Source organism: Rhodococcus sp. G-MC3, from assembly GCF_030063335.1.
In the GTDB taxonomy this organism is placed as follows: domain Bacteria; phylum Actinomycetota; class Actinomycetes; order Mycobacteriales; family Mycobacteriaceae; genus Rhodococcoides.
The window spans coordinates 57672-288357 of record NZ_JASISW010000004.1; the positions used below are offsets into that span (position 1 = coordinate 57672).

A 230686-nucleotide genomic window follows, 5' to 3' on the forward strand; every position below is an offset into this window, starting at 1 on the left:
CGAGGTCGAGGGTGGATGACGAATCATCGACCCGGGGAAGCCCGATCAACAGGTGGAGTCCGTCTTTGGTGATTCCACGTCCCGGCCTGCTTTCGGGTACGCGTGCAGCCTTCACGCGCCCGAACTCCGAATCCGACGGGTCACCGAGCTTCAGTTCTATTCGCGTGCCGACCAGATCCTTCGTCGCTGGACGAATTTCCCCCCACCGCGCTGCTGTGATCAGCAGGTGGACACCGTAAGACAATCCCTGCGCTGTCAACGACGCCAGCTGAGGTTCGAGCGACTCGAAATCGGATCGAATGCTGCCCCATCCGTCGACGACGAGAAACACGTCTCCGAAATTGTCCTCACTGTCGACTGGATTTTCTACCCGTCGTCTACGGAAGTCGACCATCGAGTCGATTCCACGCTGGCGGAACAATCTCTCGCGCTGTCCGATCACGGCAGCCACCTCCGCAACCGTCCTGCGTACGCGGTCCACGTCGAGACGGCTGGCAACAGAACCCACGTGAGGAAGCCCGGCAAGTCCGTTGAGTGTTCCACCGCCGAAATCCAAGCAGTAGAACTGGACCTGCTCGGGAGTGTGCGTGAGGGCAAGCGCCATGACGAGAGTGCGCAACGCGGTGGACTTTCCGGACTGTGGCCCTCCGACGATTGCCAGATGCCCTTGCGCGGAGGACAAGTCGATCCGAAGCAGTTCGCGGCGCTGATCGAACGGACGATCGACGATGCCCAGAGGAATCCGCAGGGTCGGAGCTGCTGTCACCGACGAGACCAGAACGGAGTTCGGAATCATTCGATCGAGAGTCGGCGACGCACCGAGCGGCGGCAACCAGACCTCGTGTGCTGGGTTGCCGTGACCACGTATGCGATCGACGACAACATCGAGCACGGTGCTGCCGTCGGTCACGTCCTCGCGATCCGCTGCAGGGAGCAGATCAAGGTCCAGCCGCCCTCCCCCTTCCATGTCCTGCTGCGATCCCATCGCAACGGGATATGCGCTGAAAATTCTCGGCGCGAGATCTACGACCGAATGCCGATTTGTCCGAACCCGTCCGCGGGGTCGGACATACGGACCCGACACGTACGACGCCGCGAACCGCATGATCTCGGCAGAGTCGCACTTGAGATAGCCCGCACCGGGCTGAGCTGGAAGGTGGTAGGCGTCCGGTACACCGAGGACAGTTCGGGATTCATTCGCCGAGAATGTCTTCAAACCGATTCGGTACGAGAGGTGACTGTCCAGACCGCGCAGCTTTCCCTCTTCCAACCGTTGGCTCGCAAGCAGTAGATGCATGTGCAACGACCGTCCGAGCCTCCCGACGGCAACGAACAGATCCGCAAAATCCGGTTGCTGACTGAGCAATTCCGAAAATTCGTCGACGACGATGAACAAGGCAGGCAACGGTGCAAGCGATGCCCCCGCCGCGCGCGCCTTCTCGTAGTCGGTCACGTTGGCGAAATTCCCCGAATCACGCAGGACTTCCTGACGCCTGTTCATTTCGCCCGCCAGCGCGTCTTTCATTCGGTCGACGAGGGCGAGGTCGTCCGACAGATTGGTGATCACCGCTGCGACATGGGGCGCATCCTCGAGCCCGGCGAAGGTCGCTCCACCCTTGAAGTCCACCAGAACCAGATTCAACTGATCGGGTCCGTGGGTGGCGACGAGCCCGAGCACGAGCGTCCGTAAGAATTCGGATTTACCAGAACCGGTTGCTCCGATACACAGGCCGTGCGGTCCCATGCCGTTCTCGGCGGATTCCTTCAAGTCGATCTCGACCGCGCTGCCGTCGGGCGCGACGCCGATCGGTACGCGGAGCCGATCGCGGCCTCGCCGAGGCGTCCACGCTCTATCCGGGTCGAGCTGTCCGACGTCGGGAATCGACAGTAGGCGATTCCAGCTGGCGATCGATTCCGGCTCGTCCGTCGACGGATCGGTGCCGGCGGAGGCCACGGTTCGGTAGGGCGACAGCCGTCGTGCGACGGTCTCCGCTTGCGCGACACTCAGTACGTCGGCTGCCCCGAACACCTCGAGCTGCGGTCCGCTCACCGCACCGATCGATCCGTTCTCTGTGAACAGACGTAGACCACGACTTGTAGCCAGACTCGTCGCGAAACCGGACAGGTCGACCAGGGTCACCGATTCCAGTCCGGTTCGCACCAGGTCGGTACCACTGTTGTCGAGCAGACCGCCGTCGATCACGATGACGAGGTGCGGAACACCGGCGGTCGGTGGCGTGCCGCGGGCGAATCTGTTTCGGAGCGAGAGGTATTCGCCGAGAGCGCCTTCCAGTTCGAGGAACGAACCGTAGATCATGCGCGCGGTTCCGGCACCATCACGAATCAGATCGTGCTGCGTGTGAGGAAGCCACTTCGTCCACTCCCAGTGGGCCACCGTGTCCGGACCACACACCACCGCGACGCGAACCTGGTCGGGATCGTGAAACATGCACAGTGACGCGAGCATCGAACGTACGACTGCCCGTCCCGCCGCGCGATCGCCGGTGACGGAAACCGCGGCGAATCCCCGCATCGACACTGCAGTCGGCAAAACGCTCACGACCGAATGTGCGCGCACGAACCGTCTGAGCGACACGGCCGACACCGGTTCCAACTCTTCGACCGGACCGGTCTCGGGAGCAACGAGGCGAGTTGCCAGGCGCTGAGAACCGCGACCTACTCTGATATGGCAGAAATCTGGATCCGCGACGCGCCGCTCCCACATTCGAGAAGTGCCCGCCAACGACCACAACACATCGGGATCGGGGTGAGACCATTCCAATGCTCTCCGCTGACTCGTCGATGTGACGGCAACGTCCTTACGAAGCTGGTCGAGGTAGCGCAGGTAGTCCTTGCGATCTTCGTTGGCCTCAGCCGTTCGTGCGCCCCCGGATCGGCCGCCGCCCGCCACCATCCCCAGCATCGACACCATCATCATGGCTGGAAACATCAACATCATCGGGTTGGCCGCCATACCCGAGGTGAACATCAACGCGACCATGCCCACCATCGCCGCGACCATCACCACCGGCATGAGCTTGGTCACCAGATTGCCTGGAACGATGCGCGGGATCTCCGGCGGTGCCTGTAGCGCTACTTCCCCACCGGGAGTCCGCGGCACAGGTCGACGCGCACCACGAATGAACCGAACCGTACTCACGTCTGCAGATGCCCCCACCTGGTCGGTATCCCCATTACCGCAGACACTCTCGTTTCCCAGGCGAGAGGTCTGTTTCGCGAAAGGCTAGCTCATCGGCGCCAGTGCGGCCAGTCCGATCCGCGCATCGGAATACCGAGTGGTGCGGACCGGTTGAAGCGACAAGACAAACGATCTCTGCACGAGAAACGTTCGACATTCGTACGAAAGGCTGGCGCCCACTGTGTCCGTTCCACTCTCCATCCTCGATCTGGCGCACATCGGCGAAGGCGAATCCGTGAAGGACAGCTTCGACGCCAGCGTCGCTCTCGCTCAGCACGCGGAGGACTGGGGTTACCGCCGCATCTGGTACGCAGAGCACCACAACATGCGCTCCATCGCATCGTCGGCAACCAGTGTTCTCATCGGCCATGTCGCCTCCAACACCAGCCGTATCAGGCTCGGTTCCGGCGGCGTGATGCTGCCCAACCACGCACCTCTGTCCATCGCCGAGCAGTTCGGGACCCTCGCCACACTTCACCCAGGCCGGATCGACCTCGGTCTCGGCCGAGCACCGGGAAGCGATCAGCAGACGATGCGGGCCATGCGTCGCGATCCGTCGTCGGCCGACCGCTTCCCCCAGGACGTTCAGGAGTTGCAGGGCTACCTCTCCGACAACTCACTCGTCCCGGGAGTTGTCGCGACTCCTGGCCAGGGTACGAACGTTCCGCTGTACATCCTCGGATCGTCACTGTTCGGCGCACAACTCGCCGCCGCCCTCGGTTTACCGTTCGCCTTCGCCTCACACTTCGCACCGGATGCACTCGAAGAAGCCGTCGCCATCTATCGCCGAGACTTCCGTCCGTCTGCGCAACTCGACGCCCCGCACGTCATCGTCGGTGTCAACGTGATTGCCGCGGACTCCGAAGCTTCAGCGCAAGAACAATTTCTCGCTACCAAGCGGAGCCGAGTGAGCTTGCTTCTCGGCCGTGGACGTAGCTTCACGGACGAAGAAGCCGACATGCTGCTCGACGCACCGCAAGGGCGCCAGATCATGCAGATGGTCAAGTACTCGGCGGTGGGTACGCCCGCAACGGTCAAGGACTATCTCGATCGTTTCGCTCGTCACGCCGATGCGGACGAGTTGATCGTTGCGTCCGGCGTCGTCGATCGCGCGTCCTGGCTGCGATCCTTCGAGCTACTCGCCGACGTCAGCGAGCTCACCCCAGCCTGACGGCAATGCGTCCCTGGGCCACGCGCCCAGGTCCCCTCCCCGGTATCGGCACCGATATCGTAGAGTCGCTGGCGGCCGAGCAGATGCGGCCGCCGATTCCGGGGGGAATGCATGACAGGGAATCTTTCACAGACGGTGGGCCGAAACGGTACACACGCCGGGGAGTTCGGATCGCGCCGAAACGATGCAGGGCAGGGTAGGGACGAGCGGAGTCAGGACCCGGCAGCTCAGCGCGCCGTCGCGCCGTTGGAGTTGTGCCGCCTGACGATCCTCGCGCAGTCTGTACAGGTCGACCTTGCCCTCCCGACAAACATCCCCGTCGCCCTTCTCGTCCCCGGAATCGTCGAGGTACTCGGTGGCCGAAGCCCCTCGGGGCACGCGGCGGCGAACCCCGCCGCAGTCGATGGGGACGGGCGAGCATGGGTGCTGTCCAAAGTTGGGCAGCCGCCGCTCGACGGCACCGTGACCCTCGACGAGGCGTCGATCCGCGACGGCGAGCTGCTCGTCCTCGGCGCTGCCGACAACCCCGCTCCGCCACCACTGTTCGACGATCTGATGCACGCGGTAGCGACCTCGGGAACATCGACATTCGGATTGTGGACGGCGACGACCGCGCGGTTCGTGGGTTTCGGGGTTGGTGCCCTCGCAGTTCTACTCGGATGCCTGGCGCTTGCGAGGTCACCGTTCGGCGCGGGACCGGACAGCAGCATATTTCTCGAGATCGGTGTCGCCTCGGCGGTCGCTGGAATTCTGTTCGTCGTAGCAGGTTCGATCGTGACCAGGGTTTACCACGACGGCCAGACCGGAGTGTTCCTTTCTTGCTGTGCGCTACCGCTCGCGTTCACCGCTGGAATCGCGTTCGTTCCAGGTTCTCTCGGCGCACCCCACCTCCTCCTCGGTGCGTCGACTGTCGGTGTGACCGCGGCGCTGGCCTCTAGGCTTGGCGGACACGGCGCCGCTGTGTTCACCGGCACTGCCACGGCAGCAGCGATTACGGTCGCAGCCGCTCTCGTCCTGTTGTTCACCGATCTGCCGATCGGTGCGGTCGGTGCGGGGACAGCAGTACTCGCGCTGGCGGGTCTGGCGTCGGCACCAAGGTTGTCGATGATGCAGGCACGTCTGCCATTGCCTCCGGTTCCCACTGCGGGCGCCACACTCGACGAGGTAGGCGACGACGAACACCCTGGTGTGGGCGAACTGGAGAACCTCTCGCGCCGCGCACGCAGCTACCTCACCGGGCTCGTCTACGCGGGAAGCTGCGCTACGACGACGGGGGCTCTCCTCGCCGCACTGATGTCGCGGCCCGACGGCACCTACTGGCCGGGTATTGCTCTTGCGCTACTTGTTTCACTTGTCCTGATTCTTCGAGGACGAACATTCGCCGAGGTACAACACGCGATTCCGCTGGTTGCCGGTGGCACCGTCATAGGTTTGGCCCTCCTCGGTGTCGCGGTGTTCGCCTCACCGCCGATGACGCTCGGTGTGTTCGCAGTCGCGCTGGGGATCACCGTGGTCGCCGTGATTTTCGGGTCCGTGGTCCCCACCCGTGACTACTCACCGGTACTGCGTCGCAGCGCAGAGTTGATCGAGTACTCGGCGATCGCAGCAGTCCTTCCGTTGGCGTGCTGGGTCTGCGGCCTGTATTCGGCCATGCGCGGCCTGTGAACATCGGCAGCGCGCTCCGGCGGTGCACCCGGGCCGTTTCGGTCTTCGCTGCAGTGGTTCTGCTCGCCGTGTTCTCGTGGGGTCACGGGACGGCCTCAGCCGACCGTCCGTTCGTCGACCCGGCGTTGCTCCCCGAACCCGCGCCCCCGGGGCCACTCGAGCCGACCGAGCAACGAAACGCGTGCGTTCCCGTCTCGGCGAAGACAGACGGCCCGGGTGTTCCCACATCGATGAGCAGCCTCGATTTCGAAGCGGTCTGGCCTATCACCCAGGGCGAGGGCGAAATCGTCGCCGTCATCGACACCGGAGTCTCGCCGCATCCGCGACTTCCTGGTCTCCGTCCGGGAGGCGACTACGTGCACACCGGAGACGGACTGTCCGACTGTGATGCACACGGAACGCTCGTCGCAGGACTCATCGCCGCATCCAGGCAACCGGGAAGTGGATTCTCCGGAGGCGCCCCCTCGGCGCAGATCGTCTCGATAAGACAGTCGAGCAACCAATTTCAACGCGAACGACGCGCGGGCGAAGAAGAGCCGTCCTCGGTGGACAACGCCTCCGGCTACGGAAACGTTGTGACGATGGCAATGGCAATTCGCACCGCCGCAGATCTCGGCGCATCCGTCATCAACATCTCCGAAGTGGCCTGCGTTCCGAGTGGGTCAGGGGTTCCTGACGCTGCACTCGGCGCTGCGATCGACTACGCGGCACGAGTGAAAGATGTCGTAGTAGTCGCAGCAGCAGGAAATATCGGCGGGCAGTCAGCCTGCCGTAGCCAAAATCCCCTCCCCGATTCCGCGGATCCCTTCGCAGACCAATGGAATCGAGTAACCACGATCGCAACTCCTGCATGGTTCGACGATCAGGTGCTCACCGTCGGCTCGGTCGCGCCCGACGGTAGTCCGGCCGAGTTCACCCTTGCGGGCCCATGGGTCGACGTCGCCGCACCAGGCACCTCGATGACATCACTGTCACCGACCGACACCGGACTCACCGACGGCACCGTCGACAACCAGGGCAACATCTCGCCCATCCAGGGAACCAGCTTCTCGGCGCCGCTCGTGTCCGCTCTCGCGGCACTCGTCCGCGCTCATCGACCGGATCTGACTGCGCCGCAAGTGATCCAACGAATCGAATCGACTGCACACTCACCTGCGGAGAACTGGAATCCGCTCGTCGGCCACGGTGTGGTCGACCCACTCGCAGCCGTCACCGGACAGGTCACCGGCGAACACATTCCGGCCCCTGCGGAGCCGATCGCGATCGCAGCACCGGTGGTGCCCACCAGCCCGAACCTGCACCCTCGCACCGTTGCCCTCACCGGGGCCGCGGCGGTGAGCGTCGTGCTCGTCGCTGGTCTCGCTCTGTCGATTCCTTTCCGGCGACGGATCGACACTCACTCCGCGGGCAGCAACGCAGCTTCCGGATCCGGACCGACACCGTCATGAGCGGTCAGCGCCGCTGATCGACTCAATGCCGGTCCGGTGCCGAGTAATTCGATGATCTGCCACGGCGCCGTGGCCGCGCGGCCGAGCCCCAATGCTTGTGCTGCATCGCCGTCCGTAACACCGAACCTAACTCCGGTATCGGCGACGAAGAAGTACGCATCGCGGCGCCGACTCGTCGGTGCGATACCCGTTGTCTGCACGAACCCGCCGCTGCTCGGCGCGAGGTACACCTCGTCGGCCGCAGGTCCACCACCATCAGCCTGAGCCAACCGGACGGGGCGCGCAGACTCGTCGAGCGGAAGAGTTCGACCTGCCGACATCTCCAGCCGCGCAGTCGGTCCTCCGTCCGGCGCGGGCTGAGGAATCCAGGACAGACACCCCACCGGTTCGGCTGCAGAATCGACGATCGTCGGCGCGACCGACGGAAAAGTGCCGATTGCCAAAGGCGTGCCCGCCGGTATTCCCCGCAGAACATCGGGATTGAGCGAATCGATTTCGGGGCTTCCCTGAGAGTCGGCGAACTTGATCAGTTGCGCAGTCGCCTAGCTGACAACCTGAATTCCGTCGCTCAGTACAACGTAGTAGCGAACATCGACGCCCGATACCTTCACCACCGAACCGATTGTCTTGCCTGCAATGTCGTAGTCCGGCATGGCACCCGCGCGCGGAACGACGGGCGGCGCAATCGGTGGAACCACCGGTACTGCATTCGCGAGCGAAGCACTGACCGACGTCGGTTCCGCACCTTCGAGCCTCAGCGCACGAACGACCGCGCGATCGACAAGGTCGATGCGGGCGCGGACACCGTCGTACACCAGAAATATGCCGTCGCTGGTGTCCCACAGAAACGCCTCGCCAGCACCGAGCGGCGTGACGTCCTCGCCGTAGTGCGGGTCTCCCGCCAGAACGGACGTGCCCTCGACGGACCCGGTACCGCCGAGCGTGTCACACACGGTCCACGCCTGAGCATCTCCCGCCTCGTCGTGCGGCAACGTCGACGGCGCACCGGGAATTCCGACCAACGCGCCCCGTCGTTTACCCGCGAGTTCCGACTCCTGGACGACGGTCGGACTGTCGGGACTTCCGACGATGAGACGCGCCGAAGCAAGATTCATCACCGGATACAGGGTGTCGTCCAAGCGCACGTACATCGCACCGGACTCTTTGCCCACCACGATCGTGGCGTCGCCGATTTTGTCCTGCGGCCGCAGCAGTGCCAGTGCAGCGCATCCGGCCAGGCCGAGGCACGCGATCACCAATCCCACTGCCAATGCGCGCGACTGAGAGCGCATCGGGTCGTGCAGCATTCGCACGTCCCGGCGCACAAGAGCATGTTCCATTCGGCGGACGAGAAACTTGTATCCGCCGACCTGCCACTTCGTTGTCGGCGTCGCCGCCACGATCCCACCCCGAACCTACTTAGTCAGCGGCTCGCTCCCCCACGAGCCGTCCCCGCGCGTCACAGTACCTACCCCGGCGATCCGACGTGCACGCAGTTCCGCCGAAGGGCTCACTCACACCCACACGACCCACCGCGTACAGTTTCGACCAGCCGGCCGCGCTCCTCCATGATCGCGGCTCGACTGCACTGCCTTCGGGGGGAGGGTCTTCATCCATGACAGCACCATCGGGACGCGCTCCCGTACGAGGCGCTTCGCCGCACCGACGTTCATCGAACGGACTGTGGTTTCGCGCACCTACCCTGGGCAGGACCGTCGGCGTCGAGATCGCTCTCACTGCAGTGTGCGCGGTTGCAGTCCTGACGGATATTCAGACACGGGTAGTACTCGGTGTCGCACTACCGCTGGCCGTTCTACCATTCGTCACCGTTGCAGGTCGCACGTCGCTCGACTGGATCCACACGGCATTTCGGTACCTGACAGGTTGGGTGCCTGCTCCCGGCACGACGGTCGACCATGCTCAGGGCGTCGAGAACGTCTACGGCGTTCACTGGAGCGGGGATCGGGTGTCGTGTGTCCTGGAACTGAGACCTCCGGCCGGGACATCCACCGAGCTCGGCCGGTCTCGCGCCCGGGTCGATGTCGCTCTCGACCTTACGACCATTGCACGATGCCTAACTCAGCACGACATCGCGGTCGACGAGATCGCCGTCGTCTCGCACGGCTCTCGAACATCCTCGGGTTCGCCGGCAACCGAAGTGTACGAACGATTGATCGGTCCGCTCCCCGCCGTTGCCGTTCGAACCGTCTGGGTGACGGTGGCAGTCGACGTCCGGACCAATGGTGCGGCCATCGAGGCGCGCGGAGGCGGACGGGCCGGGGCATCACGCACAGTCCTGATCGCAGGCGAGCGCGTTGCTCGTGCACTGGAATCCGACGGCATTTCATCGATCATGCTGAGCCGCAGTCGAATTCAATCAGCGGCATCTCACCAGTGCCGCGGGGTCCCCTATGAGTCGCTCACCGAAAGTTGGACGTCAGCTGCGCTTCCAGGCGTCATCGACACCGGATTCGGGTTCGACTGCCGGAAGATCGACAACGAAGTGCTGGCCGACCTCTGGTCGACGCCGGCCCTGTCCACCACAACCGTCCTCCGGCTCACTCCACACCGCACCGCCGGGCACGTGTTCATGAGCGGATCGTGCAACTTCGTCACACGCACGGCACGGCCGTCGCCGCGATTGCCGGGGGCAATCTCGATGAACGGGCGCCAGCGTCAAGCATTGCTGACCTCGCTTCCCCTCGGCATCACGGCCGCGGGATACGCAGATCCTGCGCACCGCATCGGGTACGAGGATGCTTCGACTCTTGCACTACCGACCGCAGGATGCGGACAACTACTCGGTTCCAATGCATCGGGTCACGGTGTCGCCATGAGTGTGTTCGGAGCCGGTCTCGGCTCGGTCCTGGTTTCGGGCGAGTTGTATCTGGCTCAACAACTCGCCTTCCGGGCCATAGCAGTCGGTGCACGAGTGCTCGTGCGCACCGATCGTCCACACGCCTGGGGACCATTGGTCGACTCGGTGGCAACTCCCGATCGGCTTCGTATCGACGGGGGTCCCCATCGCTCGAGTTCGCGAATCGACCTCGTTGTCCGCGACTTCTCAGACGCCGTCGACGCCCCTGGAGGGCCCGGAACAGACACTGCCACCGTTCTGACCTTGACCGAGCACCTTCCGCGAACCCCGATGACGGACCCCGACCTGTCCATCATTCAACCGGGTGCCGCAGGCGACCGGATACACGTCAGAACCTCCCGCGACGACATCGAACTCGTGCTTGTCACCATTCCCCAGGAAACCGCTTTCATCGGCCACCCACGAAGCGTCCGACACCCGACGGCCGCTCACTGACCGGGATACGGCCTGACGTCCTGCAAGCTTCTCGCCGCCGTAGCCCACCAATGCAGCTGATCGAGCATCCTCCCCGCGGAGTCGACGATCGCACCATCGGCGGTGTTTCCCTGCCCATCGAACGCCCGTCGAACCCGGTGAACCGCGACGCTGTCGCGCACGGACACCATGTGGAGTTCGGCCGCGACCTGCCGCAGCTGCTCTGTTGCTCGAATTCCTCCGGCAAGGCCCCCATAGGACACGAAGCCGATCGGCTTGCCCCGCCACTCGTACTTCACGCTGTCGAGCGCGTTCTTGAGAGACCCGGGATAGCCGTGGTTGTATTCCGGCGTCACCACTACGACGGCGTCCGCACGTCCGATTGCCGCGGCCAGCGCCGTGCCCCCGGACGACGGGGACAGGTCGGCGGGGAGCACATAACCGAGGAGATCGATCGTGGTCACGGTAAATTCGCGGCGTTCCGACGTCACACGCACGATCCAGTCGGCGACGACGGGCCCGATCCGCTCGGCGCGGACGCTGGCAACGACAACTGCGAGTTCGACGGGGTCAGCCACCAGAACAGACTAGTGGCGCGCCGTTCGTGGGGTCGTCAGCAGCAGCCACCTGCCGACGGTAGGTCGGCGCGCACCTCACGGGTGGCACGATTTCGCGCAGCGAGTTCAGCTGCAGGCGGATAGTCGACTGCCACGAGCGAGAGCCCGTGAGCAGGAGCGACGGTGACCGAACTCGACCTGGAGCGCGCGGCGAGCAACCCTGCAGTCCACTCGGGTGTTCGACGACCCTCACCGACGGCCTGCATGGCCCCGACAAGGCTACGAACCATGGACCAGCAGAAGGCATCGGCGCTGACGTAGGCGGTGAGCCGATCACCTACCCGTTCCCACTCGAACCGTTGAAGTTCTCTCACGGTGGTCGCACCGTCGCGACGCTTACAGAAGGCTGCGAAGTCGTGGAGGCCGAGCAGACGAGCCGACGCATCCCGAATTGCGCCCAGGTCGATCTCGCGCGGCCACGACACAACGCCTCTGACGTCCAACGGATCCACTCCGTAGCGGGCTGTACCGAAGCTGTACTCGTAGTGACGTCGCAAGGCAGAGAACCGTGCATCGAAATCTGCGGACACCGCCGTGATCGCCTTCACACGAACATCGGTCGGTAGAAACCTGGCCATTCGACGAATCAAACGTTCCGGTTCGACGATCCCGCCCGGCACGTCGAGGTGCGCAACCTGGCCAGCAGCGTGAACTCCTGCGTCGGTGCGGCCCGCAACCGTCAGTTCTACACGTTGACGCAACACCGTCGAGAACGCTTCCTCCAACACTCCGCACACCGTGCGGATCTCGGGCTGACGAGCCCACCCGGAGAATTCCGTTCCGTCGTACGAGATGTCGAGACGATACCGTGCGGCGATACGCAAAGAAGCGGACCCGCCATCCTCGAAAGGATTGGCGGGCCCGCTTCGGTCCTGCTCCGAGATCAAAAGGACTAGTCCTTCTTGCCCGGGTTTTCAGTCGACACAGCTTCGGCTTCGGACGCGTCCGAAGCGTGAGCGTCATTGTCTTCGATGCCCTCGACTACTGCGTGGGCGTTCTCGACCTCGGCGTCGGTCGCGTCGGCTTCGACAGCCTCGACGACGTTCTCCGCACCCGGCGCCTCGGCGACAGCCGGTGCCTGCGAAGCCTTCACGCGACGTGCGCGATCTGCTTCGTTGGACACCGTCTGCTCGTTGACGAGCTCGATGATGGCCATCGGCGAGTTGTCACCCTTGCGGGGGATGGTCTTGATGATGCGCGTGTAGCCACCGTCGCGACCGGCGAAGAAAGGCCCGATCTCGGCGAAGAGCTTGTGCACGACATCTTTGTTGTTGATGATCTTGAGAACCTCACGGCGGTGAGCGAGGTCGCCATGCTTGGCATGGGTCACGAGCTTCTCGGCGTGGGGACGAAGGCGCTTGGCCTTCGACTCGGTCGTGGTGATGCGGCCGTGCTCGAAGAGTGCCGTCGCCAGGTTGGCCAGGATGGCCTTCTGGTGCGACGCCGACCCGCCGAGACGGCGGCCCTTGGTGGGCTTGGGCATGATGAATCTCCTAGTAAGAGCTCAATCGAGCTGATTACAGCTGTTCTGTCTCGGCGTAGTCCTGCTCGGCGCCTTCGCTGTCTGCGAAGGAACTGGCGTCGGTGTCGCTCCACGTTCCCGTGGTGGCGTCGTATCCGGGCACGGTGGTCGGATCGAAGGACGCGGGGCTGTCCTTGAGAGAGAGGCCCAGCGAATGCAGCTTGACCTTCACCTCGTCGATGGACTTCTGTCCGAAGTTACGAATGTCCAGCAGATCGGACTCGGTACGACCAACCAGCTCGCCGACGGTGTGAACACCTTCGCGCTTGAGGCAGTTGTAGGAACGGACGGTGAGGTCCAGATCCTCGATGGGGAGTCCGAAGGAAGCGATGTGATCGGCCTCGGCGGGCGAGGGTCCGATCTCGATTCCTTCTGCTTCGACGTTCAGCTCACGGGCGAGGCCGAAGAGCTCAACCAGGGTCTTGCCCGCCGAAGCGAGCGCGTCCCGCGCGGTGATGGAATTCTTGGTCTCCACGTCGAGAACGAGCCGATCGAAGTCGGTGCGCTGTTCGACGCGAGTGGCCTCCACCTTGTAAGTGACCTTGAGCACGGGCGAGTAGATCGAGTCGACCGGGATACGGCCGATCTCTGCGCCCGATGCCTTGTTCTGGACGGCGGGGACATAGCCACGACCGCGCTCTACTACGAGCTCGATCTCCAGCTTGCCCTTGTCGTTCAAGGTCGCGATGTGCAGATCCGGGTTGTTCACCGTGACGCCGGCCGGAGGAACGATGTCGCCTGCGGTCACAGAGCCGGGGCCCTGCTTACGGACGTACATCGTGACCGGCTCGTCCTCTTCGGAGCTCACTACGAGGCCCTTGAGATTCAGGATGATGTCGGTGACATCTTCCTTGACTCCGGGGACCGTCGTGAATTCGTGAAGAACGCCGTCGATACGGATGCTGGTGACAGCAGCGCCGGGGATCGACGACAGCAGAGTACGGCGGAGCGAGTTGCCGAGGGTGTAACCGAAGCCAGGCTCGAGCGGCTCGATGACGAATTTCGAGCGGTTGTCGGCGATGACCTCTTCGGTCAGCGTCGGGCGCTGTGAAATGAGCATTGTGTGTTCCTCCTGTACGGACGTCCGCTATTTGACGTCCACCTGTGGGGGCTCCGCCCCCACATACCCCCGGAAGGGCGTAGGGGGCTTCGCCCCACCATTTTCTGACACTCGAGGCTTCGCCTCGAGTGTTACTTCGAGTAGTACTCGACGATGAGCTGCTCCTGGAGCGGCACATCGATCTGTGCGCGCTCCGGTACCCGGTGAACCAGGATGCGAAGACGGTTCGGGACGACCTGCAGCCACGCCGCCACCGGACGATCGCCGTAGCTCTCGCGTGCGATTTGGATCGGCAGAGTCTGCGCGGACTTCTCGCGAACATCGATGATGTCGTACTGCGAGACGCGGTAGCTGGGAATGTCCACTCGCTTGTTGTTCACGAGGAAGTGGCCATGGGTGACCAGCTGGCGCGCCTGACGACGCGTACGTGCGAGGCCTGCACGGTAGACGACGTTGTCGAGACGAGTCTCGAGGATGGTCAACAGGTTCTCACCGGTCTTGCCGGGGCGGCTGTTGGCTTCCTTGTAGTAGAGACGGAACTGCTTCTCCATGACGCCGTAGGTGAAGCGAGCCTTCTGCTTCTCCTGCAGCTGGAGCAGGTACTCGCTCTCCTTGATCCGCGCGCGGCCGTGCTGGCCGGGCGGGTAGGGACGACGCTCGAACGCCTGGTCGCCTCCGATGAGGTCGACGCGCAGACGACGGGACTTGCGGGTCATAGGACCGGTATAACGTGCCATTACTTAGTAACCTTTCCCTTTCCCGCTAGACCCGACGCCGCTTGGGCGGACGGCAGCCGTTGTGCGGCTGAGGGGTGACATCGGAGATGGTGCCGACCTCGAGGCCAGCAGCCTGAAGCGAGCGGATAGCGGTCTCACGGCCGGAACCGGGACCCTTTACGAAGACGTCGACCTTCTTGACGCCGTGCTCCTGTGCCTTGCGCGCTGCACTTTCGGCTGCGAGCTGTGCGGCGAACGGAGTCGACTTACGTGAGCCCTTGAAGCCCACGTGGCCCGAGGACGCCCAGGAGATGACGTTGCCCGCGGGGTCGGTGATCGACACGATCGTGTTGTTGAACGTGCTCTTGATGTGCGCAGATCCGTGCGGGACGTTCTTCTTGTCCCTGCGACGCGTCTTCTGCGTCTTCTTCGGACCGGTACCGCGTGCTTTAGGGGGCATTACTTCGCCTTCTTCTTGCCGGCAATGGTGCGCTTGGGGCCCTTGCGGGTGCGCGCATTGGTCTTGGTGCGCTGCCCACGGACGGGCAGACCACGACGGTGGCGAAGGCCCTGGTAGCAGCCGATTTCGATCTTGCGACGAATGTCGGCCTGAACCTCGCGGCGCAGGTCGCCCTCGACCTTGAGGGACTCTTCGATGTACTCACGGAGCTTCGTCAGATCTTCGTCGGACAAATCCTTGCTGCGCAGATCCGGGTTCACACCGGTTGCGTCGAGGATCTCCTTCGAGCGGGTACGGCCGACGCCGTAAATGTAAGTCAGTGCGATCTCCATGCGCTTTTCGCGCGGAAGATCCACACCTGCGAGACGTGCCATGTGGCAATCCTTTTCTTTCTCCGGAGGTCTGCTCCCAGTCCGTCCCCTGTGCCTCTGTACTGCTGAAGACCCGATATCGCGATGAACTCAGGTCTTCCAAAACTCAGTGGGGCCCCGGCCTCCGTGCCGGGGGTGTGCCACGACGCGTGTGTCGTGGTTGGTGCTGGGAGGTCTTCTTCTAGCTATGTGCCAAGCAGAAATGCGAATGCTCGGTGGTTATCCCTGACGCTGCTTGTGTCGCAGGTTCTCGCAGATGACCATGACTCGTCCGTTACGACGAATCACCTTGCACTTTTCGCAGATCTTCTTGACGCTCGGCTGAACCTTCACGTCGTTGATCTCCTGTGTGTAGCCGACGCACACCGAAGTACGGTGCGACACCGGCATGGTTCTCTCCGACCGGACATGGCCGGAGAAGCTTGTTACTTGTAGCGGTAAACGATGCGTCCACGAGTGAGGTCGTACGGAGAAAGCTCCACTACGACCCGATCCTCGGGGAGGATACGAATGTAGTGCTGGCGCATCTTTCCGCTGATGTGCGCCAGCACCTTGTGGCCGTTCTCGAGCTCAATGCGAAACATCGCATTGGGCAAGGGTTCGACTACCCGGCCCTCGACCTCGATGGCGCCGTCTTTCTTAGCCATATCCTCCGCGTCCCTGGCTTTACACCTGGTTGATTGCATCTGTTTCCGTTACCGTGGTGCTCAATGCTGCCGACGTGACGTCGGCACAATCACCGGATGAACGAGAGCCGACTTGCGCAGGCACGCGAACAACCGGTACGCAGAGCGCACCGTCGACCTATGCTACCGGCAAAGTCTCACCAGGCCAAATGCGCGGTATGAAGGTCTCGCCGCGATGGCACAGTTGTCGTCATGCGAGCACTGATACAGCGAGTCACATCGGCGTCGGTATCGATTGAAAACGACGTTGTCGGATCGCTCGATCTCGTCGACGGAATGCAAGGCCTCGTGGTGCTGGTCGGCGTCACGCACACCGATGAACGCCGACAGAGCGATGCGCTTGCGGAGAAGGTGTGGAGAATGCGGATCCTCGAGGGCGAGAAGTCCGCGGCCGACGTCCATGCCCCGATTTTGGTGATCAGCCAGTTCACCCTCTACGCCAACACCGACAGGGGCCGACGGCCGTCGTGGAACCAAGCCGCGCCAGGGGCAGTCGCTCAACCACTCGTCGAGAGGGTCATCCACACGCTGCGGGCAGCGGGAGCCGTCGTCGAGACAGGCAGGTTCGGGGCGAATATGTCGGTTGCGCTGGTCAACGACGGACCTGTGACCATCTCGGTGGAGGTATGACGCGAAGCCTCGATTCCGAACCGGAATCCTCGACGTGAAGGTCCCGACACCGAGAAGCACCCACACCGAGATGCACCGACGTGATCAGGGGCGCAGAGTCAGAATCCGAGGACCGTCCTCGGTCACGGCAACGGTGTGCTCCCAGTGCGCAGCTCGGGAACCGTCCGTGGTGACGACAGTCCACTCGTCGCCCAAAATCTCGGTTTCATAGGTGCCGAGCGTCAGCATCGGTTCGATGGCCAGCGTCGACCCGACAACGAGTTCGGGGCCTTTACCGGGGCCGCCCTCGTTGGCGAGGAACGGTTCCATGTGCATTTCACGGCCGATACCGTGGCCACCGTAGCCGTCCACGATGCCGTATTTGCGACCGTGCAACTTCTCGGCTGCGCGCGTCCCGTTCTCGATGGCATGCGAGACGTCGGTCAACCGATTCCCGGGCAGCATCGCAGCAATGCCTGCATCCATCGACAGCCGAGTCGCGTCACTGAGCAGTGCATCGGCCTCGATAATCTCGCCCACGCCGAACGTCCAGGCCGAGTCTCCGTGCCAGCCATCGAGAATTGCACCGCAGTCGATCGAGATGAGGTCGCCTGCGACGAGGATGTCCTCGGCAGACGGAATACCGTGCACCACACGATCATTGACCGACGAGCAAATGCTGCCGGTGAAGCCGTGGTAGCCGAGGAACGACGGAACGGCACCAGCATCCCTGATCACTGCTTCGGCTACCCGGTCGAGCTCCAAGGTCGATACACCAGGCTTTGCCGCCTCGCGGACGGCAACCAATGCGCGGCCCACGACTGCACCGGCCGCGGCCATGGCATCGAGTTCGCCAGAACTACGGAACGGTACTACCTTGCGCTTGCGCCCGAACGCCATTACTTTCCGAGATCCTCGATCGCTTTCAGTGCACGCGCACTGACTTCCTCGACCTCACCCATCGCGTCGACCGAGACGATCTGGTGGGTGTAGTAGTCGAGTAGAGGAGCAGTCTCGTCCCGGTACACCTTGAGTCGGTTGCGGATGACGTCTTCCTTGTCATCAGCGCGGCCGCGCGAGAGCATGCGGGTGACGACGATGTCCTCGTCCACAACGAAGGACAACACGGCGTCCAGCTTGGCTCCGAGATCGGAAAGGATATCGACGAGCGACTCTGCCTGGCCGACCGAGCGCGGGAAACCGTCGAGCAGAAATCCGTTGACTGCGTCGGGCTCCGCCAGGCGGCTACGCACCATGTCCACGGTCAGTGCGCTCGGCACTAGGTCGCCTGCGTCGAGGTACTTCTTCGCTTCGATTCCCAGCGGGGTCTTCTCACCGATGTTGGCGCGGAACAGATCGCCGGTCGAGATGTGAGGCACGCCCAGCTTCTCCGACAAAATCTTGGCTTGGGTGCCCTTGCCGGCACCGGGAGGACCAAGAAGAACAAGTCTCACTTGAGGAACCCTTCGTAGTTACGCTGCATCAACTGACTTTCGATCTGCTTCACCGTATCGAGGCCGACACTGACCATGATCAGCACAGCCGTGCCCCCGAACGGAAGGTTCTGCGCACCGCCGGAGCTTCCGATGTCGAGGAACAGGTTGGGCAGCACGGCGATGGTGCCCAGATAGATCGCGCCCGGCAGGGTGATGCGGCTCAGGACGTAATTCAGGTAATCGGCGGTCGGCTTGCCCGGACGGATGCCCGGGATGAACCCTCCGAACTTCTTCATCTCGTCGGCGCGCTCCTCCGGATTGAAGGTGATCGCGACGTAGAAGTAGGTGAAGAAGACGATGAGTCCGAAGTAGATGGCGATGTAGACCGGGTTGGCCGGGTTCACCAGGTACTCGTTGATTATTCGCTGCCACCAGCTCGGGTCCGTGGCGGTGCTCGCGGACGTGAGCTGGGCGATCAAGTTGGGGAGGTAGAGAAGCGAGGACGCGAAGATCACCGGGATGACGCCGGCCTGGTTGACCTTGAGCGGGAGGTATGTCGACGAACCGCCGTACATCTTCCGCCCGACCATGCGCTTGGCGTACTGGACCGGGATTCTGCGCTGTCCCTGCTCGACGAAGACAACACCCGCGATGATGAGGAAGGCGGCGACGCAGACCAGGGCGAAAACGAGAGGACCGCGGCTGTCCAGAATCGACTTGCCCTCACCCGGGATACGCGAGGCGATGCCCGAGAAGATCAACAGCGACATTCCGTTGCCGACGCCACGTTCGGTGATGACCTCACCGAACCACATGACCATCGCCGCACCGGCAGTCATGACGAGCACGATGATCACCAGTCCGAAGATGCTCTGGTCGGCGATGATCTCCTGCTGGCATCCCTGAAGGAGCTGTCCCCGCGAAGCGAGGGCAACGAGTCCGGTTGCTTGCAGGATCGCGAGCGCGATCGACAGATAACGCGTGTACTGCGTCATCTTGGCTTGGCCGGACTGGCCCTCCTTGCGGAGTTCCTCGAACTTCGGGATGACGACCGTCAGAAGCTGGACGATGATGCTCGCGGTGATGTACGGCATGATGCCGATTGCAAAGACAGAGAGCTGCAGTAACGCGCCGCCGGAGAACAGGTTGATCAGCGAGTAGATACCCGCTTGGTCGCCACCGGAGACCTGGTCGATGCAGGCTCGGACGTTGGCGTAATCCACGCCGGGAGACGGAAGCGTAGCGCCGAAGCGATACAGAGCTACCAGACCGAGCGTGAAAAGGATCTTCCGTCTCAGGTCAGGAGTCCTGAGGGCCGACACGAAGGCGGAAAGCAAAGATCCTCCTGGCACAAGGCGCGTTGTGTCGAGATACCGATTGGATCCTCGTGGACCACCCGATACTCGACCTTGGACTGCGAACGACATGGATCGTCCGCATGAAATGCGTTGTCACTGAACTCTAGAACTCTAACAGTGCGACTCCAACCGCCGGACGGTCAGTCTGCGCACCACCACTTCGGACCGTGCGATCACCTGCCCGTAGTGGCAGCGATGGCCGCAGCGTAGGCCTCTGTCGAGACTTGTCGCTACGGCCATCGTCACACGATGTGCTCACTCGACCGAAGTCGAAGCGGCTATACCTCGGTTGTGGAACCGCCGGCAGCGGCGATCTTTTCCTTGGCGGAGCCGGTGAACTTGTTGACGGAGATGTCGACCTTGACGGTCAACTTTCCGTCGCCCAGAACCTTGACGGGCTCGTTCTTGCGAACAGCACCCTTGGCGATCAGATCGGCGATGCTGATCTGGCCGCCATCGGGGAAGAGACGCTCGATGTCGCGAAGGTTCACGACCTGGAACTCGACCCGGTTCGGGTTGGTGAAGCCCTTGAGCTTCGGGAGACGCATGTGAAGGGGCATCTGGCCGCCCTCGAAGCGTGCCGGCACGTTCTTGCGTGCGCCGGTTCCCTTGGTACCGCGACCTGCGGTCTTGCCGCGCTTGCCGCCTTCACCACGGCCGACGCGAATCTTCGTCGACTTGGATCCGGGTGCGGGACGCAAATGATGCAGTTTGATGGTCATGGTTAGACCTCCTCAACAGTTACGAGGTGGCGCACTACATTGACCAGTCCTCGGGTCTGCGGGGTGTCCTCACGGACGACGGCCTGTCGGATGCCCTTGAGCCCGAGAGTCCGCAGGCTGTCCCGCTGGTTCGACTTCTGGCCGATGGTGCTCTTGATCTGAGTGACCTTCAGCTGTGCCATTACTTGACCGCTCCTGCCTGTGCGCGTGCACGAAGCATTCCAGCGGGAGCAACTTCTTCGAGGGTGAGGCCGCGGCGAGCCGCAACTTCCTCGGGACGCTGCAGACCCTGAAGGGCTGCGACGGTGGCGTGCACGACGTTGATGGCGTTGTCGCTACCGAGCGACTTCGACAGCACGTCGTGGATACCAGCGCACTCCAGCACGGCGCGGACAGCACCACCGGCGATGACACCCGTACCGGCACTGGCCGGACGGAGCATGACGATGCCTGCTGCTGCTTCACCCTGGATGGGGTGCGTGATGGTTCCGCCGATCATCGGGACGCGGAAGAAGCTCTTGCGAGCCTCCTCGACACCCTTCTGAATCGCCGCGGGAACTTCCTTGGCCTTGCCGTAGCCGACGCCGACCAGACCGTTGCCGTCTCCGACGATCACGAGGGCGGTGAAGCTGAAGCGACGACCACCCTTGACGACCTTGGAGACGCGGTTGATCGCGACTACGCGCTCGATGAAGTTCGACTTCTCGGCAGCGTTTCCACCACGCGAGTTGTCACGGCGGTCACGGCCACCGCGGTTGTCTCCGCGCTGGGCATTGTCACCGCCTGTATTCGGTCCAGTGTTCTGTCCGGCGGGGCCGCTTCCGCCGTCACGCCGTTGACGTCCCGGCATCAGGCTGTCCTTCCGTTGTCAGTAAAAGTCATCATCAGAATGCCAACCCGCCTTCGCGAGCAGCATCTGCCAGTGCCGCAATACGGCCGCTGTAGTCGTTGCCGCCACGGTCGAAGACGACCGTGTCGATTCCGGCAGCCTTGGCGCGGCTGGCGATGAGTTCGCCGACCTTCGCGCTGACAGCCTTCTTGTCGCCTTCGATGCCGCGCACGTCGGCCTCGATCGAGGACGCGCTGGCCAGAGTGTGGCCCGCAAGGTCGTCGATCAACTGGACGTGGATGTGACGCGAAGAGCGGTTGACGACCAAGCGAGGACGCTCGGGCGTTCCGGAGATCTTCTTGCGAAGGCGGAAATGACGGCGTGCCTTCGACAAACGACGCTTCGTCGAGACGTCCGTGCCGCGCGGAGTGCGCTTCACGGCCACCTTGTCTGTTGTTTCCTGGCTCATATCACTTACCCGTCTTTCCGACCTTGCGGCGGATAACTTCACCCTCGTAGCGGATGCCCTTGCCCTTGTACGGGTCGGGGCGCCGCAGACGACGGACGTTGGCCGCGATCTGGCCGACCTTCTGCTTATCGATGCCTGTGATGGTGAATCGCGTGGGCGACTCGACCGTGAACGTGATGCCCTCCGGTGCTTCGATCAGCACGGGGTGGCTGTACCCGAGTGCGAACTCGAGGTCCTTGCCCTTGACGACAACGCGGTAACCGACGCCGTGGATCTCCATCTTGGTGGTGTAACCGTTGGTTACCCCGGTGATGAGGTTGGCGACGAGGGTGCGCGAAAGGCCATGCAGCGAGCGACTACGGCGCTCGTCGTCCGGACGGGTGACGGCGATGGTGCCGTCGTCCGCGCGTGCAATCTGGATGGGCTCGGCGATCGTCAGGTTAAGCGCACCCTTGGGGCCCTTGACCTCGACGTTCTGGCCGTCGATCTTGATGTCGACGCCCGCGGGGACCGCGACCGGCAATTTTCCAATACGTGACATGGTGGTGGCCTCCCCTACCAGACGTAGGCGAGGACTTCTCCGCCCACACCCTGCTTGGCCGCCTGACGCTCTGTGAGCAAACCTGTGGACGTGGAGATGATCGCCACGCCCAGGCCGCCGAGAACCTTGGGCAGATTGGTGGATTTTGCGTACACGCGAAGACCTGGCTTCGAGATGCGACGCACGCCTGCGAGGCTGCGCTCACGGCTGGGTCCGTACTTGAGATCGACGATGAGGGTCTTGCCCACCTCGGCGTCCTCGGTACGGAAATCAGAAATGTAGCCCTCACGCTTGAGGATCTCGGCGATGTTCGCCTTCAGCTTCGAGTGCGGAAGCTTCACCTCGTCGTGGTACGCCGAGTTGGCGTTGCGCAGACGGGTCAAGAAGTCTGCAATTGGATCGGTCATCGTCATGGTGTGACCTGTGCACCTTTCTCGCAGCGGTTCCCATGCAGCACGTGCGAACTGGTGCCCAAAGAGAGGGCCTGGTCCGTCACATCGTGGGCCTACAGCGAAGTGAACTGTCCTGACCGACTGTTGCCGGTCAGGGGTTGCGCTCCAAGCAATGCACTTGTGCACTGCCAGGTGTTACGAGCTTCCGCGTGTTCTATTCCAAAGTGCGAAGTACTCGAGGTTGCGTCTATATTGCAAAGACTCGTGTGCAGGCACGACGAAGCCCGGGCAACCGCACTAGTGTAGGCAACCTGGACGCATTCTCCAAATCGCACCTGGTATGGGCGTCTTCGACCACTATGTGCCCGAATGCTCGACTAGCTTTCCATCATGAACGATTCGACGCTCGTATCTTCGTTGATGGACCGCGATGTGGCCGGTGTGACCATCGGCTGGGTCGACAACAACGGCATTGTCCGCTCGCGCACGGTGCCGGTTGGCGAACTCCCTTCGGCTGTGCGCCGAGGCGTCGGCGTGACCGCGGTGTTCGCAGTGTTCGATTCGCATGACGGGATCACGTTCGCCCACGAGGGCCTGTCGACTCCATCCGGCGATGTTCGATTGATACCGGTCGTGGACTCACCATCGGATGTCGTTCCGCTTGCCGGTCAGCCGGGAATCGCGTGGGCCAACGGCAGACAAGTGTCGGCGGACGGATCGCCGTGGCCCTACGACCAGCGGAGTGTGCTCGAACGTCAGGTCTCGCGTGCCGCGGACGCCGGTTTCGAGGTGAAGGCCGGATTTGAGATGGAGATGGTGATCACCCGCGAGTCCGACGGGACACCCGCCCATCGCGGACCGGCGTATTCAGCCAATGCACTGCGTGACATCGACGAATTCACCGTTCGGCTCCTGCGAGATCTCGCTGCGAACGGAATCTCCATCGGCCAGCTGCACGCGGAGTACGGAGATTCCCAAGTCGAGATCGCGCTCAGCCCGCTCGGCCCGGTGGAGGCGGCCGACGCTCAGGTACTCGCGCGCCAAACGATCCATTCCGCAGCACAGACACATGGGTTGAGAGTCAGTTTCGCGCCGCTGCCGAGTCTCGCCGGCGCGGGAAACGGCTGGCATCTACACACGTCTCTGGCGCGTGACGGTGTCAATGCCCTCACCGGGGACGACGAGTACGGCCTGTCCGCAGTCGGACGCAACTATATCGCCGGGCTCGTGCGGGAGTTGCCTGGCATCGTTGCTGTGACCGCACCGAGCAGCGGGTCGCTTCTTCGGCGTCGACCCGGTTACTGGGCAGGCGCATACGGATTCTGGGGTGTCGAGAACAGGGAGGCCGCAATCCGGTTGGTGCCGTCATCGCCCCTGCTGGGAACGGAACACACCAACGTCGAACTCAAGGCGTGCGACGCCTCGGCGAACCCGTACCTGGCGTTGGCGGTCACCATCGCTGCGGGACTCGATGGCATAGCCGACGGCCGAGAGCTGACCGATCCCATCCAGGAGGACGTCGGAGGCTGGGACGACGACCGCCGTCTCGCTGCCGGAATTTCCCCACTGGCCACCACACACGAAGAACAGCGAGCCAACTTGGTTTCGAGCGGGTTGGTCCGCAGAGTTCTCGGGGACCAACTTCTCGGCGCATTCGTGGCCTGCCGCGATGCGGACGAAGCGTGGGCAGCGAATCGCTCCGACGACGATGTACTCGAATCTCTACGCTGGATCTACTGATCGAATGCGCGAATTCCTCGGTGCTGCAGCAGTGTTGGCCGCGCAGGCTGCACTGCTCCCCCAGCCGGATCAGCTCTGCGGTCCGTTCTCCGCTGCCGTCGCGCTCGCGGGCGTTCTCGACGACGCCATTCTGTCCGTCGCCGAACTCGCTGCCGCATCGGGTACGAGGGTTTACCCGCACGAGGTTCCGCACTCGAGGCCACCGGGAGTCCCGGTGACGCACTCCGGCGGGGAGGCGCTGGCGCAGACTGACCGTCCGGAGTGCGCCGGGACGACTGCAGCCGGTCTTCGGAAGGGAATCGAGCGTGCGACGGCTGGTCGAGTTGTTGTCGTCCCTGCGCAGTCCCCGAGTTCCACCGTTATACGTCTCCTGCTGCGCGACCTGCTCGATTCGAGGTTGCGCTTCGCTGTGCTGGCACATGTACATACCGCGCCGATCACCGAACTCGACTGGAATGTCGGTCATTTCGTGACGATGTGGGGTTTCGACGAGACGTCCGACACGGTCGCCGTCGCTGATACCTACCGAGAATTGGGAACACCCGACATGCCGCCAGGATGCAGGATGGTTGCTGTCGACGCTCTCGCCGTGGCCATGGATGCGCGCGGCCTTCTGATTCTCTCGCATGCGTCGAACACGAGCGCACTGATCGACCTCGTGCACTCGATCGGGGTGACTTCGCAGATCTGGTCGGTGTGACCATGCCTGCTACTGCACCGGAGATCCGATAAGAACAACAAAACAAAACGAGCGTGGGTTCCTTTCGGAACCCACGCTCGTCAGCATGGTTCAGTGAAGCCCGAGGGCCTCAGATCACCAGGAGCTCTTGCGAACTCCGGGAAGTTCTCCTGCGTGTGCCATCTCGCGAACGCAGATACGGCAGAGGCCGAACTTGCGGAACACCGAGTGGGGACGGCCGCAGCGGTTGCAACGCGTGTAGCCACGCACTGCGAACTTCGGCTTCTTGTTGGCCTTGTTGACCAGTGCCTTCTTAGCCATGGACTCAGTTCTCCTTGAACGGGAAGCCGAGGTGCTTGAGCAGCGCGCGGCCTTCTTCGTTGTTGGTTGCGGTGGTCACCACAGTGATGTCCATGCCGCGCGGGCGATCGATCTTGTCCACGTCGATCTCGTGGAACATCGACTGCTCGTTGAGGCCGAACGTGTAGTTGCCGTTGCCGTCGAACTGCGTGCCGGAGAGGCCACGGAAGTCCCTGATTCGGGGAAGGGCAATGGAGGTCAGACGGTCCAGGAATTCCCACATGCGATCGCCACGCAGCGTGACGCGTGCGCCGATGGGCATTCCTTCACGAAGCTTGAACTGCGCGATGGACTTGCGGGCCTTGCGGATCTCCGGCTTCTGGCCGGTGATCGCTGCGAGGTCGGCAACTGCACCGTTGATCAGCTTCGCGTCACGGGCGGCGTCGCCGACACCCATGTTGACGACGACCTTGACGACACCGGGGATCTGCATGACGTTGTCATATGCAAACTCGGTGTTGAGGGCGTCCTTGATCTCGGCGCGGTAGCGCGCCTTGAGGCGAGGCTGTACGCCTGCCGTGTTCTCAGTGGTAGTCATCTCAGATGTCCTTCCCGTTCTTCCGGGAAATACGAACGCGCTTGCCGGACTCCTCGTCGGTGCGGTAGCCCACGCGAGTGGGGTTGCCGTCCGAGTCGATGACCGCGACGTTCGAAATGTGGATCGGGGCTTCCTGCGTGACGATTCCGCCCGAAGACGCGCCACGCTGGTTAGCGGAGACCGCAGTGTGCTTCTTGATACGGTTCACGCCCTCGACGAGGACCTTGGAGTCAGCGGGGTAGGCCTGAATGACCTTGCCCTTGGCGCCCTTGTCCTTGCCTGCGATCACGAGAACGGTGTCGCCCTTGTGCACCTTCATTTACAGCACCTCCGGGGCGAGCGAGACGATCTTCATGAACTTCTTCTCACGCAGCTCGCGGCCGACCGGGCCGAAGATGCGGGTTCCGCGAGGATCGTTGTCCGGCTTGATCAGCACGGCAGCGTTCTCGTCGAAACGGATGTAGGAGCCGTCGGGACGACGACGCTCCTTGACGGTACGGACGATGACCGCCTTGACGATCTCGCCCTTCTTGATGTTTCCACCGGGGATGGCGTCTTTCACCGTAGCTACGATGATGTCGCCGATTCCGGCGTAGCGACGTGACGAGCCACCGAGAACGCGGATGCAAAGGATTTCCTTTGCGCCCGTGTTATCAGCAACGCGTACTCGCGACTCCTGCTGAATCACAAACTTCTCCTAGACCTGGATGTGCATACGTGCCGGATTTCCGTCCCGACACGCGCGGTCGGCTGCTTCCGGCAGGGCGCACAAGCACACCGCTGCCACAGGCAACCGGTCAAGTGTAGGGGAGGTGCGGCGCCGAAACCAAATCGCTTCCGGTCACCATACGAAGGTCCGGTACTTCACTCCGCCTCGGACCTCGCCGACGTGGGCTGCCACCGCCCGCAGCCACTGCCCCCGAGACACCCTCGTAAGCGCCCGGGGAACGAGCGGATTACCCAACATCAGCAGGCCCCACCACCGCATCGCACGACGCAGATGCACCGGCGGGCATCCGCGGTGACGGTAGATTCCTTGTACCTGCGCGAACCCGTATCCCAGCTTGTACGACTGTTCGACGAGTGGAACCAGTTTGTCTCGTAGGCGGTACCCCACGAGTTGCGTCTGGGCAAACCCGAGTCGGTAGCCCGTCAACTGAGCCCGCCAACAGAATTCCACGTCCTCGCTGGCTACCAGATCACGGGACATTCCACCGAGTTCTCGGAAGACCGATGTCCAGCACCCCAGGCTGGCACCGATCGCATACGGAAGAAACGTGGTCTGCCCTTGATTCTCGGGAGCTGTGGTTGGAGTCCAGTCGAGCGCTCGCGCCGTATTGACCGATTCGGTCTCCACTGCGGTGCCCACGACATCGTGATCTCTCGCGAGTTCCACGAGCGTCTTTATCCAATCGGGGTGGACGATGTCGTCCGCGTCACAGAAAGCCAGAAATTCTCCGCGAGCCGACTCGGCCCCGATATTGCGCGCATAAGCTGCGCCTGCCTGCATCGACGCGTCGACGCAGCGAAGGCGTAGTGCATCCCTGCCTGCATAGTTGCGAATATGATCAGCGAGTTGGCCGTCCGGTCCATTGTCGGACACGATGACTTCTATTGGCCCCGAGTAAGTTTGAGCTGCGAGGCTGTCCAACTGGAAATCGAGGTCGGGCAGCGAATTTCTCGCCGGAATTATGACCGAAACGAACGGGTCGCCGTTGCTGCAGACCGAATCCGAGTCAGTGAATTCGTAGCGGCTTCGACTCTCGGTCACAGAAGTTTCACTCTTTCGGCTATCGAATTGGCGATTGATCGGGAGGCAAATCGAACCGACCATAACCCAAGATTGCGGTTGCGCGCATCCCGCGAGCACCGTCGCCGATATGCGCATCCTGCATTCGAAATGCTCGCTGTATCACCTCCGGGGAACAGTGATGAATGTGCGTGCATCAACCGGTTCGGATCAGGTTTTCAGTTCGATCATCGGGCCTCGCGCACTACCGTCTTGATCCACTTCTTCGACTACTCGGGCACACTGGAACAGATGAAGACACTGGCGCGCGGGGAGAATGTCACCTCACCGTCGACCACGCTGACGGTGACAGTCGAGAGTGTTGCTGCCGTCGATGTGTCGGCACTCCTCCTCGCGGAGAACGGCCGAGTCCGTTCCGACGCCGATCTCGTTTTCTACAACCAACCGGTGGCTCCCGGAGTCGAGTATCGACGCGACTCCGGCAGGCACGTCATATCGGTTGATTGTGCTTTGATTCCGCCGGACATCTCCATCGTCGCCGTGACTGCCTCGCTCGACGGCACCGGTTCGACCACGTTCGGGCAAGCAGGCCAGATGTCGACGACGGTTGCCGACGCATCGGGAGGCCAGTTCGTCACGTATCGAGCAGAGGGCCTCACACGCGAGAACGCGCTGGTGTGCATCGAGATCTACCGGCGCGGAAACGACTGGAAGATCCGCGCGGTCGGGCAAGGCTACGACAACGGATTAGCGGGACTCGCAACCGCTTTCGGCATCGTCATCGACGAAGACGAAGACCCACCGACCACTCCCCCGCCGACGACTCCCCCACTACCCGCTGTCACACGAGAAGGATCCCTGGCCATGAAAAGCGAACTGTTCGCCCCCACCCACGCCGAGGTACCGGGAAGCGGAATTCAGAAGCAGGGAAGCAAGATGTGTCGTGTCGGGATGAACGGTGAGTTGATGGCCAGAGCGGGGTCGATGGTCGCTTACCAGGGTGACCTGAAGTTCGAGGCGCAGGGATCAGGAGGATTCGGTCGAGCGGTTCGCCAAGCACTGTCGGGTGAAGGTGTACCGCTGATGAGGGTCTCGGGACGGGGAGACTTGTTTCTGGCCAATGCGGCGCAGGATGTCCACCTCATCGACCTCGACGGCACCGACGGACTGACGATCAACGGTTCGAACGTGCTTGCGTTCGACTCTTCCCTTTCCTACGACGTCAAGCGAGTACAGGGCGCTGCCAGCGGTGGCAATGCGGGGTTCTTCAACTGCGTCTTCACCGGAAGGGGTCGGATCGCAATCACCACGGACGGAGTGCCGGTCGTCCTTCAGGTCGATCAGCCGACGTTTGCAGATCCGCAGGCCGCAGTCGCGTGGTCGTCGAGTTTGTCCACCAAGGTAAAGAAGAACGATTCGTTCGGACTCGGCACGTTGATCGGTCGCAGCACAGGTGAGCGATTCACCCTGGAGTTTCGCGGACAAGGGTTCGTGGTCGTGCAGCCATCGGAATTGCCGCCCGGCGGTCTGATCGGCGGGTCGGGTAGCGGCGAGCAAGCCGGTGTCGGCGGAGCGCTCGGCGGCTTGCTCGGGCGGTGATCCAGCAGGCCCCCTGCGCCCATGTACGGTTTTCAGTGTTGGGGGACGAACTATCGGTCGGGGGATGAGAAGGACACACGACCGGGCCGGTCGAGGCTGCGCTGTCACGCGCGCCCGCCAGATCTGCGTGTACCGAAGTGCTTCCCTGGGACCACGATGAAGGGACTATCGATGAGCGAGGACGTGACAAGTTCTGAAGCTGCTGTGCTGCTTGTCCTCATGGCCGAGGCGCGAGCAGTCTCGAATTCTGAACTCGCTGTGCTGGGGCCGAAACTCGAAAAACCCTCTCGCGACAAGCTTGTCCGGATGGGCCTCGTCGAGATCGACAGCTCGGACCGGCCAATATCTGTGGAACTGACAGACAAGGGCTGGAAGTACTGCGGCGATCTGATCGGCGCAGACCCTCTTGTACGTTCGACTGGATCCGACCGCGCGCTGTTCACCGTCCTGGCGGGGTTTCGGCGTTGGCTGGACCGATCCGATGTACGTCCGTCGGAGATCTTCATCCCCCGTGCCAAGGTGCCGATGGACACCGTCTCCGCTGGTCCAGGCAACATCGAATCTCGCATCCGCGCCGCCTACGCCCGTTTGGCGCGCGAACCGGGGACACCGGTCCGTCTTTCACGTTTGCGCCCCGAGTTGTCCGACGTGCCGAGAGCCGAGCTCGATTCTGCACTGGCAAGACTGCGCCGAGCGCCAGACGTGTCGCTGATACCTGAGGAAAACCAGAAGACCTTGACCGACGACGACCGTGCCGCAGCCGTCCTCGTCGGCAACCAACACAACCATCTCTTGGCAATCGAGAGTTGACGGACGGGACAGTGCACGCGATGAGCGAAACCGAACAGATTCATGCGTTGGAGTCCGTCCGACTGAGTTGGGCTCCGACTCCCGACGACGTGTGGCGATCTCAGTCGAACGTTCATGTCCCCGGAATGCACGAACGCGTCTTCGTCGACGTCATGAGTGCGTACTCCGACGCCGAGGCATCCGACGATGCCAGCCCCCTCGGAGTGGTGGTTCGAGGTCCGGCCGGTTCAGGAAAGACCCACCTACTCGGACAGGTCCGCGAAGAAGTGCAGGGTAGGGGTGGCTATTTTTTCCTGATCCGCCTGCTCGATGCCGCAGGGTTCTGGCGCTCGACGCTGATGGGCATGCTCGACGACCTCATGCGTCCATCGGGCACCGAATCCGATAGCCAGCTCCATCTGCTGCTCAGACGGTTGTGTGAGATCGCCGGGGTAGAGCAAGCCCAGCGTGCCCAGATCATGGGTGACGTTCTGATCGAACCCGGCACGTTGGACGAGTTCGTCACCGCCGTTTACAAAGTTCATCCGCGACATCGACGCACCTCCCAGCACACTCTCCGTGCGCTGGTTCTGTCCATCGCCCCCGATTCTTCACTGCAAGATCTGGGCGATGCGTACCTACAGTCGATCGACGATGTCGACCCACAGGAGTTCGCGGCGTGGGGTATCCGTCGCGCCGAACTCGGCCACCAGGGAATCGCGGAGAACATCTCGCGAATGCTCGCGATCACCGGCCCCACGGTGCTCGCCATCGATCAGATCGACACCCTCGTCGCTCAGGCACGCACGGGCACCGACAAGGAGTTCGCCGACGCCCAAGAGGACAAGGTCGTCGAGCAGCTTGCACATGGTCTGATGTCGCTGCGGGAGACCCTCCCCCGCACTGCGTCCGTGCTGTCCGCCCTGTCCAGCGCCTGGGAGCTCATCGCTGCCCGCGGTGTCGCACCGATGCCGGATCGATTCCGCGTGACACAACCGCTGAAGCCGATCCCCTCTTCGGAGGTCGGGCGCCTGCTGCTCGGTCGCCGGCTGGCCGCGTGCTTCCACGAAGCAGGTTTCACACCACCGCATCCCACATGGCCGGTCGCCGCCGGAGCGTTCGAACAGGCGCCGGACTTCACACCGCGACAGCTTTTGATCGCCGTCGACCGGCACATCAGACACTGCCTCGAATTGGGGACGGCTTCCGAACTCGACACTTTCAGCGACCGATCCGGTCCGTCCGGCATATCGGATCTCCCCACCGCACGTGTCAGCGAACTGGATGCGCTCGACGCCCGTTACGCGGAGCTACAGGTCAAGGCCGACCTCTCCACGGCACTGTCGCCCGGCAGTGAGGACTCGTTGATCCCGACGCTCCTCTCCGCCGGTCTGACTGCCTGGATCCACGAGCACCAATCCTCCGACGACTCCCTTGCGCAGGATCCCCCGCCCAGCGGGAAACCAGCTCTGCACGCGCGCCTACGCCACACGGTCGACACCGACACCGACGACGAGGAGCACTGGTGCTTCCGTGCAGTGACCTCGCGCAACGCACGTGCAGCACTGGCAAGGATCGAACGCGCTGTGTCGACAGCCGGACTGCATATCGACATGCCCCGCAGAAGACTCATCGTGATTCGCAACGACCCGTGGCCGTCGGGCGCAAAAACAGAACAAACCATCGCGGCACTTCACCGCGCCGGGGGTGTTCAAGTTCCCCTCGGTGAACACGATCGACGCGCACTCTCGGCGCTGGGCGTACTGCTCACCGAGAATTCACCAGCCTTGACCTCGTGGCTGCTCGCCCGGAAACCTGCACACGCCATCGCATTGTTCGCGTCCGTGCTACCGGCGGCGAGCGTTGTCGACGAAGATGCCGCACTCGTGGAGACCTCGTCCAAGACCGCGGCGGGTCAGCGACAACGATCCATCGTCGTCGGTACCGAAGCCAGCACCAACGGCGACGTCAACGTGCCTCTCGCGACGCTGCGACATCACATGGCCATCTTCGCCGGTTCCGGCTCAGGAAAGACCGTCTTGATTCGAAGGCTTGTCGAAGAGGCTGCACTTCAGGGTGTTTCGTCGATCGTTCTCGACGAGAACAACGATCTTGCGCTGCTCGGTTCATCGTGGCCGGCTGACGAGCGCACCTGGCCACCGGGCGACGAGGCGAAAGCAACTTCCTATTTCAACGACACCGATGTCGTTGTGTGGACTCCCGGAACTTCGGAGGGACGCCCGTTGAGTTTCGCGTCGACGGATGACGGCAACGGTGTCGATCCTGGTGAACTACTCGCACCGACCGCCGGCAAGCGAGCCAGGGTCTCGGTCATCAACCTGGGCGGCCTCGACAGCCAGCAGAAGAAGCAAGCCTTCGTACTGGAACTGCAGGCACAACTTGGCGCCTGGATCGAGAGCGCCCCATCCGACGACTCATCGCTGACAGGCCTGTTCGTGATGGATGAGGCGCAGCATCTCCTGTCGTCGAGCAACTCTGCGGCCGCCGACAGCACTCTCGCGTTCGCGGCTCAGGCACGCGAGCACGGCATCGGCCTAGTCTTCGCGACGCCGTCACCGAAAGGCATCGACGATCGAATCGCAGATATGGCCTCGACCCAGTTCTACGGTCTCCTCAACAGTCCGTCCCAGGTCGAGGCCGCGCAGAAGTTGGCAGAAATCATGGGCGGATCCGTTCCTGATATCGCACGCCTTCCTGCAGGCCAGTTCTACGTCGCTGTCGAGGGCGCCGAGTTCCGCCGAACCGTCACTCCGCTGTGCCTGACGTATCACCCGAAGGTGTCCCCCACCGTCCCGGAGGTGTTGGCACTCGCGCGCACCTGACGCCCGAATCCGATCGAGACAACGAAAGAGCCCCCGTCCGCGACAGCGAACGGGGGCTCTTTCGGCGCTTTGCAGAAGTGGAACGTGCGAAGCGACGAGAGTTACTACTTGGCCTTTTCGAGAACCTCGACCAGTCGCCAGTGCTTCGTGGCCGACAGGGGGCGGGTCTCCATGAGCTGAACGCGATCGCCTACGCCGGCGTCGCCCTTCTCGTCATGTGCCTTGACCTTGGTGGTCCGACGGATGACCTTGCTGTAGAGAGGGTGCTTGACCCTGTCTTCCAGCTCGACCACGATCGTCTTCTCCATCTTGTCGGATACGACGTAGCCGATCCGAATTTTGCGGTTGTTGCGCTCTTCAGTCACAGTCTTTTCCTCGCTCATGCCGCGTCACCTGCAGTGTCGTCGGCAGGACCTGTGGCCAGACCGAGCTCACGCTCACGCAGGACCGTGTAGATGCGCGCGATCTCGTGACGAACGGTGCGCAGTCGACGGTTGTTGTCCAACTGGCCGGTAGCCATCTGGAAACGAAGGTTGAACAGCTCTTCCTTCGACTCACGCAGCTTGGTGACCAGCTCTTCACCGGTGAGCTCGCGAAGCTCTGCGGCTGGGGTTCCGGTAGCCATCAGAACTGCTCCTCCCTGGTGATGATGCGTGCCTTCATAGGCAGCTTGTGGATAGCGCGCGTGAGTGCCTCACGCGCAATGGTCTCGTCGGGGAACGAGAGCTCGAAGAGCACGCGTCCCGGCTTGACGTTCGCGACCCACCACTCGGGCGATCCCTTACCGGACCCCATGCGGGTCTCGGCAGGCTTCTTCGTGAGGGGACGGTCCGGGAAGATGTTGATCCAGACCTTGCCGCCACGCTTGATGTGGCGAGTGATCGCGATACGGGAAGCCTCGATCTGACGGTTGGTGACGTATGCAGGCTCGAGAGCCTGAATGCCGTATTCACCGAATGTCACAGCGGTTCCGCCCTTGGCGGCACCCGAACGCTTCGGGTGGTGCTGCTTGCGGTGCTTGACCCGGCGTGGGATCAACATCGTCAGCCCTCCTGATTCGGCTCGGTCGAGGCCGGAGCCTCTGCGGATGCCGCGCGGCCGGCCTCGGTGCTGGTCGCAGTGGTACCCGAGGCACCGCTACGACGCGGACGCGAAGGACGCTCACGACGCGGGCGATCGTTGCCTGCAGCAGGTGCAGCAGCAGCGAGCTCGCGCTTGCCACCGACGATGTCGCCCTTGTAGATCCAGACCTTCACGCCGATACGGCCGAAGGTGGTCTTGGCTTCGTACAGCCCATAGTCGATGTCCGCACGAAGCGTGTGCAGTGGCACACGGCCTTCGCGGTAGAACTCCGAGCGTGACATCTCGGCGCCGCCGAGACGGCCGGAGCACTGGACACGAATGCCCTTGACGTTCGGCTGACGCATGGCCGACTGGATGGCCTTACGCATTGCGCGACGGAATGCGACGCGGTTGCTGAGCTGCTCTGCAACACCCTGGGCCACGAGCTGAGCCTCGGACTCGGCGTTCTTGACCTCGAGGATGTTGAGCTGAACCTGCTTGCCGGTCAGCTTCTCGAGAGCTCCGCGAATGCGGTCTGCTTCGGCACCACGACGACCGATGACGATGCCCGGACGTGCTGTGTGGATGTCCACGCGAACACGATCACGGGTGCGCTCGATCTCGACCTTCGCAATTCCCGCGCGCTCCATGCCAGTGGCGAGGAGTTTACGGATTGCGACGTCTTCTTTGACGTACTCCGCGTACTGCTTGTCTGCGTACCAACGCGACTTCCAGTCGGTGGTGATACCCAAGCGGAAGCCGTGCGGGTTGATTTTCTGACCCACTACTGAGCCCCTTCCTTGGACGCCTGGCCCTTACGGCGGCTACGGCTTGTTCCACCGGTTTTGGGCAGGCTCTCGACGATCACCGTGATGTGGCTCGTACGCTTGCGGATCCGGAATGCCCGGCCCTGAGCGCGCGGCTGGAATCGCTTGAGGGTTGTGCCCTCGTCCACGAATGCAGTCGCCACGATCAGCGTGCTGGGATCGAGATCCAAGTTGTTCTCGGCGTTGGCGGCTGCGGAGGCGATCACCTTGGCGACCGGCTCGCTTGCTGCCTGCGGCGCGAACTTCAGGATGTTGAGCGCGTCCTCGACGGAGCGCCCGCGAACCAAATTCACAACGCGACGTGCCTTCATGGGCGTGACGCGAACATGCTTCGCGACGGCCTTGGCAGTCGGGTTGGCGGTTTCGGTGTTGCTCATCGCCTCTTCGCCTTCCGGTCGTCCTTGATGTGACCCTTGAACGTACGGGTCGGTGCGAACTCTCCGAGCTTGTGGCCGACCATCGAGTCGGACACGAACACCGGCACGTGCTTGCGACCGTCATGGACGGCGAAGGTGTGACCGATGAAGTCGGGGAGGATTGTCGAGCGACGAGACCAGGTCTTGATGACCTGCTTGGTTCCCTTGTCGTTCTGGACGTCGACCTTCGCGAGGAGGTGATCGTCTACGAACGGGCCTTTCTTCAGGCTGCGTGGCATTCTGAACTCCCTCCTAGCGCTTGTTCTTGCCGGTACGGCGACGACGGACGATGAGCTTGTCGCTCGCCTTCTTCTTACTGCGGGTACGGCCTTCTGCCTGTCCCCACGGGCTGACCGGGTGGCGGCCACCGGAGGTCTTACCCTCACCACCACCGTGCGGGTGGTCGACCGGGTTCATGACGACACCACGGACAGTCGGGCGCTTGCCCTTCCAGCGCATACGGCCGGCCTTGCCCCAGTTGATGTTCGACTGCTCGGCGTTGCCGACCTCGCCGACGGTTGCGCGGCAGCGCACGTCGACGCGACGGATTTCACCGGACGGCATACGCAGCGTGGCGTAGGGGCCTTCCTTACCGAGGAGCTGGATGCTGGCGCCTGCGGAGCGGGCCATCTTGGCACCGCCGCCCGGACGGAGCTCGACCGCGTGGATGGTCGTACCCGTCGGGATGTTGCGGAGCGGCAGGTTGTTGCCGGGCTTGATGTCGGCGGCTGCGCCCTGCTCGATCGGCGAACCCTGGGCGATGCCCTTGGGTGCGACGATGTAGCGCTTTTCACCGTCTGCGTAGTGCAGCAGAGCGATGTTGGCTGTGCGGTTGGGGTCGTACTCGATGTGAGCGACCTTGGCCGGCACGCCGTCCTTGTCGTTGCGACGGAAATCGATCAGACGGTACGCGCGCTTGTGTCCGCCACCCTTGTGCCGGGTGGTGATACGACCGTGTGCGTTACGTCCACCGCTACCGTGCAGGGGGCGAACCAGCGACTTCTCGGGCGTGCTGCGAGTGATCTCCGCGAAATCGGAGACACTGGAGCCACGACGGCCCGGAGTGGTCGGCTTGTACTTACGGATTGCCATGAGTCTTCTCGTCCTCTATATCCGAAGAGTCCCAGTCGCTTACGCGACCGGACCTCCGAAGATCTCGATGGGCTTGCTGTCGGCGGAGAGCGTTACGAGCGCGCGCTTGGTGTCCTTGCGCTTGCCATAACCGAAACGGGTCCGCTTACGCTTGCCCTGACGGTTCTGCGTGTTGACGCTGGTCACGGTGACGTCGAAGATTTTCTCGACGGCAATCTTGATCTGCGTCTTGTTCGAATCCGGGTGCACCAGGAAGGTGTACGTGCCTTCTTCGATCAGTCCGTAGGACTTCTCGGAGATGACCGGCGCCAGCAGGATGTCGCGGGGATCGACGATGGTGGTCACTTGCTACCCTCCTCGTTCTTCGCAGGCCCTGCGATGAACGTGTTCAGCGCTTCCACGCTGAAGATGACGTCATCGGCTTCGAGTACGTCGTACGTGTTGAGCTGGTCGGGTGCGATGGGATGCACGCCTTCCAGGTTCTGAACGCTCTTCCACGCTGCGGTGTCCGCGCGTCCGACGACCAAGAGGACCTTCTTGCGGCCCGAGATCTCGGCGAGGAACGACTTGGCACCCTTGGTGGACGGAATCTGTCCGGCGACCAATTCGGTGACGACGTGGATGCGCTCGCTGCGAGCCCGATCGGAGAGGGCTCCGCGCAGTGCGGCGGCCTTCATCTTCTTCGGTGTCCGCTGGCTGTAGTCACGCGGCTGTGGGCCGTGAACGACGCCACCGCCGACGAACTGCGGTGCGCGAGTCGAGCCCTGGCGTGCGCGGCCGGTGCCCTTCTGGCGGTATGGCTTCTTGCCACCGCCGCGAACCTCGCCACGAGTCTTCGTGGAGTGGGTTCCCTGACGAGCAGCAGCGAGCTGTGCGACGACGACCTGGTGCAGAAGCGCGATATTGGCAGGCGCATCGAAGATCTCAGCGGGGAGATCGACGGTGCCGTTGGTCTTGCCGCCGGCTTCCTTGACGTCGAGGGTCAGCTTGGTTTCGGACTTCTCGAGGCTGGTCATGCCCGTGCACCACCCTTCAATGCAGACTTGACGATCACGACGTTGCCGCGACGGCCCGGGATTGCTCCCTTGATCAAGAGCAGACCGTTCTCGTTGTCCACCTTGTGGACCGAGAGGTTCTGCGTTGTGACGCGGTCACCACCCATGCGGCCGGACATGCGCATTCCCTTGAACACGCGGCCCGGAGTGGCACAGCCACCGATGGATCCCGGACGACGGTGAACAGCCTGAGCACCGTGGCTGGCACCCTGTCCCTTGAAGCCGTGACGCTTCATGGTTCCGGCGAAGCCCTTGCCCTTGCTGGTTCCGGTGACGTCGACGTAAGCGCCGTCCTCGAACGCAGAAGCGCCGAGTTCCTGACCGACCTCGAACTGCGAGGCGTCGGCAACGCGGATTTCCACGATGTGGCGGCGAGGCGTGACGCCGGCCTTTTCGAACTGACCGGTGGTCGGCTTGTTCACCTTGCGGGGATCGATCGCACCGAAGGCGACCTGGACGGCGCTGTAGCCGTCGCGCTCCTGCGTGCGGATCTGGGTGACCACATTCGGGCCCGCCTTGATCACGGTCACGGGAACGACGCGGTTGTTCTCGTCGAAGACCTGGGTCATTCCGAGCTTGGTGCCCAGAATTCCTGTTGCAGGTCGATTCTTGTTATCAGTCATCGTTGTCTCCGCGCTCACTGGATGTTGACGTCGACACTGGCAGGCAAGTCGATGCGCATGAGCGCGTCGACCGTCTTCGGCGTCGGGTCGAGGATGTCAATGAGCCGCTTGTGAGTACGCATCTCGAAGTGTTCGCGCGAGTCCTTGTACTTGTGGGGCGAACGGATGACGCAGTACACGTTCTTTTCGGTCGGCAACGGCACCGGTCCGACGACGCGGGCACCCGTACGGGTGACCGTCTCGACGATCTTGCGCGCTGACGCGTCGATCGCCTCATGGTCGTAGGCCTTGAGCCTGATGCGGATCTTTTGTCCCGCCACGCTTAGTGTCCTTTTCTTGCCGCTTGTCGTGAAGGAAGGCCGGTCGGCCTGCTTCACCTCGTCTGCACAGTCCCCGAGCCGCTCGGCTTGGCCGAAAGGACTCGAACTGCCCTCGTGCTCACACGACGAACCGAACGTTGGCGATCAGGCGTGACCCGATCCGTTGCCGCTGTTCATCTGTCATGGTTCTCCGGTCCACGCGGTCGGGCGTGTCGCATTTCTGCTCACATTTCGACCGCTTGCTCATCTTCGATATCCCCTGACACTGGGCCTGGGTGATGCCTCCGAGCTGGCGAACCGAACGCACTCACGTGGAGTGCTGGTTCTGTTCTGCTTTTACCTGGCTTCGGCCGCAAGAATGCGCGTCCCGTGTCCAGGCAACCCGACCAGTATGCCGTAGACCGGCGTCGAGCACAAATCTTGCCCTCGACGCACTCTGGGCCACTAACTTACTCAGCGGTAAGGTATGGCCATGACACATACGACACCTCAGATGACCAGCACCGGCCCGACGTACGGAATGTGGCGAAAACTACCCGACAACATCGTCGGCCAGGCGGTGTTCTCGGTCGGCATGTGCATCCGAGTGCCCTACTTCGGATCCGTTCTCCCCCGAGTCAGATCGCTCGAGCCCGGTCGATGTGAGGTCACGGCACCCAGGTGGTGGGGTATCCGAAACCATCTCGGCACCTTCCACGCAATCGCCGCGTGCAACCTCGCCGAGGTGGCCATGGGGATGCTTACCGAAGCCACGGTGCCGACAACTCACCGATGGATCCCCAAAGAGATGACCGTCCGCTACCTGGCCAAGGCGACGACGTCGTTGACCGCTGTTGCAGAACTGAAGGACCTCCCCGACTTCGGCGCCATCACCGAACCGACGGATCTGGTCGTTCCCGTGTCGATCCGCGATCGGGACGGCACCGAGGTGGTCCACGCCGACATCACCGTGTGGATCTCGCGATCACACTGACAGTGGCCACCGGCCACTGTCAGTGTGATCTGTCAGGACGCCCGTCCACCGAAGGGCGCAATTCGATTACACCGTTCGATACGGCGCCTCTCGCCCGCGACGGCCCATACTCGACAGATGAAGATTTACGACGCGGTCGTTGTCGGTGGCCGAGGCGCGGTCGGCACTCTCCTCGCCGGACATCTTGCAGAAGATGGACTCACCGTCCTCGCGGTCGATCGAACCCCTGCGCCCGAAGGTCCGTCTCCGTACGACCACGCTGTCGGCAACGTCGACAGACCCAACGAGCCATTGCGTAGGACCATGAAGGCCGCGCCGATCGTCGTCCTCGCCGTGCCGGAATCGGTGGCGCTGTCATTGCCGGCCGAACTCGTCGGCCCGAACTCGCTCGTCGTGGAGACTCTGTCCGTGAAGTCGAATTTCGCCGCTCGGGTCGACGAATCATTCGGTACTGGGACAGTTCTCGGGATCAACCCCATGTTTGCACCCTCCCTCGGCATGGCGGGGCGGCCCGTGGCCGCCGTGGAGCACCGCGGCGGAGTGGCCGCTGACGAATTCATGGATCGACTCTCCAGATGGGGTGCGACAGTCGTGCACGTCGACGCCGACCAGCACGACCGACTGGCGGCCGCGACACAGGCACTCACGCATGCGAGCGTTCTCGCTTTCGGAGTTGCACTCTCGACTCTCGATGTGAGCGCCGAACTGGTCGACGCGGTTTCACCGCCGCCCGCCCGCACCACCCTTGCACTGCTCGCACGAATTTGCGGTGGCGAACCCGAGGTGTACTGGGACGTCCAGGCGGGTAACCCCTATGCGGCGTCTGCCCGCCGCGCTCTCGCCGACGCAGTCCGAGAACTCGACGACACGGTCGCCACCGGTTCGGAACCAGCGTTCGCGGCGCTGGTGCAACGAGCAGGCGCAGGAGTTCCCGATGGGGACAGGTATCGCACGCTGTGCGCCTCGATTTTCGGTATCGTTCGAGAAACACCAGGTGAAAGGGGCCGGGCATGATCGAGCATCCGCCGCTTCCCGCTTATGACTCCACTGATGAAGTAGAAAGTGCCATCGTTTCCCGCCTGGCCGGCAACTGGGCCAATCGCGCCACGGTGAAAAAGCCCGAACCCGACCTCGACGACCTGTTCGACCATGTCAAACACGACTATCCGGAGGCGTTGATTCCTTTCGCCGAACACGAGACGTACCGGGCACTGCCGGAATCGACGAGAGCACGAATTCGGGCGTGGGGATGGATTTCCTTCAACAAGAACGTGATGGACGTCGAACAGCACGTGGTCAATCCTGGTTTCTCGCTCCTTGCGCAGGACGCCTTCGACACTGGAATGGGTGACACGCTCGCCATCGCCGTCACGCAGGCAATGGTAGACGAGCAGTACCACACCCTCATGCACTTGAACGCGAGCGCGCTGACGCGACGCCAACGTGGGTGGGCAATGCCCGATCGTGCGCTTCCGTTCAGCGCTGTGGTGCGTAAACAGCGCGCCACCCAACTCGAGGCGTCGAACCCGTCCGATGCTGCGTTGAGTGCACTCGCGTACACGACGGTCGCTGAAATCTCGATTACGTCCTACCTCGATCTGATCGAGGACAACGACATGATCCAGCCCGTCAATCGTGCGACGGTCAAGCTTCACAATCGCGACGAGTATTGCCATGCCTCCATCGCCGACGAGATGGCCGCGATCGTGTTCGGCAGTCTCGACGCGTCGGACCGACGTTTGTTTCTGGACGGACTTGCCGATGGAATGGAAGCATTCTCCGGTACGGATTTCTCGACGTGGTCGACGATTCTGCGTGCCGAGAATGTCCCCGATTTCGAACGCATGCTCAGCGACGTGATTGCGGACGGCAGTCGCAAGCACATGGTCCAGGATTACAGCGGAATACGGTCGTTGTGCCGGAAACTCGACGTCGAGGATGAAATTGGAATCGCATGGTCGTGAATGCCCGACGCGGTATTCGTCGGCCGCCAGGTAACATTTTCGGCGGATACCGGGATGGACTACTGAAACGAAAGCACCTCGTGTCTTCAGCCCGCACACACACCGACCGCACGGAGCATTGATGCCACAGTCCGAGGACGCAGCTGTACTGGTGGAGGACGTCCACAAGTCCTTCGACGACGTCCATGCGCTCCGTGGGATCAGTTTCTCGGCTCCGCGGGGGTCGGTACTGGGCATACTCGGCCCGAACGGCGCGGGCAAGACAACCATGGTCAAGGTTTTGGCGACGCTGATCGCGCCCGATTCGGGGCGTGCTGTGGTCGCCGGATACGACGTCGCCTCCGACGCGCCTGCAGTTCGGCGGTCGATCATGATGACCGGGCAATATGCGGCCCTGGACGACACCCTCTCCGGCCGCGAGAACATCGAACTCTTCGGTCGTCTGATGGGGCTCGACAAGAAGGCTTCCAAGACTCGTGCTCACGCGCTCCTCGAGGAATTCGACTTGCTCGACACCGGCAAACGACCGGTACGCGGCTATTCGGGAGGAATGCGCCGACGTATCGACATTGCGTGCGGTCTGGTCGTTCGCCCCAAGATCGTCTTTCTCGACGAACCGACCACGGGCCTCGACCCTCGATCGAGACAGGGCGTCTGGTCACTCGTCGAAGCATTGAAGGCTCAGGGAATCACTGTTCTGCTCACCACTCAGTACCTCGAAGAGGCGGATGTGTTGAGCGACAACATCATCGTCATCGACAAGGGCACCGTCATCGCCGAGGGCACCAGTGACCAACTCAAAGCAATGACCGGTGGAAACTTCTGCGAAGTGGTTCCTGTCGACCCGGACCAACTGCACGCCGTGGTGCGTGTTCTGGCCGAGCTGGTGCCGACCGCAGTGGCACAGGATCTCGCACAGGGCGCCGACAGATTGTCCATCCCGGCCCCGGACGGAGCAGGCACTTTGTCCGAGGTGCTCAGGCGGATCGATCACGCTGGGATTCCGCTCGCCGACATCGCATTGCGTCGACCCTCGCTCGACGACGTCTTCCTGTCGCTGACCGGCCACACGAACACGGTGTCGACCCAGTGACGACGGTGTCCCGTAGACCACGATCGGTCGCGGACGACGCGGTCACAACCAATCTGGAACACACGGCACAACGCAAGTCGCGATTCGAACCGTCGGGGTTCGTGCAGTGGCGAGTGCTGACCGCGCGGACTATCCGAACGATGGTCCGCAAGGGTGAGCTTCTGGTCGCCATCCTGGCGCCGCTCATCTTCACGATCGGGTTCTACCTGCCGTTGAAGTTCGTCATGTCGATTCAGGGCATCGACTACGCCCAGTTCTTGATGCCGATCATCGTCCTGCAGGCCATGGCTTTCACTGCCATCTCGTCCGCGCAGCGAGCCTCGACCGAAGCGATGACGGGACTCTCCACCCGATTGAAAACCATGCCGGTCGTCATCGGTGCGCCCTTGATGGCCCGCATGTCGAGTGCATTCATCCGTTCGACTGTCACGCTGACCGCTGCTCTGCTCTACGGGTACGTGATCGGATTCCGGTTCACGGCAGGCGCTGGGCAGGCTCTGTTGTTCGGTGCGATGGCGTTGGCGATCAGCACGGTGCTCTCGTTCGGGGCGGATGCTATCGGGACGCTGTCCAAGAGTCCTGAGGCAACAAGTCAGGCACTGACACTGCCACAGCTGATTCTCGGCATGGCGTCGACGGGCTTCGTGCCCGAAAGCGGATTCCCGGAATGGATCCGCCCCTTCGTGCGTAATCAGCCGATCTCGCAGTTCTCGGCCGCGATGCGAGACATGGCCGAGGGCTCGCTCAGCTTCTCGGTGATCTTCCCTGCTCTTGCGTGGATCGTAGGTCTCTCGCTCGTGCTGATTCCCCTCGCTCTCTGGGCGAGCTTGCGACGGAGAGACTGACCATGACAGACCTGCAACTCAACCGCAGTCGTGCGAGCACCCTCGACTTTCCGGAGCCGACGAATCCGCTGCCGGAGTCGTCGGCGAGAGCACTGTGGACACACAGCCTCATCCAGTGCAAGCGTCTGCTGACCCGTTGGTCCCGCGATCCGACGACGATGATTCAGGCTTTGCTCTATCCGGCGCTGATGCTGCTGATGTTCCGGGTTGTCCTCGGTGACTCGATTTCAGCGGCGACCGGACAATCTGCGATCTATGGTCAGGTGCCTCTGATTGCGCTCATCGGCGCGATGTTCGGTTCGATCGTCAGTGCCGTCGGCCTGAAGCAGGAGCGCATCAACGGGCTGCTGGCCCGGTTCTGGACTCTCCCGACGCATCGGGCTGCGGGTCTGGCCGGCCGGATGATGGCAGAAGCCGTCCGCGTGTTCGTCACGACCATCGTGATCGTCGCGATGGGCTTCGTGCTCGGTTTTCGCTTCAACGAAGGATTGCTCGCCGCGGTCGGTCTGATCCTGTTACCGATCGTTTTCGGCCTCGGGTTCGCGGTGTTGGTTACATTCCTGGCGACCGTTGCCGGGGACGCTCCGCTCGTCGAACTGGTCTCGATTCTCTGTACGCTTCTGCTCTTCTTCAATTCAGGATTTGTCCCGGTGTTGGCATACCCACCTTGGCTACAGCCTGTCGTCGCCGCTCAACCGATGTCGTGCGCAGTCGATGCAATGAAAGCTCTCGCTCTCGGAGGACCCACGATGACACCCATACTTCAGACCTTGGCGTGGTCGTTGGGCCTCGTTGTAATATTTCTCTACCCGGCTATCAAGGGCTACAAGCGCGCGTCATCGTCCGCGTGAGCGCTCTGCGCGGTTCGACACCGTCCGTGACCGCCGTCATCCCCGTCAAAAATGCGATCGCACTTCTCGACCTCCAGCTGGCCGCGCTGGCCGAACAGGATTACACCGGATCCTTGGACGTCGTCGTTTCCGACAACGGTGGCAGCCCCGAACTGGCCGAGCACATCGCGTCCCACCCACTTCGGTCCAGGCTCGATCTGCACTACGCGGACTCCTCGGACCATTCGGGTGCCGCCTACGCGCGTAATCGCGGAGCGGAGATCGCGAACGGGACATTCTTGGCCTTCTGTGACGCGGACGATGTTGTGCATCCAGGCTGGATCAGCGCACTTGTCGAGCTGGCACAACTCCACGATGTAGTGGGAACGGCCGTGGAGACCGCGAGCATCAACCCTGCTCACGCTCTGGCGTGGACTCCGACGACTCGTCCCGAGAGACAGGGAAAGAGTCCTTTTCTCCCGTTCGCGATCGGTGCAAGCCTCGGTTGTTGGTCGGAGGTGTATCGACAGTTGGGCGGCATGGACAACGAGTTCACCACCAGCCAGGACGTGGAATTCAGTTGGCGGGCCCAGCTCAGCGGTTTCTCTTTGGGCTTCAGCAACGAGGAACTCGTCGCGTACCGGTTGAGAGACGAGTTCCGCCCGCTCATGCGGCAGGCGCACAATCTCGGTTACGGATTCGCGAAACTTCAAGGAATTTATCGTAATCAGGGTTGTCCTCCCGTAAGCGTGAGGAAGGTGATTTATTGGTGGTCTTTACTGCTATTGGGTAATCCGCTTGTTCCATCGTTCATAACCAAGATTTCACGTGGTCAGTGGCTACGAGCGGTTGCCGCTCACACCGGCGAAATACGGGGTGGAATAAAATATCGAACGTTCGGCTGGTAGCGATTTGCTATTTGCGTCGAGGCCCGCGATGCTGAATTGTCGGGTCGATACAATCAACGTGACTTAGTAAACATTTCGAAACGCTGTGTTGCACGATACCGCCGGTGAACTCACCGCAGCGGGAATTCGAGAGTATGGGAGCCCGTAGTGAGGATCAGCTGCACCGTGAGCGGCAAACGAGCGTTTTCGATCCTCCTATCGTTATTGCTCTTGACCGGCGCCGGAGCATTCGTGCTCGCACCCAGTGCTGCAGCACAGCCGGCCGTCGCTCCTTCCCAATCGGCATGGCTCGATCGCATGGGCACCCCCGTCGAAGGAACCAACGACTGGTCGTGCGTGCCGTCGGAGGCACACCCACGACCAGTGGTTCTGGTTCACGGAACCGATACCGACATGCAGGAGAGCTGGCCGACCCTGGCGCCGGAGCTGGCATCCCAGGGCTACTGCGTGTTCGCACTCAACTACGGCGCAATGCCCGTGATCTGGGATCCGAGCCACCTTGTGTGGGGCATCGACGACATCGCGAAGTCCGCAGGCGAGCTCGGGCAGTTCGTCGACACGGTACTCCAGAGCACCGGTGCAAGCCAGGTCGATCTCATCGGCCACTCCCAGGGCGGAACCATGGCCCGCCAGTACCTCAAGTTCAACGGTGGTGCAGATCCAACGGATCCGACACGAAGCAAGGTCCACCAGCTCGTGACACTCGGAGCAACCAACCACGGAACGAGCTTCAACGGGCTGCAGCAGCTCTACATGCTCGCTACCTCGCTCGGTTTGCCACGAGAGTTCACCTCCCAACTCGTGTTCGGCATCGCAGGCACCCAGCAATTGATCGGTTCGCCCATTCTCAAGAACCTCAATGCCGGCAGTGAAGTCATGCCGGGCGTCGACTACACCGTGATCGCGACCCGAGACGACAACGTCGTGACACCGCCGGAACGTACGTTCCTGGACGACGGTGGCAATGGTCAGGTCACCAACCAGTGGGTTCAGGATCTGTGCCCGGCCAATCAGTCCTCTCACATGGGATTGACGAGCGACCCGGACGTTGCCTACATGATCAGCGACGCCCTGGATCCGACATACCAGGACAGCAACCCGCTGGTGTGCGCCGAGCCGTCCTGAGCTCTCCCAGATCGGGCCGGCCATACCTGCCATGGCAGGCATGGAACACTGCGAGCGTTCTACTCCTACGCCGACCACGGAGCAGCAGAATCACGGCTTGTTCGTACGACGAAAACCAGATCCAGTTCCTCCAGGTCGAGCACTGCAGACGACTCCGTGACGACGTGAGATACCCAATCTCGCTCGATCAGCGGCATCGGGTCCAGTGCGCCGTCGTGCACGACGAACGCTGCGCCCGCTGCGGCAGCGACCACCATCCCCAGGCCCTCCCACGCCTGCGACGCCCGGTCCAGGAAGCGCAACGCCACCAGCACTCGTGATTCATGGGTCACGGTCCAGTCCGCCGCACGCCCGTGGGCCAGGACGGTCGCCTGGCGATGAGAAATGACAGTCTCGGATCCCTGGTCCAGGATTACGACTGCGTCGTCGTCGGGGATCAGCAGTCGAGTCCGCGTTGCGTAGTCCAGCGCCCGAGACGACTGCGCTGCAATAGCCGCAGCGACCGCTGGATCGTCCACATGGACGATCTCTCGACCCCCAGCATTTCGGGGTGACAATGCAGCGTCGGTGCGTCCGCGGGATATCGACTTCGTCAGCACTGCATCGACTGTGGTACCCGAATCCGCCCCGAATACGGTCGCTGCGCCTGCGCACCACACCGCCCACATAGCGACGACGCGTTCGTCCGCCGCCGGAATGTCGATGACAACTCGATCGCCTGGCCCGATCCCCCGCGATACCAAGTAGCGCGCAAGGCGCGCGGCCCGATTCGCGGCGTCGAGATAGCTCGTCTCCGTCCCATCGCCGACGATCGCCGGCGCATCCGGTTCGGCTTCGACCGATGACTCGAACAGTTGCGGCAGCGTCTGGACGCGTGGAGAAAGCGACGAGGCGCCAAGTCCATCGAGGCCGGCATCGGGCCTCGCCCGACCGATCGGCCCGACGAGGATGTCGCCGACGTCGATATCTTCGACAATGGTGTCCGTGGCCTGGGCAACGACGTGCAGCATCAGTGTCAGCCCCTCCGCGAAAGCCTCGACGGTGGCCCGTTCGTAGAGATCAGTCGAGTAGACGATCGTGCATGTGAGGCTGGAGTCTCCATCGCCGGAGTACCGGTCCGCGAACACGATCTGAAGGTCGTAGTTGGCGGTGGGGTCGACAGTGTCCATTCCCGAAATCGAGAGGCCTGGAAGGTCTAGCCAACTTGCTCCGTGGTTTTGGAGCGCTACGACCACCTGGAAGAACGGCGACTTCGATGCCGAACGCGGAGGATCGAGCAGGTCGACGATGCGCTCGAATGGCACGTCGGAATGCGCGAACGCATCCAGATCGGTTTCACGCGCGATCCGGAGGACTTCGGACACCGTGACGTTGGGCAATATCGGAGTCCGTAGGACGAGGGTGTTCACGAACATTCCGACGATATCGTCGAGCGCTGATTCACCTCGTCCTGCGACGGGCGTGCCGACGGCGATGTCCTCGTCGCCCGAAAGCCTCGCCAACAGAATGGCAACAGCGGTGTGCAGAGCCATGAACAACGTCGAGTTATGCTCACGAACAACAGCACCGAGGGATGTCAGCAGCGAGCCCTCGACGACAAATTCGTGGGTCGCACCGAATCCGGTAGGAGCGAGCGGCCGCGGCCTGTCGGTTGTGATGCCGGCTTGCTCGCCTAGGGTGGCCAGTGTGTGTCGCCAGAAGTTCTCTTGATTGTGAAGAATCGACGTCGCGTCGTCTGCGTCGCCGAGAACCTCTCGCTGCCACAGCACGAAGTCTGCGTATTGGACGTCGAGAGGCGCCCACTCCGGTGTTCTCCCCAGCGATCGCGCAGCGTAGGCGGTCATCAGATCACGGGTGAGCGGCCCGATCGAAAAACCGTCGGCCGCAATGTGATGCACGACGAATACCAGGATGTGGTCCGCGTCGGAGAGTTCGAGCAGCCGTACGACCAGTGGGACCGAGACAGTGACGTCGAACGATGTGGTCACGATGCTGCGCACCCGCACCGCGACGTCGTGCTCCCCCACCGGCTCCGATGTCAGGTCGAATTCGATGTCGGCGACAGGAACGACCTGTTGTGACCCGACTCCGTTCACATCCGGGTAGCGGGTGCGCAAGGTCTCGTGACGGGTGATCACATCGCCCAGGGCGAGCGCGAGCGCTGCGGTGTCGAGCGCTCCGCGCAGGCGAAGGGCACACGAGATGTTGTAGGCGCCCGATGCCGGGTCGAGACGATTGAGGAACCACATTCGCTGCTGCGCGAGCGAGAGCGGAATGACCTCGGGCCGGGCGCGCGCAACGAGTTCACTTCTGCCGCCTGCACCGACGTTCGTTTCGAGACGGGCGGCAAGGACTGACACCGTCGATGCCTCGAACAGCAGGCGAACGACGACGACGGTGTCGAGCGCAGTCCCCAGTCTCGACACCACCCGGGTCGCACCGAGCGAGTTTCCGCCGAGCGCAAAGAAATCGTCGTCGGCTCCGACGTGGTCGAGCCCGAGGACTTCCGCAAAGACGTCCGCCACCACTTGCTCGACTGCATTGGACGGTGCCCGGAACTCGGACTGCACGAAAGTAGGTGCTGGAAGGGCATTTCGGTCCAATTTTCCATTGACCGTCAGCGGAATTTCCTCGATCGACACGAACGCCGACGGCACCATGTAGTCCGGAACCCGCGCTCCGACGTCGCGGCGAAGCTCGCCTGGATCCGGCGCGGCCCCTGGGGCGAACACCACGTACGCGACCAACCGAACTCCGGCAAACGGGTCGTCCCGAAGAACAACTGCAACCGAGGACACGTCGGGCAGCGCGGCGATCGCCGCTTCCACCTCGCCGAGTTCGATTCGAAAACCTCGCACCTTGACCTGCTCGTCGGAGCGGCCGAGATACTCGAGTTCCCCCGACTCCGTCGTCTCGATCCACCGAGCGAGATCACCGGTGCGGTACAGCACGCGTCCGTCCCTGCCGAACGGGTCGGCAACGAACCTCGTGGCGGACAAGGCCGGACTGCTGACGTAACCCCTCGCCAGCTGACCACCAGCTATGTACATCTCGCCTGCGACACCGATGGGGACGGGCCGCAGTCGGCGGTCGAGGATGTAGATGCTGAGGCCGGGTATTGGGGCACCAATCATGGATGCAGTTGGGGCACCAATCATGGATGCAGTTGGGGCACCAATCATGGATGCAGCTGGGGCACCAATCATGGACGCAGCGGGGGCATCTCGCGCCAACAGCACGCGGGTCGAGACGTGCACGGTCGTCTCGGTGATTCCGTACAGGTTCACCAACGTGGGTCCCGCGCGGTGGTCTGTGCCGTCACCGTGACGGTCGAACCAAGTGTGCAACCGTCGGCGCTCCAGCGCTTCTCCGCCGAAGAGTATGTACCGCAACGACAGCGACGCAGCAGGCATCACGCGGTCGACCTCGGCCAACTGATAAAACGCAGACGGGGTCTGATTCAGTACGGTGATGTGTTCCGTTTCCAACAGCGCACGGAAGCCCTCCGGTGAGCGCGAGGTGAAGTAGTCGACCACGACCAGTGTGCCGCCGTATAGCAATGGTCCCCACATTTCCCACACCGAGAAGTCGAATGCGTACGAATGGAACATCGTCCAGACATCGCTCGACTCGAAGCCGAATGTCTCCTCTGTGTTTGCGAATAGCTGCACAACATTTCGGTGAGTGACCGCGACGCCTTTCGGCCTACCGGTGGATCCTGAGGTGTAGATGACGTAGGCGACATTGTCGGGTGTCAGCGGCGCACGCCTGTCCTCGTTCGTCACCATTCGCCGGTCCATGCCGTCGTGATCGAACGTGTCGAGGTCGAGCACCGGGATCGCACCGAAGTCCACGGTTGCCACGAAGTCCACGGGCGAACTGGAGGTGACGCCAACGAGAGGTTGGGCGTCGTCGAGCATGAAGGCGATCCGGCCCGGCGGGTATGCAGGATCGACGGGGAGGTATCCCGCACCCGACGCCGAGACCGCCAGCAACGCGATCACCAGCTCGGCGGATCGTGGAAGTGCAACGGCCACCAGTGTCTCCGGACCGGCGCCGAGCGAGATCAGGTGCCGGGCAAGCGCATTGACTCGGTCCCCCACCTCGCGGTACGTCCACGATCGACCGTCGAATCGCACCGCGACTCGATCCGGACCGGACGCGCAGGACGCCGCGAAGCGATCCACGAGAGTCGTGTCGTTGTCCGATATTCCTGGCCCGGATGCGCTCCACTCGTTCACGATGCGGTCGCGCTCGACGCTCGGCATCGACTCGATGTCCCCGACAGGCCGGTTCGGCCCGTCGAGGAGGCCTTCGATCAATCGTACGAATCCCGAAGCGAATCGCTTGATCGTCGAGCGGTCGAACAGATCGATGGCATAGATGAACTCGACGTTCCAGCCGGATACTTTCCCGGTATCGCCATAGGTGTCCGACACCGTTACCTGCACGTCGAATTTGGCGTGAACCGTATCGAACTCCGTTCCGCTGATGGTCAGGTTCGGCAATTCGAGGTGCGTCTGACCGAGGTTCTGGAATGTGAACATGACCTGAAACAGTGGATGCCGTCCGCGCGCCCGGTGCGGGTCGACGGCTTCGACGATTCTCTCGAAGGGCATATCCGCGTGCGCGAATGCAGAAAGATCGATCTCGCGAACTGCCGACACCAACGAGGAGAACGTATCGGCTGGGCTGACTCGGGTACGCAGAACGAGAGTGTTGACGAACATTCCGATCATGTCGTCGAGCGCTCGGTCGCCCCGTCCTGCCACCGGCGTCCCGATCGCTATGTCCTCCGACGACGACAGTTCTGCCAGCAGGACAGCCAGCGCGGAGTGCATCACCATGAAGGGTGTCGTGCCGGTGCGATGAGCGAACGCTGTTATGCGCGTTCGTAGTTCATGATCGATCGATACCGAAGAGGCCGCACCGAGAGTGGACGCCTCGGTGCGGCGAGGGCGATCGGTCGGCAGTGTGATCTCCGCAGGCAGATCAGCCAAATGATCTTGCCAATAGTTGATCTGGGTGGATGCAACCGAGTCCGGGTCGTCCTCGGATCCGAGGACTTCACGCTGCCAGAGCGCATAATCCGCATACTGCAATGCCGGACGAACCCATCCAGGCTCTTGGCCGATGGTCCGCGCAGCATAGGCGCGCACGAGGTCACGAGTCAGCGGGCCGATGGAGAACCCGTCGACCGAAATATGATGGGCGACGACGACGAGAACATGTTCGGTCGGCGATTCACGGAGCAACCTCGCCCGGACGGGTACCGCCGTGGTGACATCGAATCCGGCCTCCACCATGGCGAGCATCCGTTCGGTGGTTCGCACCGGATCGATGTCCTCGAGGTGAAGGACCACGCCCTTCTCGGCGATGGGCTCGATCAGCTGAGAACCGACACCGGCGACGTCGGGATACACAGTCCGCAGGATGTCGTGGCGCGCAGTGACATCGCCGAACGCGCGAACGAACGCGTCGACGTCGAGTTCGCCGGTCAGACGAATGGTCACCGGGACATTGTGGGCGGCGGAGTCCGGTTCGAGGCGGTTGAGGAACCACATTCGCTGCTGCGCCAGCGACAGTGGAACCGGCGACTCGTGGTCTTCACGCGCAACGATGGCGGGTCGCACGACCGAACCCGGCTCGAGTTCCACGCTCTCGGCGAGCATCTCGACGCCAGGAGCGTCGAACACGGCCCGAAGTGAGACTTCGGTTCCCAGCGCTGCGCTCAGCCGAGCTACAACTCGCGTGGCCATGAGCGAGTTGCCACCGAGGGCGAAGAAGTCGTCGTCCAGACCGACGCGATCGACGCCGAGCAGGTCCCTGTAGACACCGGCGACGAGTTCCTCGATCGGCGTCGACGGCGGTCGGAAGACTTTGACCTGAAAAGCAGGCGCCGGCAGCGCGCTCCTGTCCAACTTCCCGTTCGGTCCGACGGGAAGCGCGTCGAGCACCATCACCGTACTGGGGATCATGTAGTCCGCGATCGTGCCTGCCGCCGAGTGGCGAACCGCATCCGGGTCAAGAGTCGAACCTGATTCAGGCACGACGTACCCCACGAGAACATCGCCGACGACCGTATCGGCCCTGAGGACAACGACTGCGTGAACGACTCCTGGATATGCCGCCAGCGCCGATTCGATCTCACCGAGTTCGATACGCTGCCCTCGAAGCTTGACCTGGAAGTCGCGCCTGCCGACGTAGTCCAGTTCACCGGCGCGAGTCCATCGCACCAGATCTCCGGTGCGATACAGCCGGCCGCCGTCTCGATCGAACGGATCTGCCACGAACCGCTCCGCGGACAAATCCGGCCTTGCCGCATAACCACGTGCAAGCTGCACACCGGCGAGATACAGCTCACCCACCACACCGGGCGCCACCGGCCGAAGCCGACCGTCGAGGACGTAGGTCCTCGTGCCTGTCACGGGACGGCCGATGGGCACGCTCACGCTGTCGGTCTCCGTGTAACGGTGAGCGGTCACATCCACTGCAGCCTCGGTCGGACCGTAGAGATTCACCACCCGGACCGACGGCAGTACCCGGACGATATCGCGCGCGGTGGCCGCAGGTAAGGCTTCGCCCGATGCGACGATCCACCGCAGCGACTGCGCGCTCGATGCTGCGGTCTCCGCTGCGAACACCGCCAGCATCGACGGCACGAAATGAGCAACCGAAACGGATTCGGACCGCAAGAGTTCGGCAAGATACTTCGGATCTCGGTGTCCGTCCGGCCGCGCGATCACCATTCGCGCACCGATCTGCAACGGCAGAAACAGTTCCCACACCGAGACGTCGAACGTTACCGGTGTCTTCTGAACCACCACATCGCCGCGAGTGAACTCGTACTCGGTCCGCATCCAGTTCAATCGGTTGACGATCGCCCGGTGACTGACCACTACGCCTTTCGGCTGCCCGGTGGATCCAGAGGTGAAGAGAACGTAGGCTGCTGAGTCCGGACGTGGAGCTGAGTCCGGGTGGACAGGCGACTCGGCAGCCGGAAGCGCGCCGAGCGTTGAAGTGTCGACCTCGAAGATCCGAAATCCCTTCATTGCCACACCGTCTCGCGAGGTGGTCAGCACCATCGACACCTGCGCCACCTCCAACACGGTGCGCACGCGATGATCCGGTTGACCGGGGTCGACGGGTACGTAAGCACCACCAGCCGCAATCACCGCATAGATGCCGACAACCAGCTCCACCGACCGCGCCATCGCGACGGCAACGGTGGACTCGGGCCCGATTCCCTCGGAGATCAAGTAGCGAGCAAGCCTGTCGACGCGAGAATCGAAATCGCCGTACGTGATCGACTCACCTTCGAAGGTGATCGCCACCGAGTCCGGCGACAATGCCACCTGCGATCGATACCGGTCGAGCAGGCGCTCGTCCGTCGCCGGAGCATCGGTGCGGTTCCATTCGTGGACAACCGATTGCAGTTCGTTGCCGACGAGGACGTCGACGTCGCCGACCAGTGCGGACTGGTTGTCGACAAGTGCCTCTAGAATCCCGACGAAGCGCTGACCGGCCGCAATGATGGTCGACTCGTCGAACAGGTCGGTGAGATAGAGGAACTGCGCCATCATGCCGAGCGGCTCCCCCGAACCGTCGAAATCCTCCGAGATGGTCAGGTAAAGATCGAATTTCGACAGTCCGGTTTCGAGTTCCATCGCCGCCGCACCGATGTTCGGCAACTCGACGGTGATTCGCTCCAGGTTCTGAAAGGCCAACATCACCTGGAATAGTGGCTGACGAGCTGTGGACCGCGGTGGATCGAGAATTTCCACCAACCGCTCGAAGGGAATGTCGGCGTTGGCGATCGCGTCGAGATCGACTTCGCGAACCGACGCGATCAACTCGCGAACGGATACCGAATCGAGAACCTCCGTCCGCAACACGAGAGTGTTGACGAACATCCCGATCACGTCGTCGAGCGCCCGCTCACCTCTGCCCGCGACCGGAGTTCCGATAGTGATGTCCTGGCTGCTCGACAATCGCGCCAGCAACAGCGCGAATGCAGCGTGCACGATCATGAACGGTGTGCATCCGAGTTCCAGACCCAACGCGACTATGGCTCGATGAAGTGCACCGCTGACACCGAACGCGTGCCGTGCACCCCGTTCTGTCGGAACAATCGGGCGCGCACGGTCCAGGGGAAGGTCCACGTGTTCCGCGATACCGTCCAATGCGCGAGTCCAGAAGCGAACCTGCCGGTTGATGATCGAGTCGGGATCGGATTCGTCACCGAGCATACGACGTTGCCACACTGCGTAATCGGCGTACTGAACCGGCAGAGGTTGCCACGACGGAGCCAACCCGGCAACCCTGGCCGAGTAACCGGTCACGATGTCGCGCATCAGCGGACCCATCGAGAACCCGTCGGCCGCAATGTGATGCACGACCACCGCGAGGATGTCCTCGCCGCCACCCAACCGATACAGATGCGCGCGAAAGGGTGCTGCGTGCGCGAGTACGAATCCGCCGAGCACCATGTCGCGGATCGATCGAAGGGCCTCTGCTTCGGAGCTGTGCTCGACGCCGAGTTCGAACGGACTGGACTCCAGGGGAAGGATCACCTGGTATCCGACGCCGTCGACTTCGGGATACACCGTCCGAAGCGGTTCGTGTCGACGTCGGACATCGTCGATTGCGCGTGTCAGCGCACCCACATCCACATCGCCGGTCAGCCGGACGACGATAGGAATGTTGTAGGCGGCGGACTCCGGCTCGAACTTGTCGAGGAACCACATCCGTTGCTGAGCGAGGGATAGTGGGATGTCGATAGGTCGTTCGCCTGCCACCAAGGAGATGCGCCCACCGGTACCGACGGAGCTTTCCACCAACGCTGCGAGGCCCTCGACGGTCGACGAGTCGAAGATCGACCGCACCGGGACCGGCGCGTCGAGTTCGGCGCCGACTCTGGAAACGATCTGCGTTGCGACGAGGGAGTTGCCACCCAAAGCAAAGAAATCGTCGTCGAGGCCAACTCCGCTGACGCCCAGTACGTCACCGAACACCCGTGCCACGACCTGTTCGGTCGGCGACACCGGCTTCCGAAAGCGTCGGCGCTCGAACAACGGCTCCGGCAGCGACTTTCGATCCAATTTTCCGTTCACCGTGAGCGGAATCTCGTCCAACACCACGAAGGCCGTGGGAACCATGTACTCCGGCAACAGCTTTTCGACCCCGGACCTGACCGACTCCGAGACCACCGGACCAACCAGGTAGGCCACCAACCGGAGCACTCCGGGCGAATCCTCACGCACGATCACCGCCGCCGCAGTCACTCCATCCTGCGCCGACACCGCGGCCTCGATCTCACCCAGCTCGATGCGGAAACCACGGACTTTCACTTGATCGTCCGCACGTCCGAGGTAGATCAACTCCCCCGCGCTCAACTCCCCCGCGCTCAACACCCCCGCGCTCAACTCCCCCGCGCTCAACTCCCCCGCACCCGGCTCGCCGGCTACCCACCGTGCCACGTCCCCGGTCCGATACAACCTCCCTGGACCGAAGGGATTCGCCACGAACCGGTGTGCGGACAGATCTGCACGTCCGAGATAGCCGCGAGCCAACTGTCCACCCGAGATGTACATCTCACCTGCGACACCTGTCGGAACCGGCCTCAGACGTCGGTCGAGTACGTACACGCCGAGGCCCGAGATCGGGACTCCGATCAGCGACGCAGAACCGACCGACGTCGCCGACAACACACGGAAGGACACATGCACGGTGGTCTCGGTGATGCCATACATGTTGACCAGCCGCGGCCCCGCCTCGCTACCGTCGCCGTAACGGTCGAACCACTCCGACAATCGGCGCGGCTCCAACGCCTCGCCGCCGAAGATCACGTATCGGAGAGCAAGTTCGCTCGGATCTGCATTCTGCGCACGATCGAACTCTGCCAGTTGATAGAACGCTGACGGCGTTTGATTCAGAACCGTCACACCTTCGTTCACCAACAATTCACGGAATTCCGCGGGAGAACGAGAAGTGAGGTAGTCCACCACCACCACTGTGCCGCCGCGCAGCAGTGGCCCCCACAACTCCCACACCGAGAAATCGAAAGCATACGAATGAAACATCGTCCACACATCGGCCGACCCGATGGCAAACGGGCCGTCGGTGTTGTCCATCAGTCGCAGCACCGACGCATGCGGAACGAGCACACCTTTGGGCCTACCCGTCGAACCCGACGTATAGATCACGTATGCCAGGTTGCCCGCGCTCAACGAAGCCGGACGATCCGAATCCGTCACCGGACCCGAATCCCACTCTCGCGAACGATCTTCGGATACATCCACTACCGCGATGCCAGCGTCGCGAATGCTTACCATCGACTCGGCGGCCAGAACGTCCGCTGACGTCACCACCGCAACGGGAGCCGCGTCGAGTGTGATGAACTCGATTCGGTCAGCCGGGTACGACGGGTCCACCGGCAGATAACCCGCACCCGACTTCACCGCCGCCAAGACTGCGATTATCAGCTCCGTCGAACGGGGCAAAGCCACCGCCACCAACGAATCGGGCACCGCCCCGGCAGCGATCAACCGCCGCGCAAGACGGTTGATCGCTGCGTCGAGCTCGATGTAGGTCAACGACTCTCCGGCACACCGCACGGCTACAGCATCAGGATGCGCAGCCACCGCCGCGTCCAGCCGATCGACCAGAGTTCCAACACCCGGTGACACATCAGGGCCAGACGAACTCCACCGCATCGACGTCCGCTCACGCGTGATCGTGTTCACGATCTCGATATCACCCATAGCGACAGAAGCGTCGGCGACAATACTCGTCACTATTGCGACGAACTGATCACCGAAGGACTTCACCGTCGACGCATCGAACAAATCCGTCGCGTAGTTGAGGTAACACGTCAACCCGCCGCTGCCCTGAGCTTCTTCGAAAGTGAACTGAAGGTCGAACTTCGCGATCTCGGCGTCGAACGGAACGGGCTCGACCGCCAGACCCGGCATGTCGAACGTGCTTCGATCAAGATTCTGAAACGCCAGAACGACCTGGACCAGCGGATGACGGGCCTGCGAACGATGCGGCTCCAGAATGTCGACGAGTCGTTCGAACGGCACATCGGCGTTCGCGAAGGCTTGCAGATCGACCTCGCGTACATGCTGGAGCACGTCTTCGAATCGCATGCCCGGTGACGTTTCGGTGCGCAACACGAGCGTGTTGACGAACATACCGATCACGCCGTCGAGCTCGGCCTGCCCCCGACCCGCAACCGGTGTTCCGATTGCAACATCGTCCGACGCGGACAACCGTGAAATCAGAACAGCCAGTGCAGCGTGAACAACCATGAACAGCGTCGAGTGTGCTTGACGTGCAAGCTTGTGCAACCCGAGATGCAGTTCTGGCGACACCATGAACTGCGTTGTGCGGCCACGTTTCGTCGCGATCGCCGGACGCACGTGATCGAATGGAAGCTCGAGCTGATCTGTGAGCCCTGACAGCTGCCTCTTCCAATAACCTACCTGCATCGACGCCAACGACGATGGATCGTCGTCGCTGCCGAGCACCTGGCGCTGCCACAGCGTGTAATCCACGTACTGCACCGCGAGAGGCATCCAGGCGGGAGCGTGACCTGCTACGCGAGCCGCATAGGCCGACATTACGTCGGTGGTCAGCGGACGAATCGAAAAGCCGTCCGCTGCAACGTGATGAACAACCAGGACCAACACGTGCTCGGCCTCGTTCAAAGCGAACAACCGCACCCTGACGGGTACCTCGCGGGTGACGTCGAAACCGGCGGAAATCGTCTCCGCGACTACGTCGAGAATGCAGTCTTCGTCGACTCCTTCCGGCAGCAGGTCCAGCGGCGCCCGGCCCGGCGCGAGTACCACCTGCTGCCCGACGCCGTCGACATCGGGGTAGATCGTTCGCAGCGTCTCGTGACGGTCGACGACATCGGCGATCGCTGCCCGCAGAGCGTCGATATGCAGTGCTCCGGTGAGTCGGATGGCGATCGGAATGTTCTCGACAGCCGACTCCGCATCGAACCGATTCAGGAACCACATTCGCTGCTGCGCAGGCGACAGCGGAATCGTCTCGGGCCACAGCGCCGAGCCGAGGATCGGTCTCGTCGAATCAGTTCGGCGCTCGGCCGCGTCGATCAGTCCGGCCCACCCAGCCACCGTCGCGGTGTCGAAGAATTCTCGGACGGCGATGTGCACGTCGAACCGCGCGTTCAGGCGTGCAACGAGCCTCGTCGCACTGAGCGAATTGCCGCCGAGCGCGAAGAAGTCGTCGTCGCGGCCCACGAGCCCGACCCCTGACAGATCGGAGAACTCGTCCGCCACAGCGACTTCGATAGCAGAGCGCGGAGCTTGGAAAGTCACCCGTTCGGGCGGAGGTTCGGGCAAGGCTCCACGGTCGAGCTTTCCCGAGTACCCCAGAGGCATCTTTTCCAGGACAATCAACGCGCTGGGCACCATGTAATCGGGCAATGCACTCCGCAGGCCCTTCCACAGATCGTCCAGTTTCAGATTCCCTTCGCGGGAAGGGACCACATATCCCACGAGGCGTTCGCTGCGAAGGACGACGACGCTCGCCGACACCGAATCATGCTGGCCGAGAATCGATTCGATCTCACCCAGTTCTATCCGTAGGCCATGGAGTTTGACCTGAAAATCAGTGCGGCCGAGGTAGGTGAGAACACCGAGCCCATCGCGCTTGACGAGGTCGCCGGTGCGGTACATTCGTCCGCCGTTCGAGAACGGATCGGCGACGAACCGGTCGAAAGTCGCGCCTGGTCTCGACACGTACCCTCTGGCCAGCTGAATTCCGGTGATGTACAACTCGCCAACGCTGCCGGACGGCACTGGCTCTAGTCCCCCGCCGAGTACGTGCAGTTCGGTGCCGTCCACTTCGACACCGATGGCGACAGAGGTGGCCCCACTACCGAGAACATGGTGGTGAGTGACGTCGACGGCTGCCTCCGTGGGCCCGTAGAGGTTATGGAGGTCGGCAGCGGAGATGGACGCAAACCGCGACGCTGTCGCGGCCGAAAGTTCCTCGCCCGATGCGAAGACGAGTCGGAGGGAGGGCAGCTCCCGAGTTCCCGGATCGTCGACGAACACCGCGAGCATCGACGGCACGAAGTGCACGACGGATACACCAGTAGTGCGGATCACGTGCGTCAGGTAGGCCGGATCGACATGGCCTCCGGGCTCGGCAAGAACGAGGCGTGCCCCCACTCGAAGCGGCCAGAAGAATTCCCAGACCGAGACGTCGAAGGTGAACGGAGTCTTCTGCAATACGACGTCGTCGACATGCAGCTGATACTGCCGCTGCCGCCAGATCAGGTTCGCCGAGATCGCCGAGTGAGGAACTGCGACCCCTTTGGGACGTCCCGTCGAACCCGAGGTGAAGATCACGTAGGCAAGATTGTCAGCGCGAAGCTCCGACGAACGTTCCTCGGGACGCAGCCTGCTGTCGTCGAACTCGGCGATCTCCGGTGTGTGGACATCCGCCACGGGAACGCCACCGGGCAAAGTCGCGGCGATGTTCGCATCGGTCAGGACCAGTACAGGATCGGCGGTGCGCAGGACGTACTCGAGCCTGTCGCGGGGATGGTCCGGGTCCAGGGGCAGATAGGCGCCGCCCGCTTTGACGATGCCGTACATACCCACAACGAGATCGATGGATCGCCCGAGTGCGAGACCTACGACGCGATCAGGACCGACTCCCAACGACACCAGGTACCGCGCGACCCGATTCGAGCGTTGTTCCAGGTCCCGATAGGTCAAGACCTGTCCGTCACTCTGGAGGGCAACCCTGTCGGGGAAACGGTCGACACAGCGCTCGAAGGCGTCGACCAGTGTGGTCTGCGCCTCAGGAAGGGTTATCGGTGCTTCCGACAGATCTTCGATCGCCCGATCGATGTCGAGGATCGCCGACGCCTCCATCAACAGCGAAGTAACGGCTCGATCGAGTGCACCCTCGTCCGAATCGAGGAGTCCGGGAGCCAGCTCGGCGAGGACCAGAGGGAGGAGAGATTCAGGACCCAGCGCACCGCCCATCGCGGTGTCGAGGCGGTCGAGTTCGTGGTGGAGCATGCGGAACGTGATCGAGACCTCGCCGAAAGCGAGCGCGGATCGTGCAGGTTCGGTCTGGGCCACATCTGCAACGAGCCAAGGCACGTCACTGATCGACAGCGCCCCACCGGCGCCTTGACCAACAACCATGTAAAACGTCCTCCCCAACTCCGAAACTCTCGACAGCGCCGAAACTCTCGGCGGCGCCCGAGTCACGAGGCGTCGTACACGCAACAGCAGTTACTTTCAACCAAGGCTACTGCGACGAATGCTCCCCTCCACACTGGAGGGGAGCATTCGTGAAAACTATCGACTACCGTCGGGTTCCCAGAATTTTCAGATACCCATCGCGCGTGCCAGCACCGGCCACGAGTTCTTCAGATCGTCGCCCCAGTAGCCCCACGAGTGAGTTCCGCTGTCACGGAAGTTGTACGTCGCCGGGATTCCGATTTGGTTCAACTTGTTCTGAAGGTTGTGCGAGCAGTAGTTCGTGGCGGCCTCGATCACACCGCCGATGATGATCTGGTTGGCCAAGGTCGGTACTCGGCCGTCGATGTCGGGGCCGTCGAGATTGTCGTACATGCCGGGCAGGCCGTTGCCGTTGGAGATGTAGAGATCCAATCCGCGAAGGCCTTCGGCGTTGACGTAGGGGTCGTTTTGAGCCCACATCGGGTCGTTGTCCGGTCCGTACATGTTCAGTGTGCTGCCACCGCCGTAGAGCTCCACGACCTGCTTGACGAAGGTCTGACCGATGGGATCACTGGTCTGTGCACAGCCGCTGTAGGCAGCCACGCCGCGGTACAGATCCGGGTTCGCAATCGCGAGCTGCAGTACCGAGGTTCCTGACGACGACAGGCCGGCGATGGTGTTGACACCGTTGGTGCCGAGGGCTGCGTCCACGAGCGGCGGGATTTCCTCCGTCATGAAGGTTTTCCACTTGTTGACTCCCAGAACCGGATCTGCCTGCTTCCAGTCGGTGTAGTAGCTCCACTTGCCACCGATAGGAGACACGACGTTGATGTTCTTGTCACCGAAGAAGTCGTAGGCGTCGGTACGTGCACGCCACGTCGCGGAGTCTTCGCCGCCACCTGCCCCGTTGAGCATGTACAGGGTGGGGCGAGGAGCGCTCGTATCCGCCGGCCGCAGTACGTCCAGCGGAATCTCCTTGTCCATGGAAGCGGAGTACACGTACATGGTGAGTTCGCGGTCGTTCTTGACCTCGATCTTGGTGACCTTCGAACCGTTCGACGACGTGGCCGAGGTCAGTGGAGCCGCATTGGCCACCACGGAGTCGGCGGGATCGGCGGAGGCCGTGGCTGCGACACCGGTGAACGGCACGACGAGCGCGACGGACGCGATCGCCAATCCCTTGACGACGGTGGACAACGTGCGTGGCTTCGATCGACGCATAAGCTTTACTTTCACCATTCTTTGCGATTTCCCAAAATGTGCCGAGCGGACCGATCGCCGGTCGTCCGGCGCTACCTTACCTGGCAGTAGAAGATCGACGCAGTCTCGACATTCGTTACTCGGCCTTCCACTCACCAGCAGCCCTTCTCGCGCTGGTGAGCCGCGACGTCACTGACTACGACGTCTGCGATCGGCGACGTCGAATGAACGAAGGTACGCGAGGTCCGACAGCGATGTCAGCGACGGAGCATCGAGGATTGCGCCGAGGGGTACACGCACACCGAGAGCCGAACCCAGCACGCGAGACAAGGCCATCGCATCGAGCGACGTGCCACCGAGTTCGAAAAAATTGTCGTCTATCGAGGCATTGTCGATGCCGAGGACGCGAGAGACCGCATCGATCACCGCTTGACCGGAGAATTTCACCGAATCGTCTGCCGACCCGTTCTCTCTCGACATACCGGGGGTCGGCATTGCGTCCAGTCGGGATGGCCACGGCATGACCTCGATCCGCCGGATATCTTCGAGCACAGTCGCAATCGATAGTTCAGGATGGGCAGCGAACTGCGCAAGAACGCGATCCAGGGACTCCAGGATTCCTCGCGCCTCCACCCGATCGACAACCTCCTCCATGTATTCGAGACGGATATGGATGTGCGAAGAGGCACTGATCCTCAAAGCAACGGGATAGTGGGTCGATTCCGCGAAAGACATCCCATCGACTCGAAGCCCGTCGATGGACGCTGCCTGGTGGGCAATGCCGGATTCGTCGACTGGGAACGATTCGAACACCGTGAGGCTGTCGAACCGTGCCCCGCGGCCAACCCTGCGCTCGATGGCACTCAAACCCACGTGATGATGCTCCAACAGTGCCACCTGCTCGGCCTGAAGCGTGGAGAGGAAGTCAGCCACGGTGTCTGCCGGATCGAAGCGCACTCGGACGGGAACCGTGTTGATGAACAGACCCACCATCTGCTCCACTCCGACGATGTCGGCAGGTCGGCCGGAAACGGTGGCGCCGAAAACCACATCGTGGCGACCGAGCGTTTTCGCAAGCACCAACGACCACGCAGCCTGAACCAAGGTGTTCATGGTTATCTGCAGTCGTGCTGCAGCCTCGACGAGTGCTGCGGTATCGGACGTTCCAATGGTGTGATCCTGCGCGAGAGCCCAATTCGGGACCGACACGCGAACCTCGTCGGCAAGCAGACACGGATCGCGGACCCCGTCCAGCGATTCGGCCCACGCATCGAGCGAGATGTCTTGGTCGGACGAGGCCAGCCATGCGAGATACGTGCGGTAATCCCGAGGACGCGGCAGAACGTGGTCGTCTCCGTGCAGCGCGTACAGCGCGAGCAGTTCCTGTAACAGGATCGGCATGGACCAGCCATCGAGAACAATGTGATGATCGGTGACGATCAACCGTAGCTCGTTCTGGGACAGCCGAATCACAGTGAACCTCAGCAACGGATCCGTCTCCAGATCGAAGCGGTCGGTCCGGTCCGCCGCGATGGCCGCAGCGAGCCGCTCCTGCCGATCGTCCTCGGATAGTTCGGACAGGTCGATTTCGATCCAACCTGCGTTGTTGTGAGATCGGAGAATCTGGACGGATTCGCCACTCTCCGTCTGAACGAACACGGTACGGAGACTGGAGTGGCGCGACATCAACGCGGTGGAGGCGGATTGCAACCGTGCAACATCGAGGTCTCCGCCCAATGTCAACACGACCTGTGGCGTATAGACATCGACGTTGCGGCCCGCCGCCAGACTGTGGAATCGAAGACCTTCTTGCAGGGGCGTCAACGGCCAGATGTCCAGCACGTCACCATATCGCTGCTCCCACGAATCGATATCCGCCTGAGACACCTCGACCAGCGAAACGTCGGAGGGAGTCAACCCTCCCGCCGTCGCCGATTCTGCGTGCCGAGCCAGCGCTGTCAGTGCAGCAACCCACAGCCTCGACAGTTCCTCTACGTCCGCGGGCTCGACGATCCCCGACGCGTAGGCAAAGCTCGCAGTCAACTCTTCGCCGTCGACACCGTTCACCACCATCGCATTCACGTCGACGACTGCCACCGCGGAGAGATCGTCCGCCTCGGCGTCGACGTCGCCCATGTCCGACGCCGGCAGCCAGCCGAGGTTCATACCCTCGGGCACCTCGCCTGCAGCACCGACACGACCGAGATAGTTGAAGCTCACTTGCGGGTCGGCCGCATCGAGTAGTGGCGATACGTTGTCCGCCATATGGCGCAACAGTCCGTACCCGATGCCCTTGTCTGGAATTGCTGCCAGTTGTTCTTTGATCGCTTTCAGGGCTGATCCCGCGGCGGGTCTGGACGCGAACGCATCGCTCACGTCGACACCCGAAAGATCCACCGACACAGGAAACACGGTGGTGAACCAGCCGACGGTGCGAGACAGGTCTGCTCCCGGAGCGACTTCTTCCTCACGACCATGTCCTTCGAGCAGAACGAGCGTCGAAGATGCGTCGATACCGCGGAGTCGTCGCCACTGCGTCACCGCCATCCCGAGTGCCGTCAGCAGCGCATCGTTGACTCCGCCGCGATAGATATTCGGAATGCGGGTGAGCAGCGCTTCGGTCACCCTCGCCGGTACGGCCACCGAAACCGATTTCATGGTCGATCTGGTGTCGCGAGTGGGATCGAGCGCTCGGCCGCCGAACAACGAATCAGGAGTACGAAGGACCGACTGCCAGTGATCGACTTCGGCACTGCGCACTGCCGAGTTCGCTTCCTCTCGCAGTGCGTGTGCCCATCTCCGCATGGACGTACCAACCGGGGCGAGCGCGATGCGGCTACCAGCCGAATGCTGCGCCCAGGCGGTCACGAAGTCGGGCACCAGAATGCGCCAAGACACCCCGTCGACGACCAAGTGGTGAGCCACCACCAGTATTCGCCCGGGTCGCGTCGGTCCGAAGTCGATCCAGACGAACCGAATCACCACGCCGGCCGCGGGATCGAGGGTCGCCAGCACTGCGTCCAACCCCTTCGAACCCAGTTCCGTCACGACATCTCGAGATGCGTCGGCATCGACTGCGACCCGGTGGATCAGTGAATCGACGTTGATAGCACCGGGGGGAACGACCTCGATGCCGCGCTCGCCACCGTCGATCACCAGCCGCGAACGGAGCATGTCGTGGTGGTCCACCACCGCCGAGATCGTCGCGACGATGCCGTCTCGGTCGATTCCCATCGGTAGCTCCAAGGCCATCGATTGAGTGAATCGGCCATAATTCGAACCGCGCTCGAGCATTGCCTCGACGATCGAAGTGGTGGGCATGGTGCCGACACCTCCCCCGTCGAGTTCGGCAAGTACGACTGCACTGTCCGGCGAACTCCACGCCGCCAGTTCTGCCAGCCGCCCGACAGTTCTGGCCTCGAAGACATCGCGTGGGCGGAAGACCAGCCCGCGGGTTTTCGCGCGCGATGTGAGCTGGATCGACATGATGCTGTCACCGCCGAGCGCGAAGAACGAATCGTCGAGTCCAACTCGCTCGACACCGAGAATCTGAGCGAACAACTCGGCGATCAGCTTCTCGATCTCGGAATGAGGCGCGCGATACGCGCCGGCAACCTGTAGTTCCGGCGTCGGCAGTGCTCGGCGGTCGAGCTTTCCGCTTGCATTCAAGGGCAGATTGTCGAGAACGATGAATCTGGCAGGAACCATGTAGTCCGGAAGAACGGAACCGGCCGACCTACGTAGCGCCGACTCGTCGAAGATACGACCCTCGTGAAGCACAAGGTAGCCGACGAGGACATTGTCGACGACGGATGCTGCTGCTGCCGCAACCGAAGGTTCGGAGCGCAGTGAAGTCTCGATCTCGCCGAGCTCGATACGTAGACCGTTGAGCTTGATCTGAGAATCACTTCGCCCGACGTAGACGAGAGAGCCGTCCGGGCGCCGTCGAACCAGATCGCCGGTCCGATAGAGCCTTGATCCTGTGTCGCCGAAACGGTTCGCGATGAATCTCTCGGAGGTGATTCCCGGGCGCGATCGATAACCCCGGGCCAACTGATCACCGGATACATACAATTCGCCGACCACTGCGACGGGGACCTCGTTCAAGCCCTCGTCGAGTACGTGAAGTGAGGTATTGCGCACGGGCGTGCCGATGGGCACCACGGATACTTCGGTCGGCCCACTGAGTCGGTGCGCGACCTGTACCGCAGTTTCGGTCGGCCCGTAGACGTTGTGCACCTGAGCCCCACTCAGTGCCGAGAAGCTCGCCGCCAGTGCGGCATCGAGTTGCTCGCCGCCCACGAACACTGCACGAAGTGTGTGCAGCAGTTCTGCGTCGGCGAATTCGACCATGAGAGCAAGTACCGATGGGACGAATTGAGCGATCGTGATCCGCTTCGCTGCAATGACACCGGCCAGGTACTGCGGATCGCGGTGGCCGTCGGGGCGTGCCAGCACCAGCTCCGCCCCTACGCGGAGCGGCAACAACAGTTCCCACACCGACGCATCGAAGCCCACGGCCGTTTTCTGCAGCACGCGGTCGGTCTCGTTCACACCGAATTCGGTTGCCAACCATTCGAGTTGGTTGACAATCGCACGATGGGAAACCGAGACTCCCTTCGGTCGACCCGTCGAACCAGAGGTGAAAATCGTGTACGCAATGTTCTCGGGCAGCAGCGATGCAGTCCGATCTTCCTGTCGCAGCGGTCCACTGTCGAGAGGGCCGAAATCGACTGTATCCACGCGGGATATGGCTATCTTTTCAGCGGCGGTTGCGACTCGCGGATTCTCGGCAGCACCGAGGACCAGAAGCGGGCGTGCGACATCGAGCACGTATGAAATTCGATCTTCCGGCCATTCGGGATCGATTGGGACGTACGACGCTCCCGCGACGAGGGTCGCGTAGACGCCCGTCAGCATCTCGATGGAGCGTGTACCGACAACTGCAACGGAAGTCTCGGGGCCTGCTCCGACCGAGATCAGATAGCGTGCCATCGCGTTCACTCGCTCGGCGAACTCACGGTAACTCGACGTGTGGTCACCGAAAGTGACCGCCGGGGCATCCGGTGTCGCGGCGACGCATCGGTAGAACGCGTCGACCAACGTCTCCTCGGTTCTTTCGCACGCAGTGTCGTTCCAACGTTCCACTGCGGCTGCCTCGTCCGAACTTCTGAGGTCGAGGGCACGAACCTGCATCGAAGGTTCGTCCACCAACAGAGCCAGAACTCGCCGGAACCTGGCGGCAAGTGAAGCGACAGTCGACTCGTCGAAGAGATCCGTCGCGTAGACGAATGTTCCGCTGATCGAACCGTTGTCCGACTGCGCGAGCGTGAGCGCTAGATCGAAGTTCGCCGAGACCGACTCGAAGTCTAGGGCACTCAGTCGCAGTCCCGGCAACTCGAACTCGGCGACATCGTGGTTCTGCAACGTCAACATCACCTGAAAAAGAGGGGTGTGCGAGGTAGAGCGCGGCGGATCCAAAATCTCGACCAGCCGCTCGAAGGGCACGTCTGCATGCCCGAACGCGTCGAGCGCAACCGCGCGCGTGGCGGTCAGAATTTCGGACAGTGTCGAATCGGAACGGACGTCGTTTCTCAGAACCAGAGTGTTGACGAACATTCCGATGAGATTGTCGAGCGCTTCTTCACCGCGTCCAGCAACCGCGGTGCCGATTGCGATGTCAGAGGTACCGGTGGTCTTGGCGAGCACTACGGCCAGAGCAGCTTCGACGATCATGAAGAGACTCGAATCCCTGGCTCGCGCAGCAGAACCGAGTTCTGTGCCCAATTCTTTCTCGATCTCGAACGTGTACGCAGCCCCGGACACGGTCGATTCCGCCGGCCGAGGTCGGTCCGTGGGCAACTCGAGTAACTCCGGGAGACCGGCCAGCTGATTGCTCCAGTAGGACACTTGCTGAGCGAGAAGCGATTCGGCGTCGTCTTCGCTACCGAGAACGTCGCGCTGCCACAGCGCGAAATCCGCGTACTGGACGTCGAGTGCAGCAATACCGTCCGGCAACCCACTCGCCCTACGCGCATACGCTGCCATCACATCGCGGGTCAACGGTCCGATGGAGAAGCCGTCGACCGCGATGTGGTGAGCAACGATCACCAGAACGGCGTCGTCATCGGCCACCTCGAAAAGCGCTACGCGGAGGGGAACCTCGGTGGTGACATCGAATGCGACCGATGCGAAGGCCGTAGCTCGCTCGACAAGCTCGGCTTCCCCCACTCTCGACCTATCGAGGGTCGCCGACACGTCCGAAGACGGATGAATCAGCTGATACCCGGTTCCGTCGTGCTCTGGATACACCGTTCGCAGAACCTCGTGACGTTCGACCAGATCAGCGATCGCCTCGCCGAGAGCACCACGATCGAGATCCCCGGTCAACCTGATGGCGATCGGAATGTTGTAGGCCAACGACGAGCTGTCGAAGCGATTGAGGAACCACATACGTTGCTGTGCATAGGACAATGGGATTCGGTCGGGTCTCGGCCTGGCGGCCAGTGCAACGTGCCTGCCGCTTTCCAACCCGCCGACACGCGCGGCCAAACCAACCACCGTCGAATCCTCGAATACCTCTCTCGCGCCGAAACTGACATCGAGCGAGGCACCTATTCTGGCCGCCAACCGGGTGGCCGAGAGCGAGTTACCTCCGAGTTCGAAGAAATCGTCGTCCAGGCCGACTCGTTCCGTTCCGAGGATCTCGGAGAACACCTCGGCTACCGCTTTTTCGGCATCGGTCTCGGGAGCGCGATACCGCTTCGTGGCGAAGACAGGTTCGGGGAGACCGGCGCGATCAAGTTTTCCTGCAGGCGTGAGCGGAACGTCGTCGATGACCATGATCGACGAAGGAACCATGTGCTTCGGTAGTGACCGGGCTGCGAAAGATGTCAGTTCTGCTGGATCCGCCTGAGCACCGACGGCGGGCCGCACGTACGAGACAAGAGCGGTGTCACCCGTCGTGCTCGCGACTCCGACCGTAACCGAAAAGGACACCGATGGATGTGCCGTCAGCGCCGAATCGATCTCACCGAGCTCTATCCGGAAGCCTCGCACTTTGACTTGAAAGTCGTTTCGGGAAACGAATTCCAACGAATTGGAGGAGTTCCGCCGGACGACGTCGCCGGTTCGATACATCCGAGTTCCACTGTCTGCGAACGGGTTCGCGACGAAGCGATCGGATGTGAGTGCTTGTTTCCATCGATAGCCGCGCGCGAGTCCTGCACCGGAAAGATACAGTTCACCCGCGACCCCCGCGGGTACCGGGCGCAAGCGCCGGTCGAGCACGTGCGCCGAAGTACCCGCGATCGTAGTACCGATCGATACCGAGTCCTCTGGCGTCAGAGGGTCTGAAATAGTGCTGGCCACGGTAGATTCGGTAGGACCGTAGGCATTGAAGAACCGTCGCCCACGCCCCCAGGCGTGGACGAGTTCGGGTGGACAGCTCTCTCCGCCTACTACCACGACCTCGAGGGCATCGAGGCCTTCCGGATCGACCGACGCGAGCGCGGCGGGGGTAACGAAGGCGTGCGTCACGCGTTCCCTGCGCAGGAAACCTGCCAACTCGCGCCCTCCGTACACGTCGGTGGGCGCGATGACCATCGTCGATCCAGCGACGACCGCCATCAGCAACTCCAGCACAGAGGCGTCGAAACTCGGTGATGCGAAGTGCAGTGTGCGTGCCGCTGCAGTGAGTCCATACCGTTCGAGCTGCTCTGCTGCCAGGGCTGCGAGTCCGCTGTGCGTGACTACTACGCCTTTCGGCAGTCCTGTCGACCCGGACGTATAGATGACGTAGGCGGGATTGTCGGTCCTCAGCTGTGAGAGGCGATCCGAGACCGAGATCTTCTCGTCCGAGACGGACTGCAGCGCGGCATCGAACGCCTCGTCGTCGATTACGTTCCATCGACACGTGTCCGGCAACAGGTCGGCGAATTCACCGGTGGTCAGTCCAGTGCGTACACCGGAATCGGACAGCATGTGATGGATGCGGTCGGGTGGGTACGTCGGATCGATCGGAAGAAACGCCGCACCGGTCTTGGCGATCGACCACACTGCGAGAACAGATTCGAGCGATCGAGTCAGGCCGACGGCGACCACATCTTCCGGCCCGACACCCTGTGCGATGAGCACCCGCGCAATCTTCGAAGAACGACGGTCGAGCTCGGCGTAGGTCATCCTGCGGTCGCCGGACACGACGGCATCACCGGCGGGGTCGGTCTCCACCGCGGCCGTCAGGATCTGAGGAAGCAGTGCGGTCGCGTTGCGGGTCCGCCGGGGGCGACGGGGACGGCTGCGACGAGCTGGAACGTCTGCGGATTCTCCCTCGACATCACCCGGCATACGATCGCCGCTCATGCGTCTCGAACCATGTTGTGCATGCCTGTATTGTTCCCCGGCCTCGTGCGCACTTCGACTATCGCCCCTCACTTCGGTGCTCGACCTGCTGGTCGAGCTGGCATGGTGCCGACTCGTCCTCGTGGCCGAGCGAACACCGTACGCATATCGGACTGCCAATGTTCATCGTTACCGGTCGGTAATGTCCGGCCGGTGACAACCTTCCTCAGCTCCGTCCGAACGGGCGCTCCTCGGCAAATACGGCAATGCCCGCTCGACCGGTCGAGGATGAAGAATCGTCGGGGCTGTCAGTCAGGATCACGGCCTCTAGGTCCTCCACCTCGTCCGAGTCCAGCACGTCCATGTCGGAGGATCGCACGATGGCGTGCGTCACCCACTCGTCGAGAACGAGGTCCAACAGGTCACCGTCCGCCTCCCGTGTCGGTGCCACCCACGCAGCCCCGACGAGTGCCGCTGTCAACAGCGCCGACAACTGCCACGTGTCCGATGTGGCCGGAGCAGCGAGCACACGAGACTCGTACGTCAGCGCAAGCCTGTTACCCACACCAGTGAGCGTTGCGACCAACTCACCGTGGGCTCGCACCACGATCGGCCCTTCGTCTCCGACGATGATCACAGCTGGATCCTCGGCACCGAGCAGCCTGGTACGCGCGGAGTACGCGATCGGCCGAGACGAGGCCGCGGAAACGGCATCGGTGACATCGGGTGCGTCGTTCGCGATCAAACTCACCCCGTCCGGTACCGCGGTGGTGAGGGTGCCGATCACTGTCTCGGCGCCGGATTCTGCGACGAGCTGCCCGACGTCGCGAGCGGTTTCTGCAACGACCACGGCTGCACCGGCCAGAATCGTCGCAGTAACTGCCACCGCCCAGTCCACCGATACCGGCAACGCCACCACGAGACGGTCGCCAGGACCGACTCCGCGTTCGATCAGCACCCGTGCGAGACGAGCGGCTCGACCTTCGATCTCGAGGTAGGACATCTCCTCCCCGCCGTAGGCCACTGCCGGAGACTCCGGATCCTGTTCGACGACCGCGCCGATCACCTGAGGCAATGTCCGCTCTGCAGCGACAACAGCACCACCCGCATCGACGTGTGCCGTTGCGCGGCCTTCGGTCTGCTCACGTTCTTGCTCGGACATGATGTCGATGTCCCCGACGATCACGTATGGATCCGCCGCGACCGCCGTCAGGATTCGCGTGAGCCGCTCCCCGAAAGTGCGTGCTGTCGATTCGTCGAACAGATCGGTCGCGTACAGCAGCGAGCCGAACAGTCCTGAAGGACTTCCCTGCTCGTCGGTACGTGCTTCGACGGTGAACTGTAGATCGAACTTCGCTCCTAGTTCTCCGGTATCGAGCCCCTCGACCGTCAAGCCGGGGAGGTCCAGTCGCACCCGTTCGAGGTTCTGGAACGACAAAGCGACTTGGAAAATCGGATGGCGCGCCGCCACCCTTGCAGGAACGACTGCGTCGACGATGGCTTCGAACGGCAGGTCCGCGTGTCCGAAAGCACCGAGATCGGCTGCTCGAACGTCGTCGACCAGGGAAGAGAAGGTTCCGCCGAAGTCGACCTGGGTTCTCAATGCCAGTGTGTTGACGAACATCCCGACCAACTCGTCGAGTTCGGCGGCGCCCCTGCCTGCGACCGGAGTTCCGACGACGATGTCGCTGCTTCCACTGAGCCTGCCGAGCAGAACAGCAACGCACGCGTGTACGACCATGAACAGGGATGTACCCCGATCGCGGGAGAACTGGACCAGACCTGCGTGTGAGAGTGCATCCAGTTCGAATCCGACGGACCGACCCTGCATCGACTGATTCGGCGGACGCGGTCGATCGCTCGGAAGGTCGAGCGTATCCGGGCTACCCTGCAGCGTCTCGATCCAGAATTCGAGTTGATCGTGCGCGGTCGATCCGGCCTCGTCGACCGTTCCCAAGACACCACGCTGCCACAGCGCGAAGTCCGCGTACTGAACGGGAAGATCGGTCCATTCCGGTTGCCGCCCTTCGCTTCTCGCCGAGTACGCAACCATGACGTCCCGGGCCAGCGGAGCAATGGACGCGCCGTCCGCCGAGATGTGGTGAACGACGAGGGCCAAGACGTGCTCGTTCGGTGAAAGCTCGACGAGACCGACTCGAACCGGCACCGCAGCGGCGACGTCGAAGCCGCCGAGAATCAGGGATGCGACGGCCCTCCTGGCGTCGTCTTCCCCGTCCACTCGCTCCGGTGTCAGGTCGAACGACACATCCGCTGCATCGAGAATCCGTTGCTGCGGCCCGTCGCCGTCCGCCGGATAGATGGTCCGCAATGCCTCGTGCCTGGCCACGACGTCCGCGACAGCGCCGCGGAGCGCATCGACGTCCAGCGCACCGGTGAGCCTGACCGCCAGCGGGATGTTGTACGCGCCGGACTCGGGATCGACATTGTTGAGCACCCACATACGTTGCTGGGCAAGGGACAGCGGGATCCGCGTCGGCCGCCTGGCCGCGATCAGTGGAGGCCTGGCGCCGGTACCGGCCAGTTCGGCCACCGCACCGGCGAAAGACTCCACCGTCGATGCGTCGAACAGCAACCGGACGGACACCGATGCGTCGAGTGCACCGCCGACTCGTGCGACAACCTGAGTCGCCACGAGCGAGTTTCCACCCAAGTCGAAGAAGTCGTCGTCGAGGCCGACCAGCTCGAGGCCCAATACCTCGGCGAACACACCTGCAACAACCTTCTCGGTCTCCGAGGCCGGTGCCCGGAATTCGCGCGCAACGAAGACGGGATCGGGCAACGCCTTGCGGTCGAGCTTCCCCGCCGAGCCCAGTGGGAATTCGTCGAGGACGACGAATGCCGAAGGAACCATGTAGTCGGGGAGCGCAGTGGACAGCGAAGCCCCGATATCCCCGGCATCGATGGTCGCACCCGACGCGGGTACCACGTAGGCGACGAGTCGATCGTCACGGACGAGAACGACTGCGCGGGAGACGGAGTCGATGGCCAGCAGTGCGCTCTCGATCTCTCCCAGTTCGATGCGAAGACCACGTAGCTTGACCTGGAAATCCGTACGTCCGATGTATTCGATCTCGCCATGTGTCGTCCAGCGCACGAGGTCGCCCGTACGGTACAGACGATGTCCCGAGGCCGAGAACGGATTCGCGACGAAACGATCCGACGTGAGATCGGGCCTCGACGCGTATCCGCGCGCGAGCTGCGCACCCCCGAGATACAGCTCCCCCACGGCGCCGACAGCGACCGGACGCAGACGGCCGTCGAGCACGTATACCGCGGTGTTGAACACGGGGATACCGATCGGCACGCTCGCGGTGTCGGCATCGGTGAATTCGTGGAACGTGACGTCGACGGCTGCCTCCGTCGGTCCGTACAGATTTATCACTCGTACGTCGGGTAGCACGCTCTTGAGGTTCCGCGCGGTCGAGGACGGAAGTGCTTCCCCCGACGCGAAGACGATGCGGAGGTCATCGGCGCGTGGCGCCGTCGGTTCGGCTGCGAACACTTCCAGCATCGAAGGCACGAAGTGCGCAACGGTGACGCGCTCCGCGGCAACGAACTCAGCGAGATATGCCGGGTCTCGATGCCCGCCCGGTCGGGCGATCGACAACACCGCGCCGATCTGCAACGGCCAGAACAGCTCCCAGACCGAGACGTCGAATGTCACCGGCGTCTTCTGAACCACCACGTCCGACACCGCCAGCGGATATTCCGCCTGCATCCACACCAGCCGGTTGACGATTGCTCCGTGGTCGATCGTGACGCCCTTGGGCTTGCCCGTCGACCCTGAGGTGAACAGCACGTACGCGCTGTTGCGTGCCGTCAACGAACCGCCGCGTTCACCGTCGGACAACGGTGCGTCGGAGATCGAGTCGAGGTCTACCCGGTCCACGAGGACCAGACCATCTGTATCAGGTGTGGACTTCTCGCCCGAGGTCGAGAGAACCAGCGCGACGGACGCAGTCCGGGCGATGTACCGGATTCGGTCGTCCGGTTGTTCCGGATCGAGCGGAACGTAGGCTCCGCCTGCCTTGATCACCGCGTACAGAGCGATCATCAGATCGAAGGATCTGCGCATCGCCACTGCGACGCACACCTCGGGGCCGACGCCGCGCGATACGAGGTAACGAGCAAGACGATTCGCGCGCGCATCGAACTCGCGGTACGTGAGCGACTCGCCCTCGAACCTCAACGCCACCGCATGTGGAGTCGAGGCCACCTGCGCATCGAACATCGACACCAACGTCGCCGAAGAATCGACTTCGCTATCGGTGGCGTTGATCTCGTCGAGCAGCCACGCTCGTTCAGCCGCTTCCACCAACTCGATGTCCCCGATGGGCGCTGTCGAGTTCTTCGTCACTTCCCTCAGCACGACGGCGAACTGTCTTCCCAACCGGGCCACGGTGGCGGCATCGAACAGATCGGTCGCGTAGACGAATTCGACGGTGCGCGAACGTGTGCCGTCGGACTGTTCCTGCGGCTCGGTGACCGTTACCTGCAGATCCATTTTCGCCACCGCAGCATCGAAGTCGACGGACGACGCTGTGAGTCCCGGCAGTTCGAAACTCGAAGATCCGAAGTTCGCAAAGGTGAGCAGTACCTGCACCAAAGGATGCCTGCCCTGCGAACGCGGCGGATCCACCACCTCCACCACACGCTCGAACGGCACATCGGCATGCGCGAACGCCGACAGATCCACTTCACGCGCACCCGCCAACACCTCGTCGAAACTCGACGAACCATCCACCCGAACACGCAACACCAACGTATTGACGAACATCCCGACAAGATCATCGAGGACAGCCTCACCGCGCCCCGCCACCGGCGTACCGACTGCAATATCGGAAGCACCCGACACCCGCGACAACAACACCGCCAACGAAGCATGCATCACCATGAACGGCGTACTCCCACGCCGGGCGGCCAACTCGTCCACCGCGGCCGTGGTGGCCGAGTCCAATGTGAACGTGTGGGATGCGCCCCGACCGGACGCCACCGACGGGCGCGACCGGTCGGTCGGCAACTCCAGTTGGTCCGCCAGTCCGGACAGAGTGTTCTGCCAGTAGGTTTCCTGAGTGCTGACGAGCGAGGTCGGATCCTCGGGCGAACCGAGCACCTGCCGCTGCCACAGCGTGTAGTCCGCGTACTGCACCGCGAGTTGCGACCAGGTCGGGGCATCGCCCTGCGCACGGGCTACGTAGGCGGTGATGACGTCACGCATCAGCGGAATCATCGAGAAACCGTCCGCCGCAATATGATAGGCGACGACTACCAGAACGTGTTCGGTGTCGCTCACCTTCAGCAGTCGAATTCGCACCGGGGCCACCCTGGTGACGTCGAATCCTTCGGTCACGATGGACACAACGGTCGAGAAAACATCGGATTCTGCGACGTCCGCCGCGGCGAAGTCGGTACGCGCGGACGATGCGGGCAGGATCACCTGGATACCGGTGCCTGCGGATTCCGGATACACGGTACGCAATGTCTCGTGGCGGGTGACGACATCGTCGAGTGCAGCATGTAGCGCGGTGGTATCGAGAGCTCCGCTCAACCTGACCGCGGCCGGAATGTTGTTTGCCGCCGACCCCGGATCGAGCCGGTTGAGGAACCACATTCGCTGCTGCGCGAGCGACAGCGGGATTCGATCGGGTCGCGCCATCGCAGTGAGAGCGAGCCTGCCACCGGTTCCCAATTCCACTCGCGCCGCAAGAGCCTCGACCGTCGGCGCCTCGAACAACGTGCGCACCGCGATTGTCGAATTCAACGCGGCGCCGAGCCTGGACACCATCTGCGTGGCGACGAGCGAATTACCGCCCAGCGCGAAGAAGTCGTCGTCCAGACCTATGTGCTCCAGACCGAGAACATCGGTGAACACGCTCGCGACAATCTCCTCGATCGGAGTCGTCGGCGCTCGGAATTCTTTCGTCTCGAACGTCGGAGCAGGGAGAGCCTTCCGATCGAGCTTGCCTGAGGTGTTCAGCGGAAACTCGGCCAACACCATCAGCGCACCGGGAATCATGTACCGGGGCAATGTCGCCGACAATGCGGTACGCAGTTCGTCGATATCGACGTTCGCGTCGGCAGACGACGGCGCCAAGTACCCCACCAGCTGATCGCCCGCTTCGGTGGACATCACCGAGACCGCCGCCAATCCCACCGACGGTTGCGCCGCCAACGCCGCTTCGATCTCACCGAGTTCGATGCGCTGGCCGCGGAACTTCACCTGGAAGTCGGTTCGACCGATGTAATCGAGACGACCGTCGGCGCGCAGGATGACGAGGTCACCCGTGCGATACATACGACTGCTCGCCGAATTTTTCGGTGATACGAAGGGATTCGCGACGAACCGATCGGCGGTGAGATCCACTCGCCCGTAGTACCCGCGAGCCAACTGAACGCCCGCAAGGTACAGCTCGCCGGGGACACCCACCGGAACCGGGGACAGTCGTGAATCCAGCACGTACGCAGCGCAGTTCCACTCTGCGCGGCCGATCGTCACGGACGAACCCACAGCCGTGTCGGTGACGTCGGCATAGGTGATCGACACCGCCGCCTCGGTCGGACCGTACAAGTTGTGGACCCGTGCATTCGATACGCGTGCGAAGTCTCGTACAGCTTCGCCGGGCAACGCCTCGCCGATGACGAAGATCTGCCGCAGGGTGCGCAGAGACGAACGTGTCACCGCGCCGGCGAAGACCGAGAGCATCGTCGGCACGAAGTCGGTGACCGTCACCGACTTCCGATCGATGACCTCTGCCAGATAGCGCGGGTCGCGGTGGCCATCCGGCGTTGCAAGGACGACTGATGCTCCCACTCTCAACGGAAGGAAGAAACCCCACAGGGACACGTCGAACGTCGTTGCCGTCTTCTGCAAGTACACGTCCGATGCACCGAGGGTGTACTCGGACTGCATCCATTCCATCTGGTTGACGATCGCGCGATGACTCACCGCGACGCCCTTCGGCTTACCCGTCGAGCCGGACGTGAAGATGACATATGCAACCGAGTGGTCCGACAGTCTCGGGCGCAGCCCGGTGCGTGGCTCTCCGCCTGTGGGCACCGCGGCTACGTCGACGACCGGCGCTGAACCGGGAGGAACGAACTCGTCGCTCGCGCGGGTCAGCACGCAGATGGGGTCGGCTGCCGCGAGGATGTAACCGATTCTCTCGATCGGGTGATCGGGATCGATCGGAACGAAACCTGCACCGGATCGCAGGACCGCATACATCCCGACGACCAGATCGATCGAACGCCGAACGGCAAGGGCCACCAGCTTTTCCGGACCGGCACCTGCTCCGGCGAGAACGTGCGCAAGGGTATCGACACGACGGGCGAACTCGCCGTAGGTCAACTCCTCGCCCTCGTAAGACAGTGCGACCGCGTTGGGATGTTCCGCTGCCGCCGCCGCGAATCCGTCGAGGAGCATCTCCTCGGGCACGAGATCGTGATCGGTGGAGTTCCATCCGCGCACGAGCAACTCCGCCTCGTCCTCGGCCGTCAGCACGATATCGCCGACGACTGCGGACGGATTGGCGGTAACGGCGGACAGCACTCGGAGGAGACGCGCTTCGATTACCTCCATGCTCGATGCGTCGAACAGGTCGGTTGCGTAAATGAATTCGACGGACCACCGATCGCCCGCCTCGGTGTCACCGACAGCAATCTGCAGATCGAACTTCGCGATGCCTGCATCGAAGTCGACGGCCGAGACCGAAAGATTCGGCAGTTCGAGTTCGGACTGTCCCAGGTTTTGGAAGAACAGTGCGACCTGGAAGAGCGGATGCCGCCCTGTTGACCGCGCAGGGTCGAGAATTTCGACCAGTCGCTCGAACGGGAGATCCGCATTCGCGAACGCTGCGAGGTCGCTGCCTCGCACCTGACCGAGTACTTCCTCGAATGTTGCGGGCGCTTCGACACGAGTACGAAGGACGAGGGTGTTGACGAACATCCCGATCATGTCGTCGAGGGCGGCCTCTCCGCGACCTGCGATAGGTGCGCCGACGGCGATGTCATCGGTTCCGGACAGTCGGGCCAACAATACCGCTACGGCGGCATGGACGATCATGAACGGAGTCGAGCGTTGCTGCACTGCAAGGTCTTCCACAGCACTCCGCAGAGCAGGCGATATCTCGAATCGGTGCGTCCTGCCCCGGTTGCTCGCCACTGCAGGACGCGGACGATCGAACGGGAGATCCAACTGCTCGGGCAAACCGCCGAGTGCGTTTTGCCAGTACGCCTTCTGGGCGCTGATGATCGAGTCCGGATCGTCCTCGGATCCCAGCACCTCACGCTGCCACAGCGTGTAGTCGGCATATTGGACCGGAAGCGGTTCCCAGTTCAGGTCGAGTCCGGCAGCTCGTGCGGTGTAGGCCCGAACGACGTCGCGGGTGAGCGGGCCGAGTGAAAAGCCGTCGGCAGCAATGTGGTGTGCCACGAAGACGAGCACATGCTCGGCCCCGGACACCTCGAACAAGCAGGCGCGGAACGGAGCTCGCGCGGCGACATCGAAACCGGCGAGCACGGTCTCCTCGATCGACGCGGCGAGCTGGGCCGCGTCCACTGGAATCGGCGCCAGGTCCGGAATGACCGATCGAGTGGAAACAACCTCCTGGTAACCGACCCCGTCGATCTCGGGGTACACGGTGCGCAGTGCCTCGTGCCGCGACAATACGTCGGCGACCGCGACGTGCAGGGCATACCGGTCCAGCAACCCCGACAGTCTGATCGCGACCGGAATATTGTTGACGGCCGAGTCCGGTTCGAGCCGGTTCAGGAACCACATCCGTTGCTGCGCCATCGACAGCGGAATGCGCGCGGGGCGCACGCGCGGCTCCAACGGGATCCGCGCACCACTCCCGACCTCGGACTCGACCCGGAACGCGAGAGCGGACACGGTGGAGACCTCGAACAGAAGCCGAACCGGTATCGAGGTGTCGAGCGCCGCGCCGAGACGCGAGACCACCTGCGTCGCGATCAAGGAGTTTCCGCCCAGTGCGAAGAAGTCGTCGTCGGCGCCGACCCGTGGCACCGCGAGTACGTCACCGAACACACCGGCCACGATCTCCTCGATCGGGGTGGACGGTGCGCGGAAGGCGCGTGCCTCGATCTCGGGTTCGGTGAGGGCAGCCCGATCCAGTTTGCCTGCCGCGTTGAGTGGTAGCCGATCGAGCACCACGATCGCGGCGGGCACCATGTACGACGGCAGTTCCTGGCCCATCGAAGAAGCCAATTCTTCGGTGTCCACCGTCGCGGCCGCAACTGCGACAACGTAGAGGACCAGACGATCGCTCATCACCGCAGCGACGGCGTCCGAGACGAACGATGCGCTCCGTGCGACCGTCTCGATCTCACCGAGCTCGATGCGCAGGCCCCGGAGCTTGACCTGGAAGTCGGTTCGCCCGATGTATTCGAGCTCACCGGAGGTATTCCAGCGCACCAGATCGCCCGTTCGGTACAGTCGACCACCCCGGTGCGGGTCGGCCACGAAACGTTCTGCGGTGAGTCCTGGTCTCCCGTGGTATCCGCGGGCGATCTGAGGTCCGGCCAGATACAACTCCCCTGCCACACCGACCGGAGCGGGGTTGAGGTTTCCATCGAGGACGTAGGCGGCGGTGTTCCACACCGGTGATCCCATCGGCGCCGATGCGTCGGGCACATTCCACCCGTCCACATTTCCGACGGGACGACTCGTCGCATGCACGGTGAACTCGGTAGGCCCGTAGAGGTTGTGAATCTCCGCATCGGTCGCACGCGCCAGCGCCGTCACCGTCGACGACGGAAGCGCCTCGCCTGCAAGCTGGACGAGTCGAAGTGAGGATGCATCACGCGAGGCGATCTCGGTGGTGAACACCGGCACCATCGACGGAACGAACGACGTCGCGGTCACGCGTTGTGACTCGATGATGTCGGCGAGGTACGCCGCGTCGCGGTGCCCGTCCGGGCGAGCGATCACCAACTGCGCACCGGACGCCGGCGCACCGAAGAGTTCCCAGATGGAAACGTCGAACGTGAATGGAGTCTTCTGCAGAACAACGTCGAGATCGCCGAGAGCGTACTCGGACACGATCCACGACACCTGGTTCACGACGGCCCGATGCGACACCGCGACGCCTTTGGGCCGACCGGTCGATCCCGACGTGAACACCACGTAGGCAACGTGATCCGGGTGCAACGGCGCACGGCGGTCGGCATCGGTGAGCGGTGCATCCGAGTAGGCGGTCAGGTCGAGTTCGTCGATCCGCACCGACTCGACCCGAACCGACTCGATGCTGTCGGCGACGAGGTCGTCCCGTGATGTGGTCAGTACGACAGTGGCATTCGAGGCGTCGAGTATGTAGTCGTTTCGTTCAGCAGGTTGATCGGGGTCGATCGGAACGTAGCCGCCGCCCGCTTCGACGACCGCATACAGAGCGATCACCATGTCCAACGACCTTCGGATCGCCACAGCTGTCAACACATCGGGGCCGACACCGCGTTCGATCAGATGGCGGGCGAGGCGCGCTACCCGAGAGGAGAATTCGGAATAGGTGAGTTGCTCGCTCCCAAAAGAGAGTGCCACGGCGTCGGGGACCCGCACGGCGGTGCGATGGAAAGAGTCGAGCAGCGTGAGGTCCGGAACGTGGTGTTCGGTCGCGTTCCAGTCGTTCAGCACCAGAGCGCGTTCGGCCGATTCGACTATCTCGATGTCTCCGACTACAACGTCCGGCGCGCTGCCGACAGCGCTCAGCACGACGAGGAGACGCGACGCCAGAGATGCGATCGTGTCCGCGTCGAAGAGATCGGTGGCGTAGGTGAAGTCGAGTGCCCACTGATCCTCGCGCTCGGAAACCGTGACCTGGAGATCCATCTTGGCCACGGCGGTGTCGAACTCGACACCCGATACGGTCAGGCCCGCAAGTTCCAACGTAGTGGTCCCCAGGTTTTGGAAGACGAGCAAAACCTGGAACAAAGGGTGGCGCGCCTGCGACCGGGCCGGGTCGAGTACGTCGACCAATCGCTCGAACGGGATGTCTGCGTTGCCGAATGCGTCGAGATCGGTTCGCCGCACCGCAGCGAGAAGATCGGTGAACCGCTGCCGCCCGTTCACTTCGGCACGAAGCACGAGTGTGTTGACGAACATGCCGACCAGGTCGTCGAGTACCTGTTCACCGCGCCCGGCGACGGGGGTACCGACGACGATGTCCTCGGTCCCGGACAAGCGCGCCAACAACACGGACAGCGCTGCGTGCACGACCATGAACGGTGTCGCGCTGTTCTGCGAAGCGACTGCTTCGATTCGGCGTCGCACATCGGTGTCGACGAGTGTCGAGTACGTGGCGCCTCGGCCAGTCGCGACGGCCGGTCGACGCCTGTCCGAAGGCAGGTCGAGCTGATCGGGCAGCCCGGCGAGCGCTGCGGTCCAGAATCGCTCCTGAGCAGCGATCACCGAGCCCGGGTCGGTCTCCGATCCCAGTACCGCTCGCTGCCATAGTGAGAAGTCCGCGTACTGCACCTCCAGCGGCGCCCAGCCGGGGGACGATCCTTCGTTACGTGCGGCGTACGCCGTCACCACGTCGCGGGTGAGTGGCACCATCGAGAAGCCGTCTGCGGCAATATGATGCGCGACGACAACGAGTACGTGCTCGCTTGCGTTGATCTCGAGAAGCTCCAGACGAACCGGCACTTCCGAGGTGACGTCGAAACCGCGAGAGACGATCTCCACCACGCGGTCGTACACATCTGCTTCGGCGACGACCTCGGACCGAAGTCGCGGTACCTGTGTCCCTCCGCCGAGGACGACCTGATGTCCCACGCCGTCCGACTCGGGGTATCTGGTTCGCAGTGACTCGTGCCGTTCGACGACGTCGTCGACGGCTGCCGCGAGTGCGTCGATGTCGAGCCGACCGGACAGGCGGATCGCGACGGGAATGTTGTCGACCGCGGAATCCGGGTCCAACCGGTTGAGGAACCACATGCGTTGCTGCGCCATCGAGAGCGGCACCTGATCGGGACGCGCGCGAGGCGCCAGTGGCTCGCGCGCGGACTCGCCCGAGAGTCGCGCATTTTCTACGAGGTCGGCGAGCCCGGCAACGGTCGGCGAGTCGAAGAAACTTCGAACGTCGACCTTGACCTTCAAGTCTGCATTGACCCTGGCGATGGCGCGGGTGGCACTGAGCGAATTGCCACCGAGAGCAAAGAAGTCATCGTCGACACCGAGACCCTCCACGCCGAGACCCTCGACACCGAGGATGTCCTCGAACACTGAGACGAGGGCTCGCTCGACGTCCGAATCGGGCGCGCGGTATTCGGCGGTGAGTGCCGCGGTGTCGGGCTTCGGCAGCGCCTTGCGATCGAGTTTTCCGCTGGCACCAAGCGGAAACGCTTCGAGCGCAACAAAGACGGCGGGCACCATGTAGTCGGGCAGCCTGCCGCGAATCCCCGCCGACAGTGCCTCCGAGTCCGCCTCGCCGGTCGTGGTGACGACGTAGGCAACCAGGCGGTCGTCCACTCCGGACTCGGAATCGTCCGACAGCACGACTACCACGGCCTGCTGCACCTGCTCCTGCTCGAGCAATGCGGCTTCGATCTCACCGAGTTCGATGCGGAGCCCGCGCAGCTTCACCTGGAAGTCGGTGCGCCCCAGGTACTCCAGCACGCCTGCCGAGTTCCACCGAACGAGGTCCCCGGTGCGGTACATCCGCTCCCCCGCGCTCCCGTGCAGATCGGCGACGAAGCGGTCGGCTGTGAGATCGGGTCGAGCGAGATAGCCACGCGCCAACTGAACACCCGACAGGTAGAGCTCGCCGGGAACGCCGGGGGGCGTGCGATTGAGACCATCGTCCAGAACGCGGAGTTCGGTCCTCGGGACGGCCGCACCGATCGGGACGGACACCAGATCGGAGCTGCCGGTGCGGTGATAGGTGACGTCCACCGCTGCCTCGGTCGGGCCGTAGAGGTTGTGTAGCTCGGCGTCGAAGAGCGCATGGAATCGTGCCGCCGACCCGGCCGGCAGCGCTTCTCCCGACGCGAAGACCTGCCGCAGACTCGGAATCCGCTCGGCACGACTGATCGAATCATCGAATTGCCCCAGAAACACCGCCAGCATCGACGGAACGAAGTGCGCAGTGGTCACGCCGTGCGAGGCCATGGTCCCCGCGATGTACGCGGGATCACGGTGACCATCCGGTGCCGCGACGACTAGCGATGCACCCGCCTGCAGTGGCCAGAAGAACTCCCAGACCGACACGTCGAACGTGAACGGTGTCTTCTGGAGGACCACGTCCTGGGCAGTCAGAGGGTAATCGCGTTGCCGCCAATCGAGGTTCGCGACGATTGCCTCGTGCGAGACAGCGACGCCTTTCGGCCGGCCGGTGGATCCGGACGTGAAAATCACGTAGGCCGTGTTCTGCGGGTGCAGTGCACCCGCAACTCGTTCCGCGGGCATCAAAGGTGTGTCCGCGTGGCCGGACAGATCCACGGTGTCGACGAACAGGGTTTCGACCCCGCTCGGTAGTGCCGTTTCCTCGGATGTGGTGGTGACGACGAGAGCCGGCTCGGCGATGTCGAGGACGTAGGCGATCCGGTCCGCCGGGTGGGAGGGGTCGAGGGGGACGTAGGCACCGCCTGCTTCCACGATGGCGTACATCGCAATCAGCAATTCCACCGAGCGTGAGATGGACAGCGCGACCCGATCCTCGGGGCCGACTCCCAGATCCACGAGCCGTCGAGCCAAGCGGTTGACACGACTGTCGAACTCGGAATAGGTGAGCCGGGTGTCGCCGAAGACGAGGGCGACGGCGTCGGGAGTTCGTTCGACCTGCGTGCGGAACCGCGACGGCAAGGTGTCCGGCCGCGCATCCGGGGACAACACATCCGGGGAAGAGGCCGAATCTCCGAGGAACTCACGGGCATCGGAGACAACGCCGGCGACGATGGCCTCCAGGCCGCCCGGGACGGTTTCGACGGCGCCGGGTGCAAGCGTCGACAGCGCGAGCGGCACGAGTGCATCGGCCCCGAGCACACCGCCCATGGCGGTGTCCAAATTCGTCAGTTCACGGTGCACGTCACCGTAGGAGAACGAGACATCCGTCGATGCGAATGCTGTCCGATCGGCGTCCGCGTCGGCGACCCGGGCAACCAACCCCGGTAGATCTTCGATCGCCGTCGAATGCGAACCGGGCCCACCAGACACCATCTACTTTTCCTCCCGCTTACTGCTCGCGTTGACCAAAGAATCAATTATCCCTGCGGCACCGACGCCCGAACTACGTCCCCTCTCGAGGGGGGCGCCGGCCGTCAGCGTCCGATCACCGATTCGGCTGCATCGATCATCGATGCCACCGCCGCGGCGTAGCCTTGGGCGCCCAACGCGGGCAGGATGCCGGGAACGAGCTGCGAGAGCGCCACGGTGATCAGTGCTTCCGGCTTGAGCGTGGCACCCATGGCCTTCGAGACGGCGCCGAGCTTGCCACTCAATTCCTCGAAGGTGACGTCCCGGCCCTCATGACTCAGCACGATCGACGACGGCGATTTCAGAGCTGCTCCCGACACGAGCGCGGGCAGATCGTCCACAGTCTTCGCCGCGCGCTTCGGCGCGAACGCAGCTCGCTCGGACTCCGACAGAATATCGATCGAACGCAACGTCACGGCCGGATCCTGCGTCACTGCATCGAGAATTCGGACAAACCGATCGGCGAACTTCTCGACGGTCGATCTTGTGAAGATCGAGGTGGCGTAGTTGAACAGAGCCCGGATCTCCTGGAGGGAACCCGACTCGTCGAATTGCTCGATGGCCGTCAGCTGCAAGTCGAACTTCGCTTGATCCTCGTCGGCAGCCAGCGTCGACACCTCTAGTCCGGGCAGCGCGAACGTTCCGCTGACTGCGTTCTGGAACGTCAACATCACCTGGAACAGCGGCGAATACGCACTCGAACGGGTACGACCCATCGCCTCGACGAGTCGCTCGAACGGGACGTCGGCGTTGCCGAATGCTTTCAGGTCGCTCTCTCGTGTCCTGGACAGTAGGTCCGAGAAGGTGATCCCGCCCTCGACGTGGGTACGCAGCACAAGCGTATTGACGAACATGCCCACGAGATCGTCGAGCGCTTCCTCGCCGCGTCCTGCGGTAGGAGTACCGATTGCGATGTCGTCGGAGCCGCTCAACCGCGAGAGCAGCACAGCCAGGGCGCTGTGTACCACCATGAAGACCGTCGCATTGTGCTCGCGAGCAGTTTTCTCCACACGCTGGGCGATATCGGATCCGAGGGTGAACTCGTAGGCTTCGCCGATCGTCGACTGTCGGGCCGGTCGCGGGTGATCCGTCGGCAACGGCAGCAGGTCCGGTAGTCCTGCCAGTTCGGCTGTCCAGTAGGACAACTGCGAGGAGATGGCACTGGTTGGATCGCTCTCGCTGCCGAGAACCTCTCGCTGCCACAAGCTGAAGTCCGCGTACTGCACCGGCAGCGGCGCCCACTGAGGAGCGTCCCCAGCGGCGCGGGAAATGTAGGCCGCCATGACGTCCCGGATGAGCGGGCGCATGGAGAACCCGTCGGCGGTGATGTGGTGCGCGACGAGAGCGAACACATGGTCGGTCTCGCTCAGCGAGAACAACGCCGCACGCACCGGAACTTCGGTGGTCACATCGAAGCCGCCGCCGAGCACGGCCCCGACACGGGCGAACACGTCGGCCTCGGTGACCTCGACCGGGTGAAGATCCGACAGAGCGCCGGAGACCGAGCCGATGACCTGAATCGGTCCGTCAGCGCTGTCGGGGTATTTCGTCCGCAACACCTCGTGTCGTTCGACCACGTCGGCCATCGCTGCCGCGAACGCCCCGACATCCAACGCACCGGTGAATCTGACCGCGGCCGGAATGTTGTATGCCGCGGACTCGGTGTCGACCTGGTTGATGGTCCACATACGTTGTTGCGCGAGCGAGAGCGGAACTCTCGCAGGCCGAACGCGAGCAACCAACGGCACCCGTGCTCCGCCACCGACGAGAGGCTGGATCTTTGCAGCCAACGCCGACACCGACGATGCCTCGAAGATCGTCCTGACCGGAATCTGGGTGTCCAGAGCGGCTCCGAGCCTCGATACGATCTGGGTCGCTATCAGCGAGTTACCACCGAGGGCGAAGAAATCGTCGTCCAATCCGACTCGATCGAGACCGAGGACGTCGGCCAGCGTTCGAGCCACGACCTCCTCGACGGGGTTGGTCGGAGCGCGGAACTCACCGACAGTGGTCTCGGGCTTCGGCAGCGCCTTCCGGTCGAGCTTGCCGTTGGTGTTGAGCGGCAGAACATCGAGTACCACGTAAGCAGCCGGCACCATGTACGACGGCAGAGTTGCACCGAGCGCCGACTTGATCGTGTCGGTATCGACAGCCGAGGCATCGACTGCCCGCGACACGACGTACGCGACGAGCTGATCGCCGGTTCTGCCGTCGTTGTGGACCGTCACCGCCGCGTCCGCGACATTGTTCTGCGCCCGAAGAGCACTCTCGATCTCACCGAGTTCGATGCGGTAGCCGCGGATCTTGACCTGGAAGTCGGCGCGTTCGACGTAGTCTAGTTCGCCTGCCGACGTCCACTTGACGATGTCACCGGTGCGGTACATCCGCGCGCCACTGCGCCCGAAGGGGTGCGCGAGAAAACGATCAGCCGTCAGGTCTGCTCGGCCGTGGTACCCCCTGGCCAACTGAGCGCCTGCGAGGTACAGCTCGCCGCTGACTCCGACCGGAACCGGTTGCAGACGAGAGTCGAGGACGAGCACCTCACTGTTCCATTCGGGCCTGCCGATCGGCACGGACTGCGAGTCCTCTGCGCTCACGCGGTGCGAAGTGATCGACACCGCGGCCTCGGTCGGGCCGTACAGGTTGAACAACTCGGCAGAGTTGTTCTCCGCGAAGGCCTGCGCCGTGGACGCGGGAAGTGCTTCACCGATGGCGAGAACCCGGCGCAGGGTACTCGGCAGGGTGCCGCCCGACACCGAATTCAACATCGACAGCATCGACGGAACCACGTGCAACGTCGTGACTGCCTGCTCGCCCAACAGCGCGATCAGGTAGTCCGGGTCGCGGTGGCCGTCGGCAGTGGCGATCACCACGGACGCTCCGACGGTCAGCGCCGACCAGAACTCCCACACCGAGAGGTCGAATGTCGCAACTGTCTTGAGCAGCACAGAATCCGAGCTGTTCATCCCGAATTCGGCGTGCTTCCACAGCAACTGGTTGACGATCGCGCCGTGCGAGACCGCGACGCCCTTGGGCTTACCCGTGGAACCGGATGTGAAGATCACGTAGGCGGTGTTCTCGCTCCGAAGCGGGGAGAGACGCTCGGATGCCGTGAGCGGGCTGGAGTCGCTGTTCGAGGCCTCGAGGTCCGCGAGATCGACCGCACCGCGCGCAGCGGCAGCTTCGCTGGACGTCGTGATCACACACACCGGCTGCGCGATACCCAGTATGTACTCGGTTCGTTCGATCGGCTGATCGGGATCGAGGGGCACGTAGGCGCCGCCCGCTTTCACGATCGCGTACATACCCACCAGGAGGTCGACCGACCGGCGAATCCCCAGACCCACCAAGCTCTCCGGACCGACGCCTAGGCCGATGAGCGAGCGAGCCACCCGATTGACCCGTGCGTCGAAGTCGGCGTACGAGATCGATTCGCCCTCGTACACCAGCGCCGTTGCATCGGGATGAGTCCGGACTTGCTCGTCGAACATATCGACGAGTGTCTGCGACGTGTCGGTGTCCTGGGCGGTCTCATTCCAACCGGACACCAGTTCATCTCGTTCGGCTGCGTCGAGTACGGCAATGTCGCCGATCGCAATTCCCGGCTCGGCCACGACCGCTTCGAGAACGCGAACGAACCGGGACACGATCTTCTCGACCGTCGCGGCCTCGAACAGATCAGTCGCATATGTAACGAGTGCTTCGAAACCTGCCGGGGCACCGGCATCGTCGTACTTGTCGGCAAGGATGAGGTGGAGATCGAACTGCGAATTCCCCGAATCCGCGTCCACCGCCGACACCGTCAGATCGCCGAGTTCCAGCGAAGACCGCGCCACGTTCTGGAACGAGAAGCCCACCTGGAACAACGGATGCCGAGCGGTCGAGCGCGCCGGGTTGAGTACCTCGACGAGCCGCTCGAACGGGACATCCGAATTGGCGAATGCCTGCAGGTCGGTTTCGCGTGCCTGCGCGAGCAGGTCGGTGAAGCTCAGGCCACCGTTCACGTCGAGCCGGAACACCAGGGTGTTGACGAACATGCCGACGAGGTTGTCGAGCGCTGCCTCACCGCGGCCGGCGATCGGTGTGCCGATCGCGACGTCGCTCATCCCGGACAACCGAGCGAGCACAACCGAGAAGGCGGCATGAACCGCCATGAAGACCGTCGCGTTGTTCGCACGCGCGAGGTCCTGCAGTGCAGCATGGGTCTGCGCCGACACTGTGAATTGAACGCGGTCCCCGCGGAAGGTCTGATCGGCAGGCCGAGGCTTGTCGATCGGCAGCGTCAGCTGATCCGGCAAATCGGCGAGTGCGGTCTTCCAGTAGTCGAGCTGCTTCGCACCGACCGATGCCGAGTCGTCCTCGCGCCCGAGGACCTCCCGCTGCCACAGTGCGTAGTCGGCGTACTGCACCTCGAGCGGTGCCCACTGCGGCTCGGCGCCGTCGGCACGTGCCGCGTACGCCGTCATCAGATCGGTCGTCATCGGAACCATCGACGAACCGTCGGCGGAAATATGGTGCACCACCATTGCCACGACAAACTCGTTCTCGGCAATCCGGAACAACGTGACGCGAACCGGGACCTCGGCCGTCACGTCGAATCGAGTGGCAGCGAGCTCCATGACCTTCGCCGTGACCGACTCTGCGTCGACGTCCTCGACAGTCAAGGAGATGCCTGCCCGGCTGGTGGACAGAACCTGTTGCACCGGACCGGAATCCGTCTCCGGGTAGATGGTACGCAGTGTCTCGTGCCGCGCCAGAAGATCGCCGATCGCCGCTGCGAACGCAACCTCGTCGAGGGAGCCCGACAGGCGGAGTGCCATCGGGATGTTGTACGCAGTCGAGTTGCTGTCGAACCGGTTCAGGAACCACATGCGCTGCTGCGCAAGCGATAGCGGCACATGGGCCGGCCGCTCCCGCGCCACCAACTCGATGCGTCCGCCGCCCACAGCGGACTCCACACGTGCGGCGAGGTCACCCACCGACGATGCCTCGAACAGCAGGCGAACGGGCACCGACGCATCGAGTGCGCTCCCGAGCCTGGAGACGACCTGCGTTGCGATGAGCGAGTTGCCACCGAGCGCGAAGAAGTCGTCGTCGACGCCCACTCTCGACACCCCGAGCACGTCTGCGAACACACCGGCGACGATCTCTTCGATCGGAGTCGACGGCGCACGGAATTCGACTGCCGTGGCACTCGGCTCCGGCAGGGACTTGCGATCGAGTTTTCCGTTGACGGTCAGCGGAATCTCGTCCATGTTCACGAACGCCGACGGGACCATGTACTCGGGAACAAGCTCTGCGACGCCTGACCTGACCGCGTCGAGGTCGCGTGTTCCCACGACGTAGGCAACGAGCCTCACCGCACCCGGCGAGTCCTCACGTACGACGACCGCCGCCGCGGTGACGTCGGGCTGCGCCGACACTGCCGCTTCGATCTCGCCGAGTTCGATGCGGAAACCGCGCACCTTGACCTGATCGTCGGCGCGGCCCAGGTAGACGAGTTCTCCTGTGCTCGAGTCCTCTGCGCCAGCCGCATTGTCGGTCCACCGCGCGACGTCACCTGTTCGGTACAGCCTGCCTTCACCGAACGGGTTGGCCACGAATCGAACGGACGACAGGTCGGACCTACCGAGGTAGCCGCGAGCCAATTGCCCACCCGAGACGTACAGCTCGCCCGCTACACCCACCGGTACCGGCTGCAGGCGAGTGTCGAGAACGTAGACGCCGAGCCCCGAAATCGGCGCACCGATCACCGACGCCGATCCGATCGACTCCGCCGACAACGGTCGGAACGAGACGTGAACTGTCGTCTCGGTGATGCCATACATGTTGACCAGACGTGGTCCGGACTCCCGGCCACCAACACCCGAGCCGTCACCGTGGCGCGAGAACCACCCCTCCAGCCGGCGAGGCTCCAAGGCTTCGCCGCCGAAGATCACGTACCGAAGAGCCAGGTCACCCGAATCGGCACTCTGCACGCGATCGAGTTCGGCGAGCTGATAGAACGCGGACGGCGTCTGGTTCAACACCGTCACACCCTCGGTCACCAGAAGTTCACGGAAGGATTCCGGTGAGCGCGAGGTGAAGTAGTCCACCATGACCAAGGTTCCGCCGTACAGCAACGGACCCCACAGCTCCCACACCGAGAAGTCGAATGCGTACGAGTGGAACATCGTCCAGACGTCGCGCGAGTCGAATCCGAACGAAGAATCAGTGTTGTCCATCAACCGCAGCACAGTCTTGTGCGGGACGAGCACGCCCTTGGGCCTACCCGTCGATCCGGAGGTGTAGATGACGTATGCAAGGTTGTCCGCGCCGAGGGCAGCCAACCGTTCCGCATCCGCCACCGGAGCAGAATCGACAGACTCGTCGTCGGATACATCGACGATCGCGATCTCTCGATCGTGCACAGCCGCCATGGAGTCGGCAGCAAGCACGTCCGTCGTCGCCACCACGGCCACCGGCCCTGCATCGGCAATCATGAATTCGATGCGCTCGCTCGGGTAAGACGGGTCGACCGGCAGGTAACCGGCACCGGACTTCACGACGGCGAGCAACGCGACGATCAGATCGGCGGAACGAGGCAACGCAACCGCGACGAGTGAATCCGGCCGTGCGCCTACTGCGATCAACCGCCGCGCGAGACGATTCACGCGTCGATCGAGTTCGGTGTACGTCAACGACGTACCCGCGAACCGCACGGCGACACTGTCGGGATTCGCCGCGACCGCGGAATCGAACCGATCCACGAGCGTTCCGATGCCAGCCGAGATGTCGGGTCCCGAGGTGCTCCATTGCGTCAGAACACGATTACGGGACTCTGCGTCGACGATGCCGATGTCGCCGACCGCGATCGCCGAGTTCTCGACGATCGCATCCAGCACGGCGAGGAACTGATCGCCCATCGCCTCCACCGTCGAAGCGTCGAACAGATCTGTTGCATAGCTGACGTAGCACGTCAGCCCGCCCAGCTTTCCCGCGTCTTGGTTGTCGGTTTGTTCGAACGTGAACTGCACGTCGAACTTCGCGATCTCGGCATCGAACTGCAGTGGTTCCGCAGACAGACCCGGTAGCTCGAGCGCAGAGCGTCCCAGGTTCTGGAATGCCAGCACGACCTGAACGAGCGGATGCCTCGCCTGCGAACGCTCAGGATCGAGGATCTCCACCAACCGCTCGAACGGAACATCGGCGTGCGCGAACGCCTGCAGATCCACCTCACGCGTGTGAGCGAGCAGCTCGTCGAATCCGGTCGACGGCGCGACCTGCGTCCGCAGCACCAGGGTGTTGACGAACATTCCGATCAGATCGTCGAGCTCGGCGTCGCCGCGACCTGCGATGGGCGTACCGATCGCAATATCGTCCGATGCCGACAGCCGCGCCATCAACACGGCCAGCGCGCTGTGCACGACCATGAAAAGAGTCGAATTCTGCTGTCGGGCAATCCCGTCCAGCGCCGAGTGCAGTTCCGGCGAGACCGTGAATGTTCTCGTGCGGCCGCGGTTGCTCGCGACGGCGGGACGTGCGTGATCGAACGGGAGCTCCAGTTGATCTGCCAGCCCCGAAAGCTGAGTCGTCCAGTACGAAAGCTGCTCCGACACAGGCGACGCCGGATCGCTCTCGCTACCGAGCACACTTCGCTGCCACAGCGTGTAATCCGCGTACTGAACTGCGAGCGGTTGCCACGCCGGTGCGTCGCCCATAGCCCGCGCTGCATACGCGACCATCACGTCGGTGGTCAGCGGGCCCATGGAGAACCCGTCGGCCGCGATGTGATGAACGACGAACACGAGCACGTGCTCGGTCTCGCTCAGCTGCAGCAGCCGAACTCGGACGGGTACCTCACGGGTGACGTCGAAACCGGCAGACACCGTCTCGACGACGACGCTGAGTACGTCGGTCTCGGCCACGGCCGTCGGTTCGAGATCCACCTGAACCTCGCCGGTGGCCAACACCACCTGGTAACCGACGCCGTCGATCTCCGGGTACACCGTGCGCATCGTTTCGTGGCGACCGACGAGATCGACGACGGCGGCGTGCAGAGCATCGCGGTCGATGCCACCGCTCAACCGGATCGCGACTGGAATGTTGTTGACCGCCGACTCGGTGTCGAAGCGGTTGAGGAACCACATCCGCTGCTGCGCGAGCGAGAGCGGAATTCGTTCGGGACGTGGACCTGCCACCAGTGCTGCGCGGCCACCTGCACCGGCATGCTCTTCCACGCGTCGTGCAAGAGCGCCGACCGTCGATGCGTCGAACAAGGCACGAACCGGCACGCGTGCATCGAGTGCGGCACTCAGGCGAGCAACGATCTGGGTGGCGACGAGCGAGTTGCCACCGAGCGCGAAGAAGTCGTCGTCGAGGCCGACAACCGGGATGTCGAGAACGTCCGCGAAGACCTCTGCCACGATCTGTTCGATCGGAGTAACCGGTGCGCGGAACTCTACAGTCTCGAATGCAGGTTCGGGCAACGCCTTTCGGTCCAACTTGCCCGAACCGGTCAACGGAAGAGCGTCGAGTACGACAAACGACGCCGGAACCATGTATGCCGGAAGGCGTTCCGCCGCAGCGGCAGCAACAGCATCGGTGGTGCTCTCAGCCGAGAACACGATCCACGCGAGAAGACGGTCGGAGCGCACCGCAACCGTGGCCTGCGCGACAGAGTCGTCCGCCAGCAGTGCTGCCTCGATCTCACCGAGTTCGATGCGCTGACCACGCAGCTTGACCTGGAAGTCCGAGCGTCCGATGTAGTGGAGTTCACCGGCTGCATTCCAGCGAACGACGTCGCCGGTGCGGTACAGCCTGCCCTCCCCGAAGGGATTGGCGACGAATCGGTCCGCGGTGAGGTCGGGCCGGGAACTGTAGCCGCGTGCGAGCTGAAGCCCTCCGAGGTAGAGCTCACCCTCCGCACCGTCCGGCGCGGGACGAAGCGCGTTGTCCAGCACGTACAGCTGCGTGTTCCACACCGGTCGGCCAATCGGTACACCGGTGATGTCCGCCGCGGTGTACTCGTGAGAGGTCACATCGACGGCAGCCTCGGTCGGCCCGTACAGGTTGACGAGCCGGGCGGTCGGCAGCAACTCGCCGAGGCGAGCAGCGGTGGCCGACGGCAATGCCTCGCCGGACGCGAACACCCACCGCAGGCTCCGTGCGGAACCAGCCGACGGTTCGGAAGTGAACACCCCGAGCATCGACGGAACGAAGTGTGCAACGGATACGGACTCACGGCCGAACAGTTGCGCAAGGTAGGCGGGATCGCGGTGACCGTCGGGCCTGGCGATCACCATGCGTGCGCCGACCTGCAGCGGCCAGAACAACTCCCAGACCGACACGTCGAACGTCACCGGAGTCTTCTGCACGACCACATCGGATGCGGTCAGCGCGTACTCGGCCTGCATCCACTCGAGTCGGTTCACGATGGCGCGGTGACTGATGCTCACGCCCTTCGGCCGGCCGGTGGATCCGGATGTGAACAGCACGTACGCAGTGGTGTCCGCGGTCGGTGTGCCCGCCAATTCGGCTGCAGCGAGTGGTGTGTCCGAGAACCCGTCCAGTGCAATGTCGTCGATCGATACCAGCGGAGTGTCGCCGTTACCGACGAACGCGTCGGCGCCGGTGGACAACACCAGCACAGCGCCAGAGGTCTCGAGAATGTACTCGATGCGATCAGCCGGCTGCTCAGGATCGAGCGGCACGTAGGCACCACCGGCTTCGAGCACCGCGTAGATGCCGACCAACAGATCGACCGAGCGGCGCATACCGACTGCAACAGCGGAGTCCGGGCCGACTCCGCGGCCAACGAGGTAGCGGGCCAACCGATTGACCCGAGCCGAGAAATCACGGTAGGTGATCGTCTGGTCTTCGAACGTCAGCGCCGGGGCGTCTGGCGTCCGTTGGACCTGGGCCGCGAAGGCATCGAGGAGCATTCGATCGTCCACGGGGTGGGCGGTCGCGTTTCGCTCCTCCACCAGCAGAGTGCGTTCGGCAACATCGAGAAGCTCGATGTCGCTCAACCGCCTGCCGGGGTTGCCGGCGGCAGCAACGAGTATGCGTTCGACTCGGGCGAGCATTGCTACGACGTGATCACGATCGAACAGATCCTCGAAGTACTTCAGCGTCAGTCGAATACGGTCGTTGGCGACGATCAAAAGCGTCAACGGGTAGTGCGTACTGTCGTTCGACTCGACCCCGGTGACAGCCATACCGTCGATGCCGGACGCCTGTGCCGCCAGTCCTGCCTCATCGACCGGGTACGACTCGAACACTGTAAGGGTGTCGAAGAGGTTCCCCACGCCCGCAGCGCGCTGAACCTCGGTCAGACCCAGGTAGTGGTGATCCAGCAGATCTGCCTGTTCACCCTGAAGCCGAGTGAGAGCGGATTCGATGGTCTCGGCCTGGTCGAGTCGAACTCGGACCGGGATCGTGTTGATGAAAAGACCGACCATCGATTCGACGCCGGCGAGCCCGGCGGGTCTGCCCGAGACCGTTGCCCCGAACACGACATCGTCGCGACCGGTCGAAGCGGCGAGCAGAATGCCCCACGCCGCCTGCACGAGGGTGTTGACGGTGACACCGAGACGGGCTCCCAATGCCGTGAGTGACTGAGTGAGTTCCGCGGACAGAACCTTCTCGACCGCGCCCGAGCGCGAAGTGATCTCGCGGCCCGCCGACGCTTGATCCAGACTCGTCGGGGCCAGAATCGTCGGTTCGGGTGCGTCCTCGAGTGCACGAGCCCACACTCGCGCAGATTCTGCGTGGTCCTGACGATCGATCCACGACAAGAATGTCCGATACGACGCGACACGGGGCAGCGCCGAGGCATCACCGCGCACCGCGTAGAGCACGAGCAGATCCTTCATCAGCAGCGGCATTGACCAGCCGTCGACGAGGATGTGATGGTTGGCGAAAAGCAGTCTGAAGTCGCCGTCCGCGAGCTTCACCAACGTGAATCGCACGAGAGGCGCCTCGCCCGTGTCGAACTGAACCTCGTGCTCCCGGGCGCGGAGCTCCTCGTAGGCTGCCGTTCGCTCCCGGACGGGGCGATCGGTCAAGTCGTGCTCGGACCAGGGCACCGAGACATCGTCGACCACTACCTGGACGGAAGAACCGTCCGCTGTGGTGACGAATGCCGTGCGGAGGTTGTCGTACCGGTTCAACAGAGCCTGCGCGGCACCGCGCAAGCGAGCAGCGTCCACCTCGCCGGTGAGGGTGAGCACCATCTGCATCGTGTACACGTCGAGCGAGGGGCCCGCGAGCATGGCATGGAACAGCAGCCCCGACTGCAGAGGAGCGAGCGACCAGATATCGGCCGAGGACGGGTACTGCGTCTCGACCCTGTCGATATCGCTCTGCGTGAGCGAGACGAGCGGCACGTCGGACGGCGTCAGGCCACCGGTGGATCCGTCCGCCACGTAGACGGACAGCGCCGTGAGAGCTTCCACCCACAGCTCCGCCAGGTGTTGTACGGCAGGCTCGTCAAGTGCTCCGCGAGGAAACGCGAACGTCGCGGCAAGTTCCGAGTTCTCGCCCGACCCGCGGACGATCGCATTGATATCGACCGTCTTGTTGGCAGGCATGTCTGCGTCACCGACAACGGTGAGTTCGTCGAAATCGGCCGCGGGCAGCCAACCGTCGATACCGTCGGGCACCTCCCCCGTCGTCTGACGACCCAGGTAGTTGAAGCTGATCTGACCGGACGAGAGCTGCGAGAGTTCTTCTGCCGTCGTGCGATTGACGAAGCGCAGCAATCCGTAGCCCATTCCCTTGGCCGGGACGGCGAGTAGTTGCTCCTTCACCGCCTTGACGACCGAGGCGATAGCGGTGCCACTCCCGTCGAGCGCGGCTTCGGTGTCGATGCCTGCGAGATCGAGCCGTACCGGGAACAGACTGGTGAACCAGCCGACAGTGCGCGACAGGTCGGCGCCCGGTACGAGGGTCTCTTCCCTACCGTGTCCTTCGAGCTGAACGAGCGTCGCAGGTGCTTCGATCCCCTGCTGCGCACGCCAGCGTTCGACGGCGAGGGCGAGAGCCGCCAACAAGCCGTCGTTCACTCCCCCGCGGAAGGCTTCGGGAACGGCGGTGAGCAGCGCGTGCGTCACTGCGGGCGGTATCACGACCGACACGCGATCGACCGTCGACTGCACGTCGACGTCCGGATCGAATGCCCGCGCGCCGAGGATCGGGTCCTCGGTGGCCGACACCGCACGCCACAGACCAAGTTCCTCGCGGCGCAGCTCGGAGTTGGATTCCTCCAGCAACGCATGCGCCCAGCGACGTTCGGATGTCACCACTTCGGGAAGTGACGGAGTGTTGCCCAGCGCGATCTGCGCCCACGCAGACACGAAGTCGGGGACCAGAATTCGCCAGGAGACGCCGTCGACAACAAGGTGGTGCGCGAGAACGACCAGTCGGCCCGACCTGTCGGGGCCGAAGTCGATCCAGACGAAACGCAGCATCCGGCCCGTACGCGGGTCGAGATGACTCATCGAATCGTCGACAACGGCAGACGCTGCCGCCAAGATGTCGTCTCGATCGAGTGCGGGGTCGATCTCGGCCCGATCCACCACGGCGTCGATCTCGACGGACCCGGGCTCGGAAATCTCGAGACCCCACCCCTCGTCGTCGTGCACGAGGGTTGCGCGCAGGCCGTCATGACGATCCACTACAGCGGAAATTGTGTCGACCACGCCGTTGCGCTCGATTCCAACGGGCAGTTCCAGGGTCACCGACTGGACGAACCGAGAGAAGGACCCGCCGCGCTCGACCATCGACTGCGCGAACGGAGTCAACGGCATGCGGCCGATGCCTCCGCCCGGGAGTTCCTCGAGCACGGCCTGGCCGACAACGTCGTGTTCGGACGTCGCCACCGCAGCGAGCCGTGCAACCGTCTTCTGCTCGAACACGTCTCTCGGTGTGATGACGACACCGCGAGCCCGCGAGCGAGCTACGAGTTGGATGGACACGATACTGTCGCCGCCGAGAGCGAAGAACGAGTCGTCCGCTCCGACTCGTTCGAGTCCGAGAACGTCGGCGAATACCTCACTGAGGACGAGCTCGACGTCGGTTTCTGCACTTCGGAATTCCGCGTCGCTCTCGAAGACCGGCTTCGGCAATGCCTTTCGATCCAGCTTGCCCGACGGGCCGAGAGGAAGTCCGTCCAGCACGAGGACGATGGCCGGCACCATGTACTCCGGCACCTTCGACGCCGTGGACGCCAGCAACGACTCGACCTCGACGGACGAACCACCCGCGGGCACCACGTAGGCCACGAGTTGATCGTCGACCACGAGCACCACAGCCTGAGCCACGGACGTGTCGTCGACGAGGGCGGATTCGATCTCACCCAATTCGATGCGCAAACCGCGCAGCTTCACCTGGAAATCTGAACGCCCGATGTACTCGAGCTCGCCCGCCGAGGTCCAGCGAACGAGGTCACCCGTTCGATAAAGCCTGCCGCCGGCAGCGTCGAACGGGTCCGCGACGAATCGGTCCGCCGTCAGGTCGGGCCTGCTGTGATACCCCCGAGCCAACTGCACGCCCGCGAGGTAGAGCTCACCCACCATGCCGACCGACACCGACCTCATCCGGCCGTCCAGCACGTGCAGCCGGGTGTTGAAGACAGGTCGCCCGATCGGCACCGCGATGGAGTCCTCAGCCGAGAATTCATGGAAGGTGACGTCGACGGCAGCCTCGGTCGGCCCGTACAGGTTGACCAGCGCCACAGTCGGCAGCATGGCGATCGTTGCGCGCGCGGTCGACACCGGGAGCGCTTCGCCCGAGGCGAAGATCCACCGAAGCGAATCAGCGTGCACAGCTGTCGGTTCGGCAGCGAACACGGCGAGCATCGACGGCACGAAGTGCGCCACCGACACATCCTCGCCGCGCATCAGTGAGGCGAGATACACCGGGTCGCGGTGGCCGTCGGGCTTGGCGACGACCAATCGAGCACCGATCTGCAACGGCCAGAACAACTCCCAGACGGACACGTCGAATGTGACCGGAGTTTTCTGGACAACCACGTCGTCTGCACGGAGTTCGTACTGATCCTGCATCCACACCAGTCGGTTGACGATGGCGTGATGGCTGATTGCCACGCCCTTGGGGCGTCCGGTCGAACCGGATGTGAAGAGCACATACGCGACGTTGTTCGGCCGAAGAACATCCGCGCGATCGCCGTCGGTCACCGGAGCGTCCGAGAACGAGTCGAGCTCCATGGCGTCGAGCCGGGCAACCGTGACACCGTCGGCTGCGAAGCCGTCCCGGGTCGTGGTCAGTACCAGCGCCGCACCTGCGGTATCGAGGATGTACTGCACACGATCGGAAGGCTGATCCGGATCGACGGGAACGTACCCGCCTCCGGCCTTGATCACGCCATACAGGCCGATCATCAGATCCAGCGAACGTCGCAGCGCCAGTGCCACCAAGGATTCCGGCCCGACACCGCGAGAGATGAGTGCGCGAGCCACACGATTCGCGCGGCGGTCGAACTCGGCGTAGGTCAGCGACTCACCCTCGAAAGTCAGCGCAATCGCATCGGGGCTCGCCTGCACCTGTGCGTCGAACATCGAAACGAGTGTCGCCGACGGGTCGACGTCGCGGGCGGTGTCGTTGACGCCCGCAAGGAGTGCACGCTCGCTCGGGTCGGACAAGTCGACGTCGCCGATGGCAAGAGTCGGTTCCCCGGCGAAGGCGTCGAAAATCCGCTGCAGTCTGCCGATCATGGCGGAAATGTCGGCGGCGTCGAACACATCGGTCAGGTACTTGAGCTTCAGGTGCACCCGAGTGTCGACTGCGATCAGCAGTGTCAGCGGGTAGTGCGTTGCATCTTCCAGCGCAACATCGGCGACCGACATGTCGTCTATGTTCTTCGCTTGCTCGGCAAGACCTGCCTCGTCGACGGGGTACGACTCGAACACCGTCAGTGTGTCGAACAGCGCACCGAGACCAGTGGCTCGCTGAATCTCGTTGAGCCCCAGGTAATGATGATCGAGCAGATCCGCCTGCTCGCCCTGCAGGCGCACGAGGGCCGTTTCGATGGACTCGTGTCCATCGAAACGCACTCGCACCGGCAGGGTGTTGATGAACAGACCCACCATCGACTCGACGCCCGCAAGGCCGGCAGGACGGCCGGACACGGTTGCGCCGAACACGACGTCGTCGCTTCCCGTCGAGCGCCCGAGGAGAAGACCCCACGCCGCTTGCACCATCGTGTTCAGGGTGACGCCGAGGCGTGCACCCACCGACTGCAGCGATGACGAGAGGGCCGCGCTCAAATCGAGCGACAACTCGCCGGAGTCCGCGGAGACCGCGCGGTTCTGGTCGACGGAGGACAGCATCGTTGGCTCTTCCACGCCGGCCAGCGCGTCGATCCACTTCCTTGTCGATGCCGACGCGTCCTGCTCAGCGACCCAGGCGAGGAAGGAGCGGTACGACCGTACGCGAGGCAATGGCGATGCATCACCGCGAAGTGCGTACAGCGCAAGCAGATCTCGCATGAGCAGCGGTGTCGACCAACCGTCGAGCAGCAGGTGGTGGCTGGAGACGAGAAAGCGATAGTCCGAATCCGAGATCTTGACGAGGGTGAACCGCATCAGCGGCGCCATCGTCAGATCGAAATGTTCACTCTTGTCGCGGGCACGGAGTTCTTCGAACGCGGCCTCGCGTACGTCGGCGTCGAGATCGGTCAGATCGACATCGCGCCACGGAACCTCGACGCGGCCGAGCACCAACTGCACCGAGGTGCCGTCGGCGTTCTGCACGAACGCGGCGCGAAGGTTGTCGTACCGGTCGAGCAATGCCTGTGCGGCACCGCGCAATCGGTCACGATCCACGGTGCCGGTCAGCTTCAGCAGAACCCGCATCGTGTACACGTCGAGTGTCGCCTGTGAAATCAATGCGTGGAACAGCAACCCGGATTGCAACGGGGCGAGGGACCAGATATCGGCCACACCGTTCCCGGTGAATTCCGACTCCCACCCGTCGATGTCCCGCTGCGACACCTTTGCCAACGGAACATCGGAGGGTGTCAAGCCGCCTGCACTCTCGGCGGCAACGTGTTCGGTCAACGCGGTGAGCGCATCGGTCCACAGCTCGGCGAACTCGGCGACATCGCTCCGGGACAGGATCCCCTGAGGGAACGTGAAACTCGCGGTCAGGCGCGGTCCGTCGGCGGTGTCCACGACTGCAGAGTTGATGTCGACGGTCGCGTTGGCGGGCATATCGGCGTCGCCGGGTGCCCCGACGTCGGCCAACACCGCGGACGGGAACCACGCGCCGCCGGTGAGCTCCTCCGAGATCCCCTGAGTCGACACTCTTCCCAAGTAGTTGAAGCTCAGCTGCGGTGTGTTCGATGCCGCTTCGAGAATCTTCGCCGTCTCGCCGTTGAGGAAACGCAAAAGTCCGTACCCCATGCCCTTGTCGGGCACGGCGAGCAGTTGTTCCTTGATCGCTTTGACTGCCGATCCCATCGCGGGTCCCGCGGCGAATGCATCGCGTACATCGATGCCGCGCAGATCGAAGCGGACCGGGAACGCGCTAGTGAACCAGCCGACCGTTCGAGACAGATCGGCACCGGGAACCATGTCCTCCTCGCGGCCGTGGCCTTCGAGTTTGACGAGCGCCTCGGCGAACTCCACACCACGACGGGCGCGCCAGCGGGTTAACGCCAAGGTCAGTGCAGCGAGAAGTCCGTCGTTCACACCCCCGTTGAAGGCTCCGGGAACCCCGGTGAGCAACGAGTCGGTGATTGCCTCGGACAACTCGATATCGACTCGATCGGTAGTCGACAACGTATCGACGCGCGCATCGAACGGCCGCGAACCCAGCTGCGGATCGCTGCCGGCGAGTGCTTCGGTCCACCAGGTGACCTCGGCTTCGCGCGGACCATCATGCGCGGCGTCGACGAGTCCATGCGCCCACCGGCGCATCGAGGTTCCGATCGCCGGCAGCGCGATTGCCTGCTCGGCGGCACCTTGACCCCAGGCGATCGCAAGGTCGGGGAGAAGAATTCTCCACGACACACCGTCGACGACGAAGTGATGCGCCACGACGAGCAGAATGCCGGGCCTCGTTGCATCGGACTCTCGGGCAGCAGTGCCCGGGGTGTCACGCTCGAAATCGAACCAGAGAACCTCGAGCATCCTGCCAGTTTCCGGATCGAGACGCCCCTTGGCCGAGTCCAACTCGCGTTCCGCGCGAGCTCGTAGCTCTGCGTCGCCGATCGTGCGTTCCAGCGGAATGCGACGCAGCATTCCGTCGACGTCGGCCGTTCCGACCGCGCGAACGTGAACCGTCCACTCGCCGCCCTCGGCACGCTCGACCACGGACCTCAGCATGTCGTGGTGATCCACCACGGCGCCGATGGTCCGCGTGAGCAGACCGTGGTCGATCCCGGTGGGCAACACGACCGCAACGGACTGAGCGAACCGTCCGAACCCGCCAGGACCGTCGACGATCGACTTCATGATCGGAGTGAGAGCAAGCGGTCCGATGCCACCACCGGTCAGCTCCTCGAGCACCTCACGCTCCACGGTCTCACCGAGCACGGTGGCGACCTCGGCCAGGCTCGCAACCGACTTGCGCTCGAAGACGTCACGAGGCGTGAACGAAATGCCTCGAGCACGCGCCCGCGAGACCAACTGAATGGACACGATGCTGTCGCCACCGAGCGCGAAGAACGACTCGTCGACGCTGACGCGCTCGGTGTTCAAGACGTCGGCGAACACCTCGGCGATGATCGTCTCGATCTCGTTGCTCGCGCCACGGAACTCCTGCTCGTGGAACACCGGTTCCGGCAATGCCGCACGGTCGAGCTTTCCGACCGGCGTGAGCGGTACCGAATCCAGCACGATGATCGACGCCGGAACCATGTGGCTCGGAAGGGACCCTGCGAGAAATTCCTGCAGCTGCTCGACATCGACGACGCCGCCCTTGACCGGAAGTACGTATGCAACCAGACCTGTGACGCCACTGGGCAGTTCACGACCCAGCGTTGCCGCATACGACACGCTCTCGTGCTGCACGAGGGCAGCATCGATCTCGCCGAGTTCGACACGGAAACCACGTACCTTGATCTGGAAGTCCGAGCGCCCGACGTATTCGATGTTCACTGCTGCCGGATCGGACGAGACAGCATCGGATCCGAATGTCCACCGCACGACATCGCCGGTCCGGTACATCCGGGAACCGGGCGCACCGAATGGATTCGACACGAACCGCGACGCCGTCAAGTCTTCCCTGGCGTGATAACCCCGGGCCAGCGCGCCCCCCGCAAGATAGAGCTCTCCTGCCGCACCGACGGGCACCGGGTTGAGGCGGCCGTCGAGAACGAGTGCGGACATTCCGTGAATCGGCCGACCGACGGTGATCGGCTTGCCGGGCCGCAGCTCGGCAAAGGTCGAAATGATCGTCGTCTCGGTCGGCCCGTAGCCGTTGAAGTACCTACGCCCTTCCGCCCAGCGAGCGAGCAGGTCCGGCGTGGTCACGTCTCCGCCGACAGATGCGACCCTCAGCGAATCCACACCCGACGGATCCATCGTCCCGAGAACTGCCGGGGTAATGATCGTGTGACTGACCTGCTCGGTCTTCAGCAACTCAGCGAGATCCTCGCCGCCGATGATCGACGCGGGCACCACGACGAGGGTCGCACCCTCCGAGAACGCCGCCATCCATTCCAGCACCGACGGGTCGAAACTCGGCGAACAGATATGAAGGAAGCGCGAACTGGAATCCAGATGATAGAGATCGGTTGCCGCATCGAGCACGCCGCCGAGCCCAGCGTGTGTGACGACGACGCCCTTGGGCATACCCGTCGATCCCGACGTGTAGATCATGTAGGCGGCGTGGTCGATCGCCAGGGCGGAGGTTCTGTCGGCATCGGTGACGGGTACGTCGGACTGGCCCATCACGAACGCGTCGAAGTCAGGATCGTCGATCGACAACCATTCCGTCGTGTTCGGGAGTTCGTCCACATACCGAGTCGAAGTGATCCCGAACAGTGCCCCGGAGTCGCCGAGCATGTGTTCGACACGGCCGGGAGGGTAGGTCGGATCGACGGGCAGATGTGCCGCACCCGATTTCGCGACCGCCCAGACGGCAAGCACCATCTCGTAGGAACGAGGGAACGCCAGCGCAACGATGCGCTCGGGTCCCGCGCCTCGTTCGATCAGCGCGCGCGCCATCCGCGTGGAGGTCGTGTCGAGCTCGCGATACGAAATGGAACGACCGTCGGCGCGCACCGCAATGCCGTCCGGACTGATGCCGACTCCGCGCTGGAAGATCTCGGCCAGTGTGCCGCCGTGCGTGACGTCGTCGCCGTGCACGTGCGTCAACCGGTCGTACTCGTCGTCCTCGAGGATGATGAGATCGCCGACGGGACGATCAGGGGCCTCGACGGCGCCACGCAGGATCCGAACGAATCGGCGCGCGAAGACCTCGACGGTATCGGCGTCGAACAGTGCAGTGGCGTAGGTGAACTCGGCTGAGATGCCGGTATGCGCACCGGTCTGATCGGTGTGCTCGCTGAGCAGCAACGACAGGTCGAACTTCGCCACGTCGACATCGAAGTCGACGGCGCTGATCTTCAGTCCCGGCAGTTCGAAACTGGTCTCGGGAAGGTTTTGGAACGACAGCGCGACCTGGAACAGCGGATGCCGAGCGGTGGACCGTTCCGGGTTCAGAATCTCGACCAACCGCTCGAACGGCACATCGGCATGACCGAAGGCCTTGAGATCGTTTTCACGATTCTGCTCGAGCAGATCGGCGAACCCTGCGCCGCCGTCGACATCCGAACGCAGCACGAGCGTGTTGACGAACATGCCGATCACGTCATCGAGTTCGGCCTCGCCGCGGCCTGCGATCGGTGTACCGATCGCGATGTCGGCGGTACCCGACAACCGAGCCAACAACACTGCGAGTGCCGAATGAACCACCATGAACAGTGTGGTTCCGGTTTGTCGAGCCAACCCGACCAGATCCCGATGAAGCTCGGGGTCGATCCGGAATCGGGTGGTCCCACCGTCGAAGGACTGTACGACCGGCCGCGGACGATCGAACGGAAGGACCAGTTCCTCGGGCAATCCCGCCAGGGTGGTCTTCCAGAACGCCGCCTGCAGAGAGATGAGCGAACTCGGATCCTTCTCGTCGCCGAGAACCTCACGCTGCCACAGCGTGTAGTCGGCGTACTGGACCGGTAACGGCGCCCAGCCGGGGGCTTCTCCGACCGTCCTGGCTGCATACGCCACCATCACGTCGCGCGTCAGCGGTCCCATCGACCATCCGTCCGCACTGATGTGATGCGCCACGAACACAAGCACGTAGTCCTCGCCGGACAGCTCGAACAGCACGGCGTGCAACGGCACCTCGGTGGTGACGTCGAATCCTGTCGACACGATCGAGAAGATCCGTGCGAGAAGTTCGTCCTCACGCACGGAGACCGGCGACAACACCGGAACTGCCGACGCCGTCGACAGAACCACCTGTGCCGCAACACCATCGGTCTCGGGGTATACGGTGCGGAGCGACTCGTGCCGCTCCAGCACATCGCCGATCGCAGCCTGCAGCGCCGAGACATCGAGACGGCCGGACAGCCTTATGGCGACGGGGAGGTTGTTCACCGCCGACTCGGTGTCGAAACGGTTGAGGAACCACATTCGCTGCTGGGCAAGCGAGAGTGGTACTCGGTCCGGTCGCGTACGGGCGACCAACGGGACACGGCCCCCACCGACGTGCGATTCCGCTCGGGCAGCCAAACCTTCGACAGTGGACGCTTCGAACAGGACTCGCACCGGAACACGTGCTCCCAGCGCTGCGCCCACCCGAGAGACGACCTGAGTCGCGATCAGAGAGTTGCCCCCCAGTTCGAAGAAGTCGTCGTCGAGCCCGACGCGGGGCGCACCCAGTACGTCGGCGAACACTCCAGCCACGATTTCTTCCACCGGAGTACGAGGCGCGCGGAAGGCGCGAGACTCGAACACCGGATCTGGCAAAGCATTTCGGTCGAGCTTGCCCGAACCGCCGAGTGGTAGCTCATCGAGCACCACGAACGTCGACGGCACCATGTAGGTCGGCAGAAGTGTCGATACCGCGTTCTGCAGCGCACCGGTGTCCACCGAACCGCCCGCCGCGGGAACGACGTACCCGACGAGTTGATCCGAACGCACCAGCACCACAGCCTGAGCCACCGAGACGTGACCGAGCAGTGCGGTCTCGATCTCACCCAACTCGATTCGCAAGCCGCGCAGCTTGACCTGGAAGTCCGTACGACCCAGATACTCCAGTTCGCCCGAAGCCGACCACCGCACGAGGTCTCCGGTTCGGTACATCCGCGCACCGTCGTCGAACAGGGACGCCACGAACCTGTCGGCAGTGAGGTCGGCGCGACCGAAGTAGGCACGCGCCACCTGTGTACCCGCAAGATACAACTCTCCTGCAACACCGATGGGAACGGGACGCAGTCGCGAATCCAGCACCAGCACACGCGCATTCCATACCGGCGAACCCATCGGGGCGGATGCACCGGGCACCCGCCACCCGGCCACACCGGCGACCGGACGAGCCGTCGCATGCACTGCGAATTCTGTCGGGCCGTACAAGTTGTGGATACCGGCACCGGGCAATGCAGCTGCGGCCGTGTTCACGACCGAGACCGGTAGCGCTTCTCCCGCCACCAACACCGTGCGAAGGGAGGAGCAACCCCCGACGCCGATCGCCGACACGAAAGCCGACAACACCGAGGGCACGAAGGACGTCGCCGTCACGCCTTCGGATTCGACAACCGACACGAGGTACCCCGGATCACGGTGGCCATCGGGCTCCGCGACCACCAATCGGGCCCCAACGGCCAACGCACCGAACAGTTCCCACACCGACACGTCGAATGTGAACGGGGTCTTCTGAAGAACGACGTCATCGACATCGACACCGTATTCCGCAACAAGCCAGCGCACCTGGTTGACGACCGAGACGTGCGAGACGGCAACGCCCTTCGGACGGCCCGTGGAACCGGAGGTGAAGATCACGTACGCGACATTGCCGGAACGCAGCGGAGAGATGCGATCGGCGTCGGACAACAAGCGAGGAGACACCGAGTCGAGATCGAGACGGTCGACGTCCATCGTCTTCGCAGTGGTCGGCGCATCGAAGGACTCGCGCGCTGTCGTGAGGACCACCACGGGTGCGGCAACCTCGAGAATGTACTTGTTGCGTTCGACGGGCTGATCGGGATCGACCGGAACGTAGCCGGCGCCGGAACGAAGAACAGCGTACAGCGAGACGATCATGTCGAGCGAGCGGCGCATGGCCACCGCGACGAGTAGATCAGGGCCGACCCCTTCGCCGACGAGTACGCGCGCCAGACGATTGATCCGTGCATCGAGGTCAAGGTAGGTGACAGGCTCACCATCGAACACGACTGCCACCGCGTCGGGACGCGCCGCCACCTGGGCATCGAAAGCGTCGAGCAGCGTAGCTTCGGTGTCCAGAACGTGCTCGGTGTTGTTCCAGGACTTCAGGATCAGACCGCGCTCGACAGCATCATAGATTTCGATGTCACCGACCTTCACGGTCGAGTCCCCGATGACGGCGTCCAGCACGAACAGGAATCGATCGGCGAACGATGCCACCGTCGTCTCGTCGAACAAATCTGTCGCGTAGGTGAATTCGGCAGACAATCCATCCGCCTGCCCACCGGAGGTGAGTCGTTCCGTCAACGTCAGCTGCAGATCGAACTTGGCCACGGCCACATCGAGGTCGACGCTGTCGATGCTGAGCGCAGGCAGATCGAGATGGGTCGGACCGAGGTTCTCGAAGGAGAGCATCACCTGGAACAACGGATGCCTGGCGGTCGAACGCGATGGATTGAGCACCTCGACGAGCCGCTCGAACGGAATGTCGGAGTGCGCGAACGCGCCGAGCGCGGCCTCGCGTGCATGCGCCAGTTGGTCGTTGAACGTCTCGTGCCCGTCCACCTCGGTGCGCAATACCAGTGTGTTGACGAACATGCCGACGACGTCGTCGAGCGCTTGTTCCCCTCGTCCCGCGACGGGAGTACCGATTGCGATGTCGTCGCTGCCCGACAGACGCGACAACAAGACTGCGAGAGCAGCGTGAATCACCATGAACAGCGACGCGTTTCGCTCTCGGCCGAGGTCGAGAAGCCCTTGGTGGATCCGACGGTCGATCTCGAACTCGACCGTGTCGCCGCCGAACGACTGCCGCGCGGGTCGATGCCGATCGGTCGGCAAGTCCAGTTGGTCCGGGAGACCCGCGAGTGCGTTCTTCCAGTACGCGACCTGCTCCGAGATCAGCGAAGTCTCGTCGTCCTCGGAACCGAGAGTCGCGCGCTGCCAGAGTGTGTAGTCGGCGTACTGCACGGGCAGGGGAACCCAGTCGGGCGACTCCCACTGGGTTCGAGCCGCATAGGCGACCATGATGTCGCGGGCCAACGGCCCCATCGACCATCCATCGGCCGAGATGTGATGGACGACCATCGTCAATACGTGTTCGGTCGCTGCGATCTCGAACAGTTGCGCCCGAACGGGCACGTCGGCGGTCACGTCGAACCCGGTGGATGCGAGTTCAGCGATGGCCTTCTGCAGTTCCCCGACCGTGGTGTCGACCGGCATCAGGTTGGGCACGATCTGAGCCGCGTCCTGCACCACCTGGTGCGGCCCATCCGCCGAATCCGGGAACACGGTCCGCAGCGACTCGTGCCGATCGATGACGTCCATGATGGCAACTTGCAGTGCAGGCACATCGAGTACGCCGGACAGTCGAAGTGCGATCGGCAGATTGTACGTCGCCGATTCGGTATCGAAACGGTTGAGGAACCACATGCGCTGCTGCGAAAGGGACAGCGGAATCCGCTCCGGTCGAACACTTCTGGACAAAGCTATGCGCGCTCCGCGGCCTGCGGCCTGCTCGGCTCTGATTGCCAGTTGTGCAACTGTCGGCGACTCGAAGATGGCGCGCACCGGCACCTGAGCATCGAGAGCGGCACCGAGCCGCGCGACAACCTGCGTGGCGATCAGCGAATTTCCGCCGAGCTCGAAGAAGTCGTCGTCGAGACCCACAACGGGAACACCGAGCACATCGCTGAAGACGGTCGCGACCGTCTCCTCGATGGGAGTCGTCGGAGCGCGGAACTGACGGAAGCTGATGCCCAGTTCCGGTTCGGGAAGTGCCCTGCGATCGAGTTTGCCGATCGGGGTCAACGGAACTACGTCGAGTACCACGATCGCCGAGGGCACCATGTAGTTCGGCAGCAGGCGAGCGACGTACTTCGTGAGTTCGTCCTTGTCGATGCCTGCGGAGCCATGCACGTATGAGACGAGTGCCGTTTGACCCGAATGCATTTCATGACCGAGCGTTGCCGCGAAGGTGACTGCGGGGAATGACTCGAGTGCCCCGTCGATCTCCCCGAGCTCGATGCGGAAACCACGCACCTTGACCTGGAAGTCCGAACGTCCTACGTACTCGATCGCAAAGTCACCGGTCCAGCGGACGACGTCGCCCGTGCGGTACATCCGCGTTCCGTCACCGGCATACGGGTCTGCCACGAATCGCTCGGATGTCAGGCCGGCGCGCCGGTAGTACCCGCGCGCGACGGCGTCTCCCGACAGATACAGCTCACCCGCGACACCAGCGGGAACCGGCTGCAGACGGGAGTCCAGAATCAGAGCGCCGACGCCGGGCACAGGACTACCGACCGTGATTCGCTCGCCGACGAACAGTTCCCCGCGAGTCGACACGATCGTGGTTTCGGTGGGGCCGTACGCGTTGAAGAACCGGCGGCCCGGCGCCCAGCGAGCGACCAGATCCGCCGCGGATGCCTCGCCGCCGACGGACAGCAGTTCCAAACTGTCCAGACCCGCTGGATCGATCGATCCGAGAACGGCGGGGGTGATGATGGCGTGCGTGACCTCGGCCTCCGCGAACAACCGGTGAAGTTCGGGACCACCAATTATCGACGGTGGTGACACGACGAGAGTCGCGCCGGCCGATGCTGTGAGTGCCCATTCGAGAACCGCCGGGTCGAAGCTCGGCGAGATGACGTGCAGGAAACGGGATTCAGTTGTCACCCGATACAAATCCCGCGACTGATCGATCAGTCCGGACAGTCCGCGATGAGTGACACTGACTCCCTTGGGCAGTCCGGTCGAACCCGAGGTGTAGATGACGTAGGCGGGATGATCGAGCCGCAGCGGTGTCGTCCGATCCTCGTCGGAGACGGCTGTCGCCGGATATCGGGCGACAGCGTTCTCGAACTCGGCGTCGTCGATTGCCCACCACTCGCAGGTACCCGGCAATTCGCCGACTCGGGTCGAGGAGGTGATTCCGACGAGCGCTTCCGAGTCCGACAGCATGTGTCGCACCCGATCGATCGGGTGTTCAGGGTCGACGGGTACCCAAGCGGCACCAGCCTTCGCCACGGCCCAGATGGAAACAATCATCTCCAGCGAGCGCGGAAAAGCAAGTGCAACAACAGACTCCGGACCGACTCCGCGATCGATCAGATAGCGCGCGTATCGATCGGTGATCTCGTCGAGCTCTCGATACGTCACCGAGACATCAAGAGTACGCACCGCAACGCCGTCCTCGTTGGCTGCTACGCCGGCGGCCAGGAACTCAGGAAGGAGTCGTTGCGACTCGACAGAACCACCGTGAACGGAGGTCAGCTCCTCGACCTCTTCGGGTGCCAAGATGTCGATGGCCCCCAAGGGAACCGACGCGTCGCGCACGATCGCATCGAGAATGCGCAGGAATCGATCCGCGAACCCTTCGATCGTGGACGCGTCGAAGAGGTCAGTCGCGTAATCGAAGGTGGCTTCGATCCGATCCGGCTCCCCCTCGTCGTTCTGGTATTCGGTGAGCCAGAGCTGGAGGTCGAACTTCGCGATCGGAACGTCGAGTTCCTGCGCTTTTGCCTGTAATCCGGCGAAGCTGAGTTCACTCACACGCGACTTCTCCAGCGAGAGCGCAACCTGGAACAGTGGGTGCCGAGCGGTGGAGCGCGCCGGATTGAGCACCTCGACCAGCCGCTCGAAGGGAATGTCCGCGTGCGCGAACGCCGACAGGTTGGTGTTGCGTACCTGGTCGAGTAGTTCGTCGAACGAGTCGTGCGGCTCGACGCGCGCGCGCAGAACCAGGGTGTTGACGAACATTCCGATGATGTCGTCGAGTTGCTCGTGTGCCCGGCCCGCGATCGGTACGCCGATGGCGATGTCGGTGGTACCGCTCAACCTCGACAACAGTACCGAGTACGCGGCTTGAACGACCATGAAGAGCGAAGCCCGATGTGCGCGTGCAACATCACTGAGTCCTCGATGAATGCGTGCATCGATGACGAACCGACTCTTCGCGCCACCGTTGGTCGCAATCGCTGGGCGCGAGCGATCGGACGGAAGGTCGAGCTGATCGGGAAGGTCGTCGAGCGCGCGAACCCAGAACTCGATCTGCTGTGCCGACAGCGAAGCGGTGTCGCTTTCTTTGCCGAGCAGATTTCGTTGCCACAACGCGTAGTCGGCGTACTGGATCGGTAGCGGCGACCATGCAGGTAAGCGACCGTTCGCTCTTGCCTCGTACGCGAGCATGATATCGCGGGCAAGTGGACCGAACGAAGAACCGTCGGCTGCAATGTGGTGCAGCACCATCGCAAGCACGTATTCGGCGTCGGAGACCTTGAACAGTTGGATGCGGAACGGCGCGGACGCGGAGACGTCGAAACCGCCGCGTGCCAGTTCGATCAACTTGTTCGTCAATGAGTTCTCGTCGACCGTGGTGGCCGGCAGGTCCGACAGTACGTCTTCGGTGCGCAGAATTACCTGCTGGGGCGCATCGTCGACCTGCGGATAGACGGTACGAAGAGTTTCGTGCCGTGCAACGACGTCGGCAAACGCCTGGGACAGCGCCGCTTCGTCGACTTGGCCGCTCAGTCGCACCATGAACGGCAGGTTGTAAGCCGCGGTGTCCGGGTCGAACCGGTTGAGGAACCACATGCGCTGCTGCGCAAGCGACAACGGGAGAACATCGGGCCGCGGGCCTGCAGTGAGCGCGGGGCTCGCAGACCCCTGCACGAGCGCGGTTTCGGCGCGCGCGGCCAGCGCACCTACGGTCGGTGCTTCGAACAGTTCGCGCACACCGAGGCGAATACCCAGTGCGGTGCCGACTCTGGTCACCAATTGCGTGGCGATGAGCGAGTTTCCACCCAGCTCGAAGAAGTCCTCGTCGAGCCCGACATGGGATGCACCGAGGACATCCTCGAAGACTCCGGCGACGACGTACTCGGTCCGGCTCTGAGGGGCGCGGTAGTTCTTCGCGCTGGAAAATATCGGTTCCGGCAACGCTTTTCGATCGAGCTTGCCGCTGGTGTTGAGCGGCAACTCCTCCAGCACCATGATCGACGCGGGCACCATGTAGGACGGCAACGAGCGCGCAGCGAATTCCGACGCCGTCGCGGGCTCGATGCTGTGGCCAGGAGCCGGAACGATATACGCGACGAGTTGATCGCCCGTCGACGTCGAGACCACGAGAGCGACCGATTGCGAGATACCTTCGTGGGCAAGGAGAACCGTCTCGATCTCGCCGAGCTCGATCCGCTGGCCACGGAACTTGACTTGGAAGTCCGTGCGGCCGATGTAGTCGATGGTTCCGTCGGCTCGCCACCGAACGAGGTCGCCGGTCCGGTACATGCGCGCGCCGTCCACCGCAAACGGGTTCGCGACGAATCGATCCGAACTCAAGTCCGGCCGTCCCACGTACCCGCGCGCCAGCTGTACGCCCGCCAGAAAGAGCTCGCCGGGTTCGCCGACAGCCGACGGCCGCAGATGTGCGTCGAGCACGTACGCCTTGGTGTTCCACTCGGGGACACCGATCGGCACTGTTCGAGCGTCGGCAGGGCCGCTTTCGTGATGGGTCACCGATACGGCCGCCTCGGTCGGCCCGTAGAGGTTGTGCAGTCCCGCGGACGTCAACTCACGGAATGCCGCGGCGGTTTCGACCGGTAGCGCCTCACCGATGACGAACACGTGCCGTAGCGAACCGCAGGTGCCGATAGGTGCGTTGGCGACGAAGACCGTCAGCATCGACGGCACGAAGTCGGTGATCGTGACGCCGTGTTCGGCGATCTTGTCGGCCACGTAGATGGAGTCGCGATGACCGTCAGGCGTCGCCAACACCATGGTGGCGCCGACCTGAAGCGGCATGAAAAAGCCCCACAGAGACACGTCGAACGTCGTCGCGGTCTTCTGCAGATAGACATCGTCGGGGCCGAGGTCGTACTCCGCGTTCATCCATTGCAACTGGTTGTCGATCGCGGCATGCGAGACCGCGACACCCTTTGGACGGCCCGTCGAACCCGAGGTGTAAATGACGTACGCGGTGTTGTCCAAGTGCACCGGTCCACGACGATCCTCGTCGCGTACTCGGGGCACGGATACCGAGTAGTCGACGAGATCCACCGCAACGGAGTCGATCCCCTCGGGCAGTTCCACCGAGTCTCGTGCCGTGACGAGTACGCACAGCGGACGCGCGGAGTCCAGAATGTAACTGGTGCGGTCAGCGGGATGATCGGGGTCGATCGGTACCCAGGCGCCGCCGGCCTCGACGATCGCGTACATTCCGACGACCAAATCCAGTGAACGCCGGATCGACAGTCCGACAAGAACTTCCGGACCGACACCCATGTCGATCAGCTGCCGAGCAAGCACACCGACCCGTTGGCCGAGCTCACCGTAGGTCAGTGCCGTGTTCTCGTACACGAGCGCAACGGCGTCGGGATCGGCTTCCACCCGTGCATGAAAGTCGGTGAGGAGAGTCCGCTGTGACACCTCGTGGTCCGTATCGTTCCACGTCTCGAGAACCGAAGCACGCTCTTCATCGGTGGTGACGTCGAGGCTCCACACCCGAGTGTTCGCCGGAGCTGCGACGAATCGATCGAGGAACGCCACGAACCTGGTGTGGTTGCGCTCCGATTCCTCGGACGAATACAGGTTCGGGTTCGATTCGAAATCGACGTGGGTCTTGCTGCCACCGACGCTCTGGTACAGGTTGAGACCGAAATCCTCGATCAGCCCGGTGGACAGAATGTTGATGCCGCCGACCATCGAGCCGAGCCGAAGTTCGGTGAAGAACAGCATGATGTTGACCCATGGGCCGAAGAACGAGGCCTGGCCCGTGGTGGTGCCCGCATCGCGTCGAATGTCCTCATGGCGATACCGCTGGTGACGTAGAGCCCCTGACACCTCGGTGGTGATCGTCTTCAACAGTTCTTCGACTGTGGTGTCGGAGGCGACCGACAGTCGAAGCGGGACGACATTGGAGACCATTCCGCCCGAGCGCCGCAGGACCGCGGTGGTGCGTGCGGTGACGGGCAGACTCAGTACTACGTCTTCCTTGCCCGTCATCTGCGCCATATAGGTTGCGAACGCAGCAATGACCACGGTGGCAGTGGTTGCTTCGGTGGAGGCGAGCAGTCCGTCGAGGTTCTCCATGGTGTCCGCGGACAGCGAAACGGTGTCGATCTGACTGACCGGCGCAGGCGGCGCGGTGCGGCCCGCCAGGCTTGTCGTTCCGTCGATGCCGGCGATCCGATCCGCCCAGTACTGCTTGTCCGTCTCGAACCGAGTGGAGTCACGGTAGGCGACGTCGGCGTCGTAGACCTTGGAGAGGTCCGAGGACAGATTCTTACTGGGCTCGGTGCCCTCGACTGCAGCGGTGTAGAGCGCCGCCGCGCGGTTCATGAAGGTGACGGCACCAAATCCGTCGAGTACGACGTGGTGGACGCGGTTGAACCAGAAGTAACGATCGTCTTCCACATGCAGCACGGTGGCGGCGATGAGACGATCTCGCAGGATATCGATCGGTGCGCTGTACTCGGCTCGCATCCATTTCTGAGCGGCCGAGACCGGATCCGGGCTTTCACGCAGGTCGACATAACCCAACGGATCTTCCAAAGTGCGATCGATGAACTGACGCGGCTCGGAATCGACCTCGACGATTCGCACGAAACCCGACTGGAGTTCGAGCGCGGCCTCGGAGGACACCCGCTGAAGTAGGTCGAGGTCGAGGTCGCCCCGAAGCTCTACGTACTGCGCAATGTTCGCCGGAACGGAAGGATCGACATGCTGCGCGAACCACATGCCCAACTGCGCGGGAGAGAGCGGGAACGACGTTGCAGGAACATCCTCACCTGCACCTTCAGTCTTCGCTGACTCTTCCCAACCTAGCGGGTCCAATCGATTCCTCTCTTTCCCACTCTTCACACGCCCCCGACGAAGGTGGACACACCATCTTCATCGAGCACCGAACACACAAATCTATTTCTTTTTCGCGCACGTATCGAACTGCCGCGCCATGTCTCGACGAAGTTACCCACGGGTACATCTGCACGTGCGACACCGATCGTTACACCGCAGAGTCCCTAAGCAGCGTGACCTGGTTCGCCTTGACCAGGAAGCCTCTTATGCCTACTCGAGCCGACGCGCCCCCACGCCTGACGGGACCCGAACTCATGCGTCGGCCCATCGTGTCGAATCTGCACCGGTCCAATCTACAGGGCCGCCATGCGCACAGACCAAAACGCAGCTCACCGGGCATACGGACCAATCCACAGAGTCCTGCGATGCCTCCGCCCACTCACGCCGTCATGTCCAACGACGCGATCACCTTCGTCGGCCTGATCCGAACGACCAGCTCACCCGGCACCCCGTTGCGCTTCCCGAACTCTTCGGCTCGATCCGATCCCATGTATCGGCGGCCGATCGCGGTGGCCGTATCGACAAGATCGACCGGGTCCTCGGACGTCTCCGCAACACCCTGGATCTGGACGAATGCATAAGGAGGCTCTTCGAGATCGACCGTCAACACCAGCCGTGGATCACGCGCGATTGCCTTGCCCTTGGCCGTGACGGCACCGGTGTTGAACACCACGGTGTCGTCTTCGAGCACGAACCAGACCGGAGCGACCAACGGACGACCGTCGGATGCGACGTATCCGAGCTTGCCCGTTCGGGTGCCGGAGGAAAGGAACTCACGAACCGCGGGATCGGTCAAAGATGCCATTCTTCTCACGCTACGGCGTGCAACCGACAATTCGCCGTGCGATCGACAGGTAGACCTGCGCGAGTTCCGTCGGATCCAACGGCCCTCCCGGCCGATACCAGCCTGCGACACCGACACACATAGTCGTGACGGCTCGCGATGCGTCCGCAGGATGATCGGCGTCGAAATCGCCCGATTCGATTCCGGTAGCCACGATGGCGTCGAGCATTCGCTGCTGTTCGTCGCGTCGACCGACATAGTTTTCTCGGTTTGCCGGTTCGAGGCTGCGTATTTCGGTCGAACCAAGAAAAGCCTGGTCACGGCGATACATGTGAAACAGAAGCAGCGACTCCACGACAGCGTCGAAGCGCGCTCGTGCCGTCGGGCCGGCTTCGGCTTCGGCATCACGAGACCGCGAGATCAGTTCGTCCATGGCAGCAGTCATCAACCCCACCAACATCGCTTGCTTGGAGGCGTAGTGGTGATAGAGCCCCGGTACCGACAACCCGGCGCGTCGTGCGATGTCTCGCACCGAAGTCCCGTGATAGCCCTGCTCGACAAAGGCCGCCAACGCCGCGGCAAGCGAGACCGGCAGATCGGTCCCCTCGTATATTCGCCAACTGCCTGTGCTCATTTTCTGGAACCGACAAAGGTGGCGACTCCCGATCGAATGGTGCCCACTACGGGGACCTCACGTACGTCCCGATTGCCGAGGAGAGCCGGATGCTCGGCGAGAAGAACTAGATCCGCGGGATCTCCCGTCGCGATCGACCGGCGTCCGCCGCACGCCGCCGCGAGCGCCACCGTGAGCGGCAATGCTTCCTCCGGCTGCCATGCCGGACGCTCGTCGTCCGTGCGCCATACAGCATCGGCAACGGCGTCGAGCGGTGCTGGCGGGCTGACCGGGGCGTCGGAACCGAACAGCAGACGGGCGCCGGCCCGGTGTAGCGACAGGTAGGGATAGCCGATCGAGCTGCGGCCGCTCCAGAGCTCGTCGGCGACGTCTCGGTCGCTCATCGCATGTTGTGGCTGAACTGACGCCGCAACTCCAGCGGCGGCGAAGCGGACGATGTCCGCAGGCATCAGCTGCTGCGCGTGTTCGATTCGACCACCGCCCCCCACGGTCTCGAACGCATCGAGGGCGAGCGAGTTTGCTCGGTCGCCGATTGCATGGATCGCGGGACGAATACCGCCATCGAACGCTCGGCGCATCACCTCGACGAGGCCCTCGGGAGTCTCGAGCAACAGCCCCGACGACGTCCCTCCCGGGTACGGGTCGTGGCAGCACGCCGTTCTTGTGTTCAAGGAGCCGTCGAACATCACTTTGAGGGGGCCGAGACGGATATTGTCGCCGACTCGGGCGCCGGTGGAGGCGCCGAGTACGAGTTCGTGTTCCAGCCACGGCGACCACACCGCGAAGTCCACATCGACGGACGGCGCCGCCACCTGCGAGCGCCGCGTCCAGACGGCCCGGTTGTCGGCGTACTCGAAATCGGTGATCGCGGTGATTCCGCGCCGCGCCAACTCTGCAGTGGCAGCGAGGGCGTCCCGATCCCCTGCATCGGTGTCGTCGAGTTTGTCGAGCGCCTGCAGTCCCTCCATGCAGTCGTGATCGCGCAGCACACCCGTCGGATGATCGATTCCCAGCTCCGCCAACAACGCTGGACTGAGCCACAGGGTGTGCAGATCCATACTGGTAACAGCGGCCCTGCGTCCCGGCAGCGCGTTCTGAAGTACGTCCTTGTGCGGAGCGTCAGGCCACAGCGCATCTCGGAAACCTTGCGCCCGCAGAATCCCGGTGCCATGTCGTTCGTTCGACCGCGCGAGAATATCCACCAGATCGACTGCGGAGTCCGCGCCCGACACATCGATACGTGTCAACGACGCGGCCCACTGTGTCAGGTGGAGATGATTGTCGACGAACGACGGCAGCAGCGCCGCGCCCCGGCCATCGAGCACGTCGCCTTCGATCGGGCGACTCCCCGGCTGGGCCGCGGACACGTCCGCGATACGGCCGTCGACCGTCTGGACATCGACGAACTCGCTGCCCGCAGCCAGCACAACACTTCTGATCAACACACCCGGACTCTAGAACACTTCCTTCCGTGAGATCGTGGTGCGGTGAATGACCAGAGGCCTCCCCGGAGCGCGTCCCGCGCAGCGACCGGTGCCGTCGGCTACACCGCGAAGATCACCGTCCGATGGTCCGACATGGATGCGTTCGCCCACATCAATCACGCATGCATGGTGACGTTGTTGGAAGAGGCCAGGATCGAGTGGTTGCTCAGCGAGGGTGAAGCCAACCAGTCACTGATCAAGAGTGCACTGATCGCGAACGTCAACATCTCGTACAAGAAGCCGCTGCGCCATGCGGACAGTCCGCTCGACATCACGCTGTGGTTCGAGAAGGTTCGATCGGTCGACTTCACCATCGGGTATGAAGTGCGCGCCTCGGGGGCACCCGCCGGTTCCGCGCCTGCAGTCCTCGCGACCACCCAGATGGCGATGGTCGACGTGGGCTCCGAGAGTCTGCGGCGAATCACCCAGGAAGAGAAGGCTTATTTGACGCGGTGGACTCGTCAGGCCTGATCGACTGCATCCGTACAACGCGAATACCCGCCTACACGCCACGCTTCCGTTGTGAGCGGGCGAAGATGTTGTACGACGGTGCCACAATTCATCCACAAGCCCCGAGTTATCCACAATTGGGCACATGGGGCTGTTGCGCGCCGGCCGACCGCTGCATCATCACCCACATGCATACCGATCCCGACGGCTTCGTCACCCGCACTGCAGCGTTGGCGGCCGGGTATACCGATAACGAGTTCACACGGCTGGCCGTCCGAGGCGATATTCGAAAGATCGCCGCGGGCATCTACTACCCCACGGCCAAGTACGACGCGTTGTCTCCTACCGACGTTCACCGTCTACGGGCCACCGCCGCAGCGCGCAGGCTCCAAGGCCACGCCGTCAGCCATACCTCTGCAGCAGTCATGCATGGGCTGACCATGTGGAACACCGACCTGAGCCGAGTGCACCTCACGGCAGCTCGTGCAACCGGAGGTCGCAGAACGCGGGAGACTCATATTCACACGGGGAGTCTCGACGAACTCTCGCTGACCTCCGTCGGCTCCACACCGGTCACGTCGGTTGCCCGGACGGTCGTCGACGCCGCCCGAATCGTCGATCTCGATCATGCGGTGGTACTCGGGGATTCAGCTCTCGAGAAGCACCCGATCACTGCAGCCGACCTGCTGTCCATCGTCGATCAAGGTTCGCGCTTGCACAATATCGCTGCAGCACGCCGTGCGATCGCGCGGATGAACGGGCTCAGCGAGAGCGCCGGCGAATCATTGAGCCGGCTTCGCATGGCAGAACACGGGATGCCGGAACCTGTTCTCCAGCAGCGAATCCCTCACCTAGGCTTCAGGGTCGACTTCTTCTGGCCTGCGCTGCGCATCATCGGCGAGTTCGACGGCGTATCCAAATACGGCGGACTGGCCGAGAATCTCGCGTTGGAGAAAGAGCGTGAGGATGCGCTGCGCGACGAGGGCTACCAGGTCTTCCGGTGGGTATGGAAAGACCTATGGAACTTCGCCGAGGTGTACATGCGTTTCGAGAAGGCGAAGGCACGCATTGGTGCACGCTGACCGCTTCCTTACAACCGACGCTTTCGTTGTGAACGATCGGCTGCGTTGTGAGGCGAGAGTCAGATGAGCTTGAGAGACTCCTCCCGCATCTCCACCTTGCGGACCTTGCCGGTCACCGTCATCGGGAACTCGTCGACGACGTGCACGTAGCGTGGAATCTTGTAGTGCGCCAGCTTGCCGCTGCAGAATGCCCTGACACTGTCGACGTCGAGCGCAGCGGCACCGTCCTTCATCCTGATCCACGCCATCAACTCTTCGCCGTATTTGGGGTCGGGGACCCCGATCACCTGGGCGTCGAGAATGTCAGGGTGGGTGTAGAGAAACTCTTCGATCTCGCGGGGATACACGTTCTCTCCACCGCGGATGACCATGTCCTTGATGCGACCGGTGATCGAGACGTAGCCGTCCTCGTCCATCACTCCGATGTCGCCGGTATGCATCCACCCTGCAACGTCGATGGCTTCCGACGTCTTCTCCGGCTGTTCCCAGTAGCCGAGCATCACCGAATAGCCGCGGGTGCACAGTTCGCCGGACTTCCCACGTGGCGATGTCAGACCCTCGATCGGGTCGACGATCTTCACTTCCAGGTGCGGACCGACTGCACCGACCGTCGATACCCGCTGCTCGATCGAGTCGTCGCTGCGAGTCTGCAGCGACACCGGGGATGTCTCGGTCATCCCGTAACAGATCGAGACCTCGGACATTCCCATGCGCTCGATCACCTGTTTCATCACCTCGGTCGGGCACGGCGAGCCCGCCATGATGCCGGTGCGCAGACTCGACAGGTCGAACGAACCGAACTCCGCGAGAGCGAGTTCGGCGATGAACATGGTCGGCACCCCGTACAGCGAGGTACAGCGTTCCTTCTCCACGGCTGCCAGCGCGGCTGCAGGATCGAAGGAAGGTCCGGGGATGACCACGGCAGCACCGTGACTGGTACACGCGAGGTTGCCCATCACCATCCCGAAGCAGTGGTAGAAGGGCACAGGAATGCAGACGCGATCGGCTTCGGTGTAGTGGCACAGTTCGCCGACGAAGTAGCCGTTGTTGAGAATGTTGTGATGGCTGAGCGTGGCACCCTTCGGGAATCCCGTTGTACCCGAGGTGTATTGAATGTTGATCGGATCGTCCGCGCTGAGCTTGTTCTGCGCATCCGCGACCAAACGTGGGTTCTCCGCCAGGGCTCGATGTCCGCGGTCGGTCATCAGCTCCCACGGGAAGCTGCCGATGAAGACCACTTCCCGCAGCCCGGGACTGTCGGTACGAGCTTCTTCGATCATCGCGGCGTAATCCGAACCCTTGAATTCCGGCGCGGACAACAACACCGAGACACCTGCCTGCTTCAACACGAAACCGAGCTCGTGAGTTCGGTAGGCCGGGTTGATGTTGACGAGGATCGCGCCGATCTTCGCCGTCGCATATTGGACCAGTACCCACTCGGGGCAGTTGGGCGCCCACATTCCGACGCGATCGCCCTTGACGACGCCCTTCACCAGCAACCCGGCCGCCAGAAGTTCGACGTCGGCGAGAAACTCCGAGTACGTCCACCGCCGTCCCGACGGCACATCGATCAGCGCATCGTTGCCGGCGAACTGGGATGCCGTCAGATCGAGATTGGCACCGATGGTCTCGCCCAGCAGGGGCTGGGGCGATACCCCCGACGAGTAACTCAGAGTCTGCATGACTGCAACAGTAGTGAGCCAGGTCACCAACCACTACCCCCGAACAGGGGTACTACTCGATGGTCAGTGTTTCCGATGACTCCAGCACATCGGCACGCGAGGTGTCCTTCAACGCAACACCCGACCTACCCAACTTTCGCGCCCCAGCCACCAGACCCGCGACGATCTTCGCCGACTGCGCGTAGCCGAGCCCTTCAGGCGGATGGATGTTGGAAATGCAGTTGCGGTCGGCGTCGGACTTCCCCGGTGCAGGCAAGTGGGTCAGATAGATTCCCAGACTGTCCGCCACCGAAAGCCCGGGACGCTCGCCGATCAACACCACCACCGTCCGCACACCCATCGCCTCCGCGATGTGGTCACCGAGAGCAACCCGCGCCTCCGTCGCGACGACAGGCGGCGCAATCGAATACCTGTCCGAGAGTTCCGTGACCAAAGCCTCCAACATCGCCGCCCCGTGATCCATCAACGCTCGCGGCGACAGGCCGTCGCTCAGCACGAATCCGATATCGAAGTCGCCCTTCACGATCGAACTCACATCCTCCGGCTCCCTGCCCAGGTCGGGCCGCCGCAGGTACTCAGCCCGCGACGAGGCCTTCGACGTCACCGTGACAGGTGCGCCGATGCCTGCCTTCTCGACGTCCACCACGAACGCGTCCACCTCGAGCGGCATGTGCACCGCATCGCGCGCGGCCGCGTGCGCCGACCTGAACTCGAGCACCCGACGAGTCGGAAGTGAATCACCGGTGCGCCCCAACCCGATTCGCGCCTGAGTGCTGAGCCGGAGCTCGTCCCAGAACTGCGCAACCGGCCGCTGCGCAGGCTCAACTCCTGCTTTGTCACTCATCGGGCACCCGTCAGCGCACGCAACGGCGAGCCCATTGCGTCGACGTCGAGGATTCGACCTCGAGCGTCCACCATTCCCAGACGATCGAGCCATGCAGCGAACTCGGGTGCGGGTGTCAACCCGAGAACTTGTCTGACGTAAAGCACGTCGTGGAAGCTCAGACTCTGGTAGCCCAGCATCACATCGTCCGCACCGGGAACCGCAATGACGAAGGCGACACCTGCCGCGCCGAGCAACGTGAGGAGTGTGTCCATGTCGTCCTGGTCGGCTTCGGCATGGTTGGTGTAGCAGACGTCGACGCCCATCGGCAGACCGAGCAACTTACCGCAGAAGTGGTCCTCCAAGCCGGCGCGAATGATCTGTTTTCCGTCGTAGAGGTACTCGGGTCCGATGAACCCGACGACGGTGTTGACCAACAGCGGTTCCAGATCCCGGCACACGGCGTATGCGCGGGCTTCGAGAGTCTGCTGGTCGACGGGCTTACCGCCCATGCCCAGGTGAGCCCCGGCGCTCAGCGCCGAACCCTGCCCGGTCTCCAGGTACATCACGTTGTTCCCGACGGTGCCGCGGTGCAGCGATCGGCCGGCCTCGTTGGCTTCTCGCAACAACGAGACATGCACCCCGAAGCCGGAATTCGCGCCCTCGGTTCCCGCAACCGACTGGAACACCAAGTCGACCGGCACACCCTTGCCGATCAGTTCCATCGTGGTGGTCACGTGGGAGAGCACGCAGGACTGCGTTGGAATCTCGAAGCGCTGTCGTATCTCGTCGAGCAGGTAGAGGAGGTCGGAGGTGGCGTGCGGCGAGTCCGTCGCGGGATTGATTCCGATGACAGCGTCACCCGACCCGAGCAGCAGACCATCGAGCGTCGCTGCGGCGATCCCGCGTGGATCGTCCGTCGGGTGGTTGGGCTGAAGTCGTGTGGTCAACGTGCCGGGCAGACCGATGGTCGTGCGGAACGCCGAGGTGACTTCGACGGCGCGGGCAACCGAGATCAGGTCCTGGTTGCGCATGATCTTGCTCACCGCTGCAACCATTTCCGGGGTCAACCCTGCAGCGACGGATCGCAGCACCGATGCCGAATCGGGCGAGGCTGCGGCGTCGAGCAACCAATCCCGCAACCCACCGACGGTGAGGTGCGAGATCGCCCCGAACGCGACCCGATCGTGCGAGTCGATGATCAACCGGGTGACCTCGTCGCTCTCGTACGGAACGAGAAGGTCCTGCAGAAACACGTCGAGGGAGACTTCGGACAGTGCCCACTGCGCGGCCGCTCGTTCGGCATCGGAACTGGCTGCGCAACCGGCCAATTCGTCGCCGGAGCGAAGCGGTGTCGCCTTCGCCATCAGTTCGACGAGCCCGTCGAACTGATAGGTCGTACCCGACACCTGCTGCGTGTAAGTGCTCATTCGAGTTCAGCTTCTGCCTGCGCGAGCGCGGCGAACTCCTCGTCCGGCGAGTTCGCGACCAGATGATGGCGACTGTAGAGGCCGAAGTACAGCATGAACGCGGCAAAGACTCCGAGGCACCACAGCGCTGCAGTGCTGTCCACGACGAAGGTTGCGACGACGGCAAGCGCTGCCACAACGAGGGCGAAGCCGGTGGTGACGACGCCGCCCGGAGTGCGGTACGGCCTCTCCATCTTCGGTTCCTTGCGACGCAGGACGATGTGGCTGACCATCATCAGAACGTAACTCAATGCGGCACCGAACACGGCCATGTTCAGCAGCATTGCACCCTGACCGGTGAGCGAGAGAAGGAAGCCGATGACGCCGGGAACGATCAACGCAAGTGTCGGCGCCTTACGCGAATTGGTGATCGACAACGTCTTCGGTAGGTAGCCGGCGCGCGAGAGCGCAAAGAGCTGACGGGAGTAGGCATACATGATCGAGAAGAAGCTGGCGATCAGACCGGCGAGGCCGATGTAGTTGACCACCTTGGCTGCGGCGCCGTCACCGAGAGCTTCGACGAGCGGGTTGCCGGAGGACTGCATCGCCTCGGCTCCGCCTGCGCCGGTGACGAGGAAGAGAACGCCGGCGCCGGTCACGAGAAGGATTACCATCGCGGCGATGATGCCGCGTGGGACGTTCTTGGTCGGGTCCTTCGCTTCTTCCGCGGCCAGCGGAACACCTTCGACGGCCAAGAAGAACCAGATGGCAAACGGAACCGAAGCCCAGATCCCCAGATAACCGAACGGGAGAAAGCTGGATGCACCTGCGGCGTCGGTCGGGGCGATATCCGTCAAATTCGCAGAATCGAATTGACCCACTGCGGACAACGCGAAGATCACAAGTCCCACGAGAGCGATCGCGGTGATGACGAACATGATCTTGAGTGCCTCACCCGCGCCTGCGAGGTGGATACCGATGAAGATCGCGTACACCGCAAGATATACCCACCACCCGTCGGTGATTCCGAAAAGACCGAGGGACTCGACATAGGCACCGATAAAGGTGGCGATCGCGGCAGGTGCAATTGCATATTCGATGAGAATCGCTGTGCCCGTAGCGAATCCACCCCATGGACCGAGCGCACGCCGAGCGAACGTGTAGCCACCACCCGCCGCAGGCAGTGCCGAAGACATCTCGGCCATGCCGAGAACCATCGCGAGATACATACCCGCGATAACGATTCCCGCGATCAGCAAGCCGCCGAAGCCGCCCTGTTCGAGGCCGAAGTTCCACCCGGAGTAGTCGCCGGAGATGACGTAGCTGACGCCGAGCCCAGCGAGGAGGACCCAGCCCGCTGTGCCCTTCTTCAACTGGCGTTTGGCCAGATAGTCGCTACCTTCGACGTGGGCATCCGTCCCGTCGTGGTGCGTCTCTGTCGGTTCTTTCACGGACATGTGCAGCCTCTCTCGAACCAAGGTCTTCTTTTCGGGGGGTCGTGTAGTAAAAAATCAAGATATGCCCGCGTTGTGATCGCGGAGTCATCCGGAGATGACGAGAGAATTACATGAGACGGCCCACCGCCGAGATGTCACCCTGCGGCGGTGATGTTGCCAACCTCGTCCTCGTCGGGATCTGCGACTGTGAGCACTGCGTCCAACACAGCCTTGTTGGTTTCGAGCTCACCCTCCAGCCGGCGGAGAGTGCGCGCGATCGAGGATTCGACGGAGTCGCCGACCAGGTCGACGCTCGCTACCAGAAAAATCTGCTTCGGGCCGACGAATTCGATGCGAACGAACCGAACCGATGCCACCTCGGGCAGCTGTTCGATACGCTGCACAACTGCGTTCCACAATGCGTGTGAGCCGGGTTCGCCGGTGAGAAATCGACGATTCCGATCGATCAGAACAAACGCGACGATCGCCAGTAGTACACCGACGAGGATCGAGCCTGCCGCATCCCATGCAGCCGAGCCGGTCAGTTGGTGCATGCCGATTCCCGCGGCTGCGATGACGATTCCGATCAGTGCCGCGCTGTCTTCGGCAAAGACGGCTCGCAGTGTCGGATCCGATGTTTCGAGAGCGTAGTCCAGGAAATCTCGTTCGTACTCTTTGGCCTCGGCGCGGATCTGACGCACCGATTGCAAGAACGAAATTCCTTCGAGTACGAACGCCAGCGCGAGCACGATGTACGCAACCGCGTAATTCTCACTCGACGATTCGCCCTCGAACAGCGAGGTGATGCCGTGCCAGATCGAGACCGCGGCACCCGCGACGAACAGGCCGACCGCGGCGAGTGTCGACCAGAAATACGTCTCGCGGCCGTACCCGAGCGGGCGCTGCTCGTCGGGACCACGGGCGCCGCGTTTGTTGGCAACGAGCAGGAATATCTCGTTGCCGGTGTCGGCCCAGGAATGCGACGCCTCGGCCACCATCGACGCCGAACCGGTCAGCACCGCGGCAACCGTCTTGGCTATCGCAACCCCGAGGTTGGCAGCAAAGGCGATGACGACGGTGCGGACGCTTTCACTACCGCCGTCGTCGGCGTTCTTCGTAGAACTCTTCATTCCTACGACTGTTCCAGATCCCACCCCCCTGTGGCGCGCTGGAGTGCCGAAGGGTGCACTCGATCGTGCCACTTTTCTCAGCCCTGGAGCATCCCCGGCACCGGGCACGCATCCGCTGCCTCGGCGACGACGATGATGTCGCCTGGAACAGGTGGCCTACGCCCCTCTTCCCAGTCGACGCCGACAAATGGGACAAGCTCTTTCAACAGGTCGTACTCGTCCTGCGTGAACGCACGCCCACGACTCAGGAAGCGCAGACCCTCGGGAGTTTCGAGGGAGAAACCCGAACCTCGTCCCGGGACGACGTCGAGAACCATCTGTGTGTGCTTCCACGCTTGAAATTGTGAACCCGAAATCCACACTGGCACTGCGTCGTTTCCTTCGGGAAGATCCGTCGCGATGTCCCCCACCCCGAGCCGAAGATCGAGGAGACCGAGCAGAACGTCTCGGTCACCGACGATGAATTCGCCTGCGGGATAGCACATCGGGGACGATCCGTCGCAACATCCACCGGACTGATGCATCATCAGTTGGCCGTGGATACCGCCGAGGCGACGGAGGAGATCCATCGCCTCGGCGGTTGTTCTGAGACGCGCAGGCGGAGCCGGAGCCGGACCCGTTGAGTCGAGACGCGCAGGCGGAGCCGGAGCCGGACCCGTTGAGTCGAGACGCGCAGGCGGAGCCGGAGCCGGACCCGTTGAGTCGAGACGCGCAGGCGGAGCCGGAGCCGGACCCGTTGAATCGAGACGCGCAGGCGGAGCCGGAGCCGGCCCCGACTGATCGGGCATCAGAAGAAGCCCTGAGCCTTCTGCGCGTAGCTGACCAGCAGGTTCTTGGTCTGCTGGTAGTGATCGAGCATCATCTTGTGGTTTTCACGGCCGATCCCCGACTGCTTGTAGCCACCGAAGGCAGCGTGTGCCGGGTACTGGTGGTAGGTGTTGGTCCACACACGGCCGGCCTGGATGTCGCGGCCTGCGCGGTAGGCGACTCCGCCGTCACGCGACCAGACGCCTGCACCGAGCCCGTAGAGGGTGTCGTTGGCGATCGAGATTGCCTCGTCGTAGTCCTTGAAGGACGTGACCGACACGACCGGTCCGAAAATCTCCTCCTGGAAGATGCGCATGTTGTTCTTGCCGGTGAAGATTGTCGGCTGAACGTAGAAGCCGCCGTTGAGGTCTCCGCCGAGCTGAGCGCGCTCGCCTCCGGTGACGACCTGAGCGCCTTCGCCCTTGCCGATCTCGATGTACGAGAGAATCTTCTCGAGCTGATCGTTGGATGCCTGCGCACCGATCATGGTGTCGGTATCGAGCGGATCACCCTGTCGCACAGCCTTCGTGCGGATGGCGGCGAGGGCGAGGAACTCGTCGTAGATGTCTGCCTGGATGAGTGAACGCGATGGGCAGGTGCAGACCTCGCCCTGGTTGAGCGCGAACATCGTGAAGCCTTCGAGGGCCTTGTCCTGGTAGTCGTCGTTGGCCGCGAGTACGTCCGAGAAGAAGACGTTGGGGCTCTTTCCACCGAGTTCGAGGGTCACGGGGATCAGGTTTTGCGACGCGTACTGCATGATCAGCCGTCCGGTGGTGGTCTCACCGGTGAACGCGATCTTCGCGATGCGCGGGCTCGACGCCAGCGGCTTACCTGCTTCTACGCCGAATCCGTTGACGATGTTGAGAACTCCGGGTGGGAGTAGGTCGCCGATGATCGAGATCAAGTGAAGAATCGACGCAGGTGTCTGCTCGGCCGGCTTGAGCACGACGGCGTTTCCTGCGGCGAGTGCCGGTGCGAGCTTCCAGACGGCCATCAGGATCGGGAAGTTCCACGGAATGATCTGGCCGACGACACCGAGAGGCTCGTGGAAGTGGTAAGCCACCGTGTCCTCGTCGATCTCCGAGAGCGAACCCTCCTGCGCGCGAATGCATCCTGCGAAATAGCGGAAGTGGTCGACAGCCAACGGGATGTCGGCGTTGAGGGTTTCGCGGATCGGCTTGCCATTGTCCCAGGACTCGGCGAGCGCGATGGACTCGAGGTTCTCGGCGATTCGGTCGGCGATCTTGTTGAGGACCACGGCGCGCTCGGCGGCGGAGGTCTTTCCCCACGCGGGTGCTGCGGCGTGTGCGGCGTCGAGCGCGAGTTCGATGTCCTCGGACGTGGAGCGGGCGACCTCGCAGAAGTTCTCACCGGTGACGGGAGTCGGGTTCTCGAAGTACTGGCCCTTCACTGGCGGTACCCACTCGCCGCCGATCCAATTTTCGTAGCGAGTCTGAAAAGACATGACAGCATCGGCGGTACCTGGACGGGCATAAACGGACATCTAGTGACTCCTTCTGATCAACAGAACTGCTGTGATTCAGAACACTAGAGTCTGCAACGTTGCAACTACGTTGCTGCGCTGCGTGCAACTTAGGTCAGCGGAGGAACTACACGCCCAACTGCCGATCCAGTAGATCGATACGTGCGTTGACCTGGCCGTATAGCGCAGAGTCGTTGTTGAGGGTGGCCCGGTAGGCCTCCCAGGCGATGACGTCGGAACGACCGTGGATCGACGAGGTCCACTGCGCCAGCAACACCGGATCCCCGACGCGCAGCAGAGCGGCCTGGACCCGTGACCGCAGCTCTTCTCGGATTTCTTCGATTCCCGGCGACGACGATCCTGGAAGGACCGGGCCGGTGTAGATGCGAAGCGCAGCGTCGACATCTCCGCGATCCAGCGCTCGACGGATATCGCCGACATCGGTGGTGAGTTCGCCGACGAGGCGATACGGACGCGAGGCCAGACCCGCCGAACCGAAGGCCTTGCGGAGCCTGGACATCTCCGCGCGAATGGTGACCGAGTCGAGGTCTTGCTCGTCGAGCAGTACCGCGAGGTGATCGGAACTCAGTCCTTCGGGATGGTCGGCGAGCAGCAGTAGTATTTCCGCATGCCGCTGCGAGAGCGGCAGCCGTCCGCTTCCGTTGACGAGGCCAGGCTTGCCCGAGCCGAGAACTTCGAGTCGAGGAGCGTGCTCCCCCAACGACTTCGGCGAATTCATCAGATGCATGCGCAGTTCGGACTCCGCGGCGGCCACCGTCGCACGCACGAGCGAGAGCACCTCGGGAACTGCGACGCGCGGGCCACCAGTTATATCGATGGCGCCGAGAATGTGTCCGCTCGTCGGGTGATGGACCGGGGCAGCCGAGCAACTCCACTCGTGCACCGACCTGGTGAAATGTTCGGCGGCGAATATCTGCACACAATGGTCGACGGCAAGCGCGGTGCCGGGCGCATTGGTTCCCTTGCTCTCTTCGCTCCAGTCCACGCCCTCGGAGAAGTTCATCGACATCGCGCGGTCCTTCGCGGCTGTGTCACCCTCGACCCACAGGAGGCGCCCCTCGGCGTCGGAGATCGCGACGAGCAACCCGGTGTCCGCGGCGTCCTCGACGAGTAATTTGCGGATGACAGGCCGGATGATGGACATCGGGTGACTGCTGCGGTATCGCTCCAGTTCCGAACCCGACAGCGCCAGCGGGTCGTGGCCGCCGTCCGGGTCGACGCCCTTGGTCCGACTCCGGAGCCAGGAGTCGAGAACCACAGACCGGACGCTGCCGGAGGAGGGGGCGACGTCCTCGACGAAAGACCGGTGCGCCGTCGACATCTGGCGCGCGAGGACGTCGACGTCCTCACCAGGGCGAACAGCAACCCACGGGTTACCTTGCCCCGAGAATCTTCCAGTCATCACTCATCTACCTCTTCTGCGTCGTCACACCACTGTAACGCAGCTCACACACGCATACACAGTTCCTTCGACCCGGCGCTCGCCGGGACCGAAGGAGAAGAGTTCTTCGGTCAGCGCTTCTTCGTCGTAGCCGAGATATCGATTCCCGGATCGCCCGCCGCCTTCGACTTCTTGTCCGCTCGCTTCTCCTTCAAGGATTTCCCGACTTTCTTGGTCATGGAATTGCGGGGAGATTTGTCGGACATCTTCTTCTGTCCCCATTCTCTGTTAAACCGTGGTTGGTTCCCAGACCATGAACCTACGCCTCACGCCTTCCGAATGAGATCCGATACGCGTTCGGCCAACATGATTGCCGTTGCATGCGGCCCGCGCGAGGGCACCACAGGAAATGCAGACGTGTCAGCGACCACGAGACCATCGATCCCCCGAACTCGGCATCGATCGTCGAGAACCGAATCTCCCTCGCCCATCGACGCACTACCGGACAGGTGCAGCGAAGTTCCGAGGTGCATCGACAGTGGATCGACGGTGACGTCGACGGCGCGTGCGTCGCACAGCGGCGACGAGGCGAACAGTTCCGAGACGATATCGAGTCCGTACCGCAGGGCCGCCCTGTCGGATGCGGACTCGAGGTAGCGGTACCGAACCATCGGCGACTCGAGCGGATCGCTCGAACGCAGCACGATCTCACCGCGGCTGTTCGGCCTCATCAGCCCGACGCCGATCATCGGGTCACCGATTGCCAGACCAGAGATCATGCGGTCGAAAGGTGCTGCGAAGGGGCGGATTTCGAGATCGCCGGTGTGCAAAACGACCTCGAGGGGAGATGCAGGCAGATGCCCGAACGAACTTCGGTAGTACACACCGATTTCCGGATGATCACTGAATCCCTGCCCGACATTCGGGTGGTCGAGCACGACCGGCACTCCGGCGTCGTTCAACGCATCGGCGGGTCCGATGCCCGAGAGCATCAGCAGTTGTGGAGTGCGCACCGCGCCTGCGCACAACACTACCGTTTCTGCCCGGATCCGAGAGACGCCCCCATGACGCAGTACCTCCACGCCCACAGCACGCATCGAGTCGAAAATTACCGACAGAACGACAGTTTCGGTCATCATGGTCAGGTTGTCACGGTTCAGATTCGGAAGTAGGTATGCCACTGCAGTATTGATTCGCTTGCCGCCGAACACATTGAGCGGCACGGGACCTACACCGTCGCCGTCCGCGGGATCGTTGAGGTCTGCGACATGTGCGAACCCGCATTCCATTGCAGCCGAGAAAAATGCACGACTCACCTCGGCCTGTTCGCTGTCCGGAACACGAGCAACGTCGATTGGCCCGCCTCGCCCATGCCACTCCCCCGAGAAATCGTGATCGGTCTCCGCTGCACAGAAATATGGAAGCACGTTCCGATGAGACCAGGAGGCAGGCCAAGCGTCGAAGTCACGCGGTCTCGCTCGAACGAAATAACCACCGTTGACCGACCCCGAACCGCCGAGAACATGGCCGCGAGAAATAGTGCGCTCGATATTCGTCGTCAACGAAGCAGGGTAGGACGCCGTCCACGGACTACCTGGACCAACAGGAAGAACGTGGGCATCGGCGATCTCGGCAGGCCAGTCTCCTAGTCCGGTGAATCCGGGGCCCGACTCGATCAACAGAACGTTGCAGGACGCATCTTCACTCAGACGAGTTGCAAGCACACACCCCGCCGATCCACCACCGACGACGACGATGTCCGCATGATCGACAGTAGAACGAGGGACGCCGGGGTACTCGCTCGTCACGACTCCATTCGCGGAAGCAGCGCCTTCACACTGCGAGACTCGTACGCCCCGCGCCACAGACCGGCACCGTACGCGACGTCGTCGACCCTCTTGAAGAAGGCGTAACGAACGGGATCGAGACCGCCCAGTTCGCGATGCTTGTACCAATCCGAAACAGCTTCTGCTACAGCAACTCCCAAGGCAATTTTTCTGATTCGACTCGACAGCACCACCGCGAGCAGCGTGATGGGCCAATAGTGCCGACACAACGCCGACGCCAATTGCCACAGACCGGCGACGAATCCTTCGGCGGCGAGAATTGCGGCAATTCTGGTGGGCTGATCGAGACCGACGAACATCTTACGCAGTCGAGTGATCGTGACTCCCAGAGTCAGCAGCGCGCCGAGCAAGCCGAACCGCGTGAAGGACGCGGCAAGCAGGCAGGCGACGAGTGTCCATGGCGACATCGAGATGGGCGGCACCATGCCGGGGTGCCTGGCTTCGAGCGGGCTCGCACCGGTGCCGTAGAAGAGCTTGCGGCCAAACCAACGGCCGAACGTGACCCGATGATCGTGCGCGACGTTCGCCACCGGCTCGTAGCGAAGCCGCCACCCAGCTTCCTGCAACCTCCAGCAGAGGTCGACGTCCTCGGCCACGTGCATGGACTCGTCGAATCCGTTGCATTCCTCTGCAACATGCCTGCGAATGAGCATGGCTGCGCTCGGTACGTAGGACACCGAACTACCGGCTCGAATTGCAGCTTCCTTGCGGCCCAGGTCGAGCGAGGATCGGGCGTGCTCGTAGCGGGCGAGAGCGTTGCCCTCGGGCTCGAGGGCAACGATTCTCGGTGCCACCAGCGCGACCGCCGGATCTGAGAAGTGACCGAGCATCACCTCGAGCCACCCCTTGCGCGGCACGACGTCCGAATCCAGGAAGGCTACAAAATCGGTTGTCACGCTCCGGAGTCCGGTGTTGCGCGCTGCGGCCGGTCCGCGGGATTTCTCGTGGCGCAGAACAGTGACCCCGCCGACGGCCCACGCCATCGGGGGCGGAGTGATGGGAACGTCGGATCCGTCGTCCACAACGATCACCTTCAGCCCGTGCAGTGCGGGCAGGAGGCGTCCGAGTCCTGCCGCATTGTTCTTCAGCGGAACGACGACCGTGACGTCCTGCGGAGACGGTATGGACATCGGGCGCGGATTGGCGACACCTGAATCGAGGAGCTTGCGCGCTACGAGTGCAGACTGCGAGTCGGTGACTTCGAGAAATCCGTCGCCGATCATTGCCGCGGCAGTGGGCGCGAGTTTCAGCATTCTCGTCGGCGATCCGCCGATCAGAACGCGGCCATCGGAGTATTGACGTACCCGCGGATCGACGCGCACCCCGAAGCCGTCAGGCAATCGACCTTGACCCATCAGGTGATCGTAAGCGGACTGAGGGCGTAAGTGGGATTCGGCAGTAGAAAAACTCTGTAACATACCGGGAGCCCGTTTCGGGCGCTGGATCGGGGCGGAGTCTTCACGTCAACATTCCCCGGTTCGACGGTGCCCAACGGCTCATTGCTCCGATGCTACGTGTCGTCATCTCGGCCAGTATCCGGGCGCCTTCGGACGCGGATGCGCCCCTGGGATCGCCCAGCACACCGTTGCCCGACACCGCCCGTGTGCCTCCCTCACGAAGTCGCGGCAAAAGCTTCGAGATCGGCTCGGTGTTACCCACCTCGGCGCGGGCCATGTCCACAACCTCGGGCGAAAGATAGAGCAGCAGTGATGTTTCGGTTCGTCCTGCGTGAGCATCGGCCTCGGGGACGGCGCAGGGCAACCATGCCACGTCGCGGCCCTCGTACCGCAGAAGCGCGGTCGCTGCAGCCATCGTCGGAACGTTACCGCCGTGGCCGTTGACGAACAGGAGGCGGGCAGCCCACCGGCAGGCCGAGCGTCCGTACTCGACCAACACGGTCTCCAAGGCTGCGGCTCCGAGAGACACAGTGCCTGGAAACCCTTCGTGTTCGCCGCTCGCCCCGTAGGCGATCGCCGGTGCGACTTCGACTCCGGGAAGGCTGCGTGCGAGAGCCTCCGCGATGCGGGTGTCGGTGTCCAGAGGTAGATGAGGACCATGCTGCTCGAATGCGCCCACCGGAACGACGACCGTCCGGCCTTCGCCTATCCTGGTCCACCCGTCGATGCCGAGCAGGCTCGGTTGCACAGAGGCGTCGTCGGTCATGTCCTCCGATGCTAGCGTCAGGCTTTCATGCCGGTAAGTGAGCACGGCGTGTCAAAGTAAGAGAATGGTGCTCCGAGCTGGCAAAATTCGACTTGCGAAGGTCGAAATTATCTCTACTCGATGATCAGAAACTATTCTTTGGCCACGGCAGGTGTCCGTTCTTTACAGATCAGGGGTTTGCCGACGGCCCGGCAGGCAACCGTGCTCAGCAACGGAATTGTTGTTGCTCATCGGCTCCTAGCGAATCGAGGAACACTTTCTCCGCGGCTTGTTTCCGATACTCGAGGCGTTGCAGGATCTGCGATCCCAGGTCGGTGGCAACCACCGTGCGTACCCGTCTGTCGGTTGGGTCCGGTTGCCGGTCGACCCGGATACCGAGAAAGCTCCAACTGCGTCCGGATTTGTTTGCGCACAACGGTATACAGCAGCTGATATCCCCTGGTGCCGCGAGGTACGTCCGCGAGAGGGGTTCCACGTGCGATTTGTAATCGCGCATCAACATCGGCAGCGACCATCCTAGGTCACAATCGACCTCGGATGGTCGCTGGAGCGAGTCCGATCAGGTCAATCGGAAAGCAACCCGGACTCCGCGAGCAGATCTCCGATCTCCGTCGTGTCCAGCTTCGCCATCAACTTCTTGCGCAGCAGCTGCGGGCCGGGCAGCGTCAGTTCCTTGCCATCGCGAAGCTTGCTGGTAGCGGTCAATAGTGCGCGAACGTCATAGGTGGAATCGAACACCTCGGGGATACCGCGTTCGATGCCGAGTAGTCGATACGCAGCCTCCATAGCGGTGCGCACGGAGTACTCGGTGGTGAAGATGCAGTCCCGTGAGGTCTCGGCGAACTGCCCGATGAAGGCGAAGTTCACCGCGCCCTCGGGCACGACATCGGGTCGGTCACCGGCCTGGCGCGGCATGAAGAACGAGGTCACATAGGGCATCATCACCGGCACACACTTTGCCGCCTGCGCTGCGAGTTCGGGGATCTCGCCGACCGGGACGCCCAGATGGTAGAGCCATTCCTGGGTGATCTCCTCGCCTGTGCACTCATGCATGGGCTTGTTCACGTAGTCGCCGGGTACGTCCACGAACAATGCGTAGACCCACACAACGACCTGGTCCTTGGGTTGCTGTTTGAAATGCGGCTGCCGGTTGACCGTCCAGCTCATCAGCCAGCTCGAATCCCTCGCCGTGACAATGCCTCCCGTGACGACTTTCCCGCTGAACGGGTCGCGTTTGCAGACCTTCTCGATGTAGGCCGGGATGCGCTTGTCCAGCGTGGTGACGGTGGCCGATTCCCACTTCGTCTTGGGGATATGGGCCCCGAACACATCAGGACGCCCGAAGGACAGGTCTTTCGCAGCGATACGCCGCCACAGATCCCAGGCGGGTGCAGGTCCCTCGTCCAGCGCTGCAGGAGTGTGCTGATCCCCGTTGACCGAGTTCTCCGTCAAAGAACCGATCGTGGTGAAGATCAGATCGTTCTCGCGCAACGCAGTTCCCGCTTCGACGCCGCCGCTGACCCAGTGGAGGTGTGTGGCGAGCTTGCGCTGGGAGGTGATCTCGAAGTCGATGTCGGTGACCTCGGTGTCGAACCGGAAGGTCACTCCCTGATCCAGCAACCAGGTGTACAGCGGGAGGACCAGTGACTCGTACTGGTTGTACTTGGTGAATTTCAGGGCCGAGAAGTCCGGGAGACCGCCGATGTGATGGATGAAGCGGTGTAGGTAGAGCTTCATTTCGAGGGCGCTGTGCCATTCCTCGAAGGCGAACATAGTGCGCCAGTAGAGCCAGAAGTTGCTGGCGAGAAAGTCTTTCCCGAAGACCTCGTCGATCCGCTTGTTCTCCATCTCTTCGCGGGTGGAGAGGAATACCTTGACGATGTCTTTCTGCGCGCGCTCACTGAGGGCGAATCGACCGTCGGTGTGCGCGTCCTGTCCCTGCTTCTGCGTGACGCGCTGCAAGGAATAGTTCGGATCGTCCTTGTCGAGCCAGTAGAACTCGTCGAGAACACTCGCCCCTTCGGTTTCGATGGACGGAACGGAACGGAAAAGGTCCCAGAGGCATTCGAAATGGTCCTCCATTTCGCGTCCACCACGGACCACGAAGCCCTTCTTCGGTTCTGCGATGCCATCCAGTGCACCACCCGGTAGTTCAAGTCGCTCCAGGATGGTGATGTTGGCGCCAGGCATCTGCCCATCGCGAATCAGAAAGGCCGCACCGGAAAGCGATGCCAGGCCTGCGCCGACGAACCACGCCGTTTTTTCGTCTACGCCTGCAGGCTTCCGTGGCCGGGCGAATGCCTCATAGTTGCCGTTGCTGTAGTACATGAATTCTGGTTCCTCTCCTAGGTTTTGGTGTCACTCGGCGTTCGGGTAGCGATAGAAGCCCTCGCCACTCGAGACGCCGAGTTTTCCTGCGTCGAGGTAGTTCTCCTTGATCCAGGAGGCGATGCGTCGATCGCTTTCGCTGCCATTGACGAGGATGTTGTAGGGCGTAGTGAGTCCGACGACGTCATAGATCTGGAACGGACCGAGGGGGGCGCCGGTGGCGATCCGCCACACACGGTCGACGTCCTCGGGGTTGGCATAACCGAAGGCGGCGAGTTCTCCGGCCGCATTGAGGAAGGGAACCAGCAGTGAGTTCAGGACGTAGCCGGCCTTCTCCTTGTGGATAGGAATAGGCACCATGCCGATGGCCGTGGCGAAGTCGACGACGGAATCGAACACAGCGGGGTCGGTGTCGGCGGTGCCCATGACCTCGGCGGTGTTGAATTTCCAGATCTGGTTGGCGAAGTGCAGCGCTAGGAACTTGTCGGGACGGCCGGTGAAGTCTTTCAATTCACTCGGCAACAGAGTCGATGAATTGGTTGCGAAAATCGTCTTTGCCGGCGCGACTTCACCCAACCGCTCATAGGTATCCCGCTTGATGTCGAGCACCTCGGGAATTGCTTCGATCACCAGGTCTGCGCATTCGACCGCGTCGGCGAGATCGGACGAGTAGCTGATGCGTTGGAGGGCGGCGTCCGTCTCGAGGTCGGTGGAACCGGATACCTCGCGGGTGTACGTTGCAGCAAGTTTTTCGAAGCGTTCCTTTGCCTTGGAGAGGATTTCGTTGTTGATGTCGTAGACGGTGACGTCGAAGCCGCGGTAGGCGGTCTGGAACGCAATTTGCGATCCGAGGACTCCGGTCCCCAGGACGGTCACCTTGTCGATCTCGATAGTCATGGCTACTCCTTCATTCTGCGGCGAGGCGACCAGCGCTGACTCAGTCCTGAGCGATGGGGTGGACTTCAGTCAGGCGGTGGTCTCGACCGCCGGGATATCGGTCATCGACGGTTCGTCCGTCGGTGTGTTGACAGGGTGTGTGAGTGCGGGTCGATGGACACGTCGGAGATGCGCCTCGGGCCGCGTATCGGCGCGGCAGTTCGCAAGTCCATTGCTTGGCGACCTCCGACCTACTCGAATAACTGATTGTCGCTCGATTTCGAGTGTAGTCGTTTTTGAGTCCGACGGCAGTGTGCCGTTGAATGGAGGAGCATGAGATCGATCACGGAAGGAGCGCGTCTTGGCCACCGATGCCACGTCCGAACAGGCACCGCCCCAGTTGGGCCGCCGTGAACGCAACAAGCGCGATAAGTATCAGCGGATATTCGAGGCCGCGTCTCGGCTGTTCGTCGCACGCGGTTACTCGGCAGTGACTACCCAGGAGATTGCCGAGGCCGCCGATGTCGGCACCGGCACCCTGTTCAGTTACGCCTCCTCGAAGGCCGAACTGCTACTGATGGTGATGAACGCGCACATGAGGGTCGGAACCCGTGAAAGGATGGCCGCGGCGTCCTCGGAGGGGCATGCCGCCGACGCGATCATGGGGTTGCTGGAGCCGCTGATACAGATCAGTGTGACCCAGCCCGAAAACACCGCCGTGTATCAGCGCGAGGTCCTCTTCGGGGCGCAGGGGCATCATCGGTCCGAAGCTTTGAAACGCATTTCGGAGTTCGAGGCGGCAATCGGCGAGGTACTGAGGGAACGCGGGGGTCTGCGCACCGATATCGAACCCGCGGGTGCCGCTCGTACTATCTTCTCGGCGTTGCACATGGAGATCATCCGGCTCGGCCTCGGGCGAGAGAACGCGGCGACGCTGCCCGATTCGCTTCGGCGCGATGTCGATCTGCTGCTTCATGGCGCACTCGGCGGTCGTTCCCTCGGCTCCGGCACCGAGGGGAGCCGATAGTTCGTTGGCGCTCCTGCGATGCCAATATTTCGGCGATGACTGTTCTGCGCCCGACTGCCCTGTTCTCGTAGCAGCGGTGTTCAAGCGGTGGAGCCTGGCTCACTCGGCAAGGCGTTCGTGAGCACAGAGGCTGGATGTGGATCAGATTCAGCATCGCTGCACTCGGGGCGTACGGATTTGTCGCGACCCTGCATTCGGATGCGAGCTTCGGCAGAATTCTCGCCGCATACAGCGGCGTGTTTGTCGCGGGTTCATTGCTCTGGGGGATGGCCGTTCGGGGGGCGCTGAGCTGGGCTACTTCGGCAGCCTTCACCTTCGGCCGCATGTACGGCTCACCGTCGGCTGGCGCGCCAATCTTCACATGGACGAAACAAAATCCCACTAGCGTCCACTTCGCACTCAGGAAGGACTGTCAATGCCACCACGTCGGAGATCGGTTCTGCTTGCTCTGCTGAGCATCGATGCGCCGGGTGGCAGCCAACTCACGATTCTGGACGAACTCAAACGTGTCATCCTTTCTGGCGACGCGCCTCCTGGCACACCTATTCCGCTCAATGAAGTCGCCGAGATATTCGGTGTCAGTAGAATACCGGTGCGTGAATCTTTGAAGACCTTGATCGGAGAGGGCCTCGTCGATCACCGTCCCAATCTCGGTTATACCGTTGCGCAATTGACCTCGGCAGAATTGCACGAAATGTACATTGTGCGTGAAGTCTTGGAATCAGCCGCGCTGGCCAGAGCCGTCGAATTGGCGACGGACGAGGATCGACAACGGGCGATCGAGGCCAATCAGCTTCTCGAACAAAGCATTACTGCCGACGATCCGCGCGAGTACCACCGTCAGAGCCGTGAGTTCCACATGTCTCTGACGAGGCCGTCCCATATGAAGCGACTGCTTCACATGCTCGATTCGGCATGGAATATCACCGAACCAATTCAACCGATGGTTCACGTCGCCGGGTCAGATCGGGAAACGCTGCATTCGGATCACCGAAAAATGCTGGAAGCCTTTTTGACGCGCGATACCGCGACTTTGTTGGATATTGCGCTTGAACACCACAGTCGGCTGAACACGGTTATTTCCTCGATTCCCACCGATACCGGACTGCTTGCCCAGTCGCCTCGCACGATCGCCGAGTGAGCGCTCGTAAAAGATATATCGCTGCTGTCACGTGGGTGCAACACTTCGTCGCTACCTTTTGTCTCGCCGGACCTCACCGTGTCAGGTGAGAGCCGTTCACTGACGAACCGCGCGACGCATCAGGAGCATCGATGACAGATATAGCGAACGGCTCTACCTCCAACGGGGACATGCTCGAGGCCGCCGGCCATCCGGTCGGCGGCGGTCTCATCAAGGATTCATACGACCCGCGTCTGACCAACGAGGACCTCGCGCCACTGAAAAATCAAACGTGGACCTCGTACAACCTGTTCGCCTTCTGGATGTCCGACGTCCACTCCGTCGGCGGATACGTCACGGCAGGAAGCCTGTTTGCCCTCGGACTCGCCAGCTGGCAGGTACTCATCTCGCTGCTGGTCGGAATCGGCATCGTCTACTTCTTCTGCAACCTGGTGGCCAAGCCCAGCCAGGCCACCGGCGTTCCCTACCCCGTCATCTGCCGCGCCTCGTTCGGTGTGTTGGGCGCCAACATCCCGGCAATCATTCGAGGCCTCATCGCAGTCGCCTGGTACGGAATTCAGACATTCCTCGCGTCCGCCGCGCTGGACATCGTGCTGATCAAGCTCTTTCCGAGCCTTGCACCGTATGCGGTGACCGCCGACTATGGTTTTGCCGGATTGTCGGCACTGGGCTGGGCGAGCTTCCTGTTCCTCTGGTTACTTCAGGCAGCCGTCTTCTGGCGCGGAATGGAATCGATCCGTAAGTTCATCGACTTCTGCGGCCCCGCCGTCTACGTCGTCATGTTCGCACTGTGCGGCTACCTGATCTGGAAAGCAGGCTGGGGCGCAATCGATCTGAATCTCGGCCAGGTCGAGCACACCGGCTTCAGCGCGGTTCCGGTCATGCTCGGTGCCATTGCACTCGTCGTGTCCTACTTCTCCGGACCGATGCTCAACTTCGGTGACTTCTCGCGGTACGGCAAGTCCTATGCAGCGGTGAAGAAGGGCAACTTTCTCGGCCTGCCCCTCAACTTTCTCGTCTTCTCCATCCTGGTCGTCGTCACCGCGTCGTTGACGCTGCCGGTGTTCGGCGAACTGATTACCGATCCGGTCGAGACCGTCGCACGTATCGACAGCACCTTCGCGATCGTCCTCGGTGCGTTGACATTCACGATCGCCACTATCGGAATCAATATCGTCGCCAACTTCATCTCGCCTGCATTCGACTTCTCGAACGTCAGTCCGCAGAAGATCAGCTGGCGTGCGGGCGGCATGATCGCGGCCGTCGGATCGATCCTGATCACCCCATGGAATCTATACAACAACCCGGACGTCATTCACCTGACCCTGGAGACATTGGGCGCGTTCATCGGGCCGCTGTTCGGCGTATTGATCGCCGACTACTACCTCATCCGCAAGCAGAAGATCGTGGTCGACGAATTGTTCACGATGTCCCCCACCGGAAAGTACTGGTACTCGAAGGGCTACAACCCTGCTGCGGTGTACGCCACGATCGTCGGCGCCCTGCTGGCGATGTTCACCGTTCTCTTCAACGGTGCCATCGACGGTATGAATATCGGCGGTATGTCGACCGCATCGAAGTACAGCTGGTTCATCGGATGCGGAGTCGGATTTGCGCTGTACTACTACCTCGCGACCAAGACCAAGCTCGCAGTCACCAACCATCTCTACGCACCTGTGAAGGCTTAGGATTCAACCCGTGCTCATCAAGGTCATCAACCCGAACACCACGTGGTCGATGACCGCCAAGATCGAAGAATGTGCCCGGGCCGTCGCGGGCCCGGGCACATTCGTCGAGGCGGTCAGCCCCACGATGGGGCCGGCCTCGATCGAGTCGCACGTCGACGAAGCACTCAGTGTCCCAGGGATACTCGAACAGATCACGCTCGGCGAAACGGCAGGTGTCGACGGATACGTCATCGCGTGTTTCGGAGATCCAGGCATGGATGCCGCACGTGAGGCGGCGGCGGGGCCGGTCGTCGGAATCGCCGAGGCCGCGATGCACGCAGCAAGCTTCCTGGGACGCGGATTCTCCGTCGTGACGACGCTCGACCGGACCACCGGCCGCGCCCGCGACCTCGCTTCGCACTACGGAATGACCCGACAATGCCTGGGCGTGCACGCGTGCGACATCCCGGTGCTCGAGCTCGAGACCGACCCCGACGCCCGCAAGATCATCACCGAAGCGTGCCGCAACGCCGCCGAAAAGGACGGGAGTGATGCGATCGTGCTCGGCTGCGCCGGAATGACGGACCTGTGCGAACACATCTCGAGGGAGATCGGGCTTCCCGTCGTCGACGGCGTCGCTGCGGCAACACTGTTCGTGCAATCTCTCGTCACGATGGGGCTGCGCACCGGTAAGACCGGAGAGTTCGCAGCTCCCCTACCCAAAGAGTATTCGGGCCTGTTGGAGGATTTCGGTTCTGCGGCTCCGCCGCCCGTGCGCGGAAAGTGACACTGTGGCGTCTTCCATCACGCACGTGCTGGTCAGCACCGGTGAGTGGAAAAGCACAGAGGAGGGTATAGAAACGCGCACGGCCGGAGCGCTTACCTCTCGAACTTCGGCGGTATCACCACGTCCGACCGCGTCAGCTGATGCACCGACGCACGCCCGAGTCCGAGCACGACGGAATCCAGTCCGCCGCGCAGGATGTCGAGAACGTTCTCCACACCGGCCTGGCCACCGGCCGAGAGGCCCCACAGGTACGCGCGACCAACCAGAACGGCACGTGCACCGAGCGCGAGAGCCTTGGCCACATCGCTGCCCCGACGAATACCCCCGTCGACGGTGATTTCGATTCGATCGCCGACAGCATCCGCAATGCGCGGAAGCATACGAATGGAGGCCGGAGTGCCGTCGAGGTTGTTGCCGCCGTGATTGGACACGGAAATCGCGGTGACTCCCGCGTCTATCGCCCGCTCGGCATCGTCGACGCGCGTGACGCCCTTGAGCATGAACGGTCCACCCCACTGCTCGCGCAGCCACGCGATGTCCTCCCACGTCGGCAACGGCGTCGACATCCACTCGCGGTACGCACCGAAGAACGTGGGCGCAGTGCCGCCAGGAGGTGCCAGATTTGGCGCCGTCAAGTGGGGAATCGCCCCGGACTTGGCGAACTGCCACAACCACTTCGGCCGAGTGAGCACCTCCGGCGCGAATCGGACCATCGTGCGCAGATCGACCTTCTCGGGGATCGCCGGGCTGCCCCAGTCTCGGCCCTCGGAGAACGACCAGTCCATCGTCAGGATGACCCCAACTGCGCCCGCATTCCGGGCACGGCCCAGAAGATGAGACATGACTTCACGAGTACCGACCCAGTGGAGCTGAAAGAACGTCTGTCGGTTCGCCGCGACGACGTCTTCGATGGGCTTGCTCGCGAACAACGAGAGCCCCATCGAGATACCTCGCGCGGCCGCTGCTCGCGCAACCGCGACCTCACCGTCCGGATGTACTGCCTGCACACCGGTCGGCGAGATCATAGCCGGGAATGAAAGATATTGTCCCATCAGCATTGTCGACAGATCACGATCGTCCGACAACCCGGCTACGTGCGGGGCGAACCCCAGTTCATCGAACGCCGCCACGTTGTCTGCGGCAGTGATACCACGCTCCGAACCCGCCAGCAATGCCTCGTACACGGACTTGGGCAGACGCTTCGCGGCACGCCGCTGCGCTTCGGCAACGGTCTCGAACCACCCGTTCTCGCTCAGAGGCCGAGCTTGCGGTCGAAGCCGGCTGGCATGACGACGTCGGACGGGCCGAGATCATGCACGGACGAATGTCCGAGACCGAGCACCGCCGAATCCACCCCGCCGCGCAGAATGTCGAGAACATTCTCGACCCCCGCCTGGCCGTTGGCCGACAGGCCCCACAGGTACGCGCGGCCGATCAGGACGGCACGTGCACCGAGCGCAAGAGCCTTGACGACATCGCTGCCACGGCGGATACCACCGTCGAGAGTGATTTCTATCTGATCGCCCACAGCCTCGGCGATCGCCGGAAGCGCACGAATCGGTGCAGGCGTTCCGTCCAAGTTGTTGCCGCCATGATTGGACACCGAAATTGCCGTGACCCCGGCGTCGACGGCCCGCTTGGCGTCGTCGACCCGCATGACACCCTTGAGCATGAACGGGCCACCCCACTGCTCGCGCAGCCAGGCGACGTCTTCCCACGTCGGGAGCGCAGTGCCCATCCACTCGCCATAGGCACCGAAGAATGTAGGAGCCACCCCGCCCGGTGGGGCCAGGTTCGGGGTGGAAAGATCCGGCAACTTGCCCGACTTGGCGAACTCCCACAACCACTTCGGGCGGGCGATGCCCTCAGGGGCGAACTGGGCCATTGCTTTGAGGTCCAGCTTTTCCGGAATCGACGGGCTACCCCAGTCGCGGCCATTGGAGAAGGACCAGTCCAGCGTCATGATCAGACCGACTGCGCCCGCGGCACGGGCACGCTCCATGCGCTGGAGCAGCACCTCACGCGATCCAACCCAGTACATCTGGAAGAAGGTCTGCGGATTGACTGCAGCGACCTCTTCGATGGACTTGCTCGCAAACGAGGACAAACCGACAGGGATACCCCGGGCAGCCGCCGCTCTGGCCACGGCGACCTCGCCGTCCGGGTGCACGGCCTGCACACCCGTCGGGGAAATCATGACCGGGAACGAGAGTGACTGGCCCATGACCGTTGTCGATAAATCTCGCTTGTCCGACAGTCCGGCAACATGGGGGGCGAACCCCAGCTCCCCGAAAGCCGCCGTGTTGTCGCCTGCGGTGATACCTCGCTCCGAGCCCGCGACCAGCGCGGCGTACACGGATTTGGGCAGGCGTTTCTTGGCACGCCGCTGCGCTTCGGCAACGGTCTCGAACCACGCACTCTTGGCCATAACTGGGTGTTCCTATTCCATTCCTGCGAGCGGGTTTTCGTCGCAGATCTTGGCCGGCGGCCGCATCATCAATGTGAGCGGCACCGACTTTCGGGGTGTCTTGCGCTGGCCGGTACGGGAATGGTCGACGCTGGACTTGGGGATCTCCCCCGCCGCAGCCAACGCCATTTCACCGTTGCCGATGACGCATTCAGGGTCCGGACCGTCCATGGGTAGGCCGGTGAAGAACTTGGCTGCCATGCAGCCGCCGCGGCACGCGTCGAAGTGCGCGCACTTGGTGCAGGCGCCCGAGGTCTGCGGTGAACGCAATTCCTGGAAGAGCTCCGATGTCTGCCACACGGATTGGAACCCGCCCATGCCGTCTTTGGCGTCTCGCACGATATTGCCCGCGAGGAACTGCTCATGGATTGCGAAGGGGCAGGCGTATACGTCGCCGATCGGGTCGATCAGGCACACCACCCGTCCTGCGCCGCACAGGTTCAACCCGGGAAGGGCGTCGCCGAATGCCGATAGATGGAAGAACGAGTCTCCGGTGAGAACGCCTTCTCCGTTGGCGACGAGCCAGTTGTACAGCTCGCGCTGTTGACCTGCGGTGGGATGAAGATCGTCCCACACATCAGCGCCGCGGCCCGACGGGCGAAGACGCGTGATGCGCAGTGTCGCACCGAATTTGTCGGCGAGAGCCTTGAAATCGTCGAGCTGCGAGACGTTGTGACGGGTGACGACGACGGAGATCTTCGCATCCTTGAAGCCTGCCTCCTGCAGGTTCTCGAGTGCACGGCACGCCATATCGAACGAACCGGGGCCGCGGACAGCATCGTTGACCTCTGCGGTTGCCCCGTCGATCGAGATCTGCACGTCGACGTAGTCCGACGCCGCAAGGCGAGCAGCGACCTTCTTGTCGATCTTGACGCCGTTGGTCGAGAACTTGACGCCCACCTGGTGGGCCGTGGCGTAGTCGACGAGCTCCCAGAAGTCCGAGCGCACCGTCGGCTCGCCGCCGCCGATGTTGACGTAGAACACCTGCATCTTCTGCAGCTCGTCGATGATCGACTTGCACTGCTCGGTACTGAGTTCACGGGGGTCACGTCGGCCGGAGGACGACAGGCAGTGCACGCACGAAAGGTTGCAGGCGTAGGTCAACTCCCAGGTCAGACAGATCGGGGCGTCCAGTCCGAGTTCGAACTGATCGACCAGCTTGCCGACCGCGGGTGGTGGTGCTGGCCTTTCGAGCATGGAGGTCATGGCTGTTCCTCTTCACGGGTCGAGGGTGACGTCCGACTTCGGCTGCGTCGGGTGCGCCGGGAGAAAAAGTCGGAGTCGCACACTATTTTTGGGGGTCGTTGGGGGCGGAGCCCCCGACTGTGATCATCTTCGAGTCGGCCAGCGTGGCCAGGGCTTTCACGTACGGCGCCATCCCTGCATCGTCGATTCCTGCCGCCGCAATGGCGGAACGCATGTCGGGATGCTCGGGGAAGGACTCGATGATCGCTACTATCGTGCGATTCTTCAGAAAGGAGAGCTTGCGGGTCCCGAAGTGGTAGAGCAGCGCCCCGAACGACTCGGGACGCAGCGCCACCTGCGGGTGAAGGGCCCATCGTGCATCCAAGTCGATGGAATGGGACTTCGCAGGAGCGGAGCCTGCGGAGTGACCCAACACAGATTGCAATGCGGACATGTCAGTAGACGCCGCACATGCCGTCGATGGAAACTTCTTCCACCAGCGACTCTTCCACGAGATCGGACTCAACCACTGCAGCGTTCACAACTTCGGTCTTCTGGTTCTGGGACATCGAGGAACCTCCATCGGTGAGAATCATTTCAACCGTCACTCTCAGGGCTGATAGTGACTTGGTTCACCAACATAATGGCATCGAGTGCACAATGACACTACTTGGGGAGAAAAAGTTGGCCAGCCGCAAGAAACCGTCCAGCCGGGTAGGTCGCCGCCCGTCCACGACGCGGGGGCAGATCAGCGATCTGAGCATCGAACTCTTCGCCAAACAAGGATTCGACGAGACGAGCGTCGACGAGATCGCCGAGGCGGCCGGCATCGCACGGCGAACTTTCTTCCGATACTTTCCATCGAAGAACGCGGTTCCCTGGGGCGATTTCGACGAACAGCTCGCCGCGCTGCGCGGCGTGCTCGCCGGTCTGCCGGACGATATTTCGCTGGCAGACGGCATCAGGTCGGCACTGCTGCAGTTCAACACTTTTCCCGAGGACGAGAAACCGGTACATCGTCAGCGTATGGCGCTGATCCTGCACAACCCCGCGCTGCAGGGTTATTCGATGCTGATGTACGAGGGTTGGCGGTATGTCATCGCCGAATATGTGGCAGCCCGAACGGATTCCAACTCGAACGACCATTTTCCTCGAACAGTTGGCTGGATGGTGCTCGGTGTGGCAATGTCAGCCTACGAGCAGTGGCTGACCGATGAGAGCCTCGACCTTGCGGAGCTGCTGACCGAGGGGACTCGCACTCTCTACGCGGGCCTGGACGTACCCGACCACTGACACTTTCGCACCGAAAGATCCCTGATGACCGAACTGGACGCACTTGCACCCGGCATTGCCGGGCGTTGGATTCACGAGCACATCGTCGTCGAGTTCGACGAAGGGCTTTCGTCCGGCACGATCGAGCTGAACCGTGCTGCCGGTTCTCTGACTGTCCGCCACGCGCTGAACTCGTCACACCTCGGCGAAGGACTCCTCCCGCAGATCACCGCCATGAATCTTGGGCAGCGAGAGTTCGAGCTCGTCATTGTCGGCCTCGTTCGTTCGACGGTGCCCGATCCAGTCGAGTCCTGGGCAACGTACTACCGCAACTCGCTCGACGATCTGCTGTCCGGCGCTGCCGATTTCGCACCCATCCACGAGCGGGCAGAATCTCTCGTCGACGGTTCGGTTCTCGACCTCGGCTCGTGCTTCGGGTTCTTTCCTTTGAGACTGGCACTGCGCGGCGTGCAGGTCACCGCAACCGACCTCTCCGAGGGCACGATGCGGTTGCTGCGTACCGTCGCACCACACCTCGGAGTCACCCTCGACGTCATCACGTGTGATGCAGCAGGCATTCCGGTCGCCGACAATTCGGCCGACACCGTCACTGCGCTGCACCTGCTCGAGCACGTCGACGACGGCGCCTGCATCATCGACGAAGCCGTCAGAATCGCGCGGCGTCGCGTGATCGTCGCCGTGCCGTTCGAAGCCGAAGCCACCGCGTGCCACGGGCATGTCAGGACGTTCGACGCCGATGCGCTGAGGACACTCGGATCCGGCACCGGACTGCCGTTCGAGGTGGACGAGCATCACGGCGGCTGGCTGGTACTCGACACTTCCAATGCAGATTCTCTTATCGCGGCAACTAAATGAGCCCCTTTTTGCTCGCCTGATACACAGCCTCGGCCCTACGGCCCACCCCGAGCTTGCGCATGATGTTGCTGACGTGGAACTTGACCGTCGTCGCGGAAATGAACAACTTCGTTCCGATGCTGTTGTTGGACAGCCCTGTTGCGAGTAGTCGCAGCACTTCCAGCTCGCGATCGGTCAAGCGCTCGATAGTGGACCCCTGCCCGTTGAGCGACCGAATCACTGCCGAGGCGCTGCGTGAATCGAATGCGCTCTCTCCGCGGGACACCGCCCGGATGGCGCGTACCAGCTCGGTCGTGTCGACGTCCTTCACGACGTATCCGCGGGCGCCGGCATGCACTGCTTCCACGACGAGGCGATCGTCGAGAAATGTTGTCAACACCAGTAACCCGATGCCGGGATGGGCCCCGGAAAGCTGCGCACACAATGCGAGCCCCTCGTAGTCGGTGCTCGCCGAGAGCTTGAGGTCCATCAGCACAATGTCCGGCTTGACGCGTTCGACGACGGCGAGTCCTTCGCCCAGCGAAGATGCTTCACCCACGACGATCAGATCGGCCTCGCGTTCGAGAACCGACTTCAATCCGTCACGCAGAATTGCGTGGTCGTCGACGAGGACGATCCTGACAACTGTCGTCTGTACGTTCACGGCTGCTCACTCTCGTCCAGAAGGAATGCGCACCGAAATGCGGACTCCTCCGATTTCGGCCTTGCGGATCTCGAGCACCCCTCCGTGTTCACGAGCACGTGCCGCCATGTTCGCGAGTCCTCGGTGCCTGCCGTCGACGTCGTTGTTCTCGGCCATACGCAACATCAATCGCATGTGCGTTGGATCACCGTGGCCGTCGTCCGCGATCGAGAGGAACACATGGCCATTTCGATACGCCAGCCGGACAACCGCCCGGTTGGCGCCCGCATGAACTGCTGTGTTGAACAACGCTTCTCCGGCTATTCGCAGCAGGCCGTGTTCGCACTCGCTGCTCAGCTCGAGGGGGGTTCCCTCGACGCGGAGCGTGACCTGCAGCTCGTCCGGCATGTGCACGACCGAGAGTTGCTCGAGCATCTCGGGTAGCGACGTACGGTCCACATCCTGCGAGTGATTGAGCGCGTAGATCGCCGACCGCAACTGCTCGACGGCACGGCGAGTCAGTTCCTTGGCCAGATCCAGACGCTCCAATCGTTCTTCGGCCGGAATGTCACTGCGGCAGACCTCGATCTGCATGCCTGCCGACAGTACGGCTTGGGTGACGCTGTCGTGGAGTTCACGTGCGATCCGGTGCCGCTCGTCGTCGAGCACCTGGCGGCGGTGCGCAGCACCGAGTTTTCGCTGCGTCGCTTCGAGTTCCGCGTTGCGCACGGCCAGATCCGCAGCCGTCCGATGCGCCTCGGCGTAGGCGCTCTCGGTACGTTCGAGCAGCACCCGCCGACTCTGGTACAACGCCGAATTCTGCAGTGCCACCGCGGTCTGGCTCGCGAGGATGCTGAGGACCGCCGAGTCGGTGGCGTCGAGTACCCGATGCTCCGGTGTCCACGCTGCGAACGCACCGACGACGCCGCCGTCGAGGGCGATGGGCACGAAGGCATGGTGCGAAGCGATCTGCGGTTCGCGTCCGTCACCGATCGTCGCGAGTCGAATAGCTTCGAGGCAGTCCACCACGTCGTCGGGCAGCGGCGGCCCGACCACGTTGTCGACCAAAAACGGCGTCGCGTCGGGACCGAGAACGAGGCGCCGGGGGCCTGCGTCGGGAAGGGCGCCGTCGGCGAGGGCGAAGACGACCCACTGTGCGCTCAGGTGGGCCCTGGCAGCCTCGGCGACGGCGCAGATCAACGTCTCGGGTCCGTCCACCGTCCGCACCAGGGCGCGCGAGATCAGTTCCAGCGCATGAACGACGCGCTCCAACCGCTCCGCCGCACCGCGATACTGCGGATAGAACGTGCTTTTGCCCGACCGAAGGCCGGTCAGCAGTGACAGGTCGGGTGGCTGCGCGGTCACATCGCAGTCCTGAACAGCGCAGCCATCTCGGCGTGGGTGGCCCGGCGAGGATTGGTCGACATACATGCATCGCGAAGTGCATTGGTCGCGAGCACTTCGATGTCGGAATCGCTCACACCGATCTCGCGAAGCCCCTTGGGAACTCCGACTTGCCGTGCCAACCGCTCGACGCATTCGGCAACCGCCAGCGACGCCTCCTCGGCGGAGGCGCGACCCTCGGGAAGCCCGAGACTCGTCGCAATCGCGACGTAGGGCAGCGGATCGGCAGCGGCGTTGAATTTGATGACGTGAGGAAGTAGAACTCCGTTGATGACGCCGTGCGGTAGGTCCAGCAGTCCACCGACCTGATGACTCATCGCATGTGTTGCACCGAGAATCGCATTGGTGAACGCAAGACCAGCTTCGAGGCTGGCCTGGGCCATCGATGTTCGGGCGAGCATGTCGTCGGGCACATCCATCGTCTGCGCGAGATGCGAAGTGACCATTGTGACCGCACGCAATGCGTGATGGTCGGTGAGTTGGTTGTGACCGAGCGAGACGAACGCCTCGATGCCGTGCGTCAACGCATCGAGACCCGTTGCCGCATTGAGCCATTCCGGCATGGTAGTCAGCAGTCTCGGATCGATCACAGTGATGTCCGGGACGAGAGCGCGTCCGAGAATCGTGATCTTCGTCGAGCGTGCGGTATCGGTGACGATGCAGAACTGCGAGACGTCGGCCCCAGTCCCCGACGTCGTCGGCACCATCACCAGAGGCGGGATCGGACGTCTCGCCTGATCCACCCCCTCGTAGTCGAGAATCGAACCACCGTTTCCGGCGAGAACGGCGACACCCTTGGCTGCGTCCATGACGGAACCACCGCCGATGGCGATGAGTACGTCGCAGCCGGACGCCTGATAGACCTCGTGGCCCGCTTCGATCTCGACGTCCTTGGGGTTCGGGGTGAGCCCGCTCCACAGCGTCGGGTCGAGTCCCTGCTCTTCGAGTAACAGCGTCAACTGCGCGACCCAGCCGGTCTCGATGAGTCCTGCATCGGAGACGACCATGGGCCTGCGAGCACCGAGCCGCAACGCTGCGTGCGCAACTTCGCCGAGAGAGTCCTGCCCGAAGACGATCTCCGGCGCGTGAAACTTCAGTACTCGCGGCGTCTCGATCGAACTTCGGTGCGAGTGCAGGTCATGCATGGCCTGACCCGTCGCTCCCGTTTCGAACATCAGTTCTCGCTTCTACATGTGAACTTTCGGCACCACTGCCCGATGGCAGCGCACACCACCACAATGTGATTCACGTTACAACCCTAGTCCTGTCCGGACGGAACACCCACCAGCCACCGGGCAGGGATTCACCTGCCCGATCGGGCAGGTGGGCGCGCTGCGCGACCGTGAGCGTTTTGTGACACGCGGCTGTACCTGTCCACTCACGGGGGGCCGCGCCTATGACGCCAGAACAAATCGGTATCCCCTGACTCATTGCCAACCCGTACCCGGTGGGGAAGATTCCATTCTCGAGTCCATTCGCATGTTCTACCGAAAGGCACCGCCGTGAACGGCCACGACATTTTCGACCTCCACGGCAAGATTGCGCTGGTCACCGGTTCGAGCAGAGGGATCGGGCTGGCTTTGTCGACAGGCCTTGCACAGGCAGGCGCCGTGACGGTGCTCAACGGCCGCGACTCCGAGCAGCTGCGCCTAACCCAGTCCGAACTGGCCGAGGCGACGGGCGCGGACATTCGTGCCTACGCCTTCGACGTCACCGATTCGGCAGCCGTCGCCGACGCCGCCGCCCGCATCGAAGTCGAGGTCGGCCCGGTGGACATCGTCGTCAACAACACCGGCGTCCAGCACCGAGCCCCGCTGCTCGAATTCGGCGACGACGACTTCCGACGCATCATCGACACCAACCTCACCAGTGCGTTCTACGTCGGTCGTGAGTTCGCCCGTGCAATGACGGACCGCGGTCGGGGCAAGATCGTCAACATCTGTTCGGTGCAGAGCGAGCTCGGCAGGGCAGGAATCGCCCCGTACGCGGCGTCCAAAGGCGGGCTGAAGATGCTCACCCGCGGCATGTGCGCCGATCTCGCGCCCAGCGGTATTCAGGTAAATGCTCTGGCACCGGGATACTTCGACACCGAGCTGACTCGCGCACTCGTGGAGAACGAAGAGTTCACCGCGTGGCTCGCTGCTCGCACCCCCGCCGGGCGCTGGGGCCGCACCGAGGAACTCGTCGGGGCTCTACTCTTCCTTTCCTCGGCCGCCTCCGATTTCGTCAACGGCCAGATCCTGTACGTCGACGGCGGCATGACCGCCGTCGTCTGAACCCAAGAATCGAGTATCGAAGAAACGTGACTTCACCGCGTATCCATCTCGGACCGAGCGAGAACAGCGAACTCGCCGCTGCCATCACGCGCGCCGGAGGTGTTCTCTCTCTTTTGAACGAGGCCGACGCTCTGGTATGGACGGCAGGCCCCGACACCTTTCCTGCCGATCTACCCGCGAACATCCGCTGGGTTCAATTGTCCTCTGCCGGAGTGGAATCCTGGATCGACGCAGGGATAGTCGACACGTCCCGTACGTGGACCTCTGCAGCGGGCGCCTACTCGCGGACGGTAGCCCAGCACGCCATCATGCTGCTGCTGGCCGGTGTACGACACCTTCCGGAGCAGCTCGACGCCACCAGCTGGCGCAAGGAAGAATTCGACCCGCGGGTGGGAACGCTCGACGGCTCGACGGTCGCGATCATCGGGTGCGGCGGTATCGGGCGAGCGCTCATCCCGTTTCTCCATGCCGCGGGCGCGAGTGTCCTCGCCGTCACGCGTTCCGGCGTGCCGGTGCACGGCGCATCCGACACCCTGACGGCCGACCGAGTCGACGAAGTATTCTCACGTGCCGATCATTTCGTGCTCGCCGCGCCCGCGACGAGTGACACGGCGCATCTGCTCGGCACAGCAGAACTTGCGCAGATGCGACCGACCTCGTGGATCGTCAACGTTGCCCGAGGTTCACTCATCGACACCGACGCCGCGGTCGAAGCCGCACGTAGCGGCAAGATCGGCGGCCTTGCGCTGGACGTGACCGATCCCGAGCCGTTGCCGGATTCACATCCATTGTGGTCGCTCCCCAACGCGATCATCACACCGCACGTGGCGAACCCTGCATCGGGACTGTCCGCTGCGCTGAACGCACACGTGCAAAGAAACATCGAGAAGTTCTCCGCTGGCACACCTCTCGATGCCGTGATCGACATCGAACGCGGGTATTGATTGTCAGAGTGTCGGACGGGTGCCCGGAGTGACGTAGTCCGCCAGCACCGTCCGCAATACCTCACGCACAGCCTCGGCGGGTCGCGACAATGGCTGATGCGCCGGAGTTCCGAGCGATACCTGAACCTCGATGGTCGGCTCTATTCGCCGTAGTTCCAGACCCTGCACGTTCATCATCCTGCGCGCCACGGACAGCGGCAGCACCGTCGCACCGAGTCTGCTGCGCACCGCCTGCGCCATCAACGTCACGGACTCGACCTCGGCCACAATTTTAGGTTGCGCGAGCGCCGTCTCGAACGCCGACTCGACGACCTTCCTTATCGTGTGCATCGGCCCAGGCAGCAACAGCGGCACCTCGGTCATATCGAGAAGCGATACCGCACTGCCGGTTTCACCGGGTAGCCCAGTCCCGGTCGGTGCGACGACCATCAGCTCCTCGGTCAGTACTCGCTCGAACGTCACGCCTTTGATTGGGCCTGCGTCGTAGAGCAATGCCATATCCATTCGCCCGGTCATCATCGCCTCACTGAGCACCCCGCCGAAGTTCTCGTTGATATGCAGGAGGATGGACGGATAGCGTTCGCGTACCGCTGTGAGCAACGGCAGCGCCATGGACGTCACCGTGCTGTACGGCGCAAGGCCGACAGAGACACCTCCGGCCAATTCCCTTCCCACGACACTTACTTCGGCTTGCGCGCTCTCCACCTGGCGGAGAATGACCTGAGCATGCCGGTACAGCGCGCGGCCGGCATCGGTCGGTTCGACGCCTTGTTTGCTGCGCACCAGCAATTGCTGACCGAAATGCGATTCGAGGGCCGTCATCTGCTGACTCAAAGCCGGTTGCGCAATGTGCAGGATGTCGGCCGCTCTCGTGATGCTGCCTGCATCGACGATTCGAACGAACGAGAACAGCCGTCGAGTATCCACGGTTGACTCCCCTCTCTTCACGTTTCACGTCGATGTTTCCCCACCGTTTCAGATGAGCAACAGCGCTGTAGCGAATTGCCGATCACTCTGATCTGCTGCGGACGAATCCGCAGGTGAACCAGCATAGGACTTTGCTATCACATCACCGCAAACGGGTATTAACGCTGCTTCGACGATCCTGCGTACCGTCCGAATACACAAGATGCAACGCCGGGTGCAGCGCCCGAAGACACATGAAGTTCTCCATTCGAAAGGCAGGAAAGCAATGGCCTCCACCATAGATCTCGTCGCAGATCTGGGCGAGAGCTTCGGAGCCTGGACGATGGGTGACGACCAGTCACTGCTCGATCTTGTGACCTCCGCCAATATTGCATGCGGATTCCATGCAGGCGACCCTCGAACGATGGACTCGACGGTCCGCAGTTGCGTCGAGCGCGGCATCAGCGTCGGCGCCCACCCCAGCTTCCCCGACCTCGCCGGATTCGGCCGCCGTGCAATGGATTTGACCGCCGAAGAGGTTCGGACCGACGTGCTGTACCAGATCGGCGCACTGCAGGCGTTCGCAACGGCACACGGTACGACGGTCTCCCACGTTGCTCCGCACGGACGTCTGGGCAACCTCGTCGCCACGCGCGCCGATTACGCTGCCGCGGTTGTCGATGCGGTCGGTGCACTCGATCCATCCATGATCGTGATGGCGCAGGAGGGCCTGCTCGCGGAGGAGGCCCGCAGTCGGGGCATCGCCGTCGGGATCGTCGGCATCGTCGATCGCGCATACCGACCGGACGGCACGCTCGTGCCTCGAACCGAACCCGGCGCGGTCATCCATGACCTCGACGAGCTGGTTTCTCGTACCGTACGCATGGTCGTCGACGGTGTCCTCGACGCCGTTGATGGTACCGAGATTGCGATAGCGGCCGACACTGTTCTGCTGCACGGGGACAACCCGGGTGCGGTACGGACGGCCGCCGCCATCCGGGCGGCACTGACCGATGCGGGTGTGCGGATCGCGCGGCTGGACAGCAACTTCCGCGAGCGGTGTACCGCATGACCACGTTGACCGTCGCCGACTGTGGCGATTCCGCGCTTCGCGTAGCCTCCTGCGCCGCAACGCCGGACGAGCGCTGGGAAGAGGTTCGTCGTCTCGCAACCGCCTTGACTGCCGTCACGGCTCCCGGAGTTCACGGCGCCATCGCCACCTACGACGCCGCGTTGATCGAATTCGATTGTGCAATAACCACTCATGCCGAGGTACGCCGAATCGTCGACGCCCTTGCAACCGCGTCCGTTCCCGAAGAGCGGAAGCCGCGGGCGTTCGAGATTCCCGTCGTGTACGGCGGCGAGTACGGACCGGATCTCGATGTCGTTGCCTCCCTGCTGGGTATCGGCTGCGACGACGTGATCGCACTGCACTGCGCCGAGCCGCTCACCATGCGCTGCTTCGGATCTCCCGGCGGCGCCCCGATGCTCGACGGTCCGGCATTCCCCCAACCCATTCCTCGTCTCGCCAGCCCGCGCCCCAAAGTCGCTGCAGGAGCGGTCGCGGTGGCCGGACGCCAAGCAGTGGTGTCGGCTCGTCCCGCTCCCGGCGGCTGGCAGGTACTCGGGCGGACACCACTGGACCTGGTGGACATCGCCGCACAGCCGCTGTCTCCGTTCGCTCCCGGCGACACGTTTCGGTTCTTTCCCATCGAGGAGTCCGCGTGGACCCGCTACGAGGGGCAAGTCCATGGCTGAAACTCTGAGGATCCTCCAGCCGGGTATCTCCGCGATCACCGATCTCGGCCGTCGGAGTGCTGGGTCGGTAGGCCAGATGAGCGGCGGCGCTCTCGACCAGTACAGCGCACGGATCGCCAACGTGCTCGTTGCGAGCCCCGAGAACGCCCCGTTGATCGAGCTCACGGCGTTGAATTTCTTGGCTGTTCCGAGCACCGATCTGCTGATCTCTGTGACCGGTGCACCCGCCGAGGTGACCGTGAACGACGTACGAGCCGAGCAGTGGCAGCCGGTCGTCGTGCCCGCCGGAGCATCGCTCGCGGTGACCGGAATCCGTGACGGACTGCGCGTGTACGTCGCCATCCACGGCTCGATCCGAGCCGACACGCTGATGGGAAGTTGCGCACCCGATTCCGTCCTCGGATTCGGTCGCGTTCTCGGCCGCGGCGACGACGTTCAGGTCGACGTCGACTGCCCGCCGATACGCCACCCTCACTTCGACATTCCGGTCTTCCGGCTCGATGCCCCACGCCCGAAGTTCGGTGACTGCTGGGTTGTACCCGTCACCGACGGACCGGACATCGCCGACTTCCACGGCACCGAATCGAGCTTGTTCGACCAGGAGTTCGTTGTCGGCAATTCGAGCAACCACATCGGTCTCCGCCTTTCCTCATCCGACGGACATGCACTGCCCGCCCGGGTAGCCACGTCGGAAGTTCTTTCTCGCGGCGTGCCCATCGGTGCTGTCGAGGTTCCTGCCGGACACGAGCTTCTCGTCCTCCACCGAGGACGCGGGGTCACTGCCGGATATCCGGTGCTCGCCGTCGTCACCACGACCGGCCTGGACCGACTCGGCCAGGCGCGTGCTGGTCACCGCGTCCAATTCTCTTCGGTGGGTGTCGCCAGCGCCGTCGACGCCCACCGCGCGCGCAGCCGCGGTCTCGAAGAACTCCGAACCCGAGTCGGGGCCGTCTTCGCCAGCCTCGCCATCCCTGACCACTCGAGTCCGATCCATACAAGTCCTGCACTCGCCCCCAGCCCTTCTATTGCACCCGACCCTGCTTTTACAATCAGCTCTGCACTCACACTGGAGTCAGCATGACAAACGCACTCACCCCGGACACCGCAGGCGAAGCACCGGCTCAGCCCAAGACGACCAAGATTCGTAAGGTCGTCCTGGCAGGCTGTGTCGGTATCTTCGTCGAGCTGTACGACAACGGCATCTTCGCCTTCATGGCGACCGCTCTGGCGATCGTGTTCTTCGACGTATCGAAGTCCTCCGATGCACTGATGTTGGTGTTCGCCGGCTACGCGATCTCGTTCTTCATCCGGCCGCTGGGAGCGGTCGTCTGCGGCATCCTCGGTGACCGCATCGGCAGACAGAAGATGCTGGTCTTCGTCATCATGCTCATCTCGGTCGCCACCGCGGGAATCGGCATGCTGCCGACGTACGCCGCGATCGGAGTCGCTGCACCTGCACTGCTGATCCTGTTGAGAATCCTCCAGGGCTTCTCCGTCGGCGGCGAGGCGGCGGGCGCGATGACTTTCCTGGCCGAGCACGCGCCGTCGAACAAGCGCGGACAGATCACCAGCTACGCGCAGATCGCATCGTTCCTCGCGCTCCTGACCGGCACCCTGGTCGCTTTCGCTATGTCTCCGTGGCTCAACGAAGCCGCTATCGACGGCGGCGGACTCGCCAGCTGGGCCTGGCGTGTGCCGTTCCTCATCGCGATTCCGATGGGCGTCATCGGCTGGTACATCCGACGTTCGATCAGTGACACTCCCAACTTCGAGAAGCTCAAGGCCGAAGGCGGACTCTCTCGCAACCCGCTCAAGGAAGCATTCTCGAGCCCCGAGCACCGCAGGGCAATGGTGCTGGCACTGTTCATTCCGTTGATGAACGGCTCGGGTTACTACGTGCTGTTCTCCTACATGCCCACGTTCCTAAAGGGTCCGAGCATCGGATTCTCCACCGGCACAGCGCTGATGGTCACCGCATGCTCCCTCGTGGCAATCTGCATCGCGATTCCGTTCATGGGTGCACTCTCGGACAGAATCGGCCGAAAGAAGGTCATCGCTGCCGCCGCCGCTGCCATGGCCGTCGCCGGAATCCCCTGCTACGCGCTGATCGCCACCGGCAGTGTCCCGCTCGCCATCCTCGGTGCCTGCATCATGGCCGTCATTTTCGCCGGTCACACAGCCGTCATCCACATTCTGATCGTCGAACTCTTTCCCACTCGGGTCCGCTACTCGGCATACGGCCTGGGATACAACATCTCGTCCGCACTGTTCGGTGGCACCGCACCACTGTTGATGACCTGGCTCATTCCTCAGTACGGCATCTATGTGCCTGCCTTCTACGCGGTGATCACCGCGCTCGGCACCCTCATCGCCGTCAGCACCATCACCGACCGCGCCCAGGAACCGCTGCGCGACACTCTCTAAGGATCACGCTCATGCCATTCAACGATTACCGCACTGCTCTCGTCACCGGCGCCAACACCGGGATGGGCTCGGCAGCAACCGAACTGCTCACCAAGCGTGGACTCACCGTCTACGGTCTCGCCCGCAACAAGGACAAGCTCGACGACGTCGCAGACCGCACCGGGATGATTCCCCTTGCCGTCGACATCACCGACACCGCAGCGCTCACCGAGGCGGTGGCCGGCCTCGAGATCGACATCCTGATCAACAACGCGGGTGTGTCCGCCAACGGCAACATTCTCGATGCGACCGAGGACTCGGTCGACGCCATGGTCGATGTCAACCTTCGGGCCGTGTTGCACCTCTGCCGGCTACTGATGCCGGGAATGGTCGAACGCGATCTCGGCCACGTCGTCAACATCAGCTCCATCGCCGGGCTCTACAACTTCTACGGCCACACCGCCTATCATGCGACAAAGGCTGCTGTGCATCAGATCTCGGGCCAACTTCGCAACGACACCAAGGGAAAGCGAATCCGTGTCACCGAGATCTGCCCCGGCCGGGTCGAGACCGAGATCTTCGGCCGCAACCTCGGCGGTACACCGGAAGCCATGAAGGAAGCATGGGACACCTTCTACGAAGGGTTCGAATCCATCACCACCAAAGACATCGCCGATGCCATCGAGTTCGCCATCGATGCCCCTCGCCACGTCAACATGGGAATGATGGAGATCATGCCGACCTTCCAGGTTCCCGGCGGCCTCGACTTCGTTCGACGCAATGACTGAGACCGCGCGGGTACCGGCGACAACGCTGGGCGTGGTGGCGCACGCCGCCGATGACCTACGCGTCGAGCAGGTTCAGGTTCGCACACCCGCCGACGACGAGGCTGTCGTCGAGGTCGCGTTCGGCGGTATCTGCGGTTCGGATCTGCATTATTGGACTCACGGAGCCGCAGGCGAATCGATCTTGAAAGCGCCGATGCTCCTCGGGCACGAGGTCGTCGGCACCGTGGTGGCGCCGGCTGCCGACGGGTCGGGCCCCTCCGCCGGTGCCCGGGTAGCAGTGCACCCGGCGACCCCGGCCGCCGGCGCCGCCCGCTTTCCCCCGGATAGTCCCAATCTGTCACCCGGGTGCACCTATCTGGGCAGCGCTGCGCACTTCCCGCACACCGACGGCGCGTTCGCCCAGCATTCCGTACTGCCCTCCCGGATGTTGCGGGTTCTGCCCGATGGCCTCGACTTCGCTGCTGCATCCATCGCCGAGCCTGCCGCTGTCGCATGGCATGCGGTCGGTCGCGCAGGCAACGTCGCAGGCAAGAAGGCATTGGTCATCGGATGCGGTCCGATCGGTGCACTGGTCGTCGCCGTGCTCACTCGCGCAGGCGCCCAGTCGATCACCGCCGTCGACATCCACGAGTTCCCACGTTCCATCGCCCGACAGCTCGGTGCGACGGTGACGCTGGATGCCGCGGACTCCGGTGCCATCGCCGCAGTCGACGCGGACGTGGTAATCGAGTGCTCGGGCAACCGATTCGGACTCGAATCCGCGATTCGCGGGGCAACTCGCGGCGGACGGATCGTCATGCTCGGCCTGCTCCCCACCGGAATGCAACCGGCTCCACTCTCGCTCGTCATCACCCGGGAACTCGAGTTGGTCGGGTCGTTCCGCTTCAACTCCGAGATCGACGATGTCCTTGCAGCACTGGCGGACGGCTCGCTCGATGCAGGGGCCGTGATCACGCATTCCTACCCTGTCGCCGATGCTCTCGAAGCGTTCGCGGTAGCCAAGGACGCGTCGACGTCGGGCAAAGTTCTACTGGAGTTCTGAACCGGTAACCATCGTGTTTTCCGATGACCCGAGAACGATTTCGTCTCGTTCACAACACAATTGACCACTACATTAGTGGAAGACACCGTTTTTCTCTCCTTGGAGGTCCCATGTCGCCCGTCGCTCTCGCAGCACGCGTCACCCGCATGCGCGAGTCACCCAGTGTCGCTGCAGCACAGCGCGTCCGCGAACTGAAAGCCCAAGGGAGGAAGATCCTCGACCTGACAGTCGGCGAACCCGATTTCGATACTCCGGAACACATCAAGGCTGCCGCCGTCGAAGCGATGGATCAGGGCCTGACCAAATACACTCCGGTCAACGGCATTCCGATTCTGCGCGAGGCGATCACCAAGCGGATGCGCGCCAAGACCGGTCTCGATCACGAGTCGAACCGCATCACGATCGGCGGCGGCGCCAAACAGGTCATCTTCCTGGCATTGATGGCGACCGTCGAATCGGGCGTCGAAGTGATCGTTCCTGCGCCGTACTGGGTGTCGTACCCGGACATGGTCGAGGCACACGACGGCACGGCGATCATCGTGGATTGCCCTGAGTCCGAGAACTTTCTGCTCACTCCCGAGCGTCTGGAGGCGGCGATCACGCCGAACACACGCTGGGTCATCCTCAACACCCCGTCGAACCCGACCGGAGCCATCTACAGCGCCGAACAATTGGCGAACCTTGCCGAAGTTCTCGATCGGCATCCCCACGTCGAGGTGCTCTCCGACGAGATCTACGACGAGATCAGCTACCTCGATGCCCCGGTCCCGAACCTGTTGTCGGTGGCACCGCACCTGCAGGACCGGGTGTTTCTCACCAATGGTGTGTCGAAAGCGTACGCAATGACGGGGTGGCGACTCGGCTACGGCGTCGGAAACCCCGAACTCGTCGGTGCGATCAACAAGCTTCAGTCGCAGTCGTCGTCGTGCCCGTCCTCGATCAGTCAGGCCGCGGCAGCCGAAGCACTCACCGGCGACCAGAGTTTCGTCACCGAATCCGTTGCCAGCTATTGCCACCGCCGCGACGTCGCCTTCGAACTCCTCAATGCGATCGACGGCCTCGAACCCGTTCTGCCACAGGGCGCGTTCTATCTGTTCGTCGGATGCAGTTCGTTGATCGGCGCCCGGACTGCCGACGGCACTGTACTGAGCAGCGACCAGGATATCGTGCTCTACCTCCTCGACCATGCATCCGTCGCCACTATCCAGGGTTCCGCCTACGGCGCCGACGGCTACTTCCGCGTCTCCTTCGCGACCTCCGAGAACGTACTCCGTTCGGCAGCGTCGAACATCTCCACGGCAATTTCCGCCCTCACCCGATAAGGACACCGCTCATGGTTCACGTCACCACCAAGATCGACCGTGCAGATTCGGCGCTCATCGCAGAGCTGGGAACGTTCTCGGCCGCGACAATCCACGAGGCGCAGGGGCGCTCGGGCGCCTTCGATTCCGGTATCAAACCACTCGACCGCGACATGAAGTTCTGCGGTTCGGCATTCACCGTCGTGTGCCACCCACGTGACAACATCATGCTCCAGGTCGCGATCAGCTATGCCAAGCCGGGCGATGTCTTGATCGTCTCGTCCGGAGACCAGCCGGCTGGTCAGTTCGGCGACGTCCTTGCCAATGCCTGCGTTGCACGCGGCATCTCGGCCCTCGTCACCGATGGCGGTGTTCGGGACTCGCGGGAAATCCGCGACCTGGGATTCCCGGTGTTCAGCAAATTCCTCAGCATCGAGGGAACCGTCAAGGAGTCCCTCGGACCTATCAATCAGCCACTCGTGTTCGGCGGTCAACTGGTGTACCCGGGTGATGTGATCAAGGGAGATTGCGACGGAGTAGTACTCACTCGCCGCGCCGAGGTGCGGTCCGCCATCGACGCCTGCCGCCAGAGGGACGCCGCCGAAGCCGAGTACATCGAGCGGTACAAGCGCGGCGAGACTCCCATCCAGGTCAGCAACCTCGGAGCCGTGCTGGAGTCCAAGGGCCTCACCGTCGACGCGTAGACCTCCTCCGCTGAGACAACGCTGCGACGGCATCCTCGACAGATCTGGAGCGCTCTGGCAAACTAGAACGCGTTCCAGTTTTAAGGAGAGGGTGCCACCAGATGACCACGACCGCCGAGCAGCACGGTTCACGTTCTGTGCTGCTCACCGTAGCCGAGGTCATCGAGGAGACCAAGGACGCTCGGTCCATCGTTTTCGAAGCACCGGAGTCGTTCGACTATCGACCGGGCCAGTTCCTGACGCTGCGAATTCCGAGCGAGGAAACCGGTTCGGTGGCGCGGTGCTATTCGCTGGCGAGTTCGCCGCACCGAGGCGAACTACCGAAAGTCACCGTCAAGCGAACATCCGACGGCTACGGATCCAATTGGGTCTGCGACAACGTCGCGGTCGGTGATGTCATCGAGGTGCTGCCACCTTCGGGACGGTTCACCCCACCCGATCTCGACGACGACTTTCTCCTCTTCGCGGCTGGCTCGGGGATCACCCCGGTGATGTCGATCCTGAAGTCCGCGTTGAGCGACGGAGTCGGCAGCATCGTTCTCTTCTACGCCAATCGGGACGAGCACGCTGTCATCTTCGCTGATGAATTACGCTCCCTCGCAGCAGAATATCCCCGCCGACTGGCCGTCGTACACTGGCTCGAGTCGTTGCAGGGGATTCCGACAGTCGATCAATTGGCCACCGTCGCATCCCCGTACCGCACCCACCGTGCGTTCATGTGCGGACCTGGGCCGTTCATGGAGGGCGTGCACAAAGCGCTTGGCTCCAGCGGCTTTCCGCGAGATCGCGTGCACAGCGAAGTGTTCGCCTCGCTCGCCGGTGACCCGTTCGCCGACGTGCCCCCCGAAGCGCCGAGCGAAGAAGACACCGCTGGGGCCGCAGCGGTTACCGTCGAGCTCGACGGCGAGTCCTACGAACTGACCTGGCCGAGGAAACAAACGTTGGTCGATATCATGTTGGCCGAGGGCATTGCAGTGCCCTACTCGTGCCGCGAAGGCGAGTGCGGATCCTGCGCATGCACCATCCGCGATGGTGAAGTCGCCATGGAGAATGCAGAGATCCTCGACGAAGAGGACATCGCCGACGGAATGATTCTGGGATGCCAGGCAAGGCCCGTCAGCGACCGCCTCCACATCGAATTCTGACGTGTCGGACGGCTGAAGTCTTGACCTCGTCGGCTTAAGTTCCGGATACCGTCACCTCGGAGAAGCCTGGGCGCTCCCGACGAGATGCGGCCGTGAATCCGGCCGAGGACAGGAGAGCCAGGACGATCACGAAGCTGCCGTACACCACCGCGGAGGGCTGCAAGCCGAAGGTGTGTACCGCGAATCCGCCGATCACCGCGGGCACGCTGAACGCCAGATAACTGATAACGAAGGTCGTGGCGAACACGCTGCCTCGCTCGTCCGCAGGCACCAGAACTCCGAGCGTGCGCATCGCACCGAGGAACGTACTTCCCCATCCGGCACCGGCGATGACCGAGCCGAGGAAGTAGAGGGGGACTGAGGCGATCGTGATCGACACCAACGACGTCGCGACCCCCGCGGCGAGCACGAGTGCACCGAGGATCATCACGATCCGCGGAGGACGGGTCCGTACGCACGCTGCAGCGACCGCGCCCGAGAAGAACAGGGCGAATATTTCCAACCCGCCCACAATGTGGTTGTCGATTCCGAATAGCGATTTGATGATCGAAGGGCCGAGCGAGAGGTGAAAACCTCCGAGGGACCAGGTTGCCACCAGTGCTGGAACCATCATCAGGAACGGCACGCGGGCGCCGGTAGGAAACGCCGCCCTCGGTAACAGAAGCTTTGCAAGGTGACGCCGCGATTCCACGGTGCGCATCGCCGATGTTTCGGGCACCAGCATCAACGCTGCAGCCAACAGCACGACGCCGCCGATGAGCAGCGCGTAGACAAGAACCGTCGGTGCAGGTGCGAGCTGGACGAGCAAGCCTGCGCCGAGAGCGCCGCTCGCGAGGCCGATCGAGGGAGCGACACTGTTGATCAGCGGGCCTGCCGATTCGCTGGGCTGAAGGTCGATGACTGCGGCGCTCAGTGCGCCGGTGGCAGTGCCGGCCGCAAGGCCCTGGACCACACGTGCCGCTATCAGCCCGGGGACGCCGTCCGCGACGATGAACAGGAAGAGGCTGACCACGAGCAGCACCAGTGCGGAGATGAGGATCGGCTTGCGCCCGACATGATCCGACAGGCTGCCCACCGTCAACAATGCAACGAGTAGTGCAACTGCGTACACGGCAAAGACGACGGTCAACGTCGTGGCCGAGAAGCCCCACTCACCCTGATAGACGGGATAGAGCGGCGACGGTGCAGCGGAGGATGCCATCACGACGAGATAGGTCAGTCCGACGACCCAGAATGCCGCTGTCGGCGAAATGCGCCTGCCGATGCCCCGGTCAGTGGACGGGGGAATGGTCGTCGCGGAATCGGTGTTCACCATAAGTGCCTCCCAGATCGCTAACGCAACCATCGTTGCTTTAAAAGACGATAGACCGAACCTGGCGTTAACGCCAATCCATTTGCAATAATGGTCTGATGCCCGCCGCCGAACACACCACTGCCCGACGCCCGGGCGGTCGAAGCGCCCGCATTCGCGCCGAGATTCACCGTGCGGTGACGGAACTGATCGGCGAAGACACCGAAGCGCTGTCCATTCCGTCGATCGCAGAGCGCGCAGGCGTTGCGGCCACAACGATCTATCGACGCTGGGGCGATCTCGACACCCTGCGCACCGAAGTGGCCGTGGAAGTTCTCACTGCCGATTCACCCGTTCCCGATACCGGGGATCTGCACCGCGACCTCGGAGTGTGGTGCGAATTTCTGATCACCGACATATCCCGACCGGAAAAGACGGCGTTGCTCCGCACCGTTCTCGGTGCCAACGCCAACGATTCCGGCAGTATCCACTGCCTCGACAAGCGTGAGATACAAATCTCGGAGATTCTCGAGCAAGCCCACGGCCGCGGAGAAGAGTCCCCCTCCCGCCAGGAGGTGATGGACCACGTGGTCGCACCGCTGTACTTCCGAGTCCTCTTCGGCACCCCGGAGACCGACGTCAGCTACGCACGATCACTGGTGGATCGACTGTTCGCCGGCAAGTAACCGACCCTCCTGGTGCGCCAACGCACTGGCAGGCAAGCTATCGGCACGGCCGCTGAGGAACAAATTCACCAGTCCCGATCCCTTCGGCCGCGGTCCCGCTTCGTCGATACGTCGAAGCGTCTGACGTGCAACGGCTTCGGCACTGTCGAACAGAGTGACGCCAACCGGCAGTGCCGCTGCGATCGCGGTGGCCACCAGTGGATAGTGCGTGCATCCGAGTACGACGGCTTCGACATCGGCGGGCGTCGCGGCCGCGGCAGCAGCGATTGCAGCCGAAATCCCTTCGGTGTCACCACGATCGATCGAATCCGCGAGACCATGACACGCGATCGGCGTAACCTCGCGGTGCGCTGCGAACTCCTCGATCAACCGGGCCTGATACGCGCTGGCCGTCGTCGAAGCCGTCGCCCAGATCGCAATTCGATCACTCACTGCAGCAGCCGGTTTGATCGCGGGCACCGTACCCACCACTGGAATACTCGGCCCCAAGTGAGCTCGAACGTGCGCGAGCGCGGTGACACTGGCCGTGTTGCACGGCAACACGATGACACCTGCGCCCTCCTCGACTGCACGGTCAGCCGCGTCGAGGACCCGCGCGATGACGAACTCGTCGGGCTTGGGGCCCCACGGCGCATTGTCCGGATCCATCAGCAGGATCAGATCGAGGTCGGGGCGCAACTGTTTGAGCCATGCCGATGTCGGCAACATGCCGAGCCCCGAGTCGATCAGTCCGACGATCATGGAGTTCAGCCCAGCGCCTGCTCGACGTCACCGATGAGGTCTGCGGCATCCTCGATGCCGACGGACAGACGCACCAAGTCGTCGGGAACCTCGAGCAGCGAACCGGCGGTGGAGGCGTGCGTCATGGCGCCAGGGTGCTCGATGAGGGACTCGACGCCTCCGAGCGACTCCGCCAGCGTGAAAAGCTCGGTGCGTGCACAGAAGTCGAGTGCGGCTTGCTTTCCGCCGGCCAAGCGCACGGAGATCATGCCGCCGAACCGTCGCATCTGCTTGGCGGCAACCTCGTGCGAGGGGTGCGAAGCGAGGCCGGGGTAGATGACCTGAGAGATCGCCGAATGGCCGTCGAGCAACTCGACTAGCTTCTCTGCGTTGTCGCTGTGTCGATCCATCCGCAGCGCGAGAGTCTTGATGCCCCGTAGCGTCAGGAACGCGTCGAACGGCCCCGGCACTCCGCCTGCCCCGTTCTGCAGGAACGCGAAGGCAGCGTCGAGTTCTTCGCTGTCGGTGATCAACGCGCCACCGACGACGTCGGAATGCCCCCCGATGTATTTGGTGGTCGAGTGAAGAACCACATCTGCCCCGAAACTCAGCGGCTGCTGAAGGTAGGGAGACGCGAAAGTGTTGTCGACGACGAGCTTGGCTCCGGCCGCATGGGTCACGCCTGCGAGCGCTTCGATGTCGCCGACGTTCAGCAACGGGTTGGTCGGTGTCTCGACCCAGACGAGCTTGGTGTTCGGGCGGATCGCGTCGCGGACTGCGTCGACGTCGGAAACCGCCGCGACGGAGTACTCGATGCCCCACTGGGTGAAGACCTTGTCGATGAGGCGGAACGTGCCGCCGTAGGCGTCGTTCGGAATGACGAGGTGATCGCCTGGGCGCAGGGTCGCCCTCAACAGGGCATCGGTGGCGGCCATGCCCGAGGAGAACGCCCGACCGTATGCGCCGGACTCGAGAGCCGCGAGGTTCGCCTCGAGCGGCCGCCGCGTCGGGTTGCCGGTGCGTGCGTATTCGAAGCCGCTTCGCATGCCGCCGACGCCGTCCTGAGCGAAGGTCGAGCTGGCATAGATCGGCACGTTCACTGCGCCCGTCAATGGATCCGGCTCGTACCCGGCATGGACCGCTTTGGTGGAAAACCCCTGCCAGGAGATATTGTCTGCCTTGCTGCGCTGCTCGCTCATGCCTTTCAGACTAATAGGCGCCTCAACTGGGTAGCCTGCGGGAGACACCGCAGACGAAATGAGGCATTCCCCGTGGCCGATCCGCAGCGCTCCCAGAGCGTCGACGAGCTCTTTTCAATCGACTCCCTCCTCGACACCGAGGAGAAGGAAATTCGAGACACCGTCCGAAAGTTGGGCAACGAGCGGATTCGTCCGCACCTTGCCGACTGGTTCGAAGAAGGGACCGTCCCAGCACGAGAACTGGCCAAGGAGCTCGGCGCGCTGGGCCTGCTCGGAATGCATCTGGAGGGCTACGGCTGCGCAGGAACCTCGGCGACGGCATATGGGCTCGCCTGCCTGGAGCTCGAAGCGATGGACTCCGGCATTCGCAGTCTCGTGTCCGTGCAGGGTTCTCTCGCGATGTTCGCGATCTGGAAATATGGATCGGAAGAGCAGAAGCAGCACTGGCTCCCCGGCATGGCCGAGGGAAACCTGATTGGATGCTTCGGATTGACGGAAGCCGATTTCGGCTCCAATCCGGGCGGCATGCGAACTCGCGCGAAGAAGGACGGCAGCGACTGGGTCATCAACGGCAGCAAGATGTGGATCACCAACGGACCGGTCGCCGACGTCGCCATCGTGTGGGCACAGACCGACGAGAAAGTACGGGGCTTCGTCGTGCCCACGGACACGCCGGGATTCACCGCGAACACCGTCAAGAAGAAGCTCTCGCTTCGCGCATCGATCACCGGTGAGCTTGTCCTCGAGGACGTGCGCCTCCCCGAGGACGCGATGTTGCCGGAAGCTCGCGGACTCAGCGGACCGCTGAGCTGTCTGAACGAGGCACGCTTCGGCATCATCTTCGGCGCAATGGGCGCCGCACGCGATTGCATCGAATCCGCCATCGAGTACTCGAAGACGCGCGAGGTGTTCGACAAGCCCCTCGGTGCATATCAGCTGACCCAGGCGAAGCTTGCGAACATGGCACTCGAACTGGGTAAGGGACAACTGCTGGCCCTACACCTGGGTCGACTCAAGGACAAGGGCGAGCTCCGCGGCGAGCAGGTGTCCGTCGGCAAGCTCAACAGTGTCCGCGAGGCCATCAAGATTGCGCGCGAGTGCCGAACCATCCTGGGCGCCAACGGAATCACGCTGGAATATCCGGTGCTGCGGCACGCCAACAACTTGGAATCGGTGCTGACCTACGAGGGCACGTCCGAGGTGCACCAACTGGTCATCGGACAGGCTCTCACCGGTTCGAGCGCAGTTCGCTAGGCGCTCCGCGCACGTGAGCGGAAATACGTCGCAGGGGACGTATTTCCGCTCACCTGGGCTACGCCCCCTTGCTCAAAAATCCGAGCAGATCGTGCCGTGTGATGACGCCCACGGGCTTGCCTTCTTCGACGACCATCAAAGCATCGGTCTCGCCGAGTGCCTTGGTGGCGTCGGAGACGTTCTCTCCTGCACCGATGAGCGGGAACGGCTTACTCATGTGCTGAGCGACCGAGTCGGCCAACGTCGCCCTCCCCTCGAACACTGCGCTGAGCAATTCACGCTCGGTGACGCTGCCCGCAACCTCGCCTGCCATGACAGGCGGCTCGGCACCGACGACGGGCATCTGCGAGACACCGTATTCACGCAGAATCTCAATGGCGTCGCGCACGGTCTCCGACGGGTGCGTGTGCACCAGGTCCGGCAGGGCGCCGGACTTCCCACGGAGGACGTCGCCGACGGACGGTTCGTCGACCTTGCCGTCGAGGCGTGATCGCAGGAAGCCGTACGACGACATCCAGTTGTCGCTGAAAATTTTCGCGAGGTAGCCGCGACCACCGTCGGGGAGCAGTACGACAACGAGTGCGTCGGGACCTTCGCGCTCGGCGACCTTGATCGCGGCGACTGCTGCCATACCGCACGAACCACCGACCAGCAGGGCCTCTTCACGGGCGAGGCGACGGGTCATGTCGAACGAGTCGGCGTCGGAGACGGCGATGATCTCGTCAGGAATCGACGGGTCGTACGCGGTGGGCCAGAAGTCCTCCCCTACGCCTTCGACGAGGTATGGCCGTCCTGTTCCACCGGAGTACACCGAGCCCTCGGGATCGACACCGATGATCTTGACCTTGCCACCGGAGACCTCCTTGAGGTACTTACCGGTGCCGGAGATGGTTCCGCCGGTGCCGACGCCCGCGACGAAGTGTGTGATCTTGCCGTCGGTGTCAGCCCAGATTTCGGGGCCGGTGGACTCGTAGTGGCTCTGCGGACCAGCAGGATTGGAGTACTGGTTCGGCTTCCAGGCACCGTCGATCTCGCGAACGAGGCGGTCGGAGACGCTGTAGTAACTGTTCGGATCCTCGGGCGCGACAGCGGTGGGGCACACCACGACCTCGGCGCCGTACGCTCGCAGCACGTTGCGCTTCTCTTCGCCGACCTTGTCCGGGCACACGAAGACACACTTGTATCCACGCTGCTGCGCAACGAGCGCAAGGCCGATACCGGTGTTTCCGGACGTCGGTTCGACGATGGTGCCGCCCGGCTTCAATTCACCGGCCGCCTCGGCTGCGTCGATCATCTTGATCGCGATACGGTCCTTGGACGAGCCACCCGGGTTGAGGTACTCGACCTTGGCAACCACCGTGCCCGCCCCGCCGCCGACAACGGAGGAAAGCTTGACCAACGGAGTGTTGCCGATGAGTTCGGTGATGTGTTGAGCGATGCGCATGTGCCCATCTTCCCAGATGCCGGGAAGTCCTCTCTCGGTACCGCCGAGAAGAAGCGGATTTCGTGCCTACGATGGATCTTGTGTGTTTCGAAGAAAGCATGAAGCCGTGCCCGTGACTCGATGGCGAACCGCCGCCAAAGCGGGTGCTGCGACCGTCCTCGCAGGCTCCTCAGCAGGGACTGCGTCGTGGGCCGCGTACAGGCATCTGATGTCGCAGGCCACGTCCGCGCGCGGTGTGATCGGGCGCAATACCGCCAAGCCTCCCGAGGCGGACGGTGTGTACGGACCGGGCGATCTGAGTCCGCAGCGCTGGCGGGCGGGAAGTTCAGCAGATATTCACCTGATGATCTTCGGTGACTCGACGGCAGCAGGTGTCGGCTGCGCCGTCGCCGACGAGGTGCCGGGCGTACTGGTTGCTCGTGGCCTCGCCGACGAGACCGGCAAGCGAATCAGGCTGAGCACCAAGGCAATTGCCGGTGCCACCTCCAAAGGCTTGGAGGGCCAGGTCGACGCGATGTTCGTCGCCGGGCCACCGCCGGACGCCGCGGTCATTCTGATCGGCACCAACGACGTGACCAAGAAGTTTTCCATTCCATCGTCCGCGTCCAGACTCCACGACGCGGTGGAACGGCTCACAGCCAAGGGAACGGCTGTGGTGGTGGGAACGTGCCCGGACCTCGGGGTGGTGACAGCGATCCCTCAGCCGTTGCGCACTGTTGTCCGAAACTGGGGCCGCCGCCTCGCCCGCGCGCAGGCGTCGGCCACACTTCAGGCGGGCGGGCATCCGGTAGCGCTGGCAGACCTGCTGTCGCCGGAATTTCTCGCCGCTCCCGACACGATGTTCTCCGCGGACCGCTTCCATCCGTCCGCTGCCGGGTACGAGCTTGCGGCGCAACATCTACTTCCGGTGCTCGCAGCGGCACTCGGCGAATGGACGGGTGGCCCGCTACCGGAACTACCCGAGGTGTCCGCGTCCGCCGAGTCGCGGAGGCTCGGCACCAGGGCAGCGGCTTCGGTCGATCGATTTCTGCGCCGCCGGGGTACCGAAATATAGGGTGCCGAACCCTACAGATAGGTTCGAATCCGAACCGCTTACTCAGTGGTAACTCAGCCAGTATCCATCAAAGGAGAGTTCATGCCAGAAGCAGTGATCGTCAGTACCGCTCGTTCACCGATCGGCCGCGCAATGAAGGGATCGCTCAAGGACATCCGTCCTGACGACCTCACCGTGCAGATGGTGGCCGCAGCCCTCGCGAAGGTCCCCGAGCTGGATCCAACCGACATCGACGACCTTCTGCTCGGCTGCGGTCTGCCAGGAGGCATGCAGGGCAACAACTTGGCGCGCATCGTCGCAGTCCTCCTCGGCTACGACTCGCTGCCCGGCACCACGATCACTCGTTACTGTTCGTCTTCGCTGCAGACCACGCGCATGGCGCTGCACGCGATCAAAGCGGGCGAAGGCGATGTATTCATCTCCGCCGGAGTCGAGAGCGTCTCCAACTTCATCCACGGCAGCTCCGACTCGCTTCCGCAGAGCCACAACCCGATCTTCGCCGACGCCGAGGCACGCACCAAGAAGGCGCAGGAAGAAGGCGCGGACAGCTGGACCGATCCCCGCGAGAACGGTGACGTTCCCGACGCCTACATCGCGATGGGCCAGACTGCCGAGAACGTCTCGATCCTCACCGGCATCAGCCGCGAAGAACAGGACCACTGGGGCGTCCGCAGCCAGAACCGCGCCGAGGAAGCGATCAACTCCGGCTTCTTCGAGCGTGAGATCACCCCGGTGACGCTGCCCGACGGCACCGTCGTCTCCACCGACGACGGTCCTCGCGCCGGCACCACCTACGAAAAGATCAGCCAGCTCAAGCCCGTGTTCCGCCCCAACGGCACGATCACTGCGGGTAACGCCTGCCCGCTCAACGACGGTGCAGCCGCTCTCGTGATCATGAGCGACACGAAGGCCAAGGCGCTCGGCCTGACGCCGCTGGCGCGCATCGTCTCCACCGGTGTCACCGGCACCTCGCCCGAGATCATGGGCCTCGGCCCCATCGAGGCAACTCGCCGTGCGCTCTCGATTGCAGGCCTCTCGATCTCGGATATCGACCTGTTCGAGATCAACGAAGCGTTCGCGGTGCAGGTGCTCGGTTCCGCTCGCGAACTCGGCATCGATCACGACAAGCTCAACATCTCGGGCGGTGCCATCGCCATTGGTCACCCGTTCGGCATGACGGGTGCTCGCATCACCACGACACTGCTGAACAACCTGAAGACGCAGGACAAGACGTTCGGCGTCGAGACCATGTGCGTCGGCGGCGGAATGGGCATGGCAATGGTGCTCGAGCGCTTGAGCTAGTAAGAAAGACCACGCAACAAGGCCCCGCTGCTCGAAAGAGCAACGGGGCCTTTGTTGGAGCTGCTGAGTTCGACCTACTAGTCGTTGTTGAAGTAGCTGAGCAAACGCAGGATTTCGACGTACAACCACACGAGAGTGATGGTGAGTCCGAGTGCAACGCCCCAGGCTGCCTTCTCCGGCGCCTGTGCGCGGATCAGCTGATCGGCCTGGTCGAAGTCCAGCAGGAAGCTGAACGCTGCGATACCGATGCAGACGAGGCTGAAGATGATCGCGATGGGGCCACCGTCGCGAAGGCCGAGGCCACCGTCGACGAAGAAGCTGGCAACCAGGTTGCCGAGTGCCAGCACGACGACGCCGATGAGCGCGCCGATGATCATGCGAGTCAGGCGCGGGGTGACACGAATCGCGCCGGTCTTGTAGACCACCAGCATTCCGAAGAACACACCGAACGTGCCGACGACCGCCTGGCCGATGAGCGCTGTTCCGCCCACGCCACCGAATTCGACACCCGTGAACATGAGCGAGAGCGCACCGAGGAAGAGTCCCTCGGCTACCGCGTAGGCGAGAACGATCGCGGGGTTGTCCATCTTGCGACCGAAGGTTGCGACGAGAACAAGGACGAGGCCCACGATGCCGCCACCGATGACGAACATCGGAGCGAGGTCCGGGTTTCCCTTCGACAGGACGTACGAGATGATGGCCGAGACAGTCAGCACACCGAGTGTGATGCCGGTCTTGGTGACGACGTCGTCGATGGTCATGGCCCGTGTTGCGGGTCCGGTCCGGTAGGGCTCAGCAGTGGGCGGCTGACCGAACTGCGTTGCCTGAGTGGCTCCGGCCGTCGCAGTGCCGAAAGTGGCGTATCCGCCGCCCTGCTGCTTGGGCAGGTTGCGGAACACCGGGTTGCTGGAGGTGCGCACCGTGTGACATCCCTTCTAAGAGCGCAAGCCCTTCGTTTCGAGCCCGACGCCGTTGTTATCCGGCAGTTGTATGAAGAACGTTTCACATACGGACAAAAGTTCCCAGTCGGGCCGCGAGAACTTCCGACAATTCGGACTCTACCGTGACCATGAGCTCCACGCGCACGCACGACCGTGACGGCCCGGGCTCGGGGCGATTGAGCCGACGTGTCAGCGGGTAGGTTTCGAGCATGAGCATCGAAGACGGACCTGACCAGACACTCGATCCGAGCGAAAGCGTCGACTCGGACGAGATCCGCAACGACGACGGCGACACCGTGGTCGATGCTCCCGACCATTGGAGCGAGGCGGACAAGTTCGGCACCACCGCAGCTGAGGCCCGTGAGGGCGAAAGCCTCGACGAAAAGCTCAGCGAAGAGGAGCCCGACACAGCAGTCGAAGAGAACGAGCGCTCGGTATCGGAGACACCCGACGAAGAACTGACCGAGGAGTTCGTCGACCACGAAATCCTGGAGTCCGACGAGAATCCCGATATCGACTATGCAGACGGACAACGTCAGGCCGAGATCATCGAGGGCACCCTCGTCGAAGATCTCGGACGCAATCGCGGTCAGGTCGACGGCACGCCCGAGGACGGCGGGCCGGTCGAGTAGAGGTCAGACGATCGACCGAGTGACGGTGAACTTCGCATTCTTCCCCACCACCTCGGTCGGTCCGACGGCGTCCGCGATTGCCCGTCGATAGGCGAGGTGGGTGTTGAACACTGTCCACAGCTCCCCGCCCGGTGCCAGGACACGGCCCGCGGCCGCGAACAGCTTCTCGGCGCTCCCGGTGTGGAGCGATGCCCCCTCGTGGAACGGCGGATTGCACACGATCAGGTCCACGGACGAGTCCGCGAACGTTCCCATGGCGTCGTCGCGAACGACGTCGACGACTACCCCATTGGCTTGAGCGCTCGCCCGAGCCGACGCCACTGCAGCGGCCGAGCGATCGGTTGCGAGAATGCGGGCGTCCGGGTGTGTCCGTGTCGCCAAGCAGGCCAGAATTCCCGTACCGCAACCGAGATCGACCACCGCTCGCGCGTCGGGCTTCATCCGGCCCATGAAGGTTGCGAGGAATCGCGTACCGATATCGAGCTTCGCACCGGCGAATACGGCGCCGTGTGCGACGACGGTCAATTCCACGTCGCCCAGCACCTCGGTCACCGGGAAGGACGGCACGTCGGTGGCGAGCGGACCCGATGCAGTCAGCACCCGCGCTTTTTGTCTACCTCGGCCCGCGCTGACCGATTCGAAGGAATGCCGAAGAACCGAATTCATCGCGGGTGTCATGTGTTTGTCTCGCCCTCCAGCGAAGACCTGTACATCGGCAGCAGCGAACCGGGCGATGGTCTCGGCGATTTCGGTGAGCTCGGCAAGACTGCGCGGCAGTTGCACGAGCACGACCTCGGCGCCGTCGAGCAACGCCTCGTCCAACCCGCAACTGCGGTAGACACCGTCGAGTCCGGCCTCCGCCGCGTTGCGCGCGAGGGCGAGCTCGCCGGTATAAGAGTCTTGGTGCACTCGAATCCCGGTAATCCCGTGCACGACCGCCATTCCCAAGGTCAGCGCACCGTATCGGTCGCCTATCACCGCTACCGACGCCCCTGCGAGATCAGCGACGACGTCGCTTGCAGAATCGATTATCAGCCGGTCCGCGGCGTCGACGGCAAACAGGTTGGGGGCCTCGGCGTCGGGGCTGCGGCGTAGTCCGGCGAGGACTGTTTCCAGGTCAGGCACGGGCACAGTGTTTCACCTGATCGACGGCACGATCAAACTCGTTGCACGTCAGTATTTCTTGCCGCGCGTCCGCGAGTCCAAGTGGCATTTTCGGGTTTTCGAGGGCATGCTCGTGCCATGGAACCATCCAAGAAAACCGAAGCCCTCTTCTCGCACGTCGACGCGTCGAGCGACGACGCGCCCGCAGAGAACAAGAAGCCTGCGGTCTACACCGCCCTGTTCAGCGGTGAACACCCCTCAGGCCAGAAAGCGTAAATAGTCCAGCGACTTGTCCGCGTGGACGTGAGCGCGCTCGCTGGTGACCACCAATCGCACAACGCGATTTCGGTCGATGACAAATGTAGTTCGCTTCACGGACAGCAGTCGACGGATGTATCCACGCTTCACTGCGTGTGATCTACCTCTCTTAATTTCCTGTCTTCTGCGCCGCTTCATCAGCCAGCCGCCCCTGCGCACGCCGAATTGCTCGGCAACGGCGCAGTCGGAGTCGGCCAACAGCGGATAGTCGAACGACCTCTGCAGCGCGAAGTGCGACTGCTTGTCGGTTGTGTCGGTGCTGATACCCACACGCTGAGCGCCCAGTGCGTCGAACGACCGGCCCAGATCGCGAAAGTGGCAGGCCTCCGCGTTGCAGATCGGACTCGATGCTGCGGGGTAGAAGAAAAGAACTACCGGACCGTTGTCCAGCAGCTCGCTGAGCGACCGGACGCGCCCTTGGTGGTCGGGGAGCCGAAAATCCGGCGCAATTTGGCCAGTGCGCATGTGCAGAGGTTAGCTGCCTTTGATCACGACCAGTCGACGAGCAGTTCACCTCTCAATCGAACGAGGTCTTCCTGCGTCACTCCGATAGCGTCCAAATACCCTTCGAACGACCCATGAGTACTGGTCACCGCATCGAGGCCGGTGCGGTAGTACGTTTCGGCGACCCCAAGCAAGGCGTCGGACGGATCCACCGGCCTTCCGTTCACATCCGGCGGCCACACGGCCTTGACGTGCTCGCGCAGCGGCTCGATGGCATCGTTACTCGCCATGAAGTCCGCCACGATGTGTTCGTCCGTGACGCCGACCGCCCGAAGAACGGTCGCTATCGTCCAGCCGGCACGGTCCTTTCCCGCGGCACAGTGCACCAACGCGGGACCCTCCCCTGCGCCGATCGCATGGACGACGCTTCGGATGGCCTTGTGTGCGCCGGAGAGCGACGGGAAACTGGTGTAGGTGCGCAGCATGTAGCCGAGCTGGGCGTCTCCCCCGTCGGAGAGAAGTTCCTCGTGCGGAGCCTTATCCCCCTGCTCGCCCCGATAGGGAACGGCCACAACGGTGACACCGCCCGGAACGGCGTCGACGCCGGAACGACGCACCTCCGCGTCGCCTCTGAGATCGAAAACCTGGCGTACGCCCAGGCTCGTCAGCTCGGATCGGCCGGCGTCGTCGAGATGGCTGAGCTCGGACGAGCGGAAGAGCACACCGTTGCGGACGAGCCGCCCATCCTCCGTTCGGGCCCCGCCGACATCGCGGAAGTTCCACGCACCGGACAATCGATACTGGCTCTGCCGATCTGCGTTCGTCACCGAGCGACTGTAACCAATGGCCACACAAGACTGCTCGACAGCAGAACGGAGGGAGACCGGTGAGCGATACCCATTACGACGTGATCGTTATCGGCGGTGGAATCGGGGGTGTATCCATCGGCTACGAACTAGCTCAGGACAGACGGGTGTGTGTGCTCGAGCAGGAACCGGTTCTGGCGTTCCACACCACCGGACGCTCGGCTGCGCTCTTTCTCGAGACGTATGGGAATGCGGCTATCCGTGCACTGACGACGTCGAGCAGGCAGTTCTTGCTCGATCCACCGGAAGACTTCCGTGGGCAACTGGTGTCTCCTAGGTCTCTGCTTCAATTCGCAGGCCCAGGGCGCGGCGAGAAACTCGAGTCGCTGTTCGATCAGGTCCGAGCACACACACCCGATGCGCGGATCGTGTCACCGGACGAAGCGCGGTCGCTGTTTCCTCTCTTGCGCTCTGACCGCATCGACCTCGCAATGTACGAGCCCGGGTCCAAGGAGGTCGACGTTCATGCCCTGCACCAGGGATACGTCCGCGGCCTGCGGCGTCGCGGAGGGTCGGTCCGAACCGACAGTGCCGTAGTGGCGCTGAGGCGTCGCGGTGATCGGTGGGACGTGCAGAGTGTCGACGGCGTCGTGCGGCAGGCACCCGTCGTCGTCGATGCAGCGGGTGCGTGGGCGGACTCGGTGGCAGATCTTGCAGGTGCTGCGCGATCCGGTCTCGAGCCACTGCGCCGGACTGTCTTCATGGTGAGCATGCCGGACGGAGTCGACGGTTCGATTCTTCCGACTCTCAGTGACATCGACGAGTCCTTCTACATCAAGCCCGAGGGGCATCAGATGCTGTGCTCACCCGCCGACGAAACCCCGATGCCGCCGGGGGATGCGAAGCCCGACGAGCTCGAGATTGCACGGGCTCTCGATGCCATCCTCGAAACCACGTACCTGACCACTCGGCACGTGCGATCGTCGTGGGCTGGGTTGAGGAGTTTCGTGCCGGACCGGACACCGGTCGTCGGATTCGATCCGAGGGTCGACGGTTTCTTCTGGTGCGCGGGGCAGGGCGGTTACGGAATCCAGACGTGCGCGGCGCTCGCCCGCGTCGGCGCAGCCCTCGTCCGCGATGCCGAGGTGCCGACCGACGTTGTGGATCGAGGGCTGGACATCGCAGATCTGGCGCCAGGAAGAGATGCGGCTGCTCCGCCGGTGCGTGTTCAGTGACACTCCCGTGTTACTTACCGCGCACGGGCGCGGAGCGCATTACCGTGAACCGATGACCGATTTCGACCGAACGGACGCCCGTCTACTACTGGCCTTGTGTGAGAGGCCACGCGCGACCGGCGTCGAGTTGGCAAACAGCCTCGGAGTGTCCCGCAACACTGTTCAGGCTCGTCTGACTCGTTGGGAAGAGAAGGAAGCACTCACCCCGATCGATCACCGAGTCCGCCCGCGCAGTCTGGGGTACTCACTCCAGGCGTTCGTCACCACTCGGGTGGACCAGCACAAGCTGGCCGAGGTCACCAACCATCTGCGCACGATCCCGGAAGTGCTGGAGGTCTATGGACTGTCCGGTGCTTCGGACATGCACATCCGTATCGCCGCTGTCGATGCAGACGATTTATATCGCGTCGCCGGGCTCATTCTGAAAATTCCGGGAGTGGAACGGACCAATATGTCCATAGCGATGAGCGAGCTCATTCCCTACCGTACGAAACCACTGCTCGATCGCGAAGCAGGCACCGCTCGACCTTGAAGGACAAGGGATCGGCGCCGCCCCCGACGCGGCGCCGATCTGTCCTAGACGGTAACTCATCGGTTCGGCGCTAACCCGCGGTCCACGAGATGTCGTCGTCTGCCGAGAAGAGTCCAGGGTGTCGCTCGTCGAATTCGTCTTGGACGACGTGTCCGAACAAGCGTTCCAGGTATCGGTAGTGCCCCGGCAAAGTTTGCCTCGAAGGCGCCCAAGAAGTCCGTTCTGTCTACCCGGACAACGACACGGCCTCGCCGACGACGGGGCTCCGAAATGCGACTACCGGATAAATGCTTTCGAGTGAACGCAACACGATATTCATCCGCTCCGTGCGGCCGTGCAGTCCGGCGCTGAAAGTCTTTCCGTTCAAGATTCTGACGCTCGGCGGTGACCACACCATCAACGACCAGGCGGAGATCACCGGAATCGCCGCGGCCCCCGTGGCCTACCAGCTTGTGTCGGTCCTGGCGCTCGACAACGGCGCCTGAACGCCGCCAGCTTACGATGATGTCTGTGGCACACCAGTCCGATCAAGCAGGAGACGAGCCGCAACGCCGGGTGGCAGACTTAGCCGCCGAGGATGCCGGCGGGCTGTCGACCGAACTGCTCGGTGATTTCCTCGACGTACTGTCCTCCGCGGTGTCGGATGGAAGGCCGTTGACCAGAAGACAACTGCGCACGTTGCGCACTCACGGAGATACCGCAGCCAAACAGGGCGTCGCGCTGCGTGCGTTGCTCGACCTGTATCTCTCCTCGGCGTGGCGTTTGTGGCGCACTTTGCCCGCAATCATGAACGCCGAGCGCGATCCCGGTGCCGTCGTGACCGCAGGCGAAGTGATGCTGCACGCCGTCGACGACGCCGTCGCCGAGCTCGCCGAGGGCTTTCAGCTGGCTCGGCGCACCCTGGTTCGCGCCGAGGTGTCCGCGCGCCGCGAGTTCGTCGACGATCTACTGTCCGGAAGCGCTGACGTCGCGGGAGTGCTCGGTCGTGCCACGAACTTCGGGCTCGACCTCTCCGGTCCGCATGCCGTCATCGTGGTCGATGCCACGACCCCGTTCACCGACGGAGGCTCCGTCATCGCGGACGTCGAACGCGCCGTCGAAGGCAGCAAGGGTGACTCCGAGGTGATGGTGGCGAGCAAGGAAGGCAGGCTCGTCGTAGTGTTCGCCGCTCCGAGCCATCAGGCGGTGACCCATGTCGTCGATCGGGTCTCGATCGCCACGGGGCAGCGTCGCACCACGGAGGGATGGACCCACAGGTTGGGGGTCGGTAGACCTGGCCAAAGCGGCGCGGGCGTCGCCTCCTCGTACCGAGAGGCGCTCGACGCCCTCGAACTGGCCGCCAAGTTGGGCCTGGACACCCAAGTGGTCGATGCCCGGGATCTGCTCGTCTACCGGGTACTGCTCGACGATCGGCCCGCGATCACCGATCTGGTCGACACGGTTCTGACTCCGCTTCTGCACGCGCGCGGCGGCGCCGAACCACTGCTCGACACTTTGCTTGCGTTCTTCTCGTCGGGTGGCAACTCGGCGTCGACCGCTCGCGCTATGCACCTTTCGGTCCGCGCGGTGACCTATCGGCTAGCACGAGTAGCGGAGCTGACCGGGCACGATGTCGCAGATCCGAGCGAGCGTTTCGCTCTTCAGGCCGCGGTGTACGGGGCGCGACTGCTCGATTGGCCACACTCGGCTTACTGAAAACCCTCGACATTGCCTGAATCCGGCAATTGAAATCGGTCATACATGTCCGATATCGAACGGTGCATGCCGGATTCATAACAGGCACACTTGAGTAGTCGCGGCCGAACCACTGCCGCTCCCCGCTACTCGAGAAGGAGCACCGATCATGGCCTCCCTAATTCAGAAACTGCAGGTTTTCGCCCGCAGCCCCCAGGGTAAAAAGGTGGTCGCGCAGGCGCGCGCGTTCGCCACGAAGCCCGAGAACCAGGCCAAGTTGAAAAGCTTGGGCTCGCGGCTGAGAAGTAAGGACACTCGCCGATGAACGTTCCCGTGTGGGCATGGGCAGCGTTCGCTGCTGTCATCGTCATTCTTCTTGCCATCGACCTACTCGCGCACCGCGGCGCGCACATTATCGGCTTCAAGGAAGCCGCCTGGTGGAGCGCCCTGTGGGTGGGCGTCGCCCTGATCTTCGGTGGAGTCGTGTTCGCCACCCTCGGGACGACGGCAGGCGTCGAATACACCACGGCCTGGCTGCTGGAGAAGAGCCTGTCCGTGGACAACCTCTTCGTGTTCGCACTGATCTTCGGATACTTCAAGGTGCCCCGTGAATATCAGCACCGCGTGCTGTTCTTCGGTGTCATCGGCGCCCTGGTGTTCCGAGGAATTTTCCTCGCCGCAGGCGTAGCGATCGTCAGCAAGTTCACGGTCGTGCTGTTCGTCTTCGCCGCGATCCTGCTCTACAGCGCGTGGAAGCTCATGAAGGACGAGGACGACTCGTACGATCCGAGTACCTCGCTCGCAGTACGCCTGCTGCGGAAGGTGATCCCGGTACGCGACGAGTACGAGGGCACCAAGTTCTTCGTCAAGGAAGCCGGTAAGCGGGTTGCCACTCCACTTCTCGCCGTGGTGGTGGCCATCGAAGCGGCCGATCTGGTCTTCGCCGTCGACAGCGTTCCGGCAGTGCTCGCAGTCAGCGACGACCCGTTCATCGTGTACTCGTCGAACGCATTCGCGATCCTCGGACTTCGCGCACTGTACTTCCTGCTTTCGGGTCTACTGGACAAGTTCCATTACCGGTCCAAGGGCTTGGCCATAATCCTCGGATTCATCGGCGTCAAGCTGATCCTCCAGGCCAGCCACAAGGTCATCAGTACCTCGATCCCGGAGATCCCGTCGATGATCAGTTTGGTGGTCATCATCGCGGTACTGGCAGGCTCGATCATCCTGAGCCTCAAGCGCCCCCCGAAGGAGGAGCCTGTTGTCGACGACGAGCCTGAGGCACTGCCGGATGAGTCACCGTCTCTGACGAAGGACTCGCACGAGAAGTAACGCTCGACTCATCTGCCCGGGGCGTGTTTCGCACGAAGCCGCCCCGGGTAGCCGCATCTCATGAGCAATTCGACTTCGTACACCGTTCCCGGATTGAGCACCGACGAGGGCGATCGCATCGCAGCTCTGCTCCAGGATCGCCTGAACGCATACAACGATCTGCACCTGACGCTGAAGCACATTCATTGGAATGTGGTGGGACCGAACTTCATCGCTGTCCACGAGATGATTGATCCTCAGGTCGAGGCTGTCCGTGGCTTTGCCGACGACGTCGCCGAGCGCATCGCAACCCTCGGGTCGTCAGCAAAGGGAACCCCGGGCACAATTGTCGAACAGCGATCGTGGGACGACTACTCGATCGGCCGCGCCACCGCGATCGAGCACCTGGGTGCGCTCGACCTGGTGTATGTGGGAGTCATCGGCGATACCCGCAAGGCAATCGACGAGATCGGCAAGATCGATCCGATCACCGAGGACATGCTGATCGGCCAGAGCGCGCAACTCGAACTGTTCCACTGGTTCGTCCGTGCGCACCTGGAGAACTCGGGTGGTCAGCTGTCCACCTCGGGAGCATCGAGCGAAAACGAAGCCGCGAACAACGCGGGCTGAGAACACGGTTTCAATGACAAGACGCCCCGTGCATCTGCACGGGGCGTCTTCTCGTTTGTCAGCGAACCAATCGCTCGTGCGCGGTGAGCAACAGATGACTGACACCGGACTTCACATCGTCCGCGGTTGGATCGAAGGTCTGCAGGTCCCTCACCACTTGCTCCGCCAGCGAACGCAACTTCAGATTGTGTGTTTGTGATTGCCAGGACAGCACTCCGAACGCAGTGTCGGCGTCGACACCGAACGCGAACATCAGTGCACCCTTCGCCTGCTCGATAACGGCGCGCGATGCGAGCACCGATTGCACCGCATCGTTGACGCTTTCCGTCACGACATTTTCGGTGGTGCGCGTGACATCGACGGCGTACCCCGTGAACCGGACGGTACCTGTGTCTTGGTTCGTCAGTGGGCTTCCCACGATGACGATGTGGCGCACTTGGCGCGCAGGGGTGATGATCCGATGCGCGTGGACGCATCCGGTTCCCGACGCCAGGGTGGTCGCAAGCACCTTCGCAGCCTGCGCACGATCGTCCGGATGGGCTGCGTCGATAAGAAGTTCGGTCGTCGGGGTGACCGATCCCGGATCGTAACCGTAGATCTCGAAGAGGGCGTCCGACCACACCAATGCGTTCGTCACTACGTCGAATTCGAAGGTGCCCGCCCGGCACGGGGTGATGAACCCCGCCGCGGAGTCCCCCACATCCCCAGGCTCCATGCGTATAGCAATACCAGGTCGGCTCGCCCTCGGCATATTCTGCGTACTTCTACGGTCCACATTGGTTTCGAGTCTTTGCTCGCGGGGTAGTCTCCTTTGCCCGGTACTCGCAAGAAACGAGTACCACACGTCCTTCGTCCAGCAGGTGGCGTACGGTCCGAATGGCTCTCTCGATGTGCGAGTTCCTCATCGCACTCTCGGGGTCATTCTGTCGTGGGCCGAGCGCGATCGTGCGTTGCGAGAAAATTGTGAGATGTTTGAAATCGCAAGTGCCACCGCATTTTCGACTAACATCAGGGTATGTTCTAAAATGTTCGGCGGTCTACTAAAGTAGGTCGGGAGATGCCGGACACGGCATCGAAATCGAAAGAAGGTAAGACAGTGATCGTCCTGGGAATCATTCTCGCGCTCATCGGTTATTTCGCGTCGATCAGCATCTTGACAACGATTGGCATCATCCTGATTGTTGTCGGGGCAGTGCTGACAATTCTCGGCGCCACTGGTCGCGCAGTCGGCGGCCGCAAGACTTTCTATTGATCCTCTCGCACCAACGAACAGCAAGGCCCCACGCACTGTGTGGGGCCTTGCTCGTTTCGGAGCTCAGAGCGCTTCGAGCGTCCTCGTCATCGCTTCGACGGTCTTGCCGCCGACCCTCTCGAACACCAGCTTGAAGATCGGATCCGACAGCTTCGCGATTCCGTTGAACGTGATGATGGCGTTGTAGGTGATCCGCGTAGAGCCTTCCCCTGCATCGGAGAACCTGATGTCGTCGACCGACGAGGCAGTCTTGTTGCTCCCCTCGAATTTCACTCCGTCTGCACGATCTTCGACCATGCGGTAAGTGAGCTCGGTACTGATCCCGGCGAGCTTGGATTCGTTGTGCCACTCGGTACCGACACCGATCTCCCCGGGCGTGGTCTGTACGCACTTCTGTGTTCCTGGATCCCACGTTTCGGCGTGGGCGAAATCGCGCAGATACGCTACGACGATATCGCGTGGCTTCTTGACGACGAATGTGCGTTGAACATGAACCATCGAGTTCCTCCAGTGAGTGCAGTTGATATGGAGTTACCCGAGCGGGCGACAACTCACACCCGAGGCTCGTCCGGCGCGGGAGACCAACCGAGCGCGGGGCCGAGGGTCGTTGCCATGTCCGTCAGGATCTGCACGTAATCCTCGTGTTCGAAACTGAACGGCAGCGCGAATGCCACTTCGTCGACCTGTTGAAAAGACTGATTCGCAGATAACATCTCGACGATTTCCTCGGTAGTCCCGACGAGATCCGCGGCAAACATCATGTGCGCAGGCCCTTGCGGTTCGAGGGTGCGGGCCAGCCTGCTACTCGCGTACTCGCGGTACTTGCGCCTCTGCTCGCCCGAGGCAGAATCGGTCGGAATCACTACGAGCCCCTGGGATACACGTGCAGCGGGTCCCTCAGGGTGGTGTGCACGGAACCGTTCGATGTGCGAGAGCTGAATGGCGTCGAAGTCCGGCAGCTCCCCAGCATTCTCCTGCTCAGCCTTGACAACGCTGCTGACCAGCAGGTTCACATTTGCTTCGCCCGCCCATTGCGCCGAGCGCAGGCTGGCACCCCCGTACCACATTCGGCTACGCAGGCCCGGTGAGTGCGGCTGCACTCGATCGGAGAACTGCTCGATTCCCACGGTTCCACTCCAGTCCGATGCCGGCTGTCCATCGACCAATCGCAGAAGCCGCTCGACGCGCTCGTATCCAAAATCCTCGGAGTCCGCGGTATCCGGGTACAGGCTTGCCTTGACTCTCTCGTACTGCATCGGGGGCCCGACGCTGACTCCCGGGTTGATTCGCCCCCCGGACAGCACGTCAACCGTTCCCAGGTCTTCGGCCAGACGCAGCGGGTTCTCCCAGCCCAGCGGAGTCACCGCAGTCCCGAGCGCAATTTTCTTGGTGCGCTGCGACGCCGCGGCCATCACTGCAATCGGTGACGAAATTCCGAACTGCAGATGACGATGCCGCAGCCAGGCGCTGTCGAACCCCAGACTCTCGCCGAGCTCGATGATCTCGAGTGTCGACTCGTGTCCGAGGCCAGGACGATTCTCGTCGAACAGGCCGATCGTCAAAAATCCCAGTTTTCTCAATGGAGTAGAACGTTCGGGCATGCTTCGACTATCCCTTCGATCCAAACGTGTGATGCATCGTCCCGGATGGTATTTTACTTTCTTGAAAAGCGTGATGACCTGCCCGTCTCGACCGCTCGTCGAGCAACGTCGGAGGCGGGATTCGGCTGCGGATCGCCCCGTCTACTGCAGCGGCGAACTCGACACTCGAAACTCACTGAAAACGCACTGGCACAATAGCTTCGGGCCGGCATCCGAGAGGCACCCCTCGTAGCATCAGACTCCATGCGAACCCGAGGATGCGCAGTCCATTCAACGCAAACCCGGCTCGATGCCCCCGCAGGTGTGTTTGAATCGACGAGCATTTTGGAACCAAGGGGTGAATCGAACATGACCAGCGCTGTGAAGTCCTCGGAAGAGCATTATGAATGGGGAGTAGACCTGATGTCCTCCCTCGCTGTCGAGGGCATCGTAAAAAGAGTTATTGCACTGGCGACGCTCGGTATGGCTGTCATCGTGACGCTCGAAATGGGATTCGGGTACGGCGCGACCACGCCGATTCCCACATCAGTGCAGTGGACATCGATGATCGCGGCATACGTGATGGGTGCGTTCTGGATGTTCGGGCCGTGGCCGACGATCAATCAGGCGTTCGCATTCGTGACGATCGCCAACATCGCCATTTTCTCAGCGACTATGGTGGCAGATTTTCCGCCTGAGATCACGCTGGGGAAGAGCGCTTTCCTGATCGAGCTCGGGATGTTTGTCGGATTCTTCTTCGAACGATGGATGCTGGCCTCCCACATCTTATTCTGCGTTGCCGCAACGACTTTTATTGCCGTTTACGTCGTGACCTACGAGAGCGTGTCGATTCTGATGGCATTCGTAGTGTGGTCACCGGTCGTGGTGTCGATCGGCGGATTCGTGTTGTTGCTGCACTTCGCGGTTCGATCGATGCGACTCGAGTTCGAATAGACGTGCGCACTGTGTTTCCGAGGTGGACGCCGGTGTCATCGCGATCGGCGGCCACAGCGGCCGATCAAAGTGCTGCCACCAGAGCGGGCAAGCCGTTCGCTGCGGTGGTTCGCCATCGGAGGTCGGCCATGTCGGAGATCTCGGTTTCCACCGGATTGATTTCGACTACTGAAGCTCCTGCGCTGCGCGCCATCGCCGGCAGTCCAGCGAACGGAAAGACGACGCCTGAAGTACCGACAACCACTACCAGATCGGCGCTCTCGACAGCTTCCACTGCCGCGCGCCACTGATCCTCGGGCAGCGATTCGCCGAACCACACGGCGCCGGGGCGCATATCACCGCCGCAGTACGGACAGAGCGGTGGCGTCACACGGTCTGCGTACTCGTCGACCGGTTCCGGCTCGGGGTGCGAGTGAACATCACACTCGGTGCATCGAGGGTCGAACAAACTGCCGTGCACATGCGACATCACAGTCGATCCCGCACGCTCGTGCAGGTCGTCGACATTCTGCGTTGCGATGTCGAGGTGCGTTCTGGCCTGCCACTCGGTCAGCGCAAGGTGCCCGGCATTCGGCTGGGATCGACGAACCAATTCCGCGCGCCACTGATACCACCCCCACACCAGGTTCCGATCACGGGCCCAGCCGTCGGGACTCGCGAGGTCGGCCGGTTCGAACGTCGACCACAGCCCGGTCTGGGCATCACGAAAAGTTGAAATCCCGGATTCGGCCGACATACCTGCGCCGGTGAGAACGGCTACGCGCTGAGCGGATCCAGCGAGTTCGGCTACGGCGCTTAGTACGTCGGCATTGCTCATGGTCGGTAGTGTGCCATGGGCGACCGGCAGCTCGGGCGGACCGCTCCAGCCCTCATTTTTGTGGAAGCACGCGGAATTTCCGAGCTTCCGCTTCGAGTGTGTCCACGTACCCGGACCAGTACAGCTCGTCATCGCTCGGAAGGTTGTCTCCGATCGCACGAAGGCCGACCACACCATCGATCATTTCTCTGACGATATCCGCATGGCCTGCATGTCGATCCATGTCTGCGATGACGTGAACGATGATCCGGTGCAATGTGACCCCTGCTCGGTCCGCAGGCCAATGCGGGACGGCCCCCTCCGCGTCGAGTGCAAGCTCGTCGATCGTGGCGTCCGAGTGTGTCCAGATCTGCCTGTACAGGTCGACGACATACTCGGACGACTCCTCGGCGGTGGCCCACATGTCGGAGTTCAGTTCAGCACTCTCGGAGGCCCACGGGACCGAACCGGCGAAGGGCCGATCGAACGTCCAACCGAAATATCCCAGCTCGACCGCCGTGAGATGTTTGACGATGCCGAGCAGGTTCGTGCCGGTGGACGTCATCGGTCGCCGCATGTCATATTCGGACAGTCCATCCAGCTTCCACAGAACCGCATCGCGCCCGAGTTGTAGATACCGCCGAAGATCCGCTTTCATCGCATCGGTCATGCGCCCAGGGTGACAGACCCATCGATCCAAGTCTCTCTCATTGCCGTTTCGAAGTCTGCGGGACTGACGCCCACTCCAGCCATCGACAACGGAATACACCGAGTGACAGCACGATTCAAACACTTGCCGGAATCGCCGTTACGAAACAGTTATGTATGTTATTTATCCGTTACCTTACATACGGTCGTACAGCGATGTAGATCCGTCAGCATGGAAGTCGCCGCATCTTGTCGGCGCACGAGGCGATCAGGAGACGACGATGGATGAGGCTGCACCTCTGCGTCCGTCGGCACGGACACCGTTGATCGATCGGACCCCACACCGTGTCGCGTTCGTGTCCGCGTTCGGAATCATCGTCGCTGGTTTCGTCGGGCTTGCGGCCGCCGCACTGTGAGCGATACGAACACCGTTGCCCGACGCCTCGAGGTCCGCGACGCCCACGAGAACGCCCTCGATGTGCTCAGCGATGCGTTCGTCGTGCACCACAGGAATTTGTTGGACAACCCCGCCGAAACCCTTCATTCGGTCGAACGCGCCCGGGACCTACGACGTATGGTCGCAGTCGATGACGTCGGCACCGGGCCCGAGTCCTTGACCCTGCTTCCACTGATCGAGCCCGACATCATAGTTCTCGCACCGGAATTGGCGCGTAGGGATCCCGACACCGCCGCTGCCCGCACGGTCCACGTCGTCGCCGCACAAGCCGAACGCACCGGTGCCTTGATCGTCGCGCGCGGAGTCGATTCCGAGGACGATCGTGCCCGTGCACTCGCGCTCGGTGCCACGTTCGGCGTGGGCGAGATGTACTCGAACTGGCAGCCGTCCGTCGGGGCCATGCATGACGCGCACGTGCCACCCACGTGGAACACCCCAACTTCGAAATCGACGTCTCCTTTCGACATCGCGGCGGATGGCCGCATCGTGACGCCGTCGTCCAAGAAGTTACTCGTCGCGATGAGCACCCAGATCGAGTGGCAAGCCGCATCGGCAGGCGCGGACACGATGACGCTGGGCACCTTTCAACACGCACGACGGTTCGGCCATCGGACCCGTCGACGTTGGAACACCATGGCACGCAGAATTGCCTACACCGGTGTTTACGGCATCGCGATGGACACGTTGTCCGATCCAGGGATAACGCACTTCGCGCTCGACCCGGCCGACCCTCTGGTCGAGGAATGGAATGTCGTCGTACTGGGCCAGTTCTTCTGCTGCGTGTTGTCCGCGCGCGAGGTGCGCCGCGTAGACGACAAAGACGACGAACGCGATCGGTTGTTCGAGTACGTCGTCTCCCACGATCGTGCGACAGTCGTCCGTTGCGCACGTGCAATTCTGTCCCGTGCCGGCAAGGGCTAGTTTTTGCCTATCGCGTCAGCAACGTCTTCAACCTCCCGGAGCTCATTCCTACGGTTGGGCGATCGGCGCGCTGCGGTGCAACACGTCCGAGCGACTGCAGCCACGACCAGGTGTCGGCGACTGTATCGGCCACCGGCCGACATACGAGGCCGGCCGAATACGCCTTGGACACATCGGAACCGTGCATCATGTCGTGATCCGGGCCCGGTGGGATCCAGATCGGGAAATCGATCCACGGGGTGACGCCGTGTGCCTGCAGCGTCCCTGGATCGAGCCATACCAGCTGGGCTTTGGAATGTGTCGACTCGAGACATGCGGCAAGCAACGTGCCCATGGTTGCGTGACCGGACGCGCTGACGGCGTCGTAGTCTCCGGACAGCCCTCGCGCAGCTGCCGAGAGTGTCCAGCGCGATAAGTCGCGCGCATCGATGTACTGCAGATCGAGTGATTCCGGACCCGGTGCCGGGACGAGTCCGCCATCAGCAATGGCATTGAGCCACCATGGAAGCCTTCCGATGTTTTCGTGAGGCCCCAGAATCAGTCCCGGCCTGACGACGAGCGCCCGTTCACCGAACACCAGCCGCAGTGCCTGTTCTGCCCCTGCCTTCGTTCTGGAGTAGTTGTTGAATGCGATGTCGTCGGGATCGCACTCGACGGTCCGATGAGCCTCCGTCGCGCCGGCCGGGACGGGGGCCCGGTAGACCGAGCGTGAGGAGATGTACACGTAGCGGTCCGCGCGATCCGCCAACACCTCGGCTGCCGAGCGCACTGCGATCGGTGCCCACGACCAGGTGTCGACGACGACGTCCCACTCCCCTGCGCACAGCGCCGCCAGTCCGTTCTCGGCTGTCCGATCACCCTGCAGCGCAACCACTCCTGGAGTGTGAGCTGTACCGGATCGATTGAGTACCGTCACTTCCCACCCGGCCCCAACCGCCTCGTCGACGAGTGTGCGTCCGACGAACTGTGTGCCTCCAAGAACGAGAAGTTTCACGTGCTTCACTATGCCGCACTCGCAACTGTCTCGGACATTGTTCTGCTCGCGGCAGATCCGACACGACATCCGGCGTGGAGCTATGCGCCGATCGGCTTACCGAACAGGCCACCGACCAAGTCACCGACCGTGCGCTGCCACACCGGCCAGGTCTGAGCATCGAGAGCCATAGATCCGACGTCGCGGGTAGTGCATCCCTGTTGCGCCGGAACGCCGTCGAAACGATCACCCAGCCAGAGCAGAGCTCGCGGCAGTCCGATCACGTCGAGAGTCAGGTGCTCGCTGAAGTGATCGCGGGTGTACTCGACACTAGCTTTCGGATCCGCGCAGTACGTGTTCACCAGTGCATTCACCGGACCTACCGGCACCAGCCAGTCCGGATTCGATTGGTACAGGAACATCGGTACATCGGGCACGGCCTGACCCATTTTCAGTCGAGCAAGGACTCGTCGAGCCTCGGGCTCGAGCAGTGGATCACCCGGAGTCTCGAACAGCCCCTTCAGATTCAGGAACGGAGCGAGTGCAGAGTTCCACCCGACGCAGAGATTGTCCTTCGCAGCGAACAACGCTCGCCCAAGAGGGTTGAGATGCTGGTCGAGGAACGACGCCATCTCGGGGTCTTCACGGCTCACTCCGATGATTCCCGACGCAACGATTCCTGATCCGACCGCATTGTTCGCATTGTCCACGAGGGCACCGACATCGGCTGCGACACCGCCCTCGGCAGCACCGACGATGTTGAGATCGGGCGCGTAGGTCTGCCGCAGTTCGGCGGCGTGGCCGGTGGCGATCGACCCGCCCGAGTAGCCGAGCATGCCAACCTTCGTATCACGCCCGGTCAGCTGCATCGGCCGGAAATTCTCCGCTGCCCTGATGCCGTCGAGAGTGATCCGACCGGCCAAGGGTCCGGACGCAAACGAGGAATTCGGTCCCTGATGATCGGGCACCACAACGCCCCACCCCTGGGCGAGCGCAGCCTGGATTTCGAGGAATTGTCCGCCGCCGGTCACGGCCCCCGTGAGTGGCCACGGAATCGAACCCTGTTGCAGCACGTACGATGACGCGCAATAGTTTCCGAGGGAGTCCTCGGCAATCTGATACGAGAGCAGTGGTCGCTCACCGACCGCGTCGCCGCGAGGCTTGATTACCGTGGCAACAGCCGGAATAGCCTCGCCGCGAGCGTTGTTCGATCGATACGAAAGTTGCCATGCATCGACATTGAGCGGGATCACGGCCAGAGTGGCGAGATTCACCGGCCGTGACGCGATGATCTCTCCCGGCTCCGCAGCCGACACCACGGCATCCGCAGGCGAGTAGAACTCGGCGTCGAATTCCGGCACGGCAGGGAATGCGGGAGGAGGGCCGGGTTCGGCCGACGCCGGCATCGAAACGACTGCAGGCATCACCGCCATCGCCGCTACCACTATGCCCAAAGTCCATCTGTTCATCGTTTTCGGCCTCCCCGGCAGACAAGTTAGATATTTGTGTCTAACTTCGATCTAATGGACAGTAGAGGCGAGTGACGTGGATTACAACCCCCAATTCCCGCAGCAGAATCCTCAGGTCAACGGGCGATGAGCGAGTCCAGGAACGCGACCATGATGTCGGTGAGGTCCTCGACAGGAGGTCTTGGGTCTGCCGTGCTCCATTGCTGAACGAGCGCGATCAAGGCCCCGATGAACGCCGTCGAGGCCATCGCGTACCCCCCTGGGGGAACGTAGTCCTGCCCGACGGCAGCACGAATGGTCGCCTCGAAGAACACACGCCACACTGCACGCTCGGCCAGTCGATGCTCCTCGATACGAGGGCTGACGCCGACGCTGTCGACGAACGAAATACGCGCTCTACGAGCGTCTTTGCCAATCGACTCGACAAAGGCACCCATCGCCAAGGCCGCCAGTTCGTGTGGGTCCGAAGAACCACTGCACTCGATAGCCGCAGTCGTAGCGACTTTGGCGTCGTTTTGAATCGAATCGTACAGGGCGATGAGAGCATCCTCGCGACTGCTGAACTCGTCGTAGAACTGACGCCGGGCAAGCCCTGCACTGCGGCACAGATCTGCAACGGTACTCGCCTTGTATCCCTTGTCCGAGAACACCGACAGCGCAGCTTCGAGAAACTTAACGCGCCGTTCTGCCCGCCGATCTTCGACGGATACCCCGCCGTACGTTCGTACTTCGTGTTCGGCCGCGGTCACCTTGCGAGTTTAGCGTGTTCAACCTGCGCGCCACGTGATCGAGAGGAGTCAGTAGGTCGGTCTCGGAGTTGCATGCCCAAAACCTGACAACCCTCGGCGTCGAGCACGCAGCCGGAACTACCAGGAGAGCCGAGGTTCGTCTCTTTCGACCGTGATCCCGGATTCGGCGCGATCGATGCGGTGAGCGCCGAACAGAATCCGACGCAGAGCCTCTTCGGTCGTCTCCGCCCGCGCCGACCACCGTCTCGCTCGATGAACTGCCCTGGACGACTGCATGGTCACCGTTGCCGAATCGGCGGCGTCGAACACCACGACAACTTCCCCTGCCCGACCAGGCCCTACCTCGTCGGCCAGTCGCGCCAAGGTATCGGGAGAGAAGCGAACACGTCCCGACACCGCGACGGCGAATCGGCACCGCGCCAGAATTGCCGCCTCGGGTACCCCGCTGCGAACCCGCGAATCATCGATCCGCAATTCAGTGTGCAGCTCGACGGCGTCGTCTCCGACCAACCACACTGCGCTGTCACTTCCCCGGACTGCGCTGGCAATCGTCAGCGACAGCGATGCTGCTGTGTGCCCCAGCGTGGACACGAGAACCACGAAGTCCGGGATCCAGTAGTGCAGACCCGACGTTCGCGCTGCCGGATCGGTGATCGACGACGCCAACGCGAGCGCCTCTGCATTTTTGCTTGAAATCCTATCCGGCACAGCTCTTTCCGCCCAATCAGGTCCGTCGTGCCACGCCAGCGCATCGGACGCATGGGCGAACACTGCACCCATCATGAACGCTCGATTCGCGAACTCCCAGTCTTCTCCGCCGTAGCGAACGAAGGTGGAATCAAAGCCACCCGTGTCCAGGAAAAGCTGCCGGCTACAGGTCAACACCGCGCTCAGCATGTACTTGTATCCGTCCCAACCCGGTTCCAGCAGATCCGCTGTTCGCTCGTAGCCGTCCACCAGCCACTGCGGTTCACTCTCGTGCGAACGGGCGCGCCAGGAGTTGTCCGCGATCCACGTAGCCACTGTGTCCACGGTGACCGATGACAGGTCGGCATGTTTCCGCCGGCCGACGACCATCACGTCCGGCGCGGCAGACGGTAGCCGGACAGCTCGCCGCACGTAATCGGGCACCGGCACCGTGTCCGCGTCGAGAAAGCACAGAATTGATCCGTTCGATGCGGCTGCGCCCAGATTCCGCGCCGCGGCAGCTCGAAAACCCCTGTTCTCCTGCCGCACCACCGTGATCGAGAGGTCCGCTGCCCACTGATCGATGTCGGGCGGCGTCGCCGACCCGTCGTCGGCGACAACCACGTCGATGAGCTCGCGCGGATAGGTCTGGGTCGTCAACGCTTCGAGCACGAGCGCCAACTGACGTGGTTGCTCGTAATACGGGATGACAACACTCACCGTCGGTGTGTGTTCCGCTTCTTTCGCGAGGTCCCAGCGATTGTCGGGCAGGATCTCGCGGCCGCCCGCCTCTCGGAACGGCGGGAGTGCGATCGGTACGGAAGTCATCGGGTACACCTGAGAAAGAAGTCGTCGTACATTCGCGCGACATCAGCCGCCGACGGCACAGGTGAGACCGAGGGGGCGATCCACGTTCGAGCCGGATCGTCGACAGCGTCCGACATCGACGCTCGAAGCGCGTCCTGCCCGTCCTCGTGCAGGGTCACCACACCTGGTGACCGTGCATTCAGTTCTTCCGTGTAGGAACCACGCGGCACCAGCGGCTTGCGACCGCAGGCGATCCAGGTGTTGATCGAACCGGACGCGGACAGGTGGCGGTGGTAGGCGACAGGGACGGTAATCGTCGCCGCCCTCGCTCGTAGCTCCTCGTCGTCGAGAAAGCCTGTGATCTCGAAGGATCGCCCGCTCCGATCAGCCGCGGAGCGCAATTCGTCCACGAGATATTCGTGTCCGGGCGATGGCATTCCCAGCGCTACGAAGCCGATGTCCGCCGGCAGCTCCTTCGCAGCGTCCATCGCCTCGGCATGGCCCTTCCCCGGGTAGACGAACCCCAGCACACCCACTGTTCTAGGCCCCTCGCTCGCGCGAACGATCATCGGCGTCTCGATCACCGGCGTCTCGATCATCAGGGGGACTACCTCGGGATCGATCCTCTCCGACACATGTTCCCGAAACAAGGAAGCCTCGTGCTGACTTGACACCACCACTCCTGCAGCATGTTCGGCGACGTCACGGTAGAAGGCGGCCCTCGCGACCATCCCCGAGCCATCCGAGTGCTGCGGAAGGTCGTGCAGCGTCACCGATACCGGTCTCCCGATCCCTCGAATCATCGTCGACAATGCCGCCGTTGCATGTGCAGGTGTCCGCCCGAACAGCCTGTCGGTGACGTGAACATGAACGAGCGTGCAGTCGGCCAACTCGGTGGGAATGCCCGGGTGAGGAGTGTGCGCGTAGGCAATCCGCTGACGGTCACCTGTGCCGTTCAACGCCCCGTGAACCGCGACGGCGTACCTGACCACGCCGTGCGTCCTCGGTCCCACGACGAGATGGCCGACGGACGTCTTCACGCGGTGAGCCCGAGAATGTCGACGAGCTCCGCATACCGCGCGAATGCAGCCGTGACGAATTGGGGATGCTCCAGATACCAGCGTGATTGAACTTCGAAAATTTCTTCTTGGCCGAGCGACGCCCCGTCCACGGTCCATTCTTCGCGCGCGTTCGCATGCAGACCGAACGCGTCGATCACCCGCTTCTCCAACGGCGCGCGAATGTTTCCCAGCAGCTCACGCTCCGGCGGCGTTGGGTCCGTGCACCCAAGCGTGCTCAGTATCCGACGACCGAGCTCGAGCAGACCATCGTTGCCAGGATGATTGATCGTGTGCGCGGCCCTCTCGCCCAGGCCGAGGAGCACATCGGATATTCCGACGTCGCAATTACGCAGTTCACGGCTGCGCAGTTGGCCGACACTCCAGTCGGCCACCGCACGCAAACGCTCTTCCCCTACCTCGAAGTCCCATTCGTCGAAGCGCCGACGCCCCTCGCGCACCCCGAGCAACGTCCGAAGGTCGTGGTACGGGACAGCGGGTGGCACCGCCGACGGACTATCCGGGTGACGCACGATGACCTGGAACGGGAACATGCCGCAGTACCGAACGACTGGCCAGACGATCGTCCTCGACGGCCGCTTGGATCTGTCGCGGACCTCGGCCGTTCCGATGGGCAGGCCTCGATAGCCTGCACGCACAGGTTGTGACACGAGGACATCCGCAGCCTCCGCGATCGACGAGACGAACGGCATGTCCGACGCTGTCAGTTCGTGCACGGGGGGCACCCGAATGGTGCGATACGCAGCATCGGGCGAACTCGACAATACGATTCGCAAAGCTTCGGCCTGGCAATTTCCCCAGACGAGAACCAGCGGTCGCCGGTCTCGAACCGGCGGCTCGGTGACACGGTAGAACTCGCCGTAGTGACGCGTCCGACCGTCCACCGCGTCGCGCGCAGAGGGAGCCGCAGCTCGCTGTGCGCTGTAGTATTCGGTTGTCGCCATCAAGACACTCCCTCTCGAGCAACCGGGCCGGGCCCTCACACTCCCCGTATATCCGATCTGTCCCAGAGGAACCCTCCAACTTGATCACACCCCGTACCGTCGCCTCGGTTCCGACCGCACACGCCTACGTATCGCATCTCGAGGCGGTCCATGGGCGGCCCAGTGCTACCCGACGCCTCCCGGACCCCGTGCCGTCCGGCGCGGACGGTACCGACCGGTGGTGGCCGCCGCGCTGGCTCGACCCCGAGTGGCTCGAAGCGCATGTAGAGGACATCGATCTGCTACATCTGCATTTCGGTTTCGATTCCCTGCCCGTCGAGCAACTCGAACAGGTCGTCGGTGTGCTACGCGCGCATGCCATTCCGCTCGTCTTCACCGTGCACGACCTTCACAATCCGCATTTCGAGGACAACGCTCTGCATACCGCTCACCTCGACGTACTCGTTCGCGCCGCCGACGAGCTCATCACCCTCACACCGGGCGCTGCCGCCGAGTTGCTCGCCATCTGGGATGTCTCTGCCACCGTGATTCCACACCCGCACGTCGCACCGCTGAACGCACTGGGCCGTCCGCGCGAGAGGTCGACCGAGTTCGTCATCGGGATGCACGCGAAAAACCTGCGAGCCAATCTCGATCCACTCGCTGTTCTGGACACGGTCGTCGAAACCGCGTCCGCACTCCCCAACGCGAGGGTGAGAATCGATGTGGACGCGACCGTGTTCGACGATCCGCGGTCCGATTCCGCCGACATCGGCCGTGCACTGTTGCGATACCGGTCCAGTCTCGTGGACGTTCGAGTGCACCCACGGTTCGACGACGCCGAACTATGGCAATACCTCACAGAAATCGATGTGTCGATCCTGCCGTACCGGTTCGGGACTCATTCGGGCTGGCTCGAGGCCTGCCACGACCTCGGAGTGGCCGCAGTGGTTCCCGACTGCGGATACTTCGCGGAGCAAAGAGACTGCCACACATTCGGTTTCGGTATCGGAAGATTCGACTCGGTCGGACTGTCCGACGCGGTGAACAGGTCCTACGACGCGCGATTCGATGTATCCACGGTGACGCGCGCAGCGCGCGAACTCGAGCGAACACACATCGCGCAGCGTCACGACGAAATCTATGCGCGTGCAACGGCACGGACCTTCGCATCCGCCGGTGACAACCGATGACCGCACGATTGCGCATCGCGATCCTCGGTTCCTCCAGTTTCCCCATTGCCGAACCGTTCGCGGGCGGGAAGGGGCCCCACCTGGCAATCGATGCTGCACGGCTCGCTGGTATACCGCTGAGGCTCGCCGGTCCACCGTCGAACACGGCTTACTTCGCGGACGAAGTGGTGCCGCGACTCGGGGACGGCATCAGATCCGTGGGACATCTACGTCAGAAGGAACTCGCCACGCTCGTCGGAACCGCCGACGAGAACGTTTGCTCCGAGACTCGGATGGTCGATCTGTACGAGACCATGCTGGGCGGCGAGGCAGCGTGATCGGCTACTACGCGCACCATCAAGGCTCCGGTCATGTCAACCGGGCAACATCCATCGCAGCAGCGGTGCGCGAGCCGCTGACCGTCCTGTCCTCTCGTCCGCGTCCCGGTAGCAGCGACGTCGCGTGGGTCGAGCTACCGCTCGACATCGACGATGACGTTGTCGACTACGTCGACCCGACCGCGGGAGGAATCGTGCACTGGGCGCCGACCGGGGTCGGTGGACTGACCGACAGGATGGCCGCGATCGCTGCGTGGATCGTTGCCGAGCGTCCACGATTGTTCGTCGTGGACGTATCCGTCGAGGTGGCTCTGTTCGTCCGACTCCTAGGCGTCGATGTCGTCGTCGTGGCAATGCCAGGTGAACGCGACGACGAACCGCACAGGTTGGCGTACCGCCTTGCGACGGCAATTATCGCCCCCTGGTCGGACTCCGTCTACGACCCCGAGTGGTTGCACCCGTACGCCGAATCGACGACCTATGTGGGGGCGATCAGCCGGTTCGACGGGCGCGCACGACAACCGATACCCGGCGCTGCCGAGATTCTCGTGCTCGGCGGCGCAGGCGGAACATCCTTGACTACAACCGATGTCGAACACGCTGCGTCCGCCAACTCTGGCTACCGCTGGAAGGCTGCCGGCATCGATCGTGCGTCGTGGGTCGACGATATCTGGCCTCTGCTGTGCTCGGCGTCGGTCGTCGTCACCCACGCCGGACAGAATGCCATCGCCGACATCGCGGCGGCCCGCGTTCCGGCGATCGTCATTGCTCAATCTCGCCCGTTCGCTGAGCAGGACGCGACGGCGCGCGCACTCCACAGAGCCGGCGCCGCAGTCGTCACGACCGAGTGGCCCGATCCTGGGCAGTGGCAACCGCTGCTGCATTCCGCTGCGGAACTCGACCTCGACGCGTGGACGCAGCTTCGGCAGCCCGGCGCTGCTACGCGCGTTGCGGAACTACTCGATTCGATCGTGGCCCGATGAACATCGCAGTGGTCACCGTCGTCGCCGGCCGTCACGATCACCTGCGCGCCCAACTGCGCGGCCTCGCCGAGTCATCCGTCACTCCAGCACACCACGTCGTCGTGTCCATGGGAGACAAGGACATTGCCGGTATCGTCGACGCGTCGCCGAACGACGCCACCGTCGTCGAACTGGGCGCGGTCTCCCATCTCCCTCTCTCCGCGGCCCGCAATCAAGGCGCACGAGCGGCAGTCTCGTCGGGCGCAGATCTGATCGTATTTCTCGACGTGGATTGCATTCCAGGAACCGACATGCTCGGCAGGTACGCATCAGCCGCAGCGGAAACCGACAATCACCGCACACTGTTGTGTGGACCTGTGACGTATCTACCTCCGCGGGACGTCGACTGGACGGCAGCGGAATTGATGGAGAACACCGACCCGCACCCGGCACGTCCCGCCCCACCGCCCGGTCTTGTGATCGACGGCACCGACTACGACCTTTTCTGGTCCCTGTCCTTCGCTCTCACGCCCACGACGTGGAACCACATCGGCGGTTTCCACGAGGAGTACACGGGATATGGAGGCGAGGATACCGACTTCGCAGCAACCGCCCGCGCGGCGGGAGTCGGGCTCCGGTGGGTCGGCGGCGCCGACGCCTACCACCAGCACCACCCGGTGTCGTCGCCTCCCGTCGAAAGATTGGACGACATCGTCCGCAATTCTGCAGTGTTCTTTCGCCGTTGGAATCGGTGGCCGATGGAAGGCTGGCTCGCCGAGTTCGAACGCGCCGAGATGATCGAGCGCAGCCGCGATGGCAGAATTCGGGTAGTGAGATGAACGAGGCGTGAACTGCGCGGTTCACGTATGAACTCCGCGACAACGGGTACCTGTTATGACGTCTCAACCGAAATAACGATCGACAACGAGGGGGTCACATGAGTGTGTCGCCGACAGCAATTGCGTCCGACCATCGCCCGACTCTGGTCAGGTCCTGGGCCCAGGACCTGGGCGTCGAGCAACTTTACGCAGTATTGAAGTTGCGCGTCGAAGTTTTCGTCGTCGAACAGGCGTACTTCTATCCAGAACTGGACGGACTGGATCTTCTACCGAAAACGCGGCATTTCTGGCTCGAACAAGGCGGCGAAGTCATCGGTACGGTCCGCTTGCTAGAAGAAGTAAACGACAATACGACGGAATTTCGTCTCGGTCACCTGTGCACCCGCCGCTCGGAGCGCGGTCATGGTCACACCACAAGACTGCTGCAGGCGGCATTGGCGGATGTCGGGTCCGCGATCTGCCGGATCGACTCGCCCAGCTATCTGGTAGAAATGTACACCCGCCACGGCTTCGTTCAATCCGGCGACGAGCGTCTGGACAACGGTGTCCCGCTGGTTCCGCTCGTGCGAAACCAGCGAAGCCGTCCTGACTTCCCCCGGGCCTAACTTCCCTCGGTGTCGTCCACGAATGCCCACTCACCGTCGTGGTCGACTTCGAGCCTCCATCCGAGTTCGGTGTTGTCGGCCTTCTCGTCGATGAACCATGCGTGCGCGTCCTCCGCGCTCTCGATGTCCTTGGTCGCGACGACGTCGCCGGTCGGGTCGAGCACTCTGTAATCAGCCATGCGTGAGTCGTACCCCCTGCACAGGCGGTCTCAAACGTGGTTTATCGGGCCCCGCCGTGGGTAATGACCGTCAATGTCAGATACATCCCCCGTCAGCAGGCCGTACCCACTCGGCGTATCACTTCTCACCAGCGGCGAAGCCGATGTCGCGGTGTACTCCGAAACCGCAGATTCGATCACCGTGGTGGTTCTCGACGAGACAGGCCACGAAACATCGTCGACTGTTCTCGGCGATCGAACCGGCCACGTCTTCCACGGTTTCGTGGACGGCCTGACGAACGGGAGCCGATACGGATTACGTGTCGATGGACCGTGGGATCCGGCGGAGGGGCTGCGGCACAACAGGAACAAGCTTCTCCTCGACCCGTACGCGCGAGCTGTGTCGGGATCGGTGGACTGGAACGAATCGGTGTTCTCCCATCATCACGAGGAGCCCGAGTCCATCAACGAAGCGGATTCCGCAGGCTCGATGCCGGTATCGGTTGTCGTGGATTCGAACTTCGATTGGGGATCGGACACGTCGCCTCGAATTCCGTTGGACCACACAGTGGTCTACGAAGTACACGTCAAAGGTTTCACTGCCCAGCATCCGGATGTAGAGGAAAGCATTCGTGGAACATACGCCGGGCTCGCTCACCCCGCAGCCATCCAGGCACTCGTCGACCTCGGTGTCACGTCGGTCGAACTGCTGCCGGTTCATCAGTTCGTCCAGGACTCGCATCTGCTAGAGGAGGGACGTCGAAACTACTGGGGCTACAACTCGATCGGGTTCCTGGCACCGCACAACGAGTACAGCAGCTCCGGTGACACCGGTGGACAGGTCGACGAATTCAAGACCATGGTGAAAGCCCTTCACGAGGCCGGTATCGAAGTAATCCTCGACGTCGTCTACAACCACACTGCCGAGGGCAACCATCTCGGTCCGACGCTCTCGCTCAAGGGCATCGACAACCGGTCCTACTACCGACTCGTCGACGAGGACCGGGGTTCTTACTTCGACACCACCGGCACGGGCAACAGCCTCAACGTCGGTCACCCGGCAGCACTGGCCTTGATCATGGATTCACTGCGATACTGGGTCACCGAGATGCACGTCGACGGGTTCCGGTTCGACCTGGCCAGCACGCTGACTCGGCAGGATTCGGATCTGGACAAGCACAGTGCGTTCCTCGACCTCGTGCACCAGGATCCGACGCTCGCCTCCGTCAAACTCATCGCCGAGCCGTGGGACACCCACGGATATCAGGTCGGTGGATTCCCCGCTCGCTGGTCGGAATGGAACGGCAAGTTCCGTGACGACGTCCGCGACTTCTGGCGCGGCGAAGCGGGTTCACTCGGCGCTTTCGCGCAACGCATCACCGGCAGCCCAGATGTGTACGAGGACACTCGCCGTCCGACCCTCGCGAGCGTCAACTTCGTCACTGCCCACGACGGATTCACGTTGGCCGACCTGACCAGCTACGACGAGAAGCACAACGAAGCGAACGGCGAGGACAACGCGGACGGCGAATCCGACAACCGTTCATGGGGGTGCGGCGCCGAGGGCCCGACCGACGACGAAGGCATCAAGGCGCTTCGGAGTAGGCAGCAGCGTAACCACATGGCGACGCTCCTGTTGTCGGCCGGTGTGCCGATGATTCTGGGCGGCGACGAGATCGGCCGCACCCAAGGCGGAAACAACAACGCGTACTGCCAGGACAACGAGATTTCCTGGTTCGATTGGTCCGCCGCGGATCGGCCGTTGCAAGAGTTCACCGCCGAGCTGATTCGTCTTCGCTCGAACCACGCGGCGCTACGTCCTCGTTGGTTTCGGCACGACAGTGCATCGAACGAAAAGACCTACGTCGACTTCTACCGCGCGGACGGCGAGAAGCTCTCCGACGAGGACTGGTCGGATGGAACGGCTCTGTCCCTGCTTGTCATGATGGCATCGGCGCGAGACGACACCGCCTTTGCCTGGATGGTCAATTCTTCCTCCGGCCCAGTCGAGTTCACGCTACCGGGATCAGGGTGGACGCAATTGATTTCCAGCGACCCCGAGCAAGCGTACGAGAGCTCGGGGCCGACGATACTGATCCGAGAGCACTCGTTCACTCTGCTCGCAGACAAGGCCTAGCGCGTCAGAACCACTCCGGCTTCACGTCGAGAGTGGTTCTGTCCAGGCTCGCCAGCAGATCGAGCTGCGGGTCGACCTTGGGTAATTCGTAGAGGAAGAAGTACCGAGCTGCGCTGCGCTTGCCGTCGTAGAAATCCCCCGTCTTGCCCTCGACTGCAATAAGCTGCTCGAGCCACATCCACGCGATCACGATGTGTCCCAACGCCTCGAGGTACACCGTCGAGTTGGCCAGTGCCACTGCTGGGTCGCCAGTGGACCACAGGACAGCGGTCACGCTGACCGCCCGGTTCCAGTGCGTCTCGAGTGTCTCGGCGAACTCGGCGGTGGCGCCGCTGGTCGCTCGTGCACGTTCGATGGTGCCCGCTACGCGGCTGCCCAGTGACACAAGACCGGCACCGCCCTGCATCGTCACCTTGCGTCCGAGTAGGTCGAGACCCTGAATACCGTGCGTACCTTCGTGAATAGGGTTGAGCCGGTTGTCTCGGTAGTACTGTTCCACGTCGTAGTCGCGGGTGTAGCCGTAGCCACCGTGTATCTGGATCGCAAGGCTGTTCGCCTCCAGACACCACTGCGACGGCCAACTCTTCGCAATCGGCGTCAGCACGTCCAACAGGAGCGTGGACTCCGCCTTCGTCTGCTCGTCCTCGGTGGTGTCCTGCTCGTCGACGAGCCGCGAGCAGTAAAGGCCAAGCGCCAGAGCGCCTTCCACGTAGGACTTCTGCGCGAGCAGCATGCGTCTGATGTCTGCATGCTCGATCAGTGCCACCGGCGGGGACGAGGGATCCTTCGCTCCGAGCGGACGACCCTGCGTGCGCACCTTCGCGTATTCGAGCGACTTGAGGTAGCCGACGTAGCCCAAAGATATGGCCAGGAACCCCACTCCGATGCGCGCCTCGTTCATCATGTGGAACATGTACGACAGTCCGCGATGCTCCTCGCCGACCAGGTAACCGATGGCACCGGAACCTCGGGTGTCGGAATAGGTTCCGTCTCCGAAGTTCAGCAGGGTATTGGTGGTACCGCGATTGCCCATTTTATGGTTGAGCCCCACCAGGGCGACGTCGTTGCGGGTGCCGTCGGGGAGAAACTTCGGCACGATGAACAGGGAGATTCCCTTGACGCCCGGGCCGCCGCCCGCCGCCTTCGCCAGCACCAGATGGACGATGTTGTCGGTCAGTTCATGGTCGCCCGCCGAGATCCACATCTTCGTGCCGGTAATTCGATAGCTGCCGTCGTCCTGCTTCACCGCACGAGTGGTGATGTCGGCCAGCGACGAACCCGCCTGCGGCTCCGACAGGCACATGGTGCCGAAGTACTTGCCTTCCAGCATGGGCCGTACGAACTGATCGATTTGATCCGAGGTACCGTATGTAGCAATAAGATTCGCGTTCGCCATGGTGAGAAACGGATACGACGACGTCGAGGCGTTCGCGGCTTGGAACCAGGCCATTGCAGCACGCGCGACGGTCGTGGGTAACTGCATCCCACCGATACTCTCGTCGAACTGGCCCGCGATGAGGCCTGCTGCGGCGTAAACTTTCAGTGCCGCTTTGACGTCGTCGATCATCTCGACCGTTCCATCGGCGCGCATTCTCGGTTCGCTGGCGTCGGCGAGTCGGTTGTGTGGCTCGAAATGCTTGTGCGCGATGTCAGCGCAGAGGTCCATCACCGCATCGAACGTCTCCTTGGAGTGCTCTGCAAATCGTCCACGCGTGGTCAACGACTCGACGTCGAGCCATTCGTACAGCAGAAAGTCGATATCGCGGCGGCTGAGTACCTCGGTCATGTGGGTTTCCGTTCGTGCGAAGGTGGATTCTTTCCAACGATACGGCGCAACGACGTTACGACGACGCGAGCGGTTCGGTCCACTTTCGGGGTCGGGTCCTGGCTAGAGCCAGCGCGCGCGTGCGCGAATTCGCGCCCACCACACCGGGGATCAACAGCTCCCACATCTCGGTCAGGCGCGCGTACAGATCTGCCCGTCCATACAGCACTTCGGACAATGTCTGGACTCCGGTGAAGGCACCGACGATGAATTTTGCCAATGCATCGACATCGACACCCGCAGCGAGGTCACCTTCACGCGATGCGCGCTCGGCCAGCGTGCGAATCGACTCGATCCAGTCGAAGTACGGCCGCTGTACGGGCCCCTGGATGCTTCCGATCTCGAGAGTCAACCGCATGCCGCCGCGAGCGACAGGCTCGTCGACCAGCTGCCGAGCCATTTCCTGGCTGACCAGAATGAGCGCGTCCAGCGCTACCGGAACCTGTTCGACCACCAGACGTGAACCCTCCATCGCCATCTGGTGCTGGGCACCGATCACCGCGTGGGCGAGGTCTTCCTTGGACGAGAAGTGGAAGTACATCGCACCCTTGGTCACGCCTGCGCTGGCCAGGATGGTGGTGAGACTCGCGGTTCCGTACCCGAACTTCTCGAAGCTTCTCGCAGCGCCCACCAACACTGCTTGGCGTGTGTTTTCAGCGCGCTGCTGCATGCTCACCAGCCGCTCGGCGCCGTTGCGCGGTCAAACCCGAAGATTCACACTCGTAGTACACCGATCAACTATATCGGGTCCGGTGTCGGTCATTCGAATGACCTTGTCCAATGTTCGTCGAGGTCAGTCGAGGTCACCGACCGAGCGGGCAGCCTCCGGGAGATCCGCGCTGCTCCCCGACGGCCACTGGGACGGGTCGTCGCCCAGCCCGCGCAACAGCGGCATCTGCTCCCGACACCACGGAGATACTGTGCCGCCGTCGGACACGAACTGTGAGAACTCAGACCACGGGATCCAGTTCGCCCGAGCCACCTCGGCTGGATCGGGCCTCGGCGCAGGTCCGTCGTACAACACTCCGTAGACCGGGCACAGCTCGTTCTCGACCACTCCGTCATCCATCACCGCCCGGTAACGGAAATCCGGAAGGAGAAGCCGCACACTCGTCGCCGCGATTCCCAGCTCCTGTTCGAGTCTGCGTACGACCGCATCGGAGAGGTCTTCACCAGGTCCCGGATGGCCGCAGCAAGTATTGGTCGTCACCGAAGGCCAGGTCTTCTTGTGGTGCGCACGCTCGGTGATCAGGACGTCTCCATGCGAATTGAAGACGTAGCACGAGAAAGCGAGGTGCAATGGTGTCGACGTCGTATGCACGATCGATTTGAGCGCTGTCCCGACGCTGTGTCCAGCGTCGTCGACGAGGACGACGTACTCGGTTACCACGGGTGAAGTAGAAGACACGCCTCCATGGTGCCGCATCTCGCGGCCGTTCAAACTTGCAATGCCTGATCGGACACGAGCGAAGCGATGGACGCGCGCTGTGCGTCGGTGAGCGGGCATGCCGCACCGTCCACTACTCGCACGACGGTGAAGGCTGCAACCGCTGAACGAATATCCGCTTGAAAGATCGACACTTCGAGGACGAGCGAGCTTGTGCCGACTCGCGTCACCGCCACCTCGACATCAACCGACCCCACCAACAGTTCGCGCGAGAAGTTGGACGAGATGTTCACGATCATCACATTCGCAGCAGTGATGACGCGCTCGCTCACCTCCAACAGTGCACCTGCCCACGCCTCTGTCGCCAGTTCGAGCGCGAGATACGCCGGAACGTGGGCAACCTCGATAAGAGTGCCGTCGCGGGCCGGGCGGTGCGAGAGAGCCATCGTCTTCCGGTACATGACGCGAACGGTACCGCGTGAGATGCGCAATGTTTGTCACTGTTACTTCAGTGGGTAGTGACATAGTCGGCGGCACGTAGAACTTCGTAGCGCCGCCGGGCGTGTTCGGGAGAGTTGAGACCACAGCTCCCCGGGCATGTCGCTCGTCTCCAGCCTCAACGGATGTTGGGGAATTGGAGCCCGAGCCGCCGCACCCTCCTTGGAGCAACCGGTGCAGCGGTGCTGGGCGCCGCAGTAGGAACCGCACATCGGAGCGCGGCTGCGCCACTCTTGCCCGTCCGGTGCACCGACCGGTATCAGGGGTACCGAGCCCAGGACCGCACACTCCCCTACTCCGCGTTCATGGCCGACGAGACGGCGCTCGCACCACGCGTCGTTCTCGATGCACATGCCTCGTGCGACGGCCGCAATGTGCGACTGATGGTTCGGCTGGCTCGCTCGTCAGGTCCGCCCGACGGCTGGCTGCGTGGGCCATCGGACGTGGCGCCTCGCTCGATCCAACCGATCTGGTGGTGAGCATCGACCTGGCCGAGGACCTCATGCCGCACTGCGGTCAGGAGGTGAATCACCTCGCCGGTTTCCTCCCCGAGCTGCATGCGACGTTTGGGTCCTGACGACCGAAAATGGCTACTCCGCTTGCCGTTTCACGGACTTTTCAGACAACTCGGGCTATGAACAGCGTCACGGTTGATTCCTCCCGGCACGGGCATATCATTACCTGAGGTAACGAACTCGATTGATTGTTTACCTTTTGCCGACTACGGAGGGGATTTTCGCGCATGACTTCCGCTATGGACACACGACGACAGCAGCGATTCGCCGAACTGCATCGAACGGACGAACAATTTCGTGCAGCCGAGCCGCATTCAACCGTGGCCGATGCTGCACATTCACTCCAACCGAACCTGACCAGGATCGTCACCGAGATCATGGAGCGCTACTCGGACCGCCCTGCACTGGCGCGCCGTGCACGAGAGATAGTGCAGCGAAACGGCAGAGCGGAGATCGCGCTACTTCCGCGTATGGAAACCATTACCTATGCCGAGGCCTGGGACTGCGCCGGCGCACTCGCCGCAAGCCTGGCTTCTGGCGAAACCAGGCTCGCACCAGGTGATTTCATTGCAACACTGGGTTTCGCCGGGGTGGACTACGCCGTCATCGAACTTGCGACGATCAGGCTCGGCGCGGTCTCGGTGCCGCTTCAGGCAGGAGCAAGTGCTCGTCAACTCATCGACATCGCCCGCGAGACCGAGCCGACCATGCTTGCGGCCGACGGTGACAACCTTGCCGTCGCTGTCGAGATCGCCCAACAATGTTCGACGATTCGGACCATTCTGGTTCTCGATCACGACGACCGTGCCGACCTCGACCGAGAGCGCCTCACCGCCGCGAGATCCGCTGCAACATCGCAGTCCGTGGTCGTCGAACCGGTGTCCGAGGCAATCTCGCGGGGACGCGACACGACACCGTATCCACTGATCGAGTCGCAGGACGCCGAGCGTCTCGCGACACTCATCTACACATCGGGTAGCACGGGAACGCCCAAGGGTGCAATGCACACCGAGCGAATCGTTGCAGAAAGCTGGGCCGGAGCGTGGAATACCACCGGCCCGAAAGCCGCTGACGGTCAAGGATTTCCTGTCGTCACGCTCGACTACCTTCCCATGAGCCACCTCGCCGGCCGTGCGTTGGTTTTCATGACCCTGAGCGCCGGGGGCACCGTCAATTTCACTGGTGCGCCGGATCTGTCGACACTCTTCGAGGACTTCTCACTGGCGAAGCCCACACTCGTCATGCTCGTGCCACGGGTGTGCGAAAAGATCAGGCACACAGCGATTGCCGAGATCGACCGTCGATTGAGTGCAAGTGCGGACGGCGACCCTGCCACCGTTCGAGACGACGTACTCACCCACTTCCGCAACGTCACCTTCGGCGGCAGAGTTCTCGCAGCTGTAGTCGGGACGGCGCCGATCGCCGCCGAGGTGAAGGACTTCATATCCGAACTATTCGACATCGGTGTTCAGGACAACTACGGCTCCACCGAAGCAGGAATGGTCTTGCACGACGGCGTCGTCATGCGCCCTCCAGTCATCGACTACCGACTCGAAGACGTCCCGGAACTCGGATATTTCAGCACGGACAAGCCCTACCCACGCGGAGAACTGCTGCTCGCGACAGCGACGATCATCCCCGGCTACTACAAGCGGCCCGACGTCACGGCGGAGACGTTCGACGCCGACGGCTTCTACCGCACCGGCGATGTTGTCGCCGAATTGGCACCCGACCAGCTGGCCTATGTCGATCGCCGCAAGAACGTTCTCAAACTCGCGCAGGGTGAATTCGTCGCCCTCGCACGCCTCGAGGCGGCGTTCGGCACCAGCGAACTCGTGGATCAGATCTTCCTGTACGGCAACAGCCAACGCTCGTATCTCTTGGCGGTCGTCGTTCCGACATCGCGAATCACCGCAGCTGGTGCAGTCACTGCTTCGTTGCACACCATCGCGCGGAACGAAGGACTGAACTCGTACGAAATTCCCCGCGAGGTCATCCTCGCGGAGTCTCCGTTCACCCAGGAGAACGGACTCATTTCCGGCGCCGGAAAGCAGTTGCGCCCCAAGCTGGTGGAGAAGTACGGCGCTGTCCTCGAAGCCCGGTACACCGACCTCGAAGAGTCTCGGACCGACCAGCTCAGAAAACTGCGACGCCGTGGTCCTGACGCTCCCATTCTCGAGACCGTCCGCGAGTCGGCGCACGCGTTGCTCGGATGCGCGGGTACCGACGTCAGTCCCGAAGCCCGGTTCGGTGACCTGGGTGGAGATTCATTGTCTGCCCTGACATTCTCGGACCTTCTACGCGAGATCTTCGATGTCGAGGTTCCGGTCGGTGTCGTCACCGGCCCCTCCTCCGACCTGCGCGCCCTCGCCGATTACATCGAGGCGCGGCTCGGTTCGACCGCTGACACAGTCACCTTCGACTCGGTACACGGTAAGAATTCATCGACAGTCCAAGCCGACGACCTCACCCTCGACGCGTTCCTCGACACCGACACGTTGAAAGCCGCACAGGACGTCGCCGGTCCTCGCGCCGAGACACGGACGGTTCTGCTGACCGGCGCGAACGGCTACCTTGGCCGCTTCCTGTGTTTGGAGTGGTTGCAGCGCATGGCCGATGTCTCCGGAACCGTCGTGTGCCTCGTACGTGGCCGGGACGCCGCCAACGCACGCGTGCGACTGGACGCGGCATTCGACTCCGGTGACGCCGAACTGTCAGCTCGATACAACCAACTGGCCGACGCTGCACTCGAGGTGGTTGCCGGAGACATCGGCAACGAACGCCTCGGCCTCGACGTCGCGACGTGGGACGATCTGGCACAACGCGTGGACCGAATTGTGCACCCCGCCGCGCTGGTCAACCACGCGTTGCCCTATCACCACATGTTCGGTCCGAACGTCGTCGGGACCGCGGAAGTCATCCGGCTCGCCACAGCCGATCATCTCAAGCCGGTGACGTACCTGTCGACTGTTGCTGTGGCAGCGGGGGTCGAGAACTTCGTCGAGGACGGAGACATCCGCCGAGAAAGCGCCACGCGCAGTGTCGACGAGTCGTACGCCAACGGCTACGGAACGTCGAAATGGGCAGGTGAAGTACTGCTGCGCAACGCATTCGATGTTCTCGATCTTCCAGTCACCGTGTTCAGGTCCGACATGATTCTGGCGCACAGCACATGGTCGGGCCAACTGAACGTGCCGGATGTGTTCACGCGACTGGTGTTGTCAGTCGCTGCCACCGGCTTGGCGCCCAAGTCCTTCTACCGCACCGATACCGGCACTCCGACCGACGACGATGGTCGCCCCCGAGCCCACTACGACGGTCTGCCTGCCGATTTCAGTGCAGCCGCGATCACTGCGCTCGGCGGCGACGCTGTGTCTGGGTACACCACCTACGACGTCCTCAATCCGCACGACGACGGCATCTCGCTCGACACGTTCGTCGACTGGATGATCGAATCAGGTCGCAGCATCGAGCGAGTCGACGACTACGACGAGTGGTTCGCACGGTTCTCCACTGCCATCGCCGACCTACCCGAGTTGCAGCGGTCGAAATCGCTTCTGCCGCTTCTCTACTCGTACGAGCAACCCGAGTACCCCTCGGCAGGAGCTCATCTACCGGCCGAGGGCTTCCGAGCCGCGGTCATCGAGGAGGGCGACGGAGACATCCCGCATCTGGGTCGCGGGCTGATCGAAAAGTACCTCAGAGACCTCGAACAGCTAGGACTGCTGGCTCCCGCGTGATACAGCAGGTTGTGCGGAGTCCTCGCCGAGCCAGTCGACGGAGTTGCGTCCGGACCAGTTGGCGAGCCGCTCGGTAGGGCCGGCGTGAGGGCGCGGTTCGACAACCGCACCGAACGGAATGTCCGCGGACCCACGGATGTCCGCCGGCAGGAACTGCGGGAACACCGCCGCGACGACGCCGACCCCCGCGGGATCGGCCTCGGCGGATTGTCCGGTCGCCACCGCGAGATCCCACCCGTGCACGAGCGTCTCGTTGAGGTAGCCGATCATCACGCCGCGGCCAGGAACGGTTCCCCACGGCACGGTGATCACGGCGTCGAGCAGAGAGTCGTCCTCCCACACGGCCAGCGCAGCGGCAGCTCCCGAGGCGAAGTCACCGGCCGGATCGGCCAGGTCGGGCAGATCGACGCCGACGGCCAGTACATCTCTACCTTCACCGGCGGCACGTGCGCGGCGGACGGTGCCCACGAGGTGGCCGATCAGTGCGCGGACGTCGAATTCCGGACACGGTGTCGGGAGGGACATCTGATCGTCGGTGACGGCGGCGGCGAGGCCGGTGGTCCACTCGAGTGCGTTGCGGTAATGCGGGCGGGGATCCATTTTTTCTCCTTGTGTCGGCGTGAGAGGCAGTCAATCCGGTAATCACGACACGTTGTGTCATGTATTCCTGGCAGACTTTCCTCATGCGCGCGGACCGGCTCCTCTCACTCGTATTGCTGCTGCGCAATCGTGGCCGCATGTCGGCGTCCACGCTCGCGAAAGAACTAGAGGTGTCCGAGCGGACAGTCCTGCGCGATATCGACGCTCTGTCGACGTCGGGCTTCCCCGTTTATGCCGAGCGCGGGCGCAACGGCGGATTCGCGTTGATGCCCGGTTTCACGACCGATCTCACCGGCCTCTCGATCGCCGAGGCCAAGGCGCTGCTTACCGGCGAGGCATCCGAATCACTCGGTATGGCAGCAGATTTCGCGTCCGCCATGCGCAAGGTAGCGGCGTCGATGCCCGACGAGCAACGACGAGCAGCGACTACGGTGGCCGACCGCGTGCTGGTGCGACCCGAAGGGTGGTACGCCGATCCCGCTCCGGACGAACACCTGGCCGCCGTGCAGCAGGCGGTCTTCGTCGGTTTAAGGCTTCGTATCTCGTACGCGGGGCGTGGCCGGGACGTCACCGAGCGGACCATCGATCCGATCGGCCTTGTCTACGCGGCGGGGCGGTGGTATCTGATGGCGACTCATCGCGGTAAGGACCGCACCTACCGTCTCTCGCGCATTCGGGCCGTCGTGCAGCTCGACGAACCAGCTCACCGCAGCTCGGTGGTCGACCTCGCGGCGCTCTGGGCAGGTCGACGCGAACGGTTCCGTAGCACAATCGAACTGGTGCCTGTAGTCATAAGCGTGAGCCTCGGGAGGCGGGACGAACTCGCCGCCGCTGCGATTCGGGTAATCGACGAAAAAACGGTCGACTCCCACATCGTCATGACGGTGGTACTCGGGGACGTCGGCCATGTCGCATGGCTCGCGTTCATGTTCGGCGACGACGTCGAGGTACTCGGGCCGGAGGAGGTTCGGCGGGCGGTCGCCGACCGGGCGCGAGTTCTGGCAGCCCGTCATTCCTGACCGCTCGTCGGCCTGGGCTTCAATCGCGACGCCGGTGTACGTAGGGCACTCACCGACCGAGCGGTACAGCAGGATGGAGCGTCGGATCTACCGGGTGCCCCGACGCTGGAATCGCCTCTTGCGAGCGGGCGGATCTGCGGCGATATCTGCGAGAAGAGCGTCCACGGTCTGTTCGGCATCGACCTTGTTATCGCCGATACCTCCCGTTGCTCCTCGCTTGGCCCAACCGACGACATAGCGACCAGGCACTGCCGAGCCGTCGTCGTTGATGACGCGTCCCTCGAGATTTCGAATAGCTCCGGACATTGCGTCGAAAGGCATTCCGGGAGAGGGTGTTCCCCGATATCCGACTGCCAGGAGCGCGAGGTCGGTTGCCACCGTGACCCCGTCGCTGAGTTCAACCGACTCGACTCGATTGTCGCCCGTAAGTGCCTTCGGCGCACGTCCGAACGCGAAGACGATCCGTCGTTCGGTGCCGGCCGCTTGCAGATCGACAATCGGCGCGCCTCGGAGCGCTGACGCCGGCGCGGACACAGGCAATTGTTCGATCGCCCCGAGGACGCCCTCAGGGCCCGCGACCGCGACCTCGACACCGGGACGTGAAACGAGTGCCTGACATTCCGACCGAGTGAACGCGGCGAATTCGGGACCTCGCCGCGCTGCGATGACCACCTGGGTGACCGTGCTCTTGCGCAACGAAGCAAGAGCGTGGCGTGAGATTTCGGTGTTCTCCAGGACGTTCGGATCCGCGGTGAGTATGCGAGCAGCGTCCAGTGCGACGTTGCCGTTTCCGATGATGGTGACCCGGTGAACTCCGGTCAGGTCGACGGCATCGGCCGGGACGTCGGGATGTCCGGTGTACCACCCGACCACCGTGCGAGCACTGATGAATCCGGGCAGTTCAGTACCGGGAATGTCGAGTGGACGATCGTTGTCCGCGCCGACTGCGTAGACGACGGAGTCGAACTTGCGCGCGGTCTCCTCGTGGGAAATGTCGGCGCCGACCTCGACGCCCAACCTCATCGTCACTCTCGGATGAATGAACAAGCTGCGGAAGTGCTCGCCGATCTGCCGGGTGCCGGCATGGTCGGGAGCGACACCGAAGCGCGCAAGCCCGCCCGGAACATCGAGTTTGTCGAAGAAAGTGATTCTGCTGCCGGGAACCCGCAGCAGAGCTTGCGCCGTATAGCACGCAGCCGGACCGGTTCCAATGATCGCCACGTCGAATCGCGGCATCGTGTTGATCGAACTCGGCGGAAACGTGGGCGGGTCCCACGCGGCGACTGCCGGCCGATCCCGGTAATAATCGGCGTTGATGTCGGCATACACAGCCTGGTCGTCCGATAGCCGCGACACTCTGGAAATCGCGTCGACCGGGCAGGCATCAGCACAGGCGCCACAGTCGATGCAGCTTCGCGGATCGATGTAGAGGAGCTCGGTCTTCCCGAAATCCGGCTCGCCGGGCGTCGGGTGAATGCAGTTGACCGGGCACACCGAGAGACACGATGCGTCGTTGCAACAGTTCTGCGTGATGGCGAAGGCCACGTCATGTCTCCGTCGTCTTTGGCAAAATCGAGAAGGTGGAGCGTCGAATCACAACATGTGAAGGCGCTTGTAGATTACCTCTGCCGGCTTGGTGACGAGGCCACAGTCGTGCAGAAACGCCATCAGGTGCTCGCTGCTGGTTCGCATCATCATGTGGTGATGCGCGTTGTTCTTCGCTTCCTTCATCGCGCGGTCGGCGTCGAGACCTGCGGCAACGTAGACGGCTTTGTTGACCATGTTCGAGACGATGATCCGCGCGGCGATGGCAACGACGAGTGCACTTGCCTTGCGTCGACCAGCACTCTTGCCCTCGATGCGCTCGCGCATCTGCGCGCGGGCGAACGTCATGTGGCGTGATTCCTCGACAACATGGATCTTGCTGGTCGTCCGGACGAGAGGAAGCACGTTCTCCCCGCGCATCCAGTCGCGCTGCATGACGTCGAGCACCTCTTCGGCCACCAGGATGCCGCCGTATGCGGCCTCGGCGGAGGCAATCGCCTTGAAGCCACGGCCGAGCTCACGCGAAATCTTGCGAGGAAGGTAGGCCTTGATGCCCATCTTGGTGCATGCGCGAGCGAACATGATGGAGTGACGGCACTCGTCGGCGATCTCGGTCAGCGCGAACTGGAAGTCCGAGTCCGAGGAGTCCTTGCAGTACTGATCACGAAGAACCATCTGCTGAAGAATCATCTCGAACCAGATGCCGGTGCTCATGATCGAGCAGACCTCGTGGCGAGTCAGCAGAATGCGCTGATCCTCGGTCATCTCGTTCCACATGTCGGTTCCGTAGAGCGTGCTCCACTCGGGATTCAGGCCGTACAACGACGGGTCGAGATCCTCGTCCCATGCCACCTCTTCCATCGGATCGTATGAAAGCTGCGCAGCAGAATCGAGCAGTCGCGCAGACACGTCCTCGGCTTCGAGCAGGGCGGTCGGTGCTGTGGTCGTGCTGTTCATGGTGCGTACTTCCTTTCGTCGACGATGAAGTCGGATTAGCTGTTACCCAGATTACCAGTAACTTCTCATCACAGATACACCTCGAGCAAAATTTTCGGAATTACACGTCGTCAAGCATCCCCAAGTTCTAAAATCGAAGAACAATCTTTTTTACTTTTTCAGCCGGAAGCATTATTCTCGAGGTTGGTTTTCGGGCTGATCCGATCTCCTCCGCTTATACCAAGGACGACCGATAGCCATGCTGTCATGAGCACCGTCGTATATCTGGCAGGCAAGAGCATGGACTCCCTCGCCGATCCCGACGTCGCCTTGGCCGAGGCCCTCGCCGAATTCGTGCACGTTCTGTGGGTCGATCCAGCTCCCCGGACGCCGAGCAAACGTGGAGACCAATCTGGCATCGACCGAATTTCACCGAACCTGACCCGGTTGCGTCGTGCGCCTGTCGTCGGCCCCGGTAGTCGACTCAACCATCGACTCAGCCGCCATCTCGCTCGGAGGTCGCTCGCAAGGTCCATCGCTGACGCTCTGAAAGAACTCGACGAAACCAGCAACGCTGTTGTCCTGTCGGATCCGACCGGACATTTTCCGCTGTCCATCAGCGGCCACCGGCTCTACTACTTGACCGACGACTGGGTGAGCGGCGCAGCCAAGCACCGAGTCGCACGTGGCGCAGTGCGCAAGACGATCGAGCACAACTGCGAGGCAGCCGATACCGTAGCCGCAGTCTCACACACCTTGGCAATCCGCCTACATCTGTACTCGAAGACCATCGATGCCGTGCGGGTCGTGCCGACCGGATGCACCGTCCCTGACGCCATGCGGCCCACACCGCCCGATCTTCCGACCATGTCACCGATCGCGCTCGTCGGCCCGCTCGACGAAAGTCTCGACTACGACATCCTCGATGCGGTCGCGCGGACCGGGACGCACATCGTTGTCACCGGCCCGGTGAACACCGCCGATCCCACGACCGCTGGGCGAGCCGAAACGTTTCTTGCTCACCGCAACGTCCACTGGGTCGGGACTCGCCCCGATGCGTCGGCGGCCGACTACCTTTCGGGGGCGACCGTCGGCATTGCCCCCTTCCTCGTCGATGCGTTCAACCGAGCACGGTTCCCCGCGCAGACCCTCGACTACCTGGCATCCGGGCTTGCTGTCGTGACGACAGATCTTCCCGCGACGCGGTGGCTCGACTCCGAGCATGTCTCGATTGCCGAATCGCCGCAACAATTTGCCGACATGGTTCTCGAATATGTTGCCAGCGAGCCAACTTCAGCTTTGTCGGCTGCACGCCGAGACGTCGCAGCGAAGCACACCTGGACGGTGCGGGCCACCGCGCTCGCCCGACTCATGGCGTTGCCCACCGACGCCTCTACGCGCACGGACTCCCGAGGCCGCGACGGGTCAGCCAAGATATTTCGCTGAACCGGGCGGCATTCGCCCTCAGGCTCGGGAGAATGAAATCGCCACCGCACCGAGCGCACCGACCAGAGCGAATGCGTAGAAACCCCACGGCGACGCCAGGCCTGCGCCTAGAAGTGCACCACCGAGAATCGGTCCACAGATCGCACCGAGGCGCCCGATACCTGCCGACCAACCGAGCGCAGTCGCGCGTGCTTCGGGCGGATACGCGGCACTGGTGAACGCGTAGACCAGCACCTGCGCACTGAAGACGAAGCAGCCGGCGAGGAACACGAGAACGTACACACCGAACGGAAGCTTGATGCTCAGTGCCGCAAGGAACAGAGCAGCGCAAGAAAACCAGAAAATAGCCGCAGTGCGTGCACCGATTTTGTTCGCCACTCGGCCAGCGACGAGAAGTCCGACGACGGCACCGAAATTGAGTACCAGTAGAAGTGTCAAGGCCGCGCCCAGTTCGTATCCTGCCGCGCGCATGATGGTCGGCAACCAGGTGTTGAGCCCGTACACGAGCAGCAGACCCATGAACGACGTGATCCAGATGGCCACACTGTTTCGAATCATGCCGCGAGAGAACAACGTTCGGATCGGGTTGACCACGGGCGCCGGATCGGTAGGTGCAGGCTCCAACTGCAGGCCGTGCGCCGACGCCACCGCCTCTGCCTCCTCGCGGCGTCCCTTGATCAGCAGGTAGGCGGGCGACTCGGGCAGGTATTTGAACATCAGCGGCAACAGTACGAGCGATGGCACTGCTCCGGCGACGAACATCGATTGCCACCCGAACGGTTCGATCAGCACCAGCGCAAGCACCGCAGTTCCGACGGCACCGACGTGGTATCCGGTCATCACCGTGGTCGAGGCCGAACCCGACTTGCGCCGGGGCGAGAACTCGGTGACGAGTGCGAGCGCAGTCGGCAGTGCTCCTCCGAGCCCGACGCCTGCGAGGAACCGCAGGAGACCGAACACCAACGGGTTCGGCGCGAATGCACACAGCAGCGTCAGCAACGAGAAGGCAGCCACAGCGACGATCAACGATTTACGACGACCGAGCACGTCGGTGAGAGTTCCGATCGTCAGCGCTCCGATCGTCATGCCGACCAAACCTGCCGTAGAGATTGCGGTGATGGTCGCGGTATCGGCGCCGAAGGCGGTGTCATCGAGGATCGATGGGATCGAGGCACCGAGAACCACTAGATCGAAACCGTCGAGAAGCACGGAGACCCAGCAGAGGGCAACCACTACCCGTGCCGTCCCAGACGTGACGGTGGCCGTAGAAGTCGAGGTCATGAGTACGCCGTTCGCATAGTGAACACCTGTTCGGTGTAGTTCGAACTATTGTGAACCAGCACACACGCCTTGCGCAAATATGGCTCGGTTGGCCGCACGCGCCCTGCAGGCTCAGCCGCCGGCCACCATTCCTCGGTGCATGACACGGTCGCCTACAACGCCGGAGTGGTCGGCCTTGTGCATCACGCACCGGTTGTCCCACATCACCACGTCGCCGGGTGACCACGAATGTCGGTACACGTTCGGTTCTCGCGTCGAGTGGTCCACGAGGTACTCGATGAACTCGGCGCCGTCGGATTCCGACATTCCGCTCACAGCGACGCACCGCGCGGGCGCCGACAAGTAGAGCGACTTTTGATGCGACAGAGGGTGCTTCAACACCAGAGGATGAACAGCGGAGCCGTCCATGCCCGCGAGGCCCGTGACTCGGTGGGTGACTTTTCGACGATCGACGAACGAGCGATCCGCCGCCGGCAGGGTGGCGTACGCGCGGTACTGATTGCTGAACAGGGTCTGGCCTCCGGCAGCAGGTACTTCGACGGCGCGAAGAGCCGTGTAGGCCGGTGGATGCCGAACGTACGTGGTGTCGACATGAAAGGTCGACTTCGGTGGCGTCTTTCGCCCGACGTTGCTGATGACATTCAGGTCGGAGTATCCGTCGACGGGCGTCTCGCCCTCGGTGAACACGAGGTCACCGAAACATCGGAGGAACGAGACGAACTCGACATCGTCGATGTTTTGACTCCGGATGACCAGTACACCGTGTTCCGCCAGTAGGCGCCTCAGTTCGGCGATCTCGTGAGATCCGAGACAACCCACGTGGACGTCGTCGACCCCTGCCCCGATCGGAGCGAATGCCTCATGTCTCACGACGTCGTCCTTTCCCGTGACAACTCGCCGAGCGAGTGGGCGAACAGTTCGGTGACCGATATCCCTGCCGCCGCCGCCATCACTGCGACGACACTGCTCGGCGAGTACGAGCAGTACAGTCCGGCTTCGAGGAACCACACCTCACCATCGGGGTCGATACGAAAATCGAACAGGCTGTAATGACGGCAACCCAGCGCGACGTGGCACCGACGTGCTGCGGCCCAGACCTTCTCGGTGATCGGATCGTCGACATCGACGATCCATGCTCGCGTGTCGTTCTTGGCTACGAGATACAGATCCCCGTCCGGCGTTCGATCCAGCTTGTCGGAGCGTCCTCGAATCGGATTCGACTCCTTGTCGACGGCGTATTCCTCGAGCGGCAGGCACATCAATTCACCATCGATGACGACGATGCCGCAGCGCACTTCGCGTCCCAGCTCGATGTACTGCTCGATCAACACGGCTCTCGACAATTTCAGCGCTTCGCTGATCGCATCGTCGAGAGCTTCCGAATCCCGAACCAGGGCAACGCCCATCGAGTTGTCGGAGTCCACGGGCTTCACAACGACGGGAAGCTCGGTCTCACTCACGCCGACAGCTCGTGCCAGCTCACCCCGCGGAACAGCAACTCCCGCTGCCGCAACGACGGCGCGGGCGTAGCTCTTGTCCGCGGTCATTGCCATCACCTCAGGGGTGTTACCGAGATACGGCACCCCGAGCAGATCGAAAAGACTTCGGTACGACGTCATTCCGGGCCGACAGAACATCTGCGGCACCATCACGTCGATGCCTTCGGCTGCAATCCTGGCGATTGCCTCGGCTGCCGACAATGTTTGCGCCATGGAGATATCCACGAGTTCGACACCGCTGGGAAAGCACCAACCTCCGTCTGGGGAGACGAACGCGATGGTCAGCCGGTAGCCCGGCTCGTCGGCGAAAGCAGCGAGGAACCCTTTCGCATACACCCGCGACAGTTCGGCGTGAAAGTCATCCACGGCCGAGCCGACGAGCGCCAGAACGGTTCGCGTCACCATCAGTCACCGCCTGTCTCGACCAATTTGCCGATGTTGAAATCGATTCGTGTCCATTCGCGCCCACTCCTCAAGTTCTTCAACAGCAGACTCGGAACCTGGAGATGGTGGACGAGCAGATACGGGAGAGGATCCCACTGCGCGTAGATCGCATCGGTTCCCCCGGTGATCACACGGAGCCGATCGCGCCGCGAGGAGCGAGTCACCAAGCCCCAGAGTTCGTGGTAGATCCAGTACGTCGGTTTCGCTTCCGGCTTCGGCACGAGAACATCGTCTGCGGTTTCCAGATACGCACCGGCCAGACCCGGATGGTTGTAGAACATCGTGATGGCCGAATGCGTGCGCGGATTGCATTCGATGGCGTAGACCTGTCCGTCTGCAGCCTCGATGAAGTCGAACGACAACTGTCCGGTAACGCCGAGCGCGCCCACGAATGTCTGTACCCAGGCCAAGATATCGGGCTTGTCCACCATCGCATAGTTGACCTGGAATGCGGAGGACTCGCAGCAACCGTAGACCTGTAGTGCACCGCTGCGCACCGTTCCGTGAGTGCAGTACTCCTGGCCGGAAATGAACTCTTGCAGGATCCAGGGGTCGCTGTCGGAGATGGACAGAGTGCGCGCGAACGCCAAGTTCTTCTCGGGCGTCTGCGCCGACAGCCGAGTGAGATCCATTCGGCCCACCGGGTTGTAGGCGATCCGTTTGAGGATGTATTCACGCCCCGCTCGAAAGTCGAACGATGCAATCTGCTCGGCATCGGTGATGCGGGCCCAATGCGGCACCGACAGCCCCAGACCGGTTGCGGCCGCGGAGAATGCACTCTTGTCGTCCAACATCCCGACGACTTCGGCGTTGCCGTGGATCACCTCGCACTGCTCGTCGAGCAAGGTCATCGCCGCAGCATCGTGGATACTTGCCGCTGGACTCGCAACCGGAACGAACACGTCCACTCTCTCGTGCTCCACCAGTTCGAGAAGTGCTCTGGCGTAGCCAGGTTCGGTCGGTTCGGGTATGCAATGGAAGCTATCGACAGCGCGAGAGAACCGGTGGCCGGTGTACCGGTACTTGGCCGATTCAGCCAGGACGACTCGGTGTCCGGCAAGGTGAAATGCCCGGGCGAGGCTCAGCGCCTTCGTCATCTTGCCCCCGGTTACCAAGACTGTTCGTCCCGATGGCGCGGCGGCGGCGGGTCGCCTGCGCAGCAGTGCGACCCCGACGACGGCTGCATCGATCGGCAGAGTCAAGAGCAGAGCGCCCAAGGCTCCGGCCGTTCGCAACCTGGCACGGCAGTGCACGGGCATCTACGCGTCGACTCGGCGAATCAGTGTCACCCCGTCACGCATCGGCAGCAGTACCTGCTCGACACGGGAATCCTGCACCAAAAATCTGTTGAATTCGTCCACTGCATCTCCGTTGGGGGTTCTGCTGCCTGCGTCGGCGTAGGGCGCGCCCTGCAGCAGGGTGTTGTCGACGGCGATCACCGCGTTCGGCGACAACAGGTCGCTGTCGATCAGCGCCCGGTAGTAGTCGAGGTAGCCCGTCTTGTCGGCGTCGATGAACACCAGATCGAAAGGTGTCGATGTCCCCTTCAAACGAGCCAGTGTCTTCGCTGCCGGCCCGATCTCGACGGTGATCCGGTCACCAGCCGAGGACGATGTGAAACACTCACGCGCGACGTCGGCGACGAACTCGTCGACCTCGCATGCGACCACCTCGCCGCCCGCCGGTAACGCTTCGGCCATCGCCAAGGCGGAGTAGCCCGTGAACATGCCGATCTCCAGCACTCGCCGAGCCCCGGTCATGTGCACCAAGAATTTGAGCAGTTGCCCCTCGACGTGTCCCGAAAGCATCTCCTGCTCCAACGGACCCGAACCCGACACGACGGCCCTCGACGCCCAATGCATGCTCTGCGTTCGGCGTGACAGCTCGGCCAATGCCGATGACTCGGGAGTGGTGCACGAGTCGAGGTACGGATCGAGGCCGGTTGCCAGATCTCGCGCCCGGCGCAACCGGAACGACAACTCCTCGGGGACATCGCACGACTCCAACAGTTTTGCCAGTTCCGTCAGCTCCGAAGCGAGGATGGTGGTCGGAGTGACCGGCCTCGGCGGAAGGGTGACCAACTCAGTCATCGGTTCCGTCGCGACCACTGGTGAACATGTCGATGCCCTCGCCGCCACGATCGAAATCGAGGCAGATCTTCTTGTGCAGCGTCAGCACGTCCCCCAACTCATCCGTTGTGATGTCGTTGAGAAAACTGCACGAGCCGATGGGGTCGGGAACGGCGGCGCGCAGCATGCCGTCACGCGTCTTCAGAATGGACGCGGTTGCGTCCGTGAGGAGTTCGGGCGTGAGATACGGACTGTCGAGCGCGAGTCCGAGGCGGCTCATGGCGCCGAGGACACGGTCACGGTCCTCCGACGATATCTGCCCTCGCTGCTCGGCAAGTGTCGTGGACAACGCCATGTCGATATTGATGGCGTGGCCGTGAAAGAAAGGCGCAGGGGGCGTAAGTTCGAGCGTCGGACTCCAGGTGTGACCGAACGCGATCACGCGGTCCAGTTCGATCTCGTGCAGATTCGGAGCTTCGAGCTCGAGCATGGTCTCGATGGCCTGATACGTGAGGCGGTCTGCGACTGCTCGAAGCTCTGCGCTGCCGTCGAGATGTCCGAATCGAGTGCGAAGCAACTCGGTTCCATGTTCGTCGAGCATGTCGAAGATGGCCGAGTTACCGACCACCGAGATTTTGATCAACTCGGCCATACCGTTTCGGACCTGGTCCTCGGGGAGTGTGCCCAGGAACGAGAAGTCGAGCAACACCTTTTGCGACGCGTGGTACGCACCCAACCGGTTCTTGTGCTTGCCGTAGTTGACCGCCACCTTGATCGACACGCTTGCGTCGATGAGACCGATCAGCGTGGTCGGGATGCGAATGTACGGAGTGTTGCGTCGGTAACCGGCGCACGCGAATCCTGCTACGTCGGTGGTCAATCCGCCGCCGACCACCAGAACGGGTTCGGTGCGTATCAACCCGAACGAGTCGAACTCGCCGACGATGCGCTCGAAAGTTTCCAACGATTTCGCAGTCTCGGCAATCTTGACCGGCACCACAGTCAGTTCGATCTCATGATGTGTGAAGTAAGAGTGAATCCTGTCTCCGTAGATGGAGTAGACCGACTCGTCGACCACCATCAGACAACGGCCGTAGCCCCGGTAGCTGTTGGCGAGCTCGTGATTTTCAGGCGCGAACACTCCGTCGACGTAGATCAGATCGTATTCGATCTTCTCGTATCCCTCGACGTGAAACGCTCGTTCGGTCGCGGTGACCTGCGCTTGCATTGTGCTCATGCGTTATCACCTTCGGCCAACGTGCTCAGCCGGTTGGGGTCGAGACGGTCGACAACCTCCTCCGCGGCAGAGAAGTCTCCGCCGGTCGTGTTGGCGTTCGGGAATGCGACGCAGCGGATGGACGCGGCGGCCGCCGATGCCACTCCGCCTTCGTTGTCTTCGATGGCAACACAGTGGGCCGCGTCTTCGCCGAGACTGTCGACGGCGAAAAGGTAGGACGCAGGGTCGGGCTTGACTTGCGACACCGCCGTGGTGTCCACGACGACATCGAACGAGTCTGCGCTCAGTGTCTCGAACGAATCCAGAAGCGCAGACACGTTTTCCGGAGATGTCGTGGTCACGAGGCCGAGTTTGAACCCGTGTTCCCGTGCTTTCGCCATCGTGTCGAGAACGCCAGGCCTCGGTTCGATTCCCTCGGTGGCAAGAAGGGTGCGAAAAATCTCGGATTTCGTCGAATGCACTGCGGCGGAGTCGACTTCTTGATTCTTGGAAGCCGCGTAGTCGGCAATGCGGGAGGCGCCCCCGTTACCACCGAGCATCGACGCGTAGTCCTCACGCGACCACGTCCAGCCCAGGTCGTGCTTCGCGAAGGCGTCGTTGAATGCTCGTCGTTGCATTTCCGAAGTGTCGGCGAGCGTACTGATGGATCCGAACAATATGGCGGTCATGAAATGTCCCTCCATGAAAACGTGGATGTGCGCGCAGTGTGCAACGAGACACGGCGGGGGCGGCACTTTTCACACACCGCCCGGGCCGACCTTCTCTGTCGCCGTGATTCCAAGTGTGTCCATGGCGAGTGTCAGGGCACCGATCGCAAGTATCACGAATCAGTAACAAAAAATAACAGAATGGTAACGCTGCTTGCTAGGACTTCCGATCCCACGCGAGGAGCGCGAGCAGGATCTCGGCACGGACCCTTGCCTGCCCGAGATCGCACTCGAGCACCTCTTCGATTCGAGCGATCCGGGCGCGCAGTGTGTGCCGATGAATGCCGAGTCTCGACGCCGCCGACTCCCACTGACCGTTCATTTCCAGATAGGTGCGCAACGTCGTCACCAAGGTGCCGGTGTGCGCGCCGTCGTATTTCGCGAGAACGGGAACGATGGTCGAAGCGATCGTCAACAACACCTCTCGTGCCGATTGCGATGCCAGCACTGTGTCTTCGCCCAGTGCGCGGAACTGACGGACCGGCGATTGTGGTGTCGCCAGATCGCATGCCAACCGCGCCTCCTCCAGCGCATGTTTCGCGTCGGTAATCGGGTGGATGTCGCTCAAGCCCGCGCGTAGCGAACTGCGCACTGCTCCGGGCAATCCGGCGAGCATTCCCCGCACGTACCCCAGATCGTCGGTTCCACCGAGAAGTACGGTGAGCGCTTCGGTACCGTTCTGAGCGAACATGTTTCGGCCAATACTCGCCAGCGCGCTTTCGATGTGGTCTTCGACGGCCCCGATCGCGTCGGCACCGAGCAGCAGCACTCGGACATTGCCATCGGGGTCTGCTGCATCACCGAGCACCGTTTCCAAGGATTCGGCCGACACGCTGTCGTGCAACAGAAGAGCGAGAGCTGTTGTATTGAGCTGCGATTGTCTAGATCGCAACCGCGTCGACTTCTCGAGTTCCATCGTCAGCAAAGACACCGCGTGGCCGAGCAGTATGCGATCGATGTTGGACAGGGAACCCTTGGAGGACACCGCGAGGTAATCGCGCGCACCGGCTCCTGTACCCACCGACTGAAGGGTGAGTGTGTGTTCGGGAGTCCCGACGGTAATCGACGCCCCCGTCGGCGCAGCCCCGCTGCGCTCGATGGCGGCGCGGGCCTCGTTCGGCAATTCGCGACGATCAGGCGGATGTACCAGCGATGTACGCGGCCCGACGAGCGCAACGGCGCTCGACGTCGCGAGTGCAAGCTCACGCACCACAGCCGACGATCCCCCACGTAGCGCACTCCTGGTCATCCGCGTTTGAACCGTCGCGGCGCGCAGCACGTGCTCGTAGTCCTGCTCTGCGAGCCGAGCCATGACAGCCCTGGTGACTGCGGCGAACGGAGTTGTCAACGGAACCTCGAGCAATGGGAGTCCGTATTGATCGGCTGCCCGGATCAACGCATCCGGAATTTTCGCATGGGAAAGTCCGGTGCCGAATGCGAGCGCCGCAACGTTCGCATGATCCAACCTCTCGACATAGGCGGTGAGCCCTGTCGCAGCGGGCGAGAAGTCCAACCCTGTTGTCAGAACCAGCTCACCGCCGGACAGCCATGGCGAAGGATCCTGCAATTCGGTCGGTTGGACGAACTGAATTTCACGTATCGCGCGCTCGGGTCCACCGCGCCGTTCCAACGCCAGTTGCTGCTGCCCAAGCAACCACGCAATGGAGACCGTCACAAGATCACTCCTTCTGGCGCAACTAGCGCACACCGTTGTGGAGTGCACAATCGATGCTAGTGGACATTTCGGCACTCGGCAGCTGGTCCGTACTGATCGATACTGAACAACGAGGGAGCAGTGACGTCAGGAACAACGACGTTCAGATCAACGACGTTCACAAGCCCCAGCCGCCAGTTCCACGAAGGGAATGCCGACATGACCGAGTACGAATACCGACTCCCGCAGGAACGACGCATCGCGACGGAGTTCCCCGGACCCAAGTCTGCAGCACTGGCGCAGCGCCGGGCCAAGGTTGTCGGGGCTGGTGTGGCCTCGACCCTGCCGTTGTACGTCGCCGATGCCGACGGGGGCGTCATCGTGGACGTCGACGGCAACTCCCTCATCGATCTCGGTGCAGGTATCGCGGTGACCACGGTAGGCGCATCCAACCCAGCCGTCGTCTCTGCAGTGCAGAACCAGGTCGCACATTTCACCCACACCTGCTTCATGATCGCCCCCTACGAGGGATACATCGAGGTTGCCGAGAAACTCGCCGAGCTGACCCCCGGCGAGCACGAGAAGCGCAGCGTTCTGTTCAACAGCGGCGCCGAGGCCGTCGAGAACGCGGTCAAGATCGCGCGGCACGCGACCGGGCGCGACGCCGTCATCGTGTTCGACCACGCCTACCACGGCCGGACCAACCTGACGATGGCGCTGACCGCGAAGTCGATGCCCTACAAGCACGGATTCGGACCGTTCGCTCCCGAGGTCTACCGCGCACCGATGTCCTACCCCTTCCGTGAAGGCCTCAACGCCGACGGCAGTGCGATCACCGGAGCTCAGGCGGCAGCTCGCGCGATCTCGGTGATCGAGAAGCAGGTCGGCGCGGACAGCGTCGCCGCAGTGTTGATCGAACCGATCCAGGGTGAGGGCGGGTTCATCGTTCCCGCCGAGGGATTCCTGCCGGCACTGGCCGAGTGGGCAAAGAGCAACGGCGTCGTCTTCATCGCCGACGAGGTCCAGTCCGGCTTCACCCGAACGGGCGCCTGGTTCGCCAGCGAGCACGACGGCATCGTGCCCGACCTGGTCACCACGGCCAAGGGCATCGCAGGCGGAATGCCGCTCGCGGCAGTGACCGGACGCGCGGATCTCATCGACGCCGTGCATCCCGGCGGCCTCGGCGGAACCTACGGCGGGAACCCTGTCTCGTGTGCAGCAGCGCTCGCATCCATCGAGCAGATGGAGACGCTCGACCTGAACTCGCGCGCCCGTCGCATCGAGGAAACGGTGACGGCACGCCTGACTGCACTGAGCAAAGAGGTCGACATCATCGGCGAGGTTCGTGGCAGAGGCGCGATGCTCGCTGTCGAACTGGTGGTTTCCGGTGGACGCGAACCAAACCCCGACGCCACCAAAGCCATTGCTGCACGGGCGTTGAAGGATGGTGTCGTCGTGTTGACCTGCGGCACCTACGGCAACGTGATCCGCCTGCTACCTCCCCTCGTGATCTCCGACGCGCTCCTCGACGAAGCGCTGACGGTTCTAGAGGACTCCATTCGCACTGTTGCACAGGAGAACTGACGTGAGCAAGCAATCAGCCCTCATCGCTTCGCTGCCTACCGAGCTATGGCTCGGCGGAATTGCGACCCCGGCATCGAACGGTGCCCGATTCGACGTGCTCGATCCTGCGACGGGCGACGTGCTGAGCTCCGTGGCCGACGCATCGCCGGAGGACGCGGTCGCTGCCCTGGATCGCGCTGTCGCGGTCCAGGCATCGTGGGCGGCAACACCGGCTCGTGAACGCGGCGAGATCCTTCGTCGCGCATTCGAGCTACTGCACTCTCGTGCCGACGATTTCGCACTGCTGATGACTCTCGAAATGGGGAAGTCGCTGCAGGAGAGTCACGGTGAAGTGAAGTACGGTGGCGAGTTCCTCCGGTGGTTCTCCGAGGAAGCGGTCCGCATCGGCGGGCGTTTCACCCAGGCACCTGCAGGCAACGGCCGAATCCTGGCCACCAAGGCACCGGTCGGCCCGGTTCTCGCGATCACCCCGTGGAATTTCCCGTTGGCGATGGGTACCCGCAAGATCGGCCCCGCGCTGGCCGCCGGTTGTACGGTGATCGTCAAGCCTGCGGAGGACACACCACTGACGATGTTGCTGCTCGGTCAGGTGTTCGCCGACGCCGGACTGCCCGAAGGCGTGCTGTCGATCCTCCCGACGTCCGACGCCGCCGGCGTGAGCGGGCCTCTCATGGAGGACCCGCGTCTACGCAAAGTGACGTTCACCGGTTCAACCGGCGTCGGCAAGTTGCTGGTCCGTGCGTCGGCGGAGCGGCTGCTGCGGACCTCGATGGAACTCGGGGGCAATGCCCCGTTCATCGTGTTCGACGACGCCGATATCGATGCTGCCGTCGACGGTGCGATGCTGGCCAAAATGCGCAACGGCGGCGAAGCGTGCACTGCAGCGAACCGTCTCTACGTAGCCAATTCGGTGCGCGAGGAGTTCACCCAGAAGTTGACCGCGCGCATCGCAGCGCTGAAGGTCGGCCCCGGTGTCACACCGGGCACCGATATCGGCCCTCTGATCAACTCGAAGCAGTTGGCAACGGTCACAGCACTCGTCGAGGATGCGGTCGCCAAGGGCGCCCGTGTCCGTACCGGCGGACAGGCACCGGGGGGTGTCGGATTCTTCTTCACCCCCACCGTCATCGACGAGGTGCCGAACACTGCGAACCTGCTGCGCGACGAGATCTTCGGCCCCGTTGCTGCGGTCATCGGTTTCGACACCGAGGACGAGGCGATCGCGGCCGCCAACGACACCCAGTATGGACTGGTGTCTTACTTCTACACCCGAGATCTCGATCGGGCGATGCGCGTGTCCTCGGCACTCGATACCGGCATGGTCGGTGTCAACCGTGGTGCAATCTCCGATGCGGCTGCCCCGTTCGGCGGTGTGAAGGAATCCGGCTTCGGCCGCGAAGGCGGCTCGGAGGGCATCGACGAGTACCTCGAAACCAAGTACATCGCCCTTCAGTAATCAGCCCTCAGTAAGCGCTACTGCTACAACAGGTTTCGCACTGCGGTTTCGAACCCGTCCACGTGCGCGAGCGTGAGCTCTGCGGCCGCTGTTTCGTCTCCGGAGGCGATGGCACGCAACAGGGCCTCGTGCTCGCGCACGTGGTGGGCTACGTGCGGTAAACGATCGAGAAACAGGCACCAGATTCTGGTGGCGTGCGCATCGAGGCTGACGAGTATGTCCTCTAGGTGGGCGTTTCCGGCGGCGCGATAGATTGCGCGGTGCACCCGAACATCTTTGCGTAGAACTTCTTTCGGGTCTTGATCGTCGCCGATCATGGCGATATCGTCCGCCAGTTCCACGAGTGCGCGACGCATCTCGGCGGTCGCCGTTCGTGCGGCACGGGCGGCGGCGAGCGGCTCCAGCTGACGTCGAATCTCGGAGATGGACGACAGGTCCGTCATGTCGACTCCCGTCGCGAACGTTCCCCGCCGCGGAAATGCCACCACGAGACGATCGCGTTCGAGGCGCTTGAGCGCTTCACGCACCGGCGTACGGCCGTAGCCGAGATCGACGCCGAGTTTTTCGTCGTTGAGGGGCTCCCCCGGCGCGATGTCCAGCATGATCAATCGCTCTTGAAGAATGTCGTAAGCGTGATCGGCATTCGTCTTGTCGGACTCCACCGTTGTCACCGCATTCACACTCACTTTCGCCTTGACCACCGACCGATCTGACCATACTCTACGAGAAGGTTGATATATCAGTTCAATGCCAAGGAAGGTCGTCACCGGTTCTCATGACCATTGCACCCCCTCCCGGCGCGCAACTACCCGAGCACCCGGAATTCCTGTGGCGGAACCCCGAGCCGAGGAAGACTTACGACGTCGTCATCGTCGGCGGCGGCGGCCACGGGCTGGCCACCGCTCACTACCTGGCCAAGAACCACGGAATCACCAACGTGGCCGTTCTGGAGAAAGGGTGGCTCGCTGGTGGAAACATGGCCCGCAACACCACCCTGATCCGCTCCAACTATCTGTGGGACGAGAGCGCGAACATCTACGAGCACTCTCTCAAACTGTGGGAGGGACTCGAAGAGGACCTCGACTACCCGATCCTGTTCAGCCAGCGCGGAGTTCTCAACCTCGCGCACAGCCTCCAGGATGTCCGCGACAGCGTCAGGCGAGTAGAGGCGAACAAGCTCAACGGCATCGACGCCCAGTGGGTCGAACCCGACGAGGTGAAGAAGCTCTGTCCGCTGGTCGACATCTCCGACGACATCCGCTATCCCGTACTCGGAGCGACCTATCAACCGCGAGCAGGAATCGCCAAACACGACTATGTCGCATGGGGATTCGCACGCCGAGCCAGCGCAGCGGGCATCGACATCATCCAGAACTGCGAAGTCACCGGATTCGTCACCGACGGCAACAGGGTCACCGGAGTGAAGACAACACGCGGCGACATCGGAGCCGGTCAGGTCGCACTGTGCGCCGCCGGGCACACCACGACGCTGACCGACATGCTCGGGTTCAGAACACCCGTCCAGTCCCACCCGCTTCAGGCACTCGTCTCCGAACTGCTCGAGCCCGTCCACCCGACCGTCGTGATGTCCAACGCAATTCACGTGTACGTGTCGCAGGCGCACAAGGGTGAGCTCGTCATGGGCGCAGGCGTCGACTCCTACAACGGATACGGCCAGCGCGGTGCTTTTCACATCATCGAACGGCAGATGGCAGCCGCCGTGGAACTGTTTCCGGTCTTCGCCCGAGCTCATCTGCTGCGGACGTGGGGCGGAATCGTCGACGTCTGCCCGGACGCCTCCCCCATCGTCGGGCGCACTCCCTACGACAACGTCTTCCTCAACTGCGGATGGGGAACAGGCGGTTTCAAGGCAACTCCAGGACTGGGATGGTGCCTTGCAGACACCATCGCGCACGACGCCCTTCACCCCTACATCGCGCCGTTCGGTCTCGACAGATTCGTCTCCGGCGCGCTGGTCGACGAACACGGCGCCGCTGCCGTCGCCCATTAGAGCGGAGAGAGAACCATGCAGCTCATCGAATGCCCCTGGTGCGGGCCGCGCGAGGAGACCGAGTTTCACTACGGGGGCGAAGCACACGTCGCCTACCCAGCCGATCCGGAGGCTTTGACGGACGAGCAATGGGCCCACTACGTATTCTTTCGCAACAACCCCAAGGGTCTGTTCGCTGAGCGGTGGAGTCACAGCGCCGGCTGCCGACGGTGGTTCAATGCTGTGCGCGACACCGCAACCTACTCGTTCCAGGGCGTCTACCGCCCGGGCGAGCCGAGGCCGGCGATATCGTGACGACACCGAACCGTACCGACGACGGTGGACGCATCGACCGGTCCACCTCGGTGTCCTTCACATTCGGGGGCCGCGCGCTGACGGGCCACGTCGGCGATACCCTCGCTTCGGCGTTGCTGGCCAACGGTATTCATCAGGTGACCTCCAGCATCAAGCTGGGACGACCACGCGGCATCACCGCTGCATGGGCCGAGGACACCGGCGGGCTCGTTCAGATCGAAAAGCCGTTCCCCGAGCCGATGCTGCTCGCCTCCACGATCGAACTGTACGAAGGTCTCGTTGCCCGCGGCATTCCCGGGCAGGGCTGCCTCGCTGACATCGGTGATTGCGCTCATTACGACGCGGTACACCAGCACACCGATGTTCTCGTTGTCGGCGCCGGGCCCGGCGGCCTTGCCGCCGCACTGACGGCAGCGCGCTCAGGCGCACGGGTGGTACTTCTCGACGAGCAGTGTGAAGCAGGCGGAACACTTCTCGGGACCGCCGACCTCATCGACGGCGTCCCGGCGATGAGGTGGGTAGCGGCGACGGTCGCCGAACTCGCGAGTTACCCGGATGTTCTGCATCTCCAGCGAACCACCGCATTCGGAACCTATGACGACGGTTTCGTGCTCGCCCTGCAACGTCGTACCGACCACCTCGGATTCGATGCACCGGCAGCTTCTCCGCGACAACGGATCTGGCGAATTCGCGCTCGTCGGATCGTCATTGCCACCGGCGCACACGAACGCCCGGTCGTATTCACCGACAACGACCGCCCCGGCATCATGCTCGCCGGTGCCGCTCGCACGTTCCTGCACCGCTACGGTGTCACGGTCGGCGAGAAGGCCGTGGTGTTCACCACGAACGACAGTGCCTACGCGGCAGCCGTCGATCTCGCCGACGCAGGCGTGCACGTCACCGTCCTCGACTCACGGCCGGTCGCTCCCGCAGAGTGGGTGTCCCAGTGCGGCACACGCGGAATCGAAGTCCGTTCCGAGTCCGTCGTCACCGGCACGCGGGGCGAGAATCGAATCACCGACGCACTCGTCGCATCGAAGGCCGACGGCGAGATCGGACCGTCGATGCCGCTGGCCTGCGATGTACTACTGGTCAGCGGCGGCTGGAATCCCGCTGTCCACCTCTTCAGCCAGTCCCGCGGAAAGCTCCGGTACGACGAGCGGCTCGGCGCATTCATGCCCGGTGAAGACATCGAAGGGATTGATGTCACTGGATCCGCAGGCGGCATCTTTTCCCTCGGAGCATGCATCGACGCAGGACAGGATGCCGCGTCGAAGGCACTCGCGGCCCTCGGCAGAACTGCAGGCGAACCGCTGTCGGCAGTTCGAGCCACCAGCACCGACCCCACCTTTACAGATCCCATGATTCTCTGGCGGATTGCCGATAGGCGCGGCGTGCACACCCAGTTCGTCGATGCCGCCCGTGACGCGACCGTCGCCGACATCGCTCGCGCGGTGGGCGCAGGGATGACAGCGATGGAGCACATCAAGCGCTACACCACAATCGGTACTGCGCACGATCAGGGAAAGACCTCGGGCGTCCTCGCCTCGGGCATCACAGCCGAGCTCCTCGGCAGGCCGATCGAGACTTTGGGCACCACCACGTTCCGCCCGCCGTACACCCCCGTCGCGTTCGCGGCTCTCGCCGGCCGCGCGCGCGGCAAGCTCTTCGATCCGGAACGCCGTACAGCGATTCATGATTGGCATGTCGGACGGGGTGCTGTGTTCGAGGACGTCGGACAGTGGAAGCGTCCTCGCTTCTACCCTCTCACCGGCGAGGACATGGACGCCGCGGTACTGCGTGAATGCACCGCTGTACGAGGCAGTGTCGGGATTCTCGACGGTTCCACCCTGGGCAAGATCGACGTCTCCGGCCCGGATGCGGGCGTTCTGCTCGACCGTCTGTACACGAACATGATGAGCACGCTGAAGGTCGGGATGGTTCGCTACGGCGTCATGTGCGGTGTGGACGGAATGGTCATCGACGACGGCACCGTCATGCGCCTCGACGACGAGCGTTTTCAGGTGTTCACCACCACCGGTGGCGCTGCGAAGATCCTCGACTGGATGGAGGAATGGCTCCAGACCGAGTGGCCGGAGCTGGTGGTTCGACTCACATCGGTCACCGAGCAGTGGGCAACATTTCCCGTCGTCGGACCGAAATCTCGCGCGGTCGTCGGCGAAGTGTTCCCCGAACTCGATGTCTCCCAAGAGATGTTCCCGTTCATGGCGTGGCGCGCCGCCCAGATCGGCGGCGTTCATGTGCGCGTTGCTCGAATCAGCTTTTCGGGTGAACTGGCGTACGAGGTCAACGTCGACGGCTGGCATGCGCCCGCCGTGTGGTCGCGACTTCTTGCTGCGGGAGAGCACTACGGAATCACTCCGTACGGCACCGAGACGATGCACGTTCTCCGCGCCGAGAAGGGGTATCCGATCATCGGCCAAGACACCGACGGCACCGTCACCCCGCATGACCTCGGCATGAGCTGGGCTGTGTCGAAGAAGAAAAAAGACTTCGTCGGCAAGCGCTCGTTCGCCCGCACCGAGAACAGCAACCCATTGCGAAAGCAGCTTGTCGGATTGCTTCCACTCGACAAGGAAACGGTCCTGCCGGAGGGTTCACAGATCATCGAAACGATCGACAGCGGCGTTCTGCCTCCGCCACCGGTGCCCATGCTCGGGCACGTCACGTCGAGCTATATGAGCGCCGAACTACGCAGACCCTTCGCTCTCGCATTGATCAAGGGCGGACACGCCCGTATCGGCGATACCGTCCACATTCCCGTCGGCGGCGAGTTGATCGCCGCCGAGATCACCGGTTCCGTACTCGTCGATCCCGAAGGAGCGCGCCGCGATGGCTGACTTGTCGGTGCCCATCAGTCCCCTGCACGGTCTCGCCGAACGCTGTGCGGCGCAGCCGGAGTCGGTGTCCGTCTGGGAGGAGCCGTTCACCGCGATGACCGATCTGTGGGTAGATCCCACCGGCGAAGGCGGCCGGGCCGCAGCAGTCGTCCTCGGCGCCGCACTGCCGGCGAGTCCCGGCAGGTCGATCGAGACCACGGTTGCAACGGCGATC

The 230686-nt window shown here is 62.8% G+C and carries 172 protein-coding genes and 2 pseudogenes (2 of these 174 only partly in view); 71 read left to right on the forward strand and 103 right to left on the reverse strand.

The genetic code is table 11. From position 1 onward, the window contains the following. Nucleotides 1–3160 carry the 5' portion of a type VII secretion protein EccCa gene (eccCa, locus tag QMK17_RS05220; protein WP_283507380.1) on the reverse strand. 842 nt of this gene lie to the left of the window's left edge, so 3160 of the gene's 4002 nt are visible here — the first part of the coding sequence; the start codon lies at nt 3158–3160; its stop codon lies beyond the left edge, outside the window. A gap of 220 nt (nt 3161–3380) precedes the next feature. On the opposite strand from eccCa, the gene QMK17_RS05225 reads away from it, so the two are divergent. The 3 genes from QMK17_RS05225 (at nt 3381) to mycP (ending at nt 7483) form a co-directional block, all read left to right on the forward strand. Next, nucleotides 3381–4370: an LLM class flavin-dependent oxidoreductase gene (locus tag QMK17_RS05225; protein WP_283507381.1), complete on the forward strand. Its 990-nt coding sequence runs from the start codon at nt 3381–3383 to the stop codon at nt 4368–4370. Nucleotides 4371–4481: 111 nt separating this feature from the next. Next, nucleotides 4482–6035, forward strand: coding sequence for a type VII secretion integral membrane protein EccD (gene eccD, locus QMK17_RS05230; protein WP_283507382.1), 1554 nt, complete (start codon nt 4482–4484; stop codon nt 6033–6035). Then, nucleotides 6032–7483, forward strand: coding sequence for a type VII secretion-associated serine protease mycosin (gene mycP, locus QMK17_RS05235; protein WP_283507383.1), 1452 nt, complete (start codon nt 6032–6034; stop codon nt 7481–7483). Before eccD ends, mycP begins: the two co-directional genes overlap by 4 nt. Here mycP and eccB read toward each other — a convergent pair. Continuing rightward, a pseudogene (gene eccB / locus QMK17_RS05240) lies at nt 7432–8883 on the reverse strand (type VII secretion protein EccB). The gene mycP and the pseudogene eccB sit on opposite strands and share 52 nt — an antisense overlap. 215 nt (nt 8884–9098) lie before the next feature. Between eccB and eccE the strand changes: the two are divergent. Next, complete coding sequence (gene eccE, locus QMK17_RS05245; protein WP_283507384.1) at nt 9099–10796, forward strand: type VII secretion protein EccE; 1698 nt, start codon at nt 9099–9101, stop codon at nt 10794–10796. Here the strand turns inward: eccE and QMK17_RS05250 are convergent. The 9 genes from QMK17_RS05250 to infA all read right to left on the reverse strand — a co-directional run bounded on the left by QMK17_RS05250 (nt 10790) and on the right by infA (nt 16168). After that, the gene (locus QMK17_RS05250) at nt 10790–11356 is read right to left on the reverse strand and encodes an NADPH-dependent FMN reductase (RefSeq protein ID WP_283507559.1); all 567 of its coding nucleotides are present in this window, start codon (nt 11354–11356) and stop codon (nt 10790–10792) included. The genes eccE and QMK17_RS05250 overlap by 7 nt on opposite strands. A 32-nt stretch (nt 11357–11388) precedes the next feature. Then, nucleotides 11389–12279 (reverse strand): tRNA pseudouridine(38-40) synthase TruA, encoded by an 891-nt coding sequence (gene truA / locus QMK17_RS05255; RefSeq protein ID WP_283507385.1) that lies wholly within the window; start codon nt 12277–12279, stop codon nt 11389–11391. A 5-nt stretch (nt 12280–12284) separates the two neighbouring features. After that, nucleotides 12285–12875, reverse strand: a complete 591-nt coding sequence (rplQ, locus tag QMK17_RS05260; protein ID WP_283507386.1) for a 50S ribosomal protein L17 — start codon at nt 12873–12875, stop codon at nt 12285–12287. A gap of 34 nt (nt 12876–12909) precedes the next feature. After that, nucleotides 12910–13974 carry a DNA-directed RNA polymerase subunit alpha gene (locus tag QMK17_RS05265; RefSeq protein WP_283507387.1) on the reverse strand — a complete coding sequence of 355 codons (1065 nt, stop codon included), beginning with the start codon at nt 13972–13974 and terminating at the stop codon, nt 12910–12912. A gap of 131 nt (nt 13975–14105) precedes the next feature. Continuing rightward, nucleotides 14106–14711: a 30S ribosomal protein S4 gene (rpsD, locus tag QMK17_RS05270; RefSeq protein WP_283507388.1), complete on the reverse strand. Its 606-nt coding sequence runs from the start codon at nt 14709–14711 to the stop codon at nt 14106–14108. Between the two features lie 25 nt (nt 14712–14736). After that, nucleotides 14737–15150: a 30S ribosomal protein S11 gene (gene rpsK / locus QMK17_RS05275; RefSeq protein ID WP_084348465.1), complete on the reverse strand. Its 414-nt coding sequence runs from the start codon at nt 15148–15150 to the stop codon at nt 14737–14739. Beyond that, entirely contained in the window at nt 15150–15524 is a 375-nt protein-coding gene (rpsM, locus tag QMK17_RS05280; RefSeq protein ID WP_206509631.1) for a 30S ribosomal protein S13, read from the reverse strand. Before rpsM ends, rpsK begins: the two co-directional genes overlap by 1 nt. A gap of 216 nt (nt 15525–15740) precedes the next feature. Beyond that, nucleotides 15741–15854 (reverse strand): 50S ribosomal protein L36, encoded by a 114-nt coding sequence (rpmJ, locus tag QMK17_RS05285; RefSeq protein WP_003938068.1) that lies wholly within the window; start codon nt 15852–15854, stop codon nt 15741–15743. 92 nt (nt 15855–15946) lie between these two features. Further along, complete coding sequence (infA, locus tag QMK17_RS05290; protein WP_005140011.1) at nt 15947–16168, reverse strand: translation initiation factor IF-1; 222 nt, start codon at nt 16166–16168, stop codon at nt 15947–15949. A 231-nt stretch (nt 16169–16399) separates the two neighbouring features. Here infA and dtd point away from each other — a divergent pair, with 231 nt between their 5' ends. Beyond that, complete coding sequence (gene dtd / locus QMK17_RS05295; RefSeq protein WP_283507389.1) at nt 16400–16837, forward strand: D-aminoacyl-tRNA deacylase; 438 nt, start codon at nt 16400–16402, stop codon at nt 16835–16837. A gap of 84 nt (nt 16838–16921) precedes the next feature. On the opposite strand, the gene map is transcribed toward dtd, so the two are convergent. From map to rpsH, 9 genes are all read right to left on the reverse strand, one after another. Next, the gene (gene map, locus QMK17_RS05300) at nt 16922–17716 is read right to left on the reverse strand and encodes a type I methionyl aminopeptidase (protein WP_283507390.1); all 795 of its coding nucleotides are present in this window, start codon (nt 17714–17716) and stop codon (nt 16922–16924) included. Further along, complete coding sequence (locus QMK17_RS05305) at nt 17716–18270, reverse strand: adenylate kinase (protein WP_283507391.1); 555 nt, start codon at nt 18268–18270, stop codon at nt 17716–17718. Before QMK17_RS05305 ends, map begins: the two co-directional genes overlap by 1 nt. Then, the gene (gene secY / locus QMK17_RS05310) at nt 18267–19589 is read right to left on the reverse strand and encodes a preprotein translocase subunit SecY (protein ID WP_283507392.1); all 1323 of its coding nucleotides are present in this window, start codon (nt 19587–19589) and stop codon (nt 18267–18269) included. The genes QMK17_RS05305 and secY overlap by 4 nt, the downstream gene beginning before the upstream one ends. Nucleotides 19590–19888: 299 nt before the next feature. Then, complete coding sequence (rplO, locus tag QMK17_RS05315) at nt 19889–20332, reverse strand: 50S ribosomal protein L15 (protein ID WP_283507393.1); 444 nt, start codon at nt 20330–20332, stop codon at nt 19889–19891. Nucleotides 20333–20334: 2 nt separating this feature from the next. Further along, entirely contained in the window at nt 20335–20514 is a 180-nt protein-coding gene (rpmD, locus tag QMK17_RS05320; RefSeq protein WP_283507394.1) for a 50S ribosomal protein L30, read from the reverse strand. Next, a complete protein-coding gene (rpsE, locus tag QMK17_RS05325; protein ID WP_283507395.1) occupies nt 20514–21182 on the reverse strand; it encodes a 30S ribosomal protein S5 in 669 nt (222 codons plus the stop codon). The genes rpmD and rpsE overlap by 1 nt, the downstream gene beginning before the upstream one ends. A 34-nt stretch (nt 21183–21216) precedes the next feature. Next, nucleotides 21217–21630 (reverse strand): 50S ribosomal protein L18, encoded by a 414-nt coding sequence (gene rplR / locus QMK17_RS05330; RefSeq protein WP_283507396.1) that lies wholly within the window; start codon nt 21628–21630, stop codon nt 21217–21219. Nucleotide 21631: 1 nt separating this feature from the next. Next, on the reverse strand, nt 21632–22171 hold the full coding sequence (gene rplF / locus QMK17_RS05335; protein WP_283507397.1) for a 50S ribosomal protein L6: 540 nt from the start codon (nt 22169–22171) through the stop codon (nt 21632–21634). 14 nt (nt 22172–22185) lie between these two features. Beyond that, the gene (gene rpsH, locus QMK17_RS05340; protein ID WP_068380855.1) at nt 22186–22584 is read right to left on the reverse strand and encodes a 30S ribosomal protein S8; all 399 of its coding nucleotides are present in this window, start codon (nt 22582–22584) and stop codon (nt 22186–22188) included. Between the two features lie 369 nt (nt 22585–22953). Here rpsH and QMK17_RS05345 point away from each other — a divergent pair, with 369 nt between their 5' ends. Continuing rightward, complete coding sequence (locus tag QMK17_RS05345) at nt 22954–24303, forward strand: glutamine synthetase family protein (RefSeq protein ID WP_283507398.1); 1350 nt, start codon at nt 22954–22956, stop codon at nt 24301–24303. A gap of 4 nt (nt 24304–24307) precedes the next feature. Continuing rightward, the gene (locus QMK17_RS05350) at nt 24308–25003 is read left to right on the forward strand and encodes a DUF6885 family protein (RefSeq protein WP_283507399.1); all 696 of its coding nucleotides are present in this window, start codon (nt 24308–24310) and stop codon (nt 25001–25003) included. 114 nt (nt 25004–25117) lie between these two features. Here the strand turns inward: QMK17_RS05350 and QMK17_RS05355 are convergent, their stop codons facing one another. The 5 genes from QMK17_RS05355 to QMK17_RS05375 all read right to left on the reverse strand — a co-directional run bounded on the left by QMK17_RS05355 (nt 25118) and on the right by QMK17_RS05375 (nt 27651). Next, on the reverse strand, nt 25118–25303 hold the full coding sequence (locus QMK17_RS05355) for a type Z 30S ribosomal protein S14 (RefSeq protein WP_068380853.1): 186 nt from the start codon (nt 25301–25303) through the stop codon (nt 25118–25120). Nucleotides 25304–25307: 4 nt separating this feature from the next. Continuing rightward, nucleotides 25308–25880, reverse strand: coding sequence for a 50S ribosomal protein L5 (rplE, locus tag QMK17_RS05360; RefSeq protein WP_283507400.1), 573 nt, complete (start codon nt 25878–25880; stop codon nt 25308–25310). Between the two features lies 1 nt (nt 25881). Next, nucleotides 25882–26199, reverse strand: coding sequence for a 50S ribosomal protein L24 (gene rplX / locus QMK17_RS05365; protein ID WP_115963675.1), 318 nt, complete (start codon nt 26197–26199; stop codon nt 25882–25884). Further along, nucleotides 26200–26568, reverse strand: coding sequence for a 50S ribosomal protein L14 (rplN, locus tag QMK17_RS05370; protein ID WP_084348479.1), 369 nt, complete (start codon nt 26566–26568; stop codon nt 26200–26202). A 153-nt stretch (nt 26569–26721) separates the two neighbouring features. Next, on the reverse strand, nt 26722–27651 hold the full coding sequence (locus QMK17_RS05375; RefSeq protein ID WP_283507401.1) for a glycosyltransferase: 930 nt from the start codon (nt 27649–27651) through the stop codon (nt 26722–26724). A gap of 270 nt (nt 27652–27921) precedes the next feature. Between QMK17_RS05375 and QMK17_RS05380 the strand changes: the two genes are divergently transcribed. The 3 genes from QMK17_RS05380 (at nt 27922) to QMK17_RS05390 (ending at nt 32861) form a co-directional block, all read left to right on the forward strand. Next, nucleotides 27922–29229 carry an AIM24 family protein gene (locus QMK17_RS05380; protein WP_283507402.1) on the forward strand — a complete coding sequence of 436 codons (1308 nt, stop codon included), beginning with the start codon at nt 27922–27924 and terminating at the stop codon, nt 29227–29229. Nucleotides 29230–29412: 183 nt separating this feature from the next. Beyond that, a complete protein-coding gene (locus QMK17_RS05385) occupies nt 29413–30039 on the forward strand; it encodes a hypothetical protein (protein WP_336620130.1) in 627 nt (208 codons plus the stop codon). A 20-nt stretch (nt 30040–30059) separates the two neighbouring features. Beyond that, entirely contained in the window at nt 30060–32861 is a 2802-nt protein-coding gene (locus QMK17_RS05390) for a helicase HerA domain-containing protein (RefSeq protein WP_283507404.1), read from the forward strand. 104 nt (nt 32862–32965) lie between these two features. On the opposite strand, the gene rpsQ is transcribed toward QMK17_RS05390, so the two are convergent. Genes rpsQ through rpsJ form a run of 11 tightly spaced genes read right to left on the reverse strand, consistent with a single transcriptional unit; the run spans nt 32966 to nt 38256 of the window. Then, entirely contained in the window at nt 32966–33244 is a 279-nt protein-coding gene (gene rpsQ / locus QMK17_RS05395; RefSeq protein ID WP_283507405.1) for a 30S ribosomal protein S17, read from the reverse strand. After that, a complete protein-coding gene (gene rpmC / locus QMK17_RS05400) occupies nt 33241–33486 on the reverse strand; it encodes a 50S ribosomal protein L29 (RefSeq protein WP_019663551.1) in 246 nt (81 codons plus the stop codon). The genes rpsQ and rpmC overlap by 4 nt, the downstream gene beginning before the upstream one ends. After that, nucleotides 33486–33902 (reverse strand): 50S ribosomal protein L16, encoded by a 417-nt coding sequence (gene rplP, locus QMK17_RS05405; RefSeq protein WP_283507406.1) that lies wholly within the window; start codon nt 33900–33902, stop codon nt 33486–33488. Before rplP ends, rpmC begins: the two co-directional genes overlap by 1 nt. Before the next feature lie 2 nt (nt 33903–33904). Next, the gene (gene rpsC / locus QMK17_RS05410; RefSeq protein WP_115963685.1) at nt 33905–34708 is read right to left on the reverse strand and encodes a 30S ribosomal protein S3; all 804 of its coding nucleotides are present in this window, start codon (nt 34706–34708) and stop codon (nt 33905–33907) included. Beyond that, the gene (gene rplV / locus QMK17_RS05415) at nt 34708–35127 is read right to left on the reverse strand and encodes a 50S ribosomal protein L22 (protein ID WP_283507407.1); all 420 of its coding nucleotides are present in this window, start codon (nt 35125–35127) and stop codon (nt 34708–34710) included. Before rplV ends, rpsC begins: the two co-directional genes overlap by 1 nt. Next, a complete protein-coding gene (gene rpsS / locus QMK17_RS05420; RefSeq protein ID WP_008718309.1) occupies nt 35124–35405 on the reverse strand; it encodes a 30S ribosomal protein S19 in 282 nt (93 codons plus the stop codon). The genes rplV and rpsS overlap by 4 nt, the downstream gene beginning before the upstream one ends. Before the next feature lie 13 nt (nt 35406–35418). Then, nucleotides 35419–36258, reverse strand: a complete 840-nt coding sequence (rplB, locus tag QMK17_RS05425; protein ID WP_283507408.1) for a 50S ribosomal protein L2 — start codon at nt 36256–36258, stop codon at nt 35419–35421. Nucleotides 36259–36297: 39 nt separating this feature from the next. Further along, complete coding sequence (gene rplW / locus QMK17_RS05430; protein ID WP_115963691.1) at nt 36298–36603, reverse strand: 50S ribosomal protein L23; 306 nt, start codon at nt 36601–36603, stop codon at nt 36298–36300. Beyond that, complete coding sequence (gene rplD, locus QMK17_RS05435; protein ID WP_283507409.1) at nt 36600–37274, reverse strand: 50S ribosomal protein L4; 675 nt, start codon at nt 37272–37274, stop codon at nt 36600–36602. Before rplD ends, rplW begins: the two co-directional genes overlap by 4 nt. After that, nucleotides 37271–37936 carry a 50S ribosomal protein L3 gene (rplC, locus tag QMK17_RS05440; RefSeq protein ID WP_283507410.1) on the reverse strand — a complete coding sequence of 222 codons (666 nt, stop codon included), beginning with the start codon at nt 37934–37936 and terminating at the stop codon, nt 37271–37273. Before rplC ends, rplD begins: the two co-directional genes overlap by 4 nt. A gap of 14 nt (nt 37937–37950) precedes the next feature. Then, nucleotides 37951–38256 carry a 30S ribosomal protein S10 gene (gene rpsJ, locus QMK17_RS05445; protein WP_003938093.1) on the reverse strand — a complete coding sequence of 102 codons (306 nt, stop codon included), beginning with the start codon at nt 38254–38256 and terminating at the stop codon, nt 37951–37953. Between the two features lie 493 nt (nt 38257–38749). Here rpsJ and QMK17_RS05450 point away from each other — a divergent pair, with 493 nt between their 5' ends. The 8 genes from QMK17_RS05450 to QMK17_RS05485 all read left to right on the forward strand — a co-directional run bounded on the left by QMK17_RS05450 (nt 38750) and on the right by QMK17_RS05485 (nt 45994). Next, the gene (locus QMK17_RS05450) at nt 38750–39229 is read left to right on the forward strand and encodes a hotdog fold domain-containing protein (protein WP_283507560.1); all 480 of its coding nucleotides are present in this window, start codon (nt 38750–38752) and stop codon (nt 39227–39229) included. A 117-nt stretch (nt 39230–39346) separates the two neighbouring features. Further along, complete coding sequence (locus QMK17_RS05455) at nt 39347–40243, forward strand: prephenate dehydrogenase dimerization domain-containing protein (RefSeq protein ID WP_283507411.1); 897 nt, start codon at nt 39347–39349, stop codon at nt 40241–40243. Beyond that, a complete protein-coding gene (locus QMK17_RS05460) occupies nt 40240–41193 on the forward strand; it encodes a diiron oxygenase (protein WP_283507412.1) in 954 nt (317 codons plus the stop codon). Before QMK17_RS05455 ends, QMK17_RS05460 begins: the two co-directional genes overlap by 4 nt. A gap of 121 nt (nt 41194–41314) precedes the next feature. Beyond that, nucleotides 41315–42286, forward strand: a complete 972-nt coding sequence (locus QMK17_RS05465) for an ATP-binding cassette domain-containing protein (RefSeq protein ID WP_283507413.1) — start codon at nt 41315–41317, stop codon at nt 42284–42286. 53 nt (nt 42287–42339) lie between these two features. Then, nucleotides 42340–43131, forward strand: a complete 792-nt coding sequence (locus QMK17_RS05470; protein WP_283507561.1) for an ABC transporter permease — start codon at nt 42340–42342, stop codon at nt 43129–43131. Nucleotides 43132–43133: 2 nt separating this feature from the next. After that, nucleotides 43134–43982 (forward strand): ABC transporter permease, encoded by an 849-nt coding sequence (locus QMK17_RS05475; RefSeq protein WP_283507414.1) that lies wholly within the window; start codon nt 43134–43136, stop codon nt 43980–43982. Further along, a complete protein-coding gene (locus tag QMK17_RS05480; RefSeq protein WP_283507415.1) occupies nt 43979–44869 on the forward strand; it encodes a glycosyltransferase in 891 nt (296 codons plus the stop codon). Before QMK17_RS05475 ends, QMK17_RS05480 begins: the two co-directional genes overlap by 4 nt. A 204-nt stretch (nt 44870–45073) precedes the next feature. After that, nucleotides 45074–45994, forward strand: a complete 921-nt coding sequence (locus QMK17_RS05485; protein ID WP_442972697.1) for a lipase family alpha/beta hydrolase — start codon at nt 45074–45076, stop codon at nt 45992–45994. Nucleotides 45995–46059: 65 nt separating this feature from the next. Here the strand turns inward: QMK17_RS05485 and QMK17_RS05490 are convergent, their stop codons facing one another. From QMK17_RS05490 to QMK17_RS05525, 8 genes are all read right to left on the reverse strand, one after another. Continuing rightward, nucleotides 46060–60192 (reverse strand): non-ribosomal peptide synthetase, encoded by a 14133-nt coding sequence (locus QMK17_RS05490; RefSeq protein WP_283507417.1) that lies wholly within the window; start codon nt 60190–60192, stop codon nt 46060–46062. Between the two features lie 186 nt (nt 60193–60378). After that, nucleotides 60379–61452: an alpha/beta hydrolase gene (locus QMK17_RS05495; RefSeq protein ID WP_283507418.1), complete on the reverse strand. Its 1074-nt coding sequence runs from the start codon at nt 61450–61452 to the stop codon at nt 60379–60381. A gap of 168 nt (nt 61453–61620) precedes the next feature. Beyond that, complete coding sequence (locus tag QMK17_RS05500; RefSeq protein ID WP_283507419.1) at nt 61621–69792, reverse strand: non-ribosomal peptide synthetase; 8172 nt, start codon at nt 69790–69792, stop codon at nt 61621–61623. Between the two features lie 205 nt (nt 69793–69997). Beyond that, the gene (locus QMK17_RS05505; RefSeq protein WP_283507420.1) at nt 69998–83962 is read right to left on the reverse strand and encodes a non-ribosomal peptide synthetase; all 13965 of its coding nucleotides are present in this window, start codon (nt 83960–83962) and stop codon (nt 69998–70000) included. 101 nt (nt 83963–84063) lie between these two features. Next, on the reverse strand, nt 84064–114225 hold the full coding sequence (locus QMK17_RS05510; protein WP_283507421.1) for a non-ribosomal peptide synthase/polyketide synthase: 30162 nt from the start codon (nt 114223–114225) through the stop codon (nt 84064–84066). Between the two features lie 400 nt (nt 114226–114625). Further along, the gene (locus QMK17_RS05515; RefSeq protein ID WP_283507422.1) at nt 114626–115051 is read right to left on the reverse strand and encodes a PPOX class F420-dependent oxidoreductase; all 426 of its coding nucleotides are present in this window, start codon (nt 115049–115051) and stop codon (nt 114626–114628) included. 10 nt (nt 115052–115061) lie between these two features. Beyond that, nucleotides 115062–115664, reverse strand: coding sequence for a TetR/AcrR family transcriptional regulator (locus tag QMK17_RS05520; protein WP_283507423.1), 603 nt, complete (start codon nt 115662–115664; stop codon nt 115062–115064). After that, complete coding sequence (locus tag QMK17_RS05525) at nt 115661–117109, reverse strand: amidohydrolase (RefSeq protein WP_283507424.1); 1449 nt, start codon at nt 117107–117109, stop codon at nt 115661–115663. Before QMK17_RS05525 ends, QMK17_RS05520 begins: the two co-directional genes overlap by 4 nt. A gap of 42 nt (nt 117110–117151) precedes the next feature. Here QMK17_RS05525 and QMK17_RS05530 point away from each other — a divergent pair, with 42 nt between their 5' ends. Continuing rightward, nucleotides 117152–117619 (forward strand): acyl-CoA thioesterase, encoded by a 468-nt coding sequence (locus QMK17_RS05530; RefSeq protein WP_283507425.1) that lies wholly within the window; start codon nt 117152–117154, stop codon nt 117617–117619. Nucleotides 117620–117786: 167 nt separating this feature from the next. After that, nucleotides 117787–118680, forward strand: coding sequence for a hypothetical protein (locus QMK17_RS05535; RefSeq protein ID WP_283507426.1), 894 nt, complete (start codon nt 117787–117789; stop codon nt 118678–118680). Between the two features lie 59 nt (nt 118681–118739). Here the strand turns inward: QMK17_RS05535 and QMK17_RS05540 are convergent, their stop codons facing one another. The 14 genes from QMK17_RS05540 to QMK17_RS05605 all read right to left on the reverse strand — a co-directional run bounded on the left by QMK17_RS05540 (nt 118740) and on the right by QMK17_RS05605 (nt 136087). Further along, complete coding sequence (locus QMK17_RS05540; RefSeq protein ID WP_283507427.1) at nt 118740–120362, reverse strand: AMP-binding protein; 1623 nt, start codon at nt 120360–120362, stop codon at nt 118740–118742. A gap of 52 nt (nt 120363–120414) precedes the next feature. Next, nucleotides 120415–121206, reverse strand: coding sequence for an ethanolamine ammonia-lyase subunit EutC (gene eutC / locus QMK17_RS05545; protein ID WP_283507428.1), 792 nt, complete (start codon nt 121204–121206; stop codon nt 120415–120417). After that, nucleotides 121203–122615 carry an ethanolamine ammonia-lyase subunit EutB gene (locus QMK17_RS05550; RefSeq protein ID WP_283507429.1) on the reverse strand — a complete coding sequence of 471 codons (1413 nt, stop codon included), beginning with the start codon at nt 122613–122615 and terminating at the stop codon, nt 121203–121205. Before QMK17_RS05550 ends, eutC begins: the two co-directional genes overlap by 4 nt. Then, nucleotides 122612–124051 carry an ethanolamine permease gene (eat, locus tag QMK17_RS05555; protein ID WP_283507430.1) on the reverse strand — a complete coding sequence of 480 codons (1440 nt, stop codon included), beginning with the start codon at nt 124049–124051 and terminating at the stop codon, nt 122612–122614. The genes QMK17_RS05550 and eat overlap by 4 nt, the downstream gene beginning before the upstream one ends. 134 nt (nt 124052–124185) lie before the next feature. Further along, a complete protein-coding gene (locus tag QMK17_RS05560; RefSeq protein WP_283507431.1) occupies nt 124186–125160 on the reverse strand; it encodes a cation diffusion facilitator family transporter in 975 nt (324 codons plus the stop codon). Nucleotides 125161–125237: 77 nt separating this feature from the next. Beyond that, a complete protein-coding gene (locus QMK17_RS05565) occupies nt 125238–125729 on the reverse strand; it encodes a DUF779 domain-containing protein (protein WP_283507562.1) in 492 nt (163 codons plus the stop codon). Nucleotides 125730–125947: 218 nt separating this feature from the next. Further along, nucleotides 125948–127471, reverse strand: a complete 1524-nt coding sequence (gene adh / locus QMK17_RS05570; protein WP_283507432.1) for an aldehyde dehydrogenase — start codon at nt 127469–127471, stop codon at nt 125948–125950. A gap of 106 nt (nt 127472–127577) precedes the next feature. After that, nucleotides 127578–128873, reverse strand: coding sequence for a helix-turn-helix domain-containing protein (locus QMK17_RS05575; protein WP_283507433.1), 1296 nt, complete (start codon nt 128871–128873; stop codon nt 127578–127580). Nucleotides 128874–128983: 110 nt separating this feature from the next. Next, entirely contained in the window at nt 128984–129118 is a 135-nt protein-coding gene (locus QMK17_RS05580) for a hypothetical protein (protein WP_283507434.1), read from the reverse strand. A gap of 60 nt (nt 129119–129178) precedes the next feature. Next, nucleotides 129179–130660: a mycofactocin dehydrogenase MftG gene (gene mftG, locus QMK17_RS05585; RefSeq protein ID WP_283507435.1), complete on the reverse strand. Its 1482-nt coding sequence runs from the start codon at nt 130658–130660 to the stop codon at nt 129179–129181. Further along, nucleotides 130657–132054, reverse strand: coding sequence for a mycofactocin biosynthesis glycosyltransferase MftF (gene mftF / locus QMK17_RS05590; protein ID WP_283507436.1), 1398 nt, complete (start codon nt 132052–132054; stop codon nt 130657–130659). The genes mftG and mftF overlap by 4 nt, the downstream gene beginning before the upstream one ends. 103 nt (nt 132055–132157) lie before the next feature. Then, nucleotides 132158–132862, reverse strand: coding sequence for a mycofactocin biosynthesis peptidyl-dipeptidase MftE (gene mftE / locus QMK17_RS05595; protein WP_283507437.1), 705 nt, complete (start codon nt 132860–132862; stop codon nt 132158–132160). A gap of 564 nt (nt 132863–133426) precedes the next feature. Further along, on the reverse strand, nt 133427–135190 hold the full coding sequence (locus QMK17_RS05600) for an oleate hydratase (RefSeq protein ID WP_283507438.1): 1764 nt from the start codon (nt 135188–135190) through the stop codon (nt 133427–133429). Between the two features lie 30 nt (nt 135191–135220). After that, the gene (locus QMK17_RS05605; protein ID WP_283507439.1) at nt 135221–136087 is read right to left on the reverse strand and encodes a 3-hydroxyacyl-CoA dehydrogenase; all 867 of its coding nucleotides are present in this window, start codon (nt 136085–136087) and stop codon (nt 135221–135223) included. A gap of 340 nt (nt 136088–136427) precedes the next feature. Between QMK17_RS05605 and QMK17_RS05610 the strand changes: the two genes are divergently transcribed. The 5 genes and pseudogenes from QMK17_RS05610 (at nt 136428) to QMK17_RS05630 (ending at nt 140688) form a co-directional block, all read left to right on the forward strand. Next, the gene (locus QMK17_RS05610; RefSeq protein ID WP_283507440.1) at nt 136428–137093 is read left to right on the forward strand and encodes a TetR/AcrR family transcriptional regulator; all 666 of its coding nucleotides are present in this window, start codon (nt 136428–136430) and stop codon (nt 137091–137093) included. A gap of 35 nt (nt 137094–137128) precedes the next feature. Further along, nucleotides 137129–137374, forward strand: a pseudogene (locus QMK17_RS05615) (YnfA family protein); the annotation flags it as partial. A 134-nt stretch (nt 137375–137508) separates the two neighbouring features. After that, nucleotides 137509–138234 (forward strand): GntR family transcriptional regulator, encoded by a 726-nt coding sequence (locus QMK17_RS05620; protein ID WP_283507441.1) that lies wholly within the window; start codon nt 137509–137511, stop codon nt 138232–138234. A 170-nt stretch (nt 138235–138404) separates the two neighbouring features. After that, nucleotides 138405–139922, forward strand: a complete 1518-nt coding sequence (locus QMK17_RS05625) for an NCS1 family nucleobase:cation symporter-1 (RefSeq protein ID WP_283507563.1) — start codon at nt 138405–138407, stop codon at nt 139920–139922. Between the two features lie 10 nt (nt 139923–139932). Next, entirely contained in the window at nt 139933–140688 is a 756-nt protein-coding gene (locus QMK17_RS05630) for an aspartate/glutamate racemase family protein (RefSeq protein WP_283507442.1), read from the forward strand. Between the two features lie 92 nt (nt 140689–140780). Here the strand turns inward: QMK17_RS05630 and mftD (QMK17_RS05635) are convergent, their stop codons facing one another. From mftD (QMK17_RS05635) to mftA, 5 genes are all read right to left on the reverse strand, one after another. Further along, the gene (gene mftD / locus QMK17_RS05635; RefSeq protein ID WP_283507564.1) at nt 140781–141944 is read right to left on the reverse strand and encodes a pre-mycofactocin synthase MftD; all 1164 of its coding nucleotides are present in this window, start codon (nt 141942–141944) and stop codon (nt 140781–140783) included. Next, nucleotides 141941–143116 (reverse strand): pre-mycofactocin synthase MftD, encoded by a 1176-nt coding sequence (mftD, locus tag QMK17_RS05640; protein ID WP_283507443.1) that lies wholly within the window; start codon nt 143114–143116, stop codon nt 141941–141943. Before mftD (QMK17_RS05640) ends, mftD (QMK17_RS05635) begins: the two co-directional genes overlap by 4 nt. A 12-nt stretch (nt 143117–143128) precedes the next feature. Next, the gene (mftC, locus tag QMK17_RS05645) at nt 143129–144361 is read right to left on the reverse strand and encodes a mycofactocin radical SAM maturase (RefSeq protein WP_283507444.1); all 1233 of its coding nucleotides are present in this window, start codon (nt 144359–144361) and stop codon (nt 143129–143131) included. Nucleotides 144362–144443: 82 nt separating this feature from the next. Beyond that, nucleotides 144444–144794, reverse strand: a complete 351-nt coding sequence (mftB, locus tag QMK17_RS05650) for a mycofactocin biosynthesis chaperone MftB (protein ID WP_283507445.1) — start codon at nt 144792–144794, stop codon at nt 144444–144446. 1 nt (nt 144795) lies between these two features. Then, nucleotides 144796–144909: a mycofactocin precursor MftA gene (gene mftA / locus QMK17_RS05655; protein WP_283507446.1), complete on the reverse strand. Its 114-nt coding sequence runs from the start codon at nt 144907–144909 to the stop codon at nt 144796–144798. Nucleotides 144910–145024: 115 nt separating this feature from the next. Between mftA and mftR the strand changes: the two genes are divergently transcribed. Continuing rightward, the gene (gene mftR / locus QMK17_RS05660) at nt 145025–145633 is read left to right on the forward strand and encodes a mycofactocin system transcriptional regulator (RefSeq protein ID WP_283507565.1); all 609 of its coding nucleotides are present in this window, start codon (nt 145025–145027) and stop codon (nt 145631–145633) included. A gap of 24 nt (nt 145634–145657) precedes the next feature. Beyond that, a complete protein-coding gene (gene mftM, locus QMK17_RS05665; protein ID WP_283507447.1) occupies nt 145658–146488 on the forward strand; it encodes a mycofactocin oligosaccharide methyltransferase MftM in 831 nt (276 codons plus the stop codon). On the opposite strand, the gene QMK17_RS05670 is transcribed toward mftM, so the two are convergent. From QMK17_RS05670 to QMK17_RS05680, 3 genes are read right to left on the reverse strand one after another with little or no spacing between them, the layout of a single operon-like run. Beyond that, nucleotides 146481–147131, reverse strand: coding sequence for a MadR family response regulator transcription factor (locus tag QMK17_RS05670; protein WP_283507448.1), 651 nt, complete (start codon nt 147129–147131; stop codon nt 146481–146483). The two genes, mftM and QMK17_RS05670, sit on opposite strands and share 8 nt — an antisense overlap. 6 nt (nt 147132–147137) lie before the next feature. Continuing rightward, entirely contained in the window at nt 147138–148475 is a 1338-nt protein-coding gene (locus QMK17_RS05675; RefSeq protein WP_283507449.1) for a MadS family sensor histidine kinase, read from the reverse strand. Next, nucleotides 148472–149659, reverse strand: coding sequence for an iron-containing alcohol dehydrogenase (locus QMK17_RS05680; RefSeq protein WP_283507566.1), 1188 nt, complete (start codon nt 149657–149659; stop codon nt 148472–148474). Before QMK17_RS05680 ends, QMK17_RS05675 begins: the two co-directional genes overlap by 4 nt. A gap of 357 nt (nt 149660–150016) precedes the next feature. Between QMK17_RS05680 and QMK17_RS05685 the strand changes: the two genes are divergently transcribed. Both QMK17_RS05685 and QMK17_RS05690 read left to right on the forward strand, forming a co-directional pair. Beyond that, on the forward strand, nt 150017–150790 hold the full coding sequence (locus QMK17_RS05685; RefSeq protein WP_283507450.1) for an SDR family oxidoreductase: 774 nt from the start codon (nt 150017–150019) through the stop codon (nt 150788–150790). 26 nt (nt 150791–150816) lie between these two features. Next, a complete protein-coding gene (locus QMK17_RS05690) occupies nt 150817–151734 on the forward strand; it encodes a D-isomer specific 2-hydroxyacid dehydrogenase family protein (protein ID WP_442972694.1) in 918 nt (305 codons plus the stop codon). 3 nt (nt 151735–151737) lie between these two features. Here QMK17_RS05690 and nac read toward each other — a convergent pair whose 3' ends face one another. Then, nucleotides 151738–152646 carry a nitrogen assimilation transcriptional regulator NAC gene (gene nac, locus QMK17_RS05695; RefSeq protein WP_336620133.1) on the reverse strand — a complete coding sequence of 303 codons (909 nt, stop codon included), beginning with the start codon at nt 152644–152646 and terminating at the stop codon, nt 151738–151740. A gap of 280 nt (nt 152647–152926) precedes the next feature. Here nac and QMK17_RS05700 point away from each other — a divergent pair, with 280 nt between their 5' ends. The 9 genes from QMK17_RS05700 to QMK17_RS05740 all read left to right on the forward strand — a co-directional run bounded on the left by QMK17_RS05700 (nt 152927) and on the right by QMK17_RS05740 (nt 161781). Next, complete coding sequence (locus tag QMK17_RS05700) at nt 152927–153712, forward strand: LamB/YcsF family protein (protein WP_283507452.1); 786 nt, start codon at nt 152927–152929, stop codon at nt 153710–153712. Then, entirely contained in the window at nt 153709–154398 is a 690-nt protein-coding gene (locus QMK17_RS05705) for a 5-oxoprolinase subunit B family protein (RefSeq protein ID WP_283507453.1), read from the forward strand. The genes QMK17_RS05700 and QMK17_RS05705 overlap by 4 nt, the downstream gene beginning before the upstream one ends. Continuing rightward, the gene (locus QMK17_RS05710; RefSeq protein WP_283507454.1) at nt 154391–155479 is read left to right on the forward strand and encodes a biotin-dependent carboxyltransferase family protein; all 1089 of its coding nucleotides are present in this window, start codon (nt 154391–154393) and stop codon (nt 155477–155479) included. Before QMK17_RS05705 ends, QMK17_RS05710 begins: the two co-directional genes overlap by 8 nt. Beyond that, on the forward strand, nt 155476–156822 hold the full coding sequence (locus QMK17_RS05715) for an MFS transporter (protein ID WP_283507455.1): 1347 nt from the start codon (nt 155476–155478) through the stop codon (nt 156820–156822). Before QMK17_RS05710 ends, QMK17_RS05715 begins: the two co-directional genes overlap by 4 nt. Nucleotides 156823–156833: 11 nt before the next feature. Next, nucleotides 156834–157589, forward strand: a complete 756-nt coding sequence (locus tag QMK17_RS05720) for an SDR family oxidoreductase (protein WP_283507456.1) — start codon at nt 156834–156836, stop codon at nt 157587–157589. Then, nucleotides 157582–158631, forward strand: coding sequence for an L-idonate 5-dehydrogenase (locus tag QMK17_RS05725; protein WP_283507457.1), 1050 nt, complete (start codon nt 157582–157584; stop codon nt 158629–158631). Before QMK17_RS05720 ends, QMK17_RS05725 begins: the two co-directional genes overlap by 8 nt. 110 nt (nt 158632–158741) lie before the next feature. Continuing rightward, complete coding sequence (locus QMK17_RS05730) at nt 158742–159953, forward strand: aspartate transaminase (protein ID WP_283507458.1); 1212 nt, start codon at nt 158742–158744, stop codon at nt 159951–159953. 11 nt (nt 159954–159964) lie between these two features. Further along, nucleotides 159965–160636 (forward strand): 4-carboxy-4-hydroxy-2-oxoadipate aldolase/oxaloacetate decarboxylase, encoded by a 672-nt coding sequence (locus QMK17_RS05735; protein WP_283507459.1) that lies wholly within the window; start codon nt 159965–159967, stop codon nt 160634–160636. A gap of 101 nt (nt 160637–160737) precedes the next feature. Continuing rightward, the gene (locus tag QMK17_RS05740; protein ID WP_283507460.1) at nt 160738–161781 is read left to right on the forward strand and encodes a ferredoxin--NADP reductase; all 1044 of its coding nucleotides are present in this window, start codon (nt 160738–160740) and stop codon (nt 161779–161781) included. A 34-nt stretch (nt 161782–161815) separates the two neighbouring features. On the opposite strand, the gene QMK17_RS05745 is transcribed toward QMK17_RS05740, so the two are convergent. Then, the gene (locus QMK17_RS05745; protein ID WP_283507461.1) at nt 161816–163096 is read right to left on the reverse strand and encodes an MFS transporter; all 1281 of its coding nucleotides are present in this window, start codon (nt 163094–163096) and stop codon (nt 161816–161818) included. Nucleotides 163097–163191: 95 nt separating this feature from the next. On the opposite strand from QMK17_RS05745, the gene QMK17_RS05750 reads away from it, so the two are divergent. Then, nucleotides 163192–163758: a TetR/AcrR family transcriptional regulator gene (locus tag QMK17_RS05750; RefSeq protein WP_283507462.1), complete on the forward strand. Its 567-nt coding sequence runs from the start codon at nt 163192–163194 to the stop codon at nt 163756–163758. On the opposite strand, the gene QMK17_RS05755 is transcribed toward QMK17_RS05750, so the two are convergent. Beyond that, nucleotides 163726–164499, reverse strand: coding sequence for a glutamate racemase (locus QMK17_RS05755; RefSeq protein ID WP_283507463.1), 774 nt, complete (start codon nt 164497–164499; stop codon nt 163726–163728). The two genes, QMK17_RS05750 and QMK17_RS05755, sit on opposite strands and share 33 nt — an antisense overlap. Nucleotides 164500–164504: 5 nt before the next feature. Next, entirely contained in the window at nt 164505–165677 is a 1173-nt protein-coding gene (locus QMK17_RS05760; RefSeq protein WP_283507464.1) for a cystathionine gamma-synthase, read from the reverse strand. Between the two features lie 72 nt (nt 165678–165749). Between QMK17_RS05760 and QMK17_RS05765 the strand changes: the two genes are divergently transcribed. Then, the gene (locus tag QMK17_RS05765; RefSeq protein ID WP_283507465.1) at nt 165750–166931 is read left to right on the forward strand and encodes an acyl-CoA dehydrogenase family protein; all 1182 of its coding nucleotides are present in this window, start codon (nt 165750–165752) and stop codon (nt 166929–166931) included. Nucleotides 166932–166989: 58 nt separating this feature from the next. Here QMK17_RS05765 and QMK17_RS05770 read toward each other — a convergent pair whose 3' ends face one another. Next, entirely contained in the window at nt 166990–168375 is a 1386-nt protein-coding gene (locus tag QMK17_RS05770) for a cystathionine beta-synthase (protein ID WP_283507466.1), read from the reverse strand. A gap of 106 nt (nt 168376–168481) precedes the next feature. Between QMK17_RS05770 and QMK17_RS05775 the strand changes: the two genes are divergently transcribed. Both QMK17_RS05775 and QMK17_RS05780 read left to right on the forward strand, forming a co-directional pair. After that, nucleotides 168482–169429 carry an SGNH/GDSL hydrolase family protein gene (locus QMK17_RS05775; protein WP_283507467.1) on the forward strand — a complete coding sequence of 316 codons (948 nt, stop codon included), beginning with the start codon at nt 168482–168484 and terminating at the stop codon, nt 169427–169429. Nucleotides 169430–169510: 81 nt separating this feature from the next. After that, nucleotides 169511–170731: an acetyl-CoA C-acetyltransferase gene (locus QMK17_RS05780; protein ID WP_283507468.1), complete on the forward strand. Its 1221-nt coding sequence runs from the start codon at nt 169511–169513 to the stop codon at nt 170729–170731. Nucleotides 170732–170808: 77 nt separating this feature from the next. Here the strand turns inward: QMK17_RS05780 and QMK17_RS05785 are convergent, their stop codons facing one another. Beyond that, nucleotides 170809–171651 carry a Bax inhibitor-1/YccA family protein gene (locus QMK17_RS05785; RefSeq protein WP_283507469.1) on the reverse strand — a complete coding sequence of 281 codons (843 nt, stop codon included), beginning with the start codon at nt 171649–171651 and terminating at the stop codon, nt 170809–170811. A gap of 230 nt (nt 171652–171881) precedes the next feature. On the opposite strand from QMK17_RS05785, the gene QMK17_RS05790 reads away from it, so the two are divergent. Further along, complete coding sequence (locus QMK17_RS05790; RefSeq protein ID WP_283507470.1) at nt 171882–172304, forward strand: hypothetical protein; 423 nt, start codon at nt 171882–171884, stop codon at nt 172302–172304. 3 nt (nt 172305–172307) lie between these two features. On the opposite strand, the gene QMK17_RS05795 is transcribed toward QMK17_RS05790, so the two are convergent. Then, complete coding sequence (locus QMK17_RS05795; protein WP_283507471.1) at nt 172308–173429, reverse strand: class I SAM-dependent methyltransferase; 1122 nt, start codon at nt 173427–173429, stop codon at nt 172308–172310. Nucleotides 173430–173546: 117 nt separating this feature from the next. Between QMK17_RS05795 and QMK17_RS05800 the strand changes: the two genes are divergently transcribed. After that, nucleotides 173547–173684 carry a hypothetical protein gene (locus QMK17_RS05800; protein WP_283507472.1) on the forward strand — a complete coding sequence of 46 codons (138 nt, stop codon included), beginning with the start codon at nt 173547–173549 and terminating at the stop codon, nt 173682–173684. Here the strand turns inward: QMK17_RS05800 and QMK17_RS05805 are convergent. Continuing rightward, on the reverse strand, nt 173667–174191 hold the full coding sequence (locus tag QMK17_RS05805) for a peroxiredoxin (protein ID WP_283507473.1): 525 nt from the start codon (nt 174189–174191) through the stop codon (nt 173667–173669). The two genes, QMK17_RS05800 and QMK17_RS05805, sit on opposite strands and share 18 nt — an antisense overlap. A 23-nt stretch (nt 174192–174214) precedes the next feature. Continuing rightward, nucleotides 174215–174997: a tyrosine-protein phosphatase gene (locus QMK17_RS05810; protein ID WP_283507474.1), complete on the reverse strand. Its 783-nt coding sequence runs from the start codon at nt 174995–174997 to the stop codon at nt 174215–174217. Nucleotides 174998–175056: 59 nt separating this feature from the next. On the opposite strand from QMK17_RS05810, the gene QMK17_RS05815 reads away from it, so the two are divergent. From QMK17_RS05815 to QMK17_RS05845, 7 genes are all read left to right on the forward strand, one after another. Further along, nucleotides 175057–176211, forward strand: a complete 1155-nt coding sequence (locus QMK17_RS05815) for an NAD(P)/FAD-dependent oxidoreductase (RefSeq protein ID WP_283507475.1) — start codon at nt 175057–175059, stop codon at nt 176209–176211. 52 nt (nt 176212–176263) lie between these two features. Beyond that, nucleotides 176264–176743: an Lrp/AsnC family transcriptional regulator gene (locus tag QMK17_RS05820; RefSeq protein WP_283507476.1), complete on the forward strand. Its 480-nt coding sequence runs from the start codon at nt 176264–176266 to the stop codon at nt 176741–176743. 287 nt (nt 176744–177030) lie between these two features. After that, nucleotides 177031–177228 (forward strand): hypothetical protein, encoded by a 198-nt coding sequence (locus tag QMK17_RS05825; RefSeq protein ID WP_283507477.1) that lies wholly within the window; start codon nt 177031–177033, stop codon nt 177226–177228. Between the two features lie 25 nt (nt 177229–177253). Then, entirely contained in the window at nt 177254–178438 is a 1185-nt protein-coding gene (locus QMK17_RS05830) for a PucR family transcriptional regulator (protein WP_283507478.1), read from the forward strand. Between the two features lie 148 nt (nt 178439–178586). Further along, nucleotides 178587–178742 carry a hypothetical protein gene (locus QMK17_RS05835; RefSeq protein ID WP_283507479.1) on the forward strand — a complete coding sequence of 52 codons (156 nt, stop codon included), beginning with the start codon at nt 178587–178589 and terminating at the stop codon, nt 178740–178742. Next, nucleotides 178739–179749, forward strand: coding sequence for a TerC family protein (locus QMK17_RS05840; RefSeq protein WP_283507480.1), 1011 nt, complete (start codon nt 178739–178741; stop codon nt 179747–179749). The genes QMK17_RS05835 and QMK17_RS05840 overlap by 4 nt, the downstream gene beginning before the upstream one ends. A 60-nt stretch (nt 179750–179809) precedes the next feature. Then, a complete protein-coding gene (locus QMK17_RS05845; protein ID WP_283507481.1) occupies nt 179810–180358 on the forward strand; it encodes a Dps family protein in 549 nt (182 codons plus the stop codon). Between the two features lie 58 nt (nt 180359–180416). Here the strand turns inward: QMK17_RS05845 and QMK17_RS05850 are convergent, their stop codons facing one another. After that, on the reverse strand, nt 180417–181058 hold the full coding sequence (locus QMK17_RS05850) for a PAS and ANTAR domain-containing protein (RefSeq protein ID WP_283507482.1): 642 nt from the start codon (nt 181056–181058) through the stop codon (nt 180417–180419). A 396-nt stretch (nt 181059–181454) separates the two neighbouring features. Between QMK17_RS05850 and QMK17_RS05855 the strand changes: the two genes are divergently transcribed. After that, nucleotides 181455–181610 (forward strand): DUF6131 family protein, encoded by a 156-nt coding sequence (locus QMK17_RS05855; RefSeq protein ID WP_220376349.1) that lies wholly within the window; start codon nt 181455–181457, stop codon nt 181608–181610. 63 nt (nt 181611–181673) lie between these two features. Here the strand turns inward: QMK17_RS05855 and QMK17_RS05860 are convergent, their stop codons facing one another. Both QMK17_RS05860 and QMK17_RS05865 read right to left on the reverse strand, forming a co-directional pair. Next, on the reverse strand, nt 181674–182108 hold the full coding sequence (locus QMK17_RS05860) for an SRPBCC family protein (protein WP_283507483.1): 435 nt from the start codon (nt 182106–182108) through the stop codon (nt 181674–181676). Nucleotides 182109–182161: 53 nt separating this feature from the next. After that, nucleotides 182162–183211 (reverse strand): LLM class flavin-dependent oxidoreductase, encoded by a 1050-nt coding sequence (locus tag QMK17_RS05865; protein ID WP_283507484.1) that lies wholly within the window; start codon nt 183209–183211, stop codon nt 182162–182164. 348 nt (nt 183212–183559) lie between these two features. Between QMK17_RS05865 and QMK17_RS05870 the strand changes: the two genes are divergently transcribed. Beyond that, nucleotides 183560–184144 carry a giguanylate cyclase gene (locus QMK17_RS05870; RefSeq protein ID WP_283507485.1) on the forward strand — a complete coding sequence of 195 codons (585 nt, stop codon included), beginning with the start codon at nt 183560–183562 and terminating at the stop codon, nt 184142–184144. Between the two features lie 64 nt (nt 184145–184208). On the opposite strand, the gene QMK17_RS05875 is transcribed toward QMK17_RS05870, so the two are convergent. After that, entirely contained in the window at nt 184209–184961 is a 753-nt protein-coding gene (locus tag QMK17_RS05875; RefSeq protein WP_283507486.1) for an SIR2 family NAD-dependent protein deacylase, read from the reverse strand. Between the two features lie 52 nt (nt 184962–185013). Further along, nucleotides 185014–185610, reverse strand: a complete 597-nt coding sequence (locus QMK17_RS05880) for a DinB family protein (RefSeq protein ID WP_283507487.1) — start codon at nt 185608–185610, stop codon at nt 185014–185016. 259 nt (nt 185611–185869) lie between these two features. On the opposite strand from QMK17_RS05880, the gene QMK17_RS05885 reads away from it, so the two are divergent. Continuing rightward, a complete protein-coding gene (locus tag QMK17_RS05885) occupies nt 185870–186004 on the forward strand; it encodes a hypothetical protein (RefSeq protein ID WP_283507488.1) in 135 nt (44 codons plus the stop codon). Continuing rightward, a complete protein-coding gene (locus QMK17_RS05890) occupies nt 186001–186966 on the forward strand; it encodes a DICT sensory domain-containing protein (RefSeq protein WP_283507489.1) in 966 nt (321 codons plus the stop codon). The genes QMK17_RS05885 and QMK17_RS05890 overlap by 4 nt, the downstream gene beginning before the upstream one ends. A gap of 7 nt (nt 186967–186973) precedes the next feature. Here the strand turns inward: QMK17_RS05890 and QMK17_RS05895 are convergent, their stop codons facing one another. The 6 genes from QMK17_RS05895 to QMK17_RS05920 form a co-directional block, all read right to left on the reverse strand. Further along, on the reverse strand, nt 186974–187960 hold the full coding sequence (locus QMK17_RS05895; RefSeq protein WP_283507490.1) for an NAD-dependent epimerase/dehydratase family protein: 987 nt from the start codon (nt 187958–187960) through the stop codon (nt 186974–186976). Between the two features lie 80 nt (nt 187961–188040). After that, the gene (locus tag QMK17_RS05900; RefSeq protein WP_442972695.1) at nt 188041–189408 is read right to left on the reverse strand and encodes a lipase family protein; all 1368 of its coding nucleotides are present in this window, start codon (nt 189406–189408) and stop codon (nt 188041–188043) included. A 116-nt stretch (nt 189409–189524) separates the two neighbouring features. Continuing rightward, complete coding sequence (locus QMK17_RS05905; protein WP_283507491.1) at nt 189525–190157, reverse strand: TetR/AcrR family transcriptional regulator; 633 nt, start codon at nt 190155–190157, stop codon at nt 189525–189527. A 117-nt stretch (nt 190158–190274) separates the two neighbouring features. Beyond that, entirely contained in the window at nt 190275–191672 is a 1398-nt protein-coding gene (locus tag QMK17_RS05910; protein WP_283507492.1) for a glycosyltransferase, read from the reverse strand. Continuing rightward, a complete protein-coding gene (locus tag QMK17_RS05915) occupies nt 191669–192691 on the reverse strand; it encodes a hypothetical protein (protein ID WP_283507493.1) in 1023 nt (340 codons plus the stop codon). Before QMK17_RS05915 ends, QMK17_RS05910 begins: the two co-directional genes overlap by 4 nt. After that, on the reverse strand, nt 192688–193674 hold the full coding sequence (locus QMK17_RS05920; protein ID WP_283507494.1) for a WcbI family polysaccharide biosynthesis putative acetyltransferase: 987 nt from the start codon (nt 193672–193674) through the stop codon (nt 192688–192690). The genes QMK17_RS05915 and QMK17_RS05920 overlap by 4 nt, the downstream gene beginning before the upstream one ends. Nucleotides 193675–193754: 80 nt before the next feature. Here QMK17_RS05920 and QMK17_RS05925 point away from each other — a divergent pair, with 80 nt between their 5' ends. The 5 genes from QMK17_RS05925 to QMK17_RS05945 all read left to right on the forward strand — a co-directional run bounded on the left by QMK17_RS05925 (nt 193755) and on the right by QMK17_RS05945 (nt 197569). Next, a complete protein-coding gene (locus QMK17_RS05925; protein WP_283507495.1) occupies nt 193755–194846 on the forward strand; it encodes a hypothetical protein in 1092 nt (363 codons plus the stop codon). After that, nucleotides 194843–195163: a hypothetical protein gene (locus tag QMK17_RS05930; RefSeq protein WP_283507496.1), complete on the forward strand. Its 321-nt coding sequence runs from the start codon at nt 194843–194845 to the stop codon at nt 195161–195163. The genes QMK17_RS05925 and QMK17_RS05930 overlap by 4 nt, the downstream gene beginning before the upstream one ends. Beyond that, nucleotides 195160–196146 carry a glycosyltransferase gene (locus QMK17_RS05935; protein ID WP_283507497.1) on the forward strand — a complete coding sequence of 329 codons (987 nt, stop codon included), beginning with the start codon at nt 195160–195162 and terminating at the stop codon, nt 196144–196146. Before QMK17_RS05930 ends, QMK17_RS05935 begins: the two co-directional genes overlap by 4 nt. Beyond that, a complete protein-coding gene (locus QMK17_RS05940) occupies nt 196143–196964 on the forward strand; it encodes a glycosyltransferase family 2 protein (RefSeq protein WP_283507498.1) in 822 nt (273 codons plus the stop codon). Before QMK17_RS05935 ends, QMK17_RS05940 begins: the two co-directional genes overlap by 4 nt. Nucleotides 196965–197062: 98 nt before the next feature. After that, the gene (locus tag QMK17_RS05945; protein ID WP_283507499.1) at nt 197063–197569 is read left to right on the forward strand and encodes a GNAT family N-acetyltransferase; all 507 of its coding nucleotides are present in this window, start codon (nt 197063–197065) and stop codon (nt 197567–197569) included. Here QMK17_RS05945 and QMK17_RS05950 read toward each other — a convergent pair. Continuing rightward, a complete protein-coding gene (locus tag QMK17_RS05950; RefSeq protein ID WP_283507500.1) occupies nt 197566–197748 on the reverse strand; it encodes a hypothetical protein in 183 nt (60 codons plus the stop codon). The two genes, QMK17_RS05945 and QMK17_RS05950, sit on opposite strands and share 4 nt — an antisense overlap. A 73-nt stretch (nt 197749–197821) precedes the next feature. Between QMK17_RS05950 and glgX the strand changes: the two genes are divergently transcribed. Further along, the gene (gene glgX / locus QMK17_RS05955) at nt 197822–199864 is read left to right on the forward strand and encodes a glycogen debranching protein GlgX (RefSeq protein WP_283507501.1); all 2043 of its coding nucleotides are present in this window, start codon (nt 197822–197824) and stop codon (nt 199862–199864) included. Nucleotides 199865–199868: 4 nt separating this feature from the next. Here the strand turns inward: glgX and QMK17_RS05960 are convergent, their stop codons facing one another. The 4 genes from QMK17_RS05960 to QMK17_RS05975 form a co-directional block, all read right to left on the reverse strand. Next, nucleotides 199869–201650: an acyl-CoA dehydrogenase gene (locus QMK17_RS05960; RefSeq protein WP_283507502.1), complete on the reverse strand. Its 1782-nt coding sequence runs from the start codon at nt 201648–201650 to the stop codon at nt 199869–199871. Nucleotides 201651–201705: 55 nt separating this feature from the next. Next, entirely contained in the window at nt 201706–202359 is a 654-nt protein-coding gene (locus QMK17_RS05965) for a ScbR family autoregulator-binding transcription factor (RefSeq protein ID WP_283507580.1), read from the reverse strand. A 123-nt stretch (nt 202360–202482) separates the two neighbouring features. Next, entirely contained in the window at nt 202483–203097 is a 615-nt protein-coding gene (gene idi, locus QMK17_RS05970; RefSeq protein WP_283507503.1) for an isopentenyl-diphosphate Delta-isomerase, read from the reverse strand. 29 nt (nt 203098–203126) lie between these two features. After that, nucleotides 203127–203537 carry a hotdog domain-containing protein gene (locus QMK17_RS05975; protein ID WP_283507504.1) on the reverse strand — a complete coding sequence of 137 codons (411 nt, stop codon included), beginning with the start codon at nt 203535–203537 and terminating at the stop codon, nt 203127–203129. A 162-nt stretch (nt 203538–203699) separates the two neighbouring features. On the opposite strand from QMK17_RS05975, the gene QMK17_RS05980 reads away from it, so the two are divergent. Together QMK17_RS05980 and car are read left to right on the forward strand one after the other, a co-directional pair. Continuing rightward, a complete protein-coding gene (locus QMK17_RS05980) occupies nt 203700–204053 on the forward strand; it encodes a hypothetical protein (protein WP_283507505.1) in 354 nt (117 codons plus the stop codon). Nucleotides 204054–204316: 263 nt separating this feature from the next. Then, entirely contained in the window at nt 204317–207829 is a 3513-nt protein-coding gene (gene car, locus QMK17_RS05985; RefSeq protein WP_283507506.1) for a carboxylic acid reductase, read from the forward strand. On the opposite strand, the gene QMK17_RS05990 is transcribed toward car, so the two are convergent. Further along, complete coding sequence (locus QMK17_RS05990) at nt 207806–208429, reverse strand: TIGR03086 family metal-binding protein (RefSeq protein WP_283507507.1); 624 nt, start codon at nt 208427–208429, stop codon at nt 207806–207808. The two genes, car and QMK17_RS05990, sit on opposite strands and share 24 nt — an antisense overlap. Nucleotides 208430–208512: 83 nt before the next feature. Between QMK17_RS05990 and QMK17_RS05995 the strand changes: the two genes are divergently transcribed. Then, entirely contained in the window at nt 208513–209448 is a 936-nt protein-coding gene (locus QMK17_RS05995; RefSeq protein ID WP_283507508.1) for a helix-turn-helix transcriptional regulator, read from the forward strand. An 87-nt stretch (nt 209449–209535) separates the two neighbouring features. Here the strand turns inward: QMK17_RS05995 and QMK17_RS06000 are convergent, their stop codons facing one another. Both QMK17_RS06000 and QMK17_RS06005 read right to left on the reverse strand, forming a co-directional pair. Further along, nucleotides 209536–210993, reverse strand: coding sequence for an FAD-dependent oxidoreductase (locus QMK17_RS06000; RefSeq protein ID WP_283507509.1), 1458 nt, complete (start codon nt 210991–210993; stop codon nt 209536–209538). Nucleotides 210994–211041: 48 nt separating this feature from the next. Beyond that, nucleotides 211042–211950 (reverse strand): AurF N-oxygenase family protein, encoded by a 909-nt coding sequence (locus tag QMK17_RS06005; RefSeq protein ID WP_283507510.1) that lies wholly within the window; start codon nt 211948–211950, stop codon nt 211042–211044. 246 nt (nt 211951–212196) lie between these two features. On the opposite strand from QMK17_RS06005, the gene QMK17_RS06010 reads away from it, so the two are divergent. Beyond that, nucleotides 212197–213375 (forward strand): glycosyltransferase, encoded by a 1179-nt coding sequence (locus tag QMK17_RS06010; RefSeq protein ID WP_283507511.1) that lies wholly within the window; start codon nt 212197–212199, stop codon nt 213373–213375. Nucleotides 213376–213393: 18 nt separating this feature from the next. Here the strand turns inward: QMK17_RS06010 and QMK17_RS06015 are convergent, their stop codons facing one another. From QMK17_RS06015 to QMK17_RS06050, 8 genes are all read right to left on the reverse strand, one after another. Then, a complete protein-coding gene (locus tag QMK17_RS06015) occupies nt 213394–214656 on the reverse strand; it encodes an MFS transporter (RefSeq protein WP_283507512.1) in 1263 nt (420 codons plus the stop codon). A 111-nt stretch (nt 214657–214767) separates the two neighbouring features. Next, nucleotides 214768–215526, reverse strand: coding sequence for a TauD/TfdA dioxygenase family protein (locus QMK17_RS06020; RefSeq protein ID WP_283507513.1), 759 nt, complete (start codon nt 215524–215526; stop codon nt 214768–214770). Next, nucleotides 215523–216560 carry an ATP-binding protein gene (locus QMK17_RS06025; RefSeq protein ID WP_283507514.1) on the reverse strand — a complete coding sequence of 346 codons (1038 nt, stop codon included), beginning with the start codon at nt 216558–216560 and terminating at the stop codon, nt 215523–215525. The genes QMK17_RS06020 and QMK17_RS06025 overlap by 4 nt, the downstream gene beginning before the upstream one ends. Then, nucleotides 216560–217834, reverse strand: a complete 1275-nt coding sequence (locus tag QMK17_RS06030; protein ID WP_283507515.1) for an ATP-grasp enzyme — start codon at nt 217832–217834, stop codon at nt 216560–216562. Before QMK17_RS06030 ends, QMK17_RS06025 begins: the two co-directional genes overlap by 1 nt. A 24-nt stretch (nt 217835–217858) precedes the next feature. After that, nucleotides 217859–218689 carry an O-methyltransferase gene (locus tag QMK17_RS06035; protein ID WP_283507516.1) on the reverse strand — a complete coding sequence of 277 codons (831 nt, stop codon included), beginning with the start codon at nt 218687–218689 and terminating at the stop codon, nt 217859–217861. Further along, complete coding sequence (locus tag QMK17_RS06040) at nt 218682–219905, reverse strand: sedoheptulose 7-phosphate cyclase (RefSeq protein ID WP_283507517.1); 1224 nt, start codon at nt 219903–219905, stop codon at nt 218682–218684. The genes QMK17_RS06035 and QMK17_RS06040 overlap by 8 nt, the downstream gene beginning before the upstream one ends. Beyond that, a complete protein-coding gene (locus QMK17_RS06045) occupies nt 219902–220573 on the reverse strand; it encodes an HAD family hydrolase (protein ID WP_283507518.1) in 672 nt (223 codons plus the stop codon). The genes QMK17_RS06040 and QMK17_RS06045 overlap by 4 nt, the downstream gene beginning before the upstream one ends. A 196-nt stretch (nt 220574–220769) precedes the next feature. Next, nucleotides 220770–222287, reverse strand: a complete 1518-nt coding sequence (locus QMK17_RS06050) for a PucR family transcriptional regulator (protein ID WP_283507519.1) — start codon at nt 222285–222287, stop codon at nt 220770–220772. 198 nt (nt 222288–222485) lie between these two features. On the opposite strand from QMK17_RS06050, the gene gabT reads away from it, so the two are divergent. Next, nucleotides 222486–223850, forward strand: a complete 1365-nt coding sequence (gabT, locus tag QMK17_RS06055) for a 4-aminobutyrate--2-oxoglutarate transaminase (protein WP_283507520.1) — start codon at nt 222486–222488, stop codon at nt 223848–223850. 1 nt (nt 223851) lies between these two features. Continuing rightward, nucleotides 223852–225306 (forward strand): NAD-dependent succinate-semialdehyde dehydrogenase, encoded by a 1455-nt coding sequence (locus QMK17_RS06060; protein WP_283507521.1) that lies wholly within the window; start codon nt 223852–223854, stop codon nt 225304–225306. A gap of 23 nt (nt 225307–225329) precedes the next feature. Here the strand turns inward: QMK17_RS06060 and QMK17_RS06065 are convergent, their stop codons facing one another. Next, nucleotides 225330–225977, reverse strand: coding sequence for a GntR family transcriptional regulator (locus tag QMK17_RS06065; protein WP_283507522.1), 648 nt, complete (start codon nt 225975–225977; stop codon nt 225330–225332). A gap of 104 nt (nt 225978–226081) precedes the next feature. On the opposite strand from QMK17_RS06065, the gene QMK17_RS06070 reads away from it, so the two are divergent. The 4 genes in view from QMK17_RS06070 to QMK17_RS06085 are tightly spaced (at most 15 nt apart) and all read left to right on the forward strand, a layout consistent with a single transcriptional unit that may run on beyond the window. After that, a complete protein-coding gene (locus tag QMK17_RS06070; RefSeq protein WP_283507523.1) occupies nt 226082–227317 on the forward strand; it encodes a sarcosine oxidase subunit beta family protein in 1236 nt (411 codons plus the stop codon). Nucleotides 227318–227332: 15 nt separating this feature from the next. Next, entirely contained in the window at nt 227333–227611 is a 279-nt protein-coding gene (locus QMK17_RS06075; RefSeq protein WP_283507524.1) for a sarcosine oxidase subunit delta, read from the forward strand. Next, the gene (locus QMK17_RS06080; RefSeq protein ID WP_283507525.1) at nt 227608–230472 is read left to right on the forward strand and encodes a 2Fe-2S iron-sulfur cluster-binding protein; all 2865 of its coding nucleotides are present in this window, start codon (nt 227608–227610) and stop codon (nt 230470–230472) included. The genes QMK17_RS06075 and QMK17_RS06080 overlap by 4 nt, the downstream gene beginning before the upstream one ends. Then, a protein-coding gene (locus tag QMK17_RS06085) for a sarcosine oxidase subunit gamma (RefSeq protein WP_283507526.1) crosses the window boundary here: on the forward strand, nt 230465–230686 show its start. 357 nt of this gene lie beyond the right edge of the window; the window shows 222 of its 579 coding nt (coding positions 1–222); the start codon lies at nt 230465–230467; its stop codon lies beyond the right edge, outside the window. Before QMK17_RS06080 ends, QMK17_RS06085 begins: the two co-directional genes overlap by 8 nt.

Bases quoted from the DNA above. Each gene is read 5' to 3' on its own strand.
- QMK17_RS06075 (WP_283507524.1), top strand. From the start codon at position 227,333: ATGCAGCTCATCGAATGCCCCTGGTGCGGGCCGCGCGAGGAGACCGAG.
- rpmD (WP_283507394.1), bottom strand. From the start codon at position 20,514: ATGGCACAGCTGAAGGTCACTCAGATCAAGAGCACCATCGGCCAGAAG.
- eutC (WP_283507428.1), bottom strand. From the start codon at position 121,206: ATGAGTGACAAAGCAGGAGTTGAGCCTGCGCAGCGGCCGGTTGCGCAG.
- QMK17_RS05680 (WP_283507566.1), bottom strand. From the start codon at position 149,659: ATGCATGACCTGCACTCGCACCGAAGTTCGATCGAGACGCCGCGAGTA.
- QMK17_RS05840 (WP_283507480.1), top strand. From the start codon at position 178,739: ATGAACGTTCCCGTGTGGGCATGGGCAGCGTTCGCTGCTGTCATCGTC.
- QMK17_RS05465 (WP_283507413.1), top strand. From the start codon at position 41,315: ATGCCACAGTCCGAGGACGCAGCTGTACTGGTGGAGGACGTCCACAAG.
- QMK17_RS05535 (WP_283507426.1), top strand. From the start codon at position 117,787: ATGCATACCGATCCCGACGGCTTCGTCACCCGCACTGCAGCGTTGGCG.
- QMK17_RS05550 (WP_283507429.1), bottom strand. From the start codon at position 122,615: ATGAGCACTTACACGCAGCAGGTGTCGGGTACGACCTATCAGTTCGAC.
- QMK17_RS05600 (WP_283507438.1), bottom strand. From the start codon at position 135,190: ATGTACTACAGCAACGGCAACTATGAGGCATTCGCCCGGCCACGGAAG.
- QMK17_RS05820 (WP_283507476.1), top strand. From the start codon at position 176,264: ATGACCGATTTCGACCGAACGGACGCCCGTCTACTACTGGCCTTGTGT.
- QMK17_RS05495 (WP_283507418.1), bottom strand. From the start codon at position 61,452: ATGCGTCGATCGAAGCCACGCACGTTGTCCACCGTCGTCAAGGGATTG.
- QMK17_RS05790 (WP_283507470.1), top strand. From the start codon at position 171,882: ATGAGCATCGAAGACGGACCTGACCAGACACTCGATCCGAGCGAAAGC.
- QMK17_RS05755 (WP_283507463.1), bottom strand. From the start codon at position 164,499: ATGATCGTCGGACTGATCGACTCGGGGCTCGGCATGTTGCCGACATCG.
- QMK17_RS06035 (WP_283507516.1), bottom strand. From the start codon at position 218,689: ATGACTGAGTTGGTCACCCTTCCGCCGAGGCCGGTCACTCCGACCACC.
- map (WP_283507390.1), bottom strand. From the start codon at position 17,716: ATGGCGTTCGGGCGCAAGCGCAAGGTAGTACCGTTCCGTAGTTCTGGC.
- mftM (WP_283507447.1), top strand. From the start codon at position 145,658: ATGACCGAACTGGACGCACTTGCACCCGGCATTGCCGGGCGTTGGATT.
- QMK17_RS05620 (WP_283507441.1), top strand. From the start codon at position 137,509: ATGCCACCACGTCGGAGATCGGTTCTGCTTGCTCTGCTGAGCATCGAT.
- QMK17_RS05770 (WP_283507466.1), bottom strand. From the start codon at position 168,375: ATGCGCATCGCTCAACACATCACCGAACTCATCGGCAACACTCCGTTG.
- mftC (WP_283507444.1), bottom strand. From the start codon at position 144,361: ATGACCTCCATGCTCGAAAGGCCAGCACCACCACCCGCGGTCGGCAAG.
- QMK17_RS05390 (WP_283507404.1), top strand. From the start codon at position 30,060: ATGAGCGAAACCGAACAGATTCATGCGTTGGAGTCCGTCCGACTGAGT.
- QMK17_RS05910 (WP_283507492.1), bottom strand. From the start codon at position 191,672: ATGACTTCCGTACCGATCGCACTCCCGCCGTTCCGAGAGGCGGGCGGC.
- QMK17_RS05745 (WP_283507461.1), bottom strand. From the start codon at position 163,096: ATGGTGAACACCGATTCCGCGACGACCATTCCCCCGTCCACTGACCGG.
- eccD (WP_283507382.1), top strand. From the start codon at position 4,482: ATGACAGGGAATCTTTCACAGACGGTGGGCCGAAACGGTACACACGCC.
- QMK17_RS06015 (WP_283507512.1), bottom strand. From the start codon at position 214,656: ATGACCTCGACTTCTACGGCCACCGTCACGTCTGGGACGGCACGGGTA.
- QMK17_RS05565 (WP_283507562.1), bottom strand. From the start codon at position 125,729: ATGGATCTCCTCCGTCGCCTCGGCGGTATCCACGGCCAACTGATGATG.
- QMK17_RS05715 (WP_283507455.1), top strand. From the start codon at position 155,476: ATGACAAACGCACTCACCCCGGACACCGCAGGCGAAGCACCGGCTCAG.
- QMK17_RS05845 (WP_283507481.1), top strand. From the start codon at position 179,810: ATGAGCAATTCGACTTCGTACACCGTTCCCGGATTGAGCACCGACGAG.
- QMK17_RS05455 (WP_283507411.1), top strand. From the start codon at position 39,347: ATGAAGATTTACGACGCGGTCGTTGTCGGTGGCCGAGGCGCGGTCGGC.
- rpsE (WP_283507395.1), bottom strand. From the start codon at position 21,182: ATGCCGGGACGTCAACGGCGTGACGGCGGAAGCGGCCCCGCCGGACAG.
- mftE (WP_283507437.1), bottom strand. From the start codon at position 132,862: ATGACCGACGACGCCTCTGTGCAACCGAGCCTGCTCGGCATCGACGGG.
- QMK17_RS05965 (WP_283507580.1), bottom strand. From the start codon at position 202,359: ATGCAGCAGCGCGCTGAAAACACACGCCAAGCAGTGTTGGTGGGCGCT.
- QMK17_RS06040 (WP_283507517.1), bottom strand. From the start codon at position 219,905: ATGAGCACAATGCAAGCGCAGGTCACCGCGACCGAACGAGCGTTTCAC.
- QMK17_RS05930 (WP_283507496.1), top strand. From the start codon at position 194,843: ATGACCGCACGATTGCGCATCGCGATCCTCGGTTCCTCCAGTTTCCCC.
- QMK17_RS06005 (WP_283507510.1), bottom strand. From the start codon at position 211,950: ATGAACAGCACGACCACAGCACCGACCGCCCTGCTCGAAGCCGAGGAC.
- rpsS (WP_008718309.1), bottom strand. From the start codon at position 35,405: ATGCCACGCAGCCTGAAGAAAGGCCCGTTCGTAGACGATCACCTCCTC.
- rplR (WP_283507396.1), bottom strand. From the start codon at position 21,630: ATGAGCCAGGAAACAACAGACAAGGTGGCCGTGAAGCGCACTCCGCGC.
- QMK17_RS05380 (WP_283507402.1), top strand. From the start codon at position 27,922: ATGAAGACACTGGCGCGCGGGGAGAATGTCACCTCACCGTCGACCACG.
- QMK17_RS05560 (WP_283507431.1), bottom strand. From the start codon at position 125,160: ATGAAGAGTTCTACGAAGAACGCCGACGACGGCGGTAGTGAAAGCGTC.
- QMK17_RS05460 (WP_283507412.1), top strand. From the start codon at position 40,240: ATGATCGAGCATCCGCCGCTTCCCGCTTATGACTCCACTGATGAAGTA.
- rpsQ (WP_283507405.1), bottom strand. From the start codon at position 33,244: ATGAGCGAGGAAAAGACTGTGACTGAAGAGCGCAACAACCGCAAAATT.
- QMK17_RS05490 (WP_283507417.1), bottom strand. From the start codon at position 60,192: ATGGTTGTTGGTCAAGGCGCCGGTGGGGCGCTGTCGATCAGTGACGTG.
- rplE (WP_283507400.1), bottom strand. From the start codon at position 25,880: ATGACTACCACTGAGAACACGGCAGGCGTACAGCCTCGCCTCAAGGCG.
- QMK17_RS05705 (WP_283507453.1), top strand. From the start codon at position 153,709: ATGACCACGTTGACCGTCGCCGACTGTGGCGATTCCGCGCTTCGCGTA.
- QMK17_RS05860 (WP_283507483.1), bottom strand. From the start codon at position 182,108: ATGGTTCATGTTCAACGCACATTCGTCGTCAAGAAGCCACGCGATATC.
- QMK17_RS06070 (WP_283507523.1), top strand. From the start codon at position 226,082: ATGACCATTGCACCCCCTCCCGGCGCGCAACTACCCGAGCACCCGGAA.
- QMK17_RS05735 (WP_283507459.1), top strand. From the start codon at position 159,965: ATGGTTCACGTCACCACCAAGATCGACCGTGCAGATTCGGCGCTCATC.
- QMK17_RS05505 (WP_283507420.1), bottom strand. From the start codon at position 83,962: ATGGTGTCTGGTGGGCCCGGTTCGCATTCGACGGCGATCGAAGATCTA.
- QMK17_RS05870 (WP_283507485.1), top strand. From the start codon at position 183,560: ATGACCAGCGCTGTGAAGTCCTCGGAAGAGCATTATGAATGGGGAGTA.
- QMK17_RS05990 (WP_283507507.1), bottom strand. From the start codon at position 208,429: ATGGATCCCCGCCCGCATTACCGCAACGCACTCGAGTGGACCACCGGC.
- QMK17_RS05780 (WP_283507468.1), top strand. From the start codon at position 169,511: ATGCCAGAAGCAGTGATCGTCAGTACCGCTCGTTCACCGATCGGCCGC.
- rpsD (WP_283507388.1), bottom strand. From the start codon at position 14,711: ATGGCACGTTATACCGGTCCTATGACCCGCAAGTCCCGTCGTCTGCGC.
- car (WP_283507506.1), top strand. From the start codon at position 204,317: ATGACTTCCGCTATGGACACACGACGACAGCAGCGATTCGCCGAACTG.
- QMK17_RS05825 (WP_283507477.1), top strand. From the start codon at position 177,031: ATGCTTTCGAGTGAACGCAACACGATATTCATCCGCTCCGTGCGGCCG.
- rplB (WP_283507408.1), bottom strand. From the start codon at position 36,258: ATGGCAATCCGTAAGTACAAGCCGACCACTCCGGGCCGTCGTGGCTCC.
- rplF (WP_283507397.1), bottom strand. From the start codon at position 22,171: ATGTCACGTATTGGAAAATTGCCGGTCGCGGTCCCCGCGGGCGTCGAC.
- rpsH (WP_068380855.1), bottom strand. From the start codon at position 22,584: ATGACGATGACCGATCCAATTGCAGACTTCTTGACCCGTCTGCGCAAC.
- QMK17_RS05625 (WP_283507563.1), top strand. From the start codon at position 138,405: ATGCTCGAGGCCGCCGGCCATCCGGTCGGCGGCGGTCTCATCAAGGAT.
- QMK17_RS05975 (WP_283507504.1), bottom strand. From the start codon at position 203,537: ATGTACCGGAAGACGATGGCTCTCTCGCACCGCCCGGCCCGCGACGGC.
- QMK17_RS05865 (WP_283507484.1), bottom strand. From the start codon at position 183,211: ATGCCCGAACGTTCTACTCCATTGAGAAAACTGGGATTTTTGACGATC.
- rplX (WP_115963675.1), bottom strand. From the start codon at position 26,199: ATGAAGGTGCACAAGGGCGACACCGTTCTCGTGATCGCAGGCAAGGAC.
- QMK17_RS05740 (WP_283507460.1), top strand. From the start codon at position 160,738: ATGACCACGACCGCCGAGCAGCACGGTTCACGTTCTGTGCTGCTCACC.
- QMK17_RS05945 (WP_283507499.1), top strand. From the start codon at position 197,063: ATGAGTGTGTCGCCGACAGCAATTGCGTCCGACCATCGCCCGACTCTG.
- QMK17_RS05355 (WP_068380853.1), bottom strand. From the start codon at position 25,303: ATGGCTAAGAAGGCACTGGTCAACAAGGCCAACAAGAAGCCGAAGTTC.
- QMK17_RS05500 (WP_283507419.1), bottom strand. From the start codon at position 69,792: ATGAGCGGCGATCGTATGCCGGGTGATGTCGAGGGAGAATCCGCAGAC.
- eat (WP_283507430.1), bottom strand. From the start codon at position 124,051: ATGTCCGTGAAAGAACCGACAGAGACGCACCACGACGGGACGGATGCC.
- adh (WP_283507432.1), bottom strand. From the start codon at position 127,471: ATGTCCGTTTATGCCCGTCCAGGTACCGCCGATGCTGTCATGTCTTTT.
- QMK17_RS05950 (WP_283507500.1), bottom strand. From the start codon at position 197,748: ATGGCTGATTACAGAGTGCTCGACCCGACCGGCGACGTCGTCGCGACC.
- QMK17_RS05605 (WP_283507439.1), bottom strand. From the start codon at position 136,087: ATGACTATCGAGATCGACAAGGTGACCGTCCTGGGGACCGGAGTCCTC.
- QMK17_RS05920 (WP_283507494.1), bottom strand. From the start codon at position 193,674: ATGGCGACAACCGAATACTACAGCGCACAGCGAGCTGCGGCTCCCTCT.
- QMK17_RS05450 (WP_283507560.1), top strand. From the start codon at position 38,750: ATGACCAGCACCGGCCCGACGTACGGAATGTGGCGAAAACTACCCGAC.
- QMK17_RS05805 (WP_283507473.1), bottom strand. From the start codon at position 174,191: ATGCGCACTGGCCAAATTGCGCCGGATTTTCGGCTCCCCGACCACCAA.
- mftB (WP_283507445.1), bottom strand. From the start codon at position 144,794: ATGTCCGCATTGCAATCTGTGTTGGGTCACTCCGCAGGCTCCGCTCCT.
- QMK17_RS05475 (WP_283507414.1), top strand. From the start codon at position 43,134: ATGACAGACCTGCAACTCAACCGCAGTCGTGCGAGCACCCTCGACTTT.
- QMK17_RS06025 (WP_283507514.1), bottom strand. From the start codon at position 216,560: ATGGTGACGCGAACCGTTCTGGCGCTCGTCGGCTCGGCCGTGGATGAC.
- QMK17_RS05720 (WP_283507456.1), top strand. From the start codon at position 156,834: ATGCCATTCAACGATTACCGCACTGCTCTCGTCACCGGCGCCAACACC.
- QMK17_RS05265 (WP_283507387.1), bottom strand. From the start codon at position 13,974: ATGCTCATTTCACAGCGCCCGACGCTGACCGAAGAGGTCATCGCCGAC.
- rplP (WP_283507406.1), bottom strand. From the start codon at position 33,902: ATGTTGATCCCACGCCGGGTCAAGCACCGCAAGCAGCACCACCCGAAG.
- QMK17_RS05835 (WP_283507479.1), top strand. From the start codon at position 178,587: ATGGCCTCCCTAATTCAGAAACTGCAGGTTTTCGCCCGCAGCCCCCAG.
- QMK17_RS05725 (WP_283507457.1), top strand. From the start codon at position 157,582: ATGACTGAGACCGCGCGGGTACCGGCGACAACGCTGGGCGTGGTGGCG.
- rpsK (WP_084348465.1), bottom strand. From the start codon at position 15,150: ATGCCCCCTAAAGCACGCGGTACCGGTCCGAAGAAGACGCAGAAGACG.
- dtd (WP_283507389.1), top strand. From the start codon at position 16,400: ATGCGAGCACTGATACAGCGAGTCACATCGGCGTCGGTATCGATTGAA.
- QMK17_RS05995 (WP_283507508.1), top strand. From the start codon at position 208,513: ATGCGCGCGGACCGGCTCCTCTCACTCGTATTGCTGCTGCGCAATCGT.
- mftA (WP_283507446.1), bottom strand. From the start codon at position 144,909: ATGTCCCAGAACCAGAAGACCGAAGTTGTGAACGCTGCAGTGGTTGAG.
- QMK17_RS05800 (WP_283507472.1), top strand. From the start codon at position 173,547: ATGGAACCATCCAAGAAAACCGAAGCCCTCTTCTCGCACGTCGACGCG.
- QMK17_RS06045 (WP_283507518.1), bottom strand. From the start codon at position 220,573: ATGACCGCCATATTGTTCGGATCCATCAGTACGCTCGCCGACACTTCG.
- QMK17_RS05730 (WP_283507458.1), top strand. From the start codon at position 158,742: ATGTCGCCCGTCGCTCTCGCAGCACGCGTCACCCGCATGCGCGAGTCA.
- QMK17_RS05575 (WP_283507433.1), bottom strand. From the start codon at position 128,873: ATGACTGGAAGATTCTCGGGGCAAGGTAACCCGTGGGTTGCTGTTCGC.
- QMK17_RS05875 (WP_283507486.1), bottom strand. From the start codon at position 184,961: ATGAGCAATGCCGACGTACTAAGCGCCGTAGCCGAACTCGCTGGATCC.
- rplQ (WP_283507386.1), bottom strand. From the start codon at position 12,875: ATGCCCAAGCCCACCAAGGGCCGCCGTCTCGGCGGGTCGGCGTCGCAC.
- QMK17_RS05515 (WP_283507422.1), bottom strand. From the start codon at position 115,051: ATGGCATCTTTGACCGATCCCGCGGTTCGTGAGTTCCTTTCCTCCGGC.
- rplC (WP_283507410.1), bottom strand. From the start codon at position 37,936: ATGACTGATAACAAGAATCGACCTGCAACAGGAATTCTGGGCACCAAG.
- QMK17_RS05540 (WP_283507427.1), bottom strand. From the start codon at position 120,362: ATGCAGACTCTGAGTTACTCGTCGGGGGTATCGCCCCAGCCCCTGCTG.
- rplV (WP_283507407.1), bottom strand. From the start codon at position 35,127: ATGAGCAACACCGAAACCGCCAACCCGACTGCCAAGGCCGTCGCGAAG.
- QMK17_RS05345 (WP_283507398.1), top strand. From the start codon at position 22,954: ATGAACGATTCGACGCTCGTATCTTCGTTGATGGACCGCGATGTGGCC.
- QMK17_RS05710 (WP_283507454.1), top strand. From the start codon at position 154,391: ATGGCTGAAACTCTGAGGATCCTCCAGCCGGGTATCTCCGCGATCACC.
- QMK17_RS05750 (WP_283507462.1), top strand. From the start codon at position 163,192: ATGCCCGCCGCCGAACACACCACTGCCCGACGCCCGGGCGGTCGAAGC.
- rpmC (WP_019663551.1), bottom strand. From the start codon at position 33,486: ATGGCTACCGGAACCCCAGCCGCAGAGCTTCGCGAGCTCACCGGTGAA.
- QMK17_RS05700 (WP_283507452.1), top strand. From the start codon at position 152,927: ATGGCCTCCACCATAGATCTCGTCGCAGATCTGGGCGAGAGCTTCGGA.
- QMK17_RS05880 (WP_283507487.1), bottom strand. From the start codon at position 185,610: ATGACCGATGCGATGAAAGCGGATCTTCGGCGGTATCTACAACTCGGG.
- QMK17_RS05980 (WP_283507505.1), top strand. From the start codon at position 203,700: ATGTTGGGGAATTGGAGCCCGAGCCGCCGCACCCTCCTTGGAGCAACC.
- QMK17_RS05350 (WP_283507399.1), top strand. From the start codon at position 24,308: ATGCGCGAATTCCTCGGTGCTGCAGCAGTGTTGGCCGCGCAGGCTGCA.
- QMK17_RS05885 (WP_283507488.1), top strand. From the start codon at position 185,870: ATGGATGAGGCTGCACCTCTGCGTCCGTCGGCACGGACACCGTTGATC.
- QMK17_RS05580 (WP_283507434.1), bottom strand. From the start codon at position 129,118: ATGTCCGACAAATCTCCCCGCAATTCCATGACCAAGAAAGTCGGGAAA.
- QMK17_RS05940 (WP_283507498.1), top strand. From the start codon at position 196,143: ATGAACATCGCAGTGGTCACCGTCGTCGCCGGCCGTCACGATCACCTG.
- rplD (WP_283507409.1), bottom strand. From the start codon at position 37,274: ATGACCAGCCTCGAGAAGTCCGAAACCAAGCTGACCCTCGACGTCAAG.
- QMK17_RS05960 (WP_283507502.1), bottom strand. From the start codon at position 201,650: ATGACCGAGGTACTCAGCCGCCGCGATATCGACTTTCTGCTGTACGAA.
- mftF (WP_283507436.1), bottom strand. From the start codon at position 132,054: ATGGGTCAAGGTCGATTGCCTGACGGCTTCGGGGTGCGCGTCGATCCG.
- glgX (WP_283507501.1), top strand. From the start codon at position 197,822: ATGTCAGATACATCCCCCGTCAGCAGGCCGTACCCACTCGGCGTATCA.
- QMK17_RS05760 (WP_283507464.1), bottom strand. From the start codon at position 165,677: ATGAGCGAGCAGCGCAGCAAGGCAGACAATATCTCCTGGCAGGGGTTT.
- rplO (WP_283507393.1), bottom strand. From the start codon at position 20,332: ATGACCATCAAACTGCATCATTTGCGTCCCGCACCCGGATCCAAGTCG.
- rpsM (WP_206509631.1), bottom strand. From the start codon at position 15,524: ATGGCACGTCTCGCAGGTGTGGATCTTCCGCGCGAAAAGCGCATGGAG.
- gabT (WP_283507520.1), top strand. From the start codon at position 222,486: ATGACCGAGTACGAATACCGACTCCCGCAGGAACGACGCATCGCGACG.
- infA (WP_005140011.1), bottom strand. From the start codon at position 16,168: ATGGCTAAGAAAGACGGCGCCATCGAGGTCGAGGGCCGGGTAGTCGAA.
- QMK17_RS05520 (WP_283507423.1), bottom strand. From the start codon at position 115,664: ATGAGCACAGGCAGTTGGCGAATATACGAGGGGACCGATCTGCCGGTC.
- QMK17_RS06010 (WP_283507511.1), top strand. From the start codon at position 212,197: ATGAGCACCGTCGTATATCTGGCAGGCAAGAGCATGGACTCCCTCGCC.
- eccE (WP_283507384.1), top strand. From the start codon at position 9,099: ATGACAGCACCATCGGGACGCGCTCCCGTACGAGGCGCTTCGCCGCAC.
- QMK17_RS05900 (WP_442972695.1), bottom strand. From the start codon at position 189,408: ATGAACAGATGGACTTTGGGCATAGTGGTAGCGGCGATGGCGGTGATG.
- mftD (WP_283507443.1), bottom strand. From the start codon at position 143,116: ATGGCCAAGAGTGCGTGGTTCGAGACCGTTGCCGAAGCGCAGCGGCGT.